The sequence below is a fragment of the Hymenobacter ginkgonis genome, from assembly GCF_009755225.1.
GTDB lineage: Bacteria > Bacteroidota > Bacteroidia > Cytophagales > Hymenobacteraceae > Hymenobacter > Hymenobacter ginkgonis.
In genome coordinates this window covers 685747-916432 of record NZ_WQKZ01000002.1, presented here as the reverse complement: position 1 = coordinate 916432, position 230686 = coordinate 685747, and the positions used below count along the sequence as shown (strand labels likewise).

The window sequence follows — 230686 nt, the reverse complement described above, 5'->3', positions numbered from 1 at the left end:
CACCACCTATACGGTGAATATCACGACCATCGACCTCTACGGTGGGCGCACTACGCAGCCCGTAGCCTTCACCATCGGAGCCTACCCCCTGCCCGTGTCGCTGACGGCCTTCACCGCCAAAGCCGTGCAGAACCGCGATGCCTTGGTAAACTGGACTACCGCTTCCGAGCTCAACAGTGCCTACTTCGTGGTAGAGCGTAGCCTCGATGGCACTAGCTTCACCAAAGTAGGCCAGGTAGCGGCCCAGGGTAATTCCGTGACGAATACCACTTACACGTTCACGGATGCTGGCATCGGCACTCGCACTTCGGCTCCTGTCTACTACCGCCTCCAGCAAGTAGACCTCGACGGCACGGCCACTTACTCGCCAGTGCGCACCGTCAGCTTCACCCAGGCTGCCGTGGCCTTGAGCTTGTACCCTAACCCAGCCCAGCGCACCACCCAGCTCGACCTGAGCCAGCTGCCGAGCGCTGCCACCTACCAGGTGCTCGTGCTCGACGCCGTGGGCCGCCAGGTGCTGAGCACTACCCTGGGCGGTGGTTTGCCCCAGCCCCTAGATGTGCAGGCGCTGCCCACCGGCACCTACCAAGTGCTCGTGACCGGCACCTTAGCCAATGGCTCGGCCCTGCGCCAGGTGCTGCGCCTGACTAAGGAATAGGCCGAACGTCTTTCCTGGCTTCCCTCAAAACCCCTGCTGGCTTCCAGCAGGGGTTTTGTTTTTTAGAGCTGCCGTGGGCAAGGCCGGCCCTACCCCCTTCTGCTTGCCGGAGGTAGCGGAAGGGGATAGGGATACTTGCGCAATCAACCAATCGCAATTTTTATTATTCTTAAAATACAATAATACCAATCCGAGCAAGTGATAATTTGCTCCAACCAAGCACATAATTTAGAAAGAGTAAACATGACAGCATATAACAAAAACCTTCTCTATGAATCAAATACAGGCTTATTAATTAAAACCGGGCTTATTCAGAATCTCAATTATCTTTGCGTCATTATAAAAAGCGCTATCCAATTAGGAAGTATTGTTCTTTCTTTTATACTATTCACTAAATTCCATTTACTACTGAAGTTAATAGTATAAACACGTTTTCAACCTACTCCTGCACTGTGGGGTCAGCAGAGTCAGCTACTAGGGTGCTTGACTTATCCGCTCGGTGGATAGCTGCTGCAGTGCAGGGCTAGGCCCGTCGGCAAGCGCTGACTACGATAGGCAGAGCCGGTGCAAGAATCTCTGCCTATCAATACAGTCTATCCAGCTCTTTACAAGCCAATTACAACCGATTTTTTCACGTCCATTTTCTCACTTTCTAGCTTATGAAATGTTTTTATCCACTGCGGACGCTGGCCTTTTTGGGCGCAGCTTTTTCGCTGGTGCCCACTCTGGCCTCGGCGGCCCCTTTTAAGCCCGGCAACATTGTGGTGGCGCGCGTAGGCGACGGTTCGGCAGCGCTATCGGCCGTGGCAGCGGCGGTGTTTTTGGATGAGTACACGCCCAGCGGCACGCTGGTGCAATCTATTGACCTGCCGACGGCGGTGAATGGCAACAACCGCATCCTGACCGCCAGCGGCAACGCCACCTCCGAGCTGAACCTGACGCGCTCGGCCGATGGCCACTACCTGGTGCTTGCTGGCTACGGCGCCGCGCCGGGCACCGGTGCAGTAACGGCTTCGCAGGCTGCTGACGTCACCCGCGTGATTGGCCTTATTGGCGCCGACGGCAGCCTTGACACCAGCACCAGCACCGGCGACGCTTTCAACGGCGTCAGCATTCGGGCAGCGGCCACCGTTGATGGCACGAGCTTTTACAGCGTCGGCGGCAACTCGGGCGTGCGCTACCAGGCGTTTGGCACTTTTGGCTCCACGCAGCTCACCACGGCTCCGACGAATATTCGCAGCGTGAGCGTGGCCGGGGGCAACCTCTACATCTCGACCGCTTCGAGCCCCTACTTCGGCCTGAGCCAGGTGGGCACGGGCCTGCCCACCACGGCCCAAACGGCCGCCGTTCTGCCGGGCTTTCCGGGCACCGCCACGGGCAGCAGCCCCTACGGTTTTTACCTGGCCGACCTGAGCACCGATGTGCCGGGCGTAGACGTGGCTTACGTGGCCGACGACCGCACAACTACCGCCGGCGGCATTCAGAAATGGAGCCTCGTGGCGGGCAGTTGGGTACTGAACGGCACCATCACGAGCACAGCCGCCGCGGCGGTGCGCGGCCTCAATGGCAGCACAAGCGGCACCTCGGTTTCGCTGGTAGCCAGCAGCGGCACCGGGCTGTTTGTGCTGGCCGACAACGCGGGCTACAACGCGGCCCCGAGCGTGGCGGCGCTGCCGGCGGCTATTGCCACGGCCGGCACCAATACAGCCTTTCGGGGCCTGGCCTTTGCGCCGGTAGCGGCGGCACCAGTTATTGCCAGCTTCACGCCGGCGAGCGGGCCGGTGGGCACCACCGTTACCGTAACCGGCACCAACCTCACGGGGGCTACCGCTCTTACCCTAAATGGGGCAGCCGTTACGGGCTTCACGGTGGTGAATGCCACTACCCTCACGTTTGTGGTGCCGGCCGGCGCTACGTCGGGCACTATTGCCGTTACCACGCCGGGCGGCACGGCCACCAGCACCAGCGCCTTCTCGGTAACAGCGCCTGTGGCGGCCCCTACTATTACTAGCTTCACGCCGACTACGGGCAGCGCGGGCACTACGGTCACCATCACGGGCACCGGCTTTACGGGGGCCACGGCCGTTAGCATTGGCAGCCTAGCTATTCCTACTTACACCGTGGTTTCGGCCACTAGCATCACGCTGGTGCTGCCGGCGGCTACCGCTAGCGTGAGCGGCCTGCTGACGGTGGTTACGCCCGGCGGCACGGCTACTAGCGCCACGCCCTTCAACCTAGTGGTGCTGGGCGCGGCAGCCAGCCAGGCCCTGCCGGGCCTGGCAGTGTACCCCAACCCCGCCACCGACTACTTAGTAGTGGAACTGCCCCAGGCCGGGGCCGCTACCGTAGCCCTGCGCGACCTTACGGGCCGGGTAGTATTGGCCCCGGTAGCGCTGGTGGCCCACCAGCCGCTACGCCTACCCGCTGGCTTGGCTGCTGGCCTGTACTTGCTCGAAGTTCGGCAAGGCTCGGCCACGGCGGTGCGCCGCGTTGCCATCAAGTAGCCTTACCCCCTCGGTGCAGGCCGAGGCTTTGGCCAACAAACTAAAAGGCCCCGCTCGAACTATTCGGGCGGGGCCTTTTAGTTTGTTGGCTGAGGTGAGCAGGTTGGCCGGAGCGAACAGGCCGCTGCCGGGCACAGAGTTAAGCCTACACTCCTCAAACCGCAGCAAACCGAATTGCATAACCCACGCAACGGCCTGCCAACTGGCCGGCTAGCCAGCTAGCAAAGCCGCCCAGCAGGTTGGCTGGCGAGGCCACATAACAAGTGGCCGCAAGCACAGCACTAGTTGTCCTACCCCCTAAAAAAAGCCCCGACTGCGCAAGGCAGCCGGGGCTTTTTTTAGGGGGTAGGGCGAGCCTTATTCCACGGCCACTTTGGTGGTGAGCTTCAGGCCATCGGCCGTCTGCCACGTCACGAAGTACATGCCACTGGCCAGCGGCTGGGCCGGCTGAATGAGGGCATCTACCGCGCCGGTGGCCGCCACGTGCGTCAGCACGAGGCGCCCTACGTTGTCGAACACCCGCACCGTGCCCCCGGTGGCACCAAGGTTGGAGGTGAGCAGCTGGAAACCCTGCCCCGAAGCTGGGTTGGGGTAAGCTGCCAAGGCCGGCGCCCCGGCCTGGCCATCGAAGCGCACGGCCACTACGGGCGAGTAGTTCGCCGTGCCATCCTGGTCTACCTGGCGCAGGCGGTAGTAGCTCGTGCCGCCCAGGGGGGTAGCATCGAGAGCGGCGTAGTCGTGGCGCACCACGCTGCTGCCCTGGGCCTGCACCTGCTGCACATCGGCAAAGGTGCGGCCGTCGGCCGAGCGCTGCACTACGAAATAGGCGCTGTTGGTTTCTGAGGCCGTGGCCCAGGCCGTGCGTACTGCCGTGCCCTGGCGCGCCGCCGTGAAGCTCAGCAGCTGCACCGGCAGCGGGGCCGTGCCCGTGAGTGGGTTATCCACCTTGTTGGTCGAGGCCAGCGCGAAGAAGGAATTGCTGTCGAGGGTCGTCTGCGACGAAGCCGAGGTGGTGTAGCCCCGCGGGTCGGCGGGCGTGAATACCCCGGCACCGCCGGCCGTGGTCCAGGGGCCTGCATTGCCCGTCGATTGGGCCACGCGCAGGTTGCCGGGCACGTGCACTTCCTCGTCTACCACGTCGGTGTTGAAGCTCAGCTGCACCGTTACTGGGGCCAGGGTGCCTGCCGAGAGGCGCTGGATGCGGTAGTAGCGGTTGGCCGACAAGTTAGACAGCGTGGCGTCGATGCTGCCTTTGGGGGCACCGTTGAAGATTTCGGTCAGAATAATTTGGGGCTGGCTCGACACGTCCTCCGTCTTGAGCGTAACCGGGCGGTAGCGCCCGCCTAGGCCCACCGGAAACATTCGGATGCTAACCGCAGCGGGCAGCGTAATGGCCAGTCGGCCCGCCACGTAGGCGCTGGTGCTGGTGCCCACAATGGGCTGCACGGCCGTGTTGGTGAGCGAGAGCGTATTCGCTGTGCCCGTCACGATGAGGCCATTGCTCAGGGTGAGCACGTTGCCAACCGCCACGTCGGTGCTGGTGCCGAGCGTGAGGGTGGCGGCGCCCACTTTCTGCACGTTGAAAAAGGTGGTGACCCCGGTCAGGCGGCGGTTGTCGTCAGTGATAAACTGCACCAGACCCTGGCCGGCGTCGAAGCCCTGACCCCCACTATTGGTGAAGTTGCCGCGCAGCACTAGGTTGCTCGTAGCGGCCGCGAACGAGCCGGTGGCAAGGTTGCTGAAATCGCCGGCCACGCGCAGCAGGTTACCCGCTACCCCATCGGCCACGGTGTAGGAGCCGGCATTCGAGAAATTACCGCCCACCATTACGTTGCCCGTGTTGGCGATGAACGACTGGTTGGCGGCGTTGCTGAAATTACCGCTGACCGTGAGGCTGCCCGCGCCGGCATTGTAAGTGCCATTGTTGGCGAATGTGGTGCCCACCGTGAGGGTACCCGCGCCCACGGTGGCGTTGTAGGTGCCGGTGTTGGTGAAGGCCGTGCCCACCGCGACCGCGCCGCCGCCGTTGTTGAGGGTGCCGCCACTGGTGAAAGCGGTGCCGATGTTGACGGCGCCCGCGCCCAGGTTGAGCGTGCTGCCGGCGTTGCTGGTCAGGAAAGCCCCGGTGGTGAGGGGGCCATCGTTCAGGTTGAGCGTGCCGTCTAGGGTAGCCCCGCTCGTGGCCGAGGTCAGGGTGATGCTCTGGTTGGTGGGGTTGTTGACGGTCGTGTAGGCAGCCACGTTCAGGGCCCCGTTGATGGTCAGGTCAAGGTTGCTCAGCAGTTTGATGTTACCGCCCGAGAAGGTCAGGTTGTTGTACGTATCGCGGGCGGGCAGCTGCACGGCGGCCGTGTAGTCCACGGTGCCGCCGGTAGCCGCCACGAAGGCCGAGTAGTTGCCGGCCGGAAACAAGGCTGAGCCGATGCGCACGGTACCGGTGCCCGTCACGGTATTGAAGTTGTTAGCCGTCGAGGCGCCCAGGTCCAGGATGCCGGTGCCCAGCAGCTGCAAGGTGGCCGCACCCTTATCACCCGCCGTCGAATTGACGAGGTGACCGCTGCGGATAACCACCGGGTTGGCCGCGGTGGGGTAGGTAGTGAGGGCCACAATCGGGTTTGAGCCGTCGGAGTTAGTAGTCCAGGTAGTGGGGTTGTCCCAGCTGGCTCCGCCCGCCTGCCCGGCCGTAGAGTTGCGGCTGTAAAACGTGGGCACGCTGCCAAACTCCGAAGCCTCGCCGCCGGTGTAGTCGCCGTCGAAGTAGGTGGCTTCGGTGTTAATTAAGGTATTAGCCGTTGTGTTTACTGCATAGCCTACAAGCGGCAGGCCATTCTGCGGCACCCAGGCCCCATTCAGGAAGCGGCCCAGCTTGTAGTTGGCTTCGGTGCCGTTCACGTCATTGCCCACGCCATTGTCGATGTAGTTAAATACCTGCGTGACGATAGGCGTGGCGCTAAAACCCGTGCTGCGCACTTTCCAGTAAAAGCTCAGCTCCTTGGCCGCCGGGTCGGTGGTAGAGGGGTGCGCCAGGTCGATGGGCTGCACGGTGAGCGTGCCAGCGGCCGAGTTGGTAGTCACATTCATGCGCACGGGCGTGTACTTGGCCGCCGCGCCAATGGGAAACGTAAAGTCCGAGGCCCCGGCAGGGTAGCTTTTGCGCACGCCTAGGTCGGCCACGATGCCGTTGGTACGAATAAAATTCGTGCTGTTGAAGCCCGTCACCGCGCCAGCCGCAGTATTGCTCAAGCTCAGCAGGTTAGAGCCGATGGTGAGCACACCGCTGGTCAGGGTGAGCACGCCCGTAATTTCCTGGTCGGCTAGGGTGGTGGCGCCCGTGCTATTGTTGAGGATAACGTTGCCAAACTTGCCCTTGCCGTTGCCGTCAATGTTCTGGTTCACGGTGCCAGCCAGCGTGAGGCTCCCCCCCGTGGCGCTGGTGTGGGTGGCCGTGTTCACTACGTCGCCCAGCGCGGTCAGCGTCTGGCCATTGTCAGCCAGCGTGCCCTTGGCAATGGTGAGCGTGCCGATAACGCGGGCGTTGCGGCCCAGCTGCAGGGTGCCGCCGGTTTGGGCGTTGTTCACAACCAAGCCCCCAAACACGGTGAGGTTGCCGGTCGTGGTGCTCGTAATCTGCTGCACCACCGGGCCCTTGCCGGTGAAAATCGTGGTCTGGGTAGCAGTGCCAGGCTGGAAGCCGCCGTTGGCCAGGCCCGTATTGGCCGAAGCGTTGTTGTTCAGCAGGTCGCGGTCGATGCTCAGCCCCAGACCGTTAGCGTTGAAGTAGGCAAAGTTGTTGGAAATGGTCAGCGAGCCTTGCAGCCGCAGTGGGTTCACGCCCGTGAGCAAGCCCGTGTTGGTACTGGTGGCGTCGTTGCCGGCTTCCACCTTCATATCGTAGAGCGGCACCAGCGACTCCACGCTCACTGTGATGTTGCCGGCCACGGTGTTGCCCAGCACCATGGTACCAGCGGTCACCACCGTCGAGTCGGGGCGCAGGTAGAGGTCGGCGATAATGGTAGGGCGGGTGTTGGTGCCGCGCAGGGCCAGCGTGCCGCCGCTCATGCGGAAGATGCTGCCGGAGCCCTGCACTTCAAACAAGCCGCGCTCGTTGTTCTGGTACACTTCGGCGCGGGCGCCGCGAATCTCGACGCTGCCGCCGGTCTGGTCGTAGCGCAGCGAGCCGTTGGTGTTGGCCGTGGTGCGCCGAATCTGGCCGTTCACGTACAGGGTGCCGGCTGGACCCACCCGGATGGTTGGGGCGCCGGCGCTAGCATATTCGAGGTCGTTGCCCAGGCCAGTGGCCGTACCTACGCTCAGCTTACCCTGCAATACCTGGAGCTGGCCGGCCAGCTTCAAGTCCGAAACCGCGCTGGTGTTGTTGGCCGGGGTCGTGTTGTCGGTGGTGGCAGTGGGGCCGGTAGCCACCGTCACGTCGGCGCCTACGGCGTCCACGGTCAGGCCCGCCGTGCTCGGAATCAGGTACGGGCTGTCGGCATTGTGAATGCCGAGCGTGCCCGTCGTCTTGGCGTAGCGCAGTGTGCCGTTAGTGAGTGTGAGCCAACTGCTGGCAGGCGTAGTGAGCGAGCCGGCCACGTCCAGGTTCAGAGTGGCGGCCTGCCCTACCCCCTTGTTCAGGGTTAGGGTGTAAAGGTCGGTGAGGGTGCCGGTAGTGCCGGTGAAATTCGCATTCTGGCCGCCCAGGAAGGTCAGGTTAACTATTCGGCTGGCGCCGAGGTTGAAATCCAGCACGCCGTTGTTAGTCAGCGAGCCGCCGATGGTCAGGGCGTTGGCCACGGCCGTGCCCGTGCTGTTCACGTCAAACTTGGCGTTGGCGTCGATGCGCACGTCGGTGTTGGCGGTCAGGGTGCGGACCACGCCGTTGGGGTAGCGCAAGGTGCCCGCCTGCACCGCGATGAGCGAGTCGGCGCGCAGGTTGCCGCTGGCGGCCGCGCTCAACAGCACTGTGCCCGTGCCGCCCGAGGTGCCGGTTTTCAGCTGCGAGAACACCCGCAGGTCGAGGTTGGGCAGGGTGATAGTGCGGCTGGCGCCGGCATCCAGCGACAAGTTTTTGTATGAGTTCAGCGCCAGCGTAGTCGTGGTAGCGCCGATGGTCGTGGTCGACGTAGCGGGCACCGTAAAATCTTGGTTATTGGTGGTATTAGTGTAGTATTCCACCGTGCCGCCGTTCTCTTGCAGAAAAGAACCAAAGTCGCCACCAGGGAAGGTGGCCGTGGCCCCGCTGGAGCTCACGCGCAGCCGCCCCGAGCCGCCTACTTTGGCATCGGGCAGCGCACCAAAGTTGTGGCCGGTGGTGATGCCTACGTCCATCGTCGAGCCGCGGTCAATCACCAGCGAGCCCGAATTGGCGCCGTTGGCGGCTACCGTCACATTATGATAGATTTTGCCGCTGGCCGAGCCGATAAATACGGGGTTGTTGGCGGCCGGGGCGGCGGTGGCAGCGGCCCCATTGAAGCCGACCGTGCTCCAGGTGGCCGGGGTAGCCCAGGTGCCGCTCGCGCGGCTGTAGTAGGCCGTTACGGTGCCGAAGGCGGCGGGCAGGCCGGCGGTGTATTCACCCTCAAACTGGTTGAGGCTATTGAAATTGATAACGGCAGTGGTGGCCCTTTCCACTACCAGGTTCACATCGGTGTACTGCGGCGTCCAGGCGACGGCGGTAGCGGAGTAGCGGCCGGGCACGTAGCTGGTGAGCGTGCCCGAGGCATCTGTGTTCGTCATAGTGAAGCTCATGTTAATGGCTCCGGAGGGGATGGTGCCAAAGCCCGTGCTACGCACTTTCCAGTAGTAAGCCAGCGAGCCAGCGGTGCCGTTGGTCACGAAGGGGTTGCGGGCGGCCACCGGGCTCACGCTTACCTGGCCGTACTTGGCCAGGGTCGTGGCCAGAGCGAGCTTCACCGTAGCTGGCGCGTACTTAGTGCCCGTGCCCACCTGGAAGACAAAGCTATCGGCTCCGCCGTAGGTTTTTTGTAGGCCCAGGTCGCTCTGGTTACCGGCCGTTTGCACAAAGCATTTGTTGGAAAACACGCCGGAAATTGCGGCATCGCCGGCACCCACATTAGTGAGCGATAGCCGATTGGCCCCAATAGCCAGAATATTCTCGCTGATGAATGTAAGCGCGTTGGCCACGCTCATGTTGGCCGTAAACGTGGCCGCCACCCCACCGGCGGCCACACTGCTGTTGATGTTGAGGTTGCCAAACACGCCCATGTCGTTGCCGCTCACCGTCTGGTTGGTGCTTCCGGCAAGCGTGATGCTGCCCGTGCCGCCGCCGCTGGTGTGCGAGGCCGAGTTGACCATGTTGCCCAGCACGTTGATGGTGCTGCCGTTGTCGCTGAGCACGCCGTTGAGCAAGCTCAGGGTGCCGGCGGCGGCCACGGTGTAGGTTTTGGCCGTGCCGGCCAGCACCAGCGTGCCCGCCGATTTGTCCACCACCCAGTTATAGAACGTGTTGAGGGTAGCCGCCGCGCCGATGGCGCCGTTATTGACTAGCTGCTGGTCCTGGCCGCCGCTGAAAGTCGTGGTGTTGTTGCCGGGCAGGTACTTGCTGCCAGAGGCAATGGTAAGCGTCCCCTGGATGTTCAGGTTTTGTGCGTTGGCGTCAAACGTCGTGGGGTTGGTGCCGTCGATGGTAAAGTTGTTGAGTACCGTCAGGGGCTGCGCCGTCGTGGTAGCCCCGCTGGTGTAGGCGGCGGGCACGGCCACGGCGTCGAGCAGCGCTTTGCTGGTGCCAGCCGCCGCCGCTTTCTTAATGGTGAGGTTCCACAGGGGCGCCGTAGTCAGGATGGTGCCGTTCACGTTGGAGCCGGGCAGTATCACCTCAATCGTACCGCCGGATACGATGGCGTTGTTGGGGTTCACCCCAATATGAAACAAGCCATCAATGCCGTTGGTATTCGGATTTTGCACCCGTAGCGTGCCCCCCGTCATCCGGAAGGCCTGCGTCACGTAAGGAATCGAGAAGCGCGCGAACTGGTCGTTGCCCAGGCGGGCCACCGTGCCTAGGCTCTCAAATGTGCCGCCCGTCATTATAAATGAGCCCCGATGCGTGGCCGAAGTGCTGGACGGCCGGTATTTATTAACCGAAGTAACCCCGCCCTCAATCAGCACCTGGCCATCTTCCCGAATTACCATGGCGTCGGGGGTTTTGGTGGATAGCGTGCCGCTGCTAATGCGGTATGTACCGTAAATGATGAATGCAGAAGCGTTGTCGTTATATATCTGCGCGCCGGCCACCCACAGGGTAGGGCTGGTGGTGGGGGAGCCCAGCTCCCACCAGCCGGAGGCCGGGTCGTTGGCCGGGGAGTTCTCAACGTTACCGTTGTGAATTTTCGCCAGGTAGATATTGCCGCCAAACTTGGCCACGCCGTTAATCAGCACGAGCAGCCGACCGTTGCCGACGTGGTTCAGGCGTAGGTTGCCTTGCGCGGTGCTGCTGGCAGTGCCGGTCACGTTGAGCAGTACCTGGCTGTCAATGCCCTTGTTTACCTGCAAAATATCGAGGTCGGTAGGGCCGTTGCAGGCAAAATTGGCGTCAGTAGCCCCCATGAAATTGAGCAGGGCTACTTGGTTATCATTGGTGGTACCGTTGTGCAGGTTCACCGTGCCCGCGTTGCTAAAGCTGCCACCCGCGTTTAGTGTATGCGAGCCCGTCACGGCCGTGACGCCCAGCGCCGTGCCGGCACCCACCGCAATGTCGCCCTGCACATTAAGCGTGCGGTTAGTGCTGGCCGTTTTGCCTAGGTTAAACGAAACGAGGGGGGTAGCAACCGTAGTGTTGGTGCGCGTCAGCGTCAGGCTGCCCGTTAGCGTTAGCGTATTGTCGAGCTGTGCCGTGTAGGCCGTAGCGGTTGTATTAAGCAGGCGCAGGTTGTTGTATTGCCCCGAAGTTGGCTGCGGCAGCACCGTAAGCCCCGCTGGCCAGTTGTAAAACTCGACGGTGCCGGTATTGGCATCATCAAAGTTGTTATTGCCCATCGCAATGCTAGGGAAGTAAGGCGCACCGATGCGCAGCGTTCCCTGGCCCGAAAGGCTGCTTAGCTGGGCAAACGTCGCGGTGCTCGACGTCAAATCGAGTACCCCACCGCGCTGTATGGTAACCTTGAGCCCCGTAGTAGCGATGGGGTCAGTTACCGATACCACGAAGCTATTCGTCACCACCACATTGTCGTTGGCAGTTGGCACGCGAGAGGCAACTTTGGTCGAGCCCGTAGGGTCGGTGGTCCAAGTATTGCTATTATTCCAATTGCCGCTGGTGCCCCCACCATTGAACGTATACAAGGTTTGCCCAATTGCCAGGTTACTCCAGAAAATAGCAAAAAGTCCAAGTAGGAATGTTTTCATGAAAGGAAAATAATAATGGAAAAAAATAGTAAAAACGCGTTACTGTCTAAATCCAGAAAGGCGAGCTTTATCCTATAGGTACGCAAAGTTTGCACAATTAGCTGGTTATAAAAAATGACACTGGGCAGGGAAAAAGTAAATGAATGATTATCTTTAAACCAGAAAACTTTATCACCTTAAAGTGAAAAAATTAGGCGATAGTTAACCAACATTAGAGTTGAACTATTCTATGAATTGATTAATTCAACTTAGCTGGAAACATTTTTCTGTCGAGCACGGCTGGTTTTGGATGGAGGTCGTTTGGGCGATTAGGCACCACCCCCAACCCACACTTCTAGTACCTAGTAGCTACCCGCGAGTAGTAGCCGCCCGGCGCCGAGTTAGAACTACTGGCGCGAGTGGCGCATCGGGCCGAGTAGTAGCGCCAAGGGGGCATAAAAAGCGCTTGACACAAGGTGCAGAAAACGCTTTTTATGCCCCCTTGGCGCTGAGTGGTTCTAGCCACTGAGGCCGGTAGCCCGTACTTTGTGTTTTCGCCAGCCACTCCCTTCATGTCCGATTTAGCCCCCAAACTCACGCACCTCAACGACGCCGGCCAGCCGGCCATGGTCAACGTCGGTGGCAAAGCCGTTACGGCGCGTGTGGCGCGAGCCCGGGCCCGCGTGCGCCTCGGAGCCGACATTGTGGCCCTGGTGCAGGCCGGCGATTTGCCCACCCGCAAGGGCCCGGTGTTTCAGACGGCCATTATCGCCGGCGTAATGGCGGCCAAAAAAACGGCCGACCTTATTCCCCTCTGCCACCCACTGGGCCTCGATGATTGCCAGGTAAGTATCGAAGTCCTACCCCCCGATTCGCTCCTAATTGAGTGCACGGCCCGCGTGACGGGCAAAACTGGCATCGAAATGGAAGCCCTGACCGGCGCCTCGGTAGCGGCCCTCACGGTGTACGACATGTGCAAAGCCATGTCGCACAACATTGTAATTGAAGAGATTAGGCTACTGGAAAAGACGGGCGGCAAGTCCGACTTCCACCACCAAGACTAAGCCTTTTGCGCACAAAAAAGCCGGTCATGCTTCGCAAAGCATGACCGGCTTTTTTGTGGCTGCGCCCACCCTATGGGTGGGCCGATACCCACACGGTACCGTCTTCGTACTCTTCTTTTTTCCAGATGGGTACAACTTCCTTTAGCGTGTCGATGATGTATTGGCAGGCGGCAAACGAGTCGGCGCGGTGCGGCGTCGACACGGCTACGACTACCGCCACATCGCCTATTTCAAGGGTGCCGTGGCGGTGCGTCACGGCTACCTGGCGCAGCATGGGCCACTTTTCCTGGGCCATTTCGGCCACGCGGCCGAGCTGGTGCACCGCCATGGGGGGGTAGGCCTCGTAGTGCAGGCGCACCACGCGGCGGCCGTCGCTGCGGTTGCGCACCGTACCGATGAAGGCATTGACGGCCCCGGCCTCATCCGATTCGGCGGCTTGCAGCACGGCAGGTACGTCGATGGGCTGGTCGGTGAGGGCAATGTGGTGCATGGTTTTTGATTTTGGTAAGAACTAGCAAGAACGTCATGCTGCGCTTCGCGCAGCATGACGTTCGTCTCTACTAATTAGTAGAATAGGTATTGCCCTACCCCCCACTTACGGGTGGAATAAGCGCAATTTCGTCGCGCTCGTGCAGGGCCACGTCCTCGGCAGCGTATTCATTGTTGACAGCTACGGCCAAGCTGCGCAAGCCAGCCAGCGCCGGATATTGAAGGCGCAAGTCAGCGAGCAACCCAGCCGCCGACTGGCCAGCGGGCACCGTGAGGTCGAGCGACGACTTCCCCACGATTTCGCGGGCAATGCCAAAAAGGGCGATGGTAAGGTTCATTTTTCCAATTATGCAGTGAGTAATTGGCAGCAAATACTTATCACCGGATAACTACTTACTGCTACCTAAAATTTAACCGCCAATCGTGGCCATGCTCTCAAAATTGAGTTGGTGCACGGGGCGCAGGCGCTCGGCCTCGAAGCCGTTGGCGGCGCGGTGGTAGAAGGCTTGGCTCAGGGCCTGGGCGATTTCCTGGTCGGTAGCGCCCCCGCGCAGCATGGCGCGCAGGTCGAGCACGCCTTGGTCGTAGAGGCAAGTTTTGATGCCACCTTCGGCGGTGAGGCGCAGGCGGTTGCAAGTGCCGCAGAAAGTGCGCGAATAAGCGGCAATGATGCCTACCCGGCCCTGGTGGCCGGCGATGGTATACTCGTCGGCAGTGGCCCCGGTGGCGGTGTAGGCCGGCACGAGCGCGCCGAGGTGCGCCTCTAGGTGCTGCCGAATGCGGCGGTGGTTCCAGGGCAGCGACTCGGGCGTGGCCACGTGGCTACCCCCGTTGAAAGGCATTTCTTCAATAAAACGCACTTCTACCGGCAGGTCGCGGGTGAGCTCGGCCAGCGGCACCAGGTCCTGAATATTACGGCCATCCATCACGACGGCGTTGATTTTCACTTGAATACCCGCATCGAGCAGCGCGTAAAATGTGCGCATTACCTGTGGCAACTCGTCGCGGCGCGTTATCTCAAAAAAGCGCTGCCGGTCGAGGGTATCGAGGCTGAGGTTCACGGCCTTCACGCCGAGGCGGGCCAGGGTAGGCACGTGCGGCGCGGTGAGTACGCCGTTGGTGGTGAGGCTCAGGTCGTCGAGGCCAGGTAGGGCGGCCAGGCGCTCCATAAAGGGCACTAGGTCGCGCCGCACGAAAGGCTCGCCGCCAGTGAGGCGCACCTTGCGCACGCCCAGGTGAGTCATTATTTCGACCAGGCGCAGCATTTCTTCATAGCTAAGCAACTCGTGCTTAGGCATATATTTAATGCCTTCTTCGGGCATGCAGTAGAAACAGCGCAAGTTGCAACGGTCCGTAACGGCCAGGCGCAGGTATTCTAGCGGCCGGCCATGGGCGTCGTGCAGCGTGGTTGGCAAAGTAAAACTGCTCATGCGGATAACTAAGTAGACCAGCCAAGCCGGTCATTGCATTACCCTAAACACCGCCCGTGTGTTTTCATTCCTTCTAAATTTTTTAGCGCTATGTACAGCAAAATATAGCGCCAACCTGGCGGCCTGGCCTCACGCTACCGGCACATGCTAGCTTCGGCCCAGGCCCTACCCCCCTCAAAAACCCGGATACTCTTCTAGCCCACCGCTGAGGGTTTGCAGATTAGCAAACCCAAAGTCGCGCTGGAGCAGCTCCACGGCTTTGGCACTGCGCACGCCGCTTTGGCAATACACCACCACTGGGCGGGTGCGCGGCACCTCGGCGGCGCGAGCGGCTAGCTCGGGCAGCGGCAGCAGCAAGGCACCGGGCAAGTGGCGGCGCTGGTACTCGAGGCGGCCGCGCACATCGAGCAGCAGGGGCGGCTCGGCGGCGGCTAGTAGCGCCTGCAAGTCGCTGGCACTAATGGCCGTTGCCAATGGCAGCGCCGGGGCACAGCTGGCATCGAAGTAGTCGGCGGGGTTCGCCGAGTCGAGGTTGAGAAGGCTCTGCACCGGGTCGCGCCGGAAGCGCAGGGTGCGGCTTTGAAAGCTAAGCGTGTCGAGTATCCAGAGGCGGCCGCTGAGCACGTCGCCCAGGCCGAGCACTACTTTCAGCGCCTCGGTGGCCTGCACCGTGCCAATGAGGCCAGGCAGCACATTGAGCACGCCGGTGGTGTTGCAGTCGGGTGCTTCGGCGGCGCTCGGCGGCTCGGGAAACAGGCAGCGGTAGGTAGGCCCACCCTGGTAATTGAACACCGATACCTGGCCTTCAAACTTGTAAATGGCGCCCGACACCAGCGGCCGGCCCAGGCTCACGCAGGCATCGTTGAGCAGGTAGCGGGTCGGAAAATTGTCGGAGCCATCGACCACCACATCGTACGCCGCTACCAGCTCGCGTACGTTGGCGGGGCTTACGCGCACGGCGTGTAACTCATACGTCACCAAATCGTTGAGGCGGCGCAGGGCGCGGGCAGCGGCTTCTACTTTCAGCTGGCCCACGTCGGCGGGGCCATAGAGAATTTGGCGGGGCAGGTTGGTCAGCTCCACTTGGTCGGCGTCGGCCAGGCCAAGCGTCCCTACCCCCGCCGCGGCCAGGTACTGCAAAATAGGGCAGCCCAGGCCGCCCGCACCAATTACCAGCACGCGGGCCTGGCGCAGGCGCTGCTGGCCGGCTTCGCCGATTTCGGCCAACTGGAGGTGGCGGCGGTAGCGCTGGCGCTCGGCGGCAGAAAAGTCAGACATACTAAAACGCAGTAGAGACGCCAATTTTTGCGTCTTATCGTTGAACAATAAACCTCCCCAAAAGTGGACGGTTCCAACGACAAGACGCAAAATTTTGCGTTTCTACCTTTCGTAACCAGTTATCTTACAACCCGTAAGTAACGGCCAAATAATATAAGCCGCCCACGCTGGGGCCGCCCAAGTACGACACGTAGTATTGGTTGAGCACGTTGCTGGCGCCCAGCTTAAACCGCACTTGCGCGGCGGGCACGCGGTAGCTCACCTGCGCATCAAGGGTGCTGTAGGCGGGCACGGTGCCATTCACGAGAAAGGTTTGGGAATAGTAGCTGATTTGGTGGCGGAAATTCAGCCCAAAACCCACGTTGCCAAACACGTTTTCGTTGGCCAAGCTTAGGTTGTAGGCCCAGCGCGGGGTGTTGAAGCCATCTTCGAGGCCGTCGCCGTTTTCGGTACGGTCGAGGCGGGTATAGGTGGAGTTGCCGCCGGCCAAAAAGCCGCGGCCCACGTCGTAGCGCAAGCCGGCCGAGCCGCCGTAGTTGTACACTTGGCTTTGCGAGTTCGTCCAGAGGCGGTAGCGGGCCTGGCCGGCGCGGGCATTAAGGGCCGTGGCCACGGCGTTGAGGTTATCGCCGCTCACGGGCACGTAGGTAGCGGGCAGCGGGTCCTGGATGGTGGTGCCGCCCGTGGTGCTGGCAATGGGCACGTAGGCCTCTACTTGCGCGATAAAATCGCGGTACGAGTTGTAGTAGAAATCGACATCGACCAGCAGGCGACCCTGCGGCCCAAATGCTGCCTTGTAGCCCACTTCCAATGACTTGATATACTCCGGCTTGAGGTAGGTGTAGGGCGTTTTAACGAGCGTGCCCTGGTTGGCCAGAATAGCCGCCTGGCGCTTCTGGGCCGTGGTTTGGGCCGAGGTATTGGCGTTGATGGCCGCCGTCACGGCCGTGTTGAAAGCGTCGATGCTGCTGCGCAGGTAGCTGTTTTCAAACACGCCGTTCGACATCACCCGCAGGCCGCCAATGCGCTTCACCTGCCCGCTGTTCACGTTGGAAAAACCCTCGAACAAGCTCGGGAACCGGTAGCCGCTCTGGTAGCTGAGGCGGAAATTCTGGCGCTGCGTGGGCGAAAACACGGCCGTGAAGCGCGGGTTAAATTTCACGTCGAAGTAGTCGTTCTTATCTACCCGCAGCGTGGCCGTGAGGCGCAGCATCTCGTTGAAAAGCCGGCCGCCGGCCTGCACAAAGCCCCCAGTTTTGGAATAGGTAAGGTTGTCGTTGAGCGCGTCTTTGCCGGGGTTGGGGTTCACAAAGTAGTTGCCGTCGGGCACCACGATGTAGGTGCGGTGGTCGGCGCCGGCCAGCAGGTCGAGGCCCGCGGGCAGCGCACTGCCGCGGCGCCGCAGGGCTTCGGCGATGTTTACCTGGGCCTCGCCGTGCAGCAGGCTGGCGCGCACGCGCAGGGCGGCACCCACGTCCCAGTTGTTAATGTCTTGCAGCTGGCTCAGGCGCTGGTTGAAGGACTCGGTGCCGGGCTGGAGGCGGCCAGCGTCGGCAGCGGTGCGAGCCGTGGCCAGCGCGGCGGCTACCCCCTGCCCACTGGCCGAGGCCGCGTTCCAGGCGTTGGTGAAATCCGTATTCCACACGGCGTCCGTCTTGTAGCTGCGGTCGATGTTCTCGCCCATCGAGCGCAGGTTGTAGCTTTTGCCGGTGTTTTCCTGGGTGAGGTAGGCGCGGGCCTGCACCACGGGCGAGGTAAACGTGAGGGCGTGCTGCTGCAAGAGGTAGTCTTGCAGCCGGAAGCGGTTCGAGCGCTGGTACACGTTGTCGAAGCTGGCCACGCGGTAGGTGTAAGCCAGCTCTACCCCCGGCCGGAAGCGGTAGTGCAGCGCCGCATCAGCCTTGAGGGTCTGCACGTTATAGTCTACCAGGTCGCGCTCGTTGTAGCCAGTGCGGGCCACCGAATACTGCTTGCCGCCCAGCGTGAGCGTGGTGCGGTCCGACGACTCGTTGCCGTAGCGGTTCACCTGGTCCTGGGCCGGGTTGTCGGCTCCAAACAAGCCAACGGTCGAGTTGCCGGTGGGGTTAATGTCGGTCTGGTCGTTGGCTACCCAGTCGTAGGCGCGCAGGTAAGTGCCGTTTACTTTGAAAGCTAACTTATCTGGTATCAGCACTTTTGCGTAGCGCACGCTGGTTTCGGAGTAGCTTTTCACCGTGGAGCCGTCCTGGCCAAACGTCTTCACGTTGGGGTCGTTGAGGTGGTTGATGCCCGTTTGCTGGCGCACGCTCAGCCCCTCCGAATTGAAGGGATTCTTAGTGGTGAAGTTGGCCAGGCCATTAATGGCGTTGAGGCCATAGAGCGCGGCAGCAGTGCCGGGCACAATCTCCACATTGTTAATGTCGAGGTCGCTCGGCCCCAGCACGTTGCCAATAGGCCCGCCGATGTGCGGCGCCTGGTTGTCCACGCCATCTACGAGCTGCGCGAAACGCACGTTAGTAGTATTGGTGAAGCCCCGGGCGTTAATCACCTTGAAGCCAATGCTGGGCGTAATCACCTGCACACCTTTGAGGTGCTCGATGGCATCGAAAAACGACGGCGCAGGCGTGAGGCGAATGGCGCGGGCGTTGAGCTTTTCTACCGTCACCGGCGATTGCAAAAAGCTCTCCTCTACTCGCGAGGCCGACACCACCACCTCGTTCAGGTCGGAGTGCAGCGTATCCTGGGGGGTAGGGCGGCGCGGGAGTTTAGTAGTCTGAGCCACGGCGGTTTGGGCCAGCGCCAGCACCGACACACAAGCCAACGAGCCGCGCAAAATGCGTAGCCTCTGTTTCATAGATTAAGTTTTATTTATCAATCAAAAAGGCGGTCCTGCTGAGCTGGCCGAAGCATCTTGCTCGCCTCGTCCAATGGTCTTGGTTACTGCTGCACGCGAGATGCTTCAGCCAGCTCAGCAGGACCACCTTCTGGGGTTATATGCCTCATTATGTGCTTTATCTATTGCACCTTCACTACCCGCAGGCTCGTGACTTGGCGGACCCAGCGGGCGGGCTTTTTTTCGAGCGGCACGATGAGCTGGTAGGGGCCGTCGTGGGGGGGTAGGGGCTGGCCGTCGCGGCGGTCAGCGAGCAGGATGGTTTGGGGCGAAAAATCAACGTCGATTTCGGGCAGCGCGAACACGGCTTGGTAGCCGTCGGCGGCGGTGGCCAGCACTGCCTCGGCCAGCACCTGGCCGTGAATACCCTTGCCCTCGGGAGCGCCGGCGAGGTGCAGCACTTCGCGCAGGGCCACGCCGCGGTACACGTGCTGCTTGCCTTCCTTGTCGGTGGTTTTTTGCTCGATGTGGGGCAGGGCCGCTAACTCGGCCGCCGTGAAAGTGCGGGGCGTGGTTACCAAGCCTTCAAGGCGCAGGGTAGCGGGTGGGGCAGCAGGAGCTGCCTGGCCATAAGCGTTTGGCAGTGTAGCCATTGCCAAGCCAGCCCCGAGCGCGGCGGCCAGCAAATGCCGGCGGCCGGCGATAGAAAGTAGCATTTGGGAAATAAAAACTTCGTTATGTTCGGGCAAATATAACGGTAGTTTTCCCGGAATGTTTGGCCTTTTTTTAAGTGGGCCGCTGCTTTTTACTGGTACAGTCGAGCTGTCTCGGCAGCCAGAAACGCCTCGAACCGCTCTTGCATAGCCCGAAACTCGGCCACTGCTTGCGCACCGGCCGGCGTGAGGGCCGCCCCGCCGCCGTGGGCGCCGCCGGCTTGCGCGCCCACCAGCGGCTGGCGGGCCTGCGTATTCATAGAACTCACTAAATCCCAGGCCTTTTTGTACGACATACCCATTGTTTTAGCGGCCTTCGAGATGGAGCCCGTAGCCTGGATGTGCTCTAGTAATTCGAGCCGACCGATGCCCAGAAAACGGTCGGCGGGCCCTTCTATCCAGAGGCGGCCATTGGCGCGAAAGGCTTGGTTTTCGGCAAAAAGCTCGTGCATGGTGGGGTAGTAAAGTGCAGCGAAGGTGTACGCAGCGGCGGGGGTAGGGTAGCAAAAGTACCCGCCTGCCACAAGGCAAAGCCAGCGGCGGGCACAACCCTCCCCCCACCCAGGCTAGTATAGCCAGCTAGCTAACGGATAAATCAACCGCTTTTTATCAAGTAGATTACGATGGATTACGATGTTATCGTGGTGGGAGCCGGTAGCGCGGGGCTAAGCGCAGCACTTACGCTGGGCCGCTGCCGCCGCCGGGTGCTGGTAGCCGACGGCGGGGCCCCGCGCAATGCGCCGTCGGGCGGGGTGCACGGCTTTTTGTCGCGCGATGGTATTCGGCCGGCCGAGCTGCTGCGCCTGGGCCGCGAGCAGCTGGCCCCCTACCCCACTGTGGAAGTGCGCGAGCTTAAAATAACCAAGCTTACCAAGCAGCCGCACGGGTTTCGGGCCGAAGGCAAAACTGCCCAGGGCCACGCCTGGACGGGTACGGCGCGGCGCGTGCTGCTAGCTACGGGCGTCGAGGATGTGCTGCCGCCGCTGCCGGGCTTCCGCGAGCTGTGGGGCTCGGGCGTGCTGCACTGCCCGTATTGCCACGGCTACGAGGTGCGCGACCAGCCGCTGGCCGTATATGGCCGCGGCAAGGCGGTGGTAGGCTTGGCGCTGCTGCTCACCAACTGGAGCCAGGATGTGGTGGTGGTAACCGACGGCCCCGGCCACCTCACCGATTATGCCCGCCAGCGCCTGCGCCGCCACCACATTTTGGTGCGCGAAGAAGTGGTGGCCCGCCTCGTGGGCGGCCCCTTAGGGTTGCGCTGCGTCGAGTTTACGGATGGCACGTACCTCGAGCGTACGGCGCTGTTTCTGCACGCGCCGCAGGAGCAGCGCAGCCCGCTGGCCGCCGAGCTAGGTGCGCGCATCACGGGGAAGGGTGCGGTGTGGGTCGATAAAAATGCGCAAACCACCGTGGTTGGTCTTTATGCGGCCGGCGACACGGCACCCGGCCAGCAGCAGGCGCTACTGGCTGCTGCCACGGGTGCCAAAGCTGCCATCTGCCTCAACGAAGCGCTGACCAAAGAGCAACGCGCGTGAAAGAACACGTACCAGTGCGCAGCGAGAACGTCGTGCTGAGCTGGCCGAAGCAGCTCGCATGCAGCAGTATTTCATGCCCGTTGCAACGGAGCGAGCAAGGGGTTTCGGCCAGCTCAGCACGACGTTCTCTTGGCCGACACTTGTACTACCCTACCCCTCCCTAGCCAGCCAAGCGTGAGCGGCGGCTTCGTCGGTGAAGGTGGCAATTTCGCAATCCGTATCAGCGGCCGATACAATGGCCGTGACGGCCTGCCCAGCCCGCAGCGGCGACACCAGAAAGGCCAGGCGCACGGCCTCGGGGTAGCGGCCGCGCAGGGAAGGCGCAAACACCGCCCCGAACCACGCATTAACGGTAGGCTCGGTGAGGTCTTCGCGGCGGCGCAGGTCGAGCAGCCAGCGGCCACAGGCGGCGGCATCGGCGGCGGCCAGCACCGCTTCGTAGCCGGCGCGCAGCTCGGCGGGCGTCACTTCGCGCTGCCAGCGCGCAATAAGCGCCGGCAGGTCGGGGCGGTGCAGCAGGTCGAGGCCGTGGAGGTGCATAAGATAATAAGCTCGGCCTTAGCGGGCGTGTCTGCAATATAGGCCGCTTTCGCCTACCCCCCGGCATACCTTTGCCGATAGTGGCGGTTAGTATTTTTTGTTTGATTTTGTTTTAGTTGCCTATGAGCCCGAGTGTGCCCCCAGTTGTTCCCCACGACCCCTACGCCGCGCTGCGGCTCCCCGATTTTCGCCGCTACGTCACGGCCCGCGCCCTATTTTCGGTGGCTACCCAAATTCAGGGGGTAGTCGTAAGCTGGCAGATTTTTAAGCTCACCAACGACCCGCTGGCCCTGGGCCTCATTGGCTTGGCCGAGGCGATTCCGAGCATCACCGTTTCGCTCTACGCCGGCCACGTGGCCGACTCGGTGCGGCGCAAGCGCATTGTGGTGCCAGCGGTAATAGTGCTGGTTTTGTGCGCCGTTACGCTGTGGTGGCTGGCGCACCCGCTGCAACAGCTCCTGCTGGAGCGCGGGCGCATCAACCTCACGGCCTTTCACGCCACGGTGGTATGGCCGCTCTACCTGGTCATTTTTGTCAGTGGCATTGCGCGGGGTTTTCTCAGCCCGGCGCTGTTTGCCTTTATGCCACAGCTATTGCCCGACCGCAGCTTTCTACCTAATGCTATTACCTGGAACTCAACCACCTGGCAAGCATCGGCGGTGTTGGGGCCAGCCATCGGTGGGCTGCTGCTCGTGAACCTGAGCATCGAGTTTGCCTACGGCGTCGATACCGTGCTGGAGGGGCTGGCGCTGCTGTTGTTTATCAGCATTGCCAGCCGCGAACTACCCCCCATCGAAGGCGAGCGGCTGAGCTTGGGCGAGAGCATCACGAGTGGTATCAAGTTCATTTTCAGCAACCAGCTAGTGCTGGCGGCCTTGTCGCTCGATATGTTTGCGGTGCTCTTTGGGGGGGCGGTAGCCTTGCTGCCCTTCTTTGCGGCCAATGTGCTAAAGGCCGGCCCCAGTGCCTTTGGCTACCTGCGTGCCGCCCCAGCCGTGGGCTCGGTGCTCATGGCTATCTTCCTTACCTTCTCGCCTTTGCGCAGGGGGGCGGGGCGCAAAATGCTGTGGGCCGTGGCTGGTTTTGGGGCAGCTACGGTGGCGTTTGCGCTATCTACCAACCTGTACCTATCGCTATTTATGCTCTTCCTGACCGGCGTGTTCGATTCCGTGTCCGTAATAGTGCGCTCGACGCTGGTGCACACCTACACGCCCGAGTATATGAAGGGGCGCGTATCGGCGGTGAACAGCATTTTCATCGGTTCCAGCAACGAAATTGGCAGCTTCGAGAGTGGCACGGCGGCCAAGCTCATCGGCACGGTGCCGAGCGTGGTATTTGGCGGGGTTATGACGATGGCCATTGTGGCCTTCACCGCCTGGCGCGCCGACCAGCTGCGCACCCTAGAGATGGGCGCCAGCAAAAAGTAGGCGAACGAAACTCAAAAGAACGTCATGCTTCACTAGTGAAGCATGACGTTCTTTTTGCATTACTACTTACTTAGTTTTAAATAACTTAAGCCGCATAATTTTCACAAGCATTCACGCATTCTTGGCAAGCTTGGGCACACTGCTGGCAGTGGTCGTGCGGGTGCTTGGCACACTCGTCGTGGCACTTTTGGCAAACCTCAATGCACTCCTTGATAAGATGCGGGGCGTGGGGCGAGTTACGGGCGATGAGCGCGGCCGTGAGCCGACAGATGTCGGCACAGTCGCGGTCGGTGCGAATGCAGGGCACCATCATGGCGATGTCTGGCTCTACGAGGCAGGCGTCGGCGCAGTATTCGCAGGCGACCACGCAGCGAGCCAGGACATTGAGGAGGGAATAATATTCGACGGGCGCGTTTTTCATAGCGGTAATAAGGCAAGTGCCCGGCCACAGCGGCCGGGCACTTGCCTTATACGCACCACCGGGGGTAGGGCAGTATAACATACGGGCAGCCAACGTATAAAATCAGGGGCTCATTGACAAACAGCCCAAATTATGCACGCTGGCTGCCCGAACCTTGCGGGCGGGCAGCCCCACTGCCGCCTGGGTTTGCGCGTTTAGATGAGCAGTTGCTTAACATTCGCTGGCATGAAACCCCCGACCCTATTGCGCTGGCTGGCCGCTGTGCTGCTCGCTACCCCCGCCCTGGCCCAACACCGGCACACCCCCGGCATGGCCATGCCGGCAGATACCACTCGCGCCCAGCCTACCCCCGGCCCGCAGCCCATGGCAGGCATGAGCGGCCCGGAGATGGGCAGCCCGCGCATGAGCCATGCCTATTCGCGCCATTTGCCGATGGCGCGCAATGGCTCGGGCACCGCCTGGCAACCCGACCAGACGCCGATGTACATGTGGATGCAGCACCAGGGCCCCTGGATGCTGATGTACCACGGCAGCGCTTTTGGCCGCTACACCAGCCAGAACTTCAACCACGCTAGTGGCCGCGGCCACGCCAACGCCGTGGACGGCCCCAACTGGCTGATGGCCATGGCTCAGCGCAACGTAGGGGAGCGCGGCTTGCTGAACCTGACCCTCATGGTGAGCCTCGACCCGCTCACGGAAACGCGCGGCGGCTACCCCCTGCTTTTTCAAACGGGTGAGTCGTATCGGGGCCAGCCGCTCATCGACCGGCAGCACCCGCACGACTTAGTTTCGGGGCTGAGCGTGGGCTATACGTATGCTTTCTCGCCAGCTGTGGACCTAACGGCCTACCTCGGCTACCCCGGCGAACCGGCCATTGGGCCGGCGGCCTTTATGCACCGCATTTCGGCCATGCCAAACCCCGACGCCTCCCTGGCCCACCACTGGACCGATGCCACGCACATTACCTTTGGGGTGGCCACGCTGGGCCTGCGCTACAAGCAGTTGAAGCTGGAAGGCAGCAATTTTACGGGCCGCGAGCCCGACCAATACCGCTACGATTTTGACCGGCCCCGCGCCGACTCGTGGGCCGCCCGCCTGAATTGGAACCCTACCCCCTCGCTGGCCTTGCAGGTTAGCCGCGCCTTCATTAAAAGTCCCGAAGACCTGCACCCCGCCGAAAACGTGACCCGCACTACGGCCTCCATCCTGCATAGCCACAGCTGGGGCGAGCGGCACTATAGCGCGTCGTCGCTTATTTGGGGCATGAATGAGGGCCACACTGCCCGCCCCGAACACGCCGTGCTGGCCGAAACTAACCTTACGCTGGGCCGGCCCACTTTCTACGGCCGCTACGAGTTTGTGCAGAAAGACAGCGAGGAGCTAAGTTTTTTTCCTTCTACCCCGCCTACCGAGCCGCTGCGGAGCCGCGTTTTCAATGTGCATGCGCTCACCGTGGGCGCCAGCTACCGCTTCACTACCCTCGGCGGCCCGCACGGCCCCGAGCTGAGCGTAGGCGGCCAGCTCACGGGTTACTTCATTCCGCAGGATTTGCAAAACGACCGCTACTACGGCGTGGTTGGCTACGTAGGGCCGGGCTACGGCCAACTGCCGCTCTCGGCCTCCATGTACGTGCGCCTTAATGCGCCCTGGATGCGGCCGATGTAGCCCGGCACAGCCAGAACAATGCGGCCGGGCTTTTAGCGTTGGGCGGTGGCACAGCCGGCTACCAGCACCACTAATTGCCTGGCGACTCGCGGTTGTACTCGGATGCTATTTGACATTGCTACCCTCTTGCTTTGGGGCCTGCTCTGGGGCCTGCTGTGTTTGGTTTTGGGCGCGCCGCGCCTGGTGGTGGCGCCCCGGCTACTGGGCTTAGCAGCAGCAGCTTGCGCGCTGCACGCCCTGGTGCTTGTGCTACCTTCTTTTACCTACTGGGCCCTAGCGACTGGCTTCACCCTACCCGCCAGTTGGACCAACCCCCTCTACCACCCCGTAACCTGGACCAACAAAGTAGCGGGCCTGCTTTTGTCGGCCGGTTTGGTATATGGCCTGCGCTGGGTAAAGCCAGCCGAAGCGGGGCTCAAGCGGCCTCAGGCCCTGCGGGCTGTGGCACCGGTAGTAGTCGCTAGCGTGGCCCTGGTTTTTGCGGATGCTTATTTTTCGCGGCACGCATTCACTCACCTGTGGTGGAACGAGCGCGTGTTTTTTGCCCTGGTGCCCGGCTTAGAGGAAGAACTATTCTACCGGGGCGTATTGCTGGGGCTGCTCAGCCGCGTGTTTCCCCGCACTATTTCCCTACCCGGCACCCGCACCAGTTGGGGCGGAGTAGTGGGGATATTGCTGTTCGTGCTGGGCCACGGCCTCAAGTTTCCGGGCAACATATGGCTGCCGCTGGCCGATGGCTCCGGCGTACAGCTACTGCCCTACTGGTGGGCGGGGCTGCTCCGCTTTTCGCTCACCGACGTAGTGTTTCAACTAGTGATGGGTACGCTGTTTTTATGGGTTCGCGAGCGCACCGGGTCAGTGTGGGCTGCCGCCGCCACGCATTGCCTGATAAACAGCACTTTGCTAGTCGGGCACCTGCTAAGCTAAATGGTAGGCTTACTTGGTAGGCCCTGGCCCATCCACCCACAGCAGCAGTGCTTCCGACAGCGGGCTCACGTCTAAATCAACCAATCGCACGCCGTAGCGCAGCTCCCCATTCTCCTCTATTTCGCGGCTACCCAAGCTGATAACACGCCGCAGCCGCTGCGCATTGCGCCAATCGTGCAGCGCTATAGCATCGGCGCAGGCAAAGGCAGTGGCCGGAATGCCGTAGCCCACCAGCAGCGGCCCGCTATCTACGTCGCCCGCACCGGTGGTATAGTCGCCGGGCAGCTCGCGGTACAAGCGCAATACGCCCAGATTGGTGCTCTGCGCCGCCTGGTAGCGCTGGTACTGCTGCCGGGCAAAAGTTGAATCGAACCGCGCCAAAAACCAGATACTCCAGCCAAGCATCGAGCCGCGGGGCCCTTCTCGAACACGCCCCTGCGCATCAGTCTGCGACGCCAGCAGGCCGGTAGCGGGGTCGAGCCAGCGCCCCTTGGCTAGTGCCACCCAGCGGCGACCCGCCGCGGCGTAGGTGCTACCTGTGAGGTGGCTGTGCAGGGCCAGCGAGGCCAGGGCCACTGTGTTGTCGGGTACCCAGCGCAGGTGGGGGTAGGAGGTCAGGTTACCCTCGGTGGCCTGCTCATAGCGCCGATACAGCCTAGCCGACAGGGTATCGTGCAGCGCCTTATAGGGCGACGACGCCACTAATTGCCGGTGGCAACCCAGCATCAGGTTGAGGTGGCCAAGGTAGAGTACTGAACTAGGCAACGTGTCGCCGGGTGCTACTGGGGTAGGCCTATCGGCTGCGAAAGACTGGCGGATAGGAGCCCCTAGTACCTGCTGGATAGCCAAACCAATGTATTCAGCGGCCTCGGGCCGCAAACTGGGGTCATGCTCCGCTAAGCTAGCCAGCGCATAAGTCGTGAACGATAAAGTGAATAGTCCCCACTCTGAGTTTTGCTGAATAAGGCCTCCCAGCGCCGTACCCGGTCCGCTGCCTTCGCGCATTATACGCTCTAGGTAGGCCAGCCGCAGGCGTACGTGAGGTGGGCGCGGTGGGGTATAGGTAGGGCGGCTATAGCTAGCCCAGGCGCACCCCAGTACAACCAATAATAACAGCCAGCGCCAGCGTGGTTTCATGTAAGTAGTTCACAAAAAAAACGTCCTGCTGCGCGAAGCTTAGCAGGACGTTCTCAATAGCATCTGTTTACGCTATACCAAACCCTTGGCTACCAAGTATTCAGCAATCTGCACGGCGTTGGTGGCGGCGCCTTTGCGCAGGTTGTCGGCCACAATCCACATGTTGAGGGTGTTGGGCTGGGTATCGTCGCGGCGCAGGCGGCCCACTAGCACGGCGTCGCGGCCGTGGCTGTCTTTGGGCATGGGGTAGCTGTTTCGGCTGGGGTCATCCACCAGTTCTACCCCCTCGGTGTGGCGCAGAATGTCGCGCACGTCGTCGAGGTCAAAATCCTGGGCAAACTCGATGTTCACCGACTCGGAGTGGCCGCCCATCACGGGCACCCGCACGCAGGTAGCGGTCACGCGGATGCTGTCGTCGCTCATGATTTTTTTGGTCTCATTCACCATTTTTAGCTCCTCCTTGGTGTAGCCATTCGGCTGAAACACGTCGATGTGGGGCAGCACGTTTAGGTCAATGGCGTGGGGGTAGGCGGCGTTGCTCACGGCCTGGCCGGCGCGCTCCTCCATGAGTTGGTCCACGGCTTTTTTACCGGTGCCGGTTACGCTCTGGTAAGTGCTCACCACGATGCGCGCGGCGTGGTATTTTTTATGCAAATCATTCAGCGCCACCACCATCTGAATGGTCGAGCAATTGGGGTTGGCGATAATTTTATCGTCCTTGGTAAGCTCGTGGGCATTCACCTCGGGCACTACTAGCTTCTTGCTGGGGTCCATGCGCCAAGCCGACGAATTATCGACCACCGTGGTGCCTACTTCGGCAAATTGGGGGGCAAACTCCAGCGACACACCGCCGCCGGCCGAGAAAATGGCGATGGCTGGCCGCGCCGCAATGGCAGCTTCCATGCTCACCACGGGGTAGTCTTTACCTTGAAAATGAACCAACTGGCCTACCGATTTGGCCGAAGCCACGGGGAGTAATTCGGTAACCGGAAACTGGCGCTCGGCGAGCACTTTCAGCATTTCGGTGCCCACCAGGCCGGTGGCACCCACAACAGCAATCTTCATGAGGGTAGCAGTTAATCAGCACGTTAAACGGGCGGCTTCGCGCCGGCCGGTGCCGGGCAAATGTCGGGATAAATTCGTTACTTGGTCGTTAAATCTGCACTCTGCTATTTCTGAATGAAGCATTTTTACGTAGTATTTTTTACCTTCCTGCTGTTCTTAACGCGGGCCGCGCAGGCCCAACTTGCCGAAACTTTTGCCGACGGCAACTTCACTCAAAACCCGGCCTGGACTGGCGATGTGGGCAGCTTCGTGGTCCCCAACCAAGTGCTGCAAAGCAATGGCCCGGCCGTTACGGGCACTCAATTACAACTCGTTACGCCGTGCCAGGCCAGCACCGGTACTACCTGGGAGTTTTGGGCCAACCTCAAGCTGGCCACCTCCGCCAGCAACCTCGCCGACGTGTGGCTGCTGGCCTCGCAAGCCGACCTTAAAAGCCCCGCTACCAAAGGCTATTTCGTGCGCCTGGGTGGCACCGACGACGAGGTGAGCCTCTTTCGCAAGGACTCGGCCCGCGCGGCCACCGTCCTCATCGACGGCCAAAACGGCACCCTCAGCTCGACCACCAACAACCTCGTGCGGGTGCGCGTAACGCGCTCGCTACAAGGGCAGTGGACCCTGGCCCGCGACCCTACCGGCGGCCGCAACTTTGTGGCCGAAGTCGCCACGCCCACCGACAACACCCACCAACGCAGCGCCGTGGTGGGCGTATCGCTGCTGTACTCGTCGGCCAATGGCAAGAATTTTTACTTTGACGATATTTCGGCCACCGACCCTACCCCCCCGCTGCTGACCAAGGCCGTAGCCGCAGATGCCCGCACGCTCGACGTCGTGTTTAACGAAGCCGTGGACCCCGCCACAGCTGCCCAGCCGGCGCACTACCGGCTAGGCACAGGGGTAGGGCCAGCCACGGCCACCGTGTCGGCGCTAAATCCGGCGGTAGTGCGGCTCACCTTTGGGCAAGATTTTTTGAGCGCTAACACCTTGGAAGTGCGGCAGCTAGCCGACTTGTATGGCAACGTGGCCACCGGGCCGCTCACGGCCGCCTTCGGCGGCGTGCCGGTGGCTCCGCGGGTGGGCGAGCTACTGATTACGGAGATTATGGCCGACGAAACGCCCGTGGTGGGGCTACCTGCCTCGGAGTTTATCGAGCTGTACAACCCCACTACGAAGACCCTGAGCTTGCGCGGGGTGCGCCTGCTGAAACCCGGTGGCGGCACCGCCGCCGTGCTGCCCGATACCGCCCGGCTCTTGCCCGGGCAGTACGCAGTGGTGTGCGGCGCCACACGTGCCGGGCAGTTTGCGGCTTACGGCAAAGTATATGGAATCAGCAACTTCCCGAGCCTCACCAACGCCGGCGACCAGCTTGTGCTGCGCGGCCTGGGTGGCACTACGCTCTTCGAAATAACTTATGCCGACACTTGGTACCGCGACCAGCGCAAGCGCAACGGCGGCTGGACGCTCGAAATGCTGGACCCCGCCAACTATTGCGGCAGCGCCGAAAACTGGCAAGCCAGTCAGGATGCCAGCGGCGGCACGCCCGGCCGCCGCAACAGCGTGGCTACCCCCAACCCCGACCGGCGGCCGCCCGCCCTACTAGGCGCCGTGGCCCTCACGCCCACCACCATCCGACTGAGTTTTGGCGAGAAGTTGGACAGCTTAATCGCTAGCAATTCAGCCTTATACACCTTACAAAGCAGCACCGGCGTGGCCCCCGCCGTGCGCCAGGCGGTGCCGGTAGGGCCCGATTTTCGGGCCGTAGACTTGCAGCTGAGTGCGGCCTTGCTGCCCAGCCAACCACTTATGGTGGCCGTGGCCCGCGCCACCGACTGCGTGGGTAATGCCAGTGGCACGCTCAGCTCGGCGAGCGTGGCGCTGCCCGAGGCCGCCCAGCCCGGCGACGTGGTGGTGAACGAGGTATTATTCAACCACAACCCGGGCGGCGTGTACTTCGTGGAAGTGCTGAACCGCTCGCTGCGCTATGTCAATTTGCAAGGCTACCAGCTTACGAACCAGAAGGCTACGGGCACAGGCGCGGCCTTTATCAGCCCCGGCGCGCCCTACGTGCTAGCACCTGGCCAGCTAGTAGCTCTCACCTCAGACGCGGGTATTTTGCAGGCGCAGTACCCAACCAGCAGCGACGCGGCCGCGCTGCTTAGCGTGGCTGGCTTTCCGGCCCTCGACAACACGGCGGGCACCGTGTACCTCTACGACCAAAGCAACGCGGAGCTAGACCAGTATGACTACCATAAAAACCAGCAGCTGAGCTTGCTAAGCACCCAGGCCGGCGTGAGCTTGGAGCGTATTCGGGCCAGTGGTCCGAGCGTGGCCAGCAACTTCCACTCGGCGGCGGGCACGGTGGGCTACGCCACGCCCGGCCGGCCCAATTCGCAGGCCCAGGATGCCGTGGGCAACGGCCAGGAGCTAACCGTAGTGCCCGAGCTTTTCACGCCCGATGACGATGGCCAGCAGGATTTCACCACCCTCAATTACCAGCTCGACCAGCCCGGCTACGTGGGCTCGGTAACGGTGTACGACGCCCTGGGCCAGCTCACGCGCCGCCTGCTGCGCAACGAAAGCTTGCCCACCACCGGCTTCGTGCAGTGGGACGGCCTCGACGAGCACGGTCGCAAAGCCGCTGTGGGCTACTACCTTATGTATGTAGAGCTGTTTCGGCCCAGCGGCGGCGAGCGCCGCGAGTACCGCAAGACGGTAGTGGTCGGCGCCAGGTTTTAATTTTTTTAGGTTTAAGCAAACAGAACTTCCTGCTGAACGCCGGAAAGCAGCTCGCTGCACTAACTTAATCATTCAACGACGCGAGCGAGCTGCTTTCCGGCGTTCAGCAGGACGTGCTTCCCTTCTTCGTCCTTATCTAATTAAACCCTACCCCCCTTTGGCTCTCTAACCCGCCATGAACGCCCAGCAAAAGCTCCAGCATTTGTATTGGCGGGCCGGCTTCGGGCCACGCCCCCAAGATGTGGCCGCCGGCCTCAGCCCCAACAAGGCGCTGCGCCAACTGCTGCGCGAAGCTGCTCACTACGAACCCATTGCGGGCCGCAGCCTCTACTACGCCGACCCGCAGGGCGCCGTGATGGCCGTGCCGCCTGGCACCCCTCCCCCCCCGCCGGCCACAATGGCCGCGCCCGCAGCTGCTGGGCCGGCCGTGTCGGCACAGCCGGGCACGGCTACCCCCGCCTCGCCGGCCGAGCTGGCCACGCCCACGCTGCGCCCTCGCTCGGCGCTGGCGGTGCGCCGGGCGGGCGTGCCGCAGCTGCGCCGGGCCGACCTCACGCCCGAGCAGCGCAAGCTGCAAAACGAGGGCATTCGCGACGCGTTTATTAATATGAGCACGGCTTGGATGGACAAGATGGCGACTTCGCCGGGCCAGTTGCGCGAGAAGGTAGCGCTGTTTTGGCACGGGCATTTTGCCTGCCGCACGCGCCGGCCCGACGACAGCCTGAACTTGCTCAACACCATTCGGGAGCGGGCGCTGGGTAAGTTTCCGGACTTGCTGCTAGCCGTGAGCAAGGAGCCAGCCATGCTACAATTTCTTAATAACCAGCAAAATAGAAAGCAGCACCCCAACGAGAATTTCGCCCGCGAGGTGATGGAGCTTTTTACGTTGGGTAGGGGAAATTATACCGAAAACGACGTTAAGGAGGCCGCTCGTGCCTTCACCGGTTGGGGCTACGACTACGAAAACAACTTCAAGTTTCGGGAGCGCGAGCACGATGCCGACGCCAAAACGCTGCTCGGCCAAACCGGAAACTGGGGCGGTGAGGATGCCCTGCGCATTATCATGCAGCAGCCGGCAGCGGCCACTTTTTTGGTGACGAAGGTGTACCGCTTCTTCGTGAACGATGTGCCCAATCCGGCCCACATCGAGCCGCTGGCGCAGGCGTTTCGCCAGAGTGGCTACGACATCAGCGACTTGCTAGAGCGGCTATTTTCGGCCAGCTGGTTCTATGACGCAGCCAATGTGGGCACCCTTATTAAATCGCCCGTAATCTTGGTGGCGGGGCTGCGCCGCACGCTCAACTTGCAGGTAGACAACGACAAGACGCTACTCGGCTACCAGAAGGCAATGGGCCAGACACTCTTTATGCCGCCCAACGTGGCCGGCTGGCCGGGGGGTAGGGCCTGGATAGATTCGTCGTCGCTGCTGCTGCGCTTGCAGTTGCCGAGCATCTTATTCAAGAACGCCGAATTTGCGGTGCGCCTCAAAGACGATGAGAACGACATCACCCCACAAACCACGGGCAAGGAGCGCCTGGTAAAAAACACCGATACCACGCACCTGCCGCTGGCGCCCATGCAGCAATTGCTGGGCGCTACCGCCCAGGCAGCGCAGCCGCAGCAGTTGGCCAGCTTCTTACTCCAGGCCCCGCTACGGCCCGAAAACTTAACCCTCATTCAGCAAGCCGCCGACCGGGCGGCCACGCCCGAGGAGCGCCTGCGCACTACGCTCATCAGCGTACTGAGTTTGCCGGAATACCAGTTGGCGTAGGGGTTGAATTTTATCTGTTTTGATTTGAAAGAACGTCCTGCTGAGCGTAGAGAAGCATCTCGCGTGCAGCAGTAGCGCCATTGTTAGCGGCGATGTGCTGCGGGTCAACGGTGCGAGCGAGATGCTTCCCTGCGTTCAGCAGGACGTTCTTTAGTATTCATTTATTAATTAAGCTCTTATGCAACGTCGCCGCTTCCTGCAATCGTCCGCTTTGGCTAGCACGTTGCTGCTGGTGCCTAAGTTTTTGCACGCCCTCGACCGGCCCGAAGCCCGGCTGGCGACTATGCTGCGAGATGCGCCGGCGGGCCAAGCGCGGCGCCTTGTGGTGGTGCAGTTGAGCGGAGGCAACGACGGCCTGAATACCCTCATTCCGTACCGCAACGACTTGTACTACAAGGCCCGGCCTACGTTGGCGCTCCAGGCTACTGATGGCCTGCTGCCGCTGAGCGACGACCTGGCGCTGCACCCGGCCATGAAGGGCCTCAAAAGCTTGTTCGACCAGGGCCAAGTGGCAATTTGCAATGCCGTGGGCTACCCCAACCCCGACCGCTCGCACTTTCGCTCGATGGATATTTGGCAAAGCGGCTCGGGCTCGGACCAGACGCTGAGTACTGGCTGGCTAGGCCGCTACCTCGACAATAGTTGCGCGGGCTGCGCTCTCCCCTACCAAGCCCTCGAAATCGACGACACCCTGAGCCTGGCCCTGAAGGGCGCCAGCCGCAACGGCCTGGCCCTCAAGAACCCCGGCAAATTCCATCAGCTCACGCAAAGCCGCTACCTCAGCCGGCTGAGCCAGGAAAAAGCAGCGGCCAGCGGCTCGGAGCTAGACTACTTGTACAAGACGCTGGCCGAAACCGCCTCGTCGGCTGACTACCTCTACGACAAGTCGAAAATCCACAACAGCACGGCCACGTACCCCAACACCGACTTTGGCCGCAACCTAAAAACCACCGCCGAGCTAGTGAATTCGGGCGTCGAGTCGCGGGTATATTACCTGGCCTTATCGGGCTTCGATACCCACGTGCAGCAGCGCGGGCGGCAGGCCCAGCTGCTGGGCGAGCTCTCGGACGGCCTGGCCGCGCTCGCCGCCGACCTCCAAAAGAGCGGCGAGTGGAGCAACACCTTGGTGATGGTATTCAGCGAGTTTGGCCGGCGCGTGACCCAAAACGCCAGCAACGGCACCGACCACGGCACCGCTAACAACGTGTTTTTGCTGAGTGGGGCGCTGCGCAAAGCCGGCTTGCTAAATCCCGCCGCCAGCCTCGCTGACCTCGACCAGGGCGACCTACGCTACCAACTCGATTTTCGCAGCCTCTACGCCAGCATCCTCACCGACTGGCTTGGCGCCGACGCCAGCCTCGTGCTGGGGGCGGGGGTAGCCCCCCTAGCAGGGTTGCTGGGCTAAATCACCACTGATTGATTCGGCCTTGAAGCGCTGCCGAAGGCAGCTCACGAAGTAAGCGGGACTATACCCAAGCGGCCAAGCCGCCCGTAGTAAGAGGCAAGAGGCAGTTAGCGGCTAACACGTAGCCGGCACCACGTCTTTCCCTTTTGAACTGCTTGCGCCATGAAATTTATCACTCCCACGCTGCACGGTGTGCTCGATTACCTCACCTGCGGCTTGTTTTTAATCGCGCCCAGCCTATTCGGCTTTAGCGGTGCTTATGCCACCGTGTGCTACGTACTAGCGGGCGGCTACTTACTTATTTCTCTGATTACCAACATGCCGCTGGGTGCCCTTAAGGTGCTGCCTTTCTGGCTGCACGGCCGGCTAGAGCTGGTAAGCGGGCCGGTATTCATTGCCTCGCCCTGGCTATTTGGCTTTGCCCACGAGAATGAGGTAGCGCGCAATTTCTTCGTGGTGATGGGCGTAGTGTTCTTGGTGGTTTTCCTGTGCACACAGTGGCGTGCGCAACCGGAGCCTACCCCCGCCTTGCGGTAGCAGCTCGTAAAATACACCAAGGGACGTCGGTTTTATGCTGTTACTGGCAAAAAACCGACGTCCTTTTTTTATGGGCTGCTGCTAGAGCGGCACGTTGAACCCGAAGGCGTAGATGAGCTGGGCCGAGCCAAACTGGTGCGTGACGCGGCCCTGGCGGTCGGCGCCAATATAGCTGTTGGTGTACTTGGCGTAGGCGCCCTGCATGTCGCTTTGCAGGAAGAAATACCGAAAAACGTCGAGTTTCAGGCCTACGCTGGTGCCCGCCACCCAACCTTCGTAGTGGAATGGCCCTTCGGCGTGGCTGGTGAAGATGGACGAGATGGTGTAGGAAATCATGGGCCCGCCGCCCACCTTCGTAATGGCGCTCAGGGCTAGGTGGCGGCCGGCTAGAAACTGCCAACGCTTCACCAAGTTCACCATCAAGTAGTTGTTGCCGTTGGTGTGCTGCAAGTGCACAAAATCGGGCGTCACAAGCGTATCGCGGTCAAACTTGAAGCCTCGAATCTCACCCGACACGCGCATCGTCTGGTAGTCATCCACCACGTACTTGAGGTGGTTCCAGCTCACCTCAATGCCCAGGTCGTTCTTGTCGTGAAACATGTAGCCGACCGTGGCATCATACTGCGGAATGGTGAGCGATTTGAAGCGCCAGAAATCGCTCATACTGGGGTGGTCGTGCGCCACCGCATCATGAAAAACGAAGTCGTAATCGTCCGATTTATCGTTCTTAAAGCGGATATCCGATTTGGTGTACCAGTCGCGGTTGTAGCCCCAGCTGAAGTAGAGGTTGCCGTGGTCGCGGGCGGTGGGTACTCCGGCTAAAGTGGCAGGCCCTACCCCTGTTTGCGCCGCGGCCGTTTGTGAGGTACCGAGGCTAACCAGGGCCAGCAACAAGGCGGCCCCAGCAGTATAAAACTTCATATAAAATTCACTAATAAAGGCACAAAGGCGCCCTAAACGGTGGCGCTCCGCAAAGGTAGCGCGTAGGCGCAACTGTTGTGGCTAGCTGCAACTAAGCTCGCTAGTGCTGAGCGCGCAAACTATCAATTAGTTAGCGGCATGCAGTGAGCCAACATTTGGCTGATTTTGTTTATCATTTCGAGGTAACCCCCTTGTGCGCCGCAGCGCTGGCGGTGGGTAGCCGCCAATTTTGCAGCCTTCTTTATCGCGGCCTGGCGACGGTGAATACCCCAGCTCGACGCTTAATGCGGAAGTGTTGCGCCGGCCGATGCTGCTGCCTAGACTCTGACCACCCGCCAAGCATACCGCCTCGCGCAGGTGGGGCGCGTGCTGCCCTTTTAGTTTTAGCACACTACAAATCAGCTATTTCCCACCCCCTCAAACACGGCCCCGGCCAGCGCCAGCACGGCCCGACGCGTGGCCTCGGGCTGCTCTAGGTACGCTTGGTGGCCGCTGCTTTCGAGGAAGAGTGCGCCGCCGATAGGGGGTAGGGCGGCCTGCGCCACCGAGTCGGCGAGGGGCACGGCTACATCGTGCTTGCCAGCCACCAGCAGCACCGCAAACTTGGCGGCGCGCAGCACGGCGGTGCGGTCGGGGCGGGCGGCCATGGCGCGCAGGGCACCGGCGATGGTGGCTTCGGGCGTGGCCTTGCCAATGTCTTCGAGCAAGGCCAGGGCTTCGGGTAGCCGGTCGCGGTTGCTGGGCGCAAAAAGCGGCCGCACGAAGCTGGCCATGAACTTATCGAGCCCGTGGCGCTCGACGAAGCTGATGTTTTTTTCGCGGTTCTGGCGCTTCTCGTCGGTATCGGCGTGGGCCGTGGAATTGATGAGCGCCAGGCCAGCCACGCGGTCGGGGTAGCGCTCGGCTAGGGCCAGCGCCACGTAGCCGCCCATGCTGTGGCCCACCACCAGCACCGGCCCGGGGCAGCCTTTTTGGTCGAGGTAGCTCACTACGTAGCGCGCCTGGGCCTCCATGCTAAAGTCGGGCACGGCGGCGCGGTTGGTGCCGTGGCCCAGCAGATTGGGCATCAGCAGGCGGTAGCCAGCGGGGAAGGGCCGGGTAAAGTCGGTCCAGACTTCGCGGCTTTCGGCAAAGCCGTGCAAAAACAGGATAACGGGCTCGGGAGCAGGCATGGCAGCGGGTACTAACAGAAAAGGTAAAAGTAACGGCCGGCCCTTACCCCCTCCACTAGCTGCAACCTTCGGGCTATATTCGCAGTTGGGGAAATGGCTTAGTTTCCGCTTATTTCGCCTCGTCATTTTCCTATTTCCACCCCTCCCTACCCATGCGTTTTCCTTCGACCCGCCTCCTGCTTGCCGTGCCCGTGGTGGCGGGCAGCCTGGCGCTCTACGCCAGCCAAACCAACGTGCGCGTGGCGCCCGACCCCGATAATGCGGGCCTGAAGCTGCCCGCCGGCTTTGGCGCCCTCAAAGTAGCCGAAACGGGCGGCAAAGCCCGCCACATCGCCGTCACGCCCCAGGGAGTTATCTACGTGAAGCTCAATAAGGTGAAAGATGGCAAGGGCATCTTGGTGCTGCACAGCCAGCCCACGGGCAAGGCCACCGTGACGGGGGGCTTTGGCGACTATGGCGGCACAGGCATGTACGAGAAAAACGGCTACCTCTACGCTTCGTCTGACTACAATGTGTACCGCTACAAGCTCGACGCCAAGGGCGAAGTGGCTGCCCCCGCCAAACCCGAGCTGCTAGTAAGCGGCCTGAAAGTGGGCAGCCAGCACGAGTCAAAATCCATCGTGCTCGACAACGCCGACAACCTCTACGTGAACGTGGGCGCCTACGCCAACGCCTGCCAGGAGCAGGACCGCACGCGTGGCTCGAAGGGCATCGCCAACTGCCCCATTCTGGATTCGGCGGGTGGCATCTGGCAGTTCAAGGCCAGCCAAACCAACCAGCGCTACGCCAACGGCACGCGCTACGCTACCGGCCTGCGCAACGTGGTGGGCCTCGACTGGAACCCCCAAGACAACCAGCTCTTTGTGATGCAGCACGGCCGCGACCAACTGCACGACAACTGGCCCGAACTCTACACCGACCAGCAGTCGGCCCAGCTGCCCGCCGAGTGCATGTACGCTATCAAAAAAGGCGACAACGCCGGCTGGCCCTACCTCTACTACGACCCGCAGCAGAAGAAGAAAATCTTGGGCCCCGAGTACGGCGGCGATGGAAAAAAAGAGGCCACCGGCAACTACATCGACCCCGCCGCTGCCTACCCCGCCCACATGGCCCCCGATGGGCTGCTGTTCTACACGGGCACTATGTTTCCGGCCAAGTACCGCAACGGTGCCTTCATCGCCTTCCACGGCTCCTGGAACCGCGCGCCCGAGCCGCAGGCGGGCTACTACGTAGTTTTTCAGCCTTTTAAGGATGGTAAGCCCAGCGGCCAGTGGGAGGTATTCGCCGATAATTTTGCCGGTTCGGCGGCTAAAGTGGCCAGCGGCCGCGCCGACCACCGCCCTTGCGGCCTCGCTCAGGGCCCCGACGGCTCGCTCTACGTGAGCGACGACTCGAAGGGCACCATCTACCGCATCGTGTATAACGCTAAGAAATAATGAATTGTAAGCAAGCTCTCCTGGCACTGGTGCTGGCGGGTGGCGCGCTGTCGCTGCAAGCGCAGCACCGCCCTACCCCCGCCGCCAAGCCCAAGGCCAAAACCGCCGCCGACCCGGCGCTCACGGCTTCTATTACCCGCGGTGCGGTAGTGTATAAAAATGTGTGCATCACCTGCCACCAGGCCGATGGCGGTGGCGTGCCCAATATGAACCCGCCGCTCATCAAAACCCAGTACGTGCTCGGCGACAAAGCCCGCCTGGCCCACATCGTGCTGGCCGGCCTCGCCGAGCCCATCGAAATAGACGGCGAAGACTACAAGCAGCACATGCCGGCCCAAGCCTACCTCACCGACCAGCAGGTGGCCGACGTGCTCACCTACGTGCGCAACAACTTCGGCAACAAAGCCAGCGCCGTGCAGGTGGCCGAGGTGAAAGCCGTGCGCGCTACCCTCAAATAACCACGCTACTGATATGGTTACGCGGCGGTTCCGGCAACGGGGCCGCCGCGTAGTTGTTTTTAGTCAAACCAAAGCTAAAAAGGCCGTTTTCCCAACAGATAAACTGGTGCTTATGCTATACTTTATCCTGCTAATACTGTTATAAAGTTGATAGTATCGTAAGCCCCTGCCTTATGCGCCTAGCTCCTTTGCTGCCGGCCCACCACCGCCTCACCACTGCTTGGTTTCACGGCTGCTGGCTCTACGGCAACTTACTTATCGGTCTAATTTGGGGGCTGCCTCATCTCACCTGGCAGCGCAGCCTGGCGTCGCTGGGCCTAATGGTGCTCACCGTAGGACTGGGCCACGCCGTGGGGCTGCACCGGGGCATCATTCACCGGGCTTTTCAAACTTCTCGCTTCTGGCGCGGCACACTGGCTTACTTAAGTGTGCTAGCGGGCCTGGGCGGGCCAGTTTCATGGCTAAAATCGCATTACTACCGCGACTACTGGCAGAACCAGCCTACTAGTCCCGCCTACTTCCGCTACGACCATTCCATCTGGCAAGATTTCCATTGGAACCACCACTTGGCCTTGCACTCGGCCGATGATGCCCGCTACGACATCCCGCCCGCCGACCTGCACGACCCATGGCTTGTATGGCTCGAAAAAACCTGGGTGTTGCACGTATTCGCGCTGGCTGGGCTGGTGTGGTGGGGCTTCGGCTTTGAAGTGATGGCCGCCGTCGTGTGCCTGCGCATCGCCCTGGCGATGCTCGGCCACTGGTTTGTGACTTACGTGTCGCACACCTCGGGCTATGCCCACTACCACGTAGCAGGCGCTAGCGAAAGCGGCTACAACAACCTGCTGCTGGGGGTGCTCAGCTTTGGTGAGGGATTTCATAATACTCACCATGCCCACCCGCGCTCAGCTCGTATGGGCACCGCTTGGTATGAACTAGACTTAGGCTGGCTGCTGGTGCGCGGCATGGAGATGCTGGGCCTCATTTGGGCTGTGGAAGCCGCCGGCCGCACCGCCACCCAGAAACCCCAGGCGCAGGTGCAGCCCACCCGCCGCTGGCCCTGGGCAGCTTAGTCAACCAACTAGTAGTTCTTAAACGCTAGCCCCCATGCTTTTATCTACCTCCTCTACTGAACGGTGAGCACCACGCCTGTTTTTCCTACCCGCATGGGCAGCACAAAGGTTAGCCAACGCAACGGCCGTCAGAAAGCTAAGGTCACCAAAACGGCTGTTTCTAAGCACTGATAACTCAGGCTAGCGAAGAACATTTTGGCGCGCCTCAGCTTTAAAAGCTGTACTCACTTTGCAAGCAGTCCTTTCGTATGTCCTCCGCATTCCGCCGTGTTTTTCAAGTTATTGATGGCAACAAGAAGCTCGTCGGCGACGGCTTCGACGTGACCAGCCCCATGCCGGGGCCGCGCATTCGGCAGCTTAGCCCCTACCTGCTCATCGACCACATTGGGCCAATGCAGATTGCGCCCACCGACACGCCGCTGGGCTCGCCACCCCACCCGCACCGCGGCTTCGAAACCGTGACGGTGGTGTACGACGGCCACTTGGCGCACCGCGACACCGCCGGCCACGACGGCAGCATTGGCCCCGGCGACGTGCAGTGGATGACCGCCGGCGCCGGCCTGCGCCACGCCGAGATGTACGACCGCGACTTTGCCCGGCGCGGCGGCACCCTAGAGTTGCTGCAGCTGTGGGTGAACATGCCCAAGGCCGACAAGCTGGTGCCGCCCAAGTACCAGGAGCTGCGCGCCGCGGCCATTCCGAGCGTGCCGCTGCCCCAGGAGGGGGGTAGCCTCCGCGTGATTGCGGGCAGCTACGGCGGCGCCACCGGCCCGGCCGATACGTTTTCGCCCATCACACTGCTCGATTTGCACTTGAATAAGGGAGCCGATTTTGTGCTCACCCTACCCCCCGCCTACAACGTAGGCCTCTACGTAGTGCGCGGCGCGGTACTGGTGAACGGCGACCGGCCCGCCAAAACCCAGCAGCTCGTGGTGCTGGGCTGGAACTCAGCCGATGTACAAATCACGGCTTCTGAGGACAGCCTCGTGCTGGTGCTGGCCGGCGCCCCCATTGAGGAGCCGCTCGCCACCTACGGCCCCTTCGTAATGAACACCAACGAGGAGTTGATGGCCGCCATCGCTGACTTTGAGAGCGGCAACATGGGCAAATTTCCGGAAGACGAGTAAGCCTTTTGCTGTTTTAACTCTTTCATAATAAGCCAAATAAAGAACGTCCTACTGCGCAAAGCGAAGCATTGCTACTGTATCCTTGAAAGGTGCGGTAGAAATACTTCGCTTTGCGCAGTAGGACGTTCGTTTTTAGAAGTATAGCCTGCTTTCTTAACTGCAGTATGAGTAAGCTCGTCGTAACCTGCTTAGGACGTATGGGGTAGGTAGGGTTTTACTTTATTTCCTATTCTTGCATGAAAGACGTTTTTGCCACCGCTGCTTCGCGCCGCGAGTTTGTTCGCTTGCTTTCGCTGGGCGCGGGGGCGGCCTTGCTGAGCCCCGCGGCGCTCGCCGGCCCACCCGAGCGCAAGCTGGGGGTAGCGCTTCTGGGGCTGGGCAACTATAGCACCGGCCAGTTAGCGCCAGCTTTGCAGCAAACCAAGTATTGCCGGCTGGCGGGGGTAGTAACTGGGTCGCCGGCCAAGGCGGCGCAGTGGCAGAAGCAGTACGGCCTGCCGGCCAAAAATTGCTACGACTACACCACCTTCGACCGCATTGCCGACAACCCTGACATCGACCTTGTGTACGTGGTGACGCCCAATGCCCTGCACGCCGAGTACGTGGTGCGGGCCGCGCAGGCGGGCAAACACGTCATTTGCGAGAAGCCCATGGCAACCACTGCCGCCGATGCGCGCCGCATGATTGCGGCCTGCGATAAGGCCGGCAAAAAGCTGAGCATCGGCTACCGCCTGCACTTCGAGCCGCACAACCAGGAAATGATGCGCCTGGGCCAGCAGCAAGCCTACGGCGCAGTGAAGCACCTAGCGGCCGACAATGGTTTTAAATTCGATAGCAACGGCACGCCCTGGCGCGTCAATAAAAAACTGAGTGGCGGCGGGCCGCTCATGGACATGGGCATTTACTGCCTGCAAGGCTGCATTTATACCAAAGGCCAAGTGCCGATAGCGGTTACCGCTAAGCTGACACCCGAAACCGGCACTGGGTATTTTAAGGAGGTAGAGGCCGGCGTGAATTGGCAAATGCAGTTTGCCGATGGGTCGGTGGCCGACTGCCGCACCAGCTACGCCCAAAATATGCAGGGCCGCCTGCGTGCCGAGGCGGCCAACGGTTGGTTTGAGTTGGAGCCGGCTTTCGGGTACGGTGGGCTGGCCGGCCGCACCAGCAAAAACGACGGCAAGCTCAACCTGCCCAACATCAACCAGCAAGCTGCCCAAATGGACGATTTTGCCGACTGCATCCTGCACAATAAGCCTACCCGCGTGCCCGGCGCCATGGGCCTGCGCGATGTGCAACTGCTCGAAGCCATCTACCGCGCCGCCGAAACCGGGCAGTCGGTTTCGACCAAAGACGTGGGGCAGCTCGTTGACCACCCTACCCCCCGTTAAGGAACTAGCGCCAAAAACAGCACGTCATTTCGCGCTTGCCGAGAAATGACGTGCTGTTTTTGGCGCTAGGTTTTTCTGACAAGTACTGCGTTACCTGGCCGGCACCGGAAACCGCGCAAATACGTCGGCTACTCCCTTGTCTATCTGCTTGGCGGCCCGGCTGGGCGTTTGCGATAAAATGCTGGTTGTAGTGCCTTGCCACACCAGTTCCTTGCGCGCAGCATCAACTAGCTCGATGGTCACGGTGCCATCTTGGTAGGTGCCCGTGGCCACCTCGCCGGCCTGCCAGTGGTAGTTACGCTGGCCAATGTAGTAGGGCGCGCCATCTTGCCGAAAGTTGGTTTCGCGGGTTTGCACGCGCTGCTGCGTCACGAGGCCCAGGTTCACCCACAGGTCGGGCTTGTCGGACTGCTGAAAGCCGCGGGCGGCCAGCTCGCGCGTCACGGCGCGCTTCACATCAAAGATATTGGAGCTTGAGTTCTGAAACGCCGAATCGTTGCGGGCCACGGCATCCATGAAGTTGTACGTCTTGTACTGCGTCAGATTTACGCCCGGCCGGCTGTCGGTTTGCGTGTGCTGCTCCGCCGAGCAGGCGCCGAGCCCTAGGGCCAGCACGAGCAGGGGCTTCTTCAGAAAATGGAGGGGGGTAGGCATGGCGGAGCGCGGATAGTAAGGGGTGAAAAAAGCAACCGTACCCCGCCCTTACGCTAGTTGGGTGGCGCATGTTAACGCAAGTCGGCGGCACCGCTGGGGGCTACCCCACCAATGCCGCCGGCCTTACCTAAGCCAGCCCTGCCCCAGGGGCGGCAGCTAGCTTGTAAACTGCTAAAAAATGCCCCTTACTTAATTTTATCCAGCGAGGCCATGTCCTCAGCCGAAAGCTGAATATCAGCCGTTTTCATATTCTCCTCCAGGTGCTTCACCTGCGAGGTACCCGGAATAAGCAGAATGTTGGGCGAGTGGTGTAGCAGCCAGCTCAGGGCAATTTGCTGGGGCGTAACGCCGTGCTTCTGGGCTACTTGGTCGAGCGCGGCAAGCGCACTCTTATTGCCGCCCGCCAGTGGATACCACGGAATGAAGGCCATGTGCTGCTCGCGGGTGTAGTCGAGCACCGGCTCCCACTTGCGGTTATCGACGCTGTACATGTTCTGCACCGACACGATTTCGACGTACTCCTGGGCTTTTTTAATCTGGTCTACGTCTACTTCCGACAAGCCTATATGCTTAACAAGGCCATCCTGCTGCGCCTTTTGCAAGAATTTTAAGGTATCCTCAAATGGCACATTGGGGTCTACGCGGTGCAGCTGGTACAAGTCAATCTGGTCGAGCTTGAGGCGCTTGAGGCTACCGTGCAGCGCCTCTTCGAGGTGCTTGGGGCTAGAGTCGATAGGCCATTGGTCGGGGCCGGTGCGCAGCAGCCCGCCCTTCGTACCAATCACGAGGCCCTGCTTGTAAGGGTGCAGCGCTTCCGCAATCAGTTCCTCCGACACGTTGGGCCCGTAGCTGTCGGCAGTATCAATGAAGTTGACGCCCAGTTCTACAGCGCGCTGCAGCACCCGAATAGATTCGTCGTGGTTGGCAGGCGGGCCCCAAATGCCTTTGCCAGTAATGCGCATAGCACCATAGCCCAAGCGGTTAACCGTGAGGTCGCCGCCAATGGTGAATGTCGTGGGGTAGGAAGCGGTGGTAGTTGCCATTGAAATCGAGAGTTTAAGCAGCGCCAAATTGCCTGGCGGTTGGTAATTACTACCTCCTACCCCCTATTGTTTCAGCAAGCTGGCGGCGGCGATTAAGCCAGAATCAACGGCCGGTTATCTAAGGTGCGCGGTATGCATGCAGCCATTAGAGGAAGCCAATAAATTGCCTAGGCGGTTTGCATTTGACAGAAATCTATGTACTATGCCTGCGTTTCTCATTGATAGACAAACCATTATAAATAATGCATCAACGTTGCACATTAACTTCAGGTTGATTAGACCAGATAAAGCAACTATGTTGCATAAATAGAAAATAAGCTAAAAAAGCTCCCCAGCAAATGGCTGGGGAGCTTTCGTGTCCAATCAGTTGAGAAGAAATGCCTTGCTGTAGTGCCGCTGTCCCGACTGCCACGCCGTGGGTTTGCACCCTTCCCCTAGGGCAATGCGATGCCGGCGAAGGAGCCGTTCAGCACCCCCAGGACTGGAAATGTCGCCTGAAAGGTGCCGTCTACCGTGCGCGCTTGGGTGCTGAAAGTAGTAGTACCAGTAGCTGGCGCGGCAGCTACCCCATCGAGAGTGGCGCTTAGCAAATTGGTGGTATACACTGCCGCAGTACCGCTTCTGGTGAATCGCAGCGTCAGGGCTTTTCCACTGGTCAGCTTCCCGGAGATAGTGAGATTTGTGGCACCGGTTTGATAATTATAATTTACTACCTGCGCCTCCAGCAAGTTGTAGCTCGGCGCGCCCGCTTCGGATACTTGCACCGTAATGGACGATTGCACAGGGGTTGTTGGCGTGGGCTGGGGGTCGTCGGAGGAGGCAGAACCACAGCTGGTGCACAAGCCTACAAGTAGAATTGCTCGCCACAGGATATTTGTATTCATCTCGAATTCAACTCTTTAGTAAACATAGAAAATACTGAGTAACCCAGGCTTTAAGTTGACTTCTTTTATTCTTCTAAAAAAGGACAGCGCCCCGCAATGCAGTAAAGAGCATTGCGGGGCGCTGGCGTTACTTAAAAGGTCTTGTTCAGCGCCTTGTCAAGCGTCAGCTCGGCCATTTCGCGCACGGCCTGCGCAATGCCAGCGGCGTCGAAGCCACACTCTTTGTAGAGCTGGTCCTGGGTGCCGTGCTCCACCACGCGGTCGGGGATGCCGAGGCGGCGCACTGGCAGGTGCTGGCCATTCTCGCTAAGAAATTCGAGCACCGCCGAGCCAAAACCACCGGGTAGGCAGCCGTCCTCTACCGTGACGATGGCACGGTAGCGGCGCGCCACGGCGAGCAGCATTTCCTCGTCGAGCGGCTTGCAGAAGCGCATATCGTAGTGGCCCACGTCGAGGCCTTCGGCGGCCAGGGCGGTGGCGGCTTTCACGGCGTAGTTGCCGATGTGGCCGATGGTGAGGAGGGCTACTCCTCCTTCTTCGCCCTCGTGCACCACGCGGCCCGTGCCCACAGCCACGCGCTGCAAGGCGGTGCGCCACTCGGGCATCACGCCCTCGCCGCGGGGGTAGCGAATGCTGAACGGCCCCGCGTTTTCGGGTAGCTGGGCCGTGTACATGAGGTTGCGCAACTCCTGCTCGTTCATGGGCGCGGCCACCACGATGTTGGGGATGCAGCGCATATAGGCCAGGTCGTAGCAGCCGTGGTGGGTAGGGCCGTCGGCCCCGGCAAAGCCGGCGCGGTCGAGGCAGAACACCACGTGCAGGTTTTGCAGCGCCACGTCGTGCACCACCTGGTCGTAGCCGCGCTGCATAAACGACGAATAGATATTGCAGAACGGCACCAAGCCCTGCGTGGCCAAGCCGGCCGAAAACGTGACGGCGTGTTGCTCGGCAATGCCCACGTCGAAGGCCCGCTCGGGCATGGCGGCCATCATGATGTTCAAGGACGAACCCGAGGGCATGGCCGGCGTCACGCCCATTATTTTGTCGTTGGCCTGAGCCAGCTCCAGCAGCGTGTGGCCGAACACATCCTGGTATTTCGGCGGCTGCGGCTTGTCGGGGACTTTTGTGAAAATCTCGCCCGTGATTTTATCGAACAAGCCCGGCGCGTGCCACAGCGTCTGGTCTTTTTCGGCCAGCGCATAGCCCTTGCCTTTCACCGTGACGCAGTGCAGCAGCTTGGGACCCGGAATGCTCTTTAGGTCGTTTAGCACCGCCACCAAGTGCTGCACATCGTGCCCATCGACGGGGCCGAAGTAGCGGAAATTCAGCGCCTCAAACAGGTTGCTCTGCTTCATAAGGGTAGCCTTCATGGCGGCCTCCACTTTGCGGGCAATTTGCTGGGGGTTAGGGCCAAACTTCGAGAGCTTGCCCAGCACGTTCCATAGTTCGTCGCGCACTTTATTGTAGGTGCGCGACGTGGTGATATCGGTTAGGTACTCCTTGAGCGCGCCCACGTTGGGGTCGATGCTCATGCAGTTGTCGTTGAGCACAACAATCATGTTGTTGTTGAGCGCGCCGGCCTGGTTGAGCGCTTCGAAGCTCATGCCGGCCGTCATGGCTCCGTCGCCAATCACGGCAATGTGCTGGCGGTCAAACTCCTTCTTATAATCCGAAGCCACGGCCATGCCCAGCGCCGCCCCAATGCTGGTGCTGCTGTGGCCCACGCCGAAGGCGTCGTATTTGCTTTCCGACATCTTCGGGAAGCCCGACATGCCACCGTAGCGCCGGTTGGTAGGAAAGCGGTCGCGCCGGCCGGTCAGTATTTTATGGCCGTAGGCCTGGTGGCCCACGTCCCACACCAGCTGGTCGTAGGGCGTGTTGAAGACGTAGTGGAGGGCTACCGTTAATTCGACTACCCCCAGCGAAGCGCCAAAGTGCCCGCCGTAGATGCTAACCGTATCAATAATAAACTCGCGCAGCTCGGTGCTGACTTGGACTAATTGCTCGGGAGCAAGCTTCTTAAGGTCGTCGGGCGAGTGTATCGCCGCCAGCAGCGGGCCGGGTTCAATTATCATCGGGACAAGCAGAAAAGAGGTCGCGGTGAAGAACCGCCGAGTGGGCTAAAAGATTGGTTAGCCGACCTCAAAGGTACGACAAGCGGGGGCCGGCGGTTGTAGGCAGTGGCGCCAAAAAATTCACCCCTACCTCACCCCCGAAGTCGGCGGTACAGCTGCCTTAGTCGGCGGAAGCAAGGTTTCGGCCGACCATTTGCCAAAAATATGGGTTAGATGTGCAACTATTGCCGGCGATTTACGCACTTTGGCCGTTATGAATTTTATGAAGAAGTCTACTTTTCCCACCACGGCCTGGCTAGCTGCGGCTTTAGCAGCCAGCCCTTTACTGGCGTACAGCCAGGCAGGCGGCCGCCCGGCGACTAGTGCTGCCGCCCCTACCCCCCGCGCCAGCGGCCGCCTCACGGGCACCGTAACGGACGCGGCCACGGGCAAGCCGGTTTCCTACGCCACGGTCAACGTCATCAATCCCGCTACGAATAGCCCCGTGAACGGCGGCGTGTGCGGCGACGACGGCAAGTTTGCGCTACCCGGCCTGCCGGCGGGCACCTACCGCATCGAGGTCAGCTTCTTGGGCTACCAGACGCAGGTGCGCAATGGGATAGTTATTCCGGCGGGAGGGGGCAATGTAGCCCTGGGCACGGTGGCGCTGAGCGCCTCGGCCCAAAAGCTGGGCGAAGTGGTAGTTACCGGTAAAAAGCCCCTCATTGAGGAGCGCGTAGACCGCACTATCTACAACGCCGACGTGGACAAAACCACCCAGGGCGGCGACGCGACCGACGTGCTCAAGCGCGTGCCGCTGCTGAGCGTGGACCTGGATGGCAACGTGAGCCTGCGCGGCTCGAGTAATATTCGGGTGCTGATTAACAACAAGCCCTCGACCATTGCGGCGAGCAGCGTGGCCGACGCGCTGAAGCAGATTCCAGCCGACCAGATTCAGACGGTGGAGGTGATTACTTCGCCGTCGGCTAAGTACGATGCCGAGGGCTCGGGCGGCATTATCAACATCGTCACGAAGACAAACAACCTGAAGGGCGGCTCGCTGGGCATCAACACCAGCGCGGGCTTGCGGGCCAGCAACCTGGGCCTGAACGGCAACTACCGCAACAACAAGTTTGGGGTGAGCCTGGGCGGCTTTGGGCGGGCCAGCTACAACCAGCCGGGTAGCTTCGACAACTCGCAGACCAGCGTGGCCCTGGCCAGTAACACGACCGGCACCACGACTACAAAGGCCGGCGACCGCACCACGGTGGCGCAGAGTGCCGACACCCGCCGCAACGACGCCTTTGGGCGCTACACGCTGGGCCTCACCTACGACTTCGACAAGCACAACTCGCTGGCCGGCTCGCTGGCCTACGGCATTCGCAACGCCGACAACTACCAGGATGGCCTGCTCAGCCGCATTGGCACCAATGGCGGCTCGCTAGTCGCCAACTCGCTACGCGATGTGAAATCGACCACCAACTCGAACACCATCGACGCCAGCCTCAACTATACCCATACCTACCAGGTAGAGCAGCGCGAACTGAGCGTGCTGACGCTCTTCAGCCGCAACAACCAGACGAACGACTTCACCAACAGCGTTTTCGACCCTAGCGACTTGTCGAAAAGCAAATATGTTGGCCAGTTGGGCAACAACAACGACAGCTACAACGAGGAATACACTGGCCAGATAGACTACCAAACGCCCACCGTCAAAAACCAGCTCCTGGAGTTGGGCGCCAAGGACATTGTGCGGCGCGTAAACAGCGACTATAACTATTTCTACGACGCGGTACTGGCGCCGCAGGCTGGTTCCCCGTCGCTCAATAACTCGTTTCGCTACCGCCAGAACGTGACCGCCGCCTACGCCACCTACACCATCGGGCTGCCCAAGGGCTTCACGGTGAAGCCGGGCGTGCGCTATGAGTATACCACTATTTCGGCCGATTTCACCAATGGACTGGGCAAGGTTACCCAGCCTAGCATTCCCGACTACGGCATCGTAGCGCCAAGCATTAACCTCTCGCGCAAGCTGGAGAACGGCAACGTGCTGAAGCTGTCGTACAACCTGCGTATTCAGCGCCCGTCGTTGCAGTTCCTGAACCCCAACGTGCAGGCCAGCAACCCGCTGAATGCCTCGGCCGGTAACCCCGAGCTGCGCCCCGAAAAAACCAATAACTTCGAGTTAGGCTACAGCACTACCGTCAAGGAAAAGGTAAACCTGAACTTGACGGCCTTTATGCGCAGCACTAACAATGCCATCCAAACGGTGCGCGTGCCGCTGCCCGACTCGCTCAACCCCAACAACATCCAGGGCGCGCTGCTGAGTACTTTCCGCAACGCGGGCACCGAACGGGCTTACGGCGGCAGCTTATTTGCCGGGGCCAACACGGGCAAGCTCTCGCTGAATGGCAGCGTGGATGTGTACTACGCTGTGCTGCGCAACAACGACGCCAGCACGCTCTACAACTCTAGCAACCAAGGCTTTGTGGTGAATGCCCGCGCCTTTGGCTCCTACGACCTGGGTAAGAGCTACTCGTTGCAACTCTTCGGGTTCTACCGCGGCCAACAGGTGCAGTTGCAAGGCACCCAAAGCGGCTTTGGCATCTACAGCCTAAGCTTGCAAAAGAGCTTCGCCGAGAAGCGGGGTAGCATCGGCTTCGGCGCTGAGAACTTCTTTACCGGTTCCATCCGCATCCGCACCGACGTAGCCACGCCCTACGTGGACAGCTACGCTTACAATGGCACAAATGTGCCCATCAATGGCTCGGTGCTAAGCCAAAATAGCTCGAACGTTATTCATAACCTGAACTTCAAAATCAACTTCAGCTACCGCATTGGCAAGCTGACTGCTGGCGACGCCCCCCGCCGCGGCAAGGGCGTGAACAACGACGACCTGAAAGAAGGTGGCGACAACGGCGGCGGCCTCGGTGGCGGAGCCGAACTCGGCGGCGGCGGCGGCGGGGCAGGCGCCGGCGGTGCGGGCGGCCAGGGTGGTGCTCGCTCCGGCGCTGGGCAGCGTTCTGCGGGGGCCTACCCCGGTGCTGGCCAGCGCCCCGGCGGCGCCCGCCCGGCTGGCGCTACCGACTCGACGCGACGCGCCATTCCGGCCGACTCGCTGCAACAGCTACGCAACCAGGCTACCCAGCCCGACAGCGCCGCTGGCCGCCCGGCCAACACGCCGGGCACCATGGCGCCGGCATCCACTACGCCCGGCGTGGCCGTGCCCGCTACCCCCACCGACAGCACCACGACGCGGCCTACCCCCTCGCCGGCCGTGAAGCCCAAAACTTCGGCCTCGCCGGTGGGGCCGCCCTCCCCGGGTACTACCTCGCCGGGCGGCATCACGCCGGCGGGCAGCCCAGGCGGGCGCCCGTAGCTGCTAGGTAATCAGCTTCTTTAAGGAGGCCCGCCGTTCCGAGTTGTAGCTTGGGGCGGCGGGCCTCTTGCGTGGGGCCTCCCGCCGGCCGCGTGGCGAAGTACTACTTTTACCCAGCCTATGAAGCCAACTGCCCCTACCCCCCCTTTAGCTGCCGACCAAGGCACCGACTTGCTGCGGCAGCTACGGCCCGCGCGCATTATCTGGCCGGTGCTGATTGGGTTGGGGGTCGTAGGGTTTTTATTTTGGCGCTCCTACACGCCCGGCAGCCTGGCGCCGCTGGCTAATGCCAAGTGGCAGTGGTTGGTAATTACGCTGCTGGTACTGTGGGCCCGCGACCTTGGCTATATCTACCGCATCCGCTACATCGCCGAGCGTGAGCTGAGCTGGCGGCAGTCCTTTGGGGTAATTGTTATTTGGGAGTTTGCGTCCTGCGTGCTGCCCTCGGCAGCGGGCGGCACGGCCGCCGCGCCCGTCATTCTCACCAAAGAAGGCATTCCGCTGGGCAAAGCTTTGGCCTACACTCTTGTTACGGCCTTGCTCGACAACTTGTACTACGTGCTGATGGTGCCGCTGGTGGTGTGGCTGGCGGGCGCGGCGCTCTACCCCCACGGTTTGCAATCGGCCTTTGTTTCGACGCTGCGGGTGCTGTTTGTGGTGAGCTACGTGGCCGTATCGGCCTACGCGGGCCTGCTGCTTTACGCGCTGTTTGTCAATCCCTTTTCGGTGCGGCGCCTGCTGGTGCGGCTGGCTTCCTTCCGGGCGCTGCGGCGTTTTCGGCCCCGCGCCTACCGCCTCGGCCAAGACATGGTCAATGCCTCGGCGCAATTGCGGGGTGCGGGCTGGCTATATTGGTGGCGCGCCAGCCTTAGCACTGTCTTCGTCTGGACGGCCCGCTACGCGGTTATTGGCTGCCTTATTGCCGCCTTTGTGCCCATGACTACGGGCGAATTCTTGTTCATTTTTGCCCGCAATATCACCTACAAAGTGGTGCTGTTATTGGCCGTCACGCCCGGCGGGGCCGGCATTGCGGAAGGCGCTTTTCCAGTCTTCTTCGGCAAGTTTATTGGCACCGCCGCCATGACCAGCTTCATGGTACTGCTCTACCGCATCGTTACTTATTATTTCTACTTAGCCTTGGGCATCAGCTTTTTACCACGCTGGGCGGCGCGGGTATTTGGCTTAGCTGCCCGGCCAGCTCCAAAGGCATAGGCCCAGTTAGCCACCTAGGTTACCCCATCCCTAATACTACCACAAAAAAGCCCCGCACCTAATTAAGGCGCGGGGCAAGGCTGGGCATAGGCCCGGGACAATCAGAGGTAGCTTATTCAGCTTCCAGCATGAGCTTGGCACCGCTCGTGCCTACCAGCGTCAATTTCTTCTCCGTTAGGGTTTCCACGTTGAACGTATTCGACGTGCCAGCACCGTCAGGGGTCAGCGTTAGGGTTTTAGCGCCCTGGTCGAAGGCAAATTTGCCCTGCACTGCCCCGGCAGCGCCCGTCATGGTGTAAGTGTTATTGGAGAATACATGCAACGACTCTTCTTGTTGCGCGTCTGTTTGTTTCACTTTATCGCCGGCTGCATCGGTTTCTTTAGCGGTTTTCCACACTTTGCCAGTGGTGCCGTACAACATGTTTACGCCTTCTACTTTGCCTTTGTCGTTACCACATGCAGCAGCTACAAACACGAGGGCAAAAACGCAGAGCAGCGAAGCCAGGTAGGGCCGAAGGGCCAAAGAAAATTTAGTCATGAGTGAAAAGAGTAGGAAGTGTTAAGTACGTTTGCGCTCAGATTGGTCGCGGGTCTGCTTACGCGCCTGATTTTTTTTGGTTATCTGCCACAACTTTTGCCCGGCCTTAGCGTAATAATCACTGCAAACCAAGCTGTTAATCGGGTTTCCCGACACTGCTAGGTAGCTGGCCCTCAAGCCACACCGCGTTTTTGTTTTTACTACAAACCCTTTGCAGCCATGGGCTTACTAGATTTCTTAACTAACGACGGCGATAAAAAGCCCGTTGAAACGCCCCAGCCAGCCGCTGGCGCTGGCACTGACTTCTTTGGCAATAGCACCACTCCCGCTGCCACCAGCGGCGAATCATACACCGTAGTGAGTGGCGACTCGCTTTCTAAAATTGCTAAAAACCACTATGGCGATGCCGCCAAGTGGCACCAGATATACGAGGCCAACAAGGCCATCATCGGCAGTAACCCCGACCACATTGAAGTGGGCCAGGAGTTAACCCTACCTAGTCTCTAGGTACTTTTTGCAGAAAAAAGGTGAGAAAAGCCACTCCAAGCTTGGGGTGGCCTTTTTGTTTTTTAAGGGGGTAGGGCGCTATCCTCTCACCGCCATCCTGTTTTTTTGGCGGAAAGTTGTAAAATTATTTGCCGTGTATATCTTTGCCGGCACCAACTTGGTACTCCCCCGCGTGCGGTGGGGCAGTTAGTTTAAGTTTTATACAGAAGCGGCGAGAGATTAGGCTCCGTGACCCGCTGGCAACCTTCACCTGCTGAAAGGTGCCAATTCCTACCCCAGTGCCGCTAGCTAGCGCGCCGGGGGGCTATAAATCGAGTGCCATGCTTTACTCCCTGCTTTCTACTTGCTACGCCGCCTGCCGCTTCACTACCCGTGACGCTGGCTTTATGGCTATTTCTGCTCGCCAACCGGCGGCAGCGGCGCACCTTGCGCCAGTCGGCCGAATGCGGCTATGTTGTTGTGCGAGCTGTTGTTGCTAGGGCTAGTTATTAGCCTAGCGGCTCTTTTTCTTATTCGTGGGTACTGGCTTGGCCAGTTTGCAGGGCACTTTAGGGCCACCAGTAGCTAAGGGATACGTATTGTTCTCCATGAGAAGCAACTCCTTGACTAGCTGCACATTGCTGAAATAGCTATTCAAAACCTGGGGCACCCTAGCCGCCTACGAAAAGCAAAAAATAGGTTTTTCCAACAATCCACTTGCTTTATACTGCTTAAATATGTCAGTTTCCACTTCCGTCGGTGTCTCGTCAGCATTCCAGCAAGATTTGGCGGCTACGGCCCAGCACTTGGCTTCGGTGCTACCCCCCGAGGTAGCCCGCACGATTGATAGCGGCATTGCTGCCGTCGAGGCATCGGGCCAGGCTGCGCAAGTGCGGCAAGCAGGGCAGCCTGCGCCCGACTTTACCTTGCCCGATGCTACTGGCCAGCCAGTTACACTATCGGCGCTAGTGGCGCAGGGGCCGGTGGTGCTCACTTTTTACCGTGGCAACTGGTGCCCCTACTGCAATGTACAACTGCGCGCCTACCAGCAAGTGCTCGCCGAAATAGCCCTGCGCGGTGCCACTTTAGTAGCAATTTCGCCCCAAACTCCTGAGCTTACTACCCTCACAGCCAGCGAAAAGCAATTAGCTTTCCCGGTACTGAGTGATGTTGGCAACGCGGTAGCCCGGCAGTATGGCCTAGCCTATGGGGTAGGAGCTGAAGTGGGTAGCGCGCTGCGCAGCGTCGGCATCGACTTGGCCGCGTTCAACGACAACCCCGACGACGAGCTACCGCTCACAGCCACGTTTATTATTGGTACTGATGGCCTTATCGCCCAAACTTGGGTGGAGGCCAATTTTAAGCACCGCGCCGACCCGGCCGATATCATCCGGGCGCTAGAGCAATTGCCAACGCCGCAATTCGCTTAGTTCGTTACTCTCCCATCCCACTAGTTTACTCCTTTTACTTTTAGCCTCATGGCCACGCAAAACCTGCACTTCGAAACCCTTCAGCTCCATGCCGGGCAGCAGCCCGACCCCACTACTGGCTCGCGCGCAGTCCCGATTCACCAAACGACTAGCTACGTATTTAAAAATGCGGAACACGGTGCTAACCTCTTTGCCCTGAAAGAGTTTGGTAATATTTACACGCGTCTCATGAACCCTACCACCGATGTATTCGAGCAGCGCATTGCGGCGCTCGAAGGGGGGGTAGCGGCGCTGGCAGTAGGCTCGGGCCAGGCGGCCCAGTTCATTGCCCTGAACAACATCTTGCAGCCCGGCGACAACCTAGTTTCGAGCTCCTACCTCTACGGGGGCACCTACAACCAATTCAAGGTGGCATTCAAGCGCATAGGTATTGAGGCGCGCTTTGCGGAGGGCGACGACGCCGACAGCTTCGAGAAGCTGATTGACGGTAATACCAAGGCACTGTACGTCGAAACCATTGGCAACCCAAGCTTTAGCGTGCCTGATTTTGAGCGCATTGCGGCCGTGGCCAAGAAGCACGACATTCCGCTGGTAGTAGACAACACTTTCGGCGCGGGCGGTTACCTCTTCCGCCCCCTCGAGCACGGCGCGAGCATTGTGGTAGCGTCGGCTACGAAGTGGATTGGCGGCCACGGCACCAGCGTGGGCGGCGTCATCATCGACGGCGGCACCTACGACTTCGGCAACGGCAAGTACCCGCAGTTTACCGAGCCCAGCGAAGGCTACCACGGCCTGATTTTCAACGATGTATTTGGGAAAGGCGGGCCGTTTGGCAACATCGCTTTCATCATTCGCGCCCGGGTAGAAGGCCTGCGCGATTTCGGCCCGTCTATCAGCCCCTTCAACTCGTTTTTGCTGCTGCAAGGCCTCGAAACCTTGAGCCTGCGCGTGGAGCGCACCGTCGAAAACGCCCTTAAAGTAGCGCAGTGGCTAGAGCAGCAGCCCCAGGTGGCGCACGTCAACTACCCGGGCCTGCCCAGCAACCCGCACCACCAGAATGCGGCCAAATACCTCAAGCGCGGCTTTGGCGGCGTGCTGTCGTTTGCGCTGCACGGCAGCAAGGAGACGGCCACCATGCTCATCGACAACCTGAAGCTTATCAGCCACTTGGCTAACGTAGGCGACGCCAAAACGCTCATCATTCAGCCCTCGGCTACCACGCACCAGCAGCTGAGCGAGCAGGAGCAGTTGGCCTCGGGTGTAACGCCTACCCTGCTGCGCTTGTCGGTGGGCATCGAGCACTTCGACGACATCCGCGACGATTTGGCGCAGGCCTTGGCGGCCGCCGCCAACGCTACTCCCAAAGGCAGCGACACCGACGCTGATGCCGAAGCCAGCACGCCAGACCCGCAGCCGCAGCACGTGCAGCCGCTGGAAGTATAGTTTTTTTCAGTACTGAAGACGCAGAGGGTTTTGCCGCAGGGGCGCAACTGGCAATTTCTAGTTGCGTTCCTAAAGCAAAACCCTCTGCGTCTTCGGCGCTGAAACCATTTGTAGCCCCATGCAAGAGTATATTTTTTCCCTACCCGACCCTTTTCCCTTGGAAAGCGGCGAGGTATTGGCCGGTGCCCAGGTGGCTTATCGCACCTGGGGGCGGCTCAATGCTACCCGCGACAATGTGGTGTGGGTGTGCCACGCCCTCACGGCTAACGCCGACGTGCTGGACTGGTGGCCGGGGCTGTTTGGGGAAGGGCATTTTTTTGACCCCGCCGACTGGTTTATCGTGTGCGCCAACATCTTGGGCTCGTGCTACGGCAGCACCTGCCCCCTATCCCCCGACCCCGCCACGGGTGTAGGGCGCTTCCAGAATTTTCCCCTGCTCACCATCCGCGACTTGGTAGCGGCGCACGAAGCCCTGCGCCGGGAGTTGGGGCTGACCTACATCCATACGCTGATTGGCGGCTCGCTGGGCGGGCAGCAGGGGCTAGAATGGGCCGTGAGCCGGCCTGAACTAGTTGGCCACTTGGTAGTTATTGCTACCAGCGCGCGGCACTCGGCCTGGGGCATTGCCTTCAACGAAGCCCAGCGGTTGGCCATTGAGGCCGATGCCACCTACCACGAAGGCCGGCCCGGCGGCGGCGATGCCGGCTTAGCGGCCGCCCGCGCCGTGGCCCTGCTCAGCTACCGCGGCTACGACGCCTACACGGCTACCCAAACCGACCCCGACGATAGCCGCCTGCGCGATTTTCGCGCCAGCAGCTACCAGCGCTACCAGGGCGACAAACTGGTGGCCCGCTTCGATGCCTACAGTTACGTGGCCCTCACGCGCGCCATGGACTCGCACAACCTTGGCCGCGGCCGGGGGGGGGTAGGGGCGGCGCTGGCCAGCATCCGGGCGCGCACGCTGGTGCTGGGCATTACGTCGGACGTGCTGTTTCCCCTGGCCGAGCAGCGCACCATTGCCGCCGGCATTCCGGGGGCAGTATATGGCGAGTTGGACTCGGGGTATGGGCACGACGGCTTTTTGCTCGAAACCGTCAAAATCACGCAGGCCCTGGAAGTCTTCTACGCGGCGGCCCTGGCCGAGTAGCTCGTCTATCCGCCTCGGTACAGAGCATAGAATATAAAAAGAGCCCTGGCAAAAAATGCCAGGGCTCTTTTTATATTCTATGCGCAAGATTTACAGTAGGCGCACATCTACCTCCGTAGAAATGAGCTGCGTTCCATCTTCCAGGGTAAACAAGAAGAAGAAGCGCAACTGATTGGGAGTCTGCGGATTGGTATTGGGCGTGAGCGTGCCTGCCCCGCCCGTCGAAGTGCCCGTGAAGGCGAAGGCCGCCGTTTTGGTAGCCGAGGCCGGCAGCGTGGCGAAGGCCGCGTTGAGGCGGGTAGCGTAGCTGCGCACCGCGTTCAAATCTGAGTTGAACGTGATGGTGTTGGTGCCATTGCCGGCTATCGTTGCGGTTAGGTAGTTGGGGTAGCGTGCATCCTGCAAATACTCGACCCCGCTGTTGCCAGTAGCTACCTTGGTGATTTCCTTTATTTTACCCTTATCGGCGGGAATACTAAACGCAATGGAAAACGTGCCGTTGGCATTGGCGCCTGCCCCCACAGTGGTTGTAACGACCGGAAAGCGTTCAAAATATACTTGGTTAGTAACGGTAACCGGGATGGTTGCGGTACTATCCTGCAAGGGGCCGAGCTTATTGCCGTAGTCCTTTTTGCAGCCCGAAAAGCTAGCAGCCAGGAGGAGGAGCAAGAAAAACTGAATAGTTGTCTTTTTCATGAGATAAGGCACTAAAGGAGAAAAACTGCCGGTTAGTTGGTAGCCCACCACACCGGGGCGTCGATGGTCGCCTTCGGCATCACATCGCCGTTGGCGGCCACCTCAGAGGGGGGGTAGAGCAGCCGCTGCGGGATGTTGGGTGTAAACGAAACGTTCAGCGCCGGTTGCAGGCGCGGGCGGCCCGTGCGGCGGTAGTCGTTCCAGGCTTCGTAGCCGTTGCCAACCCAGGCCATCCATTTCTGCCGTAAAATCTGGTCAAGCTTGTGATTGTCGTCGCCCCGGAGCGTGACCACGGCCGGGTTGGCGGCAAAATAGGTGTCGATATCGGCGGTCGAAAGCCCGGTTTCCTCCATCGAGCGGCGGATGCCTTCTTGGTAGAGCGCATTGGCATCGCCGGCCGTCTTCAGCCGAATGGCACATTCGGCCAGGATAAAGGCCCGCTGAAAATTGGTGAGCAAGCGCACTGGCGCCTCCCCTACCGCACCCAGCACGTAGGTGTTGTAAACCGAGCGGTTGGCCCGCACAGGAGCCGTGGCATTGCTGCCATTTTCGAAGCCCGTGAACTTGCCGTAGGTAGTGGTGTGCGTTGGAGCTGTATTAGCGGGCGTAGTCGTGAAGTACTTCGGTAGCCGGGGGTCGTTGTAGGCCGTTAGCGAATCCAGAAAGCGCGTGCTGGCCATCTGGTCGTTGGGGCGGTTCGTCACGTTGTAGGAGTAAAACGGGTTGGTGTTGCCCACCGCCGTACCGAAGGGCACGGCAAAATCATCGGCGTTGGCAGCGATGGCGGCACTACCCCCCGCGCCCTTAGCCAGCACCTCGTTAATGACTTTCGTAGCCAAAGCGGGGTCTTTGCGGCTGACAGTGCAGGCAAATTTGAGCAGCAGCATGTTGCCCACTTTACGCCACTTGGTAAGGTCGCCCTTGTACACAAAATCGTCGGCACCGGGCGTCAGCACGCTGGTTTTGTCAAGGTCGGCCAGCCCATCGCGCACCAAGTCAAACAGGCTTTGGATGCCGGTGTTGCCCTCGTAAATATCTTGCTGCTTGTCGAAGGCCGGGTGGATATTACCGAGGCCCTGCAAGGCCTGCGAGTACGGCACATCACCCCACATATCGGTAGCCAGGGCAAAGTTGTAGGCCTTGAGCAGCTTGGCGATACCCGTGTAGGCGGGGTTGGCGGCGTTATTAGTGATTAGCGTTTGTGCACCGTTCAGGTTATTGCCATACAGGTCGCCGCGCCACTCGTTATCGTAATTGCCGCTGATGGCATACTTATCCTCCGTAAAGGGCTGGTTGAGTATGCCCGCGTAGTGCTGAATAAACAGGTCGCCGTCGCGACCCAGGGTGTTGCCCACCAAAAAAGCAGTGCCCACGGTGATAGTCGGCAACTGAACTGAAGGCTGCACAACAGTTGGGTTGTTGGGGCTGATGTTGACATCCAAAAACTTATTAGGCGAGCAGCTGGCAGCAGCCCAGCTGGCTAGGGCGAGCACGGCGTAGCGCAGGGGGGTAGGGTGCGGTATCGATATGTTCATGATTCGGTAGAGGCTGAGTTAGAAGGTAAACCGCAGGTAAGCGCCGTAGCTGCGCACGCTGGGCGCACCTTGCAAGTCGAGGCTGCGGATGTTGCCGGCGCCCTGGGTGTTCACTTCGGGGAAGAAGTTGGCGTTGGGCGCGTAGTAAAACAGGTTGCGCCCCGATACCGAGATGGAAGCGCCGCCAAATGGCGTGCGCGCCAGCAGGTCTTTGGGCAGCGCGTAACCCAGCGACACCTCGCGCATCGTGAAGTGCGTGCCATCGAAGATGTTGAGGTCGCTTTGTAGGCCTTGGTTGCTCCAGTAGCTCTGCGCATCTATCTGGATGTTGTTGGGGCGGTAGGAGCCGTCCGCGTTCTGAATAACGCCCGGAATAATGCGCGGCACCTCGCGGTCGACGCCGGTTTCCTTCAGCATACCCGCCGACTTATAAGCGGCCTGGGTAAACGAGAGAATGTCGCCGCCCACCACGGCATCAACCAAGAAGGAGAATGTAAAGCCCTTGTAGGCAAACGAGTTGGTAATGCCGCCCTGCCAATCCACGTTGGGGTTGGCCGTTACTTGCGAGCTGAGCTCGGTTACCCACAGGCCAGTGCGCGGGTTTATTAGGTACTGGCCATCGGGGGCAGTTGCTTTCTTCTGGCCCAGAATCACGCCGTAGGGCTGGCCCACCACAAACGAGGGCACCGAGCCAATAAAAGCGCTGCCCGGAATGGAGGAACTCGTAACACCCGGATAAATCGACACCACCATGTTGCGAATGCGCGTGTAGTTGGCCGAAATGTCCCAGGTGAAGCCCGAAGTGCTGCGCACCGGCGTGATGGTAGCAAGCAGCTCAATGCCCTTGTTGTCGAGCTCGCCGGCGTTGGTATAAAAGCTGCTGTAGCCCGTGGTCGGGGCTATCGTGACGGGAATAATCTGGTTCGAGCTAACGGTCTTGAAATACGTGGCGTCCAGCGTGAGGCGGTTGTTGAAGAAACCCAGGTTCAGGCCCACTTCGGCCGACTTGGTGAACTCCGGCTTCAGCACGTTCAGCACATTTACCCCGCCAATGGTGGTGCTCGGCCGGAAGCCCACCACGTTGTTGAAGGGGAAAGTCACGTTGGCCACGTTGTTGCCCTGGCCACCCGCTACGTAGTAGGTTTCCAGCACGTAGGGGTCGGCGTCGCGGCCTACCCGGGCCAGGTTGCCCCGAATTTTGCCGTAGGAGAAAATGTCCGAGTCGATGTTGAACGCATCCGTAAACACGAAGCCGGCCGAAACCGAGGGGTAGAGGAAGGTGCGGTTGTCTTTGGGCAGCGTGGAGGACTGGTCGACGCGGGCTGTGCCTTCCAAAAACAGGTAGTTGTTGTAGGCTAATGACAAGTCGGCGTAGTAGCCAAGCAGGCGGCGGGTGTAGTTGGTTTCGCCGCTACCCGTAAACACGGCCGCGTTGATGGTATTATAGAAGCCGGGCTGCGAGAGCGTGGCCGCCGACACGTACTGCTCGTTGCGCTTGCGCTGGTTGGTCTGCTGGCCCACGAGCAGGGTAGCATTCAGCTTTTCGAGAAAGATATTTTCCTTCTTGGCCGTTATCAGCAGGTCGCCGGTAAACTCGGCGTACTGAATGTTATCCTGAAAAATGAGGCCCGTCGGGTTACGCGCCGAGCTAATAGCGGCAATCTGCTTGCGGCGGTCGGTGTAGGTATCGAGCCCGGCCCGGTACACCACGCTCAACCATGGAAAGAAGTCGTAGCCAATGCTGGCCACGTTGATAAAGCGCGTAACATTACTGGTAGTGTTGCTATTGAGCAAATTGTAATTGGGATTGTCCAGCCCTGCAAAGAACAGGTTGGCGCCCGTGGCCGTTTGAAAAGTTTGGCCTTGCAAGTCGAAGCTGCGCGGCACCGAAGCCAGCGTGCCGAAGGCGCTACCCCCGTTGCCGGTTTGGGGGGCTAGCTGGTCGGTTTGCGAGAAATTGACCGAGCCCGTAACCTTTATCTTGTTTTGCAGGGTAGTACCGCCCCCTAGCTGAATGTTGGTGCGCTGCAACTTCGACGACTCCGTGATGCCCTTCTGAGTGGTGCTGTTCACGTTCAGCGAGAAGTTCGACGTACCGTTGTTGCCCGCTAGCTGCAACCCATTGGTCCACAGCGTACCAGTTTTATAAAAATCTCGGATATTGTTGGGGTACGCCTGGTAGGGTAGCAGGCTGTTGTCGGCCAGCAGCAGGCCGTTGGCGCGGGTAGGCGCGGTACCGAAGCGCGGCCCCCAAGAGTTGGTGCTACCCGTGAGGATGTTGCCGCCCCCGTTGGCAGTTGTGTTGGTGCCGGCCGTGCCCTGGCCATAATCGTTTTGAAATTCCGGCAAGCCCAGCACGGTCTGAAAATTAAAGCCGGTGTTTAGGACCACTTCGAGCTTCTTATTCACGTTAGCACCCGACTTGGTGGTAATTAGAATAGCCCCCGATGAGGCACGCGACCCGTAAAGCGCCGCTGCCGCCGGCCCTTTCAGGATGCTGATGTTGGCGATGTTCTCCGGGTCGATGTCGGCGGCGCGGTTGGCCGTTTGAGCGCCATAGAGGGTGCCGGCCGCGCCGCCATTGGTGCGGTCAGTATCGTTGCTGACCGGAATGCCATCGACTACGAAAAGCGGTTGGTTGTTGCCCGTAAGCGAAGTGATACCTCGGATGTTGATGTTGGTCGAGGTGCCAGCCAGGCCGCTTGCGCCCGTAATGTTCACGCCCGACACTTTACCCTGCAAAGTATTGAGCACGTTGGGCTCCGACTTCTGCGCTACGGCCCCGCCCTGAATTTCCTGCGTGGCGTAGCCGAGCGTGCGCTTGTCTTTTTCAATGCCGAGCGCCGTTACCACTACCTCGCTCAGTTCGCGCGAGTTTTGGGTGAGCGCTACGTTCACCTGCGTACTGCTGCCCACGGGCCGCTCCTGGGTGTTCATGCCCACCGACGAGAAAACCAACGTGCCGCCCACCGTTGGCACCGCCATCGTAAAGGACCCATCAGCGTCGGTAGAAGTACCATTTGTGGTGCCCTTCAGCAGCACCGTAACCCCCGGTAGACCTTCGCCACTTTTCTGGTCTGTTACCCGCCCCGATACGGCCCGCGTTTGGGCCTGCACCGCTTGCAGTAACGTCAGTAGCAGGAACAAGGTCATAAGTAAATTTCTTTTCATTAAGCTGTAGAAAGAAGAAAGTGGATGAAAGGATGAGCAAGCTTAATTCCTAATGTAATGAACTACTGATAGTTCTGTCAATTTCTTACGCAAATTCTTTTTTATTTTTTATAAATAAACTTCATTGACTATCAATACCTTATCATTATTCATGAGATAACGTACATATTATCAATTACATACACGAAATCTGTGTTTTCAGTATTCAAAACAGCTGCTCCCGCTTTGGTTATCTAGGTTCTACCAAAGGGACTAGTAGCTGCAACTACCCTTGGGCCTCAACTGCTGAGGGCAACGCAGTTAAGCAGCGCCAGCACTATTTCCATAGTACAAAACTCACTCACTCATCCAGCCATGATTTACGCCGCGCAGCCCTGTTAACTTTAGTGAGTAGCCAACTGCCCGCTTAGCCAGCAACTAGCGCACGTGTGTTAGTGCACCACGTCCCGGAAAAGGTCAAAAATCCTCTTTCTCAAAATATCAGCTTTTCAGCCCTACCCCCTTTATTTATAATAGGTAGTTGAATTAATTTAGCTAGACAAGCAACTTGACACCCCATTTAGTAAGGGTCATATTACTTTTTATGCATAGCCATAAGTGATAAAGGGGTGTTACAAAAAAGACGATTTTAGGGTGCCGCTGCGTTGAATTGAGCGAGTAGCACCCCAAAACCGTCTTTGCTATTACTCGCTTGGCGAGCCTTATTCAAAGGCTATGCGCACCGGTGGCTGGCCCTGAAATTTCACTAGATAAACCCCAGCTCCCAGCGCGCCGCGCGCTAGCTCCACTTGCTGCGCCGCAGGCGTGAGGCGGCGCACCACGCGGCCAGTTACGTCTAGCACTTCGGCTTCGCCCAACTGCGCCCAGGTAGCGGGCAGCACCAACTGCACAGCGCCTAAGGCAGGGGTGGGATACGCTTGAATGCGCATACCTGGCACCGCCGATTGGGCCGCTAGCACGGTGCCCGCCCGCCGCAACAACGGCCGCAAGAAATCGCGGATGGTCCAGAACGTCGTATCGGCATAGGCTGAGTTGCTCTCAAACGGAATATGCCCCGCTTTGCTGAGGCGGCGGAGCGTGTTGGTAACGCCCACAGCCGTAGCACGCGGGTTGAGGCGACCGCTGCCGTACACGTATTTGGGGGGTAGGCCCGCGCCCACCCGGCCCTGAAAATAGGGCACCGTAGCATCGGCGGTGCCGTGCACACTGCACAGCGGCACATTGCCAGCCTCGATGTAGTTGGGGCTTTCGGTGGCGCCGCTCAGGTTAAGCACGGCGGCCACGGCGCTGCTGTAGCCGGGGTTGCCGCCCGTGCCTTCGAGGCCGCCCAGCGCGGCAATGCCTACATAGGCAGGCACTTCGCTCACTTTATCTAAGTAGCCGACTTGCAGCGCCATGAATGCGCCTGCCGACGAACCGCCCGCTACAATGTAGTTGCTATACACCCGGTAGGTTTTGGTGGTGGCCGCGTCGTTGCGGAAGAAGCGCACAGCGGCGCGCATATCCTGCATGCCGCGAATGGAAGCCTGCGCCAGCCCCACAGTATCGGTCAGCACGGGAAAACCGGTGAGGGGAAAGCCCAGCCGGTACTCGATGCTGGCCGTGACGTAGCCCAGGCGCGCCAGGCGGGTGCAAATATTTACCATGTAGGCATCCTTGCGGGTGCCCAGCGCAAAGCCACCCTGGTGCGCAAAAATGAGCAGCGGCCGGCGCTTCACCGTGTCGCCGGTGGGCTGGTAAATATCCATCAGCAGTTGCTGCGCAGTACCGGTGTAGGTAGTTGCCGAGCCGTACACCACATCGCTCGTGACCGTGACATTGGCAAAAACCGGCCGGTAGTAACGCCCGCCGGTGGTGTCGATGGGTGCTAGCTGGGCCTGGGCCACGTGGGGGGCCGCCAACAGCAGCACCGCCAGGAAGAGGAAAATTATTTTCATAGGGGTAGCAGAAAGGAAATCAATCAATTATACTAAAGGAGCAACGGATAAAGCCCCTAGCGGGTTTTGGACTTTAGGGGTAGTGGAGGGCAGCTACGGGCCGCAGCTGTTATTTGCAGGCACATTTAACCTGTGCTTATGCCTGCCATCGCCCCGCCTTTTCTCCAACCCGGCCAGCGCGTCGCCATCGTGAGTACGGCGCGCAAAACCACGGCGGCCGAAATCGACTTCGCCAGCCGAACCCTAACCGATTGGGGCCTGGAAGTAGTGCAGGGCGAAAGTATTGGCGCGGCCAGCCACCAGTTTGCCGGCGACGATGCCCTGCGCCGCCGCGACTTTCAGCGCCAGCTCGACGACCCCAGCATTCGGGCCATTTTGTGCGCCCGCGGCGGCTACGGCACCGCGCGCCTAGTCGATGAGCTGGATTTCAGTCGCTTTGCCGAAAGCCCCAAGTGGGTGGCGGGCTTCTCTGATATCACGGTGTTAAACAGCCACTTGCTACGCCTAGGCTACCAAAGCATTCATGGTGTGATGCCCGCGCTGTACGGCCAAGCCGGCGGCGAGGCCGCCGTGGCCAGCCTGCGCGCCGCTTTGTTTGGCGAGCCAGCCACTTACGAAGCCCCCGCCTACCCCCTCAACCGCCCCGGCACTGCCACGGGCGAGCTGGTGGGCGGCAACTTAAGCCTGCTGCACACCATCACAGGTACCAGCTCGCAGGCCAGCTTTGCGGGCCGCATTCTTTTTCTGGAAGACCTCGACGAGTACCTCTACCACATCGACCGCATGCTGCTGCATTTGCACCGCAGCGGCCAACTCGCCGGGTTAGCCGGGCTGGTAGTAGGCCACTTTTCGGAGATGCACGACAATGCCGTACCCTTCGGCCAAAATGCCTACGAGATTATCAATTACTACGCCCAGCGCTACCAGTTTCCGGTAGGCTACCACTTTCCAGTGGGCCACGAGGCTGATAACCAGGCCCTCGTGGTGGGCCGCCGCGCTACGCTAACCGTGAGCCCGACCGGCAGCCAGCTCAGCTGCTAAAGACTGCTGGAACACCACTACCTGCTTTTGCGCAGCGCCTGTGCCAGGGCGCCGGCTACTAGCCCGCCTACCGTGTACCAGGCCACCGTCATGGCTTTGGTTTGGGTAGTGCGGTTGCTGGGAGCTTCGCCCAGGCCCAGCGGGCCGGGCAGCACCACGCCGCCTACCCCCGCCGCCACGCCCAGCAGCAGGCCTCGCCGCAGGCTATGCCGGCCGCTTCCTACCAAACTGAAGTACAGGCCATTGCTGAGAATATCGCCGGCCATTGTAGCCACGTAGGCGGTGGCATGGTCAGGCTGCGGCGCATCGGCCAAGCCCAGCAGCTTGCGCAAGCCGCGTTCGCCGAGCACATCCATGCGGGGCGCGTCATGGGGGCGGAGGTGGCGTGCCACTTCGTGCAGCACGGTGAGGGCAGTAGCCCCGGCAAAGCCGGCGGCGAGGGAAGGCAATAATTTCATAACAGGCACGCCGGCCCGAAGCCAAGCAATTTCTCAGACGAATAGCGGGCCGCTAGGTTGCGCAAAATTCCGGGGGTAGGGTTGCGCCGCTACGATGCAGCAGTGTATATTTGCACCCCCGGCTGCAAAGCCACGCCGGGAAACGCCGATTTAGCTCAGCTGGTAGAGCAGCTCATTCGTAATGAGCAGGTCGTTGGTTCGAGTCCAATAATCGGCTCAGTCTCAGAGCAAACAAAAAACCGCTTCCTCCCAAGCGGTTTTTTTGTTTCCGTAAGATGGCCCGCTAGCCGGCCTTAAGCTGGGTACGCGGCCCCCGCAAATTCGCACGTAAAGGGCCTCGTTGTTTTCCAAGCGGCTTTCGCCGGCCTATAGCGCACAAGCTACTGCTAGGTGCGGGCCGCCAAAGATTCGTGAAGGTGCCTTTTGGCAAATCAAGTTAAGCGCCGATACTCAGGGAAATACGTATAATTGCCACGTACTTTTTCCTCATTTTTGCGCATGAAGAAAATTCTGCTCCTGCTGCTCGGCTTAACGCTGCTTGGCGCACCGGCCAGCCACGCTCAAAAAGTCAAAACCAAAACCAAGGGCAGCGCGCCTACCCTGCTGGCTCAGCCCGACGAGCGCTGGCCCGCGGCCAAAGCCAATGCTTGGTACCGGGCCCACCCCTGGCCAACGGGAGCCAATTTCATCCCCAGCACGGCCATCAATCAGCTCGAAATGTGGCAGGCAGCCACCTTCGACGCGCCAACTATTGACCGCGAGTTGGGGTATGCCCAAGGCGTGGGCTTCAATACGATGCGCGTGTTTCTGCACCATTTGGTGTGGCAAGCCGACCCGGCGGGCTTTAAGCAGCGCGTGGGCAGCTACCTTGCTTTGGCCGATAAGCACCACATCCAGACCATTTTTGTGCTCTTTGATGATTGCTGGAACAACAACCCTAAGCTAGGGCCGCAGCCCGCACCCAAAACCGGCATTCACAACTCGGGGTGGATGCAGGACCCTGGTGAGCCTGCCTCGCGCGACTCGGCTACTTTCATGGGCCTGCGGCCCTACGTAACGGATATGCTCACCAGCTTTGGGCACGATAAACGCATCTTATTGTGGGACTTATACAACGAGCCGGGCAATTCGAATAAAGGGCTGGCCTCGCTGCCGCTGCTGCGCAACACCTTTGCCTGGGCCCGCGCCGCTCGCCCCGAGCAGCCACTGAGCGCCGGCCTCTGGAACTGGGGCTTCGAGGTGCTGAACACTTTTCAGGCGACGCACTCCGATATTATTACCTACCACAACTACGACGAGGCCCCGGCCCACCAGCGCGTTATCGAGTTGCTGGCCACCCACGGCCGGCCGCTGCTGTGCACCGAGTACATGGCGCGCCCCCGCAACTCGCGCTTTACCAACATCTTGCCTTTGCTGAAGCAGTACCACGTGGCCGCCATCAACTGGGGCCTCGTTGATGGCAAAACCAACACCAAGTACGCTTGGGACACGCCCCTGGCCGATGGCAGCGAACCTACTGAGTGGTTTCACGAAATATTTCGTCGCGATGGCACCCCTTACCGCCAGGAGGAGGTAGACCTCATTAAAAAGCTAAACACCAACTAGCGCACTATAAGGCCAGGAAGCACTAGGGCCGCGGTGCGGGTGTCGACTCGGCCGGGGCGGGGGTAGGCGGCGTTTCAGCGGGTGCCGCCGGAACGGTTTCGGCGGGCATGGTTCCGGCCGGGGCTGCGTCGGGGGGGGTAGGCGCCTCGGCCGGAATAAGCACGGGCAGCGGGCAGCCGCGGGTTGCCCACGAGCCTTTTTGCTTGGGGCACTTATCGTAGCGGTCGCTTACGCCATCGCCGTCGCGGTCTTTGGGGCGGTGGCGCCGCAGCGCCAGGGCCAAGCCAAAGTAAACGTCGGCCCCCGTGGCCGTGGTAATGCCCAGCAGCCCGCCCAGGTTGTCGGAGCCCAGCACGAGCGGCCCCACGCGCACCATGGCCCCCACCTGAAACCGCCGGTAGTTATCGGCCAGCACCAACGGCACTGCCAGTTCAAATTTGCTAAATTCGGCCCGCGGCGTGAGGGCCAGCAGGCTAAGCGTGCGGCTGCCAATGGTGCGGGCAGGCAGCAGGTTTTGGGTCCAGAGCAGGCCCGCATACAGCGGGCCGCCTAGGCGGTAGTCGGCCGTGAGGCGCAGCGCGGCCGGCAAATAGGTCGTGAATTCGCGCCCTGCGCTACTGAGGCCCACCAGGCGCTGCACGGTGTTCTCGACCGATTGCAACGTCTTGAATTGCAAGGTATCCAGCTGGGCTAACTGCACCGTCTTGGCATTGGCCAGCTGGCCCTGGCGCACGCGCTGGTCGCCGCTGTAGCGCAGGGCGCCCAGGTCGGTGAGGGCCGCGCCCAAGCGCAGGCGGTACTTGTTGCGGGTATCGTCGGGGTGGGTGGCGCCATCCAAGTCATAGGTGTAGCTTTCCGACTCGGGCCGCCATTCGTAGGTCACGCCCAAGTCGGCGCCATAGCCGCGGCCCAGCTGCTGGCTGCCATACAGCGAACCCACGCGGAAGCCCGATTCGCCATACAGCTTGTAGTCGGTGAGGCCGTAGCTGAGCTGGCGGGTTTGCAGCTCAATCGTGTTCTTATCTAGCACCTGGTAGCGGGTGCCCTCGTTCTGCACGTAGCCGCCGCCCAGCCCCACCAAGTACTTCAGGGTAAGGCCGCCCTTGAAGAAGTGGGTAGTAGTAGGGGTAAAGGTGCGGGCGTAGGTAGCCGCAAATTCGTGGTACGAGTTCACGTTGAGCACGAAGCGGTTATCATCGAGCACCTTGTTGGCCAAGCCCAGCTTGAACGCGTCGCCTAGGCCGTAGCGCGCCAGTTGGGCCAGCGCCGTGCTTACCCCGGTGGCCTGCACAAAGCCCCGCACCCGGCTGGTGAGGGCCACGGCCGAGCGTGGCCCCAGCGCCACCAGCAGCGAGGGCAGCCGCACTTCGGCTGTGAGGCTGGCATCTTGGGTAGCGCGGCTGTTATGCTGCTCGTTCAGGTTTTCTTTTTTCAGCGAAAAGCCGTTCTCCCAAGGGCGCTTGTCGAGGTCGAGCTGCAGGTAGGTATTGTTGAAATTGCCGCCCGCCGCCCCTAAGTTGAGGTAGGCGCGGTAGCGCGAGTCGGCAATGGCGCTGGGGTTGAGGTAGGCGCTGTTGGTGCCACCGTAGTTGCTTTGCGAAATGCCCAACCAGCCCTGAGCGGCGGCAGGGCGCCCAGCACCAACCACTAATAAGCCGGGTAGCAGCCACGCGAGGGCCGCCCCTCGGCTGAGGGTAACGTGTAGTATCATAGACTTGCGGAAAAAAGTTGCCGCACCTGGTAACTTCCAAAGCCACAGCACCAATAGCGCAAATCTCCTACCCCTCCTTACCGTTTACAATACCCGCTAGTGGGTAGATTTTAGGTTTTTATACCTATTTCTTCTCCGCAAAGTACCGCAGCATACTGCTTGATAGGTAAGGAAATATTCGTTTTAGCACTAGGACTTGGTTTAGGATTATTTGAATCGGTTGTTGGCTGAACCGAGCCGCTAGCTGCGTTATTTCGCAGCTTACCCTTTTAGGCTGGGAAAGTGGGGAAGCTGCCCGGCTTCTTGAGGGGTAGGCGAGCGATGCCGGGCTTTGGCCTGCCTGCCGTCGGTTGGCAGTTGGCATCCCATAGTTTTTGAGCCAGCCCTACCCCCGTACTTTCGCGGGGCCGCTGCCCGGTGTGCTGGCTGGGCCAACCCCAACTTGCCGAGCGGCGTACACTCAGGCTTCGCATGTCAGCATCCTCTTCTTCCAAACTCTCCCTCTACGGCGGCATCGCGGCCAACGTAGCCATCGCCGTCAGCAAATTTGTGGCGGCCTACATCACTGGCTCGTCGGCTATGCTCTCCGAGGGCATCCACTCGCTGGTTGACACCGGCAACGGCGGCCTGCTGCTGTATGGCATAAGCCGCAGCCAGCGCCCCGCCGATGCGCAGCACCCCTTCGGCCATGGCAAAGAGCTGTATTTCTGGGCGTTGATTGTAGCCGTGCTCATCTTCGCCATTGGCGGCGGCATGTCTTTCTACGAAGGCATCAAGCACCTAGAGCACCCCGAGCCACTTACCAATCCGCTCTGGAATTACATTGTACTGGGCGTTTCTATCCTGTTTGAGGCCGCCGCGCTAGTGCTGGCGCTACGCGCCCTGCTGGAGAAGCAGGCGGCGAGTAGCAGCTTCTGGCACACGCTGCGCACCAGCCGCGACCCGGCCGTTTTTGCCTCGGTGCTGGAGAACGCCGCTGCCGTGGCGGGCCTCGTCATCGCGTTGCTAGGCGTTTATTTCGGTCATTTACTGAATAATCCGCTATTCGACGGCGGAGCTTCCATCATCATCGGCCTGCTGCTGATGGGCGTGGCCGTGCTGCTAGTGTCGCGCACCAAGGCGCTGCTCATCGGTGAGGGCGTGAACGAGGCCACCACGCAGCAGGTGCAGGATTTGGCCCGCCAAACGCCGGGCGTCACCACCGTGCGCCCGCCCCTAACCATGTACCTGGCCCCGGATGATGTGATGCTGGCCCTCGATGTAGACTTCGACGACCACCTCACGGCGACCCAGGTCGAGCAGGCTGTGGTGGCCGTGCAAAACGCCATTCGCGCGGCGCACCCCGAGTTCAAACGCATTTTTATTGAAGCAAAATCATTGGAAGGCCGCACATAAGCGCGGCTTTTTCAATTAGTAACTTCTTATAGAACTTCTATTTATGAAAGCAAATTTGACTGATAGCCCATTCGAATCATTTTGGTGGGGCGGCTATGAATGCACCGACCAGCTCAACGCCTTTGGCAACCGCGTCGATTTTCTGCCCCTCACCGGCCACCTACCCCTCCTCGACCAAGACTACATCGACTTAGCGCAGTTCGACGTGAAAACGGTGCGCGAGGGCATTCGCTGGGCCTTTGTAGAGAAAACGCCTTACCAGTACGACTGGAGCACCGTGAAAACTATGCTCGACGCGGGCCAGCGCCACGGCATCCAGCAAGTGTGGGACTTGTGCCACTTCGGCTACCCCGACGACCTTACGCCGCTGCACCCCATGTTTGCCCGGCGCTTTGCCGCTCTCTGCCGAGCGTTTGTAGATTTTTACCGCTCCCAGCGACCCGAGGGCACGCTCATCGTGACGCCCATTAATGAGGTGAGTTTTATGTCGTGGCTTGGTGGCGATGCCCGCGGCACTTCGCCCTACTGCGTAGGCCAGGGCTGGGAAGTGAAATATGGCCTAATGCGCGCCTACATCGAGGGTAGCTGGGCCCTGCGCGAGGCCGACCCGAGCATTCGCTTTCTCAGCACCGAGCCCCTCGTAAACATTGTGCCGCCGCCCAACCCTTGGGTGAGCCACCAGCGCGAAGCCCGCCGCATGCACCGCGACCAGTTTCAGGCCACCGATATTCTGGCGGGCCTGATGTGCCCCGAGCTAGGCGGCCACGAAAGCCTACTCGATATTGTGGGCTTCAATTACTACTACGACAACCAGTGGCAGCTGCACCCGCACCGCCACCTGGGCTGGAACGACCCCGTGATGGACCCCCGCTGGGTGCCGCTGAGCGAATTGCTGCGCCAGGCACATAAGCGCTACAAGCGCCCCTTCGTGGTCACCGAAACCAGCCATCCCGGCGTAGACCGGCCGCTGTGGTGGCACATGATTGGCCAGGAGTGCGCCAAAGCGTTGCAGATGGGCCTGCCGCTGCTGGGCGTGTGCCTCTACCCCCTGATAGACCGCCCCGACTGGGACCACCTCGACCACTGGCACCGCTCGGGCCTCTGGGATGCCGAGCTGCGGCCCGATGGCCCGCCGCGCCGCATCTTGCACGAGCCCAGCGCCGTGGCCCTGCGCGAAGCGCAGGCCATGGTACAGGCCGCCTACCCCAAAGAAAAGCGCCGCCTGCTGGTGAGCTAAGCAGCTATTAATCTGCGCGCTGCTTGCCTTAACCATCGGGGTAAGCAGCGCGCTTTTTGGCTTTTGCGCTACCTTGCGAGCAGTAGCTACCCTAGCCCATTGCCTTATGGAAGCCATTGCCCATTTGTACTCGCCCCTCGGCATGCTGGCCATCACCGGCTCCGATGCCGGCCTACATACCGTGCAGTTCCTCGACCAGGAGTCGCCCGCGCCCACGGCGTCGGCGGCAGTGCCCGCCTGCCTGCGCGACGCGCACCAGCAGCTACTGGCGTACTTCGGCCGCGAACTGCGCGACTTTTCAGTAACCTGCGTGCCGCTTACGGGCACCGACTTTCAGCGGCAGGTGTGGGCTGCTTTGAAGGGGGTAGGGCACGGCCGCACCGCTTCGTACCTTGATGTGGCCAAGCTGCTCGGCAACCCTAAAGCCGTGCGCGCAGTGGGCGCTGCCAATGGCCAAAACCCGCTGGCCATCGTGTGGCCCTGCCACCGCGTGATTGGGGCCAATGGCTCGCTCACGGGCTACGCGGGCGGGCTAGTGCGCAAGCGCTGGCTGCTGGCCTTCGAGCAACCTGAGCAGCAAGGCGGACTCTTTGGGTAGGCACCGCTTTCCTTAGACGTAAAAAAGGAATGCCCTGCAGTGCAAGGCATTCCTTTTTTAATGCCTATTTCGCGGCAAACGCTTTACTTTACGGTCCTTACTTCTTGTTTTTTTATGAAACAGCTTTTTTCCTTGGCGGCGCTGGCCTTGCTGGCAGCCGGTTCGGCAGGCGCCCAAACGCTTGCCAGTAACAAGCCCCTACCCTACCCGCAGACGCGGAAGGTGGACACCACAACCACTTACTTTGGCACCAAGGTAGCCGACCCTTACCGCTGGCTCGAAAACGACCAGGCGGCTGACACCAAAGCCTGGGTGCAAGCCGAAAACAAGGTGACGCAGGACTACCTGAGCAAGATTCCGTACCGCGATGCCATCCGCGACCGCCTCACCAAACTCTGGAACTACGAGAAATACTCGGCACCTACCAAAGAGGGTAAGTACACGTATTTTTCTAAAAACACAGGCTTGCAAAGCCAATACGTGATGTACCGCCAGTTGGGCACCGCCGCGCCGGAGGTATTTCTCGACCCCAACACTTTCTCGAAGGACGGCACTACGTCGCTGGCCGGCATCGAGTTTACCCACGATGGCAGCCTGGCGGCCTACCAAATTTCGGAGGGCGGCTCCGACTGGCGCAAGGTGATTGTGCTGCGTACGGCCGATAAGTCCATCGTGGGCGACACGCTCAAGGACGTGAAGTTTTCGGGCTTGGCCTGGAAAGGCAACGCGGGCTTCTACTACAGCAGCTACGACAAGCCCAAGGCGGGCAGCCAACTGGCCGGTAAAACCCAGATTCACAAGCTCTATTACCACCAGCTGGGCACGCCCCAAAGCACCGATAAGCTGATTTTTGGGGGCGAGAAGGACCCTAACCGCTACATCGGGGCCCACGTGACGGAAGACGAGCACTTCCTCATCATTTCGGCCGCCAATACCACTACCGGCAACAAGCTGTATCTGCAAGATTTGAGCAAGCCCGGCAGCGCCATCGTGAACATGGTGCCCGACGAGAAAAGTATCAACCAGGTGGTGGACAACATGGGCAGCAAGCTCTACATCCAAACCAACTACAACGCCCCCAACCACCGGCTCGTGACCGTGGACGCCGCCGCGCCCAAGCAAGCCAACTGGAAAGACTTGATTCCGGAGTCTAAGAACGTACTGGACATCAACACGGTAGGCGGCCGCATTTTCGCTACCTACCTCAAGGACGCCACCTCGCTGGTAGAAGAATACGATATGGCCGGCAAGAAGCTGCGCACCATCCAATTGCCGGGGGTAGGCACGGCCGGCGGCTTTGGCGGCAAAAAGCTGGATAAGGAGACGTACTACACCTTTACCTCGTACACCTACCCGCCCACTATTTTCAAATACGACCTGGCCAGTGGCACCTCGAGCGTGTATAAGAAGGCCGGCGTGCAGTTCGACCCCAGCAAGTATGAGTCGAAGCAGGTGTTTTACAACTCCAAGGACGGTACGCGCATCCCGATGCTGCTCACTTATAAGAAGGGGTTGGTGTTGAACGGCAAAAACCCTACCCTCCTCTACGCCTACGGCGGCTTCAACATCAGTGTGACGCCGAACTTCAGCACTTCCAATATCATCTTGCTCGAAAATGGCGGCGTGTATGCCGTGCCCAACCTGCGCGGCGGCGGCGAGTACGGCGAAAGCTGGCACAATGCCGGCACCAAGCTCCAGAAGCAGAACGTGTTCGACGACTACATCGCGGCGGCTGAATATTTGATTAAAAACAACTATACGTCGAAGGACTACCTCGCCATTTCGGGCGGTTCGAACGGTGGCCTGCTCGTGGGCGCCACCATGAGCCAGCGCCCCGAGCTATTTAAAGTAGCCTTCCCCGCGGTAGGCGTGATGGACATGCTGCGCTACAACCAGTTTACGGCCGGCGCGGGCTGGGCCTACGACTACGGCACGGCCCAAGACTCGCCCGAGATGTTCCAGTACCTCTACAAGTACTCACCCTACCACGCCCTCAAGCCGGCCGTGTACCCCGCTACCCTCATCACCACCGCCGACCACGACGACCGCGTGGTGCCCGCGCACTCCTTCAAGTTTGCTTCGCGCTTGCAGGAAGACCAGCAGGGCCCAGCCCCGGTGCTCATCCGCATCGAAACCAAGGCCGGCCACGGGGCGGGTCGCTCCACGGCCCAGGTCATCAGCGAACAGACGGACAAATGGGCCTTTCTATTTGAGAACATGGGCGTAAAGTACCCGCTGCCTCAGTAGAAGCTGTTCTAGTTGTTTAACTGTCAAAAAAGGCCATCTGCACGAGCAGATGGCCTTTTTTGTGGCTTGCGCCAATGATTTACCGCACTCCCTACCCCTCTCCTTAGGGAGAGAGAAACCGGACGATTCCACGACTGCGCCGCCGTGGCTCCCCTCTCCCCAAGGAGAGGGGGTAGGGGGTGAGGTAGGGCATGAGGCTAGCTACTGCGCCAGCCTTTTCAACTCCGCATACAGCTCATTGCTTTCAAAAAACAGCTGCGTAACCATGCCCACGTGCTTTTTGCCGGGCAAAATGGTGTATTTGGGCGGCTGGCCCAGCTGCGTAAGCTGCTGCCGAAACCGCTCGCCGCTGCTGCTGATACTCGGGTAGGTTTCGCCGCCGATATAAATACTATAGGGCGGCGCGCCGGCCCGCACGTGGTACAGCGCCGAGGCCTGCCGCCACACCGCCGGGTCGCGGGTGAAGGGAATCAAGTATTGCGCATCGCCCTCGTACTCTTGCTTTTGCAAGTACGTGAGCATGTCGAGCCCGGCTGGGTCGTCGAGCAGCACGGCGTGGGCCGCGGTGCGGGGTAGACCGTGCTTAGCCAGCAGCGTGTCGGAGCCGGTAGCCAGCAACGCGGCCAGCCCCCCGCCCGCCGAGTGGCCCATGAGCACGATGCGGGCCGGGTCGCCGCCATATTCTTTGATGTGGGCCACCGTCCAGGCCAGGGCACGGGCGCAGTCGTCGGCCTGCGCGGGCACCAGCGCCTGCGGCGACAGCCGGTAGCTAATCACCACGCCCACGAAGCCTTGCTTGGCCAGCCGCCGGCCGATGGCGCGGTACAGCAGGTTGTCTTTGCTGCCGCTGTTCCAGCTGCCGCCATGAATGAACAGCACCACCGGCCGGGGCGCAGCGGCTTTTTTGGGTTGGTAAATGTCGAGCCGGTGGTTTTGGGGGTCAAAATCGGGGGCCGTGGCCGCCACGTAGGCTACATTGGCCACGCGGCGGCTGGCGCTGGCCACGGCCTGCTCGTGGGCCAACAGCACCACGGCCGCCAGCAGCAAAGCCAATGGCGGCAAGGCCAGCAGGCGAAAGAAAAGCTTCATAAAACGCAGAAAAAGAGGCCGGCTACGCGGCAGTGCCCTAACGCCAGTCGGCCCAATGAAGTTGGCACAAAATTGGACGGGGAAGGCTAATTATGATTTTTTCTTTGTAACTTAGAGAAAACCGACTTCCGTTATCGTCCCTTATCCCATGTCTCGATACACCGCTTCCCCTATGTCTACCATCACCACTGCCCGCCATCGCACGCACGAGCTTCAGCTCTGGCCTACTTGCTTTTCGGCCGTTTCGGCCGGCACCAAACCTTTCGACGTGCGCGAAAACGACGCTGATTTCCAGGTCGGTGACGCCCTGCTCATCCGCGAATATGACCCCGACACCCGTACCTACAGCGGCCAAACCCTGCTGCGCTGGGTTAGCCACGTGCTGCAAGGCGGCGCCTTTGGCGTCGAAGAAGGCTGGTGCGTGCTCGGCCTCGGCAGCCTACCCCCCTTGCCAGCCGGCATCACCGATACCCGCCTGTGGTAAGCCAATTGGCTTTATCGTTTTGTTAAAAAATCGGGTTCGCTACTTTTCGGCAGGCCCCGCGTTATTTTTGCCTTCTACCCCACCGGGCAGGAGGCTTTTTTACTTCTTTTATTTTCGCTAGTCTGTGTCTTTTCGGTTTGACTTCCGCCCGCGCATTGGGCGCGGCACCCTGCTTCTATTGCTAAGCGCCGCCCTGAGCCTGCCCGCGCACGCCCAGAAAAAAGGCAAAGCCCTACCCCCCCCTTCCGGGCCGCAGCGCTTGCAGCCTTTGCTGGGTGGCCTGGCGCCGGCCCAGGCCCAGCAGGCTATTGGGGCGGCTGTGCTGGCCGATGTGGACCGCAGTTTTGCTTCGCGGGCCGAGGCCAGTAAGTTTTTCAGCAACAAGGGCTTCGAATACCTGACCGAAAACCAGCCCGATACGGCGGTGGTACGCTTTAACTTGGCTTGGGTGCTCGACCCTAAAAACCCCGACCCCTACCGCGGCCTGGCGGTGCTGCTGAGCCAGCGCGAAAACACCCCGCCCGAAGCCGTGCAGGCGCTCCTGCTGCAAGGCCTGGCTGTGGCACCCACCGATTCGCGCCTGCTCACCGATGCGGCTACCACGACCCTCAGCCGCTACGAGCAGACTAAAAAGAAGAAAGACCTAACCCTGGCCAGCGACTACGTGCAGCGCGCCCTGCTGGCCGATGCCACCAACGCCAACGCCTGGCAAACCCAGGCGCGCATTCACTACTTCCAGGAAGATTACGCCAGCGCCTGGAACGACGTGCACAAGGGCCAGAATATCAACCTCACCAGCCTCGATTTTGGCTTCCTAACCCAGCTCATGGCCAAGCTGCCCGACCCGGAGGGCAAGTTCAAATAAGCACTAAAAGCAAAAGAACGTCATGCTTCGTAGGCTCAGCATGACGTTCTTTTGCAAGCAACTACGTTAAAATAACCCTGCCGCTACGCGCCGGATGGCTTCCGACTTGCCCATGCTATAGTAGTGCAGGCAAGGCACGCCGTGGGCCATCAACTCACGGCTTTGGTTAAGGCACCACTCGATGCCTACTTCGCGGGCGGCAGCATTATCCTTAGTCTGGTGAATGGCTTCGGAAAGCGCCTCCGGGATGCTCAGGAAAAATGCGCGGGGTAGGGCCGTAAGCTGGCTTTTGGTAGTCAGCGGCTTGAGGCCGGGGATGATGGGCACCGTGATGCCCGCGTCGCGGCAGCGCTTCTCAAACTTGAAGAACTCCTCGTTGTCGAAGAACATCTGCGTCACGATGTAGTCGGCGCCGCGGTCAATTTTCTCCTTCAAAAAGCGAATGTCGGAGCCGTGGTTGGGCGCCTCGAAGTGCTTTTCGGGGTAGCCAGCGGTACCAATGCAAAAGTCGGTACACAGCACGGGCTCGGCGCCGGCGGGCTGGTACTGTTCGTCGTGGTCGTGGTAGCGGCCGTGGTTAAGCTCCGCAATCTGGCCGATGAGGTCGCAGGCGTAGGTGTGGCCGTCGGGGTGCGGCTGGAAGTGGCCCTCGCTCTTAATAGGGTCGCCGCGCAGGGCCAGCACGTTGTCGATGCCCAGGAAGTGCAAGTCAATCAGGGCGTTCTCGGTTTCTTCTTTGGCGAAGCCGCCGCAAATGAGATGCGGCACGGTATCGACATCAAAGCGATTTTTGATGGCCGCGCAAATGCCTACCGTGCCCGGCCGCTTGCGCACCGCCTTGCGCTGCAAAAGCCCGCCCGGCCGCTCGCGCAGCACAAACTCCTCGCGGTGGTAGGTCACGTCGATAAACGGCGGCTTGAATTCCATCAGCGGCTCGATATTCGAGAACAGCGTGTGGATATTTTCGCCCTTGCGGGGGGGTAGGACCTCGAAGGAAAAGAGGGTTTTACCGTCGGCGCGGCGCAGGTGTTCAGTTACTTTCATTGCTAAACAGCACGCACTCTGCGAGTTCGCGCCTGATAATCTTTGGAGCAAAAATCGTTGGTCATGGCGAGCTTGCGAGGCAATCGCTTTAGAACGTTCTCAGGTAAGTATCGTTCGCGGGTGATTGCTTCGCAGGCGCGCCATGACAGCTGGAGTGGGTGCGTAATTACTGCGGGTCGTAGTTCAAATTCGGCATCAGCCAACGCTCCAATTCGGGCAGCGGCATGCCTTTGCGCTCGGCGATATCGACTACTTGGTCGCGGCCAATTTTGCCCAGGCCGAAGTAGCTAGCCGCGGGGTGCGCATAATACATGCCGCTAACCGCGGCCGTAGGGTACATCGCCAGGTTTTCGGTGAGGATGATGCCCGTTTGGTTTTCCGCATCCAGCAGCCGGAAAAGCGTAATTTTCTCGGTGTGGTCGGGGCAGCCGGGGTAGCCCGGCGCGGGCCGGATGCCGCGGTACACTTCCTTAATTAGCTCCTCGCCGCTTAGGTTTTCATTGGGCGAGTAGCCCCAAAACTCCTCGCGCACGCGCTGGTGCAAGCGCTCGGCAAAGGCCTCGGCGAGGCGGTCGGCCAGCGCCTTTATCATAATGCTGGAGTAGTCGTCGTGGTCGGCCTCGTACTTCTCAATCAGCTTTTCGATGCCCAGGCCGGCCGTTACGGCGAAGCCGCCGAGGTAGTCGGCGCGGCCAGTTTCCTTGGGCGCGAGGTAGTCGGAGAAAGCTACGTTGTGCACACCGGGCGCCTTTTCGCTTTGCTGGCGTAGCGTGAAAAACTCGTCGCGCACCTGCTGGCGAGTGTCGTCTTCGTAGATTTCGATGGTATCGTGGCCCTGGGTATTGGCCGGCCAGAAGCCCAGCACGGCGCGGGCCGTAAGGCTCTTGCTGGCAATAACTTCGGCTAGCATCACCTGCGCATCTTCAAAGAGCTTGCGGGCCGCCTCGCCGAGGTTGGCATCTTCTAAAATGCGGGGGTAGCGGCCCTTCAACTCCCAGGTGTGGAAGAAGGGCGTCCAATCGATGTACTGCGCCAGCTCCTCCAGTGGGTAGTTGTCGAGCACCTGCGTGCCCAAGAAGCTGGGCTTGGTGATGGGCGTGGTTTCCCAATCGGCCCGGAAGCCGTTGGCGCGGGCCGCCTCGATGCTTAGGTAGTTCTTGTCGCGCTGGCGGCCGGCGTGGTCTTCGCGCAGCACTTGGTATTCATCGCGGATAGTTTGGGTGTACGCCTCCTTGCCCGAGCCGAGCAGGCTAGCCGCTACCCCCACCGAGCGCGACGCATCATTCACATAAACTGCTGACCCACTGTAGCTGGGCGCAATTTTTACAGCTGTGTGCAGGCGCGAAGTAGTGGCACCGCCAATGAGCAGCGGCACTTGCAGCTTGCGCTTTTCCATTTCGCGCGCCACGTACACCATCTCATCGAGCGAGGGCGTGATGAGGCCGCTGAGGCCAATAATATCGGCGCCTTGCTTTTGGGCTTCGTCGAGGATGCGCTCGAGCGGCACCATCACGCCGAGGTCCACAATCTCGAAGTTGTTGCAGGCCAGCACCACGCCCACGATGTTTTTGCCGATGTCGTGCACGTCGCCTTTCACGGTAGCCAGCAAGATTTTACCGGCCGTTTGGCGGGCAGCGCCTTCCTTCTCGGCTTCCAGATAGGGCTGCAAATAGGCCACGGCTTTTTTCATTACGCGGGCCGACTTCACTACCTGCGGCAGAAACATTTTGCCGGCCCCAAACAGGTCGCCGACTACGTTCATGCCGGCCATTAGCGGGCCTTCAATCACATCAAGGGGGCGGCCTACTTGCTGGCGCACTTCCTCAGTGTCTTGGTCAATAAACTCGGTGATGCCGCGTACCAGCGCGTGTTGCAGGCGCTCTTGCACGGGTAGGCTGCGCCAGGCGTCGGCTACTACCTCTACTTTGCCCTTCTGCTTCACCGTTTCGGCAAAGTCTACGAGGCGCTCGGTGGCGTCGGCGCGGCGGTTGAGCAGCACGTCTTCGCAGAGTTCGAGCAGGTCTTTCGGAATCTCGTCGTACACCGCCAGCTGGCCGGCGTTTACGATGCCCATATCCAGCCCCGCCCGGATGGCGTGGTAGAGGAAGGCCGCGTGCATGGCCTCGCGCACCACGTCGTTGCCCCGAAACGAGAACGAAATATTGCTTACCCCCCCGCTGGTGCGGCAGCCGGGCAAATGCTCCTTTATCCACTTCACGGCCGCAATAAAGTCGAGCGCGTAGTTGCGGTGCTCCTCCAGGCCAGTGCCCACAGTGAGGATATTGGGGTCGAAGATGATGTCTTCAGCTGGGAAGTTAAGTTCCTTTACCAGAATGTCATACGAGCGTTGGCAGATTTCAATGCGCCGCTCGTAGCTGTCAGCCTGGCCGTCTTCGTCGAAGGCCATTACGACCACCGCCGCGCCGTACTGGCGCACTAGCCGGGCGTAGTGCCGGAAACGGTCCTCGCCTTCCTTGAGCGAAATGGAATTGACGATGCTCTTGCCCTGCACGCACTTGAGGCCCGCCTCAAGCACCGTCCACTTCGACGAGTCTATCATGAGCGGCAGCCGGGCAATGTCGGGCTCCGAAGCAATGAGGTGCAGGAAGGTCGTCATCACGGCCTCCGAGTCGAGCATGCCCTCGTCCATGTTAATGTCGAGCACCTGCGCGCCGCCCTCTACCTGGGCGCGGGCCACGGCCAGGGCCGCTTCGTAGTCGCCCGAGCGAATGAGCCGCGCAAAGGCGCGCGAGCCGGTCACGTTGCAGCGCTCGCCGATGTTGACGAACAGGCTGGCCGGGGTGATGTTAAAGGGCTCGAGCCCGGCGAGGTGGGTAGTGCCTTTGGCCAGGCGCTCGCCGCCCCCGCCCAACGCCAGCGACGACACTGAGGTTTGTTCGTCGTCTACTAGCGCGTCGGTGGGGGCCACGGGAGCATCGGGGTGTAGCTGCGCGGCGTGCACGGCACGGGGGCCGTACTGGTCAGCCAGCTTTTTTAGCTCGGCAATGTGCTGGGGGGTAGTGCCACAACAACCCCCTACCACATTCAGCAAACCCTCCTTTAAGTAGTCTTCGACCAAAGCCGCAAATTCCTGGGCCGACTCGTCGTAGCCGCCGAAGGCGTTGGGCAGGCCGGCGTTGGGGTAGGCCGAAACGGGCACATCGGCCAGGCGGGCCAGCTCGCGCACGTAGGTGCGCAGCTGGTCGGCGCCGAGCGCGCAGTTGAGGCCCACACTCAGCAAGGGCAAGTGCTTGATACTATGCCAGAACGCTTCCACCGTTTGCCCGCTCAGGGTGCGGCCCGAGGCATCGGTGATGGTGCCCGAAATCATAACGGGCACTTGCCTACCCCCCTCGTTGAAGAACTGCTGCACCGCAAATAAGGCCGCCTTGGCGTTGAGCGTGTCGAAGATGGTTTCGATGAGCAGTGCATCCACGCCGCCGTCCACGAGGCCGCGGGTTTGCTCCAAATAAGCAGCAGCCAGTTCATCAAACGTCACGGCGCGGAAGCCGGGGCGGTTGACGTCGGGCGACAGCGAAGCCGTGCGGTTGGTGGGCCCGATGGCGCCGGCCACGAAGCGCGGCTGCGCAGGCGTGCGGGCCGTGTACTCGTCGGCTACCTCGCGGGCCAGGCGTGCCGACTCGTAGTTGAGTTCATACACCACGTGCTCCAGCGCGTAGTCGGCCTGCGCAATGGTGGTGCCCGAGAACGTATTGGTTTCTGCCATGTCGGCGCCGGCCTCAAAGTACTCCGCGTGAATGGCCCGGATGATGTCGGGCCGCGTGAGGCTCAGCAGGTCGTTGTTGCCGCGCAGCGGGCGCGGGTGGTCGGCAAAACGGGTGCCCCTAAAGTCTGCTTCTTCCAGCGGGTAGCGCTGAATCATGGTGCCCATGGCGCCATCCAGAATCAGCAGGCGCTGGCGCATAAGCGCGGGCAGCGGCGAAATGCTGGCGGGGTCGGGCGTGACGAAGGGGGTAGCAAGCGTGGCGGCGGACATATTCTTTCGGGAGGCAAAGGCGGGAGCAAGGGCTCCTATCCAGAAAGAAAGCCGCGCCGGGCGGCGCAGGTTCCGGCTGATATCTTCTTCGACCCACTAACGTGGCCGAACAGGAGTTGGCACCGGCCCAAAGGCGGTTGCCAAGACGTCATCGGGCCTGGTCCCTCGGTCTTTCTGGATAGCAGCAGCTACGAAGATACAACGGCTGGCCGCACTTCCCTAAAAAGTAAGCCCCTACCCCCTAGCTTAAGGTTAAACCCACAAAAAAGGCGCCCTCCCGCTGTGGGAAGGCGCCTTTAGCTTGTCAGCTAAGCCGAGCGGCTGCTTACGGGAACAGTACGCCGCGGTAATCGTTGGCGTTCACCTGTGGCAGCGTAGCGCCGTATTTAGCATTGATGGTCTTGATAATCTCGTTGGCTACGAGCGCGTAGCCGCGGGGCGTGGGGTGCACACCGTCGAGCGAGAAAAGGTTGCCCGAAATGAAGTTGGCCGAATTGTTGACACCATTGGTCGCGTAGCCGTTGGAAGCGATGGTCCGGAAATAGGCGTTAGCATCGAAGAACGCCAGGCCTTTGGCATTGGCGGCGTTTTGTAGGGAAGTATTGTAGGCCGTGGTGGCGGTGGCTACAACCGTTTGCTCGGCATCATCCAGCACAAAGGCGCTTGGAATGGGATTACCGGCCGTCACCCCGAACAGCTGGGTAGTGTCTATAGCGAAGCTGGTCAGGTAGCTGCCGAAGCCAGCGGCCGGCAGGCCAGTTTGGCCGTAGATATACTTCCAGGGCCGCCCCGTGGCTGTGCCCACCAGCGGAATGAAGTTCGACGAAGTAAGCGTGAACAACTGCCGCCCGCCGCTGGCGTCGCGGATGTCGGCGGTAGTAATCTGCTTGCGGTTGCCCGAAGTTGCCGCGCCGGGGTTGCCCCCGGTGAGAATGACCATACCGGGCACGCTCTTGGCCGTCAGCGTAGCTTTAACCACCGGGCCAACGGTCGTGAAAAACGGAATCCCGGTTACGTCCGGAATATTGCTTACCACGCCCTTGGCATTGTTAGCAGTCAGCGCGTTGATAATCCGAATGGCCTTTAGGTTGAAGCTATCGGTGCGCGTGATAGTATTGGCGGGCGGGGTAGCTAGGTTGGTATTGCTGGCGTTTTGCGCCGAGCCGCCGCTGGTGGCATAGCCCAGCACGTCGTTATTGCCCAACCAGCAGGTGAAGAACGTAGCCGATGCTACCTCCGCTTTTACGCGCTGAAAATAGGATTGCAACGGCGTGGCATCGGGCGTAATGCGCTCGAAATACGGGTTGCCCAGTACACTACCGTAGCCCGGAGTTTGGATATCGGCCAGTCGGATGCCGGGCACGCCGAGGTTATTTATCGCGTCGGTGTACTTGGTATACGGCGCGGCGGTAGGCGTTGTCCGGCCCGCATTGCCCGGAACTCTGGCCGTGATGGGCGAGCCAGTGGCCGTGAAGCCTGTTAGGCGCAGGTAGCCCGAGCCGTTGGCCTGGGCCGTGGTAAAGAGCGGCTGCGTGAAGGCGCCGCCGCCTACTTGGGCAAACTGCTGGGCCAGGATGTTGGGGTAAGAGTTCAGCTGGCCTTCGAGGTACAGGCCATCGTCTGCATAGCCTGCCGTGAGCGAGTTGCCTACCGCGATGTAGCGGGTGAAATTGGCCGAGCCGGCCGAGGGCGCCGGAGCCGAAGAGTTGATATCAGACTGGCAGCCCGCCAGCCCAACGAGGCCCAGGCCCAGCAGCGCCAGCGCGGGCCGGGCAGCTTTGGGGGTAAAGCGTAAAGTAGTCATGGGTAGGAAAAAGACAGGATTAGAATTTCACGTACAGCCCTACGCCGGGCACGCTGATGGTCGTCTTGTAAGTGCCGGCCACGCGGTCGGTGGTGCCGTTGCTGATGAGGTCGTCCTGGGTCTGGCTGCGCTTGCGGAAGTCTTCGAACAGGAACGAGCCATCGATGCCGAAGCGCGAGCCAATCTCGTAGGTGAAGCCAGCGGTGGCGCCAATGCGGTCGGCATCAGGCGTTTCGGGCGTCACGAAACCGTCGCGCACGCAGCTAAAGTCGTAGAAAGTGCCGGCCCGCAGCGTGAATTTATCGGTTACTTTATACTGCGCGCCCACCCGGAAGGCCAGGGCATCTTGGTACTCGCGCTTCGACGAAGACGAGGTAACGCCCGCGCCACCGAGGTTGCCGTTGTAAGTGAATTGCAGGTTCTGGTAGCGGCTCCAACCCACGAGGTTGGCGTCGAAAGCCAGCAGCAATTTGTCGCTGGGCCGGATGCCCAGACCCACGCTATACACGTCGGGTAGGGGTAGGGTCACGTCGAACTGCGTGGCCGAGAAGCTGCTGGCTAGCGAGGCCGGGCGGTTGGTCAGCGTCACGTCGCCGCTGCTCACGTGCGCATCAATGGCCGAGCGGTAGCTGATGCCCACGCTCAGTTTGTCGCTGGGTTTAAACATCACGCCCAGGTTGTAGCCGAGTTTGTGGTCGGCTTTGCCCGTTAGCTGCGCGTGCAGCGGGGCTGCGCTGCCCTGCGCCTGGATAGGCACATCGCGCTGCAAGTCCACATCGCCGTAGGCTAGCATAACTAGGCCTGCGCCCACGCTCAGCTGCGGCGTGATGGCGTAGGCCGCCGTAGCCTGCACAAATACCGAACGCAAGTTGATGTCGGTGAGGCTATAGCGGCCTTCCCAACCCTGGGCATAGTGTAGTTCGCTACCAAAGGGTGTGTAGGCGCCCAAGCCCAGGCGCCACTTGCCCTCTTTGGGCCCGAAGCCGACGAAACCGCTGAAGGGAAACACGTTCTTATTCTGCAAGGTGCGCTGGCCCTGGTCGGCCCCATCGGGGCGGAAAGAGATGCGCGGAATAGCCATGTTACCCCCCACTTGAAAACCAGTAGGTGCAAAAGCAAACGCGCCAGGGTTGTAGAACTGAGAAGCCTGGTCGAGGTAGAGTCCGGTACCGGTGCCGCCCATGCCAACGTTTTTTTGGCCGGTCAGGCCCACCTGGAAACCGCTGGCATAGGCCCCCGACGAGGCCGCCAACAATGCCCCTCCCGCGAGGAGTAAAGATTTGACTTGCATATGATGAAAGTGAGTGGGAGTGATTCTTGGGGTTAAATGTACCGCCATTTTACCGAATAAACAGTAGGCATGCCGACTATCTCAGCCGGGTTTTAGCTGAAGCGGGGGGTAGGGGTGAAACGATGGAAATAAAATTACTAGCCTCTTGCCAAGCGGCCTTGCAACCTCGCTTGCAAGAATACCTCCTTGCCAAGGCTCACGGCACCAACTTTTTCTTTTTGCGGCCCTTACGCACTGCCTTACTGAACTATAGCAGTTGTTGCGGAGCCAATTGCCTGCGTACCACTGCATTTGAAAACATTCGCTTAACTTTGAGACTACCCCCCGGTGGTAATTTTGTACTATTGAATCCTCCTTCCTTACTACGCATGATAAAACGACTCCTCTTCTTGGGATTTGCCAGTAGCTTGTGCTGCGCGACCGCGCAGGCCCAGGTGACGCCGGCCGCGCTAACAACGAGCCCCTACCGCCAAAATTTTGACGTACTGGCCACCACGGGCACCACGAATGCCAAGACGACGCTTCCCGCGGGTTGGGATTTTGTAGAAACGGGCACCAGCGCCCTGGCCGATAACCTGTACGCCGCCGACAATGGCGCGGCCAACGGCGGCAATACCTACAGCTACGGCGCCACCAACGATACCGACCGCGCCCTAGGCACACTGCTTAGCGGCAGCCTGACGGCCACCATTGGGGCAGCCTTCACCAACAGCACGGGCGCTGCCCTGCCCAACCCACGCATCGCCTACACCGGCGAAACGTGGCGCATTGGCGGCACTACGCGCGCCGATAAGCTGAGCTTTCAATACAGCCTCGATGCTACTTCGCTGAGCACCGGCACTTGGGTAGATGCCACGGCCCTCGACTACTCGAACACGCCCGTAACTACGGCGGTAACCGGAGGCGTGAGCACGCCAATTCAGACGGCTACCATTACGGGTACGCTCACGGGGGTAACCATTCCGGTGGGCGCTACGGTGTGGATTCGCTGGAACGATTTCAACGCGGCCGGCTCGGACGATGGCATGGCCGTCGATGACTTCTCGCTGAGCTGGGGCGCGGTAGCGCCTACCACTTCGCTGGCGCTTTCTACTTCGGCGCTGGTGTTTGGGGGCCAGAATATCAGCACTACGTCAGCCGCCCAAACGTACTCGCTGACGGGTACGCAGCTGACGGGCGACGTGACTGTAACGGCCACCGGGCCCTTCACAGTGTCGAAAGACAATACTGCCTTCAGCACCACCCTCACGTTGACGACCGCCGAACTGAGCGCTGCCAAGACGCTGTACGTTAAGTTTTCGCCCACGGCGAGCGGCACGGCTACGGGTAGCATCACGCACACCAGCGCGGGCGCGGCGAGCGCTGTGCTGGCCCTCACCGGCACCGGCGTTGACCCTACCCAGACGACGTTCAACTTCAATACTTGCACCAACGGGCTCTCCGATGGCTGGCTGCAATACAGCGTAACCGGCCCCCAAACCTGGGGCTGCACCACTTTCGGCCGCGACCCCGCTGCGCCGACCGGCACTGCTGCCGCCCCCAACGGGGTGCAGATAAACGGCTACTCAGGTGGCAACATCGAGAACGAAGACTGGTTTATCTCGCCTGGCTTCAACCTGAGCACGTACACCTACCCCCTGTTTTCGTTCTGGAGCCGCACGGCTTTCAGCGGCCCTGGCCTGAAGCTGCGCGTATCGACCAACTACAGCGGCAGCGGTGCCCCCAGCGCAGCTACTTGGACGGACCTGAACGTACGCTTCCCCGAAAACGGCTCTGATATCTGGACGGAATCGCCCAATTTCAACCTGGCCGCCTACAAAGGCACCAAGGTATACCTGGCGTTTGTGTACACCTCGAGCACGTCGGAAGCCGCGCGCTGGACCCTGGACGACATCAGCCTTACCAACTCGGCTACGCCGCCAGCCCCTACCCTCTTCGCCAACGTGAAGCAGGTGGCCTTTGGCTACCAAGCCATTAACACCAACGGCGACCGCACGCTGAGCGTGTCGGCCAACGACCTGACCGGCGACATCACCCTCACCTCGTCGAACGCGGCTTTCACGTTGTCGAAAGACGGCACCACCTTCGCCAGCACCCTCACCCTAACGCGCGCCGAAGCCAATGGCACGGCCAAAACCGTAACCGTACGCTTCCGCCCCACGCAGGCCAGCACGTCCATCACGGGCACCATCACGGCTACTACCCCCGGCGCGGCGGCCAGCACTACGGTAGCAGTAGCCGGCGACACCTACGACCCGGCCAAAACCCTGGAGGTGGTAAACTGGAACATGGAGTGGTTTGGCTCGCCTGACCCAACCCTGGGCCCGACCAACAAAGACCTTCAGAAGACCAACGCCACCACGGTACTTACCTTCCTGAAGGCCGACGTGTACGCCCTGGAAGAAGTAGTAGATACCGTGCGCCTGAAGGCCGTGGTAGCCCAGCTCTCGACCAACCTCGGCGTGCCCTACGCCTACAAGATTTCGCAGTACGGCTCGTATGCCGACAACCCGCAGGACGTGGCCGACTACGTTAGCGCCCAGAAGCTAACGTTTATCTACCGCACCGACATGGTGAAAAACCCGGCGTTCCTGGGTCTGCTGCGTTGCTCGGAAGCCGACAACTGCCCGGCTTTCCGGCCCTGGGCTTCGGGCCGCTTCCCGTATCTGATGAGCGCCGATGTGACGCTGGATGGCGTAACCAAACGCGTCAACTTCATCGTGATTCACGCCAAAGCGAACTCCACAGCTACTTCGGCTGATGACTACGCCCGCCGCGCCACCGGTGCCACGCTGCTGAAGAACCTGCTCGACACGAGCTACGCCAACGGCAACACGCTGATTGTAGGCGACTACAACGACGTGCTGAACGGCACCATCGCCACGGGCGTAACGCCGGCCGTGTCGTCGTACAGCGTGTTCCTCAACGATGCCAACTACGTGCCCATTTCGTTGCCGCTGGCCCAGGCCGGCCTCCGCTCGACGGCTAGCTACCCCACGGTCATCGACAACGTGATTGCCAACAAGAACATGGCGCAGTACTACATCAATGGCACGGCCAGCGTGCGCACCGATGCAGCGGCCCTCATTGCCAACTACGCCAGCACGACCTCCGACCACTACCCCATCTTCACGCGCTACTCGTTCGCCAACGTGTTGGCTACCAAAACGGCACGCACTGCTTCGCTGGGTCTCTACCCCAACCCAGTAACCAACGCGGTGCGCTTCGAAGTGCCCGAAACCGGCGCGAACCTGACCCTGGACGTGCACACCGTGGATGGCCGCCTGGTGCTCCGCGGCACCGGCTCGGTCGAGCAGCTCAACCAGCAGCTCAACCAGCGCGTGGCTGGCCTCAGCAGTGGCCTCTACCTCATTCGGGTGGTGGGCACCCAGCAGACGTACACCGACCGCTTCGAGAAGCAATAAGCACTTCGTTGTAAGTTAGTTTATTAAAAGCTCCGTCCAGGTTGGACGGAGCTTTTTTTTGGCAGTTGCGCGGCCTGGCAGGCGGCTACCAGCCTAGCCTCGCTCAGCAACTTGCAACAGTTGGCTAGACGCCTCTACCTTGTGTTACTGCTAGACTTTTATCCACCTCATGCCTACTGAAAACAACTACTCGCCTTGGTGCCTGGCCGGGCTACTGGCTGCCCTGCTCCCCGCCGTGGCGCTGGCCGCCCCGCCCACTGCCCTACCCTCCTTCGCCGAGCCCAGTGTATCGCCCGACCGCCAGGAAATCGCCTTCGTGTCGGGCGGCGATATCTGGACGGTGCCCGTGGCCGGCGGCGAGGCCCGGCTGCTAGTGGCCCACCCCGCCACCGAAAGCCGCCCGCTGTACGCGCCCGATGGCAAGTCGCTGGCCTTCGTATCCACGCGCAGCGGCAACGGCGACATCTATTTGCTCACTTTTGAGTCGGGCGAGCTGAAGCGCCTGACCTTCGACGACGGGCTGGACCAGCTCGACGCCTGGTCGGCCGATGGCAAATACCTCTACTACTCATCTACCAGCCGCGACATCGCGGGCATGAACGACATCTACCGCGTGCCGGTGGGCGGCGGCACGCCCACGGCCGTTACGGCTGACCGCTACGCCAACGAATTCTTCGCCGCGCCCAGTCCCAATGGCCGCACGCTGGCCTTCGCCGCCCGCGGCATCGCCTCCAACCAGTGGTGGCGCCACGGCCACAGCCACCTCGACGAGTCCGAAATATGGCTGCGCCAAGACGGCAAAACCGGCCCCACCTACACCGGCCTCACCAGCGGCGGCAGCAAGGCCTTGTGGCCCATGTGGGGGGTAGGGGGCCAAAAGCTGTTTTTCACCAGCGACCAGGGTGGGCCCGAGAATATTTGGACCACCGGCCTCGACAAAGCCGCGCCCCAGCAGGTCACCAATTTTAAGGAGGGTAGGGTGCTGTGGCCCAGCGCTTCGTACGATGGCAAGCTCATCGTGTTTGAGCGCGACTTCACCATCTGGACCCTCGACACCCAGAATGGCCAAACGCGCCAGGTGCCCATTCGGCGGCGCGGGGCGCCGGCCAGCCCCAGCGTGGAGCGCCAGCGCTTCACCGACCGCCTACAGGAACTGGCGCTTTCGCCCGATGGCAAAAAGGTGGCCTTCATTGTGCACGGCGAAGTGTTTGCGGCTTCGGCGGCCGATGGCGGCGACGCTACCCGCCTCTCCGTGACGACCGCCGCCGAAACCGACCTCACGTGGGCGCCCGACAGCCGCCGGCTCATCTACGCCTCGGCCCGCGATGGCGCGCGGCACTTATACAGCTACACGTTTGCGACGGGCAAGGAAACGCGCCTCACCAACGCGGCCACCAACGACGCTTCACCACGCTTCTCGCCCGATGGCAAGCTGCTGGCTTTTGAGCGCGACGCCAAGGAGTTGCGCATCCTCGACTTGGCCAGCGGCCAGGAGCGCGTGGTGGGCACCGGCCGCTTCGACCGGCCGCCGCTGGCGGCCGAGCGCTCGTTTGTGTGGGCGCCCGATGGGCGCTGGCTGGCGTTTGCGCCCACGGGCTCGCGGGGTTTTACCAATGTGCAGGTAGTGCCCGCGGCGGGCGGCGTGGCGCGGTCGGTGAGTTTTTTGGCCAACTCCAACAGCAACACGCTCTCGTGGAGCCCCGATGGCAAGTACTTGCTCTTCGACACCGGCCAGCGCACCGAGGATGCCCAGGTGGCGCGCATCGATTTTCAGCTGCGCACGCCGCGCTTCCGCGAAGACCAGTTCCGCGACTTGTTTAAGGAAACGACGCCCGGCCCTATCTCGCCCGATAAAAACCAGGCGCCGCCTCAAAAGGCCCCTACCCCCGCCACGCCGGCCGCCCTGCCCGTAGCGGCTGCCGACTCGGTGCGGGCTAAAAACCGCGCTACTTCCAAAGGCAAAAAGGGCAACAAAGGCGCTGCCACGGCCGCTAGCCCTACCCCACCCAAACCACCGGTCACCATCAACTTTGAGGACATTCGGCGGCGGCTGAGCCTGGTGCCGGTGGGCATCGACGTGCGCGCCCAAACCATCAGCCCCGATGGCAAGTGGCTGCTGCTCACGGGCAGTGTGCTCAATCAAACCAACCTCTACATTTACCCGCTCGATGAGCTGAGCAAGGAGCCCGCCACGGCCCGGCAGCTGACGTCCACGGCGGGCGCCAAGCGCGAAGCGCAGTTTTCGCCCGATAGCAAGGAGGTGTATTTCCTCGACCAAGGCCGCATCCAGGTGGTGCCGGTGGAGGCCGGTAAGGGCACGCCGCGCGCTGTGGCCGTGGCTGCTGAGATGGATGTGGACTTTGAGCAGGAGAAAATGGTGGTCTTCGACGAAGCCTGGAGCTACCTGCGCGACTTCTTCAACGATGCCACTTTCAACGGTGCCGACTGGCCAGCGCAGCACGCCAAATTTGCGCCCTACATCGCCGGCGCCCGCACCCCCGACGAGGCCCGCCGCCTCACCAACCTCATGATTGGCGAGCTCAACGCCTCGCACTCGGGCATGGGCCCGGCCCCCGCCGCCAACGGCACGGTAGTGGCCTCGACCGGCCGCTTGGGCGTGCGCTTCGACCCCGCCGAGTACGAGCAAAACGGCCGCCTGCGCGTCATCAGCGTGCTGCCGCTGGGCGCGGGAGCGCTGGCCGGCCTCAAGCCCGGCGACGTGCTGCTGGCCGTAGATGGCCACCCGATTAACGGCGCCACCAACCTCGACGAGCTGCTGCAATACAAGGTGGGTAGGCGCACTACGCTGCGCGTGGCTAGCGACAGCAAGGACCGCGAAGTGGTGGTGCGTCCTCTCAGCCGCGACACCGAAAAAGCCCTCGACTACCGCCAGTGGGTGGAGGAGCGCCGTGCCTACGTGGCCAAAGCCAGCGGCGGCCGCCTCGGCTACGTGCACATGTTCGACATGTCGGCGGCCTCTTTATCCCAGCTGTACCTCGACCTCGACGCCGAAAACATGACCCGCGACGGCGTGGTAGTAGACGTGCGCAACAACAACGGCGGCTTCGTGAACGTGTACGCCATCGACGTGCTGGCACGCCGCAGCTACCTCACCATGGCCGACCGCGGCACGCCTACCCCCGTGCCCGCCCGCAGCGCCCTCGGCCAGCGCAGCCTGGAGCTGCCCACGGTGCTCGTCACCAACCAGCACTCGCTGTCTGATGCCGAAGATTTTAGCGAAGGTTACCGCGCCTCCAAGCTTGGCAAGATTGTGGGCGAGCCCACCGGCGGCTGGATTATTTTCACTTCCGGCACGGCCCTGCTCGACGGCTCGACGCTGCGCCTGCCCACCAGTACCATCCGCTCGACCCGCGATGGCAAAGTGATGGAAATGAACCCCCGCCCCGTGGATGTGCCCGTGATTCGGCCCATCGGCGAGAGCTACACCAGCCACGACGTGCAGCTCGACACGGCCGTGAAAGAGCTGCTGGGCGAGATGGGCAAGTAAAGCCAAATTACTTCCGAAGCCTTCCTACCGAACGTCATGCTAACGAAGCAGCGCGCTCGGAGTAATCTTAATTATTACCCCGAGCGCGCTGCTTCGTTAGCATGACGTTCTTTTGAGTTAGGGCCAACGGCCTACTTCGCCTCTAGCAGCGGCAGCACATCGGCTACTTCAAACAAAGAATTGTACTTCAAAATAGACTTCAAAAAGGCGATGTGGCCCTGCCCGATAATGAGCACAATAGCCTTGTCGTGCTGCACATCTACGGTACGCAGCAAGTTACTGTAAATGCGCACGTTGCGCTTGAAGAATTCGCCGGCCAGGTCAGCGCCGGGATACTCTTCGCCGCCGCCCACGCGGGCCTGGTCCAGCAGGTAGCCGTCCATGCTGCTGAGGGTGGTAGGCTCCGTATTCATGCGCTGAAACTGCACTAGCAAGCGCTCGCCGGCGTACTTAATGGCAGGCGCCTGCGTAGCCCGAATGGCTTTGATACGCGCTGCCAAGAGGCGGCCCATGCTGTCGGGCAGCTGGGTCTCGGAGTAGCGGTTGGTCAGGGCGCCTTCCTGGTGGTGGGTTTTGGCGTATTGCTGCGCGGTGGGGTAGTCAAATTCGCCGTCGGCGTCGGCGCAGTACACGCGGTTGCGGTTCAGCTTGTTGGCTAGCCGATAGCCCAGTTGCACCACTTCGTTGTTGTTGTCGCGCGGGTTGCCTACCGGGCGCTGGCCTTGGCGGTAAAGCGCATAAGTGCTATCCACAAAGCGCTGGCGCAGGCGCGGCATCCACTCCACCAATACCTTATCAGCCTGCGTTTTTTGCAGCTTGCTCACGAGTTCGTCTAGCTCGCGCTGTTTGTCAGGGGTGCTCATATCCACTTTGGTACCCTTGATAACGTCGGTGGCCGAAGCATTAAAGTGAAACGTACCCACCAAGTACACCTTGATTTTGGTGGCCGGCACGGCCGGCGCCTGGGCGGCAGCGGGGCGGGTAGCAGCAAGTAGCCCAAGGGCCAGCAGGGCGCGGAAACAAGCAAAAAACGACATAACAACGAAGGTTGGGAGTGATGTCGCAAAGGTGTTTGGCAGGTTCGGCGGCGAAAATTTTATTATCCCAACCGGCCCAACTGTTATACCAACCCCGCCGCCTACCCCCGGCCCAAAGTTGTCCTATCCCCCGCGGCGTTGGCGGCGGGCAGGCCCGAGTTGGGATAAAATTTTGGGGCCTGCCCTACCCCCCTCGGTACTTTTAAGGCATGAATCGCTCGCGTATTATTCTTTACCAAGCCCTGTGCTGGGCACTGATTATCGGCTACGACCTGGTGTTTCATATACTCACGGCCAAGCCCAATCCGAAGCTTAGCCTGGGCAAGGAACTGCTGCTGCAATTCACCTTCGGGCTCGCCACCATGAGCCTATTTTACTACTGCTATGTCTTCGTGTTTCCGCGGGGGCTGCGGCAGTGGCCGCTGCTGGTGCTGGGGCTGCTAGGCACGCCACTCGTGTTTGCTGGCAGCCGCTACCTGCTGCAAGAAGTGCTGCTGCCCTTCTTTTTTGGTTTTCACAACTACTATCCCGGTACCACGCTAAGCTACTATTTGATAGACAACGCCTATTACCTACCCCCCACTATTGTGCTGGCCGGGGCGGCCGTGCTGGTGCGCGATGCCTTTGTGCGCGAAAAGGAACGCGAAAACCAGCTACTCTTGCAGGTGCTGGAGCAAGAGAAAACCCAGGCCGAGCTGGCCTTCCTGCGCACCCAGATTAACCCGCATTTTTTGTATAATACCCTCAACTACCTCTACGCCACGGCCTACCCCGTGTCGGAGCCGCTAGCCGAGGCTGTGCTGCGCCTCTCCGACCTCATGCGCTACCTGCTGCACGACAGCCCCGACGGCCAGGTAGAACTTAGCAAGGAAGTTGAGTACCTCGACAACTATTTGGCTTTGCACCGCCTGCGCTTTGAGGAAAAATTCTTCGTCAACTTCCGGCAAACGGGCGTGCCCGTAGGCGGGCAGCGGGTAGCTACGCTGCTGCTCATCCCGTTTGTGGAGAACGCGCTTAAGCACGGCGTGCTCACCCAAGCCGCACACCCCGTAGCCATCGAGCTAGCCCTACCCACGCCCAATCAGCTGACCTTTAGCGTCAGCAACCGCATCAGCCAGCACCAGAAGGATGCTACCACCGGCGTAGGCCTACCCAACATTGGGCGGCGGCTGGCGCTGCTTTACCCCGGCCGCCACACCCTGAGCGTGCACAACGATGGCCAGACCTACCACACCCAGCTAGAGTTGCATTTTTGAGCTGCCCGCACGCTTTTTCTTGAGCGTTCCTATTCCCGTAAACGACCTACCCTACCCCCAGCCCTTTCCGATGCAGAAAGTGACAAGGGGTAGGGTAGGTCGTTAGCGCCAGCAAGCAGCTTGCGCACTGCGCGGCGCGTAAGCGGGAAACTAGAAAATCAAGCCGCCCGTGAGGCTGAACGTGAAACGGTCTTGGGTGATAGCAACAACTGGGGAAGCCCGCTGCACATAGTTGGTTGGCTTATTGCCCACCTCATTGCTAGCCAAGGTGTAGGGCGAATAGCGGTCCTTGTAAGACAAGTACACACCGGCTGCATCTACGAAGAAGCTTTTGGTGCGCAAGCCTAGGCCAGCGGTGTAATAATTCTGGTCGCGGTTGAATGGCGAGTCGCCGGCGTAGGGGCTGCCGTAGCGCGCGTAGCCGAGCCGCGCCCGGAAAATATCGAAGCGCCCTTCGGCGCCCACGCGCAGGTTCACCGTGTTTTTGTAGCCCGTGCTCAGCGCCTGGTTGGTATCCGTAAAGTCGAGGCCCTGGCTGGCATCCACGGTGTGGAAGCGCGCCTGCGAATAGCCTACATACTCAATGTCGCCGGTCAAGAAACCGTACTTGCTCAGCAGCACTGCTACCCCCCCATTGGCCCGGAAGGGCGTCGTGATGCTGTACTCGTCGGTGCTGGGCACCGTCGTGAGCACGTTCGACAAGTTGGCAGGGGCGTACTGCGAGGTGAGCGTCGTGCTGTACTCGTCGGTAAGGCGAATGTAAGTTGGCGTTTGAATGGAAGCCCCGAAGCGCACCGCGTCGGCCGCCCGGTAAATCAGGCCCAGGCGGGCGTTAACGCCGGTGCCGGTTGTTTTCAAGTAATCTTGGTAGTTGAAGTCTTCGCCGCCATTCGAGCTTTCGCTGAACGTGCTAGTGCGGGTGCGGTTTAAAGACACGATGCCAATGCCGAAACCCACGTAGAGCTTATCGCGGTAGTTGCCCCCGTAGCCCAGGTCAAACTGCGACAGCGAGCCCTTTGTCATCACCTGCTCGCGCTGCGTAATGGGCCCCACGCGCGAGGGCGTGCCCAGCGAGTCGAGGCCACCCTTTGTCTTGCCAATGGTCGTCAGGAAGTTGCCGTAAGCCAGGCCATCCAAGTCGTAATAATTACCGCTATTATCTTGGGTGCGAATATTTTGCAAGGCACTACGGTAGCCCGCGCTGCTAGGGCTAACGTACCCGCCTGGCTCGCGCAAAAACTGGAAGAACGAGTGGTTGTCGTCGGTCTGGTTGGTGTAGGCAAAGCCCTGGTTGAAGTCGGCCAACCGCGTGAAGCCGAGCGCAAACGAGCCGCCGCGCCAGTCGCTGGTATTGTCGTTGTCGGGCCGCCGGTTGGCAAACACCACACCCACGCTCGCCACGTGGAAGCTGTTGGCCGTTTCGTTCATAGAACCCAGGCTGCCCGTCGCCGCTAGGTTGCCCTGGGGCGTCGATTTGGCCGTGCCGAAGCCCAAGCCCGGTGTAAAGCTTACTTCCGATTTCGTGAAAAATCCCAGTCCGGCCGGGTTTAAGCTCAGGCTGCCAAAGTCGCCGCCCAAAGCCACGTTGGCCCCCCCAATGCCCAAGGTGCGGGCCGTGCCGCTGGGCCCCAGGCGCGAAAATAGAAGGGCATCGTCAATGCGGTTGCCCTGTGCTTGTGCCGAGTAGCTAAGGCCCAAAAAACCGCCTAGCAACGTAGCCAGGCCCATAAAAGTATGCTTCATACAGAAAAAGAATTGGGCAAAAAAGAGCCGGTCCGAGGGACCGGCTCGGGTTAAATCAAGCTGAGCGAGGTACTAGCCCCCAGTGGGGGTAGGGCCCGCTGGGTTGGCAGGCCTAGCGGCCGCCGCGACGGCCACCGCCGCCACCACCTCCACCGCCGCCGAAGCTACCGCCACCGCCGCCACCGAAGTTGCCCCCGCCAAATGAGCGCTGCGACTGGTTGAAGCTGGGCTCGCTGTAGGTACGCTGCTGAGGCTGGCTATATGTGCGCTGCTGCGGCTGGGCAAAACCGTTGTTTTGGGCTTGCTGGCTATAGCTGCTGCGCCGCTGCATCTGGCCTTGGTTGGCACCGGCGGGGTAGGCGCCGTTGTTGGCATTGGTAGCACCGTTGCCTCCGGCAGGAGTGCCATTGCCGAAGAAGCCGCTAAAGAAGCCGCCACGGCGGCCATTGGTTGCGTTCTGCGGCTGGCCGGTAGCGTTTACCTGGCCACCGCCACCGGGCGTGGAGTAAGTAGGCTGGCCCACTATGTTACCACCGGCACCACCATCGCGGCGGGTTGGCGCCACGGTAGTACCAGGCGCATACGTAGCCGTGTTGGGGGATGCCACAAGGCCACCACTAGGCACGTACGTGCCCGTGTTGGCGCGGCGGCCATTACCAGCATCAACGCCGTTGGCGATGCCGGCGGGCCGGGCACCGTTCATAATAGAACCACCACGGCTGTTGCGGTTGCCGCTATACAAGGCGTTGTTGCCAACTCCTTCTGTGGCGTAGCCAGGCCGGCCATAGCCGCCGCCATAATAACCCAGGCCGTAGCCACCATAGCCGCCGTAGAACGGCGAGTAGCCGTAGCCGTAAGGGTAGCCGAAGCCCCCAAAACCGTAGCCAAACCCTAGCCCCAGGCTTAAGCCCGAGCCGTACCCGTACCCAAAGGGCGAGAAGAAGGGATCGTAGAAGCCACCATAGTAAGGGTACCCTCCAAAGCCACCGTAGCCGTAGCTAAAGGGCGAGTAGCCATACGCCAAGCTCAAGCCAGCGCCGTAGCCAAAGGGCGAACCGTAGAACGAGGGCGACACCGACCACGAAGGGGAGTAATTGTACGAGCTTACACCCGGCCCGGAATACGGCTGGCCGAAACCACTCGCATTGTAAGAACCTGATGTGTAGCTGTTGTCATAATAATCGGTGCCGTTGGCGGTAGCTTGCTGCGTACTACCCCCCTGGTAATCGGGGTTAGCATTGTCGGCCGCGGGAGCATCGGTGCTGGCCGGGGCCGTGGCGTAGCCAGAGCCCGCGGCGCCCGTCACGTTGCTATACGGGCTGTTAGCAGTGGTGCGGTCCTTCGACGAATAATAAACGCCGTCCGTCTCCGTGGTAGAGGTCAGCGCCCCGGAGGTAGCGCACCCGCCCAAAGCGAGCAGAGCCAAAGCCGGTAAGGTGGCATTGAGCAGGTTTCTCATGAGTGAAAAATCGAAAAATCAGCGGGTTGCTGAATGAATAAGTAAAATAAAGTCGTTGCGAATGCAGGCTAGGTGAAGTCTGAACTCAAAAGCTCAGACTAAAAAAGATTAACTACCTCTAGGCTGCCGCGCCGACGCACTACTATAACGTAATTTCGCCGCAAAACGGTGCCTTTCGGATAAAGTTACTGACACAAAACTTATACCAGATTCGACCGGCCCACAGGTAAGGCCGACCGACTGGTTTTTAGATGCAATCATGAGCAAAAAGTTGCCTACCCGCCAGGAAGATTATTCGGCCTGGTACAACGAATTGGTGAAGCGCGCCGGCCTCGCCGAAAACTCCGCCGTGCGCGGCTGCATGGTTATTAAGCCCTACGGCTACGCCATTTGGGAGAAAATGCAGCGCCAGCTCGACGACATGTTTAAGCGCACCGGCCACGAGAATGCGTATTTCCCGCTCTTCGTGCCCAAAAGCTTATTTGAAGCCGAAGAAAAAAACGCGGAAGGCTTCGCCAAAGAGTGCGCCGTTGTTACGCACTACCGCCTCCAAACCGACCCCGACCGGCCCGGCAAACTGCGCGTAGACCCCAACGCCAAGCTGGAGGAGGAACTCATCGTGCGCCCCACTTCGGAGGCCATTATTTGGAGCACGTATAAGAATTGGATTCAGAGCTACCGCGATTTGCCGCTGCTTATCAACCAGTGGGCCAACGTAGTACGCTGGGAAATGCGCACGCGCTTGTTCTTGCGCACCGCCGAGTTTTTGTGGCAGGAAGGGCACACCGCCCACGCCACCGCCACCGAGGCCGTGGCCGAAACCCGCCAGATGCTCGACGTGTACGCCGAGTTTGCCGAGGAGCACATGGCCGTGCCCGTGGTGAAGGGCGTGAAGACCCCCAACGAGCGCTTTGCTGGCGCCGAAGACACTTACTGCATTGAGGCGATGATGCAGGATGGCAAGGCGCTGCAAGCTGGCACCAGCCACTTCCTGGGCCAGAATTTTGCCAAGGCTTTCGACGTGCAGTTTGCCAATAAAGAAGGCGGCCTCGAACACGTGTGGGGCACCAGCTGGGGCGTGAGCACCCGCCTGATGGGCGCGCTTGTGATGGCTCACTCCGACGACGAAGGCTTGGTGCTACCCCCCAAATTGGCGCCCATCCAGGTGGTCATTATTCCGATTTATAAGACCGGCGAACTGGACGCGTTGTTGGAGCGCATTCGGCCCATTCAGCAGGGATTGGTGCAGCGCGGCATTTCGGTGAAAATCGACAGCCGCGACACCGAACGTCCTGGTTTCAAATTTGCCGAGTGGGAGATGAAGGGCGTGCCCGTGCGCCTGGCCATTGGCGCCCGCGACCTCGACGCTGGCACCGTCGAAGCGGCCCGCCGCGACACCAAGGAAAAGCTCCAGCTGCCCCTGGCCGAGGTGGTTGACAGCGTAGACAAACTACTGAACGACATTCAGCTGAACATCTATACCAAGGCCCGCGCCTACCGCGATAGCCACACCACCCGCGTCGAAACCTACGACGAGTTTAAGGCGGTGCTCGACGGCCCCGGCGGCTTCGTGGTGGCCCACTACGATGGCACTTCCGAAACCGAAGAGCTTATCAAGGAGCAAACCAAAGCCACCGTGCGCTGCATCCCCCTCAACGAGCCCGACGAGGACGGCATCTGCATTGTAACCGGCCGGCCCAGCACGCGCCGCGCTTGGTTTGCGCGGGCGTATTAGTCTAGCTAGCTCCAGAAAATGCCAAAAAGAACGTCATGCTGCGCCTGCGCAGCATGACGTTCTTTTTGGCATACTGTTAAACCACTCCTTGACAGCAGCCTACAGTTTTTCTTCCAGCCACAAGAAGCCCGCCGCCAGCAAAAACAGCCCAAAAAACCAGCCCGCTGGCCACGGCTGCCGCACGGCGGCGCGGCCCCCAACGCCCAGTAGGGGGGTAGGGCGGGCGGCCAGCGCCTGGGTGCGTTCGGTCAGTTCGGGGCCGCGCCAGTTGGCAGGCTCAAACACGTAGAAACTGTGCGTAACTGCGCCTGGGCCCTGCACTTGGTGCCAGCCCGCGGTGGCCGGCCAGTACTGCGCCGTGCGCCATTCGGGCAGGCGGGGGTCTTGGGCTAGGGGCAGCTGCACGGCCGCGCCCCCCGCCAGTGGGCGCACGGTTGGGAGCACCGCTGCCGGCCCCCCAGCCAACCGCAAAGCTAGCGGCACACCCGGCCGGGGCCAGGGCGCTAGCACCTGCCAAGTGGCGGTAGCCGCTGGGGGCGGCGTGGCCGCCGTGAGCAGTTGGCTCCAGAAAGAGGTGTAGGCCGCCGCCTGCCCTTGGAGCGACCACCGGAAGGTTTCGGGCACCACCGACACGACTACCGTGCCCAGCCCAAAGCGCCGCCCAGCCGCCACCACGGCGGCCCCAGGCCCCGTGATGAGCGGCTGCAACTCGGCGCTTGCCCGCAGGTGGGCCGGCAGCAGGGCCCGCACGGGCACCGGCGCATCGGGCCAGGCCAGTGGTTGCGGCGTGGCGCCCACCACTGGCAAGGGCTGAACCACGAAGCTCGCCCGGCCGGGCAAGGCAGCCGGCAGGGGGGTAGGGTCGGCGAGGAGTACTAGCCCGAGGCGGCCCTGCTGCACAGCTTGGCGCAGGGTCTGCCCCTCAGCGGGGGGTAGGGCAGCGAGGCTGGCGGCATCGGCCACCACTACGGCGTAGCGGCTGAGGAGGGGTGGCGTGAGGTGGTCGAGCGCCTGCGTGGGCTGGTTTAGAAACTCCGTTTGCACCAAGCCACGGCTTACGGTGGTGCGCGCGCCCACAGCCCGGCCGGTGGCGGCCAGGCTGTTTTTTAAGAACTTAAACTCAAACGACGGCACCGAAGCCAGCAGCAGCACGGCTGGCTGGCGCACGGGCATTACCGCTAGCGGTACTGGCTCGGTGGCTACCACGCGCCCGGCTTGGCGCAGCTGCAACTGGTAAATGGTCAACCCAGCTGCCCGCGGCTGGTAGCGCAGCCGAAAAGGCCCGCCGCCCGCCGGCACCCGCACCGAATCGCGCCCCGCGCCCGCTGCGTGCAGGCTTACCCAGCCCGGCGCGGCACCGGGGGGTAGGGCTACGGCCCCTTCCAGAGTAAAGTATTGCCCCAAAGCCACTTGCTTAGCCCAAGCAGCGTCGCGAAAGCCGAAGGGCGCGGGGCCGGCGTGGGCCACTACCGCTACCTGGCCCAGCGCCGGCAGGTCGGCGGCGGGTACGCCCTGGCCCAGCAGGTGCACGCGCCGCAAGGCGGGGCGCTGCTCGGCCAAGCTGAGCAGGGCGGGCAGCACTTTGGCCCCGGCTGGGGCGGCCACCTGGTAGCTCCATACCGGCGTGCCGATGCCCAGTCGGCGGCGCAGCTGGCGCAGCGAATCGGGTGAGTAGCCGGGCGTGAGCACAATGGCCTCGGCGCGGGCAGCGGGCACTGACCGCGAGGGGGGGTAGGCGGTTAGCCAAAGCGCGAGCGGCGCGGCTACGCTGGCTAGCAGCCGCAGCCCCCGGCGGCGCTGGTCGGGCCGGCGCCAGGCCGCTACTAGTAGCCCGGCTCCCAGCAGCAGGCTGCCAGTCAGAAATACGCAAAAAAGCAGGCTATCAGACATCTACAAACAAAGCAAAACGAGCGGCGCCGGCTACTGGCCCAGCGCTTCGAAGTAGCGGCGGGCTAGCCGGTCGGGGGTAGGCGCGGGGGCAGCGGTGGGGGTAGGCGCGGGCAGCAGGTCGGTGAGGGCACGCTGGGCAGTGGACAGGCAACTGGCGCAGGGCTGGCGGCCGGCGCGCGCATCGGCGGCGAGTTGGCGCAGGGCGCGCAGCGCGGGCAGGTAGGCTCCCGGTTTTTGCAAAGCCAACTGCGCCAGGGCAGTACCGGCAGGCTCTAGTTGGGCAGCATCGGCGGCGCGGCCGGGCTGGCCGGCTTGGGTGGCGGCTAGCCAGCGCAGGGCGGCGCGCACGGCTGGCTGGGCGGGCGGTGCGGGCCGGTTTTCTTGCACGTGCGGGGCGGCAGCCCCTTTCAGCTCACCGGTGAGGCGCACGGTAGCCTCGGGCAGCGGGGGCTGCACAAAACCGGCTTTGCGCACGTAGGCGCGGGTTTGCTGCTGCACTTCCTTCAGCAAGCGCAGGGCGCGGTACTCGAAGGGCCGGGCGGCGGCGGGCTGGTTGGTGCGCAGGCGCAGCTCGGCGGCCCACATTTCGTCGAGCACGGCGTGGAGCTTAACCTTCACGGCAGGCTCCAGGAAGTCGGCGGTTTCGGCGTCGTCGTGCTTGTGCATGTAAGGGTCCATTAGCGCATCGGTTTCGGCCGTGGGCGAGGCGTTGCGGGCGGGTGGGGCCGCGTGGTCATGGTCGTGGTCGCCGCTGGGCTCGTTGTGGGCCGGTGCGGGGGCGGTAGCGTCCTCGGCGGTGGGAAGGGCGTCGTCGGCGGTTGGCGGGCCGGCGGTAGTGCCAAGGCCTTTTTCCGCTTCTTCGCCCAAAAACTTGCCGTAGCGCAGGCGCAGCGACTGTTGGTCGAAGCCCAACGCGTTGCACCGGTTGGTGAACTCGGCGGTGGTGAGTTTAGCCTTCTCAGCCAATAGCTTCTCCGTGTCGATAATTATCTGGCGCTCACTGCGAAAATACGCCGGCGCGGTATTCACCCCCATGCCCATATCGAGGGCGCTGGTGGCCGCGGCCGTGTCTTGCCACTGCACCAAGAAGGCGTCGGAGCGCGCTAGCTGGCCGTGGTTGTCCACGGCCCGAATGTAGAAGTACAGCTCATCGCCGTAGGTTAGGCCGAGCTTGGGCAAATTGAGTAGGCTGACTACTTCGATTTGCGGCGGCTGGCTGCCAAGGCCCGCGCTGAGGTTGCGCCGCACTTCGTGAAACTTCACGGCTTCGCCCTCGCCCTGGGCCACCGTGATGACTAGTTCGGCACTCCGCAGGCCGTAGTCGTCGTGCAGCGAAGCGCGGATGGGCACCTCGGGCCGGGTGCCGACGGCCGCAATAAGGGTATAGGCTTTAGGCGTCTGAATGCGTACCGTGGGCAATTGGTCGGGGCGCACCTCAATGGCATAGTCGTCGGAAACCTGGCCGGCGTAGCGCAGCCGGTAGAGCGTAGAAGCTGCCAGGGTTTGTTCGGTTGCAAACTCGCCCGGCTGGCCGGCCACCGGCGCCAGTGCCACACGCCGCCCGCCTATTTCGAGCACCGGCGCTGGCGCCACCACGCGGCTGGCGTGCACCCGCCAGCGCACTTGCGCCCCCAGCGGGCAGCTAAACGAAGCACCCGTTGGGGTGAAGGCTGCCAAACGGGTGTAAGCTGGCGGCACCACAACTAGCTGCACCCTATCGAGCCGGGCGGGGGGTAGGGCCGTGGGTTTGACGGCGGGGTTTGCGGGAGAAAAACGCACTGGCACGCCGGCTACCACCGGGGCGGCCCTTGGCGGCAACGCCGCAAGCATTCCGGCACCTGCCAAAAGCAAAGCGCTTAGCCACAAAGAATTTTTAAAAGATACAGGCAACTGCAAACCGCTGGCAGCGTGCAAGTGGCCTAAGCGCGCGGCTACCCGCTGCTGCTGTAGCTGGGCCAATAGATTAGGCGCCGAGGCCGAGGGCAAAAGCAGGCCCGTACTGTCTTCCAGCTCGGCAAACTGCCGGTCGAGCCGCCGCGCGACAGCCGCCGCAGTCAGTCGCCGTAAGGGCCACAGCTGCCACAGTGCTACTCCTACCACCGCCATGCAGGCCAGCGCCAGCCCAGGGCTGGCGGCAGGCCAGTACCGCGCCAGCAAGACCAGCAGCAGGCCCGCCGCCAGTGTGGGCAGCAGCACTGCCGCTACTCGCCGCTGCAGGTAGCTGCGCCCTACCCCCCGCAGGAGTTGCCGGGCGGTAGGCAGGTCGGTTTCTTCGCGAAAAGCTACGGGGTGCGTCATGCCAAGGAAGGGGGAAGTGCCGCCCGCCGCTGGGCCAGCCAGCGTTCGAGGGCAAATAAGAGCCCGGCAGCTAGCACGAGCCAGGGCCGCAGGTCGAGCAGCCGAAAACCGCCCGGCGCGCGCCCACTAATTACCGCTGCCCGCACCGGCGGTGCGGGCAGCTGCGCCGCGTCGAAGCGGCGTTGGTCGTGCGGGGCCAGGCTGGCGGCCGTAGGCGTGGGAGCCAGTAAACTCAGCAGCAACGCCGGCAGCGCCGGACTGGCGGGCAGCGCACTCCAAGCCGGGTGCAGGCGGGTAGCCAAGTAGTAAGTAGCACCCGCGCCCAGGCGTTGTTGGGTCAGTACGGCGCGGCCGCGGCTGTCCGTCCACAGGGGCTGGCCACCGGCGCGCGGCTGGCTCGCTCGCTGCCAAATGCCCAGCGGAGCCGCCGCCTCGGGCGCTACCAGCGTGGTCGTATCCGCCCGGCCAGGGCCGGTGGCCTGCTGCCACAGGTGCAGACCCCGGCGCACTTGCGCGCGCCAAACGGCCGGTACCGGCGCCTCGCTGAGCCAAAAAAGCCAGTCGGGCCGGGTAGTAGTATCGGGGGGGGTAGGAGCCACCGTGAGGTCTAGCCGAGCCGGTAGCCCAACTGCCGCTGCACGCAACGCCGCCCGGAGGTAGCGGGCATCGGCCGCCGTTCCGCCCGGCGCCACCACCCACACCCGCAGCGCCACTGGCAGCACGGGCACTGCTGGCTGGCCATTGGCAGGCAATGGCTGGAGGCTAGGCATCCCGGTCGCGTTGTAGCCCAGGGGCGCTAAATTATTCACTTGCAAGGTGGTGCCTGGGGTAGGCTGCTTCACGCTTACCCGTTGGAAAGTGAGCGTGGCCTCGTCGGAGCGGCCTACGAGCAGGTGCAGGCTGTCGGCCGCGGCCGTGGCGCTGTGCAGCCACGTTTCGGGGTGGCGGGTGGGTAGGGCTTGCCAGGTGAGGGGGCCGGTTAGCGCCGGGTGCGTGCCGCCAAAACCCGCGAGCGTGGCGGGCGTCAACACATACAACGGCTGGCCCGCGAAGGTGGCGCTGGCTTGCTGCACCCGGCTCCAATACCAAGTAGTAGTCGCCGCCGCGGCAGCATTATACGTGCTCTTACCAGCCGAATCGGCGCGCCAGTCGGCCGGCGCGACGGCCGGAAAACCCGCCGCCAGCCACCGCAGCCCGTAGCCCTGGCGGCGCAGCGAGTCGATGGTGCTGCGCACGGCCGCCAGCGAGCCCGTCCCTACCAGGGCGGGGCTTACTAGCACCTGCCCGCGGCTAGCAGGCTGCGCCTGCCGCCACGCTGGGCCGGCTATCGCCAGGGCTAGCACGGCCAGAAGCGCGGCCCGCAGCAACAGCACTAGCACTTGTTCGAGACGCAGATTGCGCAGGCGGCGGTTCGCCCCGGCGGCTAGCCAGCGCAAGCTGCCCACCGCCACCTCGCGCCCCGGCCGGCGGTTCCAGAGGTGAATGGCCAGCGGCACCAACAGGCCCAGCAAGGCAAGCAGCGCAGAAGGATTGGTGAGGGTAAGCAAGCGGCGGTACTAATGAATGATGAACTGGAAAGCGTCTGGCGAGGCGAGGCAGAATGGCGCGGCAATCCTGCCTTTTCATCTGCTCTTACGCACTGCTATTAAAGGGACTATTGCCGTGTCGTTCCGCCTCGCCCTGACGGCTGGCCTACCCCCCTCCTACCCCATCGCCTGTCGTCGTCGCAAAAACTCGCGCATGGCCCCATCCAGCGGCTCGGCGGTACTAAGCAAGTGGTAGTCGAGGCCCTGCTGGCGGGCCTGCTGGGCGGTGTCGCGCAGCCACTGCTGCAAGTGCTGCTGGTAGGCGGGGCGCTGCTGGTCGGCATCTACTTGCAGGGTTTGGCCAGTTTCGAGGTCGCGGAAGGTGATGGGGCCTTTGTAGCTAAAATTCAACTCATTGCCAGCTGCCAGGTGCAGGAGCAACACGTCGCCGCTCACGGCGCGCAAGCGGGCCAGCAAGCGGTTTATCTCCCCATCGGCTTCGTATAAGTCGCTCACGCACACGGTAAGGGCGCGCTGGCGGCGGGCAATAAGCGGCGCCAGCGTAGTAGCCTCCGGAAACGTGCCGGTAGCTTCGGTGGCTTCGAGGGTGTAGTAGAGGCGCGGCAGCTGGCGAGTATCGTCGCGGGCCGGCAGGTGCTGCAAGCCCCTGGGACTGAGAACGCTCAGGCCCACGGCGTCGCCCTGCTTCTGCGCCAGGTAGGCCAGCGCAGCCAGCATCAGCTTGGCATAGTCGAGCTTGCTGAGGCCGTTGTCGTCGCGGTGGTTCATGCTGGCGCTGGCGTCGAGCAAAAGATTCACCGTGAGGCTGGTATCTACCTCCGACTCGCGCAGGTAGTAGCGGTCCGAGCGGGCAGCCAGGCGCCAGTCGAGGCGGCGCAGGTCGTCGCCGGGCTGGTAAGGGCGGTACTGGCTGAACTCCATGCCCGCGCCGTGCCGCCGGCTGGCGTGCGCACCAGCCAAGAAGCCCTCGGCCGCCTGCTTGGCCGCGAGGGGTAGGTTGCGCAAGGCGTATAGGAGTTCGGGAGAAAGCATTTTTGAAATAAAAAACGGCTAGAAAGTCATTCCGAGTTCGCCGAAGAATCTCGCTCGTACCGTTGAACGAGTACCGCGCAAACGGCGCGGGCGAGATTCCTCGGCAGGCTCAGCATGACCGCTTTTTTATAGTTAAACAGCCACTGCTTTCAGCAGCTCGCGCACCGCATCATCAGGCGTCAGGTTCTCAGCTTCAGCGTTGAAATTCAGCAATATCCGGTGGCGCAGCACGGGTGGTGCCAGTGCCTTGATGTCGTCGAGCGTGGCGGCGAAGCGGCCTTGCAGCAGCGCCCGCGCTTTGGCACATAGAATAAGCGCCTGGCCCGCGCGGGGGCCGGCGCCCCAGCGGCCGTAGTCCTTGATAAACTTGACCTCGGAGGTGGCGGGGCGGGTAGCGCGCACCAGCCGGTTCACGAAGCTCAGCAGCTCGGGGCTGAGGCTGACTTGCCGCACCAGTTGCTGGAGTTGCCGAATATCGTCGCCACCCAGCACGGGGCGCACCTCGGCGCGGGCGGTGCCGGTGGTGCCACTCAGCACCGCCATTTCTTCCTGCTCGGTGGGGTAGCCAATGCGCACGTACAGCAAAAAGCGGTCGAGCTGCGCCTCGGGCAGGGGGTAGGTACCGCTCTGCTCAATAGGGTTTTGCGTGGCCAGCAGGAAGAACGGCTTGGGCAGCGCGTGCTCTTGCCCGGCGTACGTAACGTGGCCTTCCTGCATGGCCTCTAGCAGGGCCGCCTGGGTTTTGGGCGGCGTGCGGTTTATCTCATCGGCCAGCACCAGGCTGGCGAAAATGGGGCCGGGGTTGAACTTGAACGAGCGATGGCCCGTGCCGTGGTCTTCCTCCAGTACCTCGGTGCCGAGGATGTCGGTCGGCATCAAATCGGGCGTGAATTGGATGCGGCGAAACGGCAAGTCGATGGCCGAGGCCAGCGTGCGCACCAGCAGCGTTTTGGCCAAGCCGGGCACGCCTTCGAGCAGGGCGTGCCCGCCGGCCAGCAGCGCCACCAGCACTTCGTCGAGCACGGCTTCTTGGCCCACAATGACTTTGCCGATTTCGGCCTTCAGCGGCGGCAGCTTGGCGAGGAGCGTTTTTACGTCTTGTTCGGTCATTATACAGAGAAAAAGGCGGTCATGCTGAGCTTGCCGAAGCAGCTCTACCACGCCAGCCGGGTGTCATTCTAACAATGCGAGCAAGATGCTTCGGCAAGCTCAGCAGGACGTTCTTTTTTAATGGTTAGCTGAGAGCATACAGCAGAATATTGACCCCAAACTTGGTATTGTCCTCGGCCAGAAAGCGCTTGTTGCGGAAATCATAGTCCCACTCGCAGCCGTAGTCTTTATTAGAATACAGCACACCCAAGCGGTTCTGGATGGTGATGCCTTTGAGGTAGTCGTGCACCAGGTCGTCGCCCCAGCCATTGAGTTCGAAGCCGGTGTTGGGCGGACCGTCTTTAAACTTAAAGAACTGGTTGTAAATAGGATGCGTCTTGGGTATTTTTTGTAAAGCGCTGGCGCCGAAGCACACGCGCATTTGCTCTTCGAAGGAGCGGGCAAACAGGCCGTCGATGTCGTGGTTGCAATCGTCTACAAACACGAAGCCGCCGTTGCGCACGTACTGGGTGAAATTCTGCTTCTCAGCCGCCGAAAACTGCACCAGCCGGTGGCCGCTCAGGTAGCAAAAGGGGTAATTGAAAAGCTCGGCGCTATCGAGGGCCACCACCTTTTCCTTGGGGTTGATGGGCACCGTGGTGTACTGCACCAACGAGTGCAGCAGGTTGGCGGGCATGCGCTCGTCCACGGCATCCCAGTCGCCGGAGTGGTAGCTGAGGCGCACAAAAGTGAAGGGGGTAGGCATGCTGGCAGGCTGGCGGAACTACAGGGGGTAGCCCGAAGGAAATCAAAAAAACAAAAACGTTGCGCTAGCTGCTTAAATGAGGAGGTACCCGGTGGCAAACCCCAGCCATAACCTCAACCGAGCAGCCCACGTTTAGCGAGCGCTTATACCACCGGGGCAGCGGCAGCGTTAGTAGCATTACCCTTGGCGCTCATCTTCTTTCTACGCAAGCTTTCACCCTTTACACTCTTTAAATTATGAAGTCACTAGCTCTTTCTTTCGTCACGGCCTTGGTGCTGCTACTGGGGGTAGCCCCGCAGGCGCACGCGCAGTTTGGTATCAAAGGCGGCGTAAACTGGGCCGAGCTGCAAGGCCGCTCGGGCGAAGACGCCAGCTACAAAACCTTCTACCACGTGGGCATTCTGTACCAGGCGCATCTCATTGGGCCCCTGTCCATTCAGCCCGAAGTGCAGTACTCGGTGCAGGGCGGCAACCTCAAGGGGGCCTTTACCGACTACGACAGCAAGCTTCATTATTTCACGGTGCCGGTGCTGGCCAAAGTCACGGTAGGCCCCATTTTCGTGGAAGCTGGCCCGCAGTTTGGCTACCTCGTGAGCGCCAACCAAGACGGCAAGGTGCAGATTAGCTCGACCAACGGCTCGGCCAGCTACGGGCAGGTGAACCAGTCGGCTACCGACCAATACAAGCGAACCGAGTTTAGCCTGGCTGCGGGGGCGGGCCTCAAGTTCAGCGCGTTGTCCATCGGGGGCCGCTACGTGGCGGGCCTCAACGACATCAACGACGTAAAAACCTTGAGTGGCATCAACGACCCGCGCCTGAAAAACCGCGTGTTTCAGCTGTACGCGTCCCTTCAGTTTGGCAAGTAGGGGTAGGCATTAGAAGAACGTCATGCTGACGCAAGGAAGCCTCTTGGTCGCTTCGTTTAACGAAAAAAACGAACCTGTCGAGATGCTTCACTCTGTTCAGCATGACGTTCTTTTTGTGCTTAAGCCAAGCTATACCGCGTCGGAGAGGCTGGTGAAGGTGAAGTCCCGGATTTTGAGTGGGGGCACCAGGTTGCCGGCCAGGCGCACGGGGCGGCCGATGGCTTCCAGGTTGTTGAGCATGATAATCGGGCTTTCGTTGAAACGGAAGTTCTTGACCGGAAACTTGATAGCACCGTTTTCGATGTAGAACGTTCCGTCGCGCGTGAGGCCAGTGTAGAGCAGCGTTTGCGGGTCAACGGGGCGGATGTACCACAGGCGCGTCACCAAAATACCTTTGGCCGTGCCCTTGATGAGGTCGGCGGTGCTTTGGGTGCCGCCTTCCATGATGAAGCCGCCGGGGTTGGGCAGGTCGGGGATGCCGTTTTTCTGCGCCCAGAAGCGGGTAGAATACAGGTTTTTTACTACCCCCTTCTCAATCCAGGTGGTGCGCTGCTGCGGGCGGCCGTCGCCGGCAAACGTAATGTCGGGCACTTCAGCGTTGGTGGGGTCCGAGTAAATCGTCACGCGCTCATCAAACAGCTTTTCGCCCTTGCGGTTGCCGCCGCCCTTCTTGCTCAAAAAGCTGCGGCCTTCGTCGGCCGCGCGGGCGTCAAACGAGCGCATGAGCGCACCCAGCAGCGAGGCATCGGAGCCCGAAACCAGCGCGTTGGGCTCCAGAATAACGGTGTACTTGCCCGGCTCGATGGCCTTTGCGCCCAGCGACGACGAGGCCTTGCCGGCCGCTACGGCCGTGAGGCGCGCCGCGTCGAAGCTCTTGATATCGGTGAAATCGGTGGCCGCGTAACCCGAGCCTTTGCCGTCGGGCGTACGCACCGTAATGCTGAAATCGAGGTTGGTGGTGCGCTGATAGGCTTCGAGGCCCTTCGAATTGCGCTTGGCCCGGAAGCCGGTCTGGTCGTTTAGGAAGCCCGCCGACGACAGTTTTTTGCTGTCGCAGTACTGCATGCTGGCCGCCATTTGCTGGGCGCGGTAGTCGGGGGTGATGGCCGCCGTGCTGGCCGCGTACGACTGCGGCGAGGCCAGGTAGGTTTGCGGGCCGAGCAGCGGCATGTGCTCGGGGCTGTCGGGGGCGAGGCGCGCGATTTCTTCGGCGCGCTGCACGCAGCGGCGCAGGGTAGCTTCGTCGAACTGGTTGCAGGTAGCTACCCCCTGCTTTTTACCGAAGTACGACGTCACGGCCAGCGACACGTTATCGACCGCGCCGGCCGTGCTGATGGAGTTGCGCGCCGAGCGCACGTTGCCTTCCAGGCTGCCGGTCAGGTCGGCCTCACACTCGTCGGCGGTGCTGTAGCTGAGGACTTTTTTTAGAATATCCTGCGCCTCGGTTTGAGAAAGAATTGCCATTATACTTGCTTGATTGCTAAGAATTAACCGATTTTACGCGCCGTGTTAATCACGTTCACGCCGTTGAAGCGCGAGGTGGCCGAGCCGTGGCTCACGGCTGAGCTTTGCGAAGGCTGACCTTTGCCGTCGTTGAAGAAGCCGGCGAAGCGGTAGTCCGACGCATCGCAGCTACCAGCGCACGAGCCCCAAAACTCCAGCGTGTTGGTCTGGTAGGCCACGTCTTCGAGCATCTCCGTGATTTTACCTTTCTCGATGGCGTAGAATACCTGCCCGCCAAACTGCGAGTTATAACGCTGCTGGTCAATGGAGAAAGAGCCATTGCCGGCAATGTAGATGCCTTTGTCAACCTTGCTCACCAGCTCGTCCACGCTCATTTTAGTGGCGCTGGGGCGCAGGCTCACGTTGGGCATGCGCTGGAACTGCACATCCTGCCACGACTGCGAGTAGCAGCAGCCGTCCGACTCCTTCTGGCCCACGATGTGGGCCTGGTCGCGGATTTTCTCGTAGTTGACGAGCTTGCCCTGGTCGATGAGCGTCCACTCCTTGGTTTTCACGCCCTCGTCGTCGTAGCCCACGGCGCCCATCGAATTGGGTTGCAGCTTATCGGCCACAATGGTCACGGCTTTTGAACCGTAGGGAATGCCCTTGGCTTTCCACTCCATCGTGGCGAAGCTGGTGCCAGCAAAATTGGCCTCGTAGCCCAGCACGCGGTCGAGCTCCAACGGGTGGCCCACGCTCTCGTGGATGGTCAGGCCCAAGTGGTGCGGGTCGAGCACCAGGTCGTACTTGCCGGGCGTCACAGACTTAGCATTTAGCTTGAGCTTTACCTGCTTAGCGGCGCGGGCGGCATCCTCCAAGATGTCGTAGCTGTTTTTGTAGCCAATCACATCCGAGCCCGCCGGGCCGGCTACCTTATCGGTCGCTTTGGGGGTAAGGTACTCGTAACCCATGCCCATGGGCACGCTCAGCGCCTGGCGCGAGCGGAACTTGCCGCTAGCCCGGTCGATGGCCGTAACGGAAAAAGTGGGCCAAATGCGGTGAATATCCTGGTCGATGTAGGAGCCGTCGGTGCTGGCAAAATACTTCTGCTCATTTACTTGAAACAGCGCCGAGTTGACGAACGACGCGCCGTTGTCGGTGGCGGCGGCGTTAGCGGCCAGCAAAATCTCGACTTTTTGCGCAATGGGCACCTCAAACGCATTCTGCTGAATAGGTGCCTTCCAGCTTACCTCGCCGTAGCCTTTTTGTGCGGCCAGTTGCACGGGCTCTTTTTGCACCTTCGCGTTGGCTTTGGCGATGGCCACGGCCTGCTGGGCTGCCTTGGCAATGCCTTTATCCGACACGTCGTTGGTAGCTGCAAAGCCCCAGGTACCGCTCGCAATCACGCGCACGCCCACCCCGAAGCTCTCGGTGCTGGCGATGTTCTGGACCTGCTTTTCGCGGGTGAAAATGCCCTGGTTGAGGTAGCGGCCAATGCGCACGTCGGCGTAGGTGGCGCCGGCCGATTTGGCCGCGTTCAGGGCCACGTCGGCAAAGCGCTTTTTGGCGGCTACATCCAGGCCGGGCTCCAGCAAACGGGCGGGGTCTACGAGGATGCCGCCCAAACTAGGAAAGCTAGGCAGCAGCAGGGCCCCAGCCCCCAGGCCGGTAAGTCCTACAAAGTCGCGTCTGTTCAAAAGGAGAAGGGGTAAGAGTTAATAAATAGGAGGAGCTTGAAGTGGCAAGATGGCAAGTTTTTCAGGAAAAAAGACTAGACCCATCTGAAAGAGTTGCATGGCCTATCCCCCTCCTACTAGGGTAAAGAAAGAAAAATGACGTACTTCCGAAGGGGCTATCACCAGCTGAAATACTTTTTTTCCTTCCTACCCCCTATTTTTCGGAGGGGGCAAGGCATTTGCTTTCTTATCGCCTACTCCCTACTGACTGGCCACTGAGTGGGGAGAGAACAGCCCTACCCAATCTTGCGCGCCGTGTTAATCACGTTGACCGCGTTGAAGCGCGAGGTGGCCGAGCCGTGGCTCACGGCCGATACCTGCGAAGGCTGGCCCTTGCCGTCGAAGAACGAGCCGAAGAGGCGGTAATCCGACTGGTCGCACACGGCCACGCACGAATTCCAGAACTCCTGGGTATTGGCTTGGTAGGCCACATCGTCGAGCATCTCCGTGATTTTACCTTTCTCGATGGCGTAAAAAACCTGCCCACCAAACTGAAAGTTATAGCGCTGCTGATCAATGGAATACGACCCACGCCCGGCAATGTAGATGCCTTTGTCAACCTTGCTTATCAGCTCGTCCACGCTCAGCTTGGCGGCGCCGGGGTGCAGGCTCACGTTGGGCATGCGCTGAAACTGCACCGTACCCCATGAATCAGCATAGCAGCAGCCATCCGACTCCTTCTGGCCCACGATGTGGGCCTGGTCGCGGATTTTCTCGTAGTTGACGAGCTTGCCTTGGTCAATCAGCGTCCACTCTTTTGTTTTCACGCCCTCGTCGTCGTAGCCCACGGCGCCCAGCGAGCCGGGTTGCAGCTTGTCGGCCACGATGGTTACCTGCTTCGAGCCATAGGGAATATTCTTCGCCTTCCAGGCCAAATCGGCGAAGCTGGTGCCGGCGTAGTTGGCCTCGTAGCCGAGCACACGGTCGAGCTCCAGCGGGTGGCCGATACTCTCGTGGATGGTCAGGCCCAAGTGGTTAGGGTCGAGCACCAGGTCATACTTGCCCGCCACTACCGACTTGGCGCTGAGCTTCGCTTTCGCTTGGCGGGCGGCCAACGCCGCGTCTTCGAGGATATCGTAGCTGTTGCGGTAGCCGATAAGGCCGGTGCCGGCGGGGCCGGCTACCTTGTCGGCCGCTTGGGGGGTAAGGTACTCGTAGCCCAGGCCCATGGGCGAGCTCAGCGCGTCGCGCGTCTTAAACTTGCCACTGGCGCGGTCGATGGCCGTGACCGAAAAAGTGGGCCAGATGCGGTGAATATCTTGGTCGATGTACGAACCATCGGTGCTGGCAAAGTATTTCTGCTCATTGATTTGGAACAGGGAAGAATTAACAAAATTCGCCCCGTTCTCCAGCGCCTTGGCATTGGCCGCCAGCAGCAAGTCCGCCTTTTGGGCCACGGGTACCTCGAAGGCGTTTTGCTTGATGGGCGTCTTCCAGCTCACCTCGCCGAAGCCCTTTTGCGGGGCTAGCTGCACGGGCTCTTTCTGGGTTTTGGCGTTGGCCTTGGCCATGGCAACGGCTAGCTGGGTAGCTTTGACGATGCCCTTGTCGGTCACGTCGTTGGTGGCGCCGAAGCCCCAGCTACCGTTGGCAATCACGCGCACACCGGCCCCGAAGCTCTCGCCGCTGGCGATGTTCTGAACCTGCTTTTCGCGGGTGAAAATGCTTTGGTTGAGGTAGCGGCCAATGCGTACGTCGGCGTAGGTGGCGCCGGCCGATTTGGCCGCGTTCAAGGCCACGTCGGCGAGGCGCTTTTTGGCAGCTACATCTAGGCCGGGCTCCAGCAAACGGGCGGGGTCTACGAGGCTACCGCCAAAACCGGGAAAATGGGGCAGGAGCAAAGCCCCCGTGGCCAGGCCGGTGAGGCCTACAAAGTCGCGTCTGTTCAAAGCAAGAAGGAAGTAAAAAGAACCAAAGAAGCCGGATACCAAGCGGCAAGATGGCCGCTATTTTCTAAATAGACCCGCCTACCCCCCGCACGTTGCAACGCGACCCAGCTTAGCCTTTCTCCCGAATGAGCTTGAAAAACGCCTCGCGGTAGGTTTCGCCTACCGTAATGCTTTCGGAGCCCACGTGCAGCGTGTGGCCCTCCACCATGCGCAGGTGGTCGAGCGAGATGATGTACGACTTGTGCACCCGCACAAAGGGCGGCTGCGGCAGCTGCGCCTCCAGGTCGCGCAGGGTTTGGTAAGTGACCACGCGCTGGCCAGCCGCGTAAATAGAAACGTAATTTTTGAGCCCCTCAATATACAGAATATCAGCGTAGTTAATCTTGAGATACTTATTCTTACTGTCGCCCTTTACGAAGAGATAATCGGCCGCTGCTGGCGTGCCTGGCGCGGGCACGGAGGGTAGGGCGGCCACGGGCGCGGGCGCCGGTAGCAGTGCCTGCGCCTTCTGCACGGCCCGCAAAAACCGGTCGAAGGCAATGGGCTTGAGCAGGTAATCGACTACGTCGTGCTCGTAGCCTTCGAGGGCGTATTCGGGGTAGGCGGTGGTGAGCACCACTTTGCAGCGCGGGCCGCAGATTTTGAGAAATTGCAGGCCCGTGAGCTCGGGCATCTGGATGTCGAGAAACACGAGGTCGGCGCGGCCTTCCTGCACCCATTGCAGGGCTTCGAGCGGGTTGGTGGTGGTGCCGGCCAGCGCCAGGTTCGGGATTTTGTGGATGTAGCTGGCGAGCAGCCGGGTAGCGTAAGCTTCGTCGTCGACGGCAATGCAGCGCAACATAGGGGGTAGCAAAGTGAGGCGGAAATGTACGTAGCCCACCCCACCGCCCGCAAAATTCCGGCTTTTTGGCCAGTTGAGGGCCAAGCGGTTGCGAAACATCAGGCGACGCCTTGTATATTTCTAGCCTACTCTGCCCTCCCCACCCGAACTCCCGGTTTCATGAAAGTAAACCAGTACCTGATGCTCGCCGCGCTTAGCTTGCTGGCCATGAGCAATAGCTGCAAGAAAGAAGAGGAAATAACGCCCTGCACCGCTGCTACGGAGGTCGAAACGGCCCAAATTACCAGCCTCAAACCGACTATTACCGAGCCGGTGCCCTACGTGGGGCAAACCAACGAGTACATCATCAACTCGGCCGCCGAGTACCAGGAGGTGTTTGCCGGTATTCTGCCGCCCGTCGATTTTACCAATTACACCCTGCTGGCCGGCAAAACCCGGCTGCCCAGCCGCGGCCACGTGCTGGCGCAGCAAGTGGTGCAAACCTGCCTGGGCTACACCTACACCGTGCAGCTAGAAGCCGACGCGCAGCCGGTAGCGGCCAATGTGGTGTACTACGTGCTGGTACCCAAAATAGGGCCAGGCACAAAAGTAGTTTTCGACATTAAGCTGCCGCCACTGGCCGCCAAAAGCTAGGCCCTGAGCAGCTTACAGCTTTGCGCAGGGGGTAGCCCCTACCCCCCGCAAAGCTAGAGTGGCTTTTTGGACGTGCGAATCTGCACCTGGAGGCCCGAAGTGCTGCTTACCACGTACAGCAGCCCGTACTGGGTAGGAAAAGGGCTCGAAGTGCTGGCCGAGATACGGAAGGCGTACACGTCGCCCACCGTGAGGCCCGGCAGCGTGCTAATGCCGGGCGCCGCAAACAACTGGCGGATGCTCAGCGTGTCGGTTACGTTGAGGAAAGTGGTGGCTGTGAGCGTAGTCTTTGCAAACCGGGTGCGCACGCGGTTGGCCATCGGCCAGGTCGCATCGTTCAGGCGGGGTGCCACCAGCGCGTCGGGCGAGGCAAGGCTACCGTCGGCAAGCAGAATGACATCGGTCAGGCGCTGGAGTTCTGGCGCCTTGGCCACCGTGAAGGTGGGTAGGGCCAGGCCCGATTTGAGGTCGATGAAGCGGCGTGCGCCCGGCCCAATTGGCGGCGTATTCAGCCGCAGGGTATAGTCGTTGTATACCAGCGTCGAGTCAGCACGGCGCTGACTGATGATAAATGTGCGCGACACCGTATTGCTCGCCTGGTCGGTTACTTGGTAGGTCCAACGCTCGGTGCCGGTGCTGGTGCGTGCGCCGTACACATTGGTAAACAGCAGCTCGGTGGGCAAAGCCGAGGTGCTAGAAGTCGCAAACGCCGAGTCGAGGTACACTATCTGCTCGGTGGCGGGCGTCACGCTGGCAAACATGAACGAAGTAATAGGGCTGGGGTAGGCGTAGGGCGCGCGCCGCGGCGAGTAGTCTACGGTGATGCGCAGGTGCGTGAGGCCTGCTGGGCGAGCGCCGGTATCGTCGATGTAGAGGCGGGTAGCCAGCGTATCGGCGGGGCCAGCCGCGCGGTTGCCCGAGGTAAAGCGCGTCGAGCCAATAAAATACAGCTTGAGCGGACCACTGGTTTTGGTGCAGCCCACCAGTGCCGTGGCCAGTAAAAGAAAGAGCAGAAATCGCATAGAGTACAAAGGTCGGCAGCCCGGCGCGGACGCGCCGCGGCCCGGTCTGGAGCCTAACGCGCAACTTCGCCTACTTATTCCGCTTCTTTCGGCTCTTATGCATTTTCGTTCTTTAGCGCTCGCCTTGTGGCTGGCCGTGCCCGCCCCGGTGGCTTTCCTACCCGGCCACCTGCTGGCCACCGCCCAGGCCCAGCAAAAACAAGCCATTACGCTGGCCGACATCTGGGCCCGCCCTACCTTTCAGCAGGCGAGCGTGCCGGGCTTCGATTGGCTCCGCGATGGCCGCTACTACGCCGCCCTGGGCCGCGACGGCAGCCTGATGCAGTACAGCGCCACTACCGGCCAGCCCACCGCTACCCTGGTGGCCGCTAGCGCCTTGCAAGTGGCGGGCCGGCCGCTCACCGTCGATGGCTACCGCTTCAACGCCGACGAGCAAAAGGTGCTGTTCAGCACCGATACCGAGCCCATTTACCGGCATTCGGCCAAGGCTACGTATTACCTCTACGACCGCCAGACGCAGCAGCTGTCGCCCCTAAGCACGGGCGGCAAGCAGGGCTACGCCACGTTCTCGCCCGATGGCCGCCAAGTGGCCTTCACGCGCGACAACAATCTGTTTGTGAAAAACTTGGCTTCGGGCCAGGAAACGGCCGTGACTACCAACGGCGTGCATAACCAGCTCATCAATGGCTCGGCCGATTGGGTGTATGAGGAGGAATTTGGCTTTGCGCAGGGCTTTTTCTGGTCGCCCGACAGCCGGCACCTGGCCTATTATACCTTCGACGAAAGCCAGGTACCCGAATACGATATGCAAGAGTGGGGCGGGCTCTACCCCACCGAGTACCGCTTCAAATACCCTAAAGCCGGCGAAAAGAACTCGGTGGTGAGCGTATCGACCTACGACGTGGCCAGCGCCCGCACCGTGCGGATGGACGTGGGCCCCGAGCCCGACCAATACCTGCCGCGCGTGCAGTGGACGGCCGTGCCGGGCACGCTCAGCATTCAACGGCTCAACCGCTTGCAGAACAAGCTCGAAATTTTGCATGCCGACGCCAGCACCGGCAAAACGCAGGTAGTGCTGACCGATACCAATGCCGCCTATGTCGAAATCAACGATGACTTGAAGTACCTGGCCGGCGGCAAGCAGTTTTTATTCACCAGCGAAAAAGACGGTTACCAGCACCTCTACCTGCACGATATGAGCGGCCGGCAGGTGCGGCAGCTCACCACCGGCAACTGGGAAATATCGGCCGTCAATGGCTTCGACCCCAAAACGGGCTACGTGTACTACACCAGCACCGAGGGCTCGGCGCTCCAGCGCCACCTCTACCGTATCAACCTGAGTGGCAAGGGTAAGCAGCGCCTCAGCGACGCTGGCGGCGGCACCGATGTGGTGAACATGAGCCCCGACACGCGGTATTTTCTCAATACGCATTCCTCGGCCGGGGTGCCGGCAGTGGCAAGCCTGCGCGAAGGCGCCACCGGCAAGCTAGTTAAAACCTTGGCCGACAACGCCAAGCTGCGCCAAACACTGGCTCAATATGACCTGGGCAAGTTCGAGTTTTTTACCTTCAAAACGTCGGAAGGCGTGGAGCTAAACGCCTGGATGCTAAAACCCAGCAACTTTGACCCCGCTAAAAAATACCCGGTGCTCATGCACGTGTACGGCGGCCCTAGCTTCGGCACCATCAGCACCCAAACGGTGCTCGACAATGCCAATGGCGGCACTTCATTTCAGAACTATCTCTGGCACAACATGCTGACTGAGCAGGGCTACCTTGTGGTGAGCGTAGAAAACCGGGGCACGTCGGGCCGCGGCGCCGCTTTCCGCAAGGCTACTTACGCCAACTTGGGCAAGCTCGAAACCATCGACCAGGGCGAGGGCGCCAAATACCTCGCTACCCTGCCCTACGTGGACAAGGCGCGCATCGGCATTTGGGGCTGGAGCTACGGCGGTTACATGACGTCGCTGGCCATGACCAAGAATGCTGACCTGTTTAAGATGGGCATCGCCGTGGCGCCGGTCACAAACTGGCGCTACTACGACACGGTGTACACCGAACGCTTTCTGAAAACACCCCAGCAAAACCCGGCCGGCTACGACGATAACTCGCCCGTCAGGTTTGCCCAAAACCTCAAGGGCAAGTTCTTGCTCGTGCACGGCACCGGCGATGACAACGTGCACTTCCAGAACTCCATCGCCTTCGTGGATGCCCTCATTTTGGCCAATAAAGATTTCCAAACGCTCTATTACCCCAACCGCAACCACGGCATCAATGGCGGCAACACCCGCCTGCACCTCTACCGCCAGATGACGGAGTTTATCAAGGCCAATTTGTAAGAGTTGTTTGGGTTGATAAAACTTCCCTACCCCCTTCCTAAAGACGTCGCGGCAAACCCGGCCCAATTGAAGGGGGTATGCGCCGCCAGTATCTTTGCGCAGTTGATTTTAGCTCAAATATATTACCATGAAAAAAATTCTTCTTCCTATACTAATACTAGCTAGCATTGGCGAGGCGCAGGCCCAGCAAGTGCATTTTGGCCTGAGGGCGGGCGTGTCGTTCGCCAAGTTTGTGGGCCCCGATGCAGTATACAATAACCAGGAATATCGCACGGGATTTAATGCCGGAGCTTTGGCCAAGGTCGATTTCTCTGACCATTGGGCACTGCAACCGGAACTCATGTATTCCATTAAGGGCACAAAGCAGACTTTTGATAATAGCCCTCTTTATGGGAATGGCGCAGCTCTTTATCAGCGCTTGAACTACGTAGAGCTGCCGGTTTTAGTAAAATTTACTACCCACCACGTGTTTGCCGAGGCTGGGCCCCAGCTAGGGACCTTGGTTGGTGCCAAGCAAATCCTGGAAGATGGCTTCGGCACGGAGGAAGCTCGCAATAAAGAGCAATTTCGCACGCTGGAAGTGGGCTACGTGCTAGGCTTGGGCGTGCAGGATACCAACGGCCTGCTCCTGGGCGTGCGTTATAACGGCAGCTTTGCCAGCGCCTACCACCAGGATTTGGCCGCGCAGATACGCAACAGCGCTTTCCAGATTTACGTGGGCTACGTTTTCGGCACCCACGAATAAGCAAAAAGGCCGGCACTGCCGACGCCTAAGCGTCAGCAGTACCGGCCTTTACCTTGCTACCTCTATGCCTTACTTGGTAGCCTTGGCGTAGTCGGTGTAGCCTTTGGCGCCGGGCACGTAGAAGGTGTTTTTATCGCCTTCGGCCAGGGGCACGTGCTGGGCAAAGCGCTCTACCAGGTCGGGGTTCGAGATGTAGGGCGTGCCAAAAGCCACCAGGTCGGCGTCGCCATCGGCAATCACTTTGTTACCCTTTTCCTCGTTGAAGCCCCCGTTGATGATGAGCGTACCCTTATACAGCGGGCGGTAGCGCTTGGCAATGTGCGGCTCGGCGTGCGGGTTCTGGCTCACGTCGGTAAACGGCTCGGAGAGATGCAGATACGCCAGGCCGTAGTCGTTGAGGCGCTTGATGATGTAGTCGAACGTTGGGATGGTTTCGGCGTCCAAGGTCATGCCAAACAGGCCTTCGAGCGACGGGTTGAGGCGGGAGCCCACCTTACCCAAGTCTACGCCGGCCGCCTGCATGGCGTCGAGCACTTCGAAGAAAAAGCGGGCGCGGTTCTCGATAGAGCCGCCGTACTCGTCGGTGCGGTGGTTGGACGTGCCGTTGAAAAACTGGTGAAACAGGTAGCCGTTCGATGAGTGGATTTCCAAGCCATCGAAGCCGGCGTCCAGGGCATTTTTAGCGGCCTGCACGAAGTCGGCCACGGTTTGCTTGATTTGCGCGGTCGTCATGGCCGCGGGGGCCACCGTTTCCTTAAAGCCGGCGGGCGTATATACTTGGCTGTGCGGGTTGAGGGCTGAAGCCGACAGTGGCAGGCGGCCATCGAGTAGGTCGGGGTGCGACATGCGCCCCACGTGCCAGATTTGTGCGAATATCTGGCCGCCCAGCCCGTGCACGGCGCTGGTTACGCGCTGCCAGCCAGCTACTTGCTCGGGCGAGTAGAGGCCGGGCACGTTGATATAGCCCACTGCCTCGGGGCTCACGTAAACGCCCTCCGAGATGATGAGGCCCGCCGTGGCGCGCTGGCTGTAATATTCGACCATCAGGTCGTTGGGCACGGTGCCCTCGTTGTCAGCGCGGCTGCGCGTCATGGGGGCCATCACGACGCGGTTTTTCAGGTTTAACTTATCGGAGTGAAAAGGGGTCAGAAGCGGTTGCTCAGCCATTGGTAGCGAGGTAGGAATTTAGTAAAAAAGCCTTTCTAGGCAGAAAGTAGTCTACAAGCCTTACCCCCTCCTTTTTGTTTGATGTTGCTACATTATTTCTTCCACAAAAACATTTACCACCTTCTGCCAGCAGGTTGCCAGCACTCAGCCACAACGAATACACCTTGGCGCTAGCATCGCCAGGCTCGCACAAAGCGCGTGCGCCCCAAAAAGTCGGGCAGCACGGCTACGTCCTCATACACCGCGGGGCCAAACAGTGAGGCCGTTTCGGCACCCAGCCCCTCGTTGATTTCCAGCCAGATGCTCCCCCCCGGCCGCAGCAGCACGGCCCCTAGCTCGGCTAGCCGCCGGTAAAAGAGCAGTGGGTCGTTATCGGGTACAAACAGGGCGGTGGCCGGCTCCCAAGCCAGCACATTGGGGCGCATGGCAGCACGCTCAGCCTCGCGCACGTAGGGCGGGTTGCTCACCAGGATGTCGAGGCTGGCGGGGGGTAGGGCCACGGGGCTATGCTGCAAAATATCGAGCTGCTCCAACTCTACCAGCGGTGCATACTCGGCCGCGTTGCGGGCCGCCACCGCCAGCGCCGCGGCCGAAATGTCAACGGCCAGCACTTGCGCTGGCGCCGGCAGCGCACGGGCCAGCGCAATGGCCAGGCAGCCGCTGCCGGTGCCCACGTCGAGCAGGCGCAGGCCCGGCCGCTGGGCGTAGGCGCGGGCTATTAGCTGCACCAGTTCCTCGGTTTCGGGGCGCGGAATGAGGGTAGCGGGGGTCACGGCCAGCTCCATGCCCGCAAAGTGCGCCGTGCCCAGCACGTACTGCACAGGCTCGTGGGCCAGCAAGCGGGCTTGCAGGGGGGGTAGGCGCGCCTGCACATCGGCCGGTACTGGCGCAGTAGCCTGCATGCGGCGCTGCAAGGGTGTGAGCCCCAGCAGGTGCTCGGCTACTAAGGCGGCCAGCGCTTGGGCCTCTGGGGTAGGGTAAATATCTTGCAAGGCGTTGGCAAGGTCGGCGGTGAGCTGCTGGGTAGTCATAGGGCTGCAAAGATGGCCGCACCCGGCCGTTGCCCCACGGCGCAAACTCGTTTTACCGAATAGCTTTACGCTCCCCACCAGCGTCGTACCTTTCTTCTCTATGCCTCTGCCCGACGACTCGCTGTACATGCGCCGCGCCCTCGACCTGGCTGCCTTGGGCACGGGCTACACCTGCCCCAACCCCTTGGTAGGCTGCGTGGTAGTGGGCCCTGGCGGCACCATTATCGGCGAGGGCTACCACCAGCAATACGGTGGCCCACACGCTGAAGTAAACGCCCTGGCCAGCGTGGCCGACCAAGAACTACTGCGTCAAAGCCGCGTTTTTGTGACGTTGGAGCCCTGCGCCCACCACGGCAAGACGCCTCCCTGCGCCGATTTGCTCATTGCCAAAGGCGTGCCCGAAGTCATTGTTTGCAACGACGACCCCAACCCGTTGGTGGGGGGTAAGGGCCTGGCCAAGCTGCGCGCAGCCGGCATCCAAGTCAGCACCGGGCTGCTGGCCGAGGAAGGCCGGCAGCTTAACCGCCGCTTTTTCACGTTTCAAGAAAAAAGCCGGCCTTATTTGGTGTTGAAGTGGGCTGAGTCGGCCGATGGCTTCCTGGCGGGACCACATTTCCAGGCAGTGCAAATCAGCGGGCCGCAGGCCCAACTCCTTACCCACCAGTGGCGTACCGAAGAGGCCGGCATCTTAGTAGGCACCCGCACGGCTCTGCACGACAACCCTCGCTTGAATTCGCGCGAGTGGCCCGGCCCACAGCCGACTCGCCTCGTCATCGATAAAAACTTGTGCCTGCCGCCCAGCCACCACGTGCTCGATGGCTCGCAGCCCACCATTATCTACACCCACCGCGCGCGCACTAGCCAACCCAATCTTACCTACGTAACGCTGCCCTTTGCGCCGGCCGGAGCGCCGCCCTCGCCCGATTTGCTGCCCGCGGTGCTGGCCGACCTGCATCACCGCGCCATCCAATCGGTGCTGGTAGAGGGTGGGCCCACGGTGCTTAGCGCACTCATCAACAGCAATGTATGGGATGAAATCCGGGTGTTTCGCAGCCCCCGTCGGCTCGAGCGCGGCATTGCCGCCCCCCGCATGGGCCTGCGCGGCTGGCAAAGTCGCGAAAAAGTAGGCCCTGATGACTTGTTCACTTACCTCAATCGCTAGCTACACTATAAAAAAGGACTCCCAACTAGGTTGAGAGTCCTTTTTTATTATTAATGCTTCAATAAGGCTATGCTTAGCGGCCGCCGAATAGGCCGCCAAGCAGGCCGCCCAAGCCACTGCCCATTAGGCCGCCACCGCCCGCGCTACGCGGCTGCGAATTGGGCTGCCCGCCTAAGCCGCCCAGCACCGACATAATGGAGCCCAAGCCGCTGCCGCCCAGGGAACCCTGCTGCGGGTAGTTGCTGGCTTGGTTGCCACCGCCAAGCAAGCCGCCCAGCATACCACCGCCCAACAGGCCGCCGAGCATACCGCCCAGGCCACTGCCGCCGCCCAGGTTGCCCATAGCGCCACCCAACAGGCCGCCTAGGCTGCCACTCTGGCTCTGAGGCTGGCCGTAGCTGCTGTTATTGCTACCCCCACCCATTACGCGCGAGATGACCATGGGCGCTACTACCCCCAGCAAGCCTGCCATTAGCGCGCCCTTTGGAATACCTACGTTGCTCAGCTTATCACCGATACCACTCAGAAAACCTTGCTTGCCTGGGTCCTGCGGGTCGTGGGGCACATTAGCGGCTTGGTCTACCACCGTTTCGAGGGTTTGTTTTTGCTCTTGGTTTACGCCGAGGTAAGCCGCCATTTTATCCACCATTGCCTCCTCCTCGTTGGAGTATGCACCGTCGGCGCGCGCAAAGCTGATGAGGTCGGTGATAAGCGAAAAGCGCAAGTCGCTGCCTTTCAGCTGGTCCAGGTTTTGCTGAATACTTTGGTTGGTAGCGTCGCTGGCAGCGGCTACTACTTGCTGGGCGCTGCCCTGCGACAAGCCAGCTTGCTGCGCCATGCGCTGCAAAAATTCTATTTCGGTAGCCGAGGCTTGGCGGTCGGCCGTGGCTAAAGAAGCAATCGCACTCAAGTAAGCCGTTTTCTCGGCTTCCGAATAATTCTGCAAAAGTTGGTTTTCCATGTGGAGAAAAGCAATAAGATGAGTAAAAGGGGCGCTAGCGCGCCAGCCAGTAGCCTAACGGGAACTTTCGATTTGCGTTGCCCGCTCCGGCAATGGAGAGAAAAGGCATTTTTAAGCAAAATTTTTATTCCTGATTCCTAATTCGTTACCCAACCCATCTCCTGTTTCGCCCCTCCCGCAACCGTTTTTTTAGGCACTACGTTTGGCAAATTCAAAAAATTGCCCCACATTTGTACTCCCAAACGGGCACAACCACTCGGGAGATTAGCTCAGCTGGTTCAGAGCATCTGCCTTACAAGCAGAGGGTCACTGGTTCGAACCCAGTATCTCCCACGTTAATAAACACCCACTTAGCTGCAAAGCTGAGTGGGTGTTTTGCTTTTGGGCTGGTGCCGGTGAGCTAAGTAAGCTCACGCAACGGCTCTTATTTTAAAAAACAGGCTAGTAGCTGGTCGAGCTAGAGTCCTTCTATCAAATCAGCAGAAAAAAGCCTTACTGGTGGTAGACGGGCCATACGATTACTGAAGCAGTAGTGGCTAATTGCGCGCTGCCAGTACAAGAGGCCAGTTTCCTACCCCCTACTGAGCGCCAAAGCTAGTAGTAGCTATCGAGTGGTGCGGCCCCGCCACACCGCCGGCCCCGCAGGGGCCCGGTGCTGGGCTGGCACTGCGGGATGCATATGCCGCCAAAGCGCCCAAACCAAGCCTAACGCCCCAAAGACGATTAGCAAAATATAAATGACCCGGTTTTGGCGCGCGGGTATTTCGTTTTCTTTCATGGCGATGCGGGGGCCCGGCTAGCTGGTGCGCTTGCTCAACGGGGGTAGGGCGAGGCAGGTTGCCCAGTGCCAGTGATTTAGCGGAGGCCCAGGCTACTTTCTAAGCCCAGTAGCACGGCCTCTATCTGGTCGGCAATGCTGTTGATTTGGTCGAGGCCGGCGCGGGCTTCTTCCATATAGCCCCGCTGGTAACGCGCCACTAGCTCTTGGCCCGTGCGCAGTTGTTGGCCCAGCAGGCGCTCAGCCTCGCGCACTTCGGGGCGGGTACCATAATCGGGCTTAAGCACCGTTTGGAGCCACTGGCCCAAAGGGCTATCGGCAAGAGAAAATAAGGAGGCTTCGGCCTCCCGCACACCGTAGAGCACTGAGCGCAGCCGCGACTTAAACAACACCTGCTTGACGCGCGCCTGCTGAAAGTCGAAGGGAGTAAGCGCCATAAGGGGATTGCTGGGCGGGCGGGGAGAAGGTGGTGAGGAAGTATTTTTAGGCCGCTGGGGCGTCGGTGGCACGCAATTGGGCCAGGGCTTGGCGAGCAAGTACCAAGTCGGTTACTTCAAAGGCAAATAGTAGGATGCCAGCTGGCACTCCCTGTTCCCGAAACGGCTGCAAGGTAATATCAACATATACCTCTTGCAATGGTTCGTTATTTCCGGGCCTGAGGCTGAGGTGCATAGTAGGGTCGCGGAAGGGCTCACCGGTGGTAAATACCCGGTCAAGCAGCTCGAGCATCCCTTGCCCGGCTAGTTCGGGCAATGCTTCGGCCACGGCCAAGCCTTGTAGTTGCCGGTGGGGAAATATCTTTTGGTGCGCTGGGTTCACAAACTCGTACTGGTGGGCCGGGCCGCGCACCACAGAAATAAAGGCTGGTACCTGCTCAAACAAGCTGCTGTACATCAGACGCTGGCTCTCCGACCGCTGGTAGGTCTGGTACGCCTGCTCGGCCAAGGCAGCCTGTTGCTCGTTGGTTTGCAGCAACTCGGCCACTAGCTGGCGCTGCTCGTGGATGTCGATGGCGCTGCCTACCCACCGCGCAATGTGGCCATCGGCCGTGCGCTGGGCCGCTGCCCGTATCAATATCCAGCGGTACTGGCCATCGTGGCGGCGCAAGCGATACTCGTGCTGTAGTGGCGCCCCGCTGGTTAGGGTTTCAACCCAGGCAGCCTGCAGGCCGGTTAAGTCGTCGGGGTGCGCCTCGGCTTTCCAGTCGCTGGCAATGAGTTCCTGCTCGGTTTTGCCAGTGTATTCCTGCCAGCGCAGGTTAAAATAATCGGGCTGGCCGGCGGGCGTATTCGTCCACACCATCACGGGCAGCGACTCGAGAATAAAGCGGCTGCGCTCCTGGCTTTCGGCCAAGGCCTGCGAGGCAGCCTGCACCTGCCGGGCCGCCAAGGTTTGGGCCGTCACATCCTGCGGGCGCTGCAAAATGTATTCGAGCCGCCCATCGGCGTCGAACAGGGGGTAGTGCGTTATCTGCCAGTACCGTTCTTCGGTGCCACCGCCCTGCTCGGCGGGGCGCGCCAAGTCGTAGCGCAGCAAGCCCATGGTGTGCGGCACCTGGTGCTGGCGCACATACTCGTGCGACTCGTTCAAGTCGCGCTGGCTCTCGGGCGCCGAGGGGTAGGCGGCAAAAATATTCTGCCCCACAGCCTGCTCGCGGGGCAGCAGCGAGGTTTGCACGTGACTGTCGGAGTTGTCCACTACCGTGCCGTCGGGCCGCAGCAAAAGAAAAGAATCAGGTAGCGTCCGAAATAGACGTTGATAATCAACAGAATGCAGGGCAGCAGGCATTAGCAGAAAGGTACTACTAGTCAGACGTGGCCTGTTTATACGGTGAGTTTGGGCCAATGGCTGCGCTTACCCCGGCCGTTTGGCCCGGCAGCTGCCTCCGGCTGCGTAGCGGGGGTAGGCGTAATTTTGCCACTATGCCGTTACTCGAAGTTCAGACCGCCCGCCAGCAGCAACAATTTTGCGACCTGCCCCACCGCCTGCACCGCCACGCGCCTGCCTACATCGGGCCGCTCGACAATGAGGTAGACGCCGTATTCGACCCTGCTAAGAACCAGCTATTTGCCGCGGGTGGCGTGGCCCAGCGCTGGCTGCTCACTACGGCGCAAGGCGAGGTTAGCGGGCGCATTGCGGCGTTTGTTAATCCGCTTACCAGCACCGCTACAGATGCGTCGCTGCCCACGGGGGGGGTAGGCTTTTTTGAATGCATCGACGACCAGGCGGCGGCCAACCAGCTCTTCGATGTGGCCAACCAGTGGCTACAGGCGCGCGGCATGCTGGCCGTAGATGGGCCCATCAACTTCGGCGACCGCGACCGGTTTTGGGGCGTGCTCATCGATGGCTTCGACCACGAGCCCAACTATGGCATGTTCTGGCACCCAGCCTATTACCAGGCACTATTCGAGAATTACGGTTTTCAGCTGTACTTTAAGCAATACACCTGCCACCGCCCAGTGCACCTGCCTCTGCACCCCAGCTTTCATCAAAAGCTGGCGAGTTTCGAGGCCGATGGCCACTACCGTTTTGCTTACGCCCGCAAGGCCGAGCCCGAAAAAATGGCCCAGGATTTTCACCACGTGTATAACCTGGCTTGGGGCCGCCACGCCGGCGTGAAACCCATGACCCTCGAGCAGGCCCGCCACCTCGTGCAGCAGATGAAACCCGTGCTTGATGAGCGCCTATTGGCCTTCGCTTACCACAACGACCAACCAGTGGCTTTTTTCCTGAGCTTGCCCGAGCTTAACCAGATTTTCAAGCACATCGGCCATCGGCTCAACCTGCTGGGCAAGCTGCGCTTTGTGTGGCAGCGCTGGCGCTACATGAAGCGCACCGACAAGAAGCTCCTCGGCATTATTTATGGTGTTATTCCTGATTATCAAGGCAAAGGCGTAGACCAGGCCCTGCTTACCTGGGAGCAGAAGCGCTTCATCGAAGCGGGCTACCAAAACATCGAAATGAACTGGATTGGCGATTTTAACCCCCGCATGCTCGTAACCACGCGCAGCATCGGCGCCAAAACTATCAAAACCCACGCTACTTACCGCAAGCTATTTGTAGACCGGCCGTTCGAGCGCTACCCCATCATTCGGTGAGTGGTTGGTTTTCAAAAAGGACGCCCTTTTTCTACTGCTTACCCATTGCCCGAAACGCTGCATCCAGGGCCAGCACTTGGGGCAGCACGAGCTGCGAGTCGTCGTTGTACACTACGTAATCGGCGCGTTGCAGCTTCTCCTCTTCGCTAAGTTGCTGGCCCATAATGGCCTGCACATCGGCCAGCGAGCGGTGGGCATCGCGGCGCAGCACCCGTGCCTGGCGCACTTCGATGGGCGCAAATACCGTGATGATGCGGTCGAGGGTTTGGTAGGCCCCCGACTCGTAGAGCAGGGCAGCTTCCTTTAAAATGTAGGGGTAGCCGGCGGCGGCTTGGGCGGCCGTCCAGCTAGCAAAGTCGGCCCCTACCCGCGGGTGTACCAAGCCATTGAGCTGCGCCAGGCGCCCGGGGTCGCCGAAGGCCTGCTGCGCTAAGTAAGGCCGGTTGAGTTGGCCAGCGGCATCGTAGGTGCTAGGGCCAAAGGCGCCGAGCAACTGCTCACGCAACAGCATATCGTTGGCCATCACCCACTTGGCGCGGCTATCAGAGTCGTACACCGGCACGCCCAGCACAGCAAACAGCTGCGCTACCACGCTCTTGCCCGAGCCTATTCCGCCAGTGATGCCGATACGGAGCATGTTGTGTAAGTAATTAAGAATTAGAAACTTGATTACCTCTAGTTTGTCAATCTGCCTCGTCCGGCTCCGCCTGCTAAGTCACTAAGTCACATTTTGTCAATTTTCCCTTTCCTGAAGCGAGTCGCCGCCCGGCACCAGGTAGAAGGTGGCCGAGTCGGGGGGTAGGCTTACGAGGCGCATGGTGCCGAGGGCCCGGCGCAGGGCGGGCCGCAGCGGCGAGCGCGGCGGCGGAGTGCCTGGCAGGCGCAGCCGAACATCCGCAGGCAGGGGGTGCAACCCCAGCACCCGGCTCAGCAGGCGCCAGCCGTTGCCTCGCACCTCAATGGCGATGGTGGGGGGTAGGGGCCGGGCCGGATGGTAGCGCAGGCGGCTGTAGTGCCAGCTTACGGGGTAATTGAGCGAGGCAGTGTAGTTCCTGCTTAAAGCGCGCACCATCCACAACGTACTGGCAATGACCAAACAAGCCAGCACCGCCCGGTAAAAGCTGGCTTCTTTGCCTACTAGGGGGCGCAGCAGCCGACGCAGCACCTGGGCCGCCCGGCCCGGTTTGGCCGGCGCGGGCTTCATGCTAGGCGTTGGGCGTTGGGGTAGCGCCTTCGGCGGCGGGGTTGCCCGCTACCCGAGCCACGGCGTTGCGGTCGAAGCGCAGGCGCTGGCCGCGCTCTACTTCGAGCAGTACGGTTTCGGGGCCTACTTCTACCAGCAGGCCGTGCAGGCCGCCGATGGTAACTACCCGCGTGCCCTTCACCAGCGACTCGCGGAATGACTTGGCCTCCGCGGTTTTGCGCTGCTGCGGCCGAATCATGAAGAAATAGAGCACCAAACCAATGGCTACCGGAAACAAAAACTGTAAAAAGCCGCCACCCGCTGCTGGGGTTTGAAGCAAAAGAGTCAAGAAGGTCATAATCGGGAGAGATTGGGGTGAGAAGCAGGCAAGGTAAGCCAGTGAAAGTGGGCAGGAAGCGCTGGGCAGGGTAGCATGGCCCGCGGCCTTACCCCCTCCCAGTCCGACTACCTACTTAGGGGTCAGTACGTTGCCTTTAATATAGATGGTCGTAATGCCCGGCTGGGTATTGGCCCGCACGTTCACTTCTTTGCTAATGAGGCCCTGCTTGCCGCGGCTGTCAAACTGCACTTCTAGTTCGCCGGGCGCGCCGGGCGCAATGGGGTCCTTGGTCCAGTTGGGGGTAGTGCAGCCGCACGAGGCAGTGGCATCGGCAATGAGCAGCGGCGTTTTGCCCGTATTGGTGAACTTGAAGGTGTGGTGCACCTTGCTATCAGGCTGAATATCACCGAAATCAAATTCCTTTTCGGCAAAGGTCATCACCGGTGCGTTGGGGTTGGGCGCCTCGGTGTCACTGGCTACGTTCGGGTTGTCGATGGTGGGGTTGGCCCGGGCATCGGCGGCTTCGTCGGCAGCGGCGTTCATGCCCTGGGTGCCGGCCTCGGTGTTTTTATCGCGGTTGCAGCCAGTAAGCAGCAAAGCTGCTACGGCTACAGAGTAAACAACATGACGGAACATATACACAGTAGCCGGCCCGGCTAACGGCCGCGGGGTGCGACCAGCCGAGCCGGCTATTTTTAAAGGTCTTTACTTAAGCTTGTCGATGATGTACTGGGCAAATTCGGTGGTCGAAGCTTTGCCGCCCAGGTCGCCGGTGCACTGGTCTTTGTTGAGCAGCGTCTCGTTCAGGGCTTGCTCGATGCGCTCGGCGTAGGACTTTTCGCCCAAGTGCTCTAGCATCATGAGGGCCGAGCGCAGTAGGGCGGTAGGGTTGGCTTTGCCCTGGCCCGCAATGTCGGGGGCCGAGCCGTGCACGGCCTCAAAAATGGCCAAGTCGTCGCCGATATTGGCGCCACTCACTACCCCCAGGCCGCCGACCAGGCCAGCGCAGAGGTCAGATAGGATATCGCCAAACAAGTTGGTCGTCACAATCACGTCGAACTGCTGCGGCTTATTAACCAGCTGCATGCACATGTTATCGATGATGCGGTCGTCGTAGAACGTGACCTCCGGAAACTCGGCCGAGGCTTCGCGGCAGGCGTCAATCATGAGCTTACCGGCTTGCTTCAGAATGTTGCCTTTGTGCGCCAGCGTCACGTGCTTGCGGCCGTGCTTGGCGGCATAAGCAAACGCGGCACGGCAGATTTTGCGGCAGCCCACTACCGTGTTGCGGCTGATGGAATCGGCAATACCCAAGCGCTCGTCCCACAGCTCTAGGCCAGCATACAGGCCCTCCGTATTTTCCCGAAATAGCACCAAGTCAATGCCTTTGAAGGGCGTTTCAACACCGGGCGTAGTCTTGGCGGGGCGCACGTTTTGATAGAGGTCGTATTTCTGGCGCAGCGTGATATTCACGCTCCGAAAGCCCTTGCCTACCGGCGTCGTCACGGGCCCTTTGAGGCCCACCCGGGTTTTCTCCAGCGAGTCGAACAGCGTTTGGGGAAGCAGCTGGCCGCTTTCTGCCAAAGCAGTTTCGCCGGCGTTGTGCGTTTCCCACTGCACGGGCACTTGGGCGGCAGTGAAGATATCGACAACGGCGCGGGTGATTTCCGGGCCAATCCCGTCGCCGGGAATTAGGGTTACGAGGTGCATAAAAGGGGTAGTGAGGTACGGCAGCCGAATAAAAACGGCGGGTGAGCTGCCAAGCAGCCCACCCGCCGCGAGGTTAGTTGATGGCGCGCCGCGAGTTTATCTGGCTGATAAGTTGGTCTACATCGCCCAGCAATTGCTCGGCTTTGCTCTTAGCGTCTTGAATGACGCGCTGGCCCTCGCTCTTAGCCGACGAAGGCGTACTATCGCGGCTCGTGACGAGGCTTTCGGTAAGGTCGGCCAGCACCGAGCGGTATTTTTCGAGCTGGTAGCTAAGCCAGGAACGGGTTTCGCGGCCAGTCTCGGGGGCGTAGAGCAGGCCGATGGCGGCGCCTGCGAGGGCTCCGCTCGTGAAGCACAACAGTCCGGTGGTGGTTTTGCTAGCCATAGGGGGATAGGGTGGTGAAAGGAGAGGGGAAGGGAAGAGAAACAACTACTGGTTGTCCAGCAGTCCGCGGCCCGATTTGCGAATGTCGCCGCTGGCGGCCAAGTCCTGGGCCAGTTTATCGAGCACTCCGTTTACGAATTGTTTGCTCTTTGGGGTACTGTACAATTTGCTTATTTCAATGTACTCGTTGATGGTTACTTTGACGGGGATACCGCGGAAAAGCTGCATCTCGCATAGGGCCATCTTCAGGATAATCTTATCGAGCAAAGCTACCCGCTCCACGTCCCAATTCTGCACCGAGTCGGCAATAAGCTTCTCCGATTTGGCGTCGTCGTCGAGGGTTTGCTTGTAGAGTGTTTCGGCGAAGTCGCGGTCGTCCTGCCAGTTGGCGCTCAGGTTCATCAGTTCCTGCTTTTCATCGGCGGCGAAGGGCAGCATTTTCAGCGTCTTCAGCACCAAGTTGCGCACGATGGGGCGGTTTTCCTCCCAGTTCAGGTCGTTGCTTTCCAACCAGCGGGGTAGGGCTTCGCCCTTGAATACGAAGCTCTTGTAGAGGTGCCGCAGCAGCTCCATATCGGTTTCGTAATCGGTTTCTTCGAGACCCGTGTTTTTGCCGTCCAGGTAAGCCTGCACGGTTTCGTCGGGCTTCATTTCCTTTTGCCAAGCTTCGCGCAGGGCGTCGAGTTCCTCGGCGTTGTCCCACTGCAACTTGTGCTTGATGGTGGTTTGAACTAGCTGCTCGTTTTCACGTACTTTTTGGAAAGCTGCGTTGCTAAAAAGCCGCGCTGTACCTTCCACTTCAAAGCGCGGGCCGGTGAAGCGCCGCGCCTCGCGCTCATTGTCTTCGGTAATCAGTTCAAGCAGCGCCTGCGGCATATTCAGCAGGTGCAGGTACTGGTCATGAATGCTTTCGGCGCCATGCATAAGCTGCCCGCCGTAGAAAGAATTTTCACGCTGCACCATTTTTTGGTAGTAGGCAATGGCATCGCTCACGGCGGCGGCCACTTCCTTGTCATCGGAGCCCGAGTCGGGCATTTCGCCGGTGCGGTGCCAGTCGCGCAGCTGCGCTTCGCCCAGCTTACGCTGGCCTTCGAGCAGGCGGCGGTCGGGGGCGGCGGCGGCAGTCAGGTCGGGCTCAAACGCCGCCGCAATGCGGTCCTGGGCCAGCAGCAGGTCGGCGGCTACCGCTTGCTGGTAGGCATAAAGGGCCTGCATGACTTTGATGCGGAGAAGACGGCGGTTTAGCATTTTTTTGGAATTATGAATGATGAGCTAGGAAGTAAAAATTGGTTGTCATCGCCTCGCTCGCCATGACAACCAATTTTTACTTCTTTTACTCTCCTTTAGTACGTCGATTTTACTTTGCCCACGGCCGCGATGCGCTCCTGGGCTTGTTGAATGGCGGCCGCCTGGGGGTGGCTGCCTTCCTGCTCGGCCCGGTTGAGAACTTGCAGGGTATAATCGTAAATTTTTTCGGTTTGGGCGAGGGCACCTTGGCGGCTGGTACCCACCACCTCGGAATACACATTAATGAGGCCGCCAGCATTTATCAGAAAATCAGGCGCGTACACGATGCCCCGGCGCACGAGCTCGGGGCCGTGTTCGTTCTCCTTAGCCAGCTGGTTGTTAGCGCAGCCCGCAATAACGCGGCACTTCAACCGGTCGATGGTGTCGTGGTTAATGGTAGCCCCCAGCGCGCAGGGCGAGTAGATGTCCACGTCTTGGTCGTATATTTCCTCCATGCCCACGGCCACGGCGCCGAAGCGGCTAGCGGCTTCGTAGGCGCGCTCCTCGTAGTAGTCGGTGAGGATGAGGCTGGCGCCTTCCTTCTGCAAGTGTTCGAGCAGGTACGTGCCCACGTGCCCTACCCCCTGCACTGCAATGCGCTTGCCGGCGAGGCTATCCGAGCCGAAGGCTTTTTTAGCGGCGGCCTTCATGCCCATGTAGGTGCCGTAGGCCGTCACGGGCGACGGGTCGCCGCTCCCCCCCATGCTTTCGGGCAGGCCAGCTACGTGCTTGGTTTCCATGCGGATGTACTCCATGTCCTTGGTGGTCATGTTCACATCTTCGGCCGTGATGTACTTGCCGTTCAAGTTGTTGACGAAGCGACCGAACTTGCGCAGCAGGGCCTCGTTCTTCAGCTTTTTAACGTCGCCGATAATCACGGCTTTGCCGCCGCCTAGGTTCAGGCCCGAGATGGCGGCCTTGTAGGTCATGCCGCGCGAGAGGCGTAGCACGTCGTGCAGGGCCTCGGCCTCGTTGGCGTAGTGCCACATGCGGGTGCCGCCCAATGCTGGGCCCAGCACGGTATTATGAATGCCGATAATGGCCTTGAGGCCCGTCTCGTGGTCGTGGCAATACACCACTTGCTCGTGCTGAAATTCGGCTACCTGCTCAAAAATAGAAGCCGGGGCCTGGGTTGGCGCGTCGAGTACCATAAAAGTATGAAACTGGGAAAAATGGGTGGGAATGGGAGGGAAGAGTAGGGTGTAACTTTGTTAGCTAGCGTAGGTTGCCAAGTTGAACGCGGGGAGGCATCTGGAGCTTTACTACCGTAGCAGCTTTGCCCAGATGCTTCCCCGCGCTCAGCCCAACCAACGTAAGTTGTGCTAGGCTGAACGCTGTTGCGGCCGCAAAAGTACCCGTTTTTTTTCGGTTGAGGCTGGCTTTTCTGGCCCCTACCCCCCTCTTACTCATGCCCACCCGCGCCCTCGCCGCCGTTAATCCGCATATCTTTCGCTACAAATGGCACTTCCTTGGCGGAGTCCTTTTTGTGGTTTTGAGCACGCTGCTGACCATTTTTCCGGCCCAGCTCGTGCGCTACTCTTTCGATTTGGTGAATGAGGGCATCGACCTCTACCACCTCTACGCGGGCACGCAGGCGCAAGCGGGCGTGTACCAGCTGTTTGGACGCAACGTGCTGTTTTACGGCATGTTAATCATCGTGCTGGCGCTGCTACGCGGGATTTTTCTGTTTTTTATGCGCCAGACGCTCATTGTGATGTCGCGGCTCGTCGAAAATGACCAGAAAAACCAGATTTTCCAGCACTACCAATCCCTACCCCTCAGTTTTTACCGCCGCCACAGCACTGGCGACCTCATGTCGCGCATTTCGGAAGATGTGGGGCGCGTGCGGATGTACCTGGGGCCGGGCATTATGTACTTTTTGCAGCTCGTGCTGCTGTTTGTGCTAGTGGTACCGCTGATGCTATTAGTTAATGTAAAATTAACGGTGCTCACCCTCCTACCCCTGCCCATTTTGTCGGTCAGCATCTTCTACGTCAACAACCTGATTGAAAAGAAGTCGGACGATATTCAGAAGGCACTGGCGGCCATGACCACCTTCACTCAGGAGGCGTTTTCGGGTATTCGGGTGCTCAAGTCCTTTGTGCGGCAGCAAGATTCCTACGAGCAGTTTCAGGTATCGACCGACGAATACAAAAATAAGTCCTTGAGCCTCAACTTTGTGAACTCGCTGTTTTTCCCGCTGATTATGTTTTTGGTGGGCATCAGTACCATCGTCACGGTTTGGGTTGGCGGGCAAGAGGTTATCCGCGGCACCATTACCACGGGCAGCATTGCCGAGTTCATCATCTATGTTAACCTGCTGACCTGGCCGGTCACGGCGCTGGGCTGGACGTCGTCCTTGGTGCAGCGCGCCGAGGCGTCGCAGGTCCGCATCAACGAGTTTCTGGACCAGAAGACGGACATTATTTCGCGCCGCAATGTGGCCAAGGAGATTGCTGGCGACATCGTATTCGACCACGTTTCCTTCACATATCCCGACACCGGCATCCGGGCCCTGCGCGACGTGAGCTTCCGCATCAAGCCCGGCCAAACGCTGGCCGTAATTGGCAACACCGGCTCGGGCAAGAGCACCATTGCCGCGCTGCTGTGCCGGCTCTACGATGTCACGAGCGGTGACATTCAAGTAGATGGTGTGGATGTGCGCGACTACGCCCTACCCTCCCTGCGCGAGCAAATCGGCTACGTGCCGCAGGACGTGTTTCTATTTTCGGACAGCATCCGGCACAATATCAACTTCGGCCTCGACCACGCCGACGAGGCGCGCATGGCGCAAGCTGCCCGCGATGCCGACGTGTACGAGAATATTATCCGCTTTCCCGAAGGCTTCGACACGAAGGTGGGCGAGCGCGGCATCACGCTGTCGGGCGGCCAGAAGCAGCGCGTGAGCATGGCCCGCGCTTTGGTGAAAGAACCCAAAATCTTGATTCTAGATGACTCGCTCTCGGCCGTCGATACTAAGACCGAGAATGCCATCCTCGACAGCCTACAGCGGGTGATGAAGAACCGCACCAGTCTCATCATCTCGCACCGCGTGAGCTCGGTGAAGCTGGCCGATGAAATATTGGTGCTGGATGACGGCCAGATAGTGCAGCACGGCAGCCACGCCGCCCTCATGGCCGAGGCTGAAGGCCTCTACCGGGCCCTCTACGAGCGGCAATTACAGACCGAAGACGTGGCGTAACGATGCTTCCGCTTATTTTTCAACTTAAAAAAGCCCCGCTGTATTAGGCACAGCGGGGCTTTTTAATAAGTTTTTGTGCACTGCAGAGGCAGTGCTCCGTGGCAGCGGGCTACTGGCCCAGTTGCACTAGGCGCGTGCCTTTTTTTTCACCCGCGGTGCAGCGCACCACGTAGGGGCCAGGAGCCAGCGCCCGCACGTTGAACGAGACGGGGGTAGTACCGGCAATCACGTTTTTGGTGAGCACTGGGCGGCCCTCCTGGTCGTTAATTTCGATGCGGGTAGGGCCCGGCGCGTCGCACTTCACGGCCAATGAATGACCAATGGGGTTGTATTCAGCCTTTATTTTTAAGGCGTTAGGGTCGGCAGGGGGAGTTACGGGGGCCAGCGGAATGGGTGCGGGTGCCGCACCAGCCACCGGGGCCGCGCTAGCTGCCGGAGCAGGGGTAGCCGGAGTAGCCGCGGGAGGCGTAGTCTGCGCGTGCAAGGCTACAGGAGCCAGCAGCCCGCCAGCCAAAATAAGGATGTATTTCATAAATGGTACTGATTTGCGGGGCACAGATTTCTTGAGTAAAGGTAAGGTGAAGACGGCTATCGCAACTACTGCGCCAACCGCTTCTTAAGGCTCCTTAATGCAGTGGCCCTACCCCTGCTTTCGGTGCCAAGCCACAAAAAAATCTGAGCCGGCTTGCACCATTCGGCTTTTTAGCCCTACCTTTGTCACTCCAATCTCCCTCGGGGTGTAGCGTAGCCTGGTATCGCGCCAGCATGGGGTGCTGGAGGTCGTAGGTTCGAATCCTGCCACTCCGACCAGAGGGATTAAGTTGCCCCCACGAAAAAGCCCCCGACCTTCGGGTCGGGGGCTTTTTCAGGCCAACTTTTTTCCAGATTGGGTTTTTCGATAAGGCGGGGCCGCCCCCACGGCCCCGTTTCTTTCGGGGTGTAGCGCAGCCCGGTAGCGCGCGTCGTTCGGGACGACGAGGCCGTAGGTTCGAATCCTGCCACCCCGACATTATCAGTAAAAAAGCGCCTTTCTAGCAGAAAGGCGCTTTTTTTATTTCACTCCTACTCGCAAGGCGCTTTGTTCACCGGGACCAAATTCTTCGAGATAAAAGGGTTGGCTTATCAGCTTTAGGTCTTTGATGCGCTGCTGAGCGGCGGTGTAAAGCTTGGCTGGAGCCAACAGGTAGCTGGTATTGGGCAGCCGCACGGCCACCACGCGGCGGCCAGCGGGCACCACGCGGTAGCGCCAGCCAGCTGGTAGGGTAGCGGTCGTATCAGGCACCCTGAGGCCGATGAAGGCGCGAATAGTATCGTGCGCCGACTCGGGGTTATTGTAGTAAAGATTGGCTAGGGCGTGGGCCGTGGGCTGGGCATCGTAGCGCAATTTTGCCTCGCGGAATAGCTCGGCAAAGCGCTCGTCCTGCACTTGGCCCTGGAAGGGCTGCCCCGCTAGCAGCACGGGGGTAGGTGTGGTTTCGAGGGCTACGGTGGGGCTGTGCAGCCCGCCTAGGTAAGCGTAAATGCCCAGGCCAATGGCCGTGAAAACAAGAACGAGAGGAAAGAGAAAGCGCATATTTTACGGTAGTCCTTGCGAGCAACGCGAAGCAAGCGCAATTGAATGAAATCGCGCGGCCATTATCGTGCGGGGGCGATTACTTTGCGTTGCTCGCAAGGACCAAAACTACTTATTGTTCGTTGTTAACTGATACCTGCTCAGCACTCTTGTACTGCATGCGGTAGAGCTGAGCATAATAGCCGCCGAGGCGCAGCAATTCGTCGTGGGTACCCGTCTCCTTGATTTCACCACGGTCGAGGACGATGATGCGGTCGGCCTTCTGAATGGTGCTGAGGCGGTGGGCAATAACGAGCGCCGTGCGGCCTTCCATCAACTTCTCGATGGCTTCCTGAATCATCTCCTCCGTCTCCGAATCGACGGACGACGTGGCTTCGTCGAGCACGATGACGCGGGGCTCGTACACCAAGGCCCGCACGAAGCTGATGAGTTGGCGCTGGCCCACCGAAAGCGTAGCGCCGCGTTCCATCACGGGGTAATCGAGGCCGCCGGGCAGGCGCTCGATGAAGCGCTGGGCGCCCACGAGTGCAGCGGCCTCCCAGATTTTGGCGTCGCTTATCTCCTTGTTGCCCAGCGTAATGTTATCGCGAATGGAGCCCGCAAACAGGAATACGTCTTGCAGCACTACTCCTATCTGGCGGCGCAGCTGGCTAAGGTCGTATTCGCGCAGGTCTTGGCCATCAACCCGAATGTGGCCTTGTTGAATGTCGTAAAAACGACTTAGCAGGTTAATAATGCTGGTTTTGCCCGCGCCGGTGGCACCCACGAAGGCCACTGTTTGGCCTGGCTGCACGTGGAAACTGATATTTTTAAGCACCCACTCGGGCTCGTTGTACGCGAAGGAAACGTGGTCGAACTCGACCTCGCCGCGCAGCGGCGGTACGGGGGCGGTGCCGGAAGTAGCCACCAGATCGGCGTTATCGAGCAGCTTGAGCAGGCGCTCGGTGCTTACTAGGCCCAGCTGGAGGGTATTGAAACGGTCAGCAATCTGGCGGATGGGCCGGAAAAACAGCGCGTTATACATGATGAACGCAATGAGCGCGCCCTTCGAGATGGTGCCTTCAATCTGGCCCTGCGCGGCGTACCACACTAGTAGCCCTACCCCTATGGCGCCGAGCACCTCGGCCACCGGAAAGTAGATGCTATAGTAGAGCACCGACTTGATATTGGCCTTGGTGTGCTCCTGGTTTATTGCCTCAAACTTGCGGTACTCGCGCTCCTCGTTGTTGAAAATCTGGACCACATTCATGCCCGTAAGGTGCTCTTGCACAAACGAGTTGAGCTTGGCTACGGCATTACGCACTTCCTGAAAGCTACCCTTCACTTTTTCCTTGAAGACGTAGGTGCTAAACAGCAGCGGCGGAATGACCGAGAGGCTGATGAGCGCCAGTTGCCAGTTGGTCCAGAACATGAAAATCATGAGAAACACGATTTGCAGCAGGTCGCCGACCATCGCCGCTAGGCCCTCGCTGAACACGTCGGCCAGGGTTTCGACGTCCGAAATGTTGCGCGTTACGAGCACGCCAATGGGCGTGCGGTCGAAGAAGCTGAGCTTGAGGCTGAGCAGGTGCTTGTAGAGGTCGGTGCGGATGTCGCGCACGATGTACTGGCCCAGCCAGCCGCCGTAGTAGGTCTGGAGGTAACTCACGAGCGTGTGCACCAGCAGCAGCGCCACCAGCCACAACGACGAGCGGTTGAGGCCCGCCCAGTCGTTGTTATTGATGTCTACATCCACCATGCGCTGGATGAGCGCCGGGCGCACCGTACCCAGAATGGCCGTGGCGAAGGTCAAGATTATCAGCCCAATAAATACGCCCCGGTAGGGCTTCACGTAGGCGAGCAAGCGGCGCAGCACCTGCCAATCGAAGACTTGGCCGGTTTTGGTAGCAGAGGTTGGGTCCATAGAGTAGGGTAGTAACAAAGGTCAGCCAGGTTCGTTCTGGAGCGGGGGCAGAAGGCTGGGTTTCCTTCCCTACCCCTCCCCTATTCCTCGGGCACAATGCCCGGCTCGTAGTCCACTTTGCTCAGAAACAAACCTTTGGCCGGCGCCGCGCCACTAGCCGCGATGCGCTGCTGCCGGTGCAGCACCTGCTGAAATTCGAGGGGGGTAAGCTTGCCCCGGCCCACATCGAGCAGCGTGCCCACCACCAGCCGCACCATGCCGCGCACAAAGCGGTTGGCCTTGATGCGAAATACCAGCCCGCCCGGCGCCGGGTGCCAGCCCGCCTCGTAGAGGTAGCAAACGTAGTGGCCATCGTCGCCCTTCACCTTCGAGAAAGCCGTGAAATCGAACTGCCCCACCAAGTAGGCGGCGGCCTCGTTCATAGCCGCCACGTCGGGGGCACGGTCGAGGTACAGCGCTTGGTCGCGCCGAAATGGGTCGGGCCGCAAAGCCACCACGTATTCGTAGGTGCGAGCCTCGGCCGAAAAGCGGGCGTTAGCCTTCTCGCCCACCTCGTGGATGCGGTAGACCTGCACATCGGGGGGTAGGGCACGGTTGAGGCGGTAGCGCAACAGGTCGAAAGTCATTTCGGGCGGAAAATCGGCCTTAAAATGGGCTACTTGGTGGCTGGCGTGCACGCCAGCATCGGTGCGGCCGCTGCCTAGCGTGTGCACCGGCTGGCGCAATACTTGGCTCAGGGCTTTGTCGAGGGCAGCCTGCACAGTGGGCACGCCCGGCTGCACCTGCCAGCCGCAGTAGGCCGTGCCGTCGTAGGCAAAATGAATAAAATAGCGCATGCACCACAAAAGTACCGCTCCGGCTGCCGCCACCGCCGGCTGCCCTACCCCCCTAGCGCCGGAAGGCCTCCGCTACGCAGAGGTAGCGGAGGCCTAAACGCACATTTTGCAGAAAGAGGCGAATACGTAGCAATTCGCTCAAAGCGTTGAACGCACTGGTTTTCGGCTTGCTAGTGGGAGCAGCAAAGTTGTTTCATAGTGTAGAAGCGGCAGCGTTCCCTAACAACGAGTGACCAAGCTCGAGATTTATTGCAAAAGAAGGCGGCAAATCTGCGGGTTTTAAGCGTAGAAATACCTCATTTTTATTAAGCCCCACTATTTTTTACCCTTTTGAAAGGGTTGGCGAGTTGGACTAGCTTAATTATCGAGCAGGCCGTGGCGGGCGGCGTACAGCACCAAGCCGGCCGAATTGGGCGCGCTGGTTTTTTCCAGCAGCTTTTGGCGATGGCCTTCCACGGTGCGGCGGCTGATAAAGAGCCGGTCGGCGATATCGGCGGCCGTGTGCCCTCCGCAGATGAGGTGCAGAATTTCTTCTTCGCGCGGCGTGAGCTGCACCAGGCGAGGGAGCACCAACGGGCGGAGGGGGGTAGGGTGCTGCTCGCTATTTAGCAGGGCCTGCGCTATCCGGGGCGTCACGTGGCTACCCGTCACGAGTACCTCCTCAATGGCGACGCGCAGCTGCGCGTCGTCCACATCTTTGGGCAGGTAGCTGCGCACCCCCAGCTTAAGCATTTGGGCAATAAACTTATCGGCCGAAAACATCGACAAGACGATGATTTTCAGGTCCGGAAATTCGCTGAGTAGCTGCCGGGCCACCTCCGAGCCGTCGGTGCCGGGCAGCTGCAGGTCAAGCAGCAGGAGGTCGGGCAGGCGTTGGCGGCAGTGGGCAAGCAGCGGGGCAAACTCACCCGTATCAAAAATCCCCGCCACGTAGGGCAGGGTTTGTAGAATGTAGCGCACCCCTTGCCGAAACAGCGGGTGGTCGTCGAGCAAGGCTATCTGAACTGGGTAATCAATGGCAACCATGAGAAGCGAGGTAACTGGGTGGGATTGGGTTAGGTAGCGGCCGGAGCTGCCAAGTAGATAGTAGTAGAGGTGCCCTGGCCGGGCGCCGAGTGTCGGCGTAAGCGGCCATGCAGCATCTGCACGCGCACTTCGATGCTACGCAGGCCAGCGCCCGTGGCCAGCGGCGCCCCCGAGGTGGCCGGGGCAAAGCCGCAGCCGTCGTCCTCCACGGTAAGGGTGAGGCCGCCGGCCTGCTGCCGCAGGCCAACCAGTAGCTGCGTGGCGCCGCGCGCATGCTTTAAGGCATTGTGTATCAGTTCTTGACAAATGCGGTACAGGGCCAGCTCCTGGGCTAGCACCAGCGGCTGGAGGTAGGCCACCTCCAGCTTTATAGCGAGTGAGCCGGTTTCGTTACATATGTCTACGAGGTGCTGCAAGGCTTCGGCCAAGCCAAAGTGCGTTAGCACGGCCGGGTACAGGCTGTGCGAAATGCTGCGTACATCGTGCACGGCGGTACCCATTATTTCCTGAATCATTCCGAGCAGCGTGGCGGCATCGGGTGTTACCGCGTCCGCGCTCAGCCGGCTCATCAGCATTTTAGCAGTGGCAATTGTAGAGCCGATTCCATCGTGCAAGTCGCGGCCAATGCGCTCGCGCTCATGCTCCTGGGCCTCAATAACGGCAGCCAGCAAGTGCTGCTGGTACTCGGCCTCGGCCAGGCGCTGGCGCAATTGCTGGCGCAGCAGGCGCTTTTGATATACTATTACAAATACAACCAGTGCCACCGTTGCCAGCAGCATAAACCCAATGCCACCTATCAGCAACTGGCCAAACTCTACTTCTGCGGGGACATTCATAAAAGTGCTGAGGGGAAAGCCATGGGGAGCATAGTACCAGTTGGCTGGGCAGCCACAGGGCGCACGCAAGGCCGCCAGCAATGCACCCTAAACAATTATCCTTACTTCTTAGCAATCAGCAATTTGTTCTTGCCAACTACTAGCCCTGCTCTCGCCGACTGAAGCAGTCAAAGGTAGCCGCTGCCTGGGCTTGTGCCCCTCGATAGGCGCGTAGTTTCGCTTGCCTCGCTGGTAGTATTTACCGCCTTGTGAGCCTATGCCAAGCCAGGTGCCCGCTACCCGATGGAATAGCTACAGCCCCACGTACAAGTTGGCAAAAGCCTGCTCGCGGCTTAGCTCGCCGGCAACGTAGCGCAGCAGTTGCGTGCGCACGTCCAGCCCGGGCCGCCGGCCGCACAAGGTTTGGACGAGCAAGGCATTCTCCACTTCGCGCTGCCGGGCGGTTTGCTCGGCCGTGAGGCTGAGCGAAGGGAGGGGGGTAGGAAGCAAATTCATTTGGTAAAAAACAATTACCTCGGGCGCTGAAAAACGGTGAAAGCAGGTAAACTGAGGCTCACGAAGTGAGCGGCTAGCTAGCCAGGCTGCGGCGGCCGCTGCCGCCCCCAGGCAATAACTTCGGCTTTGGAATTGACTTGCAGCTTGCGGTATATCTGGCGAATGTGGCTGCGCACCGTGTCAATGCTTAGGAACAGTCGGTCGGCGATAAGCTTGTAGCTCAGGCCATCCTCGATGCCGCGCACAATGTCTTGCTCGCGGGCAGTGAGGCCATTTTCTGACTGGCGCAGCGCGGGCCGAAAATGCTGGATAATGTGCCGGGCCACACTCGGGCTCATGGGCGACCCCCCGGCCGCAACCTGGCGCAGCAAGTCGGCGAGCAGGGGTAGGGGCGTTGTTTTTTCGAGGTAGCCCACGGCCCCAGCCCGTAGCGCCTCAAATACGCGCTCGGCATCGGTGTATACGCTCAGCATCAGCACATCGGCCTGCGGTAGTTGGCGGCGCAGCACGGCCAGCCCTTCGATGCCAGAGAGGCCCGGCAGGCCAATATCGGAGAGCACAAGGTTGGGTAGTTGGCCTGCACTGGGCAGCTGCGCGACAAAATCTTCTATCGATTCCGCATCCAAAACACAGCGCATATCGGGCTGCCCACCCAGGTAGCTGCACAGCGCTTCCCGAATGGCAGGCTGGTCTTCGATGATGCCGAGTATTATCACCCCGCAAATGTCGGCGCCACTGCTATACGCCGCCATAGCATAAACATGTGAAAATGTGATTAAGCAGCGCTCCCTACCCCAGCGGCAGGCGCGCTACGAGGCGGATGCCTGGCTTCGTGTTTGCCAGCGTGATGGACCCACCCACCGATAGGGCACGCATACGCATATTGCGTAACCCCTGGCCTGCATCACAGCCAGTATCGCCCAGCCCCTGGCCATCATCGTGCACAGTTAGCTCTAGCTGGCGGCCCAGCAAGCGCAAGCGCACCCGCACCTGCTGGGCCCGGGCGTGTTTCACCACATTGTGCAGCGCTTCTTTATAAATGAAGTACAAGGCCTGGCGCGTAGCCAAGGGAATATTGCTGGCAGTGAGCGCAGGGTCGGCCCAAAAGTCCAACTCTACGCCAGCCGCGGGCAGCACTTGGTGGGCATGGTCGCGCAGGCGGTCAAGCAAGCTAGCGGCCGAGTCATAGCGAGCATCGATGCTCCACACGGCATCGCTCATCTGGCGAGCAGCCCGGAGGCTGGCTTCCGACATCTGGTCGAGGTAGGCTTGCTGCTGCGCGGGGGCATAGCGGCCCTCCCGTAGCAAGTTGCTCTGCATGGATATTTGGGTAAGCATACTGCCTACTTCGTCGTGCAAATCGGCGGCGATGCGGGTGCGCAATGCAGCCAACCGTAACTGTTCGCGGCGGCGATAGCGCCACAGCAAATAACCGCCCAGCAGCAGTAGCAGCATCCCCAGGATGGTAAGCGCGGCTACCTGCTGGTGGTAGCGCAGGCGGTCTAGCTCCTGCTGCTGTGCCTGCAGGCGCGTGCGCTGGGTAAGCAGCCTAATCTGGCTTTGCTGCTGACTACGGGCATACGTCAGCTCGAGGGCAGCCACTCGGCGGCGAGCGGCTTCGCCAGTCAGGCTGTCGGCGTAAGCACCTACCAGGTACTGGTAGTGATAGGCCTGCTGCCAGCGGCCTTGCTGCACACTTATTTTGGCCAGTGCCTTAGCGGCATCATACGTTTCCTGCCGCAGGCCATTACGCTGCGCGATGGCCAAGCCGCTGGTACCGTAGTGCAACGCACTATCGGGCTGGCCAATGGCCAGGAAAATGCTCGCTAGCAGCAGCCGAGCCCGCACTTCTTGCCAGGGGCTATTCGCTTGGCGCGCACGGACCAGCAAGCCGGGCGCCGCCGCAAACGCTAAGTCGTGGTACCCCTCACGCTCCGTCATCTCGATTAAGCTAAGCTCGGTAGGAAGCATACCCGCGGCATTGTATACTTTGCAGTAGCTGGCAGCGGCTTGCTTATAGTAATAGCGCGCCTGCGCCCAGCGCTGCTGCTGCCGGCTGAGGTCGCCGAGGCCGCTATAGGCATGGCCTACCCCTACCGCATCGGGCAGCAGTTGAGCCAGCAAAAGGGCCTGTTCTAAATGCTGCCGAGCGGCTTTGTACTGTCCTAAGGCAGTTATTTGTCAGGCCCAATTGCACCTGCGTAAAAAGCATTCCCTTCCGGTTATGGTGAGTCTGCGCTATGGCCAAGCCCTCTAGGCTGGCCGACAGTGCCTGACTGTAGTAACCCTGCTCATGGTAGATGCGGGCAAGGTTGTACAACCCACGCACTCGATTGAAATCGTCTTGTAGCCGTGTGTAAAGTTGCAAGGCCTCCTGGGTATGATATAGCGCTGAGTCGTAAGCATTGGCAGCTCGGTAGCAATACCCCAGGCCAAACTGTGCGTCACCCTGACCGGCTGGATAACCAAGCAGCCTCGCCAAGCGCAGGGCCTCGCTAAACAAGGCCATTGCTTGGGTTGTGGAGTTTGTACGCAAAGCCAGGGCAAGCTTATTCAGGCGGTTTACCCGGATGGTATCGGGGCGCAGGTCTATTCGTAGTAGCTGGCGCAGGCTATCCTGACGGTGCAGTTCTAGAGGCTTAACTCGTGTTGGCTGCGCCTGCCCTCGCCCGGCCACCAGACACAGCAAAGCCAATAGCCAGCGGGCGCCCCAGTTTCTGAGCTCAAACAGCGTTACAAGTGCACTCATACTTAACAGCAACAATTTACCGGCTGGTAGACTCTAAACACTTGGCGTTATCTCGAAAACTTACCTGCGCGGTGAGCTAAAATAGAAAAGCTCAGTAACCGGTTGGCTACTGAGCTTTTCAGGATGTGGTACTTCTTGATTATCGACTAGCCGCCAACGCCTCGGCGCCCCCTACAATCTCCAGAATTTCCGTGGTAATGGCCGCTTGGCGCGTCCGGTTATACGTTAATTTCAGCGATTTTAGTAGTTCACCAGCGTTATCAGTAGCTTTATCCATTGCCGTCATGCGGGCTCCGTGCTCCGATGCATTGCTTTCCAGAACAGCTTTATACAGCTGAATTTTTAAACTCTGCGGAATAAGAGTTTGGATAATTTCCTCCTTGCTCGGCTCAAAAATGTAATCAATGCTATTGTCAGGCGCCGTAGCACTGGGAGTACCAGCGGGCTCCGCAGTCGGCACCAACGGTAATAATTGCTCAGCCTGCACGAACTGGGTAGCAACGTTTTTAAACTCGTTGTACACCATCACCACCTCGTCATACGTGCCAGCTACGAAGCCACTCATGGCTTCCTCGGCGGCAAGGCGAACAGTGTTGAAAGATAGCTGCGCAAATACGTGCGTGTAGTCGCCTACCCGGGCATAACTGCGACGGCCGTAATAATCGTGCGCCTTTTTACCAATCGCCATTATCGAGATGGCATTCACGGGCAAGTTGGCATAGCGGTCTGCAATCAGTGCGCTTACCCCTTTGAATATGTTGGCGTTGAAAGCTCCTGCCAAACCACGGTCTGACGTGATTGCAATAATCAACACCCGGCGCACTTCCCGCACTTGGCCATACTCGCTCACTACCTCGTCAGTTGTCGTGCGCGTTAGGTTAGCCAAAATACTGGTTAGCCGCTGGGCGTAAGGCCGCATACGGATGATGTTGTCCTGAGCCCGGCGCAACTTAGCTGCCGCTACCATTTTCATGGCTTTGGTAATCTGCTGCGTGCTCGATACCGACTGAATGCGCGAGCGGACTTCTTTTAAGCTAGCCATGTGGGTTAATTATGAGTTTTGAATTATGAATTATGAATGACAAGCTTTCGTCATCGCTGAAGAAACTGGTTGTCAACTCATAATTCATAACTCATAATTTCTGATTTTCTTAAACAGCGTAGTTAGCAGCTACATCCTTAGCAGTCTGGCGGATGGCACCCGTCACGGAGTCATCTAGCTTGCCAGCCTTTAGCGCCTTAAGGGCTTCAGGATTGCGGGCATTCATCACCTGCCGGAACTCTGTCTCAAACTCGCGCACCCGGTTTACCGGCACCGTATCGAGCAAGCCATTGGTAGCGGCGTAAATGATGGCTACTTGGTCCTCCACCTTTACGGGCGAAAACTGGGGTTGCTTCAAAATTTCGAGGTTACGGCGGCCACGCTCAATCGTAAGCTTGGTCGAGGCATCGAGGTCGGAACCGAATTTGGCGAAAGCTTCCAATTCGCGGAACTGCGCCTGGTCAAGCTTCAAAGTACCCGATACCTTCTTCATGCTCTTAATCTGGGCATTACCACCTACGCGGCTTACCGAGATACCCACGTTGATAGCGGGACGCACACCCGAGTTGAATAGGTTAGTTTCGAGGAATATCTGCCCGTCAGTAATCGAGATTACGTTGGTTGGGATATAAGCCGATACGTCACCTGCCTGCGTTTCGATGAGGGGTAGGGCCGTTAGCGAACCACCACCTTTCACAAGCGGCTTGAGGCTATCGGGCAAGTCGTTCATGTTGCGCGCAATCTCGTCCGAAGCGTTAATTTTAGCGGCGCGCTCCAGCAAGCGGCTGTGCAGATAGAATACGTCGCCGGGGTATGCTTCACGTCCGGGAGGACGACGCAGCAACAGCGACACTTCGCGGTAAGCCACAGCTTGCTTCGACAAGTCATCGTACACTACCAGCGCCGGACGGCCCGTATCGCGGAAGTATTCGCCGATAGCAGCACCCGTGAAAGGCGCGTAAAACTGCATTGGGGCTGGATCCGAAGCCGAGGCTGATACTACCACCGTGTAATCCATGGCACCGCCTTTGGTTAAGGCATTTACCACCTGCGCTACGGTCGAAGCCTTCTGGCCGATAGCTACATAAATGCAGAACACGGGTTCGCCGCGCTCAAAAAACTCGCGCTGATTCAGAATGGCATCAAGGGCCACAGTAGATTTACCAGTCTGGCGGTCACCGATAATCAGTTCGCGCTGGCCACGGCCAATCGGAATCATAGCGTCAATAGCCTTGATTCCAGTTTGCAGCGGCTCGGTCACTGGCTGACGGAAGATTACACCAGGAGCTTTACGCTCTAGGGGCATTTCGTAGGTCTGGCCTTGGATGGGACCGCGGCCGTCAATGGGCTGGCCCAGCGTGTTTACTACGCGGCCCACAATGCCCTCGCCCACTTGAATAGCGGCAATTTTATTAGTCCGGCGTACGGTAGCACCTTCCCGGATATCGCCGTATTCGCCGAGCATTACGGCGCCTACGTTGTCTTCTTCCAGGTTGAGCACCAAGGCTTGCAAGCCGTTTTCAAACTCAATTAGCTCACCCGATTGGGCATGGGTAAGGCCGTAAATGCGGGCCACGCCGTCGCCAACCTGCAACACAGTGCCGACTTCTTCCAGCTCGGCGGCCGATTTGAAATTGGACAGTTGCTGCCGCAGAATGGCGGATACTTCGTCCGGGCGTACTTCAGCCATTGGGATATTAGTTTATACTGGGTTGGTAAGTATTGTCGGTCAAGGAGGTGCGCAAGCGGCGCAAGCCTCCGCGCACCGAGTCATCAATCTGCCGGTCGCCGATGCGCAGCACGAAGCCACCAATTAGCGAAGCATCCACCTTCTCGGTGAGCGAAACCTGCTGGAGGCCCGTTTGCCGGGCTACCATCTTCTCAATTTCGGCACGAGTAGCGGGGGTAAGCGGCACAGCCGAAATAACCTCCGCTACTTGCACACCCATCAGCGCGTTGTACTGAATTAGAAACTCGTTGCCGATGTGTTCTAGCGCGGCTTCTCGGTTCTTGCTAGTCAGAATCTGAAAAAAGCGCATCATCAACTCTGACACCTTACCCCCAAACACGGCGGTGAGGATACTTAGTTTCTTGTCGTGCTTCACAATCGGGTTGCGGAGCAGCAAGCGCAGGTCGCGGCTGCCAGCCATCGTGTTGGCCAGCAAATCCATATCCTGTTTGATAGTTGCCAGGTTGCCCTGCTCCTGCGCCAAATCCAATAAGGATTTGGCATAGCGGGCGGCTACTCTTTCGTCGGCCATATTTTTAATGGGTAGTAATTAGTGATTAATGGTCGATGTGGGGTAGCTGCAGATGCGCGTGAGCAACACAGACCATTAATCGTTAACCATTACCTAATTAAGCTTTACGTCTTTCAGGTATTCGTCTACCAGCTTTTGCTGAGCGGTTGGGTCAGCTAATTCGCGGCGCAGTAAGCGTTCGGCGATATCGACACTAAGCTGAGCAGCGGTATTTTTTACCTCAGCTAGGGCAGCGTTTTTCTCTTGCTGAATTGCCTCGCGAGCCTGCTGCGTGATGCGGCCGGCTTCGGCTGAAGCGGTAGTTTTGGCTTGCTCAACGAACTGAGCAGCCATTGCTTGGCCTTCTTTTAGCATCTGGTCACGCTCTTTGCGTGCGTCAGCCAAAAGCTTTTCATTGCCGGCCTTGAGGTTTTGCATTTCCTCTTTAGCCTGCTGCGCCATTTTAAGGGCGTTGTCTATGCTGTCTTCCCGCTCTTTCAAGGAGCCCAAAATGGGCTTCCAAGCGAACTTAGCCAGCAACAGAAGCAGAAGAAGGAAAATCAAGGTTTGCCAGAAAAGCAAACCGAATTCGGGAGTGATAAGCGACATAGGAGCGGCAATTATCGAAGTGGTAACGCAGAAGCAAGTCCGCGCCAAAGAACATTCGGCGACGGCAACGGGATTGCCAAAAAGCATGGCTGGCGTCGTTAGTAAACGCTAGCCCGCATTCGGCCGAATGAAAACCCGGCACGGCTGGCTTCCTCAACTAGACTAGTGAGGAAAGCCAGCCGGCCGGGTTATACTCGACGCGATTACTGCAATTTCAGGGCAATGAGCAAGCAGACTACGATGGCGAACAGCGTAGCACCTTCCAGCAGAGCCGCCACGATGAGCATGGCAGTCTGAATACGGCCCGAAGCCTCCGGCTGACGGCCGATGGCTTCCATAGCGCTACCGCCGATGCGGCCAATACCCAGGCCAGCGCCCAGGATAGCCAGACCAGCGCCGATGCCGGCACCCATTACAGCCAGACCAACCGAATTAACAACTTGCAGCAACAACGAAAGAAGCATGGTAAAAAAGAAATGTGTGTAGGAAAAAGAAAACTTGGGGAAATAAAACCGGGCCAGTAAACTAACGGCCGGGCTAGGCTAGTGAGTAGCTACGTCAGGCCGGTTGAGGTGTGCTACATTGGAACCACCAGCGCGTTGCTCGGCCGTGCCGAAGTCTTCGCCGTGGCCGTGCTCTTCCTCGTGGTGATGCTCTTCTACGGCTCCGCCGATATACATAGCGGTTAGAAGCGTAAAAATATAAGCTTGCAAAATGGAAACAAGCAATTCCAACAGGCTGATAAACAAGCCAAATGGCACCGATATCAAGCCAGTAGCAGCCGAGCGGAAAATGAAAATCAGGCTGATAAAACTCAGAATGATGATGTGACCAGCTGTGATATTAGCAAATAGTCGAATCATCAGCGAAAAGGGCTTCACAAGCACCCCAATCAGCTCGACCGGAACCATGATGATGTAGAGCGGCCATGGCACGCCAGGAGGTGCGAAGATGTGGCCCCAGTAGTTCTTATTGGCGCTGAACAGGGTGATGAGCAACGTCACCACGGCCAGGGCCATCGTCACGGCGATATTACCCGAGAGGTTGGCGGCACCAGGCGTGAGACCCAGCAGGTTGTTGAACCAGATAAAGAAGAACACCGTGAGCAAGTAGGGCATGTAGCGCTCGTACTTCGGACCAATGCTTTTCTTGCCTACTTCGTCGCGAATGAAAACGATGAACGGCTCGAGTAGTGACTGCAAGCCTGAGGGCGCTTGGCCAACCCGGCTACGGTAGGACTTGGCAACTGAAGAGAAAATGAACACGAGCAGCAGGCTGCTCATGGCCAGTGCTGCCACGTTTTTGGTAATGGAAAAGTCGTAGACTTTGCTGCCGTCAATGGCCACGAGCTTCTCGTCTTCGAGCTTAAAGTTGCCGTAAGTTTTGCCTTCAGCAACTTTCTCGGAGGAGAAAGCAGCTACCCCCTTGCCAGGCTGGTAAGCGATGATGGGCAAGTAGGTAACAAAATTGCCATTATCGGTGCTGAACCAATGCCACTCGTGCGAGTCGGCCACGTGGTGCAAAATAATTTCGCCGGGGTTGAACGCCCCCCCTTTTTCACCCGATTCGGCGGGCTCAGCTGCGAAGCCGACGAACGTGCACAGGCAGAGAAGGAGGGTTAGTAAACGCTTCATTCAATATTGGTTAAAAGTCAAGCTCGACGGTAAATTATTCGTCTTTTGAGACTTGCTTCGCTGAAAACGGGCGCAAGTTACTAAAAATAGCCCATATTTCAAAGCCAGCGCATAGAAAATAGCCTATAAAGAAGGCGCCGAGGAAAGTTAAGACGTCCCGATTTTGTTGTATTCCGCCTTGAAAGAAGTAGGTTAAAATTATGCCTACTCCGATTACTAGCCGCAACCCTACCCCCCCAAAATAGGCGGGCATAAACCCATTGGGCGAGCGGCGAGTAGCCTGCGCCGTTACGGCATACGCGACCAGCGTTAGCAGTAGCAGGGCCCCCAGCACATACGGCGCTAAGGGGTGCACTACGGCTGCCCCAAAAGCTGCGCGCAGGCCAAAAAGCACCGCAAAGCTGGCGAGAGCGAACGCTACAAATTGGGTTAAAAAGCGACTATTCATAAATACTAGGCCGTAGCCGGGGGGCAAAGGTCGGTATGAATACGCTTGCAACCATACAAAAGCCCCGCTAACTCAGGCTAACGGGGCTATTTTTATGAACAATTTCTGAAGCTTATTAGCTCGATTGGCTCGGTACACCTTGCCCTCATGCTTTGCCGGCCCTAGTTCAGGGGCTCACGCTAGTTGGCGACGGTGTAAGTAATGCGCCGCCGACGCTGGGCGCCGTTTTGGAAAGTTAGGGTGATGTCGAGGCGCACGGCCGTGTTGAGCGCGTAGGTTGCGGGCACGGTGTACGGCACGGCTTGCGTGGTAGTCAGGAAGGTTTGGCTGAAAGTGCCGCTGGCCGGATAGCTGCCCACCTGCGCCGAATCGGTTTTGGTGGCCTGAAAAACCGTGATGGTAGCCGGGCCATCGGTTTGGTTGTAGGCGGCCGTAATTGGAATGCTTTTGCCGGGGCCGTATTTGGTCGCAAACGTGGTGTTGAACGTGGTACCCAGAATACCCACGTTGAAGAAGCCTGCTTCATCTTGCGGCTTGTAGTAGGTATCAAGTTCCTTCTTGCAGCCAGCCAGCAGAACTAAGCCCAGCAAAGGCAGCGCGCTTTTAGTTAACGTGTTCATAAACAGTCAATACAAGAGGATGAAGTTACGGCTGGTCAAACCACAATGGCTTGGTCACATAGTCGTCGTTAGCGGTGGCGCCAGCATCGCTGAAGAGCTTGGCAATCGCGCTGGGGTTGTAGAGCACCTCCGTGGCCCCCGGCAGCAAGCGACGTGGGAAGCGTGTGAGGGCCGTGGTGCCCGCCAGCAGCACTGGGTTAGCCCGGGAGGGGTAGGCGAAGTTGACGTAGATATCGGGTCGGAAATCCAGCCGGCGCATATCCGACCACACGTCGGGGTTCAGGAACATAGCCAGGTATTTCTGCTCCATTATCTGGCGCAGGGTCACGGCGGCGGGCGTCTGAGGCATGGCAGCCGAGGCGAGGTAGGCCGTTATCTGCGCCTGCGTGATGACCGGGAACGTGACGGTAGGCGGCGAGAAAGTGCCGCCTACCCCCACCTTGGCCATGTTGGCGCGTACCCCGGCGCGCAGGGCGTCGTAGGCGCGCTGCGTGTTGCCCGCGCGGAAAGCGGCTTCAGCCTCGATAAACTTGAGTTCGTGGTAAGTGATAACTTCGAAATAGCCCAGGTCGCGAGCATACCAGCTACCGTAGAAATCGGTAACGGCCGGGCTGGAGCCGGGCGTAATGTTAATGCCCGTGGTAGTAGCTGCCGTGCCAATGCCGGGGTCAACGCCGGTGCTAGTGGCAGGCACCAAAATGCCCCAGCGCGGGTCCACGACGCCGGGATAAGTCGTGCCATTCAAGTACTTCACTACGTTAGCCGAAAAGGTAGCCGTGCCGAAGTTAGACCGCGTGGGCCCGAAGATGTTGGTCGTGTTGGTGAGGGGTAACACGGCCGTTTGGAAGTTTATCTGGGCATCGTCGGTACTGGCGGTGAAACCTTTATCGCAGAGCGCCAGCACGGCGGCAGGGTCGTAGCTAGCCTTTTTGGTGAGGTGCTGCGCCTGGCGCGCCTTGAGAGAGTAGGCCAAACGTATCCACTTATTCACGTCGCCTTTGTAGAGAATATCGCCGCTTTCGCTAGGCGAGGTGCTGTAGAGCGGGCGAAAATTAGCCGTGGCCGGCTTCTGCATTTCTACTACCCCCTCGTCACAAAGCTGGTTGATAGTGGTGTAAATCTGCTGCTGCGAGTCGTACTTAGGCGTGTAGTTGTTGCCGCCCTGGTAGGCCTCCGTGTACGGAATATCGCCGAGCATATCGGTAGCGTGCGCCAAGATGAGGGCCTGCATAATCTTGCCCGCGCCCACGTAGTAGGGCGAGCCCTCGGCCTGCGCGGCGGCAATCATGGGCGGAATATTACCGCCCGATTGAAAGTAAGAGTAATTAAACGTGTTGGTGCTCTGCGCATTGGTGAAGTAGTACTGGTCGTTGCCGCCGCTGTTGGCGGTGCGGCTCACCACATACTGTGTGATGTAGGGCGTGCGCAGCGCCGTAAACATCTGCGTCTGAATGCCATTGGAAATGATGCCCGGCAGCAGGAAGTTAGGCGTCGAAGAGACGGGGTTGTTTGGGTTGTTGTTGACGTCGAGGTAGGTTTGGCACGACGGCAGTGCCGCCATGGACCCCAGCAGCCCGAGTAGGAAAAGATATTTTTTCATTAGGGATAATACTTTATTGCTGAACGCCTTTAATCGTTGCTTCGCTGTTCGCGCTCGCGCAACGGCAGGCGTACTTTCAAATTAGAAATTGACACGCAGGCCCATGTCCACGCCGCGGGTGGCGGGGATGTTGCCATAGTCGATGCCACCCGAGCCGCCGCCACGCACTCCCGCGCCTGAAGCAGCCGTTTCGGGGTCGGCGCCGGTGTATTTGGTGAGCAGCACCAGGTTGCGGCCGGTCACGTTCAGCTCGATGCCTTTGAGGAACGAGCTGCTACCCCCCAGCCAGCGCGCCGGCAGCGCGTAGCTGAGCGTGAGGTAGCGCAGGCGGGCCCAGGAGCCATCTTCAATAAAGGGCGTGCCCACGGTACTCAGCACGGTGGTGTAATAATTCTGGGTGAGCTCAGCCGGGCGAGTGTTAGGCGCGTAGGTGGTGTTACCGTTGGCATCGCGCGTGGCTACTACGCCATCAAACACCACAGTCTTGTAGCGCTCGCTGGTGCGGTTAGACGTGCCCACAGTGGTCTGGTAGTAGTCGTTGCCATTCACCACTACGCCCCCCACGCGAAAATCAAACAGTGTGCTCAGCGACAACCCCTTATATGTAAATGTGTTGGTGAGCTGCGTGGTGAAGCGCGGAGCCCGGTTACCGGCATACACGAAGTTGGCGTTCACGGTGGGGTAGCCAGTGGTAGCATTCACGATTACCTGGCCGTTGTAGGGGCTATTGGGGTCGTTGACGCGCGCAAAATCCGTGGCCGCAATGCCTGAAATAGGGTGGCCGGGGAAAGCGCCGCCCTCGTGCACGTTGGTAATAAAGGTATCGGACTGGTACACCACCGTCAGCGGCGAGGGCAGGCTCTCGACGTTGTTGGTATTGTGGTAGAAGTTGACCAGCACATCCCAGTTGAAGCCCGAGCTGGTGCGCACCGGGGTGCCGCTGAGGCTAATTTCCTGGCCTTCATTAGTTACTACCCCCCCGTTGATGTACTGGAGGATAAAGCCCGTGGCCTGGCTCACGCGGGGCGCAATGAGCTGGTCGGTGGTGCGCGAGCGGTAGTAGTTGAAGTCGAGGCTCAGCCGGTTTTTGAAGAATTGCAGCGCTACTCCCGCTTCGTAGGTGCGGGTGCGCTCGGGCTTGAGCAGCGGGTTGGAGCCGTAGAAATCGTTGCGGAAGCCGCCCCCGATGTACGTGTTGCTGGTTAGCGGCGACTCTACCCGGTAGGGACCGGTATCGCGGCCCACTTCGGCCACCGAGGCGCGCAGTTTGCCATAGTTCAGGATGGGGCTTTGGTCGAGGCCTAGGATTTTGGTGAACTCGTAGCCCGCCGCGGCCGAGCCGTAGAGGAAGCCTTTGCCAAACACCTTGCCCTCGTCGGGGCGGGGTAGGGTCGACGACTGGTCGTAGCGGGCTTGCAACTCCACAATCAGCTGGTCGAAGATGGTGGTGGAGAGGCGGGCGAAGTTGCCGATAAGGTGGCGCTTCGAATCGCGCTGCAAGGCGCTGCGCGTCACGGTATTATTGAGCCCAATGAAGTTGGGGTTCTGAAAAATTAAGCCCAGGTAATCCACCGCCTCGTCGCGGTTTTCCTCAATAGTATTGCCCAAAATGAGCGAGCCCCGGAAGTTCTCGCCGAAGTTGTGCGTGAGGGTAGCCAGCGTGGTGGCCGTCGTGACGCGGTTCTGGTCTACTGTTTCGGCAATGCCGCCGTTTTGATTGCCCACCTGCGACGTGCCCACGGCCCGCACCGACGTATTGCGCGAGGTGGCCCAGTCGGTGCCGATGTTGTGGCTCAGCGTCAACCATTTGGTGGCTGCAAAGCTCAGCTGCACGTTGCCTACAAAGCGGTTGGTGCGGTCGGTCTGCGGGTTTTTGTCGGCGGTCCAGTAGGGGTTATCGGCGTCGGCGTCGATGCCGCTACCCAGCGCCAAGAGGCGGCGGCGGCTGCCGTCAGGATTGAGGTAATTGCGGGCGTCGTCGTTGCGCGGCCAGTTGAGCAAGCTCAGCAAAAAGCCGCCCGAGCTGGTGCCCGCCGTGCCCAGCAGGCCCGGCCCTTGAATGGGGCGCACGGCGCCCGAGTTGAGGTATTGCCCCGAACCGGTGACGCTTAGCTTAGGCGAAATTTGGGCCGAGCCCGAGAGGCGCACCGTGGTTTTGTCGTACTTGCTTTCGGGCGTGACGCCCGTTTGCTGCAAGTTGGAAGCTGAAGCGAAGAAGCTGGCTTTCTCCGAGCCACCCGACATGGTGACGAAGTTTTGGTAAGAGTGGCCGGCCTGGAAGAAGTCTTTCAGGTTGTTATAGACGGTTTGGCCCGGCTGGAAGCGCGGCCCGAACGATATGCGCGTGGTAGCATCGAATATGCCGTTGGAGCCCTGGCCGTACTGGTCCTGCATTTTGGGCAGGCGGTTCACCTCATCCACCGAAAACTGGGTGCGGAAGTTGAGCTGCGTGCGGCCAGCCGTGCCCTTTTTGGTAGTAATAACCACGGCGCCGTTGGCGGCGCGCAAGCCGTAGAGCGCGGCCGCGGCCGGGCCCTTGAGCACCGTCATGGAGGCAATGTCTTCGGGGTTGAGGTCGCCGGCGCGGTTGGCCGCGCCCACCGAGCGGCCCAGCAAGCCGTTGAAGGCCGAGCCGCCGCCCGGCGCGGTGCTTTCCTGGAAGGACGAGTTGTCCATTATCATCCCGTCGATGACGAACAGCGGCTGGTTGTCGCCGTCGAGCGACGTGCCGCCCCGGATGACGATGCTGGCGCCCTCGCCCGCGCCGCCGCCCGACGACGTGATGTTGACGCCTGCCACCTTGCCCTGCAACGCATTGACAATGTTGGGCTGGCGCGAATCAATAATGTCTTTGCTGCTTACTTCCTGCACGGCCGTCACAATGTCGCGCCGCTCCTGCTTGATGCCGTAGCCGAGCACCACCACCTCATCAAGGTCGCGGTTGCTGGCCGTGAGCGTAATGTCGAGCACGCCCCCACTGGCGCGGCGCTCTACCGCCTCGTAGCCCACAAAGCTGAACACGAGCGTGGCCCCAGCCGGCACGTTGCTGAGCGAATAGTGGCCGTCGGCGTCGGTAGAAGTACCATTGCTGGTGCCTTTCACCACCACGTTCACACCGGGCAGCGGGGTGCGGTCGGTAGCCTGGCGCACTACCCCCGTGATGGGCGCAGTGGCTGCCACGCCGCTTGGGGCCGTTTGGGCGTAGGCCGCCGGCGCCACCAGCACGCCGGGTAGCAAAGCGAAGGGAAGTAGGTAAATTTTTCTCATAGGTTGCTGAACAGCAGAGTAAGAAAGAGTAAAGTGGAATCTTATATTAACACCGACAAGCACCGGCCAACCCCGCACATATCAACTAGCCATTTGTAGGCAGCCCGCAATTCCTCCCGGTAAATTGGAAGGCTAAAGGTGCACAAAATTTTAGAAACTCTTCACAATTCACCGCTTTATTTCGAGCCTCCTCCCTTACCCCCCTGCAAAAAGCCAAGCTGCTTGGTGCCCCCTTTTAGACGGGCACAACTACTTGGCCGCTAAGGCTGCGCACTTTCGATGGCGAGTTGCAGCAGCGCCGAGCGTACCCCCAATTCGCCAAGTTTGCCGTTGCGGCGCGTAGGATTCACACGGTTGGTGAGCAGAATCACGAACAAATCGAGGTCGGGCTCGACCCAGAAATACGTGCCCGTGAAGCCCGTGTGGCCGTAGCTGCGCGGGCTGGCGCTGCGCGCTGCGTTCAGGGCCGGGTTCTTGGGGTCGGGCTTGTCGAAGCCGAGCGCCCGGCGGTTGTCGGGGCAAAACTGGCAGCGCGTGTATTCGGCAATGGTTTCGGCTTTGATGAGCTGCTGCCCGCCGTAGCGGCCCTGCCACAGGTACATCTGCACCAGTTTGGCCAAGTCGTTGGCGGTGCCAAACAAGCCCGCGTGGCCCGACACCCCGCCTAGCATAGCAGCATTTTCGTCGTGCACGGTGCCGTGCACTAGCTGCTTTCTAAAGGCCGAGTCGTATTCGGTGGGCGCAATGCGCCAGCGCGGAAATCGCCGCTCGGGGTTGAACCCCAAGGTGCTAGCCCCAAGCGGGCGGTAAATCTCGTCGGCCACGAACTGGTCAAATGGCTTGCCCGATGCCCGCTGCACGTAGTACGGGTAGAGCATAAAGGAAAAGTCGGAGTACACGTAGCCCGGCTTGGCATTGAGCGGCGAGTTGGCAACGCCTCGGTATATGCGCGCCGGCAGCGCCCGGCTGCCCCAAATGCCCGCCGCCACCGGCAGCGAATACGCGGCCGACGAGTCGGGCCGGAAATACCGCCGGTTCAGGCGGCCAGAATAATTGACGTAGTCTTGCCAAAAAGGGATAAACGGCTTGAGCCGCGCTTGGTGCGTAAGCACATCGCGCAGGCGCAAATTCTGCTTGTCGCTACCCTCCAAAAAATCGAAGAGGGCACCCAGCGTATAGTCGGGCCCAAATAGCCCTAGGTCTTGCAGGCGCATAAGGGCCGGCAAAGCGGCCGTAACCTTAGTAAGGGAAGCAAAATCGTAGAGCGTGTTGTTGAGCACCGGCCGGGGCTGAGCCGCTGGGCCCGCCTGCTGCACGCCGTAGCTGCGGCTGAGGGCCACCACCCCATGCCGCACCACCACTACCTGCCCACCGGGGAAAGCGCCGGCATCCAACGCTCTTTGCATCAAGGAGTCAACCAAAGCCGATAAGCTGGGCCGCAAGCCAGCTGCCGTGGGCGTGCCATAGGCTAGGCGCAGGCCGCCGCGCGTGTTTAGGCTCGGCCCCCAGCTAGCACTAGCGGCCGGCGCTAGCCGCCCCGTGGCCCCTACCCCCCCAAATAGCACCTGGATGGCCTGGCTGCACGCACCAGTGTTGCGCGCTTTGGCAAGCACCACCGCCGCTACCTGGTGCAGCTCGGGTAGGGCGGCCAAAGCGGTGCTATCGAATAGCAGCACGACCACCTTTTTGTGCAGCTTCAGTACTTGTTGCAGGGTAGCGCGGTCGCGCGGGCTGGCATCGGGCAAGGCCAGGATGAGCAGGTTGCTGGCGCGCAGCTGCGCAAAGTCGGCTGCTTGGGGGCCGACACTGTAAAAACCGGGCGCGTAATTGGCGACATCTTGCGGCAGGTTCCAACTAAAATCGACGACATCGGGCATGCTACGAACTTTCACCGTGGCTAGGCGCAGGGTGTCAAGCCGTTGCAGGGGTAGCAATCCGCCCTCGTTGCGCAGCACTACAATGCCGAGTGCAGTAAGGGCTGGGCAGCTAGTTTGCTGGGGTTGCGCCCGGCAAACAGCCGAGCCAAACAGGCCAGTTAGCAGCCACCAAATAGCAATAAAAACGACGGGCCGAGGGAGCAAATACCGGAGCATATGCTCGCAAGGTATTGCGCCTCAGCCCGTCGTTGGGTTAAGCAACCGAAAAATTTAAGCAGCTGGGAAGTTCGCGGCCAGCCAAGCTACCGCCCCGTCGAGGTCGGCCTGCACCAGGTTGTGGCCCGCAGGCATGTCGCGCCGCGTGAGCTGGTACCCCCCCTCCGCAAGCAGGGTAGCAAACGCGTCGGTAGCGGCCGGGCGCACGGTAGGGTCTTGCGAACCGGGCGCAAAAAACACCGGCACCGGCCGGGGCGTAGTGAACGCCGGCACTTCTTGCACCAGCGGCTGCATGGGCCGCCATAGCACTGCGCCAGCCAATAGGCCGGGGTAGAGCATCAGTAGGCTGGCGGCAATGTTGGCGCCGTTGGAGTAGCCCACGGCAATGAGTTGCGCGGGGTCGAAGCCCTCTTTTGCCGCCACTTTGGCCAGAAAATCGGCTAGCTCGTGGGTGCGAAAAACAACGTCGGGCTCATCAAATACGCCCATGCCCAAGCGGCGGAAGAAGCGCGGCATGCCGCCCTCCTGCACGTTGCCGCGCACGCTTAGCACGTTCAGGCCAGGGCCGAAGCGGGCAGCTAGGGGTAGCAAATCGCGCTCGTCGCCGCCGGTGCCGTGCAGCAAGAGTAGCGTGGCCCGCGCCGGGGTAGGCGCAGGCTGGTATACATAAGTCAGGGGCTTGAAAGCCACAGGGTTTGCGCTCATGGCTATGACAATACGGGTAAGTGGGCTTCGATGGCCGCGCGCTTGCTTTCGTGCTGGGCAGGCAGCATGAGGTGCGTGCCTAGTTCGGCCAACGGTTCATCAACCATAAAGCCGGGGTTGTCGGTAGCTACTTCAAAGAGCACGCCGCCGGGCTCGCGGAAGTACATGGCGTGGAAGTATTGCCGGTCAATTTGGGGCGTCACCTGGAAGCCTTTTTTAAGGAGCAAGTCGCGGAAATACAGTTGGGTAGCGTCGTCCTTCACCCGAAATGCTACGTGGTGCACCGAGCCAGCGGCCACGTGCCCGTGCTGCTCGCCGGGGGCGGCTACCAGCTCCACAATATTGGCGGTGCCTAAGGCGTCGGTGGCGTAGCGGAAGCGGTTGACGTGCTGGGCTACCAGCTTGTAGCCAAACACATCGGTGAGGACGGCGGCAGTGCCCTTAATATCGCTGAGGGTAAGCTTGATGTGGTGAAAACCGCGGGTAGCCACCTCGGCCGAAACCTCGGGGGTAGCCCAGGGCGTGCGCGGGTCGTCGGCTACTTCGGTCAGCTCCAGCTTGAGGCCGTCGGGGTCGAGGAAAGTGAGGTAACGCTGGCCGAACTTCTCGGCGGGCTTATTATAGGTAATGCCGTTGGCCTCAAAGCGCTGCATCCAGAAATCGAGGCTGCCGGCGGGCACTGCGTAGCCGATTTCGGTGGCTTGGCCGGGGCCACGGCGGCCGGGCGTCATGTGTTCCCAGGGGAAGAACGTGAGGATGGTGCCGGCCGAGCCGCTCTCATCACCAAAGTAGAAGTGATAGGTACCAGGGTCGTCAAAATTGACGGTTTTCTTCAAAAAACGCAGCCCTAAAACCTTTGTATAGAAGTTGAAATTGCGCTGGGCGTTGCCCGCGATGGCCGTAATGTGGTGCAGGCCTAAGATTTGATTTTCCATAATACAATAGAGATTAACTGTTAAAGACTTATGAACGCCAGGCTTCGCCCTGCTCAGCGTGGCGTTCTTTTTTAATATAAATCAGTGATTAATAGGCGCTTCAATTAGCAAAAAGCGCGTATCAGCGGCGCAGTCGAGGTGCACGTTGCCGGTGCCTTCCCAGATGCCGAGGGCATCGCGGTCGCCAAGCACTTCGTCGCCGACGCGCACGGTGCCGCTGATGACGAACACGTAGAGCATTTTATTGGCCGGGGCAAAGTGGTAATCCACGCCCTGAGTTTCAGTGTAGTAGCCCAGCGAGAGCTTGGCGTTCTGGTTTATCCAGCAGTGGGCGGTGCCCTCCTCGTTGCTCACGATGGTGGTAAGGCGGTTGGCACGGCCGGCCTCCGGAAACTGGCGGCGCTGGTAGCGCGGGGTCACGTTCTGGAGCTTGGGCTCAATCCAGATTTGCAGGAAGTTCACCTCGTCGTCGCCCACGTTGTACTCCTCGTGGCGCAGGCCGGAGCCGGCGCTCATTATCTGTACGCCACCGGCCGGAATCACCTCCGAGTAACCCAGCGAATCTTTGTGGTTCATGGTGCCGGCCAGCAGCACCGAAATGATTTCCATGTTGGCGTGCGCGTGCAAGCCAAAACCCTTGCCGGACGCCACATAGTCATCATTGAAGACCTTCAACAACCCGAAGCCGTTGCGCTCGGGGTTGGCGTAGGGCCCAAAGCTGAAGGTGAGATGGCTTTGCAGCCAACCAATATCCTTGAGGCCGCGGTCGGTGGCGGGGAAGAAGTGCGTGCGCATGGCAGGGGGTAGGGAAATGAACTAACGACGCATCAAAGCTACGTCGTGATTGATGTACATACATTAATTAGAGGAAAAAAGTTTTCCTGCTTTAGAGTTTTGCCAAACAGAACGCCCTGCTGAGCTCGTCGAAGCTCTTGCTCGCGCCACTAGGTTGTTACCCCAATGACGCGCGCGAGATACTTCAATCAGCTCAGCAGAACGTTCTTATCATATAAGTACAGAGCAGATATAGATTCGTAAAACCCTACCCCCCTCACTTGTCATTGGTGAGGCTGCGGATAACTTGGTATAGCGCCAGCACCACGCCGGCCACCATCAGCCCGATGGTATATAGCGGCGTTTTGGTATGGAAATGGCCATCGAGCCAGATGCCAGCCCAGGCGCTAAGGCCGATGATGGCCACCATCTGCACGGCGATGCCCGAATATTTGGCGAATGCCGAGCCAGGGCTGGCCGACTTATCGGGCTCGGGGGTAGGAAGATTGGCTGCCATAAAGGGGTGGGGGTAGGCGAGAAGCAAAGCTAGAAGTTTCGGGAAAGCCCGGCGTAATTTTACGGATTGTGGCTCGTTAGCGTCGAGCCGGCCGAACATTTTGGGCGGGCCCGGGCGTTGCGCAGTACTTACCTGAGTTTATTCTACCTTGACTATCGCTACCTTAAACTACTGTCGGCTGTGGCTGGTGGTCCTGCTGGGGCTGGGGGCGGCGGCCTGCGCCTCCGATAAGTCGCTGGTTAGCCACACGCTCAACAACGTGGCCGCGCGCGACAACGGCTTTTTCCTGGCCCGCGAAAAGCTGGCGGCCACCGAAGCCACCTTGTATAAAGGCCGGCTGAACGACTACAACCGCATACTGGCCCTTTACCCGGTGCTGGACAGTAGCACGGTGCGCGCCACCCGCCCCGACCTCAACGACATTATTAAGAAAGCTTCGCTACCCATTCAGCACCGGTCGGGCTCCGATTGGACCGACGATGCCTACCTGCTCGTGGCCTGGGCGCGGTTCTACAAGATGGAGTTTGACGATGCTGAGATGACGTTTAAGTACGTCAACAGCACTAGCAAAGACCCGTTTGCCAAGCAGGAATCTTTGATTGGGTTAATGCGCACCTTTATGATGCTCAAGCGGATGGACGACGCAAAGGCCGTATCGGACCTGCTCGATAAGGAGCGCGGCCTTGCCAAAGACGGCCGCGAGCTCTTTCTAACTCGCGCCGACTACTACCTCAAAACCGAGGAGCCTAAGCAAGCCATTGCGCAGCTAGAGCGGGCCATTCCGTTGATTCCGGTGAAGAACGAGCGGCTGCGCACGCAGTACATTTTAGCTCAGCTTTACCAGGAGCAGAATAATGACAAAGCGGCGGCCGCGCAGCTCAACAGTATCCTCAAACACAACCCGCCCTACGAGCTAGATTTCTTCGCCAAACTGCTGCTAGGGCAGGTATCGGACCTTGATAGCCAGAACAAAGCGCGGCTGGATAAGTATTTCGCGGCCTTGCTCAAAGACCCAAAAAACAAAGAGTATCAGGACAAGATATACTACGAAATGGGGCGCCTGGCCTACCGCCAGCAGCACTACCCCGAGGCGTTGGCGCTGCTGCGCAAATCGGCTAAAGTCACGACTACCAACAAGTCGCAGAAGGGCTACACTTACTTGCTGGCTGGCCGCATCTACTACGAGAACTTGCAGAAATACCGGCTGGCCGCCGCCTATTACGACAGCACAACTCAGGCTTTGCCCAAAGACAACCCGCTGTATGCCAGCATCAAGGAGCGGGCAGATATTTTGCAGGAGTTTGCTACGCAATACACCATCATCCAAACCCAGGATAGCCTGCAAGCCCTGGCACGCCTACCCGCCGCCGAGCTCGATCAGCGCCTTGGTACCTACGCCGCCGCCGAGCTAGACGCCCGCCGCAAGGCCGAAGCCAAGCTGCTGGCCGCCCAAAATGCCAAGGCCAAGCAGCAGCAAGCCGATGCCAGCCGCATCAATTCGGCGCCGAGCGCACTAACTGGCAATCAGCGCGATATCAGCAACCCGAATGGGTTTGACGCGGCTACGGCGGTAGCATCGGGCGCGCAGTGGTATTTCGACAACCCCACTAGCCTGGCCACAGCGCGCTCCGAGTTTATTCGGCGCTGGGGCGACCGCAAGCTGCAAGACAATTGGCGCACCCTAAACACGCCCAGCAATTCGCCCAATACCCAGCAAAATGGTGGCGTACCCGTCGGCATCACCGGCAACGACCAGACCCGCGTGAACGGCGGCCAAGCCCCTACCCCTGCCGCCCAGCCCATCGACCCGCTGGCCGAGCAAAATGCGCTGGTAGCCACCTATAAGGGCAGCATCCCTACCACCCCCGCTAAGCTGCAAGCCTCCGACCAACAAGTGGAAGAGGCTATGTATGAGCTAGGTGGCATCTATAAAGAGCTACTGAAGGAAAAACAGCGTGGCTATGAAACCTACGCGGGCCAGGTAGCCCGCTATCCTCGCGGCACCCACGCCCCCGACGCCGACTACCTGCTGTATCTCTATTACAAGGACCTGCCTGATGCGGCTAAAGCGGCTACTTACGCGGCGGCTTTGCAGCGCGAATTTCCTAATTCGACTTATGCGAAGCTCATCGCCGACCCGCTGTACCGCGAGCATGAGCGGGCGTTGCACAACGCCGTGGCCGTGCGCCTCGATTCGGCTTTTTCGCTTTATAAAGACCAATACTTCACGCGGTCGAAGGCTGCCGTGGCCCGTTTGGAGCGGCAGTACCCTAAGAGCGACCTCAGCGACCGCGTAGCGTACTTGAAAATGCTGCTGGCCATCCGCACCCTGCCCCCGGCCACGGCGCGGCCCATCGTGGAGCAGTTCATCAAGACCTACCCCGACAGCCCGCTGCTAGCGCAAGCGCAAGCCTTAGCGTCGTCGTTCCAGAAGGCTACCACCGGGCAGCTAGCTGGCGCGCTGGCCTCTACCGATAAGCCTGTTGTATCGATGTTCCGGCCGGGTGAAGTAGATAACCGGCTGCGCATTTTGTACGAAGATGAGCCTACTCCGACGCTAGATGCGCCAGCGCCGGCCCCCACCCCGGCGGCCCCGGCTACCTCACTTAAGGATGCCACAATGGCCCCAGCCGATGCCGCTGCTACGCGGGCCCAGCCCAAACGGGGTGCGCGGCCAATGGCCGCTACTCCGGCTGGCAGCCCAGCTACGACTCCTACCCCTCCTCCAACCGGCAACGCGCCCACCCCTACCCCCCCTACCCCGGCACCAGCCACTGGAAACCTTGCGCCAGCGCCCGTTAGCCCGCCCCCCGTGCCTAGCACGGCGCCGGCAGTGCCCACGGCACCAGTGGTAGCGTATACCACGCAGCTTAGCGCAGCCCATGCCGTAGTGCTGGTGTATCCCAAAGGCACTGCACCCACGGCCGACCTCACCAGCCAACTGGCGACCTACAACGGCAAGTTTTTCCGGGCCGCCAACCTCACGGTGCAGCTAGCCCAGCCACTCGGCGCCGACCAGGAGATGGTGGTCATTCGTGCGCTGCCGGGCTCAAAAGTGGCCCAGAGCTACGCCAGCAAATTGCGCGGCCCGCAGTCGCCGCTGGCGCGCTTGCGTGGGCAGGGCTACCAGGCGCTCATCATCAGCCTCGCCAACCTAACCCTGCTGCAAGAGGCAGGCGGCGACTTGGCCGGTTACCAACAATTTTACCAGAAGGTTTACCAATAGGGGCAACCAAGCATTAAGCAGGAAGAATCGGGGAATGGCTTTTGCTTTGCCCGTAGTTTGCCCTGCTTACGCGCTTTTTTGCCCTTCCATAAAATGCCTATTTCTCCTACCCCCCCCCGCCCGGCGCCAGTGCGCCGGGGGCCGGCGCCCGTCCGGAATGGGCGCTTTCAGGCCTTCACCCGCACCATGTGGCTGCTGTTTGGGGGCGGGTTGCTGGCGTTCATTCTCTACGTGAGCGCCGTAAATGTCAACTTCATGAACCTGTTTGGGCGCATGCCCAACCTGCGCACCCTCGAAAACCCTAAGAGTGAGCTGGCTTCGGAAATTTACTCGGCCGACGGGGTTCTGCTGGGCAAATATTTTCGCGAAAACCGCACTCCGGTAGATTACAAAGACCTACCCCAGAATGTGATTGACGCGCTCATTGCCACCGAAGACGTACGCTTCGAGCAGCATTCGGGCATCGACTTCAAGGGCCTGTTTGCCATTCCGTACTACTTGCTGAGTGGGCGCAGCCGCGGCTCTTCTACCCTCACGCAGCAGGTGGCTAAGGTGCTGTTTCGCACCCGCGAAGACCTGAACGACGGCACATTGAACAGCGACGGCAAGCTGGGCTTGCTTATCACGAAAACCAAGGAGTGGCTGCTGGCCATTAAGCTGGAGCGCAACTACACGAAGCGCGAAATCCTGCGCATGTATCTCAATACGGTGGATTACGGCTCTAACGCGTTCGGCATCAATACGGCGGCTAAGACCTTTTTTAATAAGAGCCCTAAGCAGTTGACTACCCCCGAGGCGGCTACGCTGGTGGGCATCGTGAACGCGCCCTCGCGCTTTAGCCCGGCGGCCCACCCCGTGCGCTCGAAGCGCCGCCGCAACTGGGTGCTGCAACAAATGGTGCGCGCCAACTACCTCTCGGCTGATGAAATGCGCCGCGATACCACTCAGGCCATTGTGCTGCATTACAGCGTCGAGAATTCGGCGCAGGGCCTGGCGCCTTATTTCCGCACGGAAGTAGCGAAGTACCTGCAAACCTGGGCCCGCGAAACCGACCACGATTTGTATGCCGACGGCCTGAAAATCTATACTACCCTCGATTCGCGGATGCAAGTCTACGCCGAAAAGGCAGTGGCCGAGCACTTGGCATTGCAGCAAAAGTGGTTTTCGGCGCAGTGGAAGGGCCAACTGCCTTGGCGCGACGAAAACGGCAAAGTAATTCCCAACTTTTTGGCCACGTCGATGCGCCGCACTCAGCGTTATAAGTCGCTGATGGAGCGCTACGATGGCAACCGCGACTCGGTAAACTACTACCTGCGCCACAAGTACCGCATGACGGTTTTTAGTTGGCAAGGCGAGAGGGAAATGCTGATGTCGCCGATGGACTCGCTTGATTACTACAAGCGCTATCTGCGGGCCGGCTTCCTGGCCGTGAACCCGCTCAACGGTTACATCAAAGCCTGGGTAGGCGGGCCTAATTACAAGTTCTTTAAGTTTGACCACGTGCGGCAGGGCAAGCGCCAGCCGGGCTCCACGTTCAAACCAATTGTGTATACGGCAGCCATCGACCAGGGCTACTCGCCCTGCTTTCCGCGGCCCGACGTGGCTACTACCTTCCCCGGCGAAGCTGGCCGCCCGCCCTACACGCCCCACAACTTCGAGGGTGGGTATTCGGGACGCACCTTCACCCTGCGGCAGGCATTGGCCCGCTCCATGAACTCCATCACGGCGTGGCTGGTGTACAAGCTGGGACCCGAAACGGTAGTGGCCTACGCCAAACGCCTGGGTATCACCTCACCCATCGACCCGGTGCCGGCCGTGGGCTTCGGGGCTTCCGACTGTAGCATCTATGAGCTGTGCGGCGCCTACGGCACGTTCGTCAACAAGGGCGTGCACACTACCCCCATCATGGTGACGCGCATCGAGGACAAAAACGGCAACGAGCTACGCCAGTTCGTGGCCCAAACCAAGGAAGCGCTCAGCGAAGAAACGGCCTACGTCATGACCAATATGCTGCAAGCCAGCACCACCGAGCCGGGTGGCACGAGCACTATTCTGCACACGGGCTTCAAATTCCCTTTCCAGATTGGGGCCAAAACGGGTACCACCTCCAACTATTCCGATGCCTGGTTTATGGGCATTACGCCCGACTTGGTTTGCGGCATGTGGGTAGGCGGCGAAGACCGTAGCATCCACTTCCGCACAGGGGCCTACGGGCAAGGCGCGCGCCTAGCGCTGCCGCTCTACGGCATTTTCATGAAAAAAGTAATTGCCGATAAGAATATCAGCATCAATACGCAGCCCTTCCCAGCGCCCGCCGCACCCCTCACCATCGAGCTAGATTGCTCGAAATACTACGGCTCGATGCAGCGCGATACCATCCCGTACGACCAAAAGCTGACCCAACCCAGCACCAACGACCTTGATGATAAAGACATCTAGCGCCGAAGACGACACAGGCCAAGCAGCTTGCGTAGATTTTGGTGACTGCCTATAACTGCGAAATGACCGGCTACTTTTGCCGGTCATTTTGTGTTTTATTCCCGTATTAACTATAGGTCCTACCCCCTCGTTTGCCGCTGAGCTAACGCACGGCTGTACCCAGATTATGCAGTGCTACCTAGCGCTGCAAATCTTATCCCTACCCCCTTCCCTAACTCTGAGCCTAAGCGCGGCCGCCTAAATCTGCGTAAGCTGCTTTATCTGTGTAATCTGCGATTTCTATGGCTGCTTCTCCCATTATTCAAGAACAAATTAACCGCCTTCCCCACCAGCCCGGCGTGTATCGGTACTATGATGAGGAAGGGATTATTTACGTAGGCAAAGCCGTGGATTTGCGCAAGCGGGTGTCGTCGTATTTCACTAAGCAAGACCATAATAAGAAAACCCAGCAACTGGTCAAGAACATCAAGCGCATCGAGTTCACCATTGTCAACTCGGAGTCGGACGCTTTTTTGCTAGAGAATAATCTCATTAAGCAGCACCAGCCCAAGTACAACATCTTGCTCAAGGATGGCAAAACCTACCCTTACCTGCTGCTAACTAACGAGCGGTTTCCGCGCCTCATTCCTACGCGCAACAAGCAGCCCGGCGATGGCCAGTACTTCGGTCCTTACGCTAACCAGAGCGGCCTCAACGTACTGTTAGAGCTAATTCGGGCACTCTACCCCCTGCGCACCTGCACGTACAACCTGAGCCCGGAAAACGTGGCTGCCGGCAAGTTCAAAGTGTGCCTAGAGTACCACATCGGCAATTGCAAAGGCCCCTGTGAAGCCAAGGAAGATGAAGCCACTTACAACCAGTACATCCAGCAAATTCGGCAGATTTTGAACGGCGACTTGCGCCTACCAAAGCAGTATTTCCGCGAGAAAATGACAGCTGCTGCCCAAGAAATGCAGTACGAGTTGGCGCATCAATTCAAGCAAAAGCTGGATAAGCTCGACGAATTCCAAACCAAGAGCACTATCGTTAATGCGTCGTTGACTAATATCGACGTGTTTAGCATTGCTTCTAATGAGAAGGCTGCGTTCGTTAATTACTTCAAGGTGATGAATGGCAGCATTATCCTCACCCAAAACTTGGAGCTGACGAAAAAGCTGGATGAAAGTGACGGTGAAATCCTGGCTCCCCTCATTATGCAATTGCGCCAAGATTATGAGAGTGAAGCCAAGGAAATTCTTACCAATGTGCCCGTTGGCGACTTGCCGTTGCCGGGCGTAGCCGTAGCCCAACCCCAGATTGGCGACAAGCGCAAACTACTTGAACTCAGTATCAAAAACGTGCTTTACCTCCGCAAAGAGAAGGAGAGCATGAATGAGAAAAGCAAGGACGTGAACGAAGTGCGCATCATGGAGCAAATCAAAAAAGACTTGCGCCTCAAGGAGTTGCCTAAGCACATCGAGTGTTTTGACAACTCTAACTTCCAGGGTGATAACCCAGTGTCGGCGATGGTGTGCTTCCGCAATGCTCGCCCTAGCAAGAAGGATTACCGCCACTACCACGTAAAAACGGTGGTTGGCCCTAACGACTTCGACACCATGTACGAGGTCGTGACGCGGCGCTACCGCCGCCTGGTAGATGAAGGTGCTAGCCTACCCCAGCTCGTCATTGTCGATGGGGGTAAGGGGCAGCTCAGCATGGCGGTGAAAGCATTGAAAGACCTCAATCTGTGGGGGCAAATTCCGGTCATTGGCATTGCCAAGCGCCTAGAGGAAATCTACGTTCCTAACGACCCCCTACCCCTCTACATCGACAAGAAAAGCGAAAGCCTGCGCTTATTCCAGCGCATGCGTGATGAAGTACACCGTTTCGGCATCACCTTCCACCGCTCAACTCGCGACGCCGCGACCCTCAAAACCGAACTCACCGACGTTAAAGGCCTAGGACCAATAACCGCTGACAAACTCCTCAGTAAGTTTAAGTCTGTCAAGAAGATAAAAGAACTTACCGAAGCCGAGCTAATAGCTGAAGTTGGCAAAGCCAAAGCCAAAGTCCTGCTTGCCTATTTCGAGCAGCAGGAACAGCCTTCAACGCCTAGCTAATAGTTCTTTCTTACTTCCGACAACAAAAAAAGGCCCCTGCTATAAAGCAGGGGCCTTTTAACTATCCATAAAACTTGTGGCTTAGAAGCTCCACAGATTGTATTCGTACTCAACCAAGTCGGAAGCTGTTTGCTGAGCAGCCAAGAGGCCTTCGCGCTCGCCACCGTACTGAGTTGCCAAGTCATCACCAGCAGGGTTTGATACCTTCACGATGTAAGAGTTGAACAACCACAGTTCGAAGGCATCAGCCAAATTCTTGTGCTGGGCATCGTTCTGAGCATTAAACCAGATAGCCGACTGCGGATTGTTACGGAAAACCTTAACCAGGTCCGAGTACTTGAACGTGGCGATGTTTTTCTCCAAACCGCCCGCATTGCCAGGCAAAGTTGAGGGCAACTTCAGCGAAAGAGTTTTAATCTGGTGATACATCCGCGAACGCTTCTTATCGAATATCATCTCCTCTTCTAACTCCAGTTGGTAGAGGTCTTTATAGCGATAGGGAGCAGAAGTGGCAGGGGGTGGCGGTGGTGCCACGGCTACCGAAGAAACTGGAACCGTTTTGTACACCACTTTGCCGTTTTTCTTCACTGGCTTTCCTTTGCTATCCAGCACAGCTACGCGCTTGGTAGCTGGCTTTTTAGCTGCTGGTGCAGGCGAACCCCAACCATCGTCTACGGCTGCCTTTTTATTCTTGCCAGCAGCAGGCGCCGAGCCCCAGTCGCCACCGCCCGCGTCGTCGCTCGTTTGAGCTTCAATGGGGTAAGACATGTTAGCCAGCACCTCTTTCGAATTGAAAGTAGAGGTTACAGAATCGTTTTTGTAAGCCTGTAGCTCGCCGCGGTTTACAGCTTCTATAATGACCCGGGCAATTTCTTTACCATCCGAATACATCGGGCGGTTTTGCTTTTCGCGAAGGTCAATGGCCCGCCAAATAGTTTTGCGGAACATTTGGTCGGAAACCGGAATCTGCCGGATGGCCCCCGTCGTGGCAACGGACGTAGCCTGCTCCTGCGCCCGGCCCACCAGTGCAGCTGTGAGGGCTGCAACGGTAAAAGGCAATGCTTTGAAATAGCGGGTCATAAATAGAATCTTTTTAGAGCTAACGAATTAATTACCTTACTTATTGCAACGGAATATTAAACACGCGGGTCATGTTTACGTCCTCTACCTGACCTTGGAAGTTCTGGCGCTGCACACCTTTTACTTCAATGTATAGGCGGTCGCCTTCGCGGGCGGTATTGGCTAAGCTGCTCAAGTCGGCAGTCGGGCCATTTGCCGATACAGGTGGAGCAGCCGGGCGTTTGCCACGGGCCAGCGTTACTTCAAAGCGCGACACACGGTAGCGTGCATCGTCGGGCAGGAAAGTGGCAAAGCCAGCTTCCGGAATTGCCCGCATGTTGATAGACCGAATCTGACCACTAGGAGTTCCAGCTTTCTCGTTTGCCTCGTTGCCACCAATAAAGCACTTGATAGTTGGGTTCGGAATAGGACGAACCTTGAATACTTGCGAGCCAATAGCATTGCCGCCGCTGCTAACATTCAGCGTCACTTCGCGTGCGTTAGGCACGAGTGTTACCTCACCTTTCTGACCAGTGATAACCGATGCCCCTGAAGCCGAGAAAGCAGGTTGGTATTGAGCACCCAAAGCTGGAACCTGTACGCTGAGTTTGTTGCCACACTTATAATACAGGGCCTGCACTGAAGCCGACTGAATCTGCATTACTGGCTTAGTAACCGTATAGTCGATTTTCTTTACAAACGTGGTATCGCGGCCATTTTGGTTGATGCGGATAGTGCCAGTCCACGAAGCTTTAGCATTACCTGAAGCATCAAAGTTGCCAGGGCGAGCGGTGAATTCTACTTTGCCGTGGCCATCAGGACCAATAGACAGGGTAGAACCATTGTACGTCATGGTTTGCTTAAGGCCAGTAGCAGCAGCCGTCAAAAATAGGTCGGCTTTGTACTTTGTGCCAGCAGCTACGGTGTTCGACTCAGCCGATGCGAATGCACCCAGCTTATCAAATACAATCACTTTAGCACCTACTTTTTCAGCTTGCTTCTGCAAAGCATCAGCCTCGTATTTCAACACTTCTGTTTCCTTCTGGCTCAATACGGCCAAAGCAGCTACCAAGGGAGTATTTTCGAAATTCAGTTCTGCGAAGCTTTTGCTTTTTTGTTCGGGCTCTGTCACGCGGGCATCCTGCCGGGCATCGAGAGCCAACGGCTGTGCATCAGGCACAAATTTCTGGATGTACGAAGAGTAATCATTCAACTGCTTTTGGAGGGGGTAGGCCAAGCCATTTTTAGTGCCGCCGAGCATGGTGATAGCCACCTTGTCTTCTGCACTCATGTTCTTGTACTCGTTCTTGCCCTTATTCTCCGTAGCGGCCAATAGCTTTTCGCGAACGCTAGCCAAGTACTCAGTCACCTTTTTGGTTTCTGCCCGAATTTGCTCACTTTCTGCTAACACAGCGCGGTCAGCTGACGAATTGTGGTTCTTGGCTACTTCTGCCTGAATGCCTTTGATGGTGCCATCAGCAGCTTTATCAGTTTTAGCGTTAACGTCAGTAAGGCTATCGTCGATGAATTTAAATTTCAGCAGAATTGCTGAATTAACTTGGAGCGCCAGCAGAGCGGTTAGCACGAGATACATCATGCCAATCATCTTCTGCCGCGGTGTTTCTTTTCCGCCTGCCATCTGCTAGAGATATTGCTAAATTGTGGTAGTATAAGCGATAAAATAGTTCGTTCGCTTAGGCGGCCGAGCCAGCCCGCATGGCGTTCAGCATATTGCCGTACACACGGTTGAGCGAAGTTAAGTTGCCAGTTAGGTCGGCTACTTGAGCTTGCATATTTTCGGTGTCCTTACCTGCCTGCACCATGTTCTCCATAGCCTTGCCGAGCGTACCATAGAACTGGTTCATCGACTTGAGGTGGGTGTTAGCATCCTGCAACTCCATCTCATACACTGCATTCAGAGCACCGAGGTTTTTAGTTACATTCTGTACTTGCAGGTGGTATTCTTTAGCATCGTTCGTGGCGTTCGAGAGCGACGAGATAGCCTCTACCGTGTTAGAATAAGCTTTGTTGATACCGTCAAGCGATTGTGCAGCGGTACGCACTTTTTGCGTGTACTCGTCGGTAGCGTTAGTAGCATCACCGAGTTTGCCCAATTGAGCCGTAGTTGCACTGAGGCGGTTCAAGCCTTGGCCTAGGTTAGTGAGCGCTTCAGGGGTAACGTTCGCGTTTTTCAGCATATCGTCCAGCTTGCCGGTCAGGCCGTTAGGAGCAGGAGTCTTATCGCGGAAACGGTTGTCGTTAGTCGAAGGGTCGTAACCTTCGCTTAGCTCGGGATAAACAAGTGCCCAATCAGTTTCAGCTTGGTGGGGCTGGAATGCGCTTAGGAAGAAGATAACTGCCTCCGTACCTAGGCCAACCATCAGCATGACGTCGGCACCTTTCCAGTGAAGAATTTTAAACAGTGCGCCGATGATTACTACTGCTGCACCAATGCCGTACACTTTGGGCATTACATCGTCGTAGAGAAAGTTTTTCTTAACAGCCATTTGAGTAGAAGCTATTGTAGCTTAATTTAAAAAAGAGAAAAAGGATGAATTGGACTACAGGGTAAAAGTTAGTTGAGACGGCCATTGGTGCCCATGCCAATCTGAATCATGGAGCAGCGGAAACCAATGTAAGAACGGGCCGAATCTTGGTATTCAAAATTGCGGGTACCCGTTTCGAGGAAATATTGAATGTCTTTCCAAGAGCCGCCTCGCACAACTTTGCGGGGCTCGTTATCGTCGGGGTTCGTAGGGTTCAAGTCCCACACCACCGGCACCGAAGCTTCCATGTAGGCATCATCGCACCATTCCGATACGTTGCCAGCCATATCGTACAACCCAAAGTCATTGGGGAAGTAGGAACCTACTTCTGAGGTGTAAGCGTAGCCATCCGAAGCGTAATCGCCACGGCCAGGCTTGAAGTTCGCTAACATGCAACCTTTCGTGTTGCGTACATAGGGACCACCCCAGGGGTAGGTAGCACCTTCGCGGCCGCCGCGAGCGGCGTATTCCCACTCAGCCTCGGAGGGCAAGCGGAAGTTTGGGAGCGGGGCTTCGCCACGCTCTTCGTTAGTCGTGTTCTTGTATTTGGTGCGCCAGTTGCAGAAATATTTGGCAGCAAACCAATCCACCCCTACTACAGGATAATCATCGAACGCTGGGTGCGAATAGTAATACTCTAGCAACGGGTCACCCATGTGGTACGTAAAGTCGCGCACCCACACGGTAGTATCAGGATAAAGCTCCGTCTTAATATAGTCTTCCCCTAGTGCTTCAACCGAATCCTGCATAATGGCATTCACGAACTGACGGTACTCGTTGTTCGTGATTTCAGTCTCGTCCATGTAAAAGCCGGCGATAGTCACCTGCTTGTTCATGTTCACCATAGAAGCCGAAATATCCTGGTCGGTTTGGCCCATGTGAAAAGTGCCACCCGGGCACGGCACCATCCCGAAAGGAACTTCCTGCGGGTTGAAGATGGGCCGGTCTTCGGCTCCGACTAGGTCACCCTGGAAGTTTTTCGTAAAACACCCACCTAGAAGTACCCCCGACAGTGCGAGTAGAGGTAATACCAGAAATTTTTTCATAATAAGGAGAAAGAACTAATTTTATAAGTAGGCTTTGATTTAGGCAAGTTGTATTGACTGGCAAATCTACACTATTTCAAGCCGCGAAGCAATATCGCCTTGACACTCTGGCCACACTATTTTTCTGAACTGGGATAAAAACCCGTCCTACAAGCCTATAAAGGCTACTATTACTACGCTAATAAGTGCGATTAAATAAAATAATTGCTACCAAGCGAAAATTGAAAAATAGGATTAAAAGCTGTAGCGAGGGGTACGAATCGCAGGTCGAGTAAGCATGAGTGCTTTGGGCAAACGAAGCGACAGCATGATTTCGTGTGAGCTAAAGGCCCGAGCATCCTGATTAAAAGCAATGAAATCGAAAGCGTACCCAATGCGGTAGCGATTATCGGCTCCGAAGCCGTAACCAATCATTCCCGCAATCGATTCATCTTGGCGATAATTAAGTCCAGCCCAGAACTGGTCGTTGAGAGTAGCACGAACACCACCTTCAAAGGAATAGTTGTGCTGATTGTCGTATTTACTAGAAGCATCGTAGCGGCCTGGTAACACGGCTTTTACGAGCACCATGGGCGTGACCGTAACGCTGGAAGAAGCCTCGATATTGTAGCCCGCCGTGAAGTAAGCGTGGTTCTCACCTAAATACTGCGACGTATTTTGGTAGCCTACTATGGTAGGCTTGCCGTTGGCGTCTAATTTCACTGCTCCACTAGCGTCTGTAGCATAGCGGGCACTTTGTAGTGTGTACGTAGACCGGAACAGGTTATTGAGGCTCAAGCCTGCATAAAACTTGGGAGCTTCGTACCAGAGGCCAGCTCCAGCATCAAACTTGTGGTCGGAGCCACTTTCGGGTACGTAGGGGTCATTGAGGTCGATAGGTCGATACGAACCTTTGCTCAGGTAGGTGAAACTACCCTGCACGCCAATGCCTAATTGGCCGCGCCCCAGCTTAATGTGTTGCGAATACGAGAGCGCTGCGTTAGTAAGGTTTGTTACCCCAGCTTGGTCGTAGTAAACGGTAGCCCCTACCCCCCCGTTGGTGGCTAGCACGGGTATTGAGGCCGACACCATACCTGTACGGGGCGAGCCGTTGGCATCGCCCACGGTATTACCCAAACTTAGGTACTGGTAGCGGCCAATGACGTTTATTTCCGTTTGCCCTTTGATACCCGCATAAGCAGGGTTCAGGTACATGCCATTGAGGCCGTAGTGCGTGAACTGGGGCTGCTGCTGCGCATAGGCAGTGGTAGCCGCCACCGATAGCAGCGTGGCAAGTACGATTCCTTTCATAGAGACAAGGAAAGGGAAATTGATAGAGGAAGGAGCGGAAACGAGGGAGAACAACGTATGTTCAAATGTAGCTACTATTTTGCCGCAATGCGCCGCGTAAGGCAAAAAGGGTCGACCAGTTAATGTATCTGGCCGACCAGTAGTTCCGCTACCCTCACACTTAACTTGCTGCCTTGTCTTTGCCGGCTATTGCGCCGTTCTGTGCCCCATGCTGGCGGATGTAGGCTTCGATGGCGCCAGTCATGGACGGGGCGTTGGGCATAGGCGCCTCAATATCAAGGATGAGGTTGGCATCACGCACGGCCTTAGCGGTGGTGGGGCCAAAGGCCGCAATGCGGGTACCATCCTGCGTAAAGCCAGGAAAATTGACGAAAAGCGAGCTGATGCCGGAAGGACTAAAAAACGCCAAGCAATCGTATTTCACGTCTGACAGGTCAGACAGGTCACTGGCGACAGTGCGGTAAATAACTGCCTCCGTGAATTTGAGGTTGTTGGCCCGCATGAATTCGGGTAGGTCATCCTTCCGAATGTCGGAGCAAGGATAGAGAAACTTCTCTCCCTTATGCTTCTTGATGACCTCAAACAAGTCGGCCGCCGTGCGCAGGCCTACAAATAACTTGCGCTTGCGCAGCACAATGTACTTCTGCAAGTAGTTAGCCGTTTGGTCAGAAATACAGAAGTACTTCATCTCAGCGGGCATTTCAAGTTTAGCCTCCTGGCAGATGCGGAAGAAGTGGTCAACAGCATTACGGCTAGTAAAAATGACAGCCGTATGCTCTAGAATATTTACTTTTTCCTTACGAAACTCCTTGTAGGGCACTCCTTGTACATCAATGAATTCGCGAAAATCTACGCGAATGCCATACTTTTCAGCCAGCACCGAATAAGGCGAAACATCATTGGTGGGCTTGGGCTGGGTAACCAGGATACTACGAATGGGCTGGGCGTGCCGGTCCAGACCCGGCTGTACTGCGCTCTCGGCCATAGATATAGAAAGAAAAAAGTAATGCTAGAACTATAGAAGAAGTTGAAGCCAAGCCTACCTAAGCAGGGTATGTAAACACGATGAGTTTCAATAATACGGCCAGGGGCAGTACTTCGGTAGCACAAAGGTAAGCGAACAAATGAAGATTAAGCAGCGAGGCGCGTTGGTGCAAGGTGCGCGCCACGCGCAACACCGTAAGCGTGAGCAGCAGCAGCACAAACCCATTGGCTAGCCCAACAATGGGCGTCCAGTGGTCGTTCAACCCTAGGTAGAGCAGCAGCACGATGGGCAAAAGCAGCCCCAGCAGCAGTGTAGTGCGCAAAAACTCGCGGTAGTGCAGGTTTACCAACGGGCGCAGGTCGAAAATATAACTCAGCAATTCAACGAGGATATACTTGCCAAATATAAAAGCCAAGATGAGGCTGGTGTAAAGCAAGACCCGCATCACAATGGCCGAGTCGGGCACATTGAGCACTTGCTGTAGCAAGGGCAAGCTGCTAAAGTCGGTGTGTAGGGCCGTTAATAATAGCGCCAGTGAAAGCGAGAACAGCACTACTAACCCTAAATTGAGCCAGGTAAAGGCCGGCCGGGCCAAGAAGCTTTGAGGCTCGGCTGAAGAACCAAACAGCTCATTCACCTGAAAAATGCGGGCCAGGCCCGCTGGGTAGGCACTGCGCACCACTCCGTAGAGCAGGCCCAGCAGCAGCAGTAACACTAGCAACACGTTTTCGCTCTGGGCGGGGGGTAGGCGTAGCACTGCCCGCCCCGTCACGGCCGGCTGCCGCACTGTAGTGCGCGCTGCGACTGCCACTTCAGAAGTAAAGGTGCTCAGACTGGGATAGCCATCGGGCTGCCACACGGCCAGCAAATGCGGCCGACTAGCTGGAGCGGCTGCCGCCAGCGCAGCAAGGTCAATGGTGTATCTACCAGCTTTAGCGGCGGTAAAAATCAGTTGGTTATCTAGAAATAAGCTTAACCCCGGTGCCGCTGCAAAAGCCAGCTGAAAAGGCTGCCGAGGCAGCAAGCGCACCCACTGGTAGTAGGCATGGGCGGGCGCATGGTAGCCAGGCAGGTATAGAATAAGCCGGTTGCCGGTGGCATCGTGCAGCAGCCAGTTATCGGCTGACAGGCCGGGGGCAGCAGCGGGGGGTAGGGGCCGGTATTCGGCAGCCCTGGCAAGGTTACTACCTCCCCAAACAAGCAGGCTGACTAGCAGCCAACGTACTAGATGATGTGCAATACGGCCCATGCTCATCAATAGCCAATACTTACTCAGGAAGACGCCACCTGACGCCTGGCGGCCCGGCTTTGATACACGCCCAAAAACACGCTAAGCACGATTGAAACTGCTGCCAAAATACCCATCAGCAGCAAATTGCCAAGGCCAGAAAAGTTGATAACCACCAGAATAACCACCACGTTGAGCAAGCCCAGTAGTAGCACCGTGCTAATTTGGGAAAAACCCATGGCCAAGATGCGGTGGTGGATGTGGTTCTTATCAGGGGAGAAGGGCGAGTGCCCGGCCGCCATTCGCAGGATGAATACGCGCATGGTATCGAAAAGCGGCACAAATAACACCCCAAGCGTGACGGCCGGGGCCGCACTGCTGAATGGCTGGCCCGTCTTGTTACCCAGCTCAATAAACTGAATAGCCAAAATTGATACGATAAAGCCGCAAACCAGCGACCCTGTATCCCCCATAAAGATGCTGGCTCGGTGGAAGTTGTAGCGCAAGAATCCTAATATCCCGCCAATAAGGCAAACAGACACGAAGGCATAGTTGCTGAACATCGGCCCCCCGTAGCGGTAGAAGTAGTACCCAAACGTGCCACTGGTAATGAGCACGATAGTGCCGGCCAAGCCATCGAGCCCATCGATAAGGTTAATGGCATTGGTTACGCCCACAATCATGACGAAGGTGAAAGCATAACTTAATCCCACTGGCAACTCATAAATGCCTAGAATTCCCTGAAAGCTGGTTACGCGCACATCGGCCATAATCATCACTACCCCAGTAGCTAAAAGCTGACCCACAAACTTTTTAGCCACTGAAATACTCACGAGGTCATCCTTGAGACCCACGAAGAAGAGGATGATGCAGCCCGCCAGCAGTTCCTTTACGCCATTGCCCAACGGCGCAAAGATGGTAAGCGCCGACATAAAGCCTGCAAACACGGCTACCCCCCCCAACCGGGGCGTCAGCGACTGGTGCACAGTGCGACCATTGGGCGTATCGAGCAGGTTTTTGAGGTGGGCAATGAACACGATAGAAGGCACCGCGAACATGGCCACCAGCAGAGCCCATAGCCCCGCCAACCCCAGATAAATACTAAAATGGTTCATGAACGCGATTTCGTGGCGAGTGAAGCCTGAAAGAATACCTTACTGCCTGTTTACCCATGCAACACGCCGGCCCGGCCCGCCAGCAGGTCGAGCCGGCTTAGGTTGGCCGCCACAATAGAATCGGGTACAAACAGAAATTTTTTGTCGAAAATCTTATTGTTCAAGTAGTAGCTCACCCAATACTGATTGGTCAGGTGAAACACAGCGGGGTCAATCAGTTCGACGGGGGTAGCCGAATGTGGCCCAACTTCCTCGAAGCGGTAGCGCAGGGTAGACGTGCGAACTGCCTCACCCGAAGGCTGCGTGCCGTAGCCTTCAGCGCTGATGAGGACGTTTTCGAGCGCGAATTCATTGTTATTGAGCAAATACACTGTCCAAGTGGTTGGCTCATCAGGGTTGGCAGCTGCCTCGGCCTCAGCGGGCACAATGGCAATGGAAACACCTTCTACAGGGTCAAATTTAATATCTTGCTTCATAGCTAAGCAGGGGCGGGCGGCCGAAAACAGCCCTTAGGCAAGGAGATGAGCATCAAGCTGGTGGAGCAATTCGGCCAGCAGGCGCTCCTGCACTTCATCAAGTGATACAGCGTGGCCTACTTCGGCTTGCAGCGAGGTAACGGCCTTATCGGTAATACCGCAGGGCACGATGTAGCCGAAGTAGTTGAGGTCGGTATTTACGTTGAGAGCCAAGCCGTGCAGTGTTACCCACCGGCTGCAGCGCACGCCCATTGCGCAGATTTTGCGCGGGTTCGGAGCATTTTCTTCCCAATCGAGCCATACGCCGGTAAGCCCCGCAATGCGGCCGGCGCGCAGGCCATAAGTAGCCAACGTTTGAATGACCGCCTCTTCCAGCGCCCGCAAATACCAGTGGATGTCAGGCCGGAAGTTCTCTAGGTCGAGTACGGGGTACACCACGAGCTGCCCAGGACCGTGAAACGTAATATCGCCCCCGCGATTGATGCGGTGGAAAGTAGCGCCGTGGGCCGCCAGGGCGGCTTCGTCGAGCAATAAATGTTCGGGCTTGCCGCTTTTGCCCAGTGTATAAGTAGGTGGGTGCTGGCAAAACAGCAGGTGGTTGGGCGTAGCTTGGGGGGGTAGGCCAGCGGCTTCGGCCTGGCGGTTAGCCGCTTTGAGGACTACGGTAGCGGCCAGTAGCTCTTCCTGCAAATCCCAGGTGGGCACGTAGGGCACCTGGCCCAGGCGCTGCACCCGCACGGCCCGCTGGCTAGCCGCAGCTAGTGCTGGGGCTAATGGGGTAGCCGCAACTAGGGGGGTAGCACAGGCCGAGTAGAGGTCCATAGCGTAGCGGATAAATTAACTAAAGGATAGAAAACAACAGACTTTAGGCAAAGGTACTTCGCCGCACAGGCTTTAGCTTGCGGCGGCCTTTGTGGCTTTGGCACTATATAGCCAGTTTTTGCTAGCTTTAAGCTGCTAGCAAGTACTCATCAGCCTCTACTCATTCCTTATGCCGACTGCTGCGCACGCGCTGGGCCGGGCCGGCGAGGCCGCAGCGGCCAATTTCTACCGCCAAGCAGGCTACGAGGTCGTGGCCCAAGGCTATCGCTACGGCCGAGCCGAGGTAGATTTAGTAGTACGCCAGGGCACTACGCTCCTGGTTTTTGCCGAAGTAAAGACCCGCTCAGGGAGCCAGTATGGCGCGCCCGAAACCTTTGTGTCACCGCGCAAAAAGGAGCTGTTTCGCTTAGCCGCCACGCACTTGCAGGAGGAACTAGATTGGCGTGGCGATATCCGATTCGATATTTTGGCCCTTACACAACTGCGGCAAGGCTTTCGCCTTGAGCTGTTTGAAGACGCCTTTTATTAGGCCGTGCTACGGTGTGGGGCTGCCAGTTGAGGTGGGCGTTGGCGACACGGGCGGCGGTGTAGCAGCAGGCGGTGTAGTGGCCGGTGGGTGGTAGCCCGGCCGGCGGGGCTGCACCTTGCGCACGGGCGGGCGCGGGGCGGGCACACCGTGGCTACCGGGGCGGCGCGTATCCAGCTTGCTGCCAGCGGCATCAGGGTCGGGCTCACCGCGCTTGTCGAGGTTTTTCTCTTTGTCGAAAATCACCGTGCCGCCGTGGCTGTACTCGCGCACGAGCTCGGGCTCAGTTACTTCGGGCTCAAAACCACTCTCGCCGTACTGGTACACATAATGGCGATAGGTTTTGTAATCCCAGTAGTTGGTCCACTCCCCTACCCGGCGGCCGTTCTCAAAATGGCCAGTCCATTCGCGTTTGCCTTCCTTCGTAAACTTGGCATAATCACCTTCTAATTTGCCATTTACGTACGGCACTACTTCCTTCAGCATAGTATTGCCGGCGTCGTAGTAGCTGATGTTAGCATCGCGCGGGAAGCCCATTTCATAGTGCGTTTTTGCCGTGAGAGCACCACTTTTGGCGTCGAATCTTTCCCAGCGTAAATGGCGGGTACCAAGGGCGAAGTAGCCGGTTTCGAGCACCTTGTTGTTCTGCATTTTCTTGTAGGGGCCGTGCAGCACCTTATCATCGGCGGGGTCGAGCTCGCTGGTAGCTTTAAAAATGCGGTGCTTTTTGGGGCTGAAGTAATAAGCTGCCGGCGCCATGGGATTGGGCTGCTGGAAGGTTTTCAGGTAATAAAAAATCTCGATTATCTGATTTTTTCCCTTGGGACCTGACTTCACGTAGGCGCGCTTGATGCGTTCGCCCAAAAATATTTTTTTCTTTTTGCGCGGCTTGCGCTGAGCAGCTTTTTCCTGCTCTTTGGCGGCGCGCTCCTCAGCTTTAGTGAGCACGGCTTTGCGGCCAGCAGTGCTAAGTGTGGGCTGGCCTTTGCGCGCCGTAGTGGTCAGGCTGTCGCCGGCGGGTAGGGCCACCACCGTAGGGTCGTCCACCCGCGAGTTGAACGACACCATTTTGCGGGTGCAAGCAGCACTACATAAAAGCAACACCAGCAGCAGCGAGCCTACTGGACGCGGCCAAAAGCGAAGTAAAAGCATGGAATACAAATTTATCCGGCTGTGCAACGCAAAAATACCTTTTTTTGGTGCCCGCCTACCCCTACCCTCCGTGGCAGCAAGCAGTGAAGGCCAAGACCAATGGAGGGGAATAGGGCCTGCAAACACTGGCGGAACACTAAGCTAGCCCAGCGGCATTGAGCGCTATCCTATCACCGGCGACCAGGAGGCTCATTCTAAAACCTTGGCCACCAATCGGTCGGCCGCCGGCCGGCTGGTACGTGTTCACTGTGAGATGATGACCATCAACGAGCACGACTACTTCATCGCCAAATACTTCGGCCGGCTGGTCGGCGCGAAAAATGAGGCCCGTTTCTTCGCTCAGGCCTAGCCCTAGCAGATGGGGGTAGGCCAGCACCGCGTGCAAGAGCCGTGGGTAACGCGCGCGCTCAATAAAATGCTGGTCGATAAGCAGATGCGGCAGCAGGCCCAGGCCCGGTACCACGTCGATACCCCCGCTAAGTAAGCTGCGCCAGCCCCGGCCAGCTACCAGCATCTGTCCGCCTAGGGCGGAGGCGCCGGCGCTAGTACCCGCCAGCAAGAAGCTTGCATCGTGCTGGTAGCGTTCCCGGATAATGCCTAAGAAATCAGTGCCTAGCAAAAATTCGGTTAGGCGCTCTTGGTCGCCGCCGCTCATGAAAACCAGGCCCGCGGCACGCAACCGGTCAAGGGTAGCTGGGGCGTCGGCAGGATGCGTTTCGTCTACTTTCAGGTGGCCCACGTGGGGGCAGCCCAGACCGTGAAGTACTTTGGCGTAGGCGGCGTGCGTGCGGGCTGGGTCGTGGGTAGTAGCGGTGGTTAAAACCTCGATGGGAGCGGTACGCGTGGGTAGCAGGCCAGCCAGCAGTGCCAGCAAGGGAGTATCGTAGCCGCCGCCCAGCGCCACGATGGTGCCTTGCGGCGCAGCCGGAGCCAGGAGGTCGGAGGTAGCGGTAGTCAAAACGGTAGGCGAATGCTGGTGCAAAAGCGAAGTACGCCAAAAATGCGAGCTGCGCCGATAACCTGGTAGGTATTTGGGCTTAATTTTGTACCGCCACCTCTTATTGCCTAGCGAAACACTCACTTTTTTTGCCCTGCCTATGACCTCGCCCGAAACCGTGGACCACATCACGTCATTGATTCAGGAGGGCGAGTTTTTTAAGCTGAAAAAACTGTTGCGCACCTTCCAGCCGGCCGAGCTGGTCGAGCTTATTGAGGACGAGGACGAGCGCGAACAGCTCATTATTTTTCGGCTCCTACCCCTCATCCTGGCCACTGAGGTGTTTGAATACCTCGACCTGGAGGTGCAACGACACTTTCTCGACAACCTGGCGCAGGACAAGATTACTGACATCCTCAACGAGATGTCGCCCGACGACCGCACGGCCCTGCTTGAGTTTCTGCCCGCCAACTTTGTGGCCGAACTGGTGCAAAACCTTTCGGAGCCCGAGCGCCGGGTTACCCTGCAGCTACTGGGCTACCCCGAGTACTCGGTGGGCCGCTTGATGACGCCCGACTACATCGCCATCCGCGAGAACTGGACCATTCAGCAGTCTTTGGACCACGTGCGCCAGCACGGCGGCCAGTCCGAAACCCTGAACGTGCTCTACGTGACGGATGCGCGCGGCGTGCTCATTGATGATATCCGCATTCGCGAGTTTTTGCTGGCTAACCCCGCCACGCGCGTTCGCGATATCATGGACCACCGCTTCGTGCAGCTCACTGTGGACCAAGACCAGGAAGAGGCCATCGATATTTTTCGGCGCAACGACCGCGTGGCCCTACCCGTGGTGAGCGCCGACCAGGGCATCCTGCTCGGCATCGTAACGCTCGACGACATTCTGGCCATCCGGGAAGAAGAAGATACCGAAGATATCCAGAAGTTCGGCGGCTCCGAAGCGCTCGACGAGCCCTACATCACTACCCCCCTGCTGCGGCTGGTGCAGAAGCGCGCCGGCTGGCTGGTCGTCCTCTTCTTGGGCGAATTATTAACGGCTTCGGCCATGCAGTTTTTCGAAGGCGAATTGCAGAAAGCCATCGTGCTAGTTCAATTCATCCCCTTGATTATCAGTTCAGGCGGCAACTCGGGCTCGCAGGCAACTTCGCTCATCATTCGGGCCATGGCCCTGGGCGAGTTTACGCTGGGCGAATGGTGGCGGGTGCTGCGCCGTGAACTGGCCGGCGGCCTGATGCTGGGCGTCATTTTGGGTATTGTAGGCTTTAGCCGCATTGCCATTTGGCAAAGTATTTCGCCTATTTATGGGCCGCATTGGCTGCTGGTGGCGCTCACGGTGGGTGTGGCACTGGTGGGCATTGTGCTATGGGGTAGCATTGCAGGCTCGATGTTGCCACTCATCCTGCGCAAGCTAGGCCTCGACCCTGCCACCTCATCGGCGCCCTTCGTAGCCACGTTAGTTGACGTAACGGGTTTGATTATCTACTTCACCGTAGCGCTGGTAATGCTACGGGGCACGCTGCTTTAAGGCCTGCCACCCTTCTGCACCACGCAGGGGGTAGCAGCTTTGCGTTAGTCGTTCAGCTTCCGGCGATTAGCCTTCTTATCACTCTGGATTTTCTTACCCTCCAGACGCTTGCGCACAGCGCCGGCGCTGGGCCGGGTAGCGCGGCGCGGCTTGGGCCGGCGCAGGCTTTTTTGCAGCAGCTCGTAGAAACGCGCCAAAACAATTTCCTTGTTGCGTAGCTGGCTGCGGTCATCTTGCGCCGTCACAAGCAGAAAGCCATCGGCCGTGAGCTGGTTGGCCAGCTTTTCCAAGATGAGGCTCTTCTGCAAGTCCGTCAGTAGTTGTGACTGCTGCAGGTGCCAGCGTAGCTCTACGCGGCTTTCTACCTTGTTCACATTCTGGCCACCAGGACCGCTGGAGCGGCTGGTTTGAAATACAATTTCGGGCAGAAAGGCAGAAGCAGGTGGCAGCATTGTTTTAATAAGCAAAGAAAACAGGCGTGGAATTACTGAGTTGGCTTTCAGATTTTTAAGCCTGTTTTCTCTACTACTTATTCTTTTTCCAGCAGCATGGCGCCATACGAATAGCCGCCGCCAAATACCGTTACAATCACCTTATTACCCGGTTGGAGGGTGCTCCATATTTCGGCTAAGCCGATGGCCGAGCCTGCGCAACCCGTATTACCTAGCCGCTCGATGTTGTTGACGGCGCGGGCTGGGTCTAGGCCCAGTTGCTTGGTCACGTTGGCCGAGATGCGGAGGTTGGCTTGGTGCGGTATCAGGTAGGTTAGGTCGCTGACAGTCATATGGTTTTTATCCAACAACTGCTGCGTAATGCGCGTCATGTATGTGCAAGCTTGCTGAAACACGTCGCGGCCGAAGGGCATCACAATGCCTTTATCTACGGGCTTGAGGGTCACAGCCTCATCAGCTTTGCCCACAGGCGCTGCGCCACCAGTCAGCACCTGAGTCACGCGCAGGTCGCCGGGCGCAAGCCGCTCCTTAGTGAACAGTAGCGCCGCCGCGCCATCGCCCCACAAGTGGCCAGCCATCGTGTCTTCCTCGTTGTTGTAAGCCGTGTTATGTTCGGTTACTACCACCAGCGCCTGGCTGGCTTTGCCAAGGGCAAAATAGCCTTCTACTATCTCCACCGCGTTGAGCAGTGACGAGCACGCCGACGAAATACTTACGACCGGTATCTCGTTGACGTTCAGCTCGCGCTGCACCGCGTGGGCCGCCGTGTAAATAGTGTCGTGGGGCGTGTACGTGCCCGCCACAATGCAGTCGATACCCGCAGGGTCGAAGTGCGGCAGCTCGGCTAGTAAAGCATGGGTAGCGGCCACGGCCATGGTGTTGGCGTTCTCGCCGGGCCCGGCCTTGCGGCGCTCCCGGATGCCGGTGCGCTCAATTATCCAATCGGAAGCCAGCCCATTGAGGCGGGTAAAATGTTCGTTCGTAACAACGGCCGCCGGTAGGTAGGCGGCCACGTGGTGAAGGTACACGCAGCGGGTAGTGGGTGAGAAAATATCGGTGCAAAGGTCCGGCTAACAAACGTTAGGGGCCGAATAAAAGCGGTAAAAGCCGGAATCTTATACGTGTTTAGTAGCGCTTAGCAGCACCACGTACTAGCTATAAGCTGCGGGGCGTTGGCACCGTAGTTGCCTTAGCCTCGCTGGCTTTCTATCTATTCACTTATGATGCATGTACGTTTTTTTCGGCTAGGCGGGTTGCTAGCCTTCCTGTTTGCCCTGGCGCAGCCAGCCGCGGCCCAGAAGTACAATACGGCGCTGGGCGCGCGCTTAGGCGGTGGTAATTACGGCCTTACACTTCAGCAGCGAGTAGCTTCCCGAGTTACCATCGAAGGCATTGCTGGGCTGGGCGAGCGCGAGTACAGCGGCACTGTCCTGGGCGAGTACCACTTTGGTATTCTGGGCCCTAGCCTCAATTATTATTTCGGAGCCGGTGGCCACTTGGGCCACAACAAGGATACGGGCGATTTTGGGGGCTTTGATGGCTTGGTGGGAGTCGAGTATAAAGTGGCCTTCCTACCCGTAGTGCTCAGCTTCGATTTCAAGCCTACCCTCGAAATACACAGCGACGACTATGCCCGCTTCCCCACGGCTTTTTCTATTCGCTACGTGTTCATCAAACGCAAAAGCGGTCTGCTTGAGCATTTTCGAAACTAACGGCTCGCTACCCCCTGAAACGAAGAAGGCCCTTAGCACAATGCGCTAAGGGCCTTTTTTTGGTGGCAACAGTTGGGCCCGCACCCCGCGATTCAGCCAGATTCAAACCACTACTAAAAGTGCCTTCTGGATGCAGTAGAGCCGTTTTCTACTCGCAAGCTATCTAGCTAAGTCGGGATGGTATAAAGATTAATCGGGCGGTTTGTCCCCCGGTTGTCCCCTAAGCGGGGGACAGGGTGTAGTTTTAGGACCGCATCTCTCCCACCCTATGCCCTCCGTTTCTTTTCTGCTCAAAGAGCCCAGCGCTACCAAACCTACGCCCATTTTCGCCTTCTTGAGTTTCGACGGGCAGCGGGTCAAAATTTCTCTCGGCCTCAGCGTGCTGCCTAAGCAGTGGCTCAAAAGTGAGCAGCGTGCGCAGGTACGGGGGTATCCAGACAACGGCACCTTAAATGATGCCCTTGACCTAGCTGAAGCGCAGCTTATAAAATGTTATGGCTCATATCGGACGAAAGGGCAGCTACCCGACGCCGAATCGTTACGGGCGGCAGTAACACCAGTGCCAATAGAGAAAGTAGCTCAGGCGGCTGCTATGAGCTTCTGGGAGCATCTTGACGAGTGGGTAAGCCAGAAGAAAGCTGCTGGCCTGCTCAATACGGCTCGCACCTACGCTACAGCAGCACGTCATCTACGCGAGTTCGCCAGCGCCCAGCGCTACGGCGTGGATTTCGACACTATTACTTCTCGCTTTGGAGAGCAGTTCACAGCCTACCTCGTCGGGCCGGCCCACTTGACGGATAACACGGTCAGTAAAATTCTGACGCGCGTCAAGCTCTTTATGAAATGGGCAGCTAGCCGTGGGCTGCACACCAATACTTTTTACCCCAAACTGACTTGGTCCCGCCGCGAGCCCGACGTGATGACACTCACGGCTGACGAGCTGCACCACCTGGCCACGCTGCCCCTGCCGGCCGGCGGCTACCTCGACAACGCCCGCGGGCTATTCGTTTTGAGCTGCTACACGGGCCTGCGCTACTCAGACCTGGTGAGCATTCGGGCCGAGCACGTGCGGGGCACTAGCCTACGCCTAGTGATGCACAAGACAAAGGATATGGTGACAGTGCCCCTGCGGCCTGAAGCGGCCGCGCTCGTCGAGCGTATGGTGTCGGGTGAGCTACGGCCAGTGGCCAACCAGGTGCTCAACCGATTTTTAAAAGAGCTGGGCCAGCGCGCCGAACTAGCGGTGCCGGTAGAAGTAGTGCGTTACCGTGGCGGCCGGCGCGAGAGTGAGACGCTGGCCAAGTGGCAGCGCTTGACCTGCCATACCGGCCGGCGCACGTTCGCTACACTAGCGCTGGAACAAGGCCTGCGGCCCGAGCTCGTGATGAAGATAACTGGGCATAAGAGTTGGGCCAGCTTCAAGCGTTACGTCAACATCACGGCCGATGTGGTGAGCAAGGAGTTTCACCGGGTGTATGGGAGTGCTAGCTAATAACTAAATCCAACTTATTTTTTGCATTAATAGCGTAACCTAATGAATGACGCATGGGATACCTTAGCTGGCTTCGAATCACGCGACTTGATTAGTCGCCATTTCAAAAAGCGCCATGGCATTGAAGCCAACGCCGGCAAAATACGCGAAATCGCTTCTTCTTTTACACAGGGAAGAGAATACTTTACTAGTGCTATTGCTGCAAATATTGCAGTTAAACCTTTGCTTTTATATTATGGTGTTTTGTCTTTAAGCAGAGGATTAATCCTGTTCTTATCTCCCAATCTTAGAGAAACATCACTAAAACCATCCCACGGACTTGAAGTCACTAACTGGCAATCATGCTTAGCAAACAAGGATTTTGCAAGTTTAGAAATCCGTGTTGGCAATGGCACTTTTTCAGAATTGTTAACTGCAGTAAAAAACAAAAGCTATTTCAGATCGAATACAAGTTTTGTTAATTGGGGAATCTCATTTGAACAACCAAAAGAAGGCGAAAAACTTTCTTTCTATGCGCTTGCTTCTGGATTTCCGGATTTGCATCGCGAACTCGCAGCCTGGAGTAACATGCCTTACGAACGCCTTGGTCTTGAAGGATTTAAAATCGATAAACCCAATAGCAAGTATGTAATAACTGTTTATGGCGGTGATTCTAAGCACAGAGCTATTGAGGCATGCTTCCCCACTGAGGTATTTCATAATAAAGAAGTAAGCATTTCAAAAAATATTACAAGTATATTCTTGCCATTTCCACTCATACATTACCCTAGATTTGTCTATTCGTTTAATGGTTCATTCAGCGAAATTGGGCACATCAATATTGTTGATTATTTACCTAATTGCGAAAGCTTATGTGATATAGGCCAGTTTTATATGGCAGCTTATATTCTTGGAATGATGTCGCGATACTTTCCCACTACTTGGATTTCGTTAGGAAGAACAGAAAAAGGAGATGTAATATACCCCTTTATTTTGAAATTAATAAAGTATATCCAAAGGTACTTTCCTAAAATAGTATTAGACCATCTGGATGCACCATATGATTTCGAATCAAAGAGTAATGCAAATAAGGAATAATTAATTTTCAACCTGTTAGCCGCAAATATCTCAAGCCCCCAAATAAATTATTGAAGATGGGCAATAAAAGCAAGCAGCAGCATACTGTACCACGCACCTATTTGAAGCACTGGAAAATTTCAGATGCAGAAAGCTTTGTTTATGCAATTGATTTCGCAAGAAAGCCAAGGCCAGTTGTAGATCGATTTGGTCTAAATGACAGTGTATTTAAACGGGACAGATACTATAATGATAATACGTTCATTCACCCGTACGCTCTGGAAGAAGCATTTTCTAAATATATAGAACCAGAATATGAAAACATAGTCAATGAAATAAAGGAGGAAAATGTTATCACGCAAACAACTAGAGAAAAAATAATTTTTTGGCTATATACTACAAAAATGCGTAATCCTGTGATGCGAAATAACCATGAAAGGATTATTCATTTCTTAATGACTACTAAAGCAAGATGGGGCGGGCGGCCCCTTGAAGCAGACGAAGAGCAGGCTATTAATCAATACTCTAAAGACTTAGCCAAGAAGATGCATTTGGGAGCACTTGTAGATGAAAATGACGCTAAAGATTTGTCTGATTTATTTCTTCAAACTATGAGTGCGAAACGTTGGAGAATTTTAAAATCACATTCGCTTTACAATTTTTGGACAAATGATAATCCTGGATTTTCGCCTAATGTGGATGAAAGATTTGCTATAGATAGGCCATACCATCATTGGTTTGAGCTAAATGCTAAAGGCGTTATGTTCTTCCCGTTATCTCCAAAATATTGCTTAGAAATATCTCCTTTTACAGAGGGCACACCTTTAGAAGTAAATGCCCTAACAATGCATATTCCTTACACTGAAGCATCTCTTACCTATATAGATTATATTAATAAAGGTGTTTTTTACACACGTGATAGATTTGTCATCTCAAATAATAAACAAATTTTAGAAAGCTGTATTAGATAATATACAGTGGGCTGCTCTAGCACTTGAGCTACCGACGTGGGGAGAAAGAGCGGTAAATGAAGAAGGCCACCCCATCGGGTGGCCTTTTATTATAGTTGGCTTTTTTTTAGATAGCTCTTAAGACTTTCCTTCAGCTTGTCGAGCATTGGCGTAACCGGTTGGCTATCGCGTTCACGTCGCTTTTTCACAATTTGCAGTGCTCGCTCAGGCTTACCTAGGTCTGGCACCCCGAAGAAGTTGGCTAAAGTGGCCACGGCCTTCGCCCGGCTGGAGGCTTTCACATATCCGGCCTCAATAAGCGCATAGGCCAGCTCAGTAAACTCAACCTTGGTGCCGAGCCACTCTAACTGCTCGTCTGCTGGTAATGCTAGCTGTGGCTTGGGAGCGTCGGACTGCTGTGCCAGCCGCTGGAGCTGCTCCTGCGTCCACTCGATAGCCCTGTCTACCTGGGCCCGCTTCGTCACCTTGCCTTCCGTAATAGCATCCTGAAGAATATCAAGTATGTACTGAAATTCTCGCTGAGTATCAAATCCGTCTAAGTCGATTAGCAGCCGCTCCGACCACTCGGCCACTTCCCATAGTGGCCACGATTCTACCAGCGATACCCACCAGGCTTGAAATTCATCGCTGAAAGGGATGTTACGGCCTTCAATCTGTGCTTGCTGGGCTACCTGTTCCCGAAAGGCAGTGTACTCTTCGGTTGAGCGTTCAGCTAGTGTATTCCATTCCTCGACAATTGCATCTAATAACTCGTCACCTTTCAACTCCCACAATCGGCCGCCAATGAGTCGAATAACCGCCCGGTCCTCTGCTTCCTGGTTGGCCAGTTCATTAGCGTAGGAGTTGGTTTCGTGCTTCCAAAAGCCGTTGGGCTGCGCGCGGGGGTAGCGTGTGTTCATGACTTTTTATCCTTCTCTATTTCCTGGATTAGGAGCATGCGCAATAGAGTCGAAAGGTTCGAGCCTCGCTTCTTAGCAAGTGCCTTGCCTGCATCCGCTAACTCAGGGTCAATGCGCAGATTTATTAGAGTTTTGGGAGGTGTTGCATCTTTTGTCATGTCGCAAATGTACACACCTTTGTAAAGACAAAAAAAGTTTTTTTCTTTACATGTTTCTAGTGTTTGTAAAGTTTTTGTCTTTACATTTGCTAAAGAAAAAGGCCACCCCCGGCAAGGGATGACCTTTAGAACTAGCAACTGGGCCGGCAAGCCCTATCACCAATCACACACCCAAAGTTAATGAACTACGCAGAGAAAGAACTGCGCGAGGCCATGGCGTACCTCGACGAGGCCCGCGCTAACCTCGCCGCCATTCAGGCCATTCAGCGCGCCTTACAACTGGGCGACCCGGTACAAGTCACCTTCCGCTCGACGCGGGCCACCGTGACCGCCCTCACACCCGGCAAGGCCAGCGAGAAGCTACTGCTCAAATTGGAGGACCAGGCCACTGAGCGTGTGGCTAACCTGGAAAAGCAGGAAGTGTACTGGTGCCAGGAAGTGGCACACATGGACAAGCAGCGCCAGCTCAACCTTGCCCTGCGCGAGGAACCTAGCAAAAGCCTGAATGACTTTCGGGCTGAGGAGGAACAGGCTGTGCAAGGCGCCCGTGACGCACACGCTGAGCATCAGCGCCAGCAAGGCCTAACCGCTCCTATTTCCTCACCAGCCTAGTAGCGAGGTCGGCAATAAGGCGCTAGCAGTCTGCTACTTGCATCAGTAGGTAACCCAATATACACCAATTTTTGCCCAAAAAGCGTAAAAATGCAAAATAATCGCATTGATATACAGCGCTTTACGAAAAAGAAAAAAGTATTTTTGGGTGTACCAATGGTATAGTATAGCGAATAGAATTTACGCCTTTTGTCCCTTTGCAGCAGCAACACAGCAACGCATTGACATGGCAACTACCTCTTCATTATCAAAGGACTACGGCGCACTATTAGACGCCATGCGCCTTATCGTTCGGCAGGAACTGAAAGGCTACTCTGTGCAGGGGCAGCGCCTGCCCACGCCCTCACCACCTGACCAGCCGGAAGCTGACCAGGCGCTGAATTCTCGGCAGGTGGCCACCCTGCTTGACATCAGCCAGCCGCACGTGTACACGATGATGCACCGCGGCGAGCTGCCCACACACAGGCGGGCCGGACGCTACTTCTGGAAAAAGTCGGAAGTGATGGCCCTGCTCCAGCAGCAGACCTTTCCCCGAATGGCTTCCAGCCCACAACTGGCTACCTCACCTGCTTAGCCAATTGTTCCATGCAAACCATCATTACCCAGGGCGTGGCCTACCAGCAGCTACTCGACGATATGCGCGCCATGATTCGGCACGAAATGACGCAGGGTCAGCCAGCAGTTGGCATGGCCCAGCAGCCGGCGGCTGACGAGCTGCTGACGGTGCAACAGGCGGCTGAGTTGCTCGACGTATGCGTGGCTACCGTGCACGAATGGAAACGACGCGGCGTGCTGGCGTTTCGCAAAATTGGCGGCCGTGCCTACCTCAGCCAGGCCGATGTGTTGGCCGCGGGTAGCCGTGAACAACGCACGACGAAGCCTAGCCGCCCCAAGGGCAAAAAGCCGGCTTAATACTCCTTCACACTGTGGGCTTTACACGCCGCCGAATGCTTCGGCCTGGCTACGCCTATGCCTACTAATTCGCTCTTTCCTATGCCCGCCAGTTCAGCTTCTATTCCCAAACTAGACCATGCTAGTCACGCACTACGCCAAGTGTTGCTACGCCTCGACCACTATGCCCAAAGCCAGGTGCAACGGGCCACTACTGGCACTAGTCATACTGCTGCTAAGCTAGCGCACCTCGGTGACCTGCAAGCGCTACTTGCAGCCGTAGAGCAGTACGAGCAGGTAGTCTTGACGTGCTTGCCACCAGGGCCCGTGGACGTTCTGTCTCTGACACCTGCCGAGCTACTAGCCTCCCGCGAATCTGACCCCGTGTATCGCCTAGGCTGGGTGCGGGGCCACAAGGCTGGCATAGCACAGGCGCAACGTGCCACAGCGCCCGTGCTCACAGCCTACGCTCAGTATGCCACGCTGCCAACCTCAACAGTAACGCCGCCCTCGACACATACTGACTTGGTGCAGCGCGTACGCGCTTTCCTAGCTCAGCTTATGCAGCGCCAGCAGGCCAAGATTAACTCGACGAACACCTGGCTTTATGGGAATGACTGATGGGCTCGGCAGCTTTGCCAAAGTGCTAGCGGGCGCTGCCGAGTCACCGCAGCAGAAGGCTGCCTCTCGGCTAGCTAGCCTGCTCGCCCTCAGCCAGCAGGTGCGGGTCGCCACCGAGCAGCCGGTGACGTTTCGCCCCGCACTATTCTGGCAAGACGACGAGCCCGTTATCTGGCCCCGCACGGTAAACTTGATTCAGGGCCAAACGGGCGTGCACAAAAGTCGCGTAGCCGAGCTTTTCGGTAGTGCTGTACTTGCGCCTGGTGCAATGCGCGGCGATGACTTAGGGCTAGAGTTTCGGCCCGCTGCTGGCGAGGCATACCGCCTGCTTTACATAGATACTGAGCGCAACACGTCTGACCAGCTGCCTTACGCTATCCAGTCGCTGAAAGCCCGCGCTGGCTATGGCTTTAAGCAGCACCCACTCGACCTCGACTATACCTCGCTTGTAATGTTGCCGCGGGCCGAGCGCTTCCCCGCGCTTGCTGACTACCTAGCACACCACCGCGCAGGCTTCGAAGGGCACCTGCTAGTTATTCTCGACGTGCTGTCCGACTGCGTAGGTGATTACAACGATGTAACCGCCTCGCTTGGCTTGATTGACTTGCTGAACGTGGCTGTCAATGAGCATGATGCTACCTTCTTAGCTGTTATTCACGAGAACCCAGGCAGCACCAGCAAAGCCCGCGGACACCTAGGCACGGAGGCTAGCAATAAAGCTAGCACGGTGCTGCAAGTCAGCTTTGTGAAGGAGGGAGGCAAGCAGACCGACCTTATTCAACTGCTGTATCTGAAGCGCCGCTATGCTGCGCCTGGCCTGACTTTCTTCGCCATGTTCGATGAGGCTACGCGGGGACTAGTGCAAGCTGATATAGACTTAGCCGATGTGCAGGCAATGACTAAGCCCAGTGGTGCACCTCGCAAAGCATCACCAGCTACAGTATTGGCCCTATTACCGCATTTACTTGCTGATAAGCCTCTACCAGCAGGAGAACTAGCTACAGCTCTAGCTATTCGACTTTCAATTGGTAGCCGCACAGCTAAGACCTACCTAGCTGAGCTGGTAGTGCCAGGAGCTGGCTATATAAAAGACAACGCGGGGCGCTTGTGTCAGCTTTCAAAAGTCAAAGCTCCTAGTGGCCCAGCTGTACTCTATACCCTTGAACCGGTAACCAATACGCCGCCCTAGTGTGCAATAATGCAAAAGGGGCAAAAATGCCCTTTTGCATTATTGCACACTAGGGCGCTACGGGGGCAGTGTGCAGTAGTGCAACAACCCCTTATAAGGGGGTTGCACTATTGCACATTGCACACGGCCGCACATTTAAAAAGCCAGCAATTGCCAACCTACTTTTTCACCCTTTTTTCCTAATCCCAATCCCATGCTTACCCAAGCTGAAAACCAAGCCGCCCGCCGGGCTGCTACCGACTTCCTGACCGAGGCCACCGCTTACAAGGCCTTCCTCCAATCGCACGACCTACCCCTGTCGCTCGATACTACCAAGCTGCTCGACATCTACCGCGGCCGCCTGTTTGAGCAATTGCTAGCGGCTGACACTGGCCTACAGGCCCGCTACGACATGGCCCGCACCAAGGAGGGCAAGGAACGCATTCAGACCGACACCATGGCCGGCATCAGCCTCAAAGGCCACGAACTGCCTGAGCAGTTAGCCGAAGCCATGGCGGAGCTGGAGGTGGCCTATCAGACCGTGCCACAGTTAAACGATGTTCCCCACGTCGCATTGGGACAACTAGTTGGCTATGGCCTCGACTACGGCAGCTACCTCGACCGGTATACCATGAACTGGGAGGGTAAAGAGCATGCGCGCGCCCACTTTGAGCAGTTGGCCGCGACGCTGACGCAGTGGCGCGAACTGGTAGTACGCATGAACATTGCGCCCAGCTCACTCAATGAAGTGGTCGAGCGCATTATCAGCGTTTTCCCGCAGCAGCTCCCGACAAAGGGCCCAATTGCCATCGATGAAAAGAGACTCTACTCTCATCTGAGCTACAACCCGCAGCTGCTGGAGGTACTGCCCGACGCCGCTTAGTCGAGTCCGACACGCCGCCCGCCAGGCTGACGGGCGGCGCTGTCAGGTACCCAGTTAGCCACGACAATCAACCCCGTCAGTTCGTCAGCCTATCCATTTTCCGCCTATGCTTACCCCCGTCGCTGTCAACTCCCCCCGCCACCTCTCACCCGACGCCCCCGCCTGTCATCCGTGCCCTATGCTAGCCACGGTGCGCACACCCGTCAGCAGCCTCTTTCAGAACCGGTTTAACGCCTCTCACGTGCTGCGAGCAGCCCAGCGCTGTGCTGAGGTCGCGCAGGAGCGCCCCAGCTGGCCCCAGTCACGGGTCCGGGCAACTATCGCGCGGGAGCTGAACGTGTCTACCACGCAACTGCGCTACCTGCTACGCCAAGCCGCTGCAGGAGAGCAGCCGACCCCCGACGCTGACGCCCCGTCACTGGCGGCCTGACGGAGCCTCGTCAGCCTATCATAACCGGAATAGGTAATGTATTTTTTATAGAAAGCCACCTACCATTTGAACGTCGTTAAGTAGCGTGTACCTCCTTACCTTGCAGGCTCACCAACAACCCTTTGTTATGCTTGAACAACAGCAGTTAATGAGCCTTTTCGCGGCCCTGTCAGATGCTATTTCCGCTCACGAGAATGCAAGCGACCGCGTTAAAGGCACTGAACAACAGAAGCCCAAAAATGTAGATACTGCCAACTACATTGCCTACAAAGAATTAGAGGCAGCAAGCGCATGGCAAGCAAGGATGGACGCCGCTATTGCCGAGTTGACCGAGAAGGAGGTAGAATTAAGAGAGACCCAAGGGCAAGTGTTGGCTGCTTTACCCGAAGCCGTGAAGAGACGGATTGAGAAGAATATCCCGGTTATTATAGGTGAGGGTAATAAATTTTTGGGACTGTACCAGCGAGGTAAAGAGCTGGCTGTTTTAACCGACCAGCACGAGCAAACTTTGTACAGCAAAATATTTAGCTACTACCAACAGCCAGCCAGGGAGAGAGGCAGAATTCAGGGAATGATTGAGAACCTCTATTAGCACTTTGCGACAAAGCCCCGCGCCCACCTCGGCCGGGGCTTTTTTGTGCCCGTTACCCTGACCTGCGAGCCGTGGGCTACATCCCGTTACGCTTTTCGCAAGTCCGTTACGCTTTTGGCCCTGGCTGCTTGCAGCCCGTGAGCCCGTGTCGGGCTTTCGCCGCATGACACAGGAGACAAAAGGAGACACCCCTACGCGCACACACGCGGGGCTTCCACTGCCCACCTGGCAGGCGGGCTTCCTAGCTGCGCTGGCTACGTCGGGCAACATCAGCCAGGCCGCGCGCGCCGTGGGTCTGAGCCGCGGCCACGTCTACCGCGTGCGGGCCGATAACCCCGGCTTTGCCAGCGAGTGGGACGAGGCCGTAAAGGTGGCCACCGACGCGCTGGAGGAAGAGGCGCGTAAGCTGGCTACCGGCTACTACCGCAGCTACAAGTTTCATCAAAAGACCGGCGCGCCGCTGCGCTTTCCCGAAGGCCACCCGCAGCAGGGCCAGCCCTACTATGAAGTAGTGGTGCAGCCGGGCGTGCTGCATACGCTGCTCAAGGCCTACCGCCCCGAGCTATTCGGGGACAAACTGCGCCTCGACACGGGCAGCCAGCTGCCCCGTTATGACCTGACGCGCCTGAGCCCCGACGAGCTGGCGCTGCTGGAGCAGCTCACCGCCAAAGCTAGCCCTGCCCCGCAGCCATGAGCCACACCCTGCACGACGCGGCCGTGGCCGAGCAGTGCCGCCGCAGCTTCTACCGCTTCTTTCAAGAGTTTTGGGAAACCATCGAAGCCGTTGACTTGCAGTTGAACTGGCACATGGAATACCTGTGTGGCCAGCTGCAAGAGGTCTACGAGCTGTGGGCCGCCAAGCAGGCCCAGCCCAACATGCTCGTCAATGTGCCGCCGGGCACCAGCAAGAGCACGACCATCACGCAGCTCTTTCCCGCCTGGCTCTGGCTGCAGCAGCCCAGCATTCGCGTCATCAGCAGTAGCCACGCGGCCCCGCTGGCCATCAGCCACAGCGTCAAGACGCGCCTGTGCCTGCGCAGCCCCAAGTTTCAGCGCCTCTTTCCCGGCCACATCGAGTTTCAAGATGATCAGGACGGCAAGACCGACTACCGCACCACGGCCCTGGGCCAGCGCTACAGCACCAGCACGGGCACCGGTGGGGCCATCGGTAACCACGCCGACTTTATTCTCATTGATGACCCGCTCGACCCGCAGGCCGGCGCTACGGAGGCGGGCCTAAAGGCTGCCGAGGCGCACCTCAAGACCCTCACCACCCGCAAGACGGACAAGGCCCGCACCGTGACGATTCTGGTGATGCAGCGCCTGCACGAGCAGGACCCCGCGGGCCTGTGGCTGGCCAGTGGGCGGCCGCTGCGCCACATCTGCCTACCAGGTGAGCTGACGCGCGACGCCGCGGGCAAGCTGGGCCAGCAGGTGCGCCCCGCCTGGCTGCGCGAAGAGTACGAGGAGGGGCTGCTCGACCCGGTGCGCCTACCCCGCTCCGTGCTAGTCGACCTAGCCACGGCGCTGGGCTCTTACGGCTACGCCGGCCAGGTGCAGCAGTTGCCCGCCCCCGACGAGGGCGGCATTCTGAAAAAGGCGTGGTTCCGCTCGATGAGTTGGGGCACTTTCATGGAGACCGTGACGGGGGCTGACAAGGCCGTGTGGCACGGTGACGCCGATACAGCTTACACGGATAACCAGCAGAATGACCCCAGCGCGCTGCTCGTGAGCTGCTACCTGGGCCAGACGCTTTATGTGCGCTACGCGGGCGAAATGTGGCTGGAGCTACCCCAGCTCAAGAAGCGGCTGCCGCAGTTGTTGGCTGAGCACCGCGCCGCCACTGGTCAAAGCAAGCTCTACGTCGAGCCTAAGGCCAGTGGCAAAAGTGTGGTGCAGGAGCTGCGCAGCCTGACGCAGCTCAACGTCGTCGAGGCCCCCACGCCCGACGGCGACAAGCGCAGCCGCGTCAACACATCGGCCCCCTTTATCGAGGCCGGGCGCGTGGTGCTACTAGAAGGGGCCTGGAACGAGGCCCTGGTGAGCCAGGCAGCTAGCTTCCCCGCGGCCGCCCATGATGACATACTCGACTGCCTGACACAAGCTATCCGCCGGCATTCGGCACCCGTGCACCACGGTCCTGGTGTGTACCAAACATTCAAACCACTCACATGACGCTGACCTTGCAACATACCCCGCAGGCCTTCCCTTGGGGGTCTATGTACTACGCCCTCTACTCGCTTGTCGGTGATGAGCGCATTCTGGCCGACGTGACCGAGAGCGCCACCAATCGGTTTAATCTGCTCATGGCTGAGCTGGGCTACCACCTACACCCGCTCTGGCTCGACCAGACCGACACCTACCCCGCGCCGCCCGAGTGGTGGGCGAAGGTGCTCCAGTGGAATGCCAGCTCCCACGACCCTAGCAGCGAGCTAGCGCCGCCTGTCATGGCGTTGCTGCTGCACCTGCCTTCCCACGCGGTCGGGGTGAGCATCACGGCCAAGACAGGCCTGCCCGTCGTGGTGTTCGACCCGACCAAACCCGCGCAGCAGGACTTTGCCACGCTGGCCGACTTTGTGGCCTCGCCATACGGTCGGTGCACGCAGCTCTACGAGGTCAGCCTGGGCCAGGGGCTAGACTCTTTTACGCCCGTCTTTGGGCCAGGGCTGCTGGGCGTGCGGCCCACGGCACGGCTGGCGTGGGAGGCGACACGGCGAACGCAATAGGATAACCCCATACGGGCGCGACTGGTCTAGATATTTGCTCGCACCAATTTGTCAATGCGGGTGCTTAATAAATTTTTAAATGGCACCCCATCTGATTCTTTCCCATTTTCCATAACCCATAGGTATGTCAAATCAACAGGTACAGCCTGGTACTTCGACTCTCCTCCAATAGGTCTAGGTTCTTCGCCAGGAACGTAGCCTACTGCTCTTATACCATGACGCACGGCCTCCGTTGTCAGATTAGACTCCCAGTTGGCTAGTTTCAGCGCTACACTTCTCAGTCCATGAAAACCTAAAAGACTTATAAGGAGAAGGTTACCCCTTTGCTTAGTATTGCCACCTAACAGTCGGAGTAGATAATGAATGCCATCTACGTTGTTCACAGGCCCGTCAAGCCGCAAAGTCAATCCTAATTCTTGAACAGTTGCATTCTTATTAAAATCTAGTACTGCCTCGCTTATTAGCGAGGGTATAGCCGCGTACTCTTTCTGCGCACGAGCCTCTATTTCTGGTTGTGCTACTTCTTTCTCGACCTGCACTTTACGCGCCTCGGCCAAACTTTTTAAGTAAGACTCAGTGTTTGGATTCACGTTTTCTGGCTATTTAGTGTTTAACAGCAGCAAGATAACAGGAACGCCTCAACCTAAGCTGCCGCTATCATAGAGCTAGTGCGGCAGGCGTAGAGCCGAGTAGTAAGGCAGGTGGCCAAGCACTCCGCCAGCCAGTGAGCAGCCTACTAGAGTGCTGGCTACAAATATGAAGGCGCTCTGCTCAGCGCCTACTATACCTCGACTGGCTGAGCAAGAGCCACCTAGGCCACGGCTGAGACCTGCAAGGTAGCCACAGGCACGGTGTGTGGGGCGCTGCGTCTTATGGAGAATCAGGTGAGTTCATGAGCAAAGAAAAGCCCCGCTGGCGTGCGCTCGCGGGGCTTTTGTTATTTGTCTGCTTGCATATCAGATACCTCTTTTTCCGTGGCAAGACGAAGGGCAATTTCAGCAAAAGTCATTGATTCATGTCTATTACCATTCCACCGTTCGCATTCCCAATAATCGGAATTAAAACCAGTCTGCCCTGTTATAATATAAACAGGACCGCCTGTTTTATGCACTACATAATCACCTGGCTTCATATCAATGCTTATTTAAAAGGATACAATGAATTTATTGCGGTGCAGTAATAGCTAAAAAAGCAATGAATCTCAAATGCTCTATGGCATCAAATCCCTCTCCAGCAATTACTTCTTCAGCACCACCCATCAATTTGAACAACTCATAGAATGAGGTTATATGCTGCTCAAGACTAGTATATATTTGATTCCTATTAGTTTTGGAGATTGTTCTATCATTCTTAAGCTTCTCCCTGAACCTAAACAGAATCTTTTTAGGGTCTTTTGTAGATATAGCAGCTATATCCTTATACAAGTCATCGCGAACAGTCTTTAGGTTCTCTGCCAAGTTCATGGCTTGCATTGCAGTCTTAGGTCTGTCCTTATGTGAGATAGAGACAATAGAAGTTCGAACACGTTTCGGGCTCTGCATGTGCACCGTTACTTCTTCCTTATCTTTTTCGTCAGCTATAATGCTGCACAGGCCGTTTATTTTTACTGCCCCTCTAGTAATCTCGCTGTTAGATAGCTCTAGCATGAATTTAGCTAGTCCAATTTTAGGTATCTGAAGCCCTCCATCCTCTTCAAATACAGTATTGATGTAGGATTCATTATAGTCGAAGGATTTAACAGAGTAGGCCAAATTGCCGTCTGAATCTTTCATCAATTTGTGCAATGAAATCAAAGCAATGAACACTGAAACGCCGATGTTATAATCTTTATAAACATCTGTTATTAGCGCCCTAAAATAGTATTGCCCATCAGTTTCGTCTCGAAGCAACCGATACCATTTTGTATGCTTTTTTAATTCACGCGCTTCATCGCGATGAGCTTCCTCTATAAGCTGAAGATTCTTCAGTACTAAATCTCTAAGGCTTTTGGTAGCGAGGTCGCCCGCATACCTATTCATGCCGTACAAGCTTTCAAGTAGAGAGGCCTGTGCCGAATATCTTGGCACCGCTTTGATTACAGCGCCGTGTATTTCTGCCTGTTTCTCTTCGCTGACGATGTGAGGAAACGTAATTTGACGCCGTTCATCGAAATGAACTTCTAATACATCATCAGTATCGCTTTCTTGGTCTAAATGCCTAAATTTCAAACCTTCATAATCTGACTTCACATCAAACTTGATGTACTTATTGCTTTCAGAATCGACCTTATCGACCAGTATTGTTGCTCCTGGAATTTTGATGTAGTCGTCCTTAATTTCTTCGACGTTCAATGCACTATATAGCTCATCGTAATACTTACTCCCTGTGATTAGTTTAAGGACATCACTGACAAGTATTCCATCGTCTCCTGAAGGTATAGCGTTGATTTTGTGGGTGGGGAACTTGCTCATTTTGGAAGCGTAGAAAGTTTGGTTCATAGCTGAGGAAGTACCACCTTGGTCCTACGACATCACTGTATCATAATGCTGAAGCTCCTCAATATGAAACAAAAGTGAAGTAACCTGCTCTATCTCACAAGCTTTGTACCCCAAACCGTCCCCTTGGAACACAAAAAAGCCCCTAGCATTACACTAGAGGCTTTTTTTGTGGCAACAGTTGGAATCGAACCAACGACACCAGCATTTTCAGTGCTGTGCTCTACCAACTGAGCTATGTTGCCGTTTTCACCCGTACCGCTGAGCGGCTTGGGAGCGCAAAGGTACGAGAAGACGCATACGGTGCAAGTTTTTGGGCAAAAAAATTTCAATACTGCGGCAACCCCTTCGCCAAAGTAGTCGTCATGCCTACTAAATTGCGACTCCATCCCACCCAGCTAGCTTACCTTTACTCTCTATGTTGCAACCCATCCTATTCGCGCTGCTGCTGCTGGCAGCTTTCGGCCTGTTTGCCTGGCAGGTTCGGAAAATTCGGGCTAACATCCTCGTTGGCCGCGACCGTGATATGAGCGGCCACGCCGCCGAGCGCTTCAACAAGACATTGCTCGTAGCCTTTGGGCAGCAGAAAATGTTTAAGCGCCTCACGCCTGCTTTGCTGCATTTGGTGGTGTATGTGGGCTTCCTGGTTATCAATGTTGAGGTAATCGAAATCATCATCGACGGGTTGTTTGGCACGCACCGCTTCCTCAGCTTTTTGGGGCCCGTGTACGACGCCCTGATGGCGACCAATGAAGCCTTGGCCGCACTGGTCATCGTTGCCGTAGCGGCTTTTTGGTGGCGCCGCAACCACAACCCGCCCGTGCGCCGCTTCACTGGCCCCGAGCTGCGGATGTGGCCTAAGCTCGACGCCAATATCATTCTCTATATCGAAGTGGCGCTGATGGCCGCGTTGTTCTTCATGAACTCGGCTGACATCAAGCTGCACCAACTAGAGGGCAAGGATTTACCCGGTGTTTTCCCGGTCAGCCATTTCCTGGCCAACCTGCTACCAGCTAGCAGCGTGGGAACCCTTGAAGTGTTGGAACGAGCCGGCTGGTGGATTCATATTACTGGCATCCTACTGTTTCTCAACTACCTGCCGAGCTCCAAGCACTTCCACATCATCTTGGCGTTTCCGAACGTGTGGTATTCGCGCTTGGTGCCGCAGGGCCAGTTTTCCAATGTGGAGAGCATTACCCACGAGGTGAAGGCCATGATGGACCCCAGCTATGAGGTGCCTACCCCCCCGGTGGGCCCCGACGGTTCGGCGCTGGCCCCTACCCCCTTCGGCGCGAAGGACGTCGAAGACCTGCCCTGGACGGCGCTCATGAACGCCTACTCGTGCACAGAGTGCGGCCGCTGCACCTCGGTGTGCCCCGCCAACCTGACCGGCAAGCTGCTTTCGCCCCGCAAAATTATTATGGACACCCGCGACCGGGTGGAGGAAAAATATAATTCGCCGCTCATTTTCCACCCCAATGTATATGGGGAAGAAGCTAAGCACGAGCCCATTACTGACCTAGCCAATGCCACGCTGCTACGCGGCAAGGTGACGCCCGAAGAACTCTGGGCTTGTACCACCTGCAACGCCTGCGTCGAAAGCTGCCCGGTAAACATCAACCCGCTCGAAAGCATCATCGAAATGCGCCGCTTCTTGGTGCTGGAAGAGTCGGCGGCGCCTAACTCCTTGAACGTTATGTTCTCTAACATCGAGAACAATGGGGCACCCTGGGCTTTTTCGCCTTCCGACCGCCTAAACTGGGCCGACGAGCTGTACGTGGCCGAGAAAGCCGCAGCCGCAACCGTATAGTGCCGATTAACAAGCTTTAGCCTTCTATTATATGACGCCTACTTCCTCCCCTACCCCCACTGCTAAGCGCCAACTTACCGTGCCGACTGTTGCCGACTTGGCGGCGCAGGGCAAAGTACCCGAAATCTTGTTTTGGGTGGGCTGCGCTGGGGCTTTCGACGACCGCTACAAGCGCGTAACCCGCGCTTTTGCCCGCATTCTGGAGCACGTGGGCACCGACTATGCAGTGCTGGGCTTGGAGGAAAGCTGTACCGGCGACCCCGCCAAGCGCGCCGGCAACGAGTTTTTATTTCAGATGCAGGCCATGCAGAACATCACGACGATGAACGGTTACGGCATCAAAAAAATCGTGACGGCTTGCCCGCATTGCTTCAATACCATCAAGAACGAGTATCCGGCGCTGGGTGGTGAATACGAGGTTATTCACCACAGCACCTACTTGCAACAGCTTATTGATGAAGGCAAAGTAGGCATGACGGGGGGCGAGAGCTTTAAGGGCCGCCGCATTACGTTCCACGACTCGTGCTACCTGGGCCGCGCCAACAACATCTACGAGGCCCCACGCGACGTGCTCGCGGCCCTCGATGCCGACTTGGTAGAGATGAAACGCAGCCGCGCCAACGGCCTCTGCTGCGGCGCCGGCGGTGCCCAGATGTGGAAAGAGCCCGAGCCGGGCAAAAAGGACATCAACATCGAGCGCACCGAGGAAGCCCTCGCTACGCTCAGCGGTGCAGCGGCGGCCCTCGACAACCTGCGCGGCGTCGAAACTGAGCGTAGCGCGCCCAGTGAACACAGCCTGCAAGGTGCCATCATTGCCGTTAGCTGCCCATTCTGCATGACGATGATGAGCGACGGTGTTAAAAACAAGGAGCAGGAAAGCGCCGTGCAGGTATTCGACCTGGCCGAGTTAGTGGCTAGTGCTGAAGGCATTAACGCCTAGCCCCACAGATTTAACCGGATAAGGCGGATTGCGCTGATTCGACCGGCGCCACCTGGGCTGCACCGGGCAAGCGGGGGTAGGCGCTTGTTCGCGGCAGTCGAGGCAACATGCTGGCCGGTCGCCGCTTGCAAAAGTTGGTACTTTGCGGCAGAATGAAATTCGCTATTTCGCGGTTTAAAGCCCGGTAAGTGCTTACTGCCACCACCTAACCGCGTCAGTCGAGTCAGCGCAATCCGCACTATCTGTTTAACTCTGCGATTTTATGTACGTTGCTTTTGACCGCCTCCCCCCCCAGGCCCGCATCTGGGTGTACCAGGCCGCTCGCCCGCTAGGGGAGGAAGAAATAATGCCCCTGCTGCCCCGCTTAGCGGCCTTTGCGGAGGAGTGGACCAGCCACGGCCGCCAACTGGCCGCGTCGGTGCAGTTTTTGCACCGGCAGTTTCTGGTAATTGGGCTGGACGAGGGGGTAGCCGATGCCAGTGGGTGCTCCATTGATGCCTCCGTGCGTTTTGTGCAAGAATTGGAACAACGGCTGGGGGTAGCGCTGTTGGAAAAGTCGCGCATGGCTTTCTTGGCCGATGGCGAGCTGCGGCTGCTGAATAGGGCCGAATTGCGCGCCGCCATCGCCGCTGGGCAGGTTACGGCCGATACTCCTTTTTTCAATAATACACTAGCTACCAAAGGCGAGCTAGACGAACGCTGGCCCGCTCCGGCCGGCCAAACCTGGCTATCCAGCTATTTCAAGCGCTAAGCCAGGGACTTTGGCTTTCGGCCGGCCTCAAAAGGTTGTATTATTGCCTAGTATTGTTTATCAAATTCCTAGAATCGCTCTTCCCGGCTGCATGGCATTCCCTTCCACCAACTCGCCAATGAAGAAATTTTCCCTTATCGCAGTGGCAGTTGGCTCAGCAGCTTTGCTGGGCGGCTGTGCTACTTCGGGCAAGATGAGCAAGGCCGATAAAAGCTTCGCTCGGGGTGAATACGAGCCGGCTATCAGCCAATACAAAGCCGATGTGGCAAAAGGCAAGGGCGCGGCCCTGGCTAATTTCCGCATTGGGGAGGCCTACCGCTTGTCTAACCGCCTCGAGCAGGCCGAGCCGTTTTATAAAGCGGCCCAAGCTGGCGGCCTACGTAACGCTGACCTGAACTATCGCTACGCCGAAGCGCTGAAAGCCAACGGCAAGTTTGACGAAGCCGCCACGCTATTCACTGCCTACGCCCAAAGCGGCACCAACCGTACGCTGGCGGCGCGGGCCGAGGCGGCCGCTAAGAGTGCTACTGCTAGCAAAGCGCTGGCGGCCAGCGCCGCGGGCTACGACGTGGCTCCGCTTGATGCGGTGAACTCGCCCAATTCGGACTTTTCGGCCACGCGCCTACCCGGCAGCGGCGAGCTAGTATTTGCTTCGGGGCGCGATGGCAAACCATACTTGGGCAACGGCGAGAAATTCACTTCGCTCTACGCTCAAAAATTTGATGACCCGACGGCCATGACGGGCGGCACCGCTCGCAAGCTGGAGCCAATTTTTAATAACGCTAAAGAGCTGCAAGCCAGCGCCACGTACACGCCCGATGGCAAAACGATGGTGTTTGCCCGCTCGAACGATGGCTCGAAAAAGGGCTACCGCAGCGTCGATTTATGGATTTCGTACTACCGCAACGGCGCCTGGACCGAACCCATTCTGGCAAATATCAACGACCGCACGGCCGACGACTTTGCCCCGGTTTTTGCCCCTGATGGCACGACGTTGTATTTCACCTCGGCTCGCAAAGCGAGCTTGGGCGGCAACGACATCTTTAAAGCTACGCTGGGCCCAAATGGTCGCTTCTCACCGGCCGAAAACCTGGGCGAAACCGTGAACACGGTGGGCAACGACAACTTTCCCGGCGTAGCGCCTGATGGCACGCTCTACTTCTCGTCGGATGGCCACCCTGGCTACGGCAAGCTCGACATTTTCAAGTATCAGGGGGGTAGCGTTACCAATTTGGGGCCCGGCGTAAATACAGCGGGCGACGACTTCGCCCCCTATTTCACGGGGCCAGATACGGGCGTGTTCTCCTCAAACCGTGAAGGCGGCAAAGGCTCGGATGACTTGTACACGTTTCGCAAGAAGCCGCGCCGGCTGGTAGCTTTTTACGTGGACGGCACGGTGCTGGAGCACGACGAGAAAGCGGGCACTACTACCCCCGTACCGGGCGAGACGGTGACTATCACCAGCGGCAACGGGCAGAAGCGAGACGTGGTAGCGGGCCCCGAGGGCAAATTCACAGCTAAACTCGACTCAGCGCAAGCTTACGTGCTGTTTGCTGACCGCCCGGGCGACTTCTCGGCGCGCACTACGCTGAGCACCGTGGGTCGCTACCCCGACCAGGCTTCCCTCACCCAGCCGCAGAACGACATTCGGCTGCCTGTGACGCTTACCCTCAACAAGATTGTGGTGAACCGCGCCATTGAGGTGAAGGATATCTTCTACGATTACGACAAGTCTAATATCCGTCCCGATGCGGCTATCCGCCTCGACACGCTGGTGCAAACCTTGCAGGATAATCCTAAAATCAACATCGAACTGAGCTCGCACACCGACCAGCGCGGCAAAGATGCTTACAATTTGAAACTGAGCCAGCTGCGCGCCGAGGCGGCCGTGGCCTACATCGTGAGCAAGGGCATTGCCAAGGAGCGCATCACAGCGCGCGGCTATGGCGAAACCCGGCCCATTGTGACGGCTCCCAAGAACGAAGCCGACTACCAGCGCAACCGCCGCACCGAGTTTAAGGTGACGCGCATCAACAAGTAGCCTGCCTGATTAACCATCAAGAAAGCCTCTGCGATGCGGGGGCTTTTTTGTTGGCACGCAGTTTGAATTTGCGTTGTTGACTAAGCCGGTAAAACTTCTTGCTGCCTTCAGTTTGCAACCTATGAAAACGCTGTTTAAGTGGGCCGCCACCGCGGTGCTAGCCTGGGTAACAACGGCCGCCGCCGTAGCGGCCCCGCCCACTGCCATCACCATTTCGTCGGAGCGAGGCCAGCCATTTAGCCTGGTGCTTGATGGCCGCTTGCTGACGCGCCCCCTGGCGCGGCAGGTGCACCTAGACTGGCTGGCGCCCGGCCGGCACTGGGCCGATTTTAGCGTGCCAACGGCATACGGCCCGCCACTGCGCTTCCGCACGGCGGTGTGGCTAGAGCCTGGCTTAGCTACTAGCTATGTGTTGGTCATTCGGCCGCCTTATGGCCCGCAGTTGCAGCGTGTAGGCGCGGTGGCGCTGGGGCGGCCGGCTTATGGGCCCGGCGGCTATGGCTATCCTGGCGGTGCCTACCCTCCTCCGCCCGGTGGAGCCTACGGTGCCCCAAACCAAGGTGGGTATTATGACAACGGCCAGAACCCACCAATGGGTAACCAAGGCACTTACCCCGGCAATGGCCAGGTAGCGCCGGGTAATGGCCAGAATCCCTACCCCAACCATAACCAGCAGGCCCCTATAAATGGCCAGAACGGCTATCCTGATAACGGGCAAAATCCCATTCCCAATGGCCAAGGCAACTACCCCAATGGGGGGCAATACCCCAACGGCGCCTACCCCCCTCAAACTCCCAACAACCCTACTTACCCCCCAGCACCGGGCAACGGCGCCAATGGCTACCCCAACCAAAGTGGCGATTACCCCGCGCCGAACGATGGCTACGCGCCCAACCCGAACTCGCCAGCGGCGCTCAATCCGCTGTCGGCAGATGATTTGGATGACCTGGTGGAGACGTTGCGCCACCGCGCGTCCGACGATGACCGCCTGGATGTGGCGAAGCAGACCTTGGACCAAAGCAGCGTACGGGCCCAGGATTTGGCCGAGTTGCTGCGCACGCTTACGGCCGACGAAGCGCGTGTAGAGTTGGCCATATTTGGCTACGCGCACGTGACTGACCCGCAGAACTTTGGCCGTGTGTACGGGGCCTTGCAGTCGCAAGCCAGTGTGCAGCAGGTGCAGCAGGCCATCGGCAATCCGCAGTAATACGCCAATTAGTAAAAATTTAAAAAGCCCCGGCTACGAGTAGTAGCCGGGGCTTTTTAGCAATAGCCCACTCTGTTAGCCAGTCTACCGCAGGCGGTCGGCGCTGCGCACCAGCTGCTCATCGCGGCGAATGAAGCGGTTGGCTAGCAGGTTGAGCATCAAGCCGAGGGTAGGGAGGTAAAAAGCCGGCTGAAACTGGCCTTCGAGCTTGGGCGCAAGGGCCGCTTCGCCTTGGTTGGAAAAGTAGAAGGCGGCCCCAAACGTAGCCACCAACAGTAGCAAATTGAGCATGCCCAGTTTAAGCTGCGTGAAGCGGCGGCGAAACTGAAAAATCTCGTACGCAGCCACGGCTGCCGAGGCCAGCGCCAGCACGGCAATCAGCCACACGGGGGCATTGGTGTGCGGCGCAGGCATGTTGGCGGCATCAAAACCGAAGGCCGTCATGGTCAATTCTTGGTGCGTGAGACCGTCAAGCTTATGCCAGAGGGGTAGGGCTACTAAGCTCAGCATGCATAAAGCCAGCAGCAATAGAAAAACGCTTTGAATTCTTTGTATCATCTTTGCGGTTGTGAAAAAGCCCGCGCCAGTGCGCGTTGCCAGGCCAAAATTAGCCCTCAACCGGCGGAATCTCCGCCCCAACGATACTCGGAATGCCCAGTGCTTATATCGTGGATGCCGTACGCACCCCGATTGGAAAATTTGGCGGTGCGCTCAGCAGCGTTCGCCCCGACGACCTAGCGGCTCTCGTCCTCCGCGAACTCCTCCGCCGCAACCCCAACCTCGATAAAAACGCCGTTGAAGACGTTATTATGGGGGCCGCCAACCAGTCGGGTGAAGACAACCGCAACGTGGCCCGCATGGCCGCCTTGCTGGCTGGTTTGCCCGTAACGGTACCCGGCAGCACTGTTAATCGCTTGTGCGCCAGTGGCTTGCAAAGCATCATGGATGCCGCACGGGCTATTAAGGTGGGGGAAGGCGACGTGTACTTGGCCGGTGGCACCGAAAGCATGACCCGCGCGCCCTTCGTGATGGCCAAGTCGGAGACGGCTTACGCCCGCGATTTCACGGCGCACGATACCACGCTGGGTTGGCGCTTCGTGAACCAGCGCCTGGCCAAGATGCACTTTCCCTACACCATGGGCCACACGGCCGAGAATGTAGCCAAGCAGTTCAACGTCAGCCGCGAAGACCAGGACGCGTTTGCCTTCGAAAGCCAGCGCAAGTACCACCGCGCCGCCGAAAAAGGCCGCTTCCGCAAGGAAATTGTGCCAGTCTTTATTCACCAGCCGAAGGGCGACGCGGCCCTGTTCGATACCGACGAGCAGCCTCGGGTATCGACCCTCGAAAAATTGGCGACTCTCAAGCCAGCCTTCCAGCCCGAAGGCGGCACCGTAACGGCGGGCAATGCCGCCGGCATCAACGATGGCGCCTCGGCGGTGCTGTTGGTGAGCGACGACGCTTTGAGCCGCTACAACCTCAAGCCCATGGCGCGCGTGATTTCGTCGGCCGTGTCGGGCGTTGACCCGGCCATTATGGGCATGGGCCCGGTGCCTGCCATTCGCAAGGCGCTGGAGCGCGCTGGTCTCACGCTCGCCGATATGGACTTGATGGAGCTTAACGAGGCATTTGCTTCGCAGAGCATCGCCGTTATCCGCGAGCTGAATGCCGACATGAGTAAGGTGAACGTGAACGGGGGCTCTATTGCCCTGGGCCACCCGCTGGGGTCGAGCGGCGCCCGCATTGTGACTACGCTGGTGCACGAAATGCAGCGCCGCGACGGCGTGCGCTACGGCCTCGCCGCCATGTGTGTTGGCGTGGGCCAAGGCGTAGCCGTCGTGTTCGAAAAAATGTAAGCTGCGAAGCTGCCCTACCCCCCTCCCACCCATGACCTACGACCTCACCCCCGCTTTCGCCGCCGCTCAGGATGCGGCCGACCCCCTCGCGGCTACGCGGGCCGATTTCCACATTCCGCCGGGCCCCGACGGCCGGCCGACTGCTTATTTCTGCGGCAACTCTCTGGGATTGTTGCCAATAGCTGCGCGCGCGGCCGTCGAAGCCGAGTTTAAGTCGTGGGAAACGCAGGCGGTAGAAGGGCATTTTCATGGCGAGGCACCTTGGATGTTTTACCACAAAACCTTGGCCGAAGCTGAAGCCCGCATTGTAGGTGCCCGGCCGCTGGAAGTAGTAGTAATGAACACTTTGACGGTGAACCTGCACCTGTTGTTGGTGTCGTTTTACCGCCCTACCCCCACCCGCTACAAAGTGCTGATGGAAGGCGGCGCCTTTCCCTCGGACCAGTACGCGCTCGAAAGCCAGGCTCGCTTGCACGGCCTCGACCCCGACGAAGTAATCGTGGAGCTAGTGCCTCGCCCCGGCGAGCACACCTTGCGCACTGAGGATATTGAGGCCAAGATTGCGGAGCTTGGCGACTCGCTGGCTACCATCATTTTAGGTGGCATCAATTATTACACGGGGCAGGTGTTCGATATGGCGGCCATTACGCGGGCGGGCCACGCGGTAGGCGCGCTCGTGGGCTTCGACTTGGCCCACGCAGCCGGCAACATCGAACTGAAGCTACACGATTGGGACGTGGACTTTGCCTGCTGGTGCACTTATAAATACCTCAATTCGGGGCCGGGCGGTACCTCCGGCGCGTTTGTGCACGAGCGTTTTGCTAATCGCCCCGATTTGGTGCGGCTGGCCGGCTGGTGGGGCCAAGACCCCAAGGAGCGGTTCCAGATGAAAAAAGGCTTTCGCCCTACCCCCGGTGCCGACGGCTGGCAGGTGTCGTGCGGGCAGGTGCTGCCCATGGCCGTGCACAAGGCCAGCTTAGCGGTTTTTGAGGGGGTAGGCGGCCTGGCGCCGTTGCGTGCCAAGAGCGAAAAGCTAACGGGCTACCTCGAATTCTGGATAAAGTCGCTGGGCTTGCCAGCCAATCACCTCGAAATTATTACCCCCGCCGACCCCGCGCAGCGTGGCTGCCAGCTGTCGCTGCTGGTGCACGAGCGTGGACGCGAACTGTTCGATTTTTTAGCAGCCCAGGGCATTATTGGCGATTGGCGCGAGCCAAATGTTATTCGCCTGGCACCCGTGCCACTCTATAATTCGTTTGAGGATGTGCGCCGGGCGGGCGCGGCCTTACAAACTTTTTTTAAATAAAAAGGAGTTAAGAAAGGAGAGGCATTATTTTCTTCTTTCTAGCTCCTTCACCTCGATGGAAGACTACGCGGCCAAAATGGCCCTCAAGCCCGATGCAGCGCTACGCGAGTACGTGACTGGCTACGCCCAGTACCGCGAAGCGGCCGTGCTAGCGGCGCTCGACGAGCTGCGGCGACGGGGCCAGCCGGCCCCCGAGGAAGCCGCGCTGCGCCCTTCACTCGAAGCGGCCGTGCAGGAGCAAACCGAGGCGGCGAAGGTTGCCCAGTTGAGCGCCCCTGCCGCGCTTGAGCGCGACGATGCCAACCTACCCGAGTTGTATACGCCGGTAGCCATCATGTTATTTTCGGTGATGTTTTCGGTGGTAGCAGGGGCCGTGCTTTTGGCCCTGAACCTGCGCCAGCTTAAGCGCCAAGGAGCCGTGCTCAAGCTGGTGCTTTTGGTAGTGGCTTACCTGGCCTTGAAAACGCTGCTGTTCAAGTATTTGACCGAGCACTATAAAATCAGTGCGCTGCTACTTTCGGTACTCGACCTGCCACTTATCCTGACTTACGTGCTGTGGTTTTGGCCGCGCTACGTAAATACCACTCAGTTTCAGCCGCGCAGTTGGTTGCTACCCCTAGCTATTTGCGGCGGGCTGATGCTGCTACTGGGCTTAGCTGCTCGCTATGCGGTGCTGCACATGCCAGGGGCCGCGCAGATGATGCAGTAGCTAGTTTGAGCCCCTACCCTAAAACAAGCCGGCCGCGGGCGCTAGAATATTTCTAGCGCCCGCGGCCGGCTTGTTTTAGGTAGAGAGATTAAGCTTTAAATTGGCAAATAACCGTTTCGCCACCTTTCACTTTCTGGCCAAGTTCTACTTTGATTTCGGCATCGAGGGGCACGAAAATATCAACCCGCGAGCCGAACTTGATAAAGCCAAACTCCTCGCCCTGGCTTACTTCGTCGCCCTCATTGACGTACCACACGATGCGGCGGGCCATGGCGCCGGCAATCTGCCGGAAGAGTACTAGCGGACCGGCATCGCTTTCGACCACCACCGTAGTGCGTTCGTTTTGCGTGCTGCTTTTGGGGTGCCAAGCCACCAAATACTGGCCAGGATGGTACTTAAAGTAGCGCACAATGCCCGACACCGGGTTGCGGGTAATGTGCACGTTGATGGGCGACATAAACACGCTGATTTGCCGGCGGGCATCTTCAAAGTACTCAGGCTCATATACTTCCTCAATCACTACCACCTTGCCATCGGCCGGGGCTAGCAGCAAGTCCTCGTGCGTGAGCAAGCGCCGGAAGGGCGAGCGAAAAAACTGGAGTAGCGTAAGAAATACCACCACCGATACCCCCGCAAAAATGCGGTTAAACACCACATTAGGGGCGTTGTAGCGGCTCAGCAGCAGGTTGAGAGCCAGTAGTACCAGCAAGGTCACAAACAAAATGCGGCGGCCTTCTTTGTGTATCTTCATAAATCGCAGATTGACGCAGATGGAGCAGATTTCGCCGATTCCATCGGTAGCAAAGTTTCAACAAATAAATCTGTTTGCAAAGTCCTTAACAGGAGTAATTATGGCTTAAAAAGAAAGGGCGTAAGCTGATGAGCCTACGTCCTTTCTAAAAATTGAGACGGGTAGTAAAGCCAGAAATGTGCGTTCGTCTGAACTAACAAAATCTGCTTTATCTGCGTCAATCTGCGCTGCTTAGTAGCCGCCGCGGTATTTATACGTCTGAGCCACCTTATCGATGGCCACTACGTAGGCCGCAATGCGGAGCGAAATATTATATTTCTGGCTAACGGCATATACTTTCTCGAACGCTTCAGTCATGATACGGTCGGCGCGCTCGGTCACCATATCGAGGCTCCACTTGAAGCCCTGCTTGTTCTGCACCCATTCGAAATAGCTCACCGTTACCCCGCCCGAGTTGGCGAGGATGTCGGGCACTACCGAAATACCTTTTTCGTAGATAATAGGGTCAGCCGAGGCCGAGGTTGGGCCGTTGGCACCTTCCACAATCAGCTTGGCTCTAATGAAGGGCGCGTTTTGCTCGGTGATAACATCTTCCACGGCGGCGGGCACCAGCACGTCTACTTCAGAGGTCAGAAGCTTGGTAGGGTCCATTGGGTCGGCGCCCTCGAAGCCTTCGAGACGGCCGCCGTGGGCATTTTTATAGGCAATGGCCTCGTCGATGTTGATGCCGTTATCGTTCCAATAAGCCCCCGAAATATCCGAAACACCCTTGATTTTCAGGCCTTTGTCATGCATTAGCTTGGCCGTCCACGAGCCCACATTGCCGAAGCCCTGAATGGCCACCGAAGTTTCTTCGACCTTCATGCCCAGCTTGTTCATGGCAGCCAAGCACGACACCATTACCCCCCGTCCGGTGGCCTCGGTGCGGCCCAGCGAGCCGCCCATAACGAGCGGCTTACCCGTGACGACGGCAGAGGCCGTTTGGCCTACGGTCTTCGAAAATTCGTCCATTATCCAGGCCATTTCGCGAGGACCGGTGCCCATGTCGGGAGCCGGAATGTCGCGGTCGGGGCCGAATACATCCTTCATGCTCACGGTGTAAGCGCGAGTGAGGCGCTCTAGCTCGCCTACGCTCATAGTGGTAGGGTCGCAGATAATGCCACCTTTGGCCCCGCCATAGGGGATGTCTACCACGGCGCACTTCCAGGTCATCCAGGCGGCGAGGGCTTTCACCTCGTCGATGTTTACATTTTTATCGTAGCGAATACCGCCTTTGCTGGGGCCCAAGATGGTGTTGTGCACCACGCGGTAGCCCTCAAAAACGCGCACCTCGCCGTTGTCCATCGATACGGGCAAGCTCACGATTACTTGCTTGTCGGGCGCCTTCAGCACGGCGTAAGTAGAGTCGTCGAGCCCCAGGATTTCGGCCGCCACATTGAAGCGCGACATCATGGACTCAAGCGGGTTTTCGGTGTGGCCGACCTGCGGGGCTGGCTCTTTATACACAGTGGTGGTTGCCATGTGAGGGAGTAATGAAGTGAAGGGTGGGTGGGAAGAGAAGAATGACGCGCTTACGAAAACGCGCCGCAAAGGTACGACTTGCCCCGCCGCCCGGATGGCGAATACCTTCCCCAATCCGGCGAAAGCCGCCACCCTGCCCCCGCTCGCGGATGCCCTACCCCACCAAAATTTGCAACAGCGCCAGCACCGGTAGCACCAGCAAAAAAGCATCGAAGCGGTCGAGCAGCCCCCCGTGGCCAGGCAGGAAAGTACCCGAGTCTTTCACGCCCGCGCTGCGCTTGAGCATTGATTCGGCTAAGTCGCCGAGTGGCCCAAACACGGCCACTACCCCCGCTGCCACCAGCCGGTGGCTTAAAGGAATATCGGGCAGGAAATAGCCAGCCGCCCACCCAACGATAAGCGTGAGCGCCGCCCCGCCGGCCCAGCCTTCCCAGGTTTTGCCGGGCGAAATGCTGGGCGCCAGCTTGTGCTTACCAAAGTTTTTGCCGGCGAAGTAGGCGCCAGTATCGGCCGCCCACACGAAGAAAATGAGGCAGAACACGCGGCCTGGCTCGAAGTGACCAGAGCCAAACGCTATCAAGCTCAGCAAAGCCATTGGCAGGCTCACGTAGAGTAAGCCGGTAATGGTAGCGCCAATATTGAGAAAAGGATGGCCGCTATTGGGCCATAAGAGTACCTCACGCAACACTACCACCAGCAATACTAGCATAGCCCCGGCCAGCCAATTGACCGCCGAAAGCGCGCCAGTTGCCAGCAACAGCCATGCAGATGATTGCCCAGCCATAGACTGCGGAAGCGCAGCTAAAGGCGGGTATCCTGTAGCGCCTGCTGGCCAGCCAAAAAGCTTCGCGTAATGCCCGTACCCAACCGCGAGGTTGATAGTCAAGAAGATAAGCACCCCCACTGCAAGCCCAATCCAGAAGGCCGGTTTGTGCCCCCCGGCCCGCATTATCCGGTAAAATTCCTTCAATATCACGGCCTGCACGGCGGCGAAGAATACCGCGAACGAGATGGGCCCGCCGAAGGTGCAGCCCACGAGTAGCGCCGCCGCGAGGGCACCCCAAATCACGCGCAGGCGTAGGTTGCTGGGGCCTTTGGGCTGGGCGTCGGCAGGGGGGGTAGGGGTCAGGTCAGGATTCAACAGTAGAGGATAGGTTAAGAAACGGGCGTGGCAGGCGCCGCCGGCGGGGTGGCCCAGCGCTGGCGCAGGCCGTAGAGCAGCGCCGCGCTCAGCACGGCCGAAACGAGCACGGTGGGCCAGGGCAGCACCTGGTTGGCGTCGGGGTCGAAAGAGGTGGGTAGGCGGTGGCTTTGGGCCAAATAAATGAGAACGAGCTGAAAGGCGTTTTGCGTGAAGTGCGCGGCCATCGGCACCAAAATATTGCCGCTCCACTCGTACAGATAACCCAGCACCAGCCCCAGCAAAAAACGCGGCACAAACCCAAAAAACTGCATGTGCACGGCCGAGAAAACCGCCGCTGCTAGCCACACGCCCACGTGCCGCGACGCAAACCAGCGCACCAAATTGCGTTGCACTACCCCCCGAAATACGAGTTCCTCGGCAATGGCTGGCACCAGGGCAATCACGAGGAGCCCCACTCCTAGGCGGCCGGGGGTGCTAAAATTGGTCAGGTATTTTGTGATGTCGGTGGCTTGGTCTTCCATACCCCGTGCCCACAGTTCAAAGTCGTGCAAAAATGCGGGAAAGTGCACGCCCGCGTTCCAGGTCACTATCGTCGATAGCAACGGAATAAGGCAGACAATGAGCACTGCCGCCCCCAACGGGCCCCAAGCCGCAGCCAGCCGGCGCGGGGCGAAATAATCGCTCGGCGACTGCTGTAGCACCAGCGGCAGTACGGCCGCGCCGGCGCCCAAGCCGGCCAGCGACAGCCCTTGCAACAGCATAAGCACGGCCCAGGCGTGCGGCGCCGCTTGCGGCTTGGCCGACAGCTCGCCGAACTGCGTGAGCGACACGCCATATACCTGGTTGGCCAGTATTAAGGCCAACAGGCTGGCTAGGCTAAGCCCCGCAACAGCCAGTCCCACCAGCATCAGCAGCTGGAGAATGGGGTGAACCTGGCGGGGTAACAAACCTTTCATAGGGTAGGGGCTGTTCGAGAGGGTGTAAATTTGCGCATAACTATTGACTTACGCCGGGCGAGGCGCCTGTCGACCGGTGCCAGCGCCCGGCGCGGCGCCTACAAAATCCGTGCAATCTGCTTAAATCTGAAAAATCTGTGGTCCATATTCGCAACATTCAGCTGCCCGACTTCCCGCTCCTGCTAGCGCCCATGGAAGACGTGAGCGACCCGCCCTTCCGCGCCGTGTGCAAGGCCAACGGGGCCGACCTGATGTACACCGAGTTCATTTCGAGCGAAGGCCTAATTCGGGCGGCGGCCAAAAGCCGGCAAAAGCTCGATGTATTTGACTACGAGCGCCCTATCGGCATTCAGCTGTTTGGCTCCGACGTGGATACGATGGGCGAGTGCGCCGCCATCAGCACCGAGGCGGGCCCCGATTTGATTGACATCAACTACGGCTGCCCGGTGAAGCAGGTGGCGCTGCGCGGTGCGGGCGCGGCCCTGCTGCGCGACATTCCGAAGATGGTAGCCATGACCGCCGCCGTGGTTAAAAACACCCACTTGCCCGTGACGGTAAAAACCCGCCTCGGCTGGGACACCGAAACGCAAAACGTGGAGGAAGTGGCCGAACGCTTGCAAGACGTAGGTATTGAGGCGCTTACGGTGCACGGCCGCACCCGCGTGCAGCTCTACAAGGGCGAGGCCGACTGGCGCCTCATCGCCAAAATCAAGGAAAACCCGCGCATCAAAATCCCGATTTTTGGTAACGGCGACATCGATTCGCCCGAAAAAGCGGTAGCCTACAAAAACCGCTACGGCGTGGACGGCGTCATGATTGGGCGCGCCGCCATCGGCTACCCCTGGATTTTTCGGGAGGTGAAGCACTACGCCACTACCGGCCAAAAACTCGCGCCGCCGACTTTGGAGGAGCGCATTGCTATGTGCAAAATGCACTTCGACAAAAGCCTGGAGTGGAAAGGTCCGAAAGCCGGCATCTTCGAGATGCGCCGCCACTACACACATTATTTCCGCGGCCTGGAAGGCGCCAAGCAGTGGCGCACCCGCCTGGTCGATGCCGAGCTGGGCGAGGAAGTGTACGCCATCCTGGAAGAAATCGCGGCCAGCGACGCCGTGCTGGTGGGGTAGGCAAAGACTTCTGTAAGAAGAACGTTTCGCTAAAATAAAAGAACGTCCTGCTGAGCGAAATCGAAGCAGGACGTTCTTTTTTAATGATTTAGTCAAACAAGCGACGCCTCAATTTTTATCCTTGCGGCCCATTTCCTCACGGCGCATGGGCATTTTATCCACGGTGCTGAAGAGTGCGGCGGGGGGTAGGGGCCGGGCGCTGGTTTGCTTCACGCCACCGTCTTTGCCCACCAGCACCACGACGAAGCCAGCGAGCGCCTGCCCCAACTGCTGCTGCCAATACTGGCGGTCGGCGGGCGAGAGTTGGTCATAGAGCACTTCCAACACCTGAAAATCGCGTTCGGCCAAGCCGTTAGCCTCGGTAGCAAGCAAGGTTTTTTGGCGTTGAAAATCGGCTTGGGTGGCGCTGGGTGCGCCAATAAGCAGCACCCGCTGCTTCCAGCGGCTGGCGCGCAGGGTTTGGGCTAGGCCGGGGGGTAGGGCGCTAGTGGCGGCCAGCGCGGGCACGAGCGCCAAGGCCACCAACCCACCAAAAATCCAGGTGCGAATTGGCATTTTTAAAACTAATTGGGCGAAGGTTTCTTACGTTAAACAGGCAGTTCGTAGCCGAACGGGGGGGTAGCGCTGGCAATTGGCGGGCAGCTTACCAGCCGTTTTTGCGTATAGCCTTCCTTTGCCGTTTCACCCCTCACTTCTCCCAGACACCCCGATGAGCGACACCCCCACGCAGTACGCCTTTGGCATGATTGGCCTCGGCACAATGGGCCGTAACCTCCTACTGAATATGGCCGACCATGGCTTTGCGGTAGCCGGCTACGACAAAAACCAGAAGCAAATTGACTTGCTGGCTCAGGAAGGCAAGGATAAGCCCGTGCAGGGCTTTACCGACCCGCAAGCCTTTGTGCAGAGCATCAGCACGCCGCGCGCCATTATGATGCTAGTGCCCGCCGGCCCCATCGTCGACAGCGTTATTGCCGACATGGTGCCGCTGCTAAGCCCCGGTGACATTCTCATCGATGGCGGCAACTCGTACTTTACGGACACTACGCGCCGCGATAAAGAACTGGCTGAGAAAGGCTTTCACTTCTTCGGCATGGGTGTGAGCGGTGGGGAGGAAGGCGCCCGCTTTGGCCCTAGCATGATGCCGGGCGGCGATAAGGATGCCTACAAAACCATGCAGCCAGTGTTTGATGCCATCGCGGCGCACGTTGGCGACGAGCCCTGCGTGGCCTACATGGGGCCGGGGGCCGCCGGGCACTTTGTGAAGATGGTGCACAATGGCATCGAATACGGTTTGATGGAGCTGATTGCCGAAACTTACGGCTTGCTCAAAAATGGCCTGAAGCTGAATGACGACGAAATCGGCGCGGTGTTCACGAAGTGGAATGAGGGCCGCTTGCAATCTTTTTTGCTTGACATTACCAAGGATATTTTCGCTTTTAAAACGCCCGACGGCGACCACCTGCTGTTTAACGACATTAAGGATGAGGCGCGGGCCAAGGGCACGGGCAAGTGGACGTCGCAAGTAGCGATGGACCTGCAAGCACCACTGCCCACGGTAGATACGGCCGTGGCCATGCGCGACTTGTCGAAGTACAAGGAGCTGCGCGTGCAATTGGCCGGCCTCTACCCCACCGATGAGCAACCGCTGACGGAGGATAAGGAAGCCTTTTTGACCAGCCTAGAACAGGCGTTTTATTTCAGCATGATTATCACCTACGCCCAGGGGATGAACATGCTGGCTAATGCCTCGACCGAATACAAATATGATTTGCAGCTGGCCACCATTGCCCGCATTTGGCGCGGCGGCTGCATTATTCGGTCGGCCTTTCTGAATGATATCTACAACGCTTACCAGGGCGACAACAACTTGGCGCACCTGCTACTCGATGGCAAAGTGCAAGAGCTAGTAAAAGGCGCAGTGGGTGGCTCGCGCACCATAATTGGCGCTGCTACGGCTGCCGGGCTACCGGTGCCGGCTTTCACCAGCGCGCTAGGCTACTTCGATGCCTTCCGCACGGCGCGGCTCCCTTCCAACCTCATTCAGGCGCAACGCGACTACTTTGGGGCGCACACCTACGAACTAGTTGGTAAAGAGGGCGTTTTCCATACCCAGTGGACGGGCATGCGCAGCAAGCCCGAAGCCCCAGCCGGCCCGGCTACCAACCAGCCACCTACTACGCCGCCCGAGCCCGGTGTAAAGCAGTCGAACGAGGAGACTACTAAACCGAAGCTGTAAATGAACGCCCTTTTAAAATCGCAGCCGACTGTGTTCGTCATTTTTGGCGGCACCGGCGACCTGAACGCCCGCAAGCTGGCCCCGGCCCTCTACAACCTGTACCTCGAAGGCTGGCTACCCGAGCAATTTGCCCTCATCGGCACGGGCCGCACCAAGCTCACGGACGAGGAATTCCAGGGTCGGATGCTGAAGGATATCAACGAGTTCTCGCGCAGCGGCAAGGTAGCCGACGACAAGTGGGCCGGCTTTGGCCCCCGTGTGCACTACCAAGCCGCCGATGTGCAGAACGCCGAGACCTACAAGGACTTTGCTTCCCGCATTAAGGAGCTAGAGAAGGAATGGAAAGCGCCCGCCAACGTTATTTATTACCTGGCGGTAGCACCTAACTTCTTCCCTATTATTGCCGAAAACCTGGCCAAAGCTGGCCTCACAACCGATGCCGAGCGTACGCGCATCGTTATTGAGAAGCCTTTTGGGCACGACTTAGAATCGGCCAAGGAGCTGAACCTGCTGCTGGGCCGCATATTCCAGGAAAAGCAGATTTACCGCATCGACCACTACCTGGGCAAGGAAACGGTGCAGAACATCATGGCTTTTCGCTTTGCGAACGCCATCATGGAGCCGCTTTGGAACCGCAATAGCATCGAGCACGTGCAGATTTCGGTAACCGAGCAACTGGGGGTAGGCGAGCGCACCGGCTACTACGACGGCTCGGGCGCGCTGCGCGACATGATTCAAAACCACCTGCTGCAATTGCTGTGCATCGTGGCTATGGAGCCGCCCATCAGCTTCAGCGCCGAGGAGGTACGCAACCGCAAGGTAGACGTGCTGCGCGCCATGCGCCGCTTTACGCCTGAGAGCGTGCGCGAGCAGGCCGTGCGGGGGCAATACGGCGCTGGTTGGCTAGAAGGGGCGCAGGTGCCCGGCTACCGCGAGGAGCCCGGTGCCAACCCGCAGTCGAACACCGAAACCTTCGCGGCAGTGAAGTTTTTCATTGACAACTGGCGCTGGCAAGGAGTGCCGTTTTACTTGCGTACTGGCAAACGCTTGCACCGCTCGGCATCGGTTATCACCATTCAGTTTAAGGATGTGCCGCACTTCATCTTTCCGCCCGAAACGGCGGATACGATGCGCCAAAACCGTTTGGTTATCAGCATTCAGCCCGAAATGAGCATTCGGCTGCAAGTGCAGGCCAAACGCCCCGGCGTGGAAATGATGCTTAACACCGTGGACATGGTGTTTGACTACAAGGGCACCTACGTGGCGCAGGCCCCCGAAGCCTACGAAACGCTGCTGCTCGATGTAATGCTCGGCGACCAAACGCTCTTTATGCGCGGCGACCAGGTAGAGGAGGCCTGGGACTTGGTGATGCCCATCGTGACTTCGTGGCAAAACCGCGTGAGCCAGAATTTCCCCAACTATTCGGCCGATTCGTGGGGCCCGGAGGTGGCCGAAGCGCTTATTGCGAAGGACGGTTTTCACTGGTTTACGCTCCCGCTGAGCAGCAAAAAATAGTCCGATGAAACTTCACGTTTTTCCCGGAGCCGACGAAGTCCTGCGGACCCTAGCCGATTATTTTGTGGCGGTAGCCAGCCAAGCCGTAGCCGCCCGCGGGCGGTTTGCGGTGGCGCTATCGGGTGGCAGCTCGCCCAAAAAACTCTACGAGCTACTGGCATCGCCCGAATACCGAGAGAAAGTAGCCTGGGAACAGGTTTACTTTTTCTTCGGCGACGAGCGCAACGTGCCCCAAACCTCGCCCGACAGCAATTACTTGATGGCTAAAAAGGCGCTGTTTGAGCCGCTGGCAATTCGGTCGGCGCAGGTATTTGCCGTCGATACGCGCCTACCCCCCGCCGAAGCGGCTACGCAGTATGCGCTGGCCATTGAGGAATTTTTTGAGGAGAAAAAAGCGCGTTTCGACCTCGTGCTGCTTGGGCTAGGCGACAATGCCCATACGGCCTCGCTGTTTCCGCACACCCCAGTTTTGCACGATACGACCGTGGGGGTGAAGGAAGTCTTTTTGCCTGAGCAGCAAGTATTTCGCATCACCATGACGGCCCCGCTCCTTAACCAAGCGCGAGCCATTGCCTTCCTAGTATATGGCGCAAGCAAGGCGCTGGCCGTGCAGCAAATCTTGGAGTTTGACCGGGATATTGAGCAATACCCAGCCCAACTTATTGCTCCATCGAGCGACGAAGTAGACTGGTTTTTGGATGCGGCCGCGGCGAAGGAATTAAAGAATCAGCAAAGCAGCTAGCTGCTACTCCGCCGCTAAAAAGGCCGTATTGCTAAACGCAGTAAAGCATCTCTACTACGCCATAACGGGTGCGGTAGAGATGCTTTACTGCGTTTAGCAATACGGCCTTTTTTGGTATTGATTACGGCAGTTCTGCAAAGTCCGACGCCGGCCGCGCCTCCTGGCCAGGCCGCAGCACGAAGGCTTCGCCGCCGCGCACTACCACAGCCGCTTTGGCTAAACCGAGAAAAAGACCGTGCTCCACAATGCCCGGGATGGTTTTGAGTTGCGTTGCCAACCGCTCGGCATCCGCAATTTGGCCGAAGTGGCAGTCTACCAGCAGGTTCTTTTGGTCGGAATAATAGTAAGTGGTTGCGTCATTTTTGGCCATGCGCACTACGGGCGCGCCGCCCAGCGCCTCCACGGCATCGAGTACCCAGGGCAGCGCAAACGGCACTACTTCGAGCGGCAGCGGGAAGCGGCCCAGGGTGGGTACTACCTTCGACGAATCGACTACTACCAGCAAATAGTCGGAAGCCGTTTCGAGCAATTTCTCGCGCAGCAACGCCCCGCCACCGCCTTTGATGAGGCGTAGCTGGCCATCCAGCTCATCGGCCCCATCCACAGCTAGGTCGAAGCGCAGGCCCCGGCGCGGTGCCACCAGCGGAATGCCTACCTCACGCGCCAGCGCCTCGCTGGCCAGCGAGGTGGCGGTGCCCTGCACTTTCAGCCCTGCCTGCACTGCCACCCCCAACTGCCTAATAAACTGCGCCGATGTACTACCGGTACCCAAGCCCAGCAGCATGCCATCGCGCACCCAGCGCAGGGCCGCGGCGCCGGCTTGGGCTTTTTCCTGGTCTTGCAAAGTAGCGGCGGAGTTGGGCAGGTTGGCAGGGGGTAGCATAGGGAAGCAGGTAATAATTTGGGCAATGTTACGCTAAATAAGCCGCTACGGCCTACCCTGCTGCCCCCGCGCGCAGCCGTAATTTTGGGGCATGCTTCCTCGTTCCGTTCCTGCCTCGCCAGTGCCTACCCCCCTCCTCGATGCTGAGGCACTCCCCGCCGTGGCGGCCGCGCCCGAGGTCGTGCCTACTTCTACGGCGGCAAGCAGCGTATCGCCCGCCGCCTGGGGGCTGCTGCTGGTGCTGTCGCTGATATGGGGCACGTCGTTTATTCTAATGAAGAAAGGCTTGGTGGTGTTTTCGGCCATGGAGCTCGGGGCCACGCGCGTGAGCGTAGCGGCCCTGCTGCTGCTGCCCTTTGCCCTGCGCGAGGTGGGGCGCGTCGAGCGCAGCCGTTTTAAGTGGCTGGCACTCAGTGGCACGGTGGGCACACTTATCCCGGCCTTTCTGTTTGCCTATGCCGAAACCAAGCTAGCCTCGGGGTTGGCTGGCGTGCTCAATGCCCTCACAGCGGTGTTTGCGCTGCTGGTGGGCGCGCTGCTGTTTGGGCAGCGCCTGACGGGACTACGGGTGCTGGGCATCGGGCTAGGCTTGGTGGGCACGGTGGTGCTGATGCTGCTGGGCGGCAGCGGTGATGCCCTAGTGGGCACGGCCCCTACCCCCACCGGCGCGGGCAACGCCTGGTATGGCCTCTACATTGTGGCAGCTACTATTGGCTACGGCCTCAGTGTGAACGTGATAAAGCACCGCTTAAACGCCATGACGCCGATGGCCGTGACGTCGTTGCTGCTGCTACTCATTGGCGGGCCGGCGCTGGCGTATTTGCTGCTGGGCACGGACTTCGTGCATAAGCTGGCCACCGTGCCGGGAGCATGGCCAGCGTTTGGCTACATTGCCCTACTGGCCACCATGAGCACGGCGGTAGCTACGGTGCTGTTCAATATGCTCATTCAGCGTTCGACGACACTTTTTGCGTCGTCGAGCACCTACTTGATTCCCATTGTGGCGCTGGGCTGGGGCGCGCTCGACGGCGAGGCCTTCAACCAATGGCACGCAGCCGGCATGGGCATTATTCTGGCAGGCGTTTTCATTATTCACCGCGCTCGCTGAGGCTTAGCCGGGCAATAAATACTACCGCGCTCTAGGCGTCGGGCAGTGCTCCTTAAGAAGCTATTCGAGTTAACAAAACCGGTTGTCAGGGCGCGCAGTACGCACGCCCTGACAACCGGTTTTTGGGTCTTTAAAAAGGCAAAAGGCAGCCCGTTGCCAGGCTGCCTTTTTAGTAGGGGGTAGGCGCGTGGTTAGTACTTCAGCAGGCGCAGCGTTGCCGGGCCAGTAGGGCCGAGGAGCTGCACCAAGTACACACCGGCCGGTTGCCCGCTCAAGTCGAGGGGTAGGGCAGACGGACCAGCTGGTACTAGTTGGCTGGCCGACAATATGTTTTGGCCCATAGCATTCTGCACCAACGCTTGCACTTGCGTAGGCGCGCTGTAGTCAGTTTGCAGTGAAAACTGGCCGGTGCTAGGGTTGGGCACTGCCACTAAGGTGGCGGCCTTGCCCGTACGTACGGCCACGATAGGTGAGTAGCTAGCCGAGCCATCCCCATCTACCTGCTGCAAGCGGTAGTAGGCCAGGCCTGTGGCGGGGCGCTTATCCACGAAGGTATACGTATGAGCTTGCGCACTAGAGCCGTAGCCTGCTACGGTGCCCAATGGGGCAAAATCTTCGCCGTTCAAGCTGCGCTCAACTACAAAGTGGTCGTTGTTTTGCTCGCTGGCGGTGGTCCAGGTGCAGGCCACGGTGGCGCCAGCGCGTTGCGCCTCAAATGCTACCAATTGCACCGGCAGTGGCCCACTACTTGGGTTAGAGGTTATGGCAAACGGCGAGAAGTTGCTCACACCCGTGCGCTGCACCGTGGACTGGCCCGTACCATCCGGAGTGGTTGCCCCAGCGTCCTGAATTACCCCGTCCCATTTGGTTGAGTAGTGGTCGATGTACGCGCTGCCCTGCACAAAGCTGCTGCCTTGCTTATTGGTATTCCAGCCCAGCTTTAGCGTAGCTGCCACAGTTGCGCTCGTTTCGTGGCTGATAAACCAGGTTGTATTCACATTGGCCGTATTAGTTAGGGGCGTTCCGGAAGACGTCCACACGGCGTTTGCATTCGTGCCGGGGTTGTTATATGCAGCGTATACGTTGTCAATAGCCCGCACCCGGTAGGTTTCATCCTTGTCGGTACTACCCGCCGTGATAAAAACTGGCACATAGGTGGTAGCCGTAGTAGCCACCGGAAATAGCACCGGTACGCTGCTGCCCTGAGCCCCAATAACGGTAGCCCGGTACTCGCCCCTCCCGGTGGCTATCACCAAGCCGGTGCTAGCGCGGTTGAGCACGGCATTGCGGAGCATAGTCAGGTTGTAGTTGCCCAAGGTGATGCTTTTGGGCAGTATTAGTGTGCCGCCCACCGTAATTGCTCCAGCGTTCAAAAACTTCGCGCTGTTGCTAAATGTGAGGTTGGAGTAAGCGGCGGGCAGCACGTTCTGGCCACCATTGGTATAAACGTACTCTACTGTGCTACCGGTGGTTAGGCTGCCTAGCTTGAGGCCCGTGGTAGTAGGCACGTTATTATCTATCCGCAGCGTCGAACTACTGGGCACGTCAATAGTAGCGGTTATATTGTCGGTGGGCGCTATGTAAAGTGTAGCCGGCGCCGCGGCTGTGCCCACCACTACGTGCGAGTTGGTGCCCGTTACCTGCCAGCTGCCACTGCCAAGGCGCGTAGCAGTGTTGGTACCCTGCACGTAATAGGTAACATCGGAAGCCGTGAAATCGACGGCCCTCGCGAGGGGGTTGCTGCCGTCGGGGTTCTGGCCCCAAGTAGCGCTAGTGCCGGTAGCGGTATTATCGAGGTTGCCGGTAGTTTTGGAATATAGCACGTTGGTTTCGGGGTTGATAACAATGTCATCAATGCCCATGCCGTTGCCGTTGGTAGTCGGACTGAACACATACTCGAAGCACACGATAATCTCATCGCTTTGAGCCAAGTTTACGTTCATCAGGCGGTACTCCGTAGTCCGCTTGTAGGTATCAGAGTTGCCGTTGGTTAGGCCTTTCTCGGTACCTGTAGCGGGGGCGGGCAAATCTAGTTCCGGCACGCGGGTCCAGGTGGTAGTAGTAGCGGTTTTGTCTTCGGCTAGGTCGGCCGGGGCATAGGCCGTGCCGGTAGAGGGGTACTGCCGGTAGTATGTAGTGAATTTCGCATTTGTAGAAATGGTCGAATTGTACCACTGCTCAAAAGCATAGCGAATGTCCAGGTTTTTGATGGGCACTCCTAAGTTATTGCGCAGCCGCACCGCAATGTAGCCGCGGCCCGTAAAGCCGCCCGCAATGCCGCCCAGCGCCCGTTCGGTAGAGCCCATATCACCAAAGCTGTACGCACCAGGATTGCTATTAGAACCGTCATTGGGCCCAACTGCGCCCCCCAGTACGTAGAACGCAGTGCTGCCAGCTGGCGAGTAGCCCACTATCATACCCTGCAAATTGGAGGCAGTGCCATCGCTGCCAAATTGGGTATAGCCCGCGGTGGCCGTATTGCCAGTGGCCATGTTGCCAAAGTCCTGGGTATAGGGGGAGGGGGAAGAGAACGTGTACTGCGCTTGAGCGCCTAGCGTGGCCAGCAACAGTGGCATTGCTTTTACTACGGTGTATAGTTTTTTCACCAATCTAAACGGGCTAAATGAAAGGAGTATTTTTGCCTTATTCTAGAAGCTGGTGCGATGCAGCTTAGAATACTCCTAACAAAAGTAGCCTACCATGGCAACCACAACAATTGCATGTTAGTTAAATACAAAATTTTACCACAATATTTATAAAATATTGAATATCTGTCCCTTATACACACAGTATCAATCTATTTTTGGGATGATTTATGGCCGAGTATTGGTATAAAAAGCAGATGCCACCCTACCCCTACCCCTTCAAGAAGCGGGCAAGGGGTAGGGTGGCATCCTAGTTAGGCGCCAGTATAGCATTTTATTAATTTGCGCTGGCACCGCCAAAGCGGATTTACTCAAGCTACTCTACTAGCGCTTTATTTAGCTTTGAGTGCTTGTAGCCGTAGCCGAAGTAGATGCTAAGCCCAATGAGCAGCCAAATCAGGAACATTGTCCAGTTGTTGATACCGAGTTGCGTCATCAGGTACAGGTTGGTGAGCAAGCCCAACACCGGCAGCAGCGACAACTTTTTGCGGAATGTAACAACGGCGATGGCCAGCGAGGCTAGAACGAACACCAGGTAAGGAATTTGGTGGCGGAACACGCTGTACCAGCTTTCGCCGGTGCGGGCAGCAGTGGTGCCATTAGTGTCCTCCACCAGCTTAATGATGGTGGCGTGGTCGTAGCGCCAGAGCAGAAACGCGCTACCCGCCAGCAGCAGCGGCACCAGCAATTGCCCGTTGATGTAGGGCACCCGGAAGCGCGCCTCGGAGCGGCCGTAGGGGTCGATGATGAGGATGCCGCCGCAGACGAGCGCAAAGGCGAACAGCGTACCGATGCTCGTCAAATCCACCACCAAATCCATGTTCAGAAACAGGGCCGGCACTGCCACAAAAAAGCCCGTGACGATGGTGCTGAACGAGGGCGTATGAAACTTGGGGTGCACCCGCGCAAATACGCTGGGCAGCAACCCGTCGCGGCTCATCGTGAGCCAGATGCGCGGCTGGCCCAGCTGAAACACCAGCAGCACCGAGGCCATCGCAAACACCGCACTCACGGCCACCAGGCCCGAGAGGCGGGGTAGGCCCACTTTGGCAAACACGAACGAGAGCGGGTCGCCTACCCCTAGCTCTTTATACGACACCATGCCGGTGAGTACCAGCGTAATAATAACGTAGAGCACCGTGCAAATAATGAGCGCGTACATCATGGCCTTGGGCAAGTCGCGCTGCGGGTTGTTGCACTCCTCGGCGGTGGTCGAAATGGCGTCGAAACCGATGTAGGCGAAGAACACGGCCGACACGCCCTTAAGCACGCCGCCCATGCCATTGGGGGCAAAAGGCGTCCAGTTTTCGGGCTTCACATAGAATGCGCCGACCACAATCACCACGCCCACGATTATCAATTTCAATAAAACCAGCAGGTTAGAAGCATTTTTCGACTCCTTAATACCTACATACACCAGCGCCGTGATGAGCACCGTGATGCCAAAAGCCGGCAGGTCTACCACGAAGCGCCAGTCGCCAAACAAGGTAGGAGCGTTGGCCCAGGCCTGGTAGGCTTCGAGTTGGGCGGGGGTAGCCTCGGCCAGCGGCTTGCCGGCCTGCATGAGGGCCAGCACGGTTTCGTAGCCGTGGTGGGCGCTTTGGGTGCCCATCGTAAGCCAGCGCGGAATGTGCAGCCCAATGCCGTCGAGCAGGCCGGTGAAGTAGTCGCTCCACGAAATGGCCACCACGATGTTGCCCACCGCGTATTCCATGATGAGCGCCCAGCCGATTATCCAGGCCGCGAGCTCGCCAAACGAGGTGTAGGCGTAGGTATAAGCCGAGCCGCTAACCGGAATGGTGGCCGCAAACTGGGCGTAGCACAAGGCCGAAAACGCGCAGGCAATGGCCGTGAACACGAACAGCAGCGACACGGCCGGCCCGCCATTCAGGCTGGCTTGGCCGATGGTTGAGAAAATGCCGGCCCCGATGATGGCCGCAATGCCCAGCCCCGTAAGGTCGCGCACGGTGAGGTGGCGGGCCAGGCCGCCGGCCGAGCCGCCGTGGCCTTCGGCATCGGGGGGCGGGTTTTGAAGAATGGCCGCGATGGTTTTGCGGCGGAAAAGCGAGGAATTGGCAGGGGGCATTCGGCCAGAAAGAAATGGGCGCGCAAAATAGCAAACGGCCAAGTTACGGCCGAGCCGGGGGCAATTGGTGGGGGTAGGGCACCGAAGCGGACGGCGAAGCTTTTTTCAAGCTATCGCGCCGCGCACCCTCCTAGCCTACTCCCCTACCCCGTCTTCAGGCGGGCAGCGCCTCTTGGTAATGGTAAACTACGTTTCTATTACCCCAAGGGCAGCTGGATACCGTAGAAGACTTATGACAGCCCGCTGTACTCGTATCTTCAAACTTTTTCATGCTAAAATCCCTTACTCCAGAGTATGATGCGATTATCTCTGGCCTTGCTTCTGCTTTTTTTGGCGGCTTGCACAGCTATCAAGCCAACCACCCAATTCAACCCTACTGCTACCCGCGCTGCGCTGCCCCACGAGGAGGCGCCGCACCCGCGTAACTCGCTAGAATGGTGGTATGTAACGGGCCACCTCACCGACCACGAGACCGGCGAGGTATTTGGGATTGAGTACGTCTTTTTTCATTTCAACATGAACAAAGGCAAGCAGGACTACCAGATGGTAAACGTGGCCCTGACTGACCCACAGGGCCAGCAGTTTAAGTACGACTACAAGCTGGGCAAGCTGCCCCGCCTGCTTACCGACTCGCTGCCCCTGCACCTGCGCGACCAGAAGGCCGGCGAGGTGTGGAAGTTTGACGGCCAGCAAGGCCGCTACGACCTGGAAGCCGCCCTCACGGGCAAGGCCAACGCGGGCTACGCCCTGAAGCTTAGCACTACCCCCATAAAACCCGTGCTGCTGCACGGCGGCACCGGCTACGAAAACTACGGCGGCGGCGTGTTGGCGGGCTACTACTCCTACCCCCGCCTGGCCACCAACGGTACGCTCACGGTGGGCGGCAAGGTGCACCAGGTAAGCGGCGAGCTGTGGTACGACCGCCAGTGGAACTGCACCAGCATTGTGAGCAAGGATGTGGGCTGGGACTGGATGAGCATTCAGCTCGACCACCACCAGGATGAACTGATGCTCAACACGCTGCGCAACCGTGCCACTGGGGAGGGCCTCAACAACGGCTCGTTTTACAGCGCCGATAGCCAGAACGTGCACCTCACCGGCACCGACTTTGAGCTTACCCCCCTCACGTATTGGATTAGCCCCACCTCCAAGAAGAAATACCCCGCCAAATGGCGGGTGCAGGTGCCCAAGCAGGGTTACGACCTAGTGGTGGAACCCTTGGTGCCCAACCAAGAGCTGAGCCTGCGCTTTTTCCATACCTTCACCATGCACTATTGGGAAGGCATGTGCCGCGTGACGGGCACCCGCTACGGCCAGCCCGTCACGGGCAACGCCTACGTAGAAATAACTAACCGCTAATAGGTTAGCTTTTGAATGGTGCCATCGCCCGAGCTGAGCACGTAATACGTGCGGCTGCCAACGCGCTCAATATCGGTGGGCCGGTCTAGCCCCGCTAGCAAGGTAGCCTTGTTAGTATCGACCAACTGGCCGGTTTTGGGCGTGAAGCCGATGTTGGGCGGCGTGAGCGAGAATTGGGCGTACTGCACCACAATCGGCTTGTTATTAGCTGATAAGGCAATATCGGTGAGGGTCGTGAAACCAGTTTGGTACTCGCTGACTACCCCGCTCGGGCTGACCAAGTAAATTTTGGTAGCGCCCGGCGTGAAGGGAAAGCCGCTCAGGCCGCTTACCAAGAAATTGTTGCCGTCGTAGACAATGCCAGTGGGCACGGCGTCGGTCGTCGTATTCACCCCGGGCAGCTTGGCAAACACGCTGAGCACTCTGGTTTTGCTGTCGCGCTTGATGATGGCATTAGCACCCGAATCCGTAATGTACAGGTTGTCGTCGGGGCCTAGCGTCAGGTTGTAGAGGTTGGTATTGAGGGGGGTAGTAAGCTTTTGCGCCAGCACAAACGTGCCAATATTCTCGGCGCTCAGGTTGCTGGCTACGTAGGGCGTATCGCCGGGCTTGAAGGCCGATACGTCGAGCGTGTATAGCTTGCCAGCGGCGCCGTCGAGCACGTAAAGTGTGCCATTGTGGTAGAGTAAGTGCCCGATTCCTTCTACCGCCCCGTTGTTCACGGCCGACGATAAGCCCGTGAGCACGGGGTAGGCTTTGCCATCCGTGGTCACGAGCGAAGCCTGCGCGTCGTTTTTGCCGGTGCCGCTCTGCGTTACCCAGGCCTGTCCGCGCTCATCGAAGCTCATTCCGATGGGCATGGTGAGGTTGCTGGCAAAGACTTGCGCGGTGAAGCTAGTGGGTTCGGCCACTATTTCGGGGTCATCGTTTTTGCAGCCGGTGGCTGCCGCCAAGGCTACCAAGGCGCACCAAGCGTGTGTTTTCAAGCTCATAGCAGTAAGGTGGTAAGGTTGAGGTTGCACCCAAGAGTGCAATACGAAAATAACCAAACGCTTACTTACTAGCTACTTATTAAAAACAAAATCTAGGGAATATTCCTATAAGCCGAACAGTATATCGTGCTTCGCAGTGCTCCCGCGACCCTACCCCCTCGCTGCTCATTACCCTTAGGGCACCAACACCCCTGCCAGCAAGGCCACGCCCACCATTACTACGCTCGGAATCCGCTCCCAGAGCAGCACCAAAAACGTGAGGCCCACCAGCAGCGGGTTAAGCGGCAGGTGCCAGTGGGCCAGCGAGCCCGGCAGCGCCAGCAGGCGGTCGGGCAGCGGGTGGTAGAGCAGCAGCGCCGCCGCGCACACCAGGCCG

184 protein-coding genes, 5 tRNA genes and 2 riboswitches (2 of these 191 running past the window's edge) are annotated in these 230686 nt (G+C 59.0%); of the genes, 79 read left to right on the top strand and 110 right to left on the bottom strand.

The window, feature by feature from the left end:
* Together GO988_RS24405 and GO988_RS09650 are read left to right on the top strand one after the other, a co-directional pair.
* Positions 1-658 carry the 3' end of a DUF11 domain-containing protein gene (locus tag GO988_RS24405; protein ID WP_157564646.1) on the top strand. It extends 7769 nt beyond the left edge of the window, so 658 of the gene's 8427 nt are visible here — the last part of the coding sequence; its start codon lies off the left edge, out of view; its stop codon occupies positions 656-658.
* A 659-nt stretch (positions 659-1317) separates the two neighbouring features.
* A complete protein-coding gene (locus GO988_RS09650; protein WP_157564644.1) occupies positions 1318-3162 on the top strand; it encodes an IPT/TIG domain-containing protein in 1845 nt (614 codons plus the stop codon).
* Between the two features lie 357 nt (positions 3163-3519).
* Here GO988_RS09650 and GO988_RS09645 read toward each other — a convergent pair whose 3' ends face one another.
* Entirely contained in the window at positions 3520-11517 is a 7998-nt protein-coding gene (locus tag GO988_RS09645) for a T9SS type A sorting domain-containing protein (protein WP_157564641.1), read from the bottom strand.
* A gap of 551 nt (positions 11518-12068) precedes the next feature.
* On the opposite strand from GO988_RS09645, the gene moaC reads away from it, so the two are divergent.
* Positions 12069-12560, top strand: coding sequence for a cyclic pyranopterin monophosphate synthase MoaC (moaC, locus tag GO988_RS09640; protein ID WP_157564638.1), 492 nt, complete (start codon positions 12069-12071; stop codon positions 12558-12560).
* A 70-nt stretch (positions 12561-12630) separates the two neighbouring features.
* On the opposite strand, the gene GO988_RS09635 is transcribed toward moaC, so the two are convergent.
* From GO988_RS09635 to GO988_RS09605, 7 genes are all read right to left on the bottom strand, one after another.
* Positions 12631-13050, bottom strand: a complete 420-nt coding sequence (locus tag GO988_RS09635; protein ID WP_157564636.1) for a molybdenum cofactor biosynthesis protein MoaE — start codon at positions 13048-13050, stop codon at positions 12631-12633.
* Between the two features lie 94 nt (positions 13051-13144).
* Positions 13145-13387: a MoaD/ThiS family protein gene (locus GO988_RS09630; protein ID WP_157564633.1), complete on the bottom strand. Its 243-nt coding sequence runs from the start codon at positions 13385-13387 to the stop codon at positions 13145-13147.
* A gap of 72 nt (positions 13388-13459) precedes the next feature.
* Positions 13460-14479, bottom strand: a complete 1020-nt coding sequence (gene moaA / locus GO988_RS09625) for a GTP 3',8-cyclase MoaA (protein WP_157564630.1) — start codon at positions 14477-14479, stop codon at positions 13460-13462.
* 174 nt (positions 14480-14653) lie between these two features.
* A complete protein-coding gene (gene moeB, locus GO988_RS09620; RefSeq protein ID WP_157564627.1) occupies positions 14654-15757 on the bottom strand; it encodes a HesA/MoeB/ThiF family protein in 1104 nt (367 codons plus the stop codon).
* Between the two features lie 124 nt (positions 15758-15881).
* A complete protein-coding gene (locus GO988_RS09615) occupies positions 15882-18590 on the bottom strand; it encodes a TonB-dependent receptor (RefSeq protein ID WP_198172608.1) in 2709 nt (902 codons plus the stop codon).
* A gap of 161 nt (positions 18591-18751) precedes the next feature.
* Positions 18752-19285, bottom strand: a complete 534-nt coding sequence (locus tag GO988_RS09610; RefSeq protein ID WP_157564625.1) for a molybdopterin-dependent oxidoreductase — start codon at positions 19283-19285, stop codon at positions 18752-18754.
* Between the two features lie 89 nt (positions 19286-19374).
* A complete protein-coding gene (locus GO988_RS09605) occupies positions 19375-19734 on the bottom strand; it encodes a winged helix-turn-helix domain-containing protein (protein WP_157564623.1) in 360 nt (119 codons plus the stop codon).
* Between the two features lie 171 nt (positions 19735-19905).
* Between GO988_RS09605 and GO988_RS09600 the strand changes: the two genes are divergently transcribed.
* Complete coding sequence (locus GO988_RS09600) at positions 19906-20817, top strand: NAD(P)/FAD-dependent oxidoreductase (RefSeq protein WP_157564621.1); 912 nt, start codon at positions 19906-19908, stop codon at positions 20815-20817.
* Between the two features lie 150 nt (positions 20818-20967).
* Here GO988_RS09600 and GO988_RS09595 read toward each other — a convergent pair whose 3' ends face one another.
* A complete protein-coding gene (locus tag GO988_RS09595) occupies positions 20968-21357 on the bottom strand; it encodes an STAS/SEC14 domain-containing protein (protein WP_157564619.1) in 390 nt (129 codons plus the stop codon).
* A 122-nt stretch (positions 21358-21479) separates the two neighbouring features.
* Here GO988_RS09595 and GO988_RS09590 point away from each other — a divergent pair, with 122 nt between their 5' ends.
* Positions 21480-22784 carry an MFS transporter gene (locus tag GO988_RS09590; protein WP_157564617.1) on the top strand — a complete coding sequence of 435 codons (1305 nt, stop codon included), beginning with the start codon at positions 21480-21482 and terminating at the stop codon, positions 22782-22784.
* 85 nt (positions 22785-22869) lie between these two features.
* Here GO988_RS09590 and GO988_RS09585 read toward each other — a convergent pair whose 3' ends face one another.
* Positions 22870-23205: a four-helix bundle copper-binding protein gene (locus GO988_RS09585; RefSeq protein WP_157564615.1), complete on the bottom strand. Its 336-nt coding sequence runs from the start codon at positions 23203-23205 to the stop codon at positions 22870-22872.
* Positions 23206-23430: 225 nt separating this feature from the next.
* Between GO988_RS09585 and GO988_RS09580 the strand changes: the two genes are divergently transcribed.
* On the top strand, positions 23431-24870 hold the full coding sequence (locus GO988_RS09580) for a hypothetical protein (RefSeq protein WP_157564613.1): 1440 nt from the start codon (positions 23431-23433) through the stop codon (positions 24868-24870).
* Positions 24871-24972: 102 nt separating this feature from the next.
* On the top strand, positions 24973-25797 hold the full coding sequence (locus tag GO988_RS09575) for a CPBP family intramembrane glutamic endopeptidase (RefSeq protein WP_157564611.1): 825 nt from the start codon (positions 24973-24975) through the stop codon (positions 25795-25797).
* Positions 25798-25806: 9 nt separating this feature from the next.
* On the opposite strand, the gene GO988_RS09570 is transcribed toward GO988_RS09575, so the two are convergent.
* Positions 25807-26934: a hypothetical protein gene (locus GO988_RS09570; protein ID WP_157564610.1), complete on the bottom strand. Its 1128-nt coding sequence runs from the start codon at positions 26932-26934 to the stop codon at positions 25807-25809.
* 72 nt (positions 26935-27006) lie between these two features.
* Positions 27007-27999 (bottom strand): aspartate-semialdehyde dehydrogenase, encoded by a 993-nt coding sequence (locus GO988_RS09565; RefSeq protein ID WP_157564607.1) that lies wholly within the window; start codon positions 27997-27999, stop codon positions 27007-27009.
* A gap of 114 nt (positions 28000-28113) precedes the next feature.
* Here GO988_RS09565 and GO988_RS09560 point away from each other — a divergent pair, with 114 nt between their 5' ends.
* The 4 genes from GO988_RS09560 (at position 28114) to GO988_RS09545 (ending at position 34445) form a co-directional block, all read left to right on the top strand.
* Positions 28114-30732 carry a lamin tail domain-containing protein gene (locus GO988_RS09560; protein ID WP_157564604.1) on the top strand — a complete coding sequence of 873 codons (2619 nt, stop codon included), beginning with the start codon at positions 28114-28116 and terminating at the stop codon, positions 30730-30732.
* 175 nt (positions 30733-30907) lie between these two features.
* Complete coding sequence (locus GO988_RS09555) at positions 30908-32503, top strand: DUF1800 domain-containing protein (RefSeq protein WP_157564602.1); 1596 nt, start codon at positions 30908-30910, stop codon at positions 32501-32503.
* A 178-nt stretch (positions 32504-32681) separates the two neighbouring features.
* The gene (locus tag GO988_RS09550; RefSeq protein ID WP_157564600.1) at positions 32682-33908 is read left to right on the top strand and encodes a DUF1501 domain-containing protein; all 1227 of its coding nucleotides are present in this window, start codon (positions 32682-32684) and stop codon (positions 33906-33908) included.
* 162 nt (positions 33909-34070) lie between these two features.
* Positions 34071-34445, top strand: a complete 375-nt coding sequence (locus GO988_RS09545; RefSeq protein ID WP_157564598.1) for an SPW repeat domain-containing protein — start codon at positions 34071-34073, stop codon at positions 34443-34445.
* An 81-nt stretch (positions 34446-34526) separates the two neighbouring features.
* Here GO988_RS09545 and GO988_RS09540 read toward each other — a convergent pair whose 3' ends face one another.
* Entirely contained in the window at positions 34527-35366 is an 840-nt protein-coding gene (locus GO988_RS09540; protein WP_157564596.1) for a hypothetical protein, read from the bottom strand.
* A 398-nt stretch (positions 35367-35764) separates the two neighbouring features.
* A complete protein-coding gene (locus tag GO988_RS09535) occupies positions 35765-36538 on the bottom strand; it encodes an alpha/beta fold hydrolase (protein ID WP_198172606.1) in 774 nt (257 codons plus the stop codon).
* A gap of 152 nt (positions 36539-36690) precedes the next feature.
* Here GO988_RS09535 and GO988_RS09530 point away from each other — a divergent pair, with 152 nt between their 5' ends.
* The 5 genes from GO988_RS09530 (at position 36691) to GO988_RS09510 (ending at position 42020) form a co-directional block, all read left to right on the top strand.
* The gene (locus GO988_RS09530; protein ID WP_157564591.1) at positions 36691-37974 is read left to right on the top strand and encodes a PQQ-dependent sugar dehydrogenase; all 1284 of its coding nucleotides are present in this window, start codon (positions 36691-36693) and stop codon (positions 37972-37974) included.
* Positions 37974-38432 (top strand): c-type cytochrome, encoded by a 459-nt coding sequence (locus GO988_RS09525; protein WP_157564588.1) that lies wholly within the window; start codon positions 37974-37976, stop codon positions 38430-38432. Before GO988_RS09530 ends, GO988_RS09525 begins: the two co-directional genes overlap by 1 nt.
* 173 nt (positions 38433-38605) lie before the next feature.
* The gene (locus tag GO988_RS09520; protein ID WP_157564586.1) at positions 38606-39505 is read left to right on the top strand and encodes a fatty acid desaturase; all 900 of its coding nucleotides are present in this window, start codon (positions 38606-38608) and stop codon (positions 39503-39505) included.
* A 248-nt stretch (positions 39506-39753) separates the two neighbouring features.
* The gene (locus GO988_RS09515) at positions 39754-40632 is read left to right on the top strand and encodes a pirin family protein (protein ID WP_157564583.1); all 879 of its coding nucleotides are present in this window, start codon (positions 39754-39756) and stop codon (positions 40630-40632) included.
* A gap of 236 nt (positions 40633-40868) precedes the next feature.
* Positions 40869-42020, top strand: a complete 1152-nt coding sequence (locus GO988_RS09510; RefSeq protein WP_157564580.1) for a Gfo/Idh/MocA family protein — start codon at positions 40869-40871, stop codon at positions 42018-42020.
* Between the two features lie 90 nt (positions 42021-42110).
* Here GO988_RS09510 and GO988_RS09505 read toward each other — a convergent pair whose 3' ends face one another.
* From GO988_RS09505 to dxs, 4 genes are all read right to left on the bottom strand, one after another.
* The gene (locus tag GO988_RS09505) at positions 42111-42674 is read right to left on the bottom strand and encodes a DUF4136 domain-containing protein (RefSeq protein ID WP_157564577.1); all 564 of its coding nucleotides are present in this window, start codon (positions 42672-42674) and stop codon (positions 42111-42113) included.
* Positions 42675-42859: 185 nt separating this feature from the next.
* A complete protein-coding gene (locus GO988_RS09500) occupies positions 42860-43717 on the bottom strand; it encodes an aldo/keto reductase (protein ID WP_157564574.1) in 858 nt (285 codons plus the stop codon).
* 434 nt (positions 43718-44151) lie between these two features.
* The gene (locus GO988_RS09495) at positions 44152-44499 is read right to left on the bottom strand and encodes a hypothetical protein (RefSeq protein WP_157564572.1); all 348 of its coding nucleotides are present in this window, start codon (positions 44497-44499) and stop codon (positions 44152-44154) included.
* 233 nt (positions 44500-44732) lie between these two features.
* A complete protein-coding gene (gene dxs, locus GO988_RS09490) occupies positions 44733-46676 on the bottom strand; it encodes a 1-deoxy-D-xylulose-5-phosphate synthase (RefSeq protein ID WP_157564570.1) in 1944 nt (647 codons plus the stop codon).
* A 262-nt stretch (positions 46677-46938) separates the two neighbouring features.
* Between dxs and GO988_RS09485 the strand changes: the two genes are divergently transcribed.
* Together GO988_RS09485 and GO988_RS09480 are read left to right on the top strand one after the other, a co-directional pair.
* Entirely contained in the window at positions 46939-50034 is a 3096-nt protein-coding gene (locus GO988_RS09485; RefSeq protein WP_198172604.1) for an outer membrane beta-barrel family protein, read from the top strand.
* A gap of 120 nt (positions 50035-50154) precedes the next feature.
* Complete coding sequence (locus GO988_RS09480) at positions 50155-51246, top strand: lysylphosphatidylglycerol synthase transmembrane domain-containing protein (RefSeq protein ID WP_157564564.1); 1092 nt, start codon at positions 50155-50157, stop codon at positions 51244-51246.
* 112 nt (positions 51247-51358) lie between these two features.
* Here the strand turns inward: GO988_RS09480 and GO988_RS09475 are convergent, their stop codons facing one another.
* On the bottom strand, positions 51359-51784 hold the full coding sequence (locus GO988_RS09475) for a hypothetical protein (RefSeq protein WP_157564561.1): 426 nt from the start codon (positions 51782-51784) through the stop codon (positions 51359-51361).
* Positions 51785-52003: 219 nt separating this feature from the next.
* On the opposite strand from GO988_RS09475, the gene GO988_RS09470 reads away from it, so the two are divergent.
* The 4 genes from GO988_RS09470 to GO988_RS09455 all read left to right on the top strand — a co-directional run bounded on the left by GO988_RS09470 (position 52004) and on the right by GO988_RS09455 (position 56290).
* On the top strand, positions 52004-52291 hold the full coding sequence (locus GO988_RS09470) for a LysM peptidoglycan-binding domain-containing protein (protein ID WP_157564558.1): 288 nt from the start codon (positions 52004-52006) through the stop codon (positions 52289-52291).
* 195 nt (positions 52292-52486) lie between these two features.
* A riboswitch (SAM riboswitch) is annotated at positions 52487-52604 on the top strand.
* A 403-nt stretch (positions 52605-53007) separates the two neighbouring features.
* Positions 53008-53700: a peroxiredoxin-like family protein gene (locus tag GO988_RS09465; protein ID WP_157564556.1), complete on the top strand. Its 693-nt coding sequence runs from the start codon at positions 53008-53010 to the stop codon at positions 53698-53700.
* 48 nt (positions 53701-53748) lie between these two features.
* Positions 53749-55143 carry an O-acetylhomoserine aminocarboxypropyltransferase/cysteine synthase family protein gene (locus tag GO988_RS09460; RefSeq protein WP_157564554.1) on the top strand — a complete coding sequence of 465 codons (1395 nt, stop codon included), beginning with the start codon at positions 53749-53751 and terminating at the stop codon, positions 55141-55143.
* 118 nt (positions 55144-55261) lie between these two features.
* Positions 55262-56290 carry a homoserine O-acetyltransferase family protein gene (locus GO988_RS09455; RefSeq protein ID WP_157564552.1) on the top strand — a complete coding sequence of 343 codons (1029 nt, stop codon included), beginning with the start codon at positions 55262-55264 and terminating at the stop codon, positions 56288-56290.
* 90 nt (positions 56291-56380) lie between these two features.
* On the opposite strand, the gene GO988_RS09450 is transcribed toward GO988_RS09455, so the two are convergent.
* The 4 genes from GO988_RS09450 to GO988_RS09435 form a co-directional block, all read right to left on the bottom strand.
* Positions 56381-56986 (bottom strand): hypothetical protein, encoded by a 606-nt coding sequence (locus GO988_RS09450; RefSeq protein ID WP_157564550.1) that lies wholly within the window; start codon positions 56984-56986, stop codon positions 56381-56383.
* Between the two features lie 32 nt (positions 56987-57018).
* Positions 57019-58521: a SusD/RagB family nutrient-binding outer membrane lipoprotein gene (locus GO988_RS09445; RefSeq protein WP_157564548.1), complete on the bottom strand. Its 1503-nt coding sequence runs from the start codon at positions 58519-58521 to the stop codon at positions 57019-57021.
* 18 nt (positions 58522-58539) lie between these two features.
* The gene (locus GO988_RS09440; protein WP_232341452.1) at positions 58540-61674 is read right to left on the bottom strand and encodes a SusC/RagA family TonB-linked outer membrane protein; all 3135 of its coding nucleotides are present in this window, start codon (positions 61672-61674) and stop codon (positions 58540-58542) included.
* Between the two features lie 719 nt (positions 61675-62393).
* Positions 62394-63629: an alpha/beta hydrolase fold domain-containing protein gene (locus GO988_RS09435; RefSeq protein WP_157564544.1), complete on the bottom strand. Its 1236-nt coding sequence runs from the start codon at positions 63627-63629 to the stop codon at positions 62394-62396.
* 138 nt (positions 63630-63767) lie between these two features.
* Between GO988_RS09435 and GO988_RS09430 the strand changes: the two genes are divergently transcribed.
* Positions 63768-64670 (top strand): S66 peptidase family protein, encoded by a 903-nt coding sequence (locus tag GO988_RS09430; protein WP_157564542.1) that lies wholly within the window; start codon positions 63768-63770, stop codon positions 64668-64670.
* Positions 64671-64687: 17 nt separating this feature from the next.
* On the opposite strand, the gene GO988_RS09425 is transcribed toward GO988_RS09430, so the two are convergent.
* Positions 64688-65128, bottom strand: a complete 441-nt coding sequence (locus GO988_RS09425; protein WP_157564540.1) for a hypothetical protein — start codon at positions 65126-65128, stop codon at positions 64688-64690.
* 144 nt (positions 65129-65272) lie between these two features.
* Between GO988_RS09425 and GO988_RS09420 the strand changes: the two genes are divergently transcribed.
* Positions 65273-65345: transfer RNA gene (locus tag GO988_RS09420), tRNA-Thr, on the top strand.
* A gap of 281 nt (positions 65346-65626) precedes the next feature.
* Complete coding sequence (locus GO988_RS09415; protein ID WP_198172602.1) at positions 65627-66733, top strand: glycoside hydrolase 5 family protein; 1107 nt, start codon at positions 65627-65629, stop codon at positions 66731-66733.
* A gap of 22 nt (positions 66734-66755) precedes the next feature.
* Here the strand turns inward: GO988_RS09415 and GO988_RS09410 are convergent, their stop codons facing one another.
* Positions 66756-68444, bottom strand: a complete 1689-nt coding sequence (locus GO988_RS09410; protein WP_157564538.1) for a DUF5723 family protein — start codon at positions 68442-68444, stop codon at positions 66756-66758.
* 471 nt (positions 68445-68915) lie between these two features.
* Between GO988_RS09410 and GO988_RS09405 the strand changes: the two genes are divergently transcribed.
* From GO988_RS09405 to GO988_RS09390, 4 genes are all read left to right on the top strand, one after another.
* A complete protein-coding gene (locus GO988_RS09405; protein WP_157564536.1) occupies positions 68916-69839 on the top strand; it encodes a cation diffusion facilitator family transporter in 924 nt (307 codons plus the stop codon).
* A 43-nt stretch (positions 69840-69882) separates the two neighbouring features.
* Positions 69883-71076 (top strand): amine oxidase, encoded by a 1194-nt coding sequence (locus tag GO988_RS09400; RefSeq protein WP_157564534.1) that lies wholly within the window; start codon positions 69883-69885, stop codon positions 71074-71076.
* A 106-nt stretch (positions 71077-71182) separates the two neighbouring features.
* Entirely contained in the window at positions 71183-71674 is a 492-nt protein-coding gene (locus tag GO988_RS09395; protein ID WP_157564532.1) for a methylated-DNA--[protein]-cysteine S-methyltransferase, read from the top strand.
* Between the two features lie 114 nt (positions 71675-71788).
* Positions 71789-73921 carry a prolyl oligopeptidase family serine peptidase gene (locus tag GO988_RS09390; RefSeq protein ID WP_157564530.1) on the top strand — a complete coding sequence of 711 codons (2133 nt, stop codon included), beginning with the start codon at positions 71789-71791 and terminating at the stop codon, positions 73919-73921.
* Between the two features lie 201 nt (positions 73922-74122).
* Here the strand turns inward: GO988_RS09390 and GO988_RS09385 are convergent, their stop codons facing one another.
* Positions 74123-75010 carry an alpha/beta hydrolase gene (locus GO988_RS09385; RefSeq protein ID WP_157564528.1) on the bottom strand — a complete coding sequence of 296 codons (888 nt, stop codon included), beginning with the start codon at positions 75008-75010 and terminating at the stop codon, positions 74123-74125.
* 172 nt (positions 75011-75182) lie between these two features.
* Between GO988_RS09385 and GO988_RS09380 the strand changes: the two genes are divergently transcribed.
* Both GO988_RS09380 and GO988_RS09375 read left to right on the top strand, forming a co-directional pair.
* Positions 75183-75494 (top strand): ASCH/PUA domain-containing protein, encoded by a 312-nt coding sequence (locus GO988_RS09380; protein ID WP_157564525.1) that lies wholly within the window; start codon positions 75183-75185, stop codon positions 75492-75494.
* A gap of 124 nt (positions 75495-75618) precedes the next feature.
* Positions 75619-76359, top strand: a complete 741-nt coding sequence (locus tag GO988_RS09375; protein WP_157564523.1) for a tetratricopeptide repeat protein — start codon at positions 75619-75621, stop codon at positions 76357-76359.
* 66 nt (positions 76360-76425) lie between these two features.
* Here GO988_RS09375 and metF read toward each other — a convergent pair whose 3' ends face one another.
* The 4 genes from metF to GO988_RS09355 form a co-directional block, all read right to left on the bottom strand.
* Positions 76426-77403, bottom strand: coding sequence for a methylenetetrahydrofolate reductase [NAD(P)H] (gene metF / locus GO988_RS09370; protein ID WP_157564520.1), 978 nt, complete (start codon positions 77401-77403; stop codon positions 76426-76428).
* 166 nt (positions 77404-77569) lie between these two features.
* The gene (metH, locus tag GO988_RS09365; protein WP_157564518.1) at positions 77570-81400 is read right to left on the bottom strand and encodes a methionine synthase; all 3831 of its coding nucleotides are present in this window, start codon (positions 81398-81400) and stop codon (positions 77570-77572) included.
* Positions 81401-81476: 76 nt separating this feature from the next.
* Positions 81477-81585, bottom strand: a riboswitch (SAM riboswitch).
* 140 nt (positions 81586-81725) lie between these two features.
* Entirely contained in the window at positions 81726-83204 is a 1479-nt protein-coding gene (locus GO988_RS09360) for an SGNH/GDSL hydrolase family protein (protein WP_157564516.1), read from the bottom strand.
* Positions 83205-83223: 19 nt separating this feature from the next.
* Positions 83224-84495 carry an OmpP1/FadL family transporter gene (locus tag GO988_RS09355; protein WP_198172600.1) on the bottom strand — a complete coding sequence of 424 codons (1272 nt, stop codon included), beginning with the start codon at positions 84493-84495 and terminating at the stop codon, positions 83224-83226.
* A gap of 368 nt (positions 84496-84863) precedes the next feature.
* Here GO988_RS09355 and GO988_RS09350 point away from each other — a divergent pair, with 368 nt between their 5' ends.
* Positions 84864-87920, top strand: a complete 3057-nt coding sequence (locus GO988_RS09350; protein WP_198172598.1) for a T9SS-dependent choice-of-anchor J family protein — start codon at positions 84864-84866, stop codon at positions 87918-87920.
* Between the two features lie 169 nt (positions 87921-88089).
* Positions 88090-91428, top strand: a complete 3339-nt coding sequence (locus tag GO988_RS09345) for a S41 family peptidase (RefSeq protein ID WP_157564508.1) — start codon at positions 88090-88092, stop codon at positions 91426-91428.
* Between the two features lie 131 nt (positions 91429-91559).
* On the opposite strand, the gene GO988_RS09340 is transcribed toward GO988_RS09345, so the two are convergent.
* The gene (locus GO988_RS09340; protein WP_157564505.1) at positions 91560-92465 is read right to left on the bottom strand and encodes a DUF5694 domain-containing protein; all 906 of its coding nucleotides are present in this window, start codon (positions 92463-92465) and stop codon (positions 91560-91562) included.
* A 209-nt stretch (positions 92466-92674) separates the two neighbouring features.
* Between GO988_RS09340 and GO988_RS09335 the strand changes: the two genes are divergently transcribed.
* A complete protein-coding gene (locus GO988_RS09335) occupies positions 92675-93721 on the top strand; it encodes a sensor histidine kinase (RefSeq protein WP_157564503.1) in 1047 nt (348 codons plus the stop codon).
* A gap of 150 nt (positions 93722-93871) precedes the next feature.
* Here GO988_RS09335 and GO988_RS09330 read toward each other — a convergent pair whose 3' ends face one another.
* Together GO988_RS09330 and GO988_RS23760 are read right to left on the bottom strand one after the other, a co-directional pair.
* Positions 93872-95464, bottom strand: a complete 1593-nt coding sequence (locus GO988_RS09330) for an OmpP1/FadL family transporter (RefSeq protein ID WP_157564500.1) — start codon at positions 95462-95464, stop codon at positions 93872-93874.
* A gap of 112 nt (positions 95465-95576) precedes the next feature.
* On the bottom strand, positions 95577-96923 hold the full coding sequence (locus tag GO988_RS23760; RefSeq protein WP_198172596.1) for a hypothetical protein: 1347 nt from the start codon (positions 96921-96923) through the stop codon (positions 95577-95579).
* A 259-nt stretch (positions 96924-97182) separates the two neighbouring features.
* Here GO988_RS23760 and proS point away from each other — a divergent pair, with 259 nt between their 5' ends.
* Entirely contained in the window at positions 97183-98658 is a 1476-nt protein-coding gene (gene proS / locus GO988_RS09320) for a proline--tRNA ligase (protein ID WP_157564498.1), read from the top strand.
* A 99-nt stretch (positions 98659-98757) separates the two neighbouring features.
* Here proS and GO988_RS09315 read toward each other — a convergent pair whose 3' ends face one another.
* The 6 genes from GO988_RS09315 to GO988_RS09290 all read right to left on the bottom strand — a co-directional run bounded on the left by GO988_RS09315 (position 98758) and on the right by GO988_RS09290 (position 107280).
* Positions 98758-100548 (bottom strand): hypothetical protein, encoded by a 1791-nt coding sequence (locus tag GO988_RS09315; RefSeq protein ID WP_157564495.1) that lies wholly within the window; start codon positions 100546-100548, stop codon positions 98758-98760.
* Positions 100549-100578: 30 nt separating this feature from the next.
* The gene (locus GO988_RS09310) at positions 100579-102846 is read right to left on the bottom strand and encodes a DUF4175 family protein (protein ID WP_157564493.1); all 2268 of its coding nucleotides are present in this window, start codon (positions 102844-102846) and stop codon (positions 100579-100581) included.
* Positions 102843-104393, bottom strand: coding sequence for a BatA domain-containing protein (locus GO988_RS09305; protein WP_157564491.1), 1551 nt, complete (start codon positions 104391-104393; stop codon positions 102843-102845). Before GO988_RS09305 ends, GO988_RS09310 begins: the two co-directional genes overlap by 4 nt.
* A gap of 156 nt (positions 104394-104549) precedes the next feature.
* Positions 104550-105425, bottom strand: a complete 876-nt coding sequence (locus GO988_RS09300; RefSeq protein ID WP_157564489.1) for a DUF58 domain-containing protein — start codon at positions 105423-105425, stop codon at positions 104550-104552.
* Positions 105426-105557: 132 nt separating this feature from the next.
* Positions 105558-106535 carry an AAA family ATPase gene (locus GO988_RS09295; protein WP_157564487.1) on the bottom strand — a complete coding sequence of 326 codons (978 nt, stop codon included), beginning with the start codon at positions 106533-106535 and terminating at the stop codon, positions 105558-105560.
* Between the two features lie 124 nt (positions 106536-106659).
* Positions 106660-107280, bottom strand: a complete 621-nt coding sequence (locus GO988_RS09290; protein WP_157564485.1) for a DUF4159 domain-containing protein — start codon at positions 107278-107280, stop codon at positions 106660-106662.
* A gap of 236 nt (positions 107281-107516) precedes the next feature.
* Between GO988_RS09290 and GO988_RS09285 the strand changes: the two genes are divergently transcribed.
* Positions 107517-108146, top strand: a complete 630-nt coding sequence (locus GO988_RS09285; RefSeq protein WP_157564483.1) for a porin family protein — start codon at positions 107517-107519, stop codon at positions 108144-108146.
* 129 nt (positions 108147-108275) lie between these two features.
* Here GO988_RS09285 and GO988_RS09280 read toward each other — a convergent pair whose 3' ends face one another.
* The 4 genes from GO988_RS09280 to GO988_RS09265 all read right to left on the bottom strand — a co-directional run bounded on the left by GO988_RS09280 (position 108276) and on the right by GO988_RS09265 (position 114055).
* Positions 108276-109610, bottom strand: coding sequence for a TldD/PmbA family protein (locus GO988_RS09280; RefSeq protein WP_157564481.1), 1335 nt, complete (start codon positions 109608-109610; stop codon positions 108276-108278).
* A gap of 23 nt (positions 109611-109633) precedes the next feature.
* Positions 109634-111286 (bottom strand): TldD/PmbA family protein, encoded by a 1653-nt coding sequence (locus tag GO988_RS09275; protein WP_157564479.1) that lies wholly within the window; start codon positions 111284-111286, stop codon positions 109634-109636.
* Between the two features lie 275 nt (positions 111287-111561).
* A complete protein-coding gene (locus GO988_RS09270; RefSeq protein ID WP_157564477.1) occupies positions 111562-113214 on the bottom strand; it encodes a TldD/PmbA family protein in 1653 nt (550 codons plus the stop codon).
* A 109-nt stretch (positions 113215-113323) separates the two neighbouring features.
* Positions 113324-114055, bottom strand: a complete 732-nt coding sequence (locus tag GO988_RS09265; protein WP_157564475.1) for a LytR/AlgR family response regulator transcription factor — start codon at positions 114053-114055, stop codon at positions 113324-113326.
* 159 nt (positions 114056-114214) lie between these two features.
* On the opposite strand from GO988_RS09265, the gene GO988_RS09260 reads away from it, so the two are divergent.
* Positions 114215-114688: a hypothetical protein gene (locus GO988_RS09260; protein WP_157564473.1), complete on the top strand. Its 474-nt coding sequence runs from the start codon at positions 114215-114217 to the stop codon at positions 114686-114688.
* Positions 114689-114741: 53 nt separating this feature from the next.
* Here GO988_RS09260 and GO988_RS09255 read toward each other — a convergent pair whose 3' ends face one another.
* The gene (locus tag GO988_RS09255; RefSeq protein ID WP_157564471.1) at positions 114742-115710 is read right to left on the bottom strand and encodes a hypothetical protein; all 969 of its coding nucleotides are present in this window, start codon (positions 115708-115710) and stop codon (positions 114742-114744) included.
* A gap of 97 nt (positions 115711-115807) precedes the next feature.
* On the opposite strand from GO988_RS09255, the gene GO988_RS09250 reads away from it, so the two are divergent.
* Both GO988_RS09250 and GO988_RS09245 read left to right on the top strand, forming a co-directional pair.
* Positions 115808-118048, top strand: a complete 2241-nt coding sequence (locus GO988_RS09250; RefSeq protein WP_157564469.1) for a S9 family peptidase — start codon at positions 115808-115810, stop codon at positions 118046-118048.
* Between the two features lie 127 nt (positions 118049-118175).
* Positions 118176-118793: a porin family protein gene (locus GO988_RS09245; RefSeq protein ID WP_157564467.1), complete on the top strand. Its 618-nt coding sequence runs from the start codon at positions 118176-118178 to the stop codon at positions 118791-118793.
* A gap of 69 nt (positions 118794-118862) precedes the next feature.
* Here the strand turns inward: GO988_RS09245 and GO988_RS09240 are convergent, their stop codons facing one another.
* On the bottom strand, positions 118863-119960 hold the full coding sequence (locus tag GO988_RS09240) for an alkene reductase (protein WP_157564465.1): 1098 nt from the start codon (positions 119958-119960) through the stop codon (positions 118863-118865).
* A 170-nt stretch (positions 119961-120130) separates the two neighbouring features.
* Positions 120131-120991, bottom strand: a complete 861-nt coding sequence (gene prmC / locus GO988_RS09235; protein WP_198172594.1) for a peptide chain release factor N(5)-glutamine methyltransferase — start codon at positions 120989-120991, stop codon at positions 120131-120133.
* A gap of 100 nt (positions 120992-121091) precedes the next feature.
* Between prmC and ribD the strand changes: the two genes are divergently transcribed.
* Positions 121092-122153, top strand: a complete 1062-nt coding sequence (gene ribD, locus GO988_RS09230) for a bifunctional diaminohydroxyphosphoribosylaminopyrimidine deaminase/5-amino-6-(5-phosphoribosylamino)uracil reductase RibD (RefSeq protein ID WP_157564461.1) — start codon at positions 121092-121094, stop codon at positions 122151-122153.
* A gap of 73 nt (positions 122154-122226) precedes the next feature.
* Here ribD and GO988_RS24400 read toward each other — a convergent pair whose 3' ends face one another.
* Positions 122227-123114 carry a TerB family tellurite resistance protein gene (locus GO988_RS24400; protein ID WP_157564459.1) on the bottom strand — a complete coding sequence of 296 codons (888 nt, stop codon included), beginning with the start codon at positions 123112-123114 and terminating at the stop codon, positions 122227-122229.
* A gap of 258 nt (positions 123115-123372) precedes the next feature.
* On the opposite strand from GO988_RS24400, the gene GO988_RS09220 reads away from it, so the two are divergent.
* Positions 123373-123447 (top strand) — tRNA-Val (locus GO988_RS09220).
* A gap of 522 nt (positions 123448-123969) precedes the next feature.
* Here GO988_RS09220 and GO988_RS09215 read toward each other — a convergent pair.
* Positions 123970-124329, bottom strand: a complete 360-nt coding sequence (locus tag GO988_RS09215) for a hypothetical protein (protein ID WP_157564457.1) — start codon at positions 124327-124329, stop codon at positions 123970-123972.
* 46 nt (positions 124330-124375) lie between these two features.
* Entirely contained in the window at positions 124376-125680 is a 1305-nt protein-coding gene (locus GO988_RS09210; RefSeq protein WP_157564455.1) for a PAS domain-containing protein, read from the bottom strand.
* Between the two features lie 134 nt (positions 125681-125814).
* Here GO988_RS09210 and GO988_RS09205 point away from each other — a divergent pair, with 134 nt between their 5' ends.
* Positions 125815-126990, top strand: a complete 1176-nt coding sequence (locus GO988_RS09205) for a hypothetical protein (protein WP_157564453.1) — start codon at positions 125815-125817, stop codon at positions 126988-126990.
* Between the two features lie 31 nt (positions 126991-127021).
* Here the strand turns inward: GO988_RS09205 and coaE are convergent, their stop codons facing one another.
* From coaE to GO988_RS09165, 8 genes are all read right to left on the bottom strand, one after another.
* The gene (gene coaE / locus GO988_RS09200) at positions 127022-127627 is read right to left on the bottom strand and encodes a dephospho-CoA kinase (protein ID WP_157564451.1); all 606 of its coding nucleotides are present in this window, start codon (positions 127625-127627) and stop codon (positions 127022-127024) included.
* A 96-nt stretch (positions 127628-127723) separates the two neighbouring features.
* On the bottom strand, positions 127724-128194 hold the full coding sequence (locus GO988_RS09195) for a hypothetical protein (RefSeq protein ID WP_157564449.1): 471 nt from the start codon (positions 128192-128194) through the stop codon (positions 127724-127726).
* Between the two features lies 1 nt (position 128195).
* Positions 128196-128531 carry a preprotein translocase subunit YajC gene (gene yajC, locus GO988_RS09190; protein WP_157564447.1) on the bottom strand — a complete coding sequence of 112 codons (336 nt, stop codon included), beginning with the start codon at positions 128529-128531 and terminating at the stop codon, positions 128196-128198.
* 111 nt (positions 128532-128642) lie between these two features.
* A complete protein-coding gene (locus GO988_RS09185; protein WP_157564445.1) occupies positions 128643-129149 on the bottom strand; it encodes a DUF1573 domain-containing protein in 507 nt (168 codons plus the stop codon).
* 69 nt (positions 129150-129218) lie between these two features.
* A complete protein-coding gene (locus GO988_RS09180; RefSeq protein ID WP_157564443.1) occupies positions 129219-130223 on the bottom strand; it encodes an isocitrate/isopropylmalate dehydrogenase family protein in 1005 nt (334 codons plus the stop codon).
* Positions 130224-130296: 73 nt separating this feature from the next.
* Complete coding sequence (locus tag GO988_RS09175) at positions 130297-130608, bottom strand: YtxH domain-containing protein (RefSeq protein ID WP_157564440.1); 312 nt, start codon at positions 130606-130608, stop codon at positions 130297-130299.
* A gap of 45 nt (positions 130609-130653) precedes the next feature.
* A complete protein-coding gene (nusB, locus tag GO988_RS09170; protein ID WP_157564438.1) occupies positions 130654-131856 on the bottom strand; it encodes a transcription antitermination factor NusB in 1203 nt (400 codons plus the stop codon).
* A 95-nt stretch (positions 131857-131951) separates the two neighbouring features.
* Positions 131952-133046, bottom strand: a complete 1095-nt coding sequence (locus tag GO988_RS09165; RefSeq protein ID WP_157564436.1) for a Glu/Leu/Phe/Val dehydrogenase dimerization domain-containing protein — start codon at positions 133044-133046, stop codon at positions 131952-131954.
* Between the two features lie 257 nt (positions 133047-133303).
* Here GO988_RS09165 and GO988_RS09160 point away from each other — a divergent pair, with 257 nt between their 5' ends.
* A complete protein-coding gene (locus tag GO988_RS09160) occupies positions 133304-135097 on the top strand; it encodes an ABC transporter ATP-binding protein (RefSeq protein ID WP_157564434.1) in 1794 nt (597 codons plus the stop codon).
* A 109-nt stretch (positions 135098-135206) separates the two neighbouring features.
* Here GO988_RS09160 and GO988_RS09155 read toward each other — a convergent pair whose 3' ends face one another.
* Positions 135207-135629, bottom strand: coding sequence for a T9SS type A sorting domain-containing protein (locus GO988_RS09155; RefSeq protein WP_157564431.1), 423 nt, complete (start codon positions 135627-135629; stop codon positions 135207-135209).
* 201 nt (positions 135630-135830) lie between these two features.
* Between GO988_RS09155 and GO988_RS09150 the strand changes: the two genes are divergently transcribed.
* A tRNA-Pro gene (locus tag GO988_RS09150) sits at positions 135831-135907 on the top strand.
* Between the two features lie 123 nt (positions 135908-136030).
* Positions 136031-136104 (top strand) — tRNA-Pro (locus GO988_RS09145).
* A gap of 44 nt (positions 136105-136148) precedes the next feature.
* On the opposite strand, the gene GO988_RS09140 is transcribed toward GO988_RS09145, so the two are convergent.
* The 22 genes from GO988_RS09140 to GO988_RS09035 all read right to left on the bottom strand — a co-directional run bounded on the left by GO988_RS09140 (position 136149) and on the right by GO988_RS09035 (position 160999).
* Complete coding sequence (locus tag GO988_RS09140) at positions 136149-136670, bottom strand: GyrI-like domain-containing protein (RefSeq protein WP_157564429.1); 522 nt, start codon at positions 136668-136670, stop codon at positions 136149-136151.
* A gap of 112 nt (positions 136671-136782) precedes the next feature.
* Positions 136783-138573: an ABC transporter ATP-binding protein gene (locus GO988_RS09135; RefSeq protein WP_157564427.1), complete on the bottom strand. Its 1791-nt coding sequence runs from the start codon at positions 138571-138573 to the stop codon at positions 136783-136785.
* Between the two features lie 80 nt (positions 138574-138653).
* Positions 138654-139409: a tRNA pseudouridine(38-40) synthase TruA gene (gene truA / locus GO988_RS09130; protein WP_157564424.1), complete on the bottom strand. Its 756-nt coding sequence runs from the start codon at positions 139407-139409 to the stop codon at positions 138654-138656.
* Positions 139410-139766: 357 nt separating this feature from the next.
* The gene (locus GO988_RS09125; RefSeq protein WP_157564422.1) at positions 139767-140435 is read right to left on the bottom strand and encodes a response regulator; all 669 of its coding nucleotides are present in this window, start codon (positions 140433-140435) and stop codon (positions 139767-139769) included.
* A 29-nt stretch (positions 140436-140464) separates the two neighbouring features.
* Entirely contained in the window at positions 140465-141271 is an 807-nt protein-coding gene (locus tag GO988_RS09120; protein WP_157564420.1) for a sensor histidine kinase, read from the bottom strand.
* 291 nt (positions 141272-141562) lie between these two features.
* Positions 141563-141766, bottom strand: coding sequence for an antitoxin VbhA family protein (locus GO988_RS09115; RefSeq protein WP_157564418.1), 204 nt, complete (start codon positions 141764-141766; stop codon positions 141563-141565).
* Positions 141767-141843: 77 nt separating this feature from the next.
* Positions 141844-142518, bottom strand: coding sequence for a response regulator (locus tag GO988_RS09110; protein WP_157564416.1), 675 nt, complete (start codon positions 142516-142518; stop codon positions 141844-141846).
* A 37-nt stretch (positions 142519-142555) separates the two neighbouring features.
* Positions 142556-143944, bottom strand: coding sequence for a tetratricopeptide repeat protein (locus GO988_RS24585; RefSeq protein ID WP_317164847.1), 1389 nt, complete (start codon positions 143942-143944; stop codon positions 142556-142558).
* 710 nt (positions 143945-144654) lie between these two features.
* Positions 144655-145557: an ATP synthase F1 subunit gamma gene (atpG, locus tag GO988_RS09100; protein WP_157564412.1), complete on the bottom strand. Its 903-nt coding sequence runs from the start codon at positions 145555-145557 to the stop codon at positions 144655-144657.
* 109 nt (positions 145558-145666) lie between these two features.
* Positions 145667-147247 carry a F0F1 ATP synthase subunit alpha gene (gene atpA / locus GO988_RS09095; protein ID WP_157564410.1) on the bottom strand — a complete coding sequence of 527 codons (1581 nt, stop codon included), beginning with the start codon at positions 147245-147247 and terminating at the stop codon, positions 145667-145669.
* A 7-nt stretch (positions 147248-147254) separates the two neighbouring features.
* Complete coding sequence (gene atpH, locus GO988_RS09090) at positions 147255-147818, bottom strand: ATP synthase F1 subunit delta (RefSeq protein WP_157564408.1); 564 nt, start codon at positions 147816-147818, stop codon at positions 147255-147257.
* 93 nt (positions 147819-147911) lie between these two features.
* Positions 147912-148406: a F0F1 ATP synthase subunit B gene (locus tag GO988_RS09085; RefSeq protein ID WP_157565429.1), complete on the bottom strand. Its 495-nt coding sequence runs from the start codon at positions 148404-148406 to the stop codon at positions 147912-147914.
* Between the two features lie 203 nt (positions 148407-148609).
* Positions 148610-148870 carry an ATP synthase F0 subunit C gene (gene atpE / locus GO988_RS09080; RefSeq protein WP_157564406.1) on the bottom strand — a complete coding sequence of 87 codons (261 nt, stop codon included), beginning with the start codon at positions 148868-148870 and terminating at the stop codon, positions 148610-148612.
* A 78-nt stretch (positions 148871-148948) separates the two neighbouring features.
* Complete coding sequence (atpB, locus tag GO988_RS09075; RefSeq protein WP_157564405.1) at positions 148949-150040, bottom strand: F0F1 ATP synthase subunit A; 1092 nt, start codon at positions 150038-150040, stop codon at positions 148949-148951.
* 627 nt (positions 150041-150667) lie between these two features.
* Positions 150668-151108: a hypothetical protein gene (locus tag GO988_RS09070; RefSeq protein WP_157564403.1), complete on the bottom strand. Its 441-nt coding sequence runs from the start codon at positions 151106-151108 to the stop codon at positions 150668-150670.
* Positions 151109-151133: 25 nt separating this feature from the next.
* Positions 151134-152708 carry a SusD/RagB family nutrient-binding outer membrane lipoprotein gene (locus GO988_RS09065; RefSeq protein ID WP_157564401.1) on the bottom strand — a complete coding sequence of 525 codons (1575 nt, stop codon included), beginning with the start codon at positions 152706-152708 and terminating at the stop codon, positions 151134-151136.
* An 81-nt stretch (positions 152709-152789) separates the two neighbouring features.
* On the bottom strand, positions 152790-155975 hold the full coding sequence (locus tag GO988_RS09060) for a SusC/RagA family TonB-linked outer membrane protein (RefSeq protein ID WP_157564398.1): 3186 nt from the start codon (positions 155973-155975) through the stop codon (positions 152790-152792).
* Between the two features lie 260 nt (positions 155976-156235).
* Complete coding sequence (locus GO988_RS09055; RefSeq protein ID WP_157564396.1) at positions 156236-158068, bottom strand: serine hydrolase; 1833 nt, start codon at positions 158066-158068, stop codon at positions 156236-156238.
* Positions 158069-158122: 54 nt separating this feature from the next.
* Positions 158123-158773, bottom strand: coding sequence for an alpha/beta hydrolase (locus GO988_RS09050; protein ID WP_157564393.1), 651 nt, complete (start codon positions 158771-158773; stop codon positions 158123-158125).
* A 2-nt stretch (positions 158774-158775) separates the two neighbouring features.
* Entirely contained in the window at positions 158776-159708 is a 933-nt protein-coding gene (locus tag GO988_RS09045) for a ring-cleaving dioxygenase (RefSeq protein WP_157564390.1), read from the bottom strand.
* Positions 159709-159789: 81 nt separating this feature from the next.
* On the bottom strand, positions 159790-160503 hold the full coding sequence (locus tag GO988_RS09040) for a pirin family protein (RefSeq protein ID WP_157564388.1): 714 nt from the start codon (positions 160501-160503) through the stop codon (positions 159790-159792).
* A 256-nt stretch (positions 160504-160759) separates the two neighbouring features.
* Complete coding sequence (locus GO988_RS09035; RefSeq protein ID WP_157564385.1) at positions 160760-160999, bottom strand: AtpZ/AtpI family protein; 240 nt, start codon at positions 160997-160999, stop codon at positions 160760-160762.
* A 148-nt stretch (positions 161000-161147) separates the two neighbouring features.
* On the opposite strand from GO988_RS09035, the gene porW reads away from it, so the two are divergent.
* The 3 genes from porW to uvrC all read left to right on the top strand — a co-directional run bounded on the left by porW (position 161148) and on the right by uvrC (position 168763).
* Complete coding sequence (gene porW / locus GO988_RS24385; RefSeq protein ID WP_157564382.1) at positions 161148-164225, top strand: type IX secretion system periplasmic lipoprotein PorW/SprE; 3078 nt, start codon at positions 161148-161150, stop codon at positions 164223-164225.
* A gap of 93 nt (positions 164226-164318) precedes the next feature.
* Complete coding sequence (locus GO988_RS09025; RefSeq protein WP_317164829.1) at positions 164319-166664, top strand: transglycosylase domain-containing protein; 2346 nt, start codon at positions 164319-164321, stop codon at positions 166662-166664.
* A gap of 281 nt (positions 166665-166945) precedes the next feature.
* A complete protein-coding gene (gene uvrC, locus GO988_RS09020) occupies positions 166946-168763 on the top strand; it encodes an excinuclease ABC subunit UvrC (RefSeq protein ID WP_157564380.1) in 1818 nt (605 codons plus the stop codon).
* A gap of 81 nt (positions 168764-168844) precedes the next feature.
* On the opposite strand, the gene porN is transcribed toward uvrC, so the two are convergent.
* The 10 genes from porN to lipB all read right to left on the bottom strand — a co-directional run bounded on the left by porN (position 168845) and on the right by lipB (position 179330).
* Positions 168845-169843, bottom strand: a complete 999-nt coding sequence (gene porN, locus GO988_RS09015; RefSeq protein ID WP_232341451.1) for a type IX secretion system ring subunit PorN/GldN — start codon at positions 169841-169843, stop codon at positions 168845-168847.
* Positions 169844-169883: 40 nt separating this feature from the next.
* Positions 169884-171461, bottom strand: a complete 1578-nt coding sequence (gene porM / locus GO988_RS09010) for a type IX secretion system motor protein PorM/GldM (protein ID WP_157564378.1) — start codon at positions 171459-171461, stop codon at positions 169884-169886.
* Between the two features lie 55 nt (positions 171462-171516).
* Entirely contained in the window at positions 171517-172329 is an 813-nt protein-coding gene (gene porL, locus GO988_RS09005; protein ID WP_157564375.1) for a type IX secretion system motor protein PorL/GldL, read from the bottom strand.
* Positions 172330-172397: 68 nt separating this feature from the next.
* Positions 172398-173414, bottom strand: a complete 1017-nt coding sequence (gene porK, locus GO988_RS09000; protein ID WP_157564372.1) for a T9SS ring complex lipoprotein PorK/GldK — start codon at positions 173412-173414, stop codon at positions 172398-172400.
* A gap of 234 nt (positions 173415-173648) precedes the next feature.
* The gene (locus GO988_RS08995) at positions 173649-174704 is read right to left on the bottom strand and encodes a PorP/SprF family type IX secretion system membrane protein (RefSeq protein WP_157564370.1); all 1056 of its coding nucleotides are present in this window, start codon (positions 174702-174704) and stop codon (positions 173649-173651) included.
* A 160-nt stretch (positions 174705-174864) separates the two neighbouring features.
* Complete coding sequence (locus GO988_RS08990) at positions 174865-175689, bottom strand: uroporphyrinogen-III synthase (RefSeq protein ID WP_157564367.1); 825 nt, start codon at positions 175687-175689, stop codon at positions 174865-174867.
* A 58-nt stretch (positions 175690-175747) separates the two neighbouring features.
* A complete protein-coding gene (locus GO988_RS08985; RefSeq protein WP_198172592.1) occupies positions 175748-176938 on the bottom strand; it encodes a DUF4271 domain-containing protein in 1191 nt (396 codons plus the stop codon).
* A gap of 23 nt (positions 176939-176961) precedes the next feature.
* Complete coding sequence (locus tag GO988_RS08980) at positions 176962-178032, bottom strand: MraY family glycosyltransferase (protein ID WP_232341450.1); 1071 nt, start codon at positions 178030-178032, stop codon at positions 176962-176964.
* A gap of 50 nt (positions 178033-178082) precedes the next feature.
* Complete coding sequence (locus tag GO988_RS08975) at positions 178083-178508, bottom strand: hypothetical protein (RefSeq protein ID WP_157564363.1); 426 nt, start codon at positions 178506-178508, stop codon at positions 178083-178085.
* 33 nt (positions 178509-178541) lie between these two features.
* On the bottom strand, positions 178542-179330 hold the full coding sequence (lipB, locus tag GO988_RS08970) for a lipoyl(octanoyl) transferase LipB (RefSeq protein WP_157564361.1): 789 nt from the start codon (positions 179328-179330) through the stop codon (positions 178542-178544).
* 169 nt (positions 179331-179499) lie between these two features.
* Here lipB and GO988_RS08965 point away from each other — a divergent pair, with 169 nt between their 5' ends.
* Positions 179500-179859: a YraN family protein gene (locus GO988_RS08965; protein WP_157564359.1), complete on the top strand. Its 360-nt coding sequence runs from the start codon at positions 179500-179502 to the stop codon at positions 179857-179859.
* A gap of 6 nt (positions 179860-179865) precedes the next feature.
* On the opposite strand, the gene GO988_RS08960 is transcribed toward GO988_RS08965, so the two are convergent.
* Together GO988_RS08960 and GO988_RS08955 are read right to left on the bottom strand one after the other, a co-directional pair.
* On the bottom strand, positions 179866-181008 hold the full coding sequence (locus GO988_RS08960) for a toxin-antitoxin system YwqK family antitoxin (protein WP_157564357.1): 1143 nt from the start codon (positions 181006-181008) through the stop codon (positions 179866-179868).
* 136 nt (positions 181009-181144) lie between these two features.
* Entirely contained in the window at positions 181145-181966 is an 822-nt protein-coding gene (locus GO988_RS08955) for a cyanophycinase (protein WP_198172591.1), read from the bottom strand.
* A 139-nt stretch (positions 181967-182105) separates the two neighbouring features.
* Between GO988_RS08955 and mgtE the strand changes: the two genes are divergently transcribed.
* A complete protein-coding gene (gene mgtE / locus GO988_RS08950; RefSeq protein WP_157564354.1) occupies positions 182106-183488 on the top strand; it encodes a magnesium transporter in 1383 nt (460 codons plus the stop codon).
* Positions 183489-183532: 44 nt separating this feature from the next.
* Here the strand turns inward: mgtE and arfB are convergent, their stop codons facing one another.
* The gene (gene arfB / locus GO988_RS08945) at positions 183533-183940 is read right to left on the bottom strand and encodes an alternative ribosome rescue aminoacyl-tRNA hydrolase ArfB (protein WP_157564351.1); all 408 of its coding nucleotides are present in this window, start codon (positions 183938-183940) and stop codon (positions 183533-183535) included.
* 77 nt (positions 183941-184017) lie between these two features.
* Entirely contained in the window at positions 184018-184968 is a 951-nt protein-coding gene (locus GO988_RS08940; RefSeq protein WP_317164828.1) for a 3-oxoacyl-ACP synthase III family protein, read from the bottom strand.
* A gap of 192 nt (positions 184969-185160) precedes the next feature.
* On the opposite strand from GO988_RS08940, the gene GO988_RS08935 reads away from it, so the two are divergent.
* From GO988_RS08935 to GO988_RS08920, 4 genes are all read left to right on the top strand, one after another.
* The gene (locus GO988_RS08935; RefSeq protein WP_157564349.1) at positions 185161-185652 is read left to right on the top strand and encodes a hypothetical protein; all 492 of its coding nucleotides are present in this window, start codon (positions 185161-185163) and stop codon (positions 185650-185652) included.
* A 268-nt stretch (positions 185653-185920) separates the two neighbouring features.
* The gene (locus GO988_RS08930) at positions 185921-187144 is read left to right on the top strand and encodes a site-specific integrase (RefSeq protein ID WP_157564347.1); all 1224 of its coding nucleotides are present in this window, start codon (positions 185921-185923) and stop codon (positions 187142-187144) included.
* A gap of 42 nt (positions 187145-187186) precedes the next feature.
* A complete protein-coding gene (locus tag GO988_RS08925; RefSeq protein WP_157564345.1) occupies positions 187187-188221 on the top strand; it encodes a YaaC family protein in 1035 nt (344 codons plus the stop codon).
* A gap of 56 nt (positions 188222-188277) precedes the next feature.
* On the top strand, positions 188278-189171 hold the full coding sequence (locus tag GO988_RS08920) for a DUF4238 domain-containing protein (RefSeq protein WP_157564343.1): 894 nt from the start codon (positions 188278-188280) through the stop codon (positions 189169-189171).
* Between the two features lie 89 nt (positions 189172-189260).
* Here GO988_RS08920 and GO988_RS08915 read toward each other — a convergent pair whose 3' ends face one another.
* Positions 189261-190070 (bottom strand): RteC domain-containing protein, encoded by an 810-nt coding sequence (locus tag GO988_RS08915; RefSeq protein ID WP_157564341.1) that lies wholly within the window; start codon positions 190068-190070, stop codon positions 189261-189263.
* 338 nt (positions 190071-190408) lie between these two features.
* Between GO988_RS08915 and GO988_RS08910 the strand changes: the two genes are divergently transcribed.
* The 11 genes from GO988_RS08910 (at position 190409) to GO988_RS08860 (ending at position 198151) form a co-directional block, all read left to right on the top strand.
* Positions 190409-190840: a hypothetical protein gene (locus tag GO988_RS08910; RefSeq protein ID WP_157564339.1), complete on the top strand. Its 432-nt coding sequence runs from the start codon at positions 190409-190411 to the stop codon at positions 190838-190840.
* A gap of 277 nt (positions 190841-191117) precedes the next feature.
* Complete coding sequence (locus GO988_RS08905) at positions 191118-191414, top strand: helix-turn-helix domain-containing protein (RefSeq protein ID WP_198172589.1); 297 nt, start codon at positions 191118-191120, stop codon at positions 191412-191414.
* Between the two features lie 11 nt (positions 191415-191425).
* A complete protein-coding gene (locus GO988_RS08900) occupies positions 191426-191752 on the top strand; it encodes a helix-turn-helix domain-containing protein (protein ID WP_157564335.1) in 327 nt (108 codons plus the stop codon).
* 81 nt (positions 191753-191833) lie between these two features.
* On the top strand, positions 191834-192352 hold the full coding sequence (locus tag GO988_RS08895) for a hypothetical protein (RefSeq protein ID WP_157564333.1): 519 nt from the start codon (positions 191834-191836) through the stop codon (positions 192350-192352).
* On the top strand, positions 192345-193541 hold the full coding sequence (locus GO988_RS08890) for a hypothetical protein (RefSeq protein ID WP_157564331.1): 1197 nt from the start codon (positions 192345-192347) through the stop codon (positions 193539-193541). The genes GO988_RS08895 and GO988_RS08890 overlap by 8 nt, the downstream gene beginning before the upstream one ends.
* Positions 193542-193734: 193 nt before the next feature.
* Positions 193735-194403: a hypothetical protein gene (locus GO988_RS08885; RefSeq protein WP_157564329.1), complete on the top strand. Its 669-nt coding sequence runs from the start codon at positions 193735-193737 to the stop codon at positions 194401-194403.
* A 106-nt stretch (positions 194404-194509) separates the two neighbouring features.
* Positions 194510-194833, top strand: a complete 324-nt coding sequence (locus GO988_RS08880) for a hypothetical protein (protein WP_157564327.1) — start codon at positions 194510-194512, stop codon at positions 194831-194833.
* A 127-nt stretch (positions 194834-194960) separates the two neighbouring features.
* A complete protein-coding gene (locus GO988_RS08875; protein ID WP_157564325.1) occupies positions 194961-195425 on the top strand; it encodes a hypothetical protein in 465 nt (154 codons plus the stop codon).
* Between the two features lie 163 nt (positions 195426-195588).
* Positions 195589-196119 (top strand): hypothetical protein, encoded by a 531-nt coding sequence (locus tag GO988_RS08870; protein ID WP_157564323.1) that lies wholly within the window; start codon positions 195589-195591, stop codon positions 196117-196119.
* Positions 196116-197600: a phage terminase large subunit gene (gene terL, locus GO988_RS08865; protein WP_157564321.1), complete on the top strand. Its 1485-nt coding sequence runs from the start codon at positions 196116-196118 to the stop codon at positions 197598-197600. Before GO988_RS08870 ends, terL begins: the two co-directional genes overlap by 4 nt.
* Positions 197597-198151, top strand: a complete 555-nt coding sequence (locus tag GO988_RS08860) for a hypothetical protein (RefSeq protein ID WP_157564319.1) — start codon at positions 197597-197599, stop codon at positions 198149-198151. Before terL ends, GO988_RS08860 begins: the two co-directional genes overlap by 4 nt.
* Before the next feature lie 26 nt (positions 198152-198177).
* Here the strand turns inward: GO988_RS08860 and GO988_RS08855 are convergent, their stop codons facing one another.
* From GO988_RS08855 to GO988_RS08840, 4 genes are all read right to left on the bottom strand, one after another.
* The gene (locus tag GO988_RS08855) at positions 198178-198741 is read right to left on the bottom strand and encodes a hypothetical protein (protein WP_157564316.1); all 564 of its coding nucleotides are present in this window, start codon (positions 198739-198741) and stop codon (positions 198178-198180) included.
* A gap of 347 nt (positions 198742-199088) precedes the next feature.
* A complete protein-coding gene (locus tag GO988_RS08850) occupies positions 199089-199283 on the bottom strand; it encodes a hypothetical protein (RefSeq protein ID WP_157564314.1) in 195 nt (64 codons plus the stop codon).
* A gap of 31 nt (positions 199284-199314) precedes the next feature.
* The gene (locus GO988_RS08845) at positions 199315-200628 is read right to left on the bottom strand and encodes a hypothetical protein (protein ID WP_157564312.1); all 1314 of its coding nucleotides are present in this window, start codon (positions 200626-200628) and stop codon (positions 199315-199317) included.
* 169 nt (positions 200629-200797) lie between these two features.
* Positions 200798-200870, bottom strand: a tRNA-Phe gene (locus GO988_RS08840).
* A gap of 173 nt (positions 200871-201043) precedes the next feature.
* Between GO988_RS08840 and GO988_RS08835 the strand changes: the two genes are divergently transcribed.
* The 5 genes from GO988_RS08835 (at position 201044) to GO988_RS08815 (ending at position 207374) form a co-directional block, all read left to right on the top strand.
* A complete protein-coding gene (locus GO988_RS08835; RefSeq protein WP_157564310.1) occupies positions 201044-202435 on the top strand; it encodes a (Fe-S)-binding protein in 1392 nt (463 codons plus the stop codon).
* Positions 202436-202466: 31 nt separating this feature from the next.
* Positions 202467-203375: a (Fe-S)-binding protein gene (locus GO988_RS08830; protein WP_157564308.1), complete on the top strand. Its 909-nt coding sequence runs from the start codon at positions 202467-202469 to the stop codon at positions 203373-203375.
* A gap of 262 nt (positions 203376-203637) precedes the next feature.
* On the top strand, positions 203638-204126 hold the full coding sequence (locus GO988_RS08825) for a hypothetical protein (protein WP_157564306.1): 489 nt from the start codon (positions 203638-203640) through the stop codon (positions 204124-204126).
* A gap of 118 nt (positions 204127-204244) precedes the next feature.
* A complete protein-coding gene (locus GO988_RS08820; protein ID WP_157564304.1) occupies positions 204245-206167 on the top strand; it encodes an OmpA family protein in 1923 nt (640 codons plus the stop codon).
* 121 nt (positions 206168-206288) lie between these two features.
* Positions 206289-207374, top strand: a complete 1086-nt coding sequence (locus GO988_RS08815; RefSeq protein WP_157564302.1) for a DUF4476 domain-containing protein — start codon at positions 206289-206291, stop codon at positions 207372-207374.
* A gap of 84 nt (positions 207375-207458) precedes the next feature.
* On the opposite strand, the gene GO988_RS08810 is transcribed toward GO988_RS08815, so the two are convergent.
* Complete coding sequence (locus GO988_RS08810) at positions 207459-207932, bottom strand: DUF4293 domain-containing protein (RefSeq protein WP_157564300.1); 474 nt, start codon at positions 207930-207932, stop codon at positions 207459-207461.
* Positions 207933-208024: 92 nt separating this feature from the next.
* On the opposite strand from GO988_RS08810, the gene GO988_RS08805 reads away from it, so the two are divergent.
* Genes GO988_RS08805 through GO988_RS08795 form a run of 3 tightly spaced genes read left to right on the top strand, consistent with a single transcriptional unit; the run spans position 208025 to position 211242 of the window.
* Complete coding sequence (locus GO988_RS08805; protein WP_157564298.1) at positions 208025-209227, top strand: thiolase family protein; 1203 nt, start codon at positions 208025-208027, stop codon at positions 209225-209227.
* A gap of 31 nt (positions 209228-209258) precedes the next feature.
* Positions 209259-210533: a kynureninase gene (gene kynU / locus GO988_RS08800; RefSeq protein WP_157564296.1), complete on the top strand. Its 1275-nt coding sequence runs from the start codon at positions 209259-209261 to the stop codon at positions 210531-210533.
* 55 nt (positions 210534-210588) lie between these two features.
* Positions 210589-211242: a hypothetical protein gene (locus tag GO988_RS08795; protein ID WP_157564294.1), complete on the top strand. Its 654-nt coding sequence runs from the start codon at positions 210589-210591 to the stop codon at positions 211240-211242.
* 88 nt (positions 211243-211330) lie between these two features.
* Here GO988_RS08795 and GO988_RS08790 read toward each other — a convergent pair whose 3' ends face one another.
* From GO988_RS08790 to GO988_RS08775, 4 genes are all read right to left on the bottom strand, one after another.
* On the bottom strand, positions 211331-211993 hold the full coding sequence (locus tag GO988_RS08790) for a phosphatidylserine decarboxylase family protein (RefSeq protein WP_157564292.1): 663 nt from the start codon (positions 211991-211993) through the stop codon (positions 211331-211333).
* Positions 211994-212224: 231 nt separating this feature from the next.
* Entirely contained in the window at positions 212225-213514 is a 1290-nt protein-coding gene (locus tag GO988_RS08785) for a Glu/Leu/Phe/Val family dehydrogenase (RefSeq protein WP_157564290.1), read from the bottom strand.
* Between the two features lie 154 nt (positions 213515-213668).
* Positions 213669-214655 carry a phosphatidate cytidylyltransferase gene (locus GO988_RS08780; RefSeq protein ID WP_157564288.1) on the bottom strand — a complete coding sequence of 329 codons (987 nt, stop codon included), beginning with the start codon at positions 214653-214655 and terminating at the stop codon, positions 213669-213671.
* Between the two features lie 14 nt (positions 214656-214669).
* Complete coding sequence (locus GO988_RS08775; protein ID WP_157564286.1) at positions 214670-215614, bottom strand: CPBP family intramembrane glutamic endopeptidase; 945 nt, start codon at positions 215612-215614, stop codon at positions 214670-214672.
* A 137-nt stretch (positions 215615-215751) separates the two neighbouring features.
* Between GO988_RS08775 and dusB the strand changes: the two genes are divergently transcribed.
* The gene (gene dusB / locus GO988_RS08770; protein WP_317164827.1) at positions 215752-216741 is read left to right on the top strand and encodes a tRNA dihydrouridine synthase DusB; all 990 of its coding nucleotides are present in this window, start codon (positions 215752-215754) and stop codon (positions 216739-216741) included.
* Positions 216742-216849: 108 nt separating this feature from the next.
* Here the strand turns inward: dusB and GO988_RS08765 are convergent, their stop codons facing one another.
* Positions 216850-217296: a DUF4174 domain-containing protein gene (locus GO988_RS08765; protein ID WP_157564282.1), complete on the bottom strand. Its 447-nt coding sequence runs from the start codon at positions 217294-217296 to the stop codon at positions 216850-216852.
* Between the two features lie 154 nt (positions 217297-217450).
* On the opposite strand from GO988_RS08765, the gene gndA reads away from it, so the two are divergent.
* From gndA to pgl, 3 genes are read left to right on the top strand one after another with little or no spacing between them, the layout of a single operon-like run.
* The gene (gene gndA, locus GO988_RS08760; RefSeq protein WP_157564280.1) at positions 217451-218980 is read left to right on the top strand and encodes an NADP-dependent phosphogluconate dehydrogenase; all 1530 of its coding nucleotides are present in this window, start codon (positions 217451-217453) and stop codon (positions 218978-218980) included.
* The gene (gene zwf, locus GO988_RS08755; RefSeq protein ID WP_157564278.1) at positions 218981-220495 is read left to right on the top strand and encodes a glucose-6-phosphate dehydrogenase; all 1515 of its coding nucleotides are present in this window, start codon (positions 218981-218983) and stop codon (positions 220493-220495) included. It begins immediately after the preceding gene.
* Positions 220496-220499: 4 nt separating this feature from the next.
* On the top strand, positions 220500-221237 hold the full coding sequence (gene pgl, locus GO988_RS08750) for a 6-phosphogluconolactonase (protein WP_157564276.1): 738 nt from the start codon (positions 220500-220502) through the stop codon (positions 221235-221237).
* Between the two features lie 121 nt (positions 221238-221358).
* On the opposite strand, the gene rpiA is transcribed toward pgl, so the two are convergent.
* A complete protein-coding gene (rpiA, locus tag GO988_RS08745) occupies positions 221359-222120 on the bottom strand; it encodes a ribose-5-phosphate isomerase RpiA (protein WP_157564274.1) in 762 nt (253 codons plus the stop codon).
* Between the two features lie 91 nt (positions 222121-222211).
* Here rpiA and GO988_RS08740 point away from each other — a divergent pair, with 91 nt between their 5' ends.
* Entirely contained in the window at positions 222212-223228 is a 1017-nt protein-coding gene (locus GO988_RS08740; protein WP_157564272.1) for a DMT family transporter, read from the top strand.
* Positions 223229-223419: 191 nt separating this feature from the next.
* Here the strand turns inward: GO988_RS08740 and GO988_RS08735 are convergent, their stop codons facing one another.
* On the bottom strand, positions 223420-225834 hold the full coding sequence (locus tag GO988_RS08735; protein ID WP_157564270.1) for a hypothetical protein: 2415 nt from the start codon (positions 225832-225834) through the stop codon (positions 223420-223422).
* Between the two features lie 355 nt (positions 225835-226189).
* Positions 226190-227959, bottom strand: a complete 1770-nt coding sequence (locus GO988_RS08730; protein ID WP_157564268.1) for an amino acid permease — start codon at positions 227957-227959, stop codon at positions 226190-226192.
* Between the two features lie 294 nt (positions 227960-228253).
* Here GO988_RS08730 and GO988_RS08725 point away from each other — a divergent pair, with 294 nt between their 5' ends.
* Positions 228254-229318, top strand: coding sequence for a lipocalin family protein (locus tag GO988_RS08725; protein ID WP_157564266.1), 1065 nt, complete (start codon positions 228254-228256; stop codon positions 229316-229318).
* On the opposite strand, the gene GO988_RS08720 is transcribed toward GO988_RS08725, so the two are convergent.
* The gene (locus GO988_RS08720; protein ID WP_157564264.1) at positions 229315-230310 is read right to left on the bottom strand and encodes a ScyD/ScyE family protein; all 996 of its coding nucleotides are present in this window, start codon (positions 230308-230310) and stop codon (positions 229315-229317) included. The genes GO988_RS08725 and GO988_RS08720 overlap by 4 nt on opposite strands.
* A gap of 174 nt (positions 230311-230484) precedes the next feature.
* Positions 230485-230686, bottom strand: partial view of a chromate efflux transporter gene (chrA, locus tag GO988_RS08715; protein WP_394351220.1) — the 3' end only. 1088 nt of this gene lie beyond the right edge of the window; 202 of the gene's 1290 nt are visible here — the last part of the coding sequence; its start codon lies off the right edge, out of view — the gene reads right to left on this strand; its stop codon occupies positions 230485-230487.

Bases quoted from the DNA above. Each gene is read 5' to 3' on its own strand.
- GO988_RS09650 (WP_157564644.1), top strand. From the start codon at position 1,318: ATGAAATGTTTTTATCCACTGCGGACGCTGGCCTTTTTGGGCGCAGCT.
- GO988_RS09645 (WP_157564641.1), bottom strand. From the start codon at position 11,517: ATGAAAACATTCCTACTTGGACTTTTTGCTATTTTCTGGAGTAACCTG.
- moaC (WP_157564638.1), top strand. From the start codon at position 12,069: ATGTCCGATTTAGCCCCCAAACTCACGCACCTCAACGACGCCGGCCAG.
- GO988_RS09635 (WP_157564636.1), bottom strand. From the start codon at position 13,050: ATGCACCACATTGCCCTCACCGACCAGCCCATCGACGTACCTGCCGTG.
- GO988_RS09630 (WP_157564633.1), bottom strand. From the start codon at position 13,387: ATGAACCTTACCATCGCCCTTTTTGGCATTGCCCGCGAAATCGTGGGG.
- moaA (WP_157564630.1), bottom strand. From the start codon at position 14,479: ATGAGCAGTTTTACTTTGCCAACCACGCTGCACGACGCCCATGGCCGG.
- moeB (WP_157564627.1), bottom strand. From the start codon at position 15,757: ATGTCTGACTTTTCTGCCGCCGAGCGCCAGCGCTACCGCCGCCACCTC.
- GO988_RS09615 (WP_198172608.1), bottom strand. From the start codon at position 18,590: ATGAAACAGAGGCTACGCATTTTGCGCGGCTCGTTGGCTTGTGTGTCG.
- GO988_RS09610 (WP_157564625.1), bottom strand. From the start codon at position 19,285: ATGCTACTTTCTATCGCCGGCCGCCGGCATTTGCTGGCCGCCGCGCTC.
- GO988_RS09605 (WP_157564623.1), bottom strand. From the start codon at position 19,734: ATGCACGAGCTTTTTGCCGAAAACCAAGCCTTTCGCGCCAATGGCCGC.
- GO988_RS09600 (WP_157564621.1), top strand. From the start codon at position 19,906: ATGGATTACGATGTTATCGTGGTGGGAGCCGGTAGCGCGGGGCTAAGC.
- GO988_RS09595 (WP_157564619.1), bottom strand. From the start codon at position 21,357: ATGCACCTCCACGGCCTCGACCTGCTGCACCGCCCCGACCTGCCGGCG.
- GO988_RS09590 (WP_157564617.1), top strand. From the start codon at position 21,480: ATGAGCCCGAGTGTGCCCCCAGTTGTTCCCCACGACCCCTACGCCGCG.
- GO988_RS09585 (WP_157564615.1), bottom strand. From the start codon at position 23,205: ATGAAAAACGCGCCCGTCGAATATTATTCCCTCCTCAATGTCCTGGCT.
- GO988_RS09580 (WP_157564613.1), top strand. From the start codon at position 23,431: ATGAAACCCCCGACCCTATTGCGCTGGCTGGCCGCTGTGCTGCTCGCT.
- GO988_RS09575 (WP_157564611.1), top strand. From the start codon at position 24,973: ATGCTATTTGACATTGCTACCCTCTTGCTTTGGGGCCTGCTCTGGGGC.
- GO988_RS09570 (WP_157564610.1), bottom strand. From the start codon at position 26,934: ATGAAACCACGCTGGCGCTGGCTGTTATTATTGGTTGTACTGGGGTGC.
- GO988_RS09565 (WP_157564607.1), bottom strand. From the start codon at position 27,999: ATGAAGATTGCTGTTGTGGGTGCCACCGGCCTGGTGGGCACCGAAATG.
- GO988_RS09560 (WP_157564604.1), top strand. From the start codon at position 28,114: ATGAAGCATTTTTACGTAGTATTTTTTACCTTCCTGCTGTTCTTAACG.
- GO988_RS09555 (WP_157564602.1), top strand. From the start codon at position 30,908: ATGAACGCCCAGCAAAAGCTCCAGCATTTGTATTGGCGGGCCGGCTTC.
- GO988_RS09550 (WP_157564600.1), top strand. From the start codon at position 32,682: ATGCAACGTCGCCGCTTCCTGCAATCGTCCGCTTTGGCTAGCACGTTG.
- GO988_RS09545 (WP_157564598.1), top strand. From the start codon at position 34,071: ATGAAATTTATCACTCCCACGCTGCACGGTGTGCTCGATTACCTCACC.
- GO988_RS09540 (WP_157564596.1), bottom strand. From the start codon at position 35,366: ATGAAGTTTTATACTGCTGGGGCCGCCTTGTTGCTGGCCCTGGTTAGC.
- GO988_RS09535 (WP_198172606.1), bottom strand. From the start codon at position 36,538: ATGCCTGCTCCCGAGCCCGTTATCCTGTTTTTGCACGGCTTTGCCGAA.
- GO988_RS09530 (WP_157564591.1), top strand. From the start codon at position 36,691: ATGCGTTTTCCTTCGACCCGCCTCCTGCTTGCCGTGCCCGTGGTGGCG.
- GO988_RS09525 (WP_157564588.1), top strand. From the start codon at position 37,974: ATGAATTGTAAGCAAGCTCTCCTGGCACTGGTGCTGGCGGGTGGCGCG.
- GO988_RS09520 (WP_157564586.1), top strand. From the start codon at position 38,606: ATGCGCCTAGCTCCTTTGCTGCCGGCCCACCACCGCCTCACCACTGCT.
- GO988_RS09515 (WP_157564583.1), top strand. From the start codon at position 39,754: ATGTCCTCCGCATTCCGCCGTGTTTTTCAAGTTATTGATGGCAACAAG.
- GO988_RS09510 (WP_157564580.1), top strand. From the start codon at position 40,869: ATGAAAGACGTTTTTGCCACCGCTGCTTCGCGCCGCGAGTTTGTTCGC.
- GO988_RS09505 (WP_157564577.1), bottom strand. From the start codon at position 42,674: ATGCCTACCCCCCTCCATTTTCTGAAGAAGCCCCTGCTCGTGCTGGCC.
- GO988_RS09500 (WP_157564574.1), bottom strand. From the start codon at position 43,717: ATGGCAACTACCACCGCTTCCTACCCCACGACATTCACCATTGGCGGC.
- dxs (WP_157564570.1), bottom strand. From the start codon at position 46,676: ATGATAATTGAACCCGGCCCGCTGCTGGCGGCGATACACTCGCCCGAC.
- GO988_RS09485 (WP_198172604.1), top strand. From the start codon at position 46,939: ATGAAGAAGTCTACTTTTCCCACCACGGCCTGGCTAGCTGCGGCTTTA.
- GO988_RS09480 (WP_157564564.1), top strand. From the start codon at position 50,155: ATGAAGCCAACTGCCCCTACCCCCCCTTTAGCTGCCGACCAAGGCACC.
- GO988_RS09475 (WP_157564561.1), bottom strand. From the start codon at position 51,784: ATGACTAAATTTTCTTTGGCCCTTCGGCCCTACCTGGCTTCGCTGCTC.
- GO988_RS09470 (WP_157564558.1), top strand. From the start codon at position 52,004: ATGGGCTTACTAGATTTCTTAACTAACGACGGCGATAAAAAGCCCGTT.
- GO988_RS09465 (WP_157564556.1), top strand. From the start codon at position 53,008: ATGTCAGTTTCCACTTCCGTCGGTGTCTCGTCAGCATTCCAGCAAGAT.
- GO988_RS09460 (WP_157564554.1), top strand. From the start codon at position 53,749: ATGGCCACGCAAAACCTGCACTTCGAAACCCTTCAGCTCCATGCCGGG.
- GO988_RS09455 (WP_157564552.1), top strand. From the start codon at position 55,262: ATGCAAGAGTATATTTTTTCCCTACCCGACCCTTTTCCCTTGGAAAGC.
- GO988_RS09450 (WP_157564550.1), bottom strand. From the start codon at position 56,986: ATGAAAAAGACAACTATTCAGTTTTTCTTGCTCCTCCTCCTGGCTGCT.
- GO988_RS09445 (WP_157564548.1), bottom strand. From the start codon at position 58,521: ATGAACATATCGATACCGCACCCTACCCCCCTGCGCTACGCCGTGCTC.
- GO988_RS09440 (WP_232341452.1), bottom strand. From the start codon at position 61,674: ATGACCTTGTTCCTGCTACTGACGTTACTGCAAGCGGTGCAGGCCCAA.
- GO988_RS09435 (WP_157564544.1), bottom strand. From the start codon at position 63,629: ATGAAAATAATTTTCCTCTTCCTGGCGGTGCTGCTGTTGGCGGCCCCC.
- GO988_RS09430 (WP_157564542.1), top strand. From the start codon at position 63,768: ATGCCTGCCATCGCCCCGCCTTTTCTCCAACCCGGCCAGCGCGTCGCC.
- GO988_RS09425 (WP_157564540.1), bottom strand. From the start codon at position 65,128: ATGAAATTATTGCCTTCCCTCGCCGCCGGCTTTGCCGGGGCTACTGCC.
- GO988_RS09415 (WP_198172602.1), top strand. From the start codon at position 65,627: ATGAAGAAAATTCTGCTCCTGCTGCTCGGCTTAACGCTGCTTGGCGCA.
- GO988_RS09410 (WP_157564538.1), bottom strand. From the start codon at position 68,444: ATGATACTACACGTTACCCTCAGCCGAGGGGCGGCCCTCGCGTGGCTG.
- GO988_RS09405 (WP_157564536.1), top strand. From the start codon at position 68,916: ATGTCAGCATCCTCTTCTTCCAAACTCTCCCTCTACGGCGGCATCGCG.
- GO988_RS09400 (WP_157564534.1), top strand. From the start codon at position 69,883: ATGAAAGCAAATTTGACTGATAGCCCATTCGAATCATTTTGGTGGGGC.
- GO988_RS09395 (WP_157564532.1), top strand. From the start codon at position 71,183: ATGGAAGCCATTGCCCATTTGTACTCGCCCCTCGGCATGCTGGCCATC.
- GO988_RS09390 (WP_157564530.1), top strand. From the start codon at position 71,789: ATGAAACAGCTTTTTTCCTTGGCGGCGCTGGCCTTGCTGGCAGCCGGT.
- GO988_RS09385 (WP_157564528.1), bottom strand. From the start codon at position 75,010: ATGAAGCTTTTCTTTCGCCTGCTGGCCTTGCCGCCATTGGCTTTGCTG.
- GO988_RS09380 (WP_157564525.1), top strand. From the start codon at position 75,183: ATGTCTACCATCACCACTGCCCGCCATCGCACGCACGAGCTTCAGCTC.
- metF (WP_157564520.1), bottom strand. From the start codon at position 77,403: ATGAAAGTAACTGAACACCTGCGCCGCGCCGACGGTAAAACCCTCTTT.
- metH (WP_157564518.1), bottom strand. From the start codon at position 81,400: ATGTCCGCCGCCACGCTTGCTACCCCCTTCGTCACGCCCGACCCCGCC.
- GO988_RS09360 (WP_157564516.1), bottom strand. From the start codon at position 83,204: ATGACTACTTTACGCTTTACCCCCAAAGCTGCCCGGCCCGCGCTGGCG.
- GO988_RS09355 (WP_198172600.1), bottom strand. From the start codon at position 84,495: ATGCAAGTCAAATCTTTACTCCTCGCGGGAGGGGCATTGTTGGCGGCC.
- GO988_RS09350 (WP_198172598.1), top strand. From the start codon at position 84,864: ATGATAAAACGACTCCTCTTCTTGGGATTTGCCAGTAGCTTGTGCTGC.
- GO988_RS09345 (WP_157564508.1), top strand. From the start codon at position 88,090: ATGCCTACTGAAAACAACTACTCGCCTTGGTGCCTGGCCGGGCTACTG.
- GO988_RS09340 (WP_157564505.1), bottom strand. From the start codon at position 92,465: ATGTCGTTTTTTGCTTGTTTCCGCGCCCTGCTGGCCCTTGGGCTACTT.
- GO988_RS09335 (WP_157564503.1), top strand. From the start codon at position 92,675: ATGAATCGCTCGCGTATTATTCTTTACCAAGCCCTGTGCTGGGCACTG.
- GO988_RS09330 (WP_157564500.1), bottom strand. From the start codon at position 95,464: ATGAAGCATACTTTTATGGGCCTGGCTACGTTGCTAGGCGGTTTTTTG.
- GO988_RS23760 (WP_198172596.1), bottom strand. From the start codon at position 96,923: ATGAGAAACCTGCTCAATGCCACCTTACCGGCTTTGGCTCTGCTCGCT.
- proS (WP_157564498.1), top strand. From the start codon at position 97,183: ATGAGCAAAAAGTTGCCTACCCGCCAGGAAGATTATTCGGCCTGGTAC.
- GO988_RS09315 (WP_157564495.1), bottom strand. From the start codon at position 100,548: ATGTCTGATAGCCTGCTTTTTTGCGTATTTCTGACTGGCAGCCTGCTG.
- GO988_RS09310 (WP_157564493.1), bottom strand. From the start codon at position 102,846: ATGACGCACCCCGTAGCTTTTCGCGAAGAAACCGACCTGCCTACCGCC.
- GO988_RS09300 (WP_157564489.1), bottom strand. From the start codon at position 105,425: ATGCTTTCTCCCGAACTCCTATACGCCTTGCGCAACCTACCCCTCGCG.
- GO988_RS09295 (WP_157564487.1), bottom strand. From the start codon at position 106,535: ATGACCGAACAAGACGTAAAAACGCTCCTCGCCAAGCTGCCGCCGCTG.
- GO988_RS09290 (WP_157564485.1), bottom strand. From the start codon at position 107,280: ATGCCTACCCCCTTCACTTTTGTGCGCCTCAGCTACCACTCCGGCGAC.
- GO988_RS09285 (WP_157564483.1), top strand. From the start codon at position 107,517: ATGAAGTCACTAGCTCTTTCTTTCGTCACGGCCTTGGTGCTGCTACTG.
- GO988_RS09280 (WP_157564481.1), bottom strand. From the start codon at position 109,610: ATGGCAATTCTTTCTCAAACCGAGGCGCAGGATATTCTAAAAAAAGTC.
- GO988_RS09265 (WP_157564475.1), bottom strand. From the start codon at position 114,055: ATGTTGCGCTGCATTGCCGTCGACGACGAAGCTTACGCTACCCGGCTG.
- GO988_RS09260 (WP_157564473.1), top strand. From the start codon at position 114,215: ATGAAAGTAAACCAGTACCTGATGCTCGCCGCGCTTAGCTTGCTGGCC.
- GO988_RS09255 (WP_157564471.1), bottom strand. From the start codon at position 115,710: ATGCGATTTCTGCTCTTTCTTTTACTGGCCACGGCACTGGTGGGCTGC.
- GO988_RS09250 (WP_157564469.1), top strand. From the start codon at position 115,808: ATGCATTTTCGTTCTTTAGCGCTCGCCTTGTGGCTGGCCGTGCCCGCC.
- GO988_RS09245 (WP_157564467.1), top strand. From the start codon at position 118,176: ATGAAAAAAATTCTTCTTCCTATACTAATACTAGCTAGCATTGGCGAG.
- GO988_RS09240 (WP_157564465.1), bottom strand. From the start codon at position 119,960: ATGGCTGAGCAACCGCTTCTGACCCCTTTTCACTCCGATAAGTTAAAC.
- prmC (WP_198172594.1), bottom strand. From the start codon at position 120,991: ATGACTACCCAGCAGCTCACCGCCGACCTTGCCAACGCCTTGCAAGAT.
- ribD (WP_157564461.1), top strand. From the start codon at position 121,092: ATGCCTCTGCCCGACGACTCGCTGTACATGCGCCGCGCCCTCGACCTG.
- GO988_RS24400 (WP_157564459.1), bottom strand. From the start codon at position 123,114: ATGGAAAACCAACTTTTGCAGAATTATTCGGAAGCCGAGAAAACGGCT.
- GO988_RS09215 (WP_157564457.1), bottom strand. From the start codon at position 124,329: ATGGCGCTTACTCCCTTCGACTTTCAGCAGGCGCGCGTCAAGCAGGTG.
- GO988_RS09210 (WP_157564455.1), bottom strand. From the start codon at position 125,680: ATGCCTGCTGCCCTGCATTCTGTTGATTATCAACGTCTATTTCGGACG.
- GO988_RS09205 (WP_157564453.1), top strand. From the start codon at position 125,815: ATGCCGTTACTCGAAGTTCAGACCGCCCGCCAGCAGCAACAATTTTGC.
- coaE (WP_157564451.1), bottom strand. From the start codon at position 127,627: ATGCTCCGTATCGGCATCACTGGCGGAATAGGCTCGGGCAAGAGCGTG.
- GO988_RS09195 (WP_157564449.1), bottom strand. From the start codon at position 128,194: ATGAAGCCCGCGCCGGCCAAACCGGGCCGGGCGGCCCAGGTGCTGCGT.
- yajC (WP_157564447.1), bottom strand. From the start codon at position 128,531: ATGACCTTCTTGACTCTTTTGCTTCAAACCCCAGCAGCGGGTGGCGGC.
- GO988_RS09185 (WP_157564445.1), bottom strand. From the start codon at position 129,149: ATGTTCCGTCATGTTGTTTACTCTGTAGCCGTAGCAGCTTTGCTGCTT.
- GO988_RS09180 (WP_157564443.1), bottom strand. From the start codon at position 130,223: ATGCACCTCGTAACCCTAATTCCCGGCGACGGGATTGGCCCGGAAATC.
- GO988_RS09175 (WP_157564440.1), bottom strand. From the start codon at position 130,608: ATGGCTAGCAAAACCACCACCGGACTGTTGTGCTTCACGAGCGGAGCC.
- nusB (WP_157564438.1), bottom strand. From the start codon at position 131,856: ATGCTAAACCGCCGTCTTCTCCGCATCAAAGTCATGCAGGCCCTTTAT.
- GO988_RS09165 (WP_157564436.1), bottom strand. From the start codon at position 133,046: ATGGTACTCGACGCGCCAACCCAGGCCCCGGCTTCTATTTTTGAGCAG.
- GO988_RS09160 (WP_157564434.1), top strand. From the start codon at position 133,304: ATGCCCACCCGCGCCCTCGCCGCCGTTAATCCGCATATCTTTCGCTAC.
- GO988_RS09155 (WP_157564431.1), bottom strand. From the start codon at position 135,629: ATGAAATACATCCTTATTTTGGCTGGCGGGCTGCTGGCTCCTGTAGCC.
- GO988_RS09140 (WP_157564429.1), bottom strand. From the start codon at position 136,670: ATGCGCTTTCTCTTTCCTCTCGTTCTTGTTTTCACGGCCATTGGCCTG.
- GO988_RS09135 (WP_157564427.1), bottom strand. From the start codon at position 138,573: ATGGACCCAACCTCTGCTACCAAAACCGGCCAAGTCTTCGATTGGCAG.
- truA (WP_157564424.1), bottom strand. From the start codon at position 139,409: ATGCGCTATTTTATTCATTTTGCCTACGACGGCACGGCCTACTGCGGC.
- GO988_RS09125 (WP_157564422.1), bottom strand. From the start codon at position 140,435: ATGGTTGCCATTGATTACCCAGTTCAGATAGCCTTGCTCGACGACCAC.
- GO988_RS09120 (WP_157564420.1), bottom strand. From the start codon at position 141,271: ATGAATGTCCCCGCAGAAGTAGAGTTTGGCCAGTTGCTGATAGGTGGC.
- GO988_RS09115 (WP_157564418.1), bottom strand. From the start codon at position 141,766: ATGAATTTGCTTCCTACCCCCCTCCCTTCGCTCAGCCTCACGGCCGAG.
- GO988_RS09110 (WP_157564416.1), bottom strand. From the start codon at position 142,518: ATGGCGGCGTATAGCAGTGGCGCCGACATTTGCGGGGTGATAATACTC.
- atpG (WP_157564412.1), bottom strand. From the start codon at position 145,557: ATGGCTAGCTTAAAAGAAGTCCGCTCGCGCATTCAGTCGGTATCGAGC.
- atpA (WP_157564410.1), bottom strand. From the start codon at position 147,247: ATGGCTGAAGTACGCCCGGACGAAGTATCCGCCATTCTGCGGCAGCAA.
- atpH (WP_157564408.1), bottom strand. From the start codon at position 147,818: ATGGCCGACGAAAGAGTAGCCGCCCGCTATGCCAAATCCTTATTGGAT.
- GO988_RS09085 (WP_157565429.1), bottom strand. From the start codon at position 148,406: ATGTCGCTTATCACTCCCGAATTCGGTTTGCTTTTCTGGCAAACCTTG.
- atpE (WP_157564406.1), bottom strand. From the start codon at position 148,870: ATGCTTCTTTCGTTGTTGCTGCAAGTTGTTAATTCGGTTGGTCTGGCT.
- atpB (WP_157564405.1), bottom strand. From the start codon at position 150,040: ATGAAGCGTTTACTAACCCTCCTTCTCTGCCTGTGCACGTTCGTCGGC.
- GO988_RS09070 (WP_157564403.1), bottom strand. From the start codon at position 151,108: ATGAACACGTTAACTAAAAGCGCGCTGCCTTTGCTGGGCTTAGTTCTG.
- GO988_RS09065 (WP_157564401.1), bottom strand. From the start codon at position 152,708: ATGAAAAAATATCTTTTCCTACTCGGGCTGCTGGGGTCCATGGCGGCA.
- GO988_RS09060 (WP_157564398.1), bottom strand. From the start codon at position 155,975: ATGAGAAAAATTTACCTACTTCCCTTCGCTTTGCTACCCGGCGTGCTG.
- GO988_RS09055 (WP_157564396.1), bottom strand. From the start codon at position 158,068: ATGCTCCGGTATTTGCTCCCTCGGCCCGTCGTTTTTATTGCTATTTGG.
- GO988_RS09050 (WP_157564393.1), bottom strand. From the start codon at position 158,773: ATGAGCGCAAACCCTGTGGCTTTCAAGCCCCTGACTTATGTATACCAG.
- GO988_RS09045 (WP_157564390.1), bottom strand. From the start codon at position 159,708: ATGGAAAATCAAATCTTAGGCCTGCACCACATTACGGCCATCGCGGGC.
- GO988_RS09040 (WP_157564388.1), bottom strand. From the start codon at position 160,503: ATGCGCACGCACTTCTTCCCCGCCACCGACCGCGGCCTCAAGGATATT.
- GO988_RS09035 (WP_157564385.1), bottom strand. From the start codon at position 160,999: ATGGCAGCCAATCTTCCTACCCCCGAGCCCGATAAGTCGGCCAGCCCT.
- GO988_RS09025 (WP_317164829.1), top strand. From the start codon at position 164,319: ATGCCTATTTCTCCTACCCCCCCCCGCCCGGCGCCAGTGCGCCGGGGG.
- uvrC (WP_157564380.1), top strand. From the start codon at position 166,946: ATGGCTGCTTCTCCCATTATTCAAGAACAAATTAACCGCCTTCCCCAC.
- porN (WP_232341451.1), bottom strand. From the start codon at position 169,843: ATGACCCGCTATTTCAAAGCATTGCCTTTTACCGTTGCAGCCCTCACA.
- porM (WP_157564378.1), bottom strand. From the start codon at position 171,461: ATGGCAGGCGGAAAAGAAACACCGCGGCAGAAGATGATTGGCATGATG.
- porL (WP_157564375.1), bottom strand. From the start codon at position 172,329: ATGGCTGTTAAGAAAAACTTTCTCTACGACGATGTAATGCCCAAAGTG.
- porK (WP_157564372.1), bottom strand. From the start codon at position 173,414: ATGAAAAAATTTCTGGTATTACCTCTACTCGCACTGTCGGGGGTACTT.
- GO988_RS08995 (WP_157564370.1), bottom strand. From the start codon at position 174,704: ATGAAAGGAATCGTACTTGCCACGCTGCTATCGGTGGCGGCTACCACT.
- GO988_RS08990 (WP_157564367.1), bottom strand. From the start codon at position 175,689: ATGGCCGAGAGCGCAGTACAGCCGGGTCTGGACCGGCACGCCCAGCCC.
- GO988_RS08985 (WP_198172592.1), bottom strand. From the start codon at position 176,938: ATGGGCCGTATTGCACATCATCTAGTACGTTGGCTGCTAGTCAGCCTG.
- GO988_RS08980 (WP_232341450.1), bottom strand. From the start codon at position 178,032: ATGAACCATTTTAGTATTTATCTGGGGTTGGCGGGGCTATGGGCTCTG.
- GO988_RS08975 (WP_157564363.1), bottom strand. From the start codon at position 178,508: ATGAAGCAAGATATTAAATTTGACCCTGTAGAAGGTGTTTCCATTGCC.
- lipB (WP_157564361.1), bottom strand. From the start codon at position 179,330: ATGGACCTCTACTCGGCCTGTGCTACCCCCCTAGTTGCGGCTACCCCA.
- GO988_RS08965 (WP_157564359.1), top strand. From the start codon at position 179,500: ATGCCGACTGCTGCGCACGCGCTGGGCCGGGCCGGCGAGGCCGCAGCG.
- GO988_RS08960 (WP_157564357.1), bottom strand. From the start codon at position 181,008: ATGCTTTTACTTCGCTTTTGGCCGCGTCCAGTAGGCTCGCTGCTGCTG.
- mgtE (WP_157564354.1), top strand. From the start codon at position 182,106: ATGACCTCGCCCGAAACCGTGGACCACATCACGTCATTGATTCAGGAG.
- arfB (WP_157564351.1), bottom strand. From the start codon at position 183,940: ATGCTGCCACCTGCTTCTGCCTTTCTGCCCGAAATTGTATTTCAAACC.
- GO988_RS08935 (WP_157564349.1), top strand. From the start codon at position 185,161: ATGATGCATGTACGTTTTTTTCGGCTAGGCGGGTTGCTAGCCTTCCTG.
- GO988_RS08930 (WP_157564347.1), top strand. From the start codon at position 185,921: ATGCCCTCCGTTTCTTTTCTGCTCAAAGAGCCCAGCGCTACCAAACCT.
- GO988_RS08925 (WP_157564345.1), top strand. From the start codon at position 187,187: ATGAATGACGCATGGGATACCTTAGCTGGCTTCGAATCACGCGACTTG.
- GO988_RS08920 (WP_157564343.1), top strand. From the start codon at position 188,278: ATGGGCAATAAAAGCAAGCAGCAGCATACTGTACCACGCACCTATTTG.
- GO988_RS08915 (WP_157564341.1), bottom strand. From the start codon at position 190,070: ATGAACACACGCTACCCCCGCGCGCAGCCCAACGGCTTTTGGAAGCAC.
- GO988_RS08910 (WP_157564339.1), top strand. From the start codon at position 190,409: ATGAACTACGCAGAGAAAGAACTGCGCGAGGCCATGGCGTACCTCGAC.
- GO988_RS08905 (WP_198172589.1), top strand. From the start codon at position 191,118: ATGCGCCTTATCGTTCGGCAGGAACTGAAAGGCTACTCTGTGCAGGGG.
- GO988_RS08900 (WP_157564335.1), top strand. From the start codon at position 191,426: ATGCAAACCATCATTACCCAGGGCGTGGCCTACCAGCAGCTACTCGAC.
- GO988_RS08895 (WP_157564333.1), top strand. From the start codon at position 191,834: ATGCCCGCCAGTTCAGCTTCTATTCCCAAACTAGACCATGCTAGTCAC.
- GO988_RS08890 (WP_157564331.1), top strand. From the start codon at position 192,345: ATGACTGATGGGCTCGGCAGCTTTGCCAAAGTGCTAGCGGGCGCTGCC.
- GO988_RS08885 (WP_157564329.1), top strand. From the start codon at position 193,735: ATGCTTACCCAAGCTGAAAACCAAGCCGCCCGCCGGGCTGCTACCGAC.
- GO988_RS08880 (WP_157564327.1), top strand. From the start codon at position 194,510: ATGCTTACCCCCGTCGCTGTCAACTCCCCCCGCCACCTCTCACCCGAC.
- GO988_RS08875 (WP_157564325.1), top strand. From the start codon at position 194,961: ATGCTTGAACAACAGCAGTTAATGAGCCTTTTCGCGGCCCTGTCAGAT.
- GO988_RS08870 (WP_157564323.1), top strand. From the start codon at position 195,589: ATGACACAGGAGACAAAAGGAGACACCCCTACGCGCACACACGCGGGG.
- terL (WP_157564321.1), top strand. From the start codon at position 196,116: ATGAGCCACACCCTGCACGACGCGGCCGTGGCCGAGCAGTGCCGCCGC.
- GO988_RS08860 (WP_157564319.1), top strand. From the start codon at position 197,597: ATGACGCTGACCTTGCAACATACCCCGCAGGCCTTCCCTTGGGGGTCT.
- GO988_RS08850 (WP_157564314.1), bottom strand. From the start codon at position 199,283: ATGAAGCCAGGTGATTATGTAGTGCATAAAACAGGCGGTCCTGTTTAT.
- GO988_RS08845 (WP_157564312.1), bottom strand. From the start codon at position 200,628: ATGAACCAAACTTTCTACGCTTCCAAAATGAGCAAGTTCCCCACCCAC.
- GO988_RS08835 (WP_157564310.1), top strand. From the start codon at position 201,044: ATGTTGCAACCCATCCTATTCGCGCTGCTGCTGCTGGCAGCTTTCGGC.
- GO988_RS08830 (WP_157564308.1), top strand. From the start codon at position 202,467: ATGACGCCTACTTCCTCCCCTACCCCCACTGCTAAGCGCCAACTTACC.
- GO988_RS08825 (WP_157564306.1), top strand. From the start codon at position 203,638: ATGTACGTTGCTTTTGACCGCCTCCCCCCCCAGGCCCGCATCTGGGTG.
- GO988_RS08820 (WP_157564304.1), top strand. From the start codon at position 204,245: ATGAAGAAATTTTCCCTTATCGCAGTGGCAGTTGGCTCAGCAGCTTTG.
- GO988_RS08815 (WP_157564302.1), top strand. From the start codon at position 206,289: ATGAAAACGCTGTTTAAGTGGGCCGCCACCGCGGTGCTAGCCTGGGTA.
- GO988_RS08810 (WP_157564300.1), bottom strand. From the start codon at position 207,932: ATGATACAAAGAATTCAAAGCGTTTTTCTATTGCTGCTGGCTTTATGC.
- GO988_RS08805 (WP_157564298.1), top strand. From the start codon at position 208,025: ATGCCCAGTGCTTATATCGTGGATGCCGTACGCACCCCGATTGGAAAA.
- kynU (WP_157564296.1), top strand. From the start codon at position 209,259: ATGACCTACGACCTCACCCCCGCTTTCGCCGCCGCTCAGGATGCGGCC.
- GO988_RS08795 (WP_157564294.1), top strand. From the start codon at position 210,589: ATGGAAGACTACGCGGCCAAAATGGCCCTCAAGCCCGATGCAGCGCTA.
- GO988_RS08790 (WP_157564292.1), bottom strand. From the start codon at position 211,993: ATGAAGATACACAAAGAAGGCCGCCGCATTTTGTTTGTGACCTTGCTG.
- GO988_RS08785 (WP_157564290.1), bottom strand. From the start codon at position 213,514: ATGGCAACCACCACTGTGTATAAAGAGCCAGCCCCGCAGGTCGGCCAC.
- GO988_RS08775 (WP_157564286.1), bottom strand. From the start codon at position 215,614: ATGAAAGGTTTGTTACCCCGCCAGGTTCACCCCATTCTCCAGCTGCTG.
- GO988_RS08765 (WP_157564282.1), bottom strand. From the start codon at position 217,296: ATGCCAATTCGCACCTGGATTTTTGGTGGGTTGGTGGCCTTGGCGCTC.
- gndA (WP_157564280.1), top strand. From the start codon at position 217,451: ATGAGCGACACCCCCACGCAGTACGCCTTTGGCATGATTGGCCTCGGC.
- zwf (WP_157564278.1), top strand. From the start codon at position 218,981: ATGAACGCCCTTTTAAAATCGCAGCCGACTGTGTTCGTCATTTTTGGC.
- pgl (WP_157564276.1), top strand. From the start codon at position 220,500: ATGAAACTTCACGTTTTTCCCGGAGCCGACGAAGTCCTGCGGACCCTA.
- rpiA (WP_157564274.1), bottom strand. From the start codon at position 222,120: ATGCTACCCCCTGCCAACCTGCCCAACTCCGCCGCTACTTTGCAAGAC.
- GO988_RS08740 (WP_157564272.1), top strand. From the start codon at position 222,212: ATGCTTCCTCGTTCCGTTCCTGCCTCGCCAGTGCCTACCCCCCTCCTC.
- GO988_RS08730 (WP_157564268.1), bottom strand. From the start codon at position 227,959: ATGCCCCCTGCCAATTCCTCGCTTTTCCGCCGCAAAACCATCGCGGCC.
- GO988_RS08725 (WP_157564266.1), top strand. From the start codon at position 228,254: ATGATGCGATTATCTCTGGCCTTGCTTCTGCTTTTTTTGGCGGCTTGC.
- GO988_RS08720 (WP_157564264.1), bottom strand. From the start codon at position 230,310: ATGAGCTTGAAAACACACGCTTGGTGCGCCTTGGTAGCCTTGGCGGCA.